This is a genomic window from Massilia sp. Root418, from assembly GCF_001425265.1.
GTDB lineage: Bacteria > Pseudomonadota > Gammaproteobacteria > Burkholderiales > Burkholderiaceae_D > Rugamonas.
In genome coordinates this window covers 631,793-862,478 of record NZ_LMEC01000020.1, presented here as the reverse complement: position 1 = coordinate 862,478, position 230,686 = coordinate 631,793, and the positions used below count along the sequence as shown (strand labels likewise).

The following is a 230,686-nucleotide window of genomic DNA, read 5'->3' as shown; positions in this document are numbered from 1 at the left end:
GCAGCAGATCGAAAATCCGCTGTCGCGCCTGATACTGGAGGGCCGCTTCGGTCCGAAGGACACCATCCACGTCGGCGAACGCAACGGCGCGCTGGTGTTCAGCGCCGACGGCAAGGAAGCCATCGTCGCGTAAATCGCTTAAATCGCGTAAACCGCGTGGTGGCCGTAGGGCGGGTTAGCGGGGCAACGCCCCGCGTAACCCGCCGTGCTAACGCGCCTCCCCAAAATCCTCCACCTCATAGCGGTCCAGGAAAAGCCTGGGCTCGCGCCGGGGCAGGCCGCTGTCCGCCATGGCAAAGCGCAGCCGCTCCGCTTCCATGTGTTCTATCGTGCGGCGCACGTAGGCGCCCAGCGACTGGCGCGTGGTGCACTTCTGCCACATCGGATAGCGCCCGCTGACGCGGTAGCCGTCCAGATACTCAATCTCGAAATCGCACTCGAAGTAATCCTGCGGCCCGGTGGCCCAGCTGCGCAGCAGCTTGTCGGCCGACACGAAGGAGCCCAGGACCGCCATGGTGCGGGCGCGCTCCTGGCGGATGCGGATCCTGGCGACACCTACTTTTTCGTCATGGTGCATGGCATGCTCGCGATAGGTCAGTGCCGCATTTCGCCGTCAACCTGGCGCCACAGCTGTAGCGGGTTGCCGTCCTGCAGCGCGGCGGGCAGCAGGCTGGATGGAACGTCGAGGTAGAACACGGGACGCAGAAAGCGCGCGACCGCCTGCGCGGCGGTGGCGCCGTTATAAATCGGCATGGAGGTGAAGCTGTTGACGTTCACGTGGCGCGCCATGCGCTCAAGGTGCGGCATCAGGCGCGCGGCCAGGGCGGTGTCGCCGTCGGCCATCTGCATGCCCGCCACCAGCTGCGGGCCCAGCAGCTCGGCCACCGCCAGCAGTTCCTCCGGGCAGGCGCAGCGCAGCAGCAGGGCGGACGGGCCGGGATGCTCGTCGCCCAGGGCCGGCGTGCTCAGCAGGCTGGAGGCTTCCGCTTCGACGAACACCGCGCGCGCCGCGTCCGCGTCCGGCGCCGCGCTTTCGGCCAGCAGATCCACGCGGCGTTCGCGCAGCAGGCGCTGCACCGTGCCGGCGTGGCCGTGCCGGGCCCCGGTGCCGGCGCTGGCCAGAGCCAGCGGCGGCATGGCCAGCACGCCGTCGATGATGGTCTCCCTTAAGTCTATGTACCCGTCGCCCTCTATCGCCACTACAATGCCGGGCTTGAACATGCTGTGCGCCGTGCCGGGGTGGAACTGCTTGAGCAATTGCTGGCCCAGGTGCTCGGCGCGCGCATTGAGCGCGTGCGGCAGGATGAACACCGGATTGCTGCTGGCGGTCTGCAGCAGCACCGGGACGGGCTCGGCCCGGTCCAGGCTGCGCCGCATCAGCTCCAGGCCTTCGTGGCGGCTGCCGGCGTAGGTGGCAGCCTTGATGTCCGGCTGCGCCACCAGGGCGGCGGCGGCGCCCGGGCAGTCCGCCACCAGGGCGTACGCGCCGTCCGGCAGGCCCGCCTCCTGCACCGCCGCGGCGATGGCGCCGGCCAGCAGCGCGCAGGTGCGGGGATGGCTGGCGCTGCCAAGCACCACCACCGGGCAGCCGGCGGCCAGCGCGGCGATCACGTCGGCCGCCGCCGCCGCGTACACCGGCGCGCGGCAAGCGTGCCCGGCGCCAAGCACGGCAACCGGTCCCAGCGGGATGTTTTGCGCGCGCTGGTCGGGCGGCGCGGTTTCAATGGCGGCCCCCAGCCAGTGGCTGCGCCGCAGCACCGCACTGAAGGCACGCAATTGTTGCAACACTGCATCGTGCTCCATCGTAACAATTTCCGGACTGACCCCCAGTTCTTCCGAGGCGGTGGCGGCCACCGCCTCGCGCACGGCGTGGAGATGGAAGGAGATCAGCTCAAACAGCCGGCAACGGCTGGCGACACTGCTGCGGCCCAGGGCGGCGGCGGCGCCGTCGGCGCGGCGCGCGGCCTGGTCCAGGCTGGGCCAGCGCTGGTCCGGCGGCGGGGCTGGGCGATTGGTCGGGTTGTTCACTAGGGCAAGCCTTTGATGGTCTGTGGCGCTTAAATATTGTAAAAACTATTCCGTGCAGCGGTTAATAAATTCTTGTAAATTGGCGTTAAATATCCTTAAGGGATAGACGCCGGCCATACCGACGACACAATGACCTCTTCCGACACCGCTATCCTGTTCGGCGCCTATCGCCTGGTGCCCGCCGAACGCGCGCTGTACCACGCCGGGCAGCCCGTGCGCCTGAGCGGGCGCGCCTTCGACCTGCTGCTGGCGCTGCTGGAGCGGCCCGGCGAAGTGCTGGGCAAGGACGAGCTGATCGCCCGCGTGTGGCCGAGCACCTGCGTCGAGGAAGGCAATCTGCGGGTGCACATCGGCGCCTTGCGCAAGGCGCTGCAGGACGGCAGCGGCAGCCAGTACGTGGAGAACGTGGTGGGGCGCGGCTACAGCTTCGTGGCGCCGGTGCGGCGCATCACCCTGCTGGCCCCGGCCTGGCCGGCCGGCCCAGCCACGCCAGCCAGACCGGCCACGCCAGCCGTGCCAGCCCCTCCGGCCTGGGCCATGCCGCTCGCCGCCACCCGCATCTTCGGCCGCGGCGACACCTTGCGCCAGCTGGCGGAACAGGTGCCGCAGCGGCGCCTGGTCACGCTGGTGGGGCCGGGCGGCATAGGCAAGACCACGGTGGCGATGGCCGCTGCCAGCCAGCTGGCGCAGGCATTTGCCGACGGCCTAATCACGGTCGACCTGGCCCCGCTGGCGGACGGCGCCCAGGTCGGCAGCGCACTGGCGCTGGCGCTGGGCATGCCCGCGCTGTCCAGCGATCCGGCGGCGGCGCTGGCGGCGCATCTGCATGGCATGCACGCCCTGCTGGTGTTCGACAACTGTGAGCACGTGATCGACAGCGTCGCCGCCCTGGCCGAGCGGCTCCTGCGCCAGACGCCGCGCGTGCATATACTGGCCACCAGCCGCGAACCCTTGCGGGCGGACGCGGAGTGGGTGCACCGCCTGCCGCCGCTGGCGCTGCCGCCGCCTCAGCCTCCGGGACCCATCGGCGCGTCCGCGCTGGCCGAACTGGCGGCCACGCCTGCGGTGCAGCTGTTCGTGGAGCGCGCCACGGCGGGCATGGACAGCTTCCGCCTCGGCGAAGACAATGCCGCCGCCGTGGCCGACATCTGCCGCCGCCTGGACGGCATTCCGCTGGCGATCGAGCTGGCGGCGGGGCGGGCCGAGTTCTTCGGCGTGCACGGCCTGGCCGGGCGGCTGGAGGATTGCTTCAGCGTGCTCACGCGCGGCCGCCGCACGGCCTTGCCGCGCCACCAGACCCTGCGCGCCACGCTGGACTGGAGCTACGACATGCTCAGTCCTGCGGAGCAGGCCACGCTGCGCCGCTTCGGCATCTTCCGCGCCCCCTTCACCCTGGAGTGCGCCGCGCAGGTGGTGCAGTGCGCCGACATCTGCAGCGCCGATGTGCTGGACTGTATCGCCAACCTGGCCGCCAAGTCCCTGCTCAGCGCCGACACCAGCGGCGAGGTGGCGCTCTACCGCCTGCTCGGCACCACCCGCGCCTACGCGCTGGACAAGCTGCGCGCCAGCGGTGAGCTGGCGTGGGTCGCGCGGCGGCAGGCGCGGACCTGTTGCGAGTTCCTGCGTGCCGCCCAGGGCGGGCTTGAGGGCCAGCCGCTGCCGCGATGGCTGGCCACCTATGGGCGCGGCATCGACCATGTGCGCGCCGCGCTCGACTGGACTTTTGGCGCGGCCGGCGCGGCCGGGGAGCGTGGCGAAAGCGGCGAAAGCGGCGACCTGGCGCTGGGCCTGGAACTGTGCGCCGTGTCCGCCCCGCTGTGGTATCAGCTGTCGCTGATGGACGAATATCGCGGCCGGCTGCAGCAGGCGCTGCGGCTGGCGCGCGAGGCCGGCGAGGGCGCGCTGGCGCCGCATCTGGAAATGCCGCTGGCGCTGGCGCTTGGCCACGCCCTGCTGCACGCGGGCGGCCAGGCCGGCGATGCCGAGCGTTCCCACGCGTTTGCGCGTGCGCTCGACCTGGCGCAACAGGCCGGCGACAACGCCAGTTGCATGGGGGCGCTGTGCGGCTGCTTTATCGACGCCATCTTCAATGGCGACTACCAGCTCGCGCTGGGCTATGCGGAGCGGTTCGGCGTGGCGGCCGCCGGCGCCGGCGGCGAGATCCACCAGCTGGTGCACGCGCGCATGCTGGCCCGCGCCATGCACTACCTCGGCCACCAGGACCGCGCGCGCACCCACATCGAATTCGTGGTGCGCCATCCGCTGGACAGCGTGCGCCAGCCGCATGGGCGCGGCGTCCAGTTCGACCAGCATATCTCCAGCATGGCGGTCCACGCCCGCGTGCTGTGGCTGCAGGGCTATCCGGAGCAGGCCATGGACGTGGCGCGCGCCTGCGTGGAAGAGGGACAGCGGGCAGGCCACGGCATTTCGCTGTGCTTCGCGGTGCTGGTGGCGTGCACCGTGTCCACCTGGTGCGGCGATGCGGGCGAAGGCCAGCGCTACGCTGCCCTGATGCTGGACCATGCGCACCGCTGCGCGCTGCCGCAATGGCATTTCTGGGGCCGCGGCCACGCGCTCGCGCAGCGCCTGCTGCACGGCCAGCACCCGCCGCAGGAGGAAGAACTGTCCGCCCTGCAGCGGGATGCCTACTGCGGCGACCTGCAAGTGGACGTGCTGGCCACGCTGCATCCGCGCCTGCTGTCGGCGCGGGCGGTCGCGCGCGCCGAGGGCGGCAACGCCGGCTGGTGCCGCGCCGAAGTGATGCGCAGCCGGGGCGAGGCGCTGCGCCTGGCCGGCTCGGACGCGCATGCCGAGCAGCTGTTCGAGCGCGCCCTGGCCATCGCGCTGGAGCAGGGGGCCCTTGCCTGGCAGCTGCGCGCGGCCACCAGCCTGGCGCGGCTGCGCTGGTCGCACGGGCGCCGCGTGGAAGCGCGCGCGCCGCTGGAGGCGATCTACGGCCGCTACACCGAGGGCCATGCCACGCGCGACCTGCGCCTGGCCCGCAGCCTGCTCGACGAGCTTGCCTAGCCAGGCGGCCGCCTAGGTAAAGAACGCGGACGGCGTGGTGCCGAAGGTCTTCTTGAACATGGCTGAAAACGCGGACTGGCTGGCATAGCCCAGCTGCTCGGCCACCTGCGCCAGCGGCAGGCCGCGCGCAATCAGCGGCGCCGCATGGGCCAGCCGGACCTGCTGGCGCCACTGCCCGAAGGTGAGCCCCAGTTCGCGCTCGAACAAGCGCGCCAGGGTGCGCTCGGACGCGCCCACCTGCTGCGCCCAGTGCGCCAGCGTCTGCGGCGATGCCGGGTCGTTCATCAGCCCGGCGCACAGCATTTTCAGCCGCTTGTCTTCGGGCAGCGGCACGCGGATCGGGCGCGTGGCCGAACGCGCCAGTTCATCCAGGACCAGCTCCGCCAGCAACTGCTCGCGCGCTGTCTCCGCGCCCAGTTGCAGCTGCTCCAGCGCCACAATCAGCTCGCGCAGCAGGCTCGATACCTCCAGCACCTTGCACTCCGTGCCCGGGAACGGCGCGCGTCCGGCCAGCACGCACAGCGGGCGCAGGCGCGCCTTCTCCAGCACCGTCACCGCGTGCTCCACGTGCGGCGCGATCCAGATTGCCCGCAGCGGCGGCACGATCCAGGTGCTGTTGTTGGCCGTCACGCGCACCACGCCTTCCAGCGCGTACGTCACCTGGCCCCAGGGATGGCTGTGCGGCGCCATGAACTCGGCCGCCTCCAGGTCGCGCGCCCGCAGCGTCACCGGGCGCGCGGCGCTTGGCTCGTTGCGGGGATGGTAATGGTTGGTGTGGGTGACGACCGGGATGTGCATGGCATGCCTTGGCAGAATCTCGACAAAAGATGTCCGCCTATCTTAAGCCAGCCGCCGCCGGATTGCTACACTGGACTTCGCACAGACAACCCTGGAGTTCCCATGAGCACCGCAACCTTGCGGCAGGACGCGCGCGTGATCGGCCTGGTCGGCTTCGCGCACGGCACCTCCCATTTTTACCATCTGATTTTGGCCGCGCTGTTCCCCTGGCTTAAACCGGAATTCAACCTGTCCTACGCGGAGCTCGGACTGCTCATGACGGTGTTCTTCGTGGTCTCCGGCATCGGCCAGGCGCTGGCCGGCTTTGTGGTGGACCGCTTCGGCGCGCGCGCGGTGCTGTGCGCCGGGATTGCGCTGCTGGGCGTGTCCGCACTGGCGCTGGCCGCAGCGCCCAGTTACCCCATGCTGCTGGCCGGCGCCATGCTGGCCGGCGTCGGCAACAGCGTGTTCCACCCGGCCGACTACACCCTGCTGAACCAGCGGGTGTCGAAGGCGCGCCTGGCGCACGGCTTCTCGGTGCACGGCATCAGCGGCAATATCGGCTGGGCGCTGTCGCCGATCTTCATGACCTTCGTCACCGCCATGTCGAGCTGGCGCACCGCGCTGCTGTGCGCCGCCGCCTTGCCCTTCATCGTGCTGCTGATCCTGTTCCTGAACCGCCACGCGCTGCGGCCGGACCCGATCGCCAAGGCCGGGCCCGGACAGCCGGCGGGCGGCTCGCTGGCCTTCCTCGGCCTGAAGTCGGTGTGGATGTGCTTCGCTTTCTTCTTCATCACCGCGCTGGCGCTGGCCGGCATCCAGAGCTTCGCCTCCACGGCGCTGGTGGACCTGTACGGCATGTCGCTGGGCTGGGCCACCTCGGCCTACACCGCCTACATGGCGGCATCGGCGGCCGGCATGGCGCTGGGCGGCTCTCTCGGCGCACGCAGCACCAGCCATGACCGCACCATCTCGATCGCCTTCGGCAGCGCCGCCGGGCTGGCGATCCTGCTGGCGCTGGCGCTGGTGCCGGCGTGGATGGCGGTGGTGCTGATGGGGGCCATCGGCTTCGCTTCCGGCATCGCAGGCCCCTCGCGCGACCTGCTGATCCGCGCCGCCGCGCCGCCCAACGCCACCGGCCGCGTGTTCGGCGTGGTGTATTCGGGATTGGACAGCGGCCTGTCGGTCGGCCCGCTGGTGTTCGGCGCGCTGATGGACGCGCACCATCCGTCCTGGGTGTTCGTGTTCATCGGCGCGTTCCAGGCGCTGGCCATCGCCACGGCGGTGGGCGTGGGCAGCAACACCCGCGCGGTGCGGCTGCAAAACGCTTAGAATCGTCAGCATTGACAACCAAGCCGGAGCCTATATGAACTTTGCCACCACCGATCTGTGCGACGATAACGCCGAACTGCTGGACGACGGCACACTGGCGGTGCTGCCGCCGGTGTACCAGCACTACGGCCAGCACAAGAAATTCAGCGGCCGCGCCACCACGCTCAAAGTCTTCGAAGACAATGCACTGGTGCGCAGCACGCTGGAAACGCAGGGCAACGGCAATGTGCTGGTGGTCGACGGCGGCGGCAGCCTGCGCCGTGCGCTGGTGGGCGGCCAGCTTGGCGTGCTGGCGCAGAACAACGGCTGGGCTGGTATCGTGGTGCACGGCTGCATCCGTGACGTGGACGAAATCAACGCCTGCGCCGTCGGCGTGCGCGCGCTGGGCGCGCATCCGCAAAGGAGTGCGCGCCTGGGCGCCGGCACGCGCGACGAACGCATCCACATCAGTGGCGTGGCGGTCAGCCCCGGCGACTGGATCTACGCCGACGCCGACGGCATCCTCGTATCCAAAAAACAGCTCGCCTGACGCTGTCGCCGCCCGGGCGCGTTTGATCGCGCCCAAACTCCCTCCACGGCGCCCCCCTGCGGCAGGGGCGGCAGCCGTAGACTCTGCGCATGCGCGCTGACTTCGATTCCGGATACAAACAGCTGTTCGCCCATCCCGAGATGATGCGCGACCTGTTGTGCGCCTTCTTGCCTTATCCCTGGGCCGAAAAGCTGGACGTTTCCGCTTTCGAACGCATCAATGCCAGCTACGTAGGCGGTGCAGGTGCCCAGCGCCATGACGACATGGTCTGGCGGCTGCGCATCGGCGGCGAGTGCATCTACGTCTATCTCCTGCTTGAGTTCCAGTCCGCCAGCGATCGCTGGATGGCGCTGCGGATGCAGGTTTACGTCGGGCTGCTCTATCAGGATCTGGTCAAGCGGCACAAGCTCGGCCGCAGCGGCAGGCTGCCGCCCGTGTTGCCTATCGTGCTGTACGGCGGGCGGCGCGCCTGGACGGCAAGTCACTCACTCTCCAGCCTGGTGCTGCCTGCACCCGAAGGCTTGGGTTGGCTGCAGCCGGAGCAGCAGTATCTGCTGATCGATCATCATCGCATGCCCTCGCGTCCGCTCGCGGCGCGTAACCTGGTTGCCGCATTGTTCGGGCTGCGGCGTTGCCGTTCGAAGCAAGCCGCGCTGGAGTTGCTCAGGGCTTTGGGCGCCTGGTTAAGTACGGAGCCGAACCAGCCGTTGCGCGACAGCCTGTCGAGCTGGATTGTGCGCTGTTTGCGGCATAAGCTGGAACCAATCAAGTCGGCGGAAACGGAGGTAGTCATCATGAAGGACAAGCAGTTCGGCTCCTGGGAAGAGTGCATTCTCGATGAAGCGATGCATGGCCGCGAGGAAGGCAAGGAAGAGGGCAGGGCAGAAGGCAGGGAAGCGGGGCGGGAGGAAGGCCGGGCGCAGGCGGTGCGCGCGCTCTTGCTGAGGCTGGTTGCCAGGCGGACTGGCGGCGTCCCCCCGGACTGGGAGCAGCGCATTGCAGCCTCCAGCCTGCGGGACATGGAGCGCTGGCTGGAAGACTTGTTCGACGGCGCCGCGCCGGAGGCGCTGTTCGGCCAGCCGTAAAGAAAAAGGCCGCACGCGTCGAGGCAACGGTGCGGCCGATTCGTCCTCGCCGCTTCTCCGGACAAGCGGCGCAACGGGCCTAGCCCCGCGCCTTGCCAACCGGATACCGCTCTCAGCGTCGACATCATCCGGTGCCACGCGGCGCCAGGCTGCTGTGGTTTTTGAAGTACCTTCAGATTAGCAGACTCTCCCCCTTTGTCTCATTGTATTTTCAGACGATAACTAACCTTTCAATTTGGAAAGTCGACTGCCTTTTCGACACTATTTCACTCTGCGGGAAAAGATTTTCACCATGTGGGATGTGATGCGGCTGTGCGTCATTTCTCGCCTTTCATGGGAAGGAATATCTTTCCGCATCATGAGAAACGAGTCGCAACGCATTGATATACAAGCATAAATTCCGTATCATCTATCTTATAGAAGACCTGTGCTGCACTGAACAATTCGCCCTATCATGTGTCTAAGGACGACACGATAGGAGAGCATCATGGCAACGCGCGCGCAGCAGGCGGCAACACTGCAAAATGACTGGGACAGCAATCCGCGCTGGAAGGGCGTCACCCGCAGCTACATGGCGGACGACGTGGTCCGCCTGCGTGGCTCGCTGCAAATCGTCCACACCCTGGCCCAGCGCGGCGCCGTCAAACTGTGGGATCTGCTCAACAACGAGCCTTTCGTCAACGCCCTCGGCGCGCTAGGCGGCGACCAGGCCATGCAGCAGGTGTGTGCCGGCCTGAAAGCGGTCTACGTTGCCGGCGAAATATGCCCGGACCAGCCGCTGCACCCGGCGAGCCAGGTGCCGATGACGGTGCGCCGCATTAACAGCGCCTTCCAGCGCGCAGACCGGATCCAGTGGGCCGAAGGCAGGGACGATATCGACTGCTTTGCACCCATCGTGGCCGCCGCCGAAGCCGGTTTCGGCGGCGCGCACGCCTTTGAACTGATGAAGTCCATGATAGAAGCAGGCGCGGCCGGCGTACATTTCGATGACCAGCTGGCTTCGGCGGGCAGCAAGGTGCTGGTGCCGACCCGCGAAGCGGTGGAGAAGCTGGCCGCAGCCCGCCTGGCCGCCGACGTGATGGGCACGCCCACCCTGGTGATCGCCCGCACGGACGCCGAATCGGCCAGCCTGCTGGCTTCCGACGTGGACAGCAGGGACCAGCCGTTCTGCACCGGCGAGCGCACCGCACAAGGCTTTCATATGGTCCGGCCTGGCCTGGCACAGGCCGTCGCGCGCGCGCTTGCTTACGCGCCGTACGCCGACCTGGTCTGGTGCGAAACGGGCAGGCCGGACCTGGTCTTCGCCAAGAAATTCGCCGACGCCGTGCACGAGCAATTTCCCGGCAAGATGCTGGCCTACAACTGCTCGCCATCGTTCAACTGGAAGAAGAACCTGGACGACGCCACCATCGCCAAGTTCCAGAAAGAGTTGGGCGCCATGGGCTACAAGTTCCAGTTCATCACCCTGGCCGGCATCCACGCACTGAACCACGGCATGTTCCAGCTGTCCCACGGCTACGCCCGGCGCCAGATGCCGGCCTTTGTCGAGCTGCAAGAGGCCGAATTCGCTGCAGCCGCCAGGGGTTTCACGGCCGCCAAGCACCAGCGCGAGCTGGGCGCCCGCTACGTCGACGCGGTCAGGCAGGCCATCACGCAGCTTAGCCCGCAGACTGGCCTGCCGGCCCAAGGTTCCACCGCCGCGCCGCACGGCGCCGCCGGGCGCGTGCCGTTCGTCGAACCGGCCCCGGAGGTGGCGTAGCAGGGGAAGCGGGGACTCCTTAGGTATAATGCACCCTTGCAGCATCATCTTTAAGGAAATTCCCACACCATGTTCAGTTACCGCCACGCCTTCCACGCCGGCAACCACGCCGATGTGCTCAAGCATTTCGTGCTGGTCCAGCTGCTTCAGTATATGAACCAGAAGGACACCGCCTACAGCTACATCGACACCCATGCCGGCGCGGGCGTGTATGCGCTGGACGGCAATTTCGCGTCCAAGAATGCCGAGTACGAAACCGGTATCGGCCCGCTGTGGGAGCGCACGGACATGCCGGCGGCGCTGGCCGAATACGTGGAGCTGATCAAGTCCATGAACCCCAGCGGCAAGATGCGCTACTACCCCGGCTCGCCTTACTGCGCCGAGCAGGTGGCGCGCGAGCAGGACCGTTTGCGCCTGTACGAGCTGCACCCGGCTGACTCGAAGATCCTGACCGACAATTTCCGCAAGCTCGACGAGCACAAGGCCGCGCAGGGCATCCGCTCCGCTGTGCGCGGCAAGCGCGTGCTGGTGACGCGCGGCGACGGCTTCCAGGAACTGAAAGGCCTGCTGCCGCCGCCGTCGCGCCGCGCCGTGGTGCTGTGCGACCCGCCGTACGAGGACAAGCAGGACTACCGCAAGGTGGTGGAGATGCTGAACGACGCCACCAAGCGCTTCCCGGCCGGCACCTATGCGGTCTGGTATCCCATCCTGCAGCGCATCGAGGCACGCAACTTCGCCGAGCGCATGAAGCACATCAAGGGCACCGAGTGGCTGAACGTCACGCTGACCATCCGCACCCCTGGGCCGGACGGCTTCGGCGGCCTGCACAGCAGCGGCATGTTCATCGTCAATCCGCCTTTCACTTTGGAAGCCACGCTGAAGGAAGTGATGCCCTACCTGGTCGAAGTGCTGGGCGAGGATGCGGGCGCCGGCTTCGTGCTGGAGTCCGGCAACGCGGCCACGGCGCCGCGCGCCGCGTCGCTGCAGCAGGCGGAAAACAATCCACGCGGCGGCCTGCGCGCGCCGATCTCGCCGCGCGCCATCGGCCCCGGCGGCAGCCTGCGCGGCAACAACGCGCCGACCGCCCCGCGCGGCAGCCTGCGCACCTCGTCGCGCCCCGGTTCGCCCGGCGCTGCAACGGGCCGCCCCGGCTCGCCCGGCGCCAGCTACAGCCGTCCTGCGGGCGCTAAACCCGCAGCCAAGCTGGGCACGGACGGACCGCGCACGAGCACGCCACGCAACACCAAGCCGCGCCGCCCGTAATTCGCGACAATAAATGTTGGCAGGACTGTATCGATAGGTATAGTCTTACAGTACCGAAGCAGATTGGGGTAGCCCATGACCATTGCATCGCCGCTACAGATCGCACCAGCGCTTGCCAACCATTTCTACCTGGCGCGCCAGCCCATCCTCAACCGCAGCCAGCGCCTGGTCGCATACGAACTGCTGTTCCGCAACGCTGACACCGACCACGCCGACGTCACCGACGACGCGGCCGCCACCGCCACCGTCATCGCCCACGCCTCCGAACTGGGCATGGGGCAGGTGGTGGGCGACCAGATGGCCTTCGTCAATGTCGACAAGGTCGGCCTGATGAGCGACTTCATCCGTTTCCTGCCGAACGACAAAGTCATCCTCGAAATCCTGGAAACCGTGCCGGCCACGCCCGAGGTGATCGAGCGCGTGCGCGAGCTCAAGCAAGCCGGTTTCCGCTTCGCGCTGGACGACGTGGTCGCCAAGTCCGAGGACGTGAGCAAGCTGCAGCCGATGATGGACGTGATCAAGGTGGACATCCACCAGATGCAGCCCGAACGGCTGACCGCCCTGGCCGGTTCCATGCGCAAGTCCGGGCAGAAGCTGCTGGCCGAGAAGGTTGAGACGGTGGAGGAATTCCAGCAATGCATGGACCTCGGCTTCGAATACTTCCAGGGCTATTATTTCGCGCGCCCCGTGATCCTGAGCGGCAAGAAGATCACGCCTTCGCAGATGTCCATCCTGCATCTGCTCAACCTGCTCGGTTCGGACGCCGAGCAGCACGAAATCGAGCGCAGCGTGAAGCACGATCCGCTGATCACGCTCAACCTGCTGCGGCTGGTGAACACGCCGGCGGTGGGCGCGCGCTTCCGCATCAATTCCGTGGGCCACGCACTCATCGTGCTGGGCCGGCGCCAGCTGCAGCGCTGGCTGCAGATCCTGCTGTACGTGCGCACCGGCCAGAAACCCGAATTCGACTCGCCCCTGCTGCAGATGGCCACCACGCGCGGCAAGACGCTGGAACTGATGGTGGAGCGCCTGCGTCCCGGCCAGCGCACCAGCGCCGACATCGGCTTCACGGTGGGCGTGATGTCGCTGATGGACACCTTGTTCTCGGTGAAGATGGACGAGATCCTCGACAGCGTCAACGTGCTGGATGAAGTGCGCGGCGCCTTGCTGGCGCGGCATGGCGACTACGGCCGCATGCTGAAACTGGTGGAGCACATTGAGCGGCTGGAAGAAGATGGCGAGCCGGCCTTGCTGGGCCGTATGCTGCAGGACATGAAACTCTCGCCGGCCGAGCTGTACGCCATCCAGGTGGCCGCCTTCGACTGGGTGAACGATTACACCAGCGGCGTGCACTGACGCTGCGGCGAAGCCATGTTTGCCCCCCGCCACCGCCGCCCCGCTGCGCACCGCCTGGCCGCTAGCGTCTTGCTAGCTGGTGCCGGCCTATGCTCCAGCCTGCCGGTCTGCGCCAACACCGCAGCTTCGCCGCAACCGCAGCCGCAGCCGCAGCCGCAACCTCAATCCCAGGCCAAGGCCGGCCCGGCCTGCCCATCCCGTCCCATCGTGTTCGGCCTGTACGAGTTCGGCGGCTTCTACCGCGCCGGCACCGGGCTGGACAAGGACGTGGCCGAGTTGCTGGCGGCGCGCAGCGGATGCCGCTTCGAATACAAGGTGATGATGCGCGGCCGCATCTGGCAAGAGATGCAGGCCGGCCGCGTGGACATGACCTTGTCCGCCATTGCCACTGCCGAGCGCAAGGTGTTCGCGCACGCGATTCCCTACCTGTGGATGAAGAACATGATCATCCTGGGCAAGGACGTCGGTCCCAACATCCACTCGCCGGCGGACTTCATCGCCAGCCCCAACTTGCGCCTGGGCCTGGCGCGCGGCCACTTCCCCGGCCGGCCGTTCGACGCGTTCGTGGCGCAGCTGCGCAACATCGCCCGGATCGACGAAATCGACAGCACCGAGCAGCTGTACGCCATGTTCAAGGCGGGGCGCTTCCAGGCGGTGCTGGGCACCCAGCTGGTGTACTCCCAGTACCTGCGCGAAGACCAGGTGCGGATCGAGGACTGGGCGCCTGCGCTGTCGCGCGAGGCGGCCAATCTGCTGATCAGCAAAAAGCATTTCAGTGCCGACGACGCCCGGCGCTGGGGCGTGCTGATGAAGGAAATGCAAACGGACGGCAGCGTGCAGCGCATGGTGCAGCGCTACCTGCCGCCGGCGGACGCGGCCCGCATGGTGATGCCCTAGTCGGCGAACGCCTTCGGGTCGCCCTTGAACCACTGCGCCAGGCCGCCCACGAAGATTTTTGCGTTCGACTTGCCGCCGTCCTGCAGGCCGTGGTTGGCGTTCTTGTATTCGATGAACTGGAACCGCTTGTCGGGACGCTGCGCAAAGTAAGCCTTCAGCAGGCGGCCCGCCTCGATGGGCTCACTGTCATCCTTCTCCCCCATGGCCACCACGATGGGGATGTCGAGCTGCGCGTAGACGGGTAGCGGGTCGTGGAACAGGTGCGAGCTCCAGTAGGTGTACGGGTGGCCGAAGAATTCCTTGTCCAGTGCATGCGGTTCCCTGGCGATGGCCGCGAACTCCGCTTCCAGGCGCGGCCTGGTGAAGTCGGCGTAGGGATAAACCCCCCGGTCCGCAAACACCAGAAAGCCCTCGCCCTGCTTCATGCCGCCGGCGCCCGCCACCGCAAGCCAGCCCACTTTGCTGCTGCGCGAGGCGACAATGGGGGCGACCTGGCCGCCTTCCGAGAAACCGAGCAGGGCCAGCGAGCGTGGCGGACGGTCTTTCAGGCGCGCTTCGGTGCCGATGAATTCCAGCGTGTCGGCCACGCGCCGGCCCAGCGTGTCGGCACGATTGTAGGCTTCGGAGCAGGTGCCGGGTTCGCCGCTGTCGCCTTTGCCGATATGCGGCTTTTCAAGGAAATACAGGTCCAGCGACTTGGGGCAGGCTTCGAAATACTTGGCGAAACGCGCGCCGAAATCGTTGCAGCCTGAACCGCTGATCAACACGATGACGGTCCCCGAAGCCGGCGCTTCGGTATCGTGCAAGCGGTAGTAACGGCGCGGTTCGCCCTTGATCTGGATGCTGGCTTCCTCCAGCAGGCGTTCGGCGCGGGCAGGCGCAGCCAGCGCTGCAGCGGCCAGCAGGGCGCAGAGGATGGCTCGGGCCATGGGTCAGTTCTCCCTGCCGGAGGACAGCCATTCCATCTTCTGCACCTGGATGTCGGGATAGCTGGCCAGCGGCTCCCATTCGGGCAGGAAGGAAAAGCCCAGCTTGCGGTAAAAGGCGGCCGCGCGCGCGTTCACGGGCGATACGTCCAGCACCACGCGGCGGTGGCCTTGCGCCACGGCGCGGGCCAGCAAGGTCTGCACCAGCGCTGCGGCTACGGGCGTGCCCCGGTATTCGGGCTTGACCCACATGCCGATCAGATTGCATTCCTGCTTGTCGCTGACGGCGCGGGCCGCCATGCCGGTGGCCTGCGCGCCGTCAAAGGCGAGCAGGAATTCGGTGCCGTTGCGCGCCGAGGCGCGTTCCTGCCATTGCGCGTCCGTGTACGCGGCGGCGCTGGCGTGGGTTACGCCGAACGCGGTCGGCGCGTCGAGCAGCGCGGCAATGCGGATGGCTTTCAGGACTTCCCAGTCCGCTTCGGTTGTTGGTCGTATGATCATGGTGCTCCAGTATTCAATAACGCAGTCGCGTCTGCAAGGATGTGCGCCGCGACCACGGGAAACAGGCGGCCGCTGCGGAAGAAGTAGAGGCCCAGCACCGCCCCGAACACCATAACACTCAGGGCGCCGAGCGGCCCCTGGTAAGCGTGCGTGAGCAGCCGCACCAGCAGCGTAATCGCGATGGCGTTGGAAGCGCCGAAACGGCGCAGGCCGCTTGCCAGGAAGCCGAGCAGGAACACTTCTTCATAAGCCCCGTTGACCAGCGACAGCAGAACGGTCACCGGCGCCGATACCTGCGCTTCGGCAAGCAATTGTTCCACAGGCTGTGATGGCTGGCCGCTGCCGGCGATAACCAGCGCGATGGCGCATGCCCCGAGGGTGGCCAGCCATAGCCCTATCCCCGCGCCCGCATCCGCAAGGGAAAAGCGGGGACGCAGCGTGCCCAGCGGGTAGTTGCGCGCACGCAGCACCGTCAGGGCGACGCTCGCCAGCACGGCTTCCGTGAGCACCAGCGCCAGGAAGTTGTTGTCGTTGAATGCCCCGGTTGTCTCGCCGCCGAAGGCAGCGGCCAGCGATATGGCTACTGACCAGCCGAAGCAGATTGCCGTCACACCCAGCGCGAGCGGAATCGATGTGTGGGGTGCGGTGGCCAGGCTACTGCCCCGGCGTGCCGCCGGCAGCGCTGTGGGGCCGTAGCGGTGCTGCCAGGCTGCGCCGCACAGGAGGCCTAGCGGCGTGCAGTGCCAGAGTAAAGTGCGCCAGGGGGCCCGCGTCATGGGCAGGTCAGCGAAAAACTTGACGAGCATGGCCAGTATCAGCAGCGCGACGGCGGTGTTCCAGCGCTTGGCCGGCGGCTGGCGCGCCGCCGCGATGCCCGCCGCTACCGCGCCCGCGATGTCGAACATCTGCAGCAGCAGCCAGTAGCTGCTGTCGGCGAAATAGACGGGGCGCGGCACTTCGTAGCGGATGAGTTCCATATGCGCGACGTCCGTGGCCAGCAGGAGGGCGGCGCCGGCCAGCAGGCCGGGCAGGAAACTCTGGCGTTTTGAATGGCTGCGCTCCATCTGGGTCCTGGTTCGGCTAATGCTTTGTGGCAATGGAACCGGGAGCATAGCAGCAGGAGGCGGCCGAATAGTCACACTTTGTCACTTTGCCGCTTACCTGATCAGCGGCGGAATGGCGCCCAAGGTGGCGGCGCGCAGCAGCCATTCGCCGGGACCGTAGCGGTAGCGGCCCAGCCACCAGCGGCTTAGCAGCATTTGCAGCGCGTAGATGGGCGGCACGCAGGCCAGCACCGCCAGCGGGGAAAGGCGGTCGATCAGGCGCAGGCCGTAGCCGGTGAACAGCAGGCCGAGCAGCAGAGATTGCAGCAGGTAGTTACTCAGCGCCATTTTACCCATGGGGGCCAGCGCCGCTTCGATGCGCTTGCCTGCCGGCCTGGCGAACAGCAGCAGGGCGCCGGCCACGTAGGAAAAGCACAGCAGTGGCGCGGTGAGCTGGCCGAGACCGAAGGCCATCACTTCGAACCAGCCGCCCGGCGCATAGGTGGACGCGATGGCGTAGCAGAGCGCGCCGGCCAGTCCCATTGGCAAGCCGGCGCGCAGCAGGCGCCGTGCGGCTTCGCGGTACAGGTCCGGCTGCTCGAACAGCCGCAGGCGCCCGGCGGCAAAACCCAGGAAGAACAGCGCCATGGCGCTGGGGCCTTGCAGCAGCAGGATGATGCCCAGCATGTCCGCAAGGTGGCCGAGGTGGTAAGCCTGGGTGGCGGCGGCGCTGCCGGTGAACGCCTGCAACTTGACGATCACATCCGGATCGGGCGGCGGGGCTTCCGTGACGCCGATGAACAGCAGCCCGAACAGCATCCAGCCCGCACCCATGATGCCCAGCAGCCAGATCGCCGCTGTGGCCGCGCGCGCCGGCGGCCAGTGGCGGCGGGCCAGCAGGACGAGCCCGAGCGCGCCGTACAGGGACATGATGTCGCCGTAGAACAGCAGGGCGCCGTGCAGCAGGCCGAGCGCGATCAGGCCGGCCTGGCGGCGCAGCATGCGCGGCAGGAAGGCGGCGTGGGCGCGGGCGGCGGCGTCCATCTGCAGCGTCACGCTGTAACCGAACAGGAAAGAGAACAGCAGGTAGAACTTGGTTTCGAACAGCAGCGCCGCCGCGAAGCGCACGGCGTTGTCCAGCGCGGAGCCGTAGGCGGGGTTTGATGTGGGCGAGGCGAAATGCGAGTCGGCGAAGGCCCAGATGTTTACGCTGAGGATGCCCAGCAGGGCAAAACCGCGCAGGGCATCGACATGTTGCAGGCGGTGCTGCTGACCGTGCCCGTCGGCCATGCGGTCTCCTTGCTTGGGAATTGATTAAGTTTGCCGAATATATCACGGCTTGCGGTGGGCCGAAGTGCAGCTGAGTACGCTGGCGCAGAGCAGGGCGACAGCGGCGCATTCGATGGCGGTGGGCCAGCGCGCTTGCCACAGGAAGCTGTAGAACAGGGCAAACAGGGTTTCGAAGAGGATGAGCTGGCCGCTCAGCGTGAGGGGCAGGAGGCGGCTGGCGCGGTTCCACAGCGCGTTGCCGACGATGGAGCAGAGCAGGCCGACCGCTGTGACGATGGCGATGAACCGCAGCCAGCCGCCTGGCGCGTGCGCCGGGCCGCCGTCGGGCACCAGGAAGGCGGGCACGGCAAGCAGCAGCGCCAGCGCGCCGGTGGCAACGCCGGTCAGCAGGCTCCAGTCGTGCGGGCTGATGTGGCTGAGCGCCGCCAGCTTGCGCTTGTTGGCCACGGCGTAGGCGGTCCATGAGACCAGCGCGCCGAAAGCGCACAGCAGGCCGATGGCGCCCGACCCCGCCGCTGCGGCCGCCGGGGCTGCCGTCGCCGCCGCTGCCGCCGCTGGCGTGGCGGGGGCTGCGGCGTTGGCGGCCAGCGCCTGCCAGGCGATGCAGGCAGTGCCTGCCGCACTGAGCAGCAGGGAGGGCGCCAGGCGCGCCAGCGGCACGGCGCCGTGCTCGCGGCTGCCGATGACGGTCACGGCCACCGGCAGCAGGCCGATCACCAGCGAGGTCATGACCACGCCGCCCAGCTGCACGGCGCTGGCCAGCAGCAAGTAGTAGAGGATGTTGCCGAGCATGCTAAGCCAGGCCAGCGCGGCCCAGTCGCGCCAGCCGAGCGCACCCCGCATGCGGCGCCAGGACGGCGCGATCAGCGCGCAGGCAGCAATGCCGTAGGCCAGGTAGCGCCCGGCGGACAGCTGCAGCGGCGTGTGGCCGCGCGCCAGTTCGGGCGCAAGGAACACCAGCCCCCACAGGGCGCCAGCGGCCACGCCGCAGGCGACCCCTGCCAATAGTCGTTTCGAATCCACGCGAGTTCCTTCACAGTTGGGGCGATGATGCCCGCTGCGCCGGAAAATCTCTTGTCGCGAACTCTCAGGGTTTAGGCAAAATCTCCTGCGCCTGCCTGCGGTAGGAAGCGGGCGTCCGGCCGACACTGTTACGCATGGCGCGGGTGAGGGCGCTCTGGTCGGCAAAGCCTGCGCGGCAGGCGATGTCGGCGATCGGCAGGCTGCTGCGCGCCAGCAGGGCGCAGGCGCACTCGATGCGGATGCGCAGCAGCCAGCCGTGCGGGGTGGTGGCGTGCTCTTCGCGGAACAGGGCGTGCAGGCGGCTCACGCTGAGGCCGGCCTTGTCCGCCATGCGTTCGGTGCTCCACGGCTGGCCCGGATTGGCGGCCACGGCGGCCAGCACCGCTGCCAGGCGTGAGCGCGGCTGCGGCGATGGCAAGGTGAGCGAGTCGATCAGCAAGCCCAGCCAGGCCCGCAGGGCGGCGGCGGGCAGCAGGGCGGGCGGTGGCGCGGAAAGCTGCGAGGGCAGCCCGGTGGACAGCACGGCGGTCAGCCCGGTGGACTGTTGAGCGGATGGTTGCGCGGGCAGCGCCGTGGCCGCGAGCGCCTGCTGGTCCAGCATCAGGCCCATGAATTCCACCAGCTTGCCCGAAGCAGCGTTGAGCGGACGGAAGGGCCGGCCGCCGAGCTGGTCGCGCAGCGGCGCCGGCAGTGCGGGCGTAGCGATGTCGAGGATCAGCGAGCGGTTGTCCGGCGTGCCGCGCTGCGAATGCCAGGCGCCCGGCTCGACAAAGGCCGCGCGCAGCGGATCGAGCCGCGCTTCCCTGCCTTCGATGTCCAGCATGACCGCGCCTTGCAGCGGCAGCACCAGTTGCGCGTAGTCATGCCGGTCGGTGGAGCGGACGTCGCCATAGCTGCGGATCGAGATGGCGAGGTCGGCGGGCTGCATGGCGTGCTTTTACTGGCCCAGGATGAGGAACACGGTGGGCTTCTTGTGGAAGTCCGGCGCCTTGCCTGCCGCCAGCTGGCTCTTCCACTGCGCACCCGTCATGGTGCGGATGGTTTCAGTCGGCAGGCTGATGTCGGTGGCAAAGCAAATCAGCGTGCCGCCATTGCAGCCGGCCACCAGCGCTTCCAGTAGGGCCGCGTTGCGGTAGGGCGTCTCGATAAACAGCTGGGTTTGCTTCTCGCTGCGCGAGCGGCTTTCCAGTTCCTTGATGCGCTTGGTGCGCAGCGCGGCGTCGGTGGGCAGGTAGCCGTTGAAGGCGAAGCTTTGGCCGTTCAGGCCGCTGGCCATGACCGACAGCAGGATGGACGACGGGCCCACCAGCGGCCGCACCGGAATGCCGTGCTGGTGCGCCAGGCGCACCAGGTCCGCGCCCGGGTCGGCCACGGCGGGCACGCCCGCCTCGGATACCAGGCCGGCGTCCTCGCCGGCCAGCAGGGGCTCCAGCAGGCCCAGCAGTGCTTGCTGCGGCGTGTTCACGTTCAGCTCGCTGATCCTGATTTCCTGCAGCGGACGGGACAGCGGATGCTGCGCGCCCACCAGTTTCAGGAAGGCGCGCGCGGTCTTGGCGTTTTCCGCCACGAAGTAGCCGAGGGCGGCGGTGGTCGCCTGCACGTGCTCGGGGATGACATGGGACAGCGCTTCGGTTTCGCCGAGGGTGTTGGGGATCAGGAAAAGAGTGCCTGGCATGGTTCTGATTAAGTGTTGAAAAAGGAAACGCCGGCCGCGCGCAGCATGCCGGTGAGGGCGATCAGCGGCAGGCCGGTGAGGGCGGTGGGATCGCTGCTGTCGATGCGCTCCAGGATGGCGATGCCCAGCGCCTCGTTCTTGGCGCTGCCGGCGCAGTCGTAAGGCTGCTCGATGCGCAGGTAGGCGTCCAGCTCGTCGTCCGGCAAATCGCGGAACTTCACGACGGTCTGGATGTCTTCTATATAAGCGTGGCTGTTGCGGCCGTCCCACAGGCACAGCGCGGTGTGGAACACCACCTCGCGCCCGCGCATTTTCTGCAGCTGGGCCAGCGCGGCGGCATGGCTGCCGGGCTTGCCGATCTGTTCGCCGTCCAGGGTGGCCACCTGGTCGGAGCCGATCACCAGGCAGCCCGGATGGCTGGCTGCCACGGCGGCGGCCTTCTCGCGCGCCAGGCGCAGCGCGGTGGCGCTGGGCGTTTCGGCCGGCAGCGGGCTTTCGTCGATGTCCGGCACCGCCACGGTGAATGGAAGTTGCAGGCGTGACAACAGTTCCTTGCGGTAGGCGGAACTGGAAGCGAGGATGATGCGGGGCGGGGAAGAATTCTGTTCGGTAAGCATGTAGTTTACTGGCCCTGTCCGGGAAATTGTTATATGCTCTGTGCGCCGTGCATTTAGCGCCGCCCACAGCACAAAAATGTGCGCGGACTTTGACGCGCCGGCGAAAACCCTGCTATTATCGCAGGTTTTCCGGGGAATGCAGGCTATGAGTGCTTTTGTGATCGACGCGTTTGATTTCAGTCGGACTAAGGCAAACCGCGACGGCGTCACGCCGGTCGCCGAGATGACCCGCCTGGCCAAAGAGTGCGCTGATGCGTCCGGCTCCATCGCCTGGACGGTGCAGGGCGGCGTGAGCAAGCACGGCTTCCCGCAGATGCGTCTGACCGTGGATGGCACCGTGCAGCTGGTTTGCCAGCGCTGCATGCAGCCCTTTGCCCACCATATGGCGTCCTCGACGCTGCTGATGCTGGGCAAGGACGATGAGCAGGCCGACGAGATCGAGCAGATCATCGACGATGAAACGGTGGACGTGATCGTGGGCACCCGCGACATGGATTTGATGTACCTGGTGGAAGATGAAGCGTTGCTGGCCCTGCCGCACACGCCGAAACACGATGTATGTCCGAGTACGGCGCTGCTCGACTCTCTGCAGTCCGAGAAGAAGTCGCCCTTTGAAGGTCTGAAAGACCTCAAAAAATAAGTACAGCTCAGTTATACAGAATAGTCGTTGTAAAGAACGTGTCAAAGCGCGTGCAGGCAGTCGAGTGTTGCGAGTATTGGCATTGTTGTAGGTAGTGGCATCAGAACATCGGTCACTGATCGATGGCGGCAGATTTTGCCGCTGGGATACTCGATTCGCATGTATTTGCCGGTCGAATGTGTTAGAATTTTAGAACTTATGTATTAGGAGTCATCATGGCAGTTCAGCAGAATAAGAAGTCCCCATCCAAGCGCGGTATGCACCGTTCGCACGATTTCCTGGTTGCTCCACAACTGGGTATCGAGCCAACCACCGGTGAAACCCACCTGCGTCACCACATCAGCCCGAACGGTTTCTACCGTGGCCGTAAAGTGCTGAAGACCAAAAACGACGAGTAATCGACGTTTTTACCAAGAATAAGAGCGGTGCGACGTGGTTTTTACTGACGTGGCGCCGCTTTTTTCTTTTCCTTGGCGGCTAGCTAGCCTGCCTGTCAAACCCGCATCTCTGCAGCCCTGAAGCGTTTCAGGCGCGCACTTGTCCCACAATGACAATCAAAATTTCTATCGACTGCATGGGCGGAGATCACGGCCTGTCTGTCACCATTCCTGGCGCCATTTCCTTTTTGAAGCGTGAGGCGGAAGCCGAGCTGATCTTGGTTGGCCTGGAAGACGCCATCCGCGCCGAGCTCAAGAAGCACCACGCCGAGGCGCATCCCCGCCTGTCGATCCAGCACGCCTCCGAGCAAGTGCTGATGGACGACCCGCTGGAAGTGGCCCTGCGCCGCAAGAAAGATTCCTCGATGCGCGTGGCGGTCGAGCAAGTCAAGGACGGCAAGGCCCAGGCCGCCGTCTCGGCCGGCAACACCGGCGCCCTGATGGCCGTCTCGCGCTACGTGCTCAAGACCATGGCTGGCGTGGACCGTCCCGCCATCTGCTCCATCATGCCCAACCAGAAGGGCGGCCCCACCTATATGCTGGACCTGGGCGCGAACGTCGACTGCGAACCGCACCATTTGCACCAGTTCGCCATCATGGGCTCGGTGCTGGTCAATGCCATGGAAGGCATCGCCCGGCCCACCATCGGCCTGCTCAACGTGGGCACCGAAGACATCAAGGGCAATGAAGTGGTCAAGCTCACCAGCAAGCTGCTGCAGGCCGACCACGAGCGCGGCGCGCTCAACTTCTACGGCAACGTGGAGGGCAACGACATTTTCAAAGGCACCACCGACCTGGTGGTGTGCGACGGCTTCGTCGGCAACGTCACGCTGAAATCGGTGGAAGGCGTGGCGCGCTTCTTCAAGGACGTGCTGACGTCCGAGTTCAAGCGCAACATCTTCACCATGCTGGGCGCACTGATCGCCAGCAGTGCCTTGAAGGCCATCAAGAGCCGCCTCAATCCCTCCCGCTACAATGGCGCCAGCTTGCTGGGCCTGCGCGGCCTGGTGTTCAAGAGTCACGGCGGAGCCGATGCATATTCATTTGAATGGGCGATCCGTCGAGCGTATGATGCTGCAAAAAATGACGTGCAGGCACATTTGTCGACCATGATTGCCGAACTGATGCCGCGAAGCACGGACACTACACAGGAGCAGCCCAGCTCCGTCACCTGAAAGTGGATGGAAACGCATGACTTTGTATAGCAAAATTATTGGCACCGGCAGCTACCTGCCTGAAAAACGCGTGACCAACGAGGACTTGACCGCCCAGCTGGCGGCCAAGGGGATAGAGACGTCCGACGAATGGATTTCCAGCCGCAGCGGCATTTCGGCGCGCCACTACGCCGAGCCTGAGCAGGCTTCCTCCGACCTGGCCGTGCACGCCGCGCGCCATGCGCTGGACATGGCCGGTATGCAGATCAACGATATCGACCTGATCATCGTGGCCAGCTCCACCCCCGATTTCTTCGGCAGCTTCCCCAGTACCGCCTGCATCGTGCAGCGCAAGCTGGGCCAGACCAATAGCGGCGCCGCCGTGGACGTGCAGGCCGTGTGCAGCGGCTTCGTCTACGCCGTGTCCACCGCCGACGCCTTCATCAAGGCCGGCGTGCACAAGAACGTGCTGGTGATCGGCGCCGAAGTGTTCTCGCGCATTCTCAATTTCGAAGACCGCACCACCTGCGTGCTGTTTGGCGACGGCGCCGGCGCCATCGTCATGACCGGCTCGGACGAGCCCGGCATCCTGGCGACCAAGCTGCATGCCGACGGCCGCCATTCCGACATCCTGAGCGTGCCCGGAAGCCTGGCCGGCGGCGCGGTGGCGGGCAGCTCCTACCTGTACATGGACGGCCCGGCGGTGTTCAAGCTGGCCGTGAGCGTGCTGGAGAAGGTGGCCAACGAAGCGCTGGAGCACGCCGGCATGACCGCGGACCAGATCGACTGGCTGGTGCCGCACCAGGCCAACATCCGCATCATGAACGGCACCGCCAAGAAGCTGGGCCTGCCGCTGGAAAAGATGATCGTCACGGTGGACCAGCACGGCAACACGTCCGCAGCCTCGATCCCGCTGGCGCTGGACCAGGCAGTACGCGACGGCCGCATCAAGAAGGGCGACAACGTCATGATGGAAGGCGTGGGCGGCGGCTTCACCTGGGGCGCGGTTCTTGCTCGGATGTAATGATGTAAAATATAGCCCGTTTTAGAATTAGAACTCTAAACGGCAGGGCGGACGATGAGGATACTGGCAAGATTGCCGGCCGCCCTTATGGATTCAACAAGAAGAGACACATATGAGCAAATTTGCATTCGTATTCCCGGGCCAGGGCTCGCAAGCCATCGCCATGATGGACGGCTTCGCCGGCAACCCGGTGGTGGCGCAGACCATTGCCGAGGCATCGGACGCGCTGCAGTTCGACCTGGGCAAACTGATGGCAGAAGGCCCGAAGGAAGAGCTGGACCTGACCACCAACACCCAGCCCGTGATGCTGACCGCTGCCGTGGCCGTGTACCGCGCCTGGATCGCCGCCGGCGGTCCCGTGCCGTCGGTCGTGGCCGGCCATAGCCTGGGCGAATACTCCGCGCTGGTCGCAGCCGGCGTGATCCCGTTCAAGGACGCCGTGCCGCTGGTGCGCTTCCGCGCCCAGGCCATGCAGGAAGCCGTGCCGGTCGGGCAGGGCACCATGGCAGTGGTGCTGGGCCTGTCGGACGACGACGTGCGCGCCGCCTGCGCCGAATCCGGCGCTGCCGACGCCGCGCAAGTGGTCGAGCCGGTCAACTTCAACGCGCCTGCGCAAGTGGTCATTGCCGGTCACACCGCCGCCGTTGAGCGCGCCTGCGAGATTGCCAAGGCCAAGGGCGCCAAGCGCGCCATGAAGCTGCCGGTGTCCGCGCCGTTCCACTCCTCGCTGCTCAAGCCCGCGTCGGACCGCCTGCGCGACTACATGGCCGGCCTGAGCTTCTCGGCACCGCAGATCGCCCTGATCAACAACGTGGACGTGGCCGTGCTGAACGACCCGGCCAGCATCAAGGACGCCCTGGTGCGCCAGGCCGCAAGCCCGGTGCGCTGGGTGGAGACCATGCAGAAAGTGGCTGCCGACGGCATCACGCAAGTGGTCGAGTGCGGCCCGGGCAAAGTGCTGATGGGCCTGGCCAAGCGCATCGATCCGGTGCTGGTGGGCGACGCCATCACCGACCAGGCTTCGCTGGAACGCATCCTGGCTACCTTCAAATAACAAGGACTCACATGAATCTGGCAAATCAAGTTGCGCTGGTGACCGGCGCCTCGCGCGGCATCGGCAAGGCCATCGCCATCGAGCTGGCCAAGCAGGGCGCCCGCGTGATCGGCACCGCCACCACCGAAGCCGGCGCCGAAGCGATTTCGGCCTACCTGGCCGAGATTGGTCCGGAAGCGGGCAAGGGCCTGGTCCTGAACGTGACCGACGCCGCCCGCTGCGGCGAAGTGATCGACGAAATCAGCAAGACCTGGGGCGCGGTCGCCATCCTGGTCAACAATGCCGGCATCACCCAGGACAACCTGGCCATGCGCATGAAGGACGAGGAATGGGACAGCGTCATCGCCACCAACCTCAGTTCCGTGGGCCGTTTGTCGCGCGCCGTGCTGCGGGGGATGATGAAAGCGAAAAGTGGGCGTATTATTAATATCACCTCGGTGGTGGCATCGTCCGGCAACCCGGGTCAAATGAACTATGCGGCGGCCAAGGCCGGCGTGGAAGGCATGAGCCGCGCCCTGGCGCGCGAGATCGGCAGCCGCAACATCACCGTCAACTGCATCGCCCCCGGTTTTATCGACACCGATATGACCAAGGCGCTGGGCGATGAGCAGCATGCCGCCTTGCTGACGCAGATCCCGCTGGCCCGCCTGGGCAAGCCGGAAGACATCGCTGCGGCCACCGCTTTCCTTGCCTCGCCACAGGCCGCCTACATCACCGGCACCACCCTGCACGTGAACGGCGGGATGTATATGAATTGATGGCGGAAATGCGGTATTTAGCCGCGTTTTCACTGTCTTTTAGCAGTGATTTCGGCACAGATAGCAGTAGGTGCCGAAATTAGTTTTTCAGCGCGCAAACCTGATAAAATGCGCGCTTTCCGTAACAAACACATTGGAGCCATAACATGTCGGATATCGAACAACGCGTTAAGAAAATCGTCGCTGAGCAACTGGGCGTCGCAGAAGCAGACATCAAAACCGAATCGTCTTTCGTTGACGACCTGGGTGCTGACTCCCTGGACACCGTTGAACTGGTGATGGCTCTGGAAGACGAGTTCGAAATGGAAATCCCAGACGAACAAGCTGAAAAGATCACCACCGTGCAGCAAGCGATCGACTACGCTACTGCGCACGTCAAGGCCTGAGCCTGCCCCGATCGACTCCAGGAGAATCGCTTGAGTTCTAAAAACCGTCGTGTAGTGGTCACCGGCCTCGGCTGCGTGTCCCCCGTCGGCAATAGTATTGCCGAGGCGTGGAGCAACGTTACCGAAGGCAAGTCCGGGATTGCGAACATCACCAAGTTTGACGCCCAGCCATTCACTACCCACTTCGCCGGTGAGGTAAAAGGCTTCAATATCGAGGAGTACATCCCCGGTAAGGAAGCGCGCCACATGGATACGTTTATCCACTTTGGCATGGCGGCCGGTATTCAGGCGGTGCAGGATTCCGGCATCGTCGTAACCGAAGAGAACGCCGACCGCATCGGCGTGATCATCGGTTCCGGCATCGGCGGCCTGCCGATGATTGAAGAGCAGAAGGAAGACTACGACAAGCGCGGTCCGCGCCGTATCTCGCCTTTCTTCGTGCCCGCTTCCATCATCAACATGATCTCGGGCAACCTGTCGATCAAGTACGGCATGCGCGGTCCCAACCTGGCGATCGTCACGGCCTGCACCACCGGCCTGCACAGCATCGGCGCCGCCGCTCGTCTGATCGAGTACGGCGATGCGGATGTGATGGTGGCCGGTGGCGCGGAATCGACTGTGTCGCCGCTGGGTATGGGCGGTTTCGCCTCGGCCCGCGCACTGTCCACCCGCAATGACGACCCTGCGACCGCTTCGCGGCCGTGGGACCGCGACCGCGACGGCTTCGTGCTGGGCGAGGGCGCCGGCGTCATGGTGCTGGAAGAGTATGAACACGCAAAAGCGCGCGGCGCCAAGATCTATGCAGAAGTGCATGGCTTTGGCATGACCGCCGATGCCTACCACATGACGTCGCCGCTGGAAGATGGCAGCGGCGGCAGCAAGGCAGTGATTGCCGCCCTGAAGAATTCCGGCATCAACCCGGATCAGGTGCAGTACGTCAATGCCCACGGCACGTCGACCCCGCAGGGCGACATCGCCGAAGTGGTCGGCATCAAGCGCACCTTCGGCGATCACGCCAAGCAGCTGGTGGTGTCGTCGACCAAGTCGATGACCGGCCACCTGCTGGGCGGCGCCGGCGGCCTGGAGGCAGTGTTTACGGTATTGGCCATCCACCACCAGGTGGTGCCGCCGACCATCAACCTGTTCAACCAGGACCCTGCGTGCGACCTGGACTTCTGCGCCAACGTGGCGCGCGACATGAAGATCCAGTACGCGGTGAAGAACTCGTTCGGATTCGGCGGCACCAACGGCAGCCTCGTGTTCGGAAAAGTTTGAACTTTTTAGCCTCACTCCGGTCGAACCGGAGTGAGCGCTGAGACGGTGCCGGCGCTCGCCGGCACCTGTCGCCCGGCCAAGCTGGCCGGCGCATCTGCAGCAGATCCCCCCTCAGCACCGCTGGTTTAACGCCTCATGTCGATCGCGGTGAGTGTTGTCGTCCGTCCGTCCCTTTGCCTGCGCTTGCTGCAAGCGGGCTTTGCCGCGTGCGCGCTTGGCGTGGCATGGCTGCTTCCTCCCATCCTGGGCATTTCTTGTGTTGCGGCAAGTGCGGTGGCCTTGCACAGCGCGCTGCGGCGCGCCAAAACGCATCGGCTTGATATTTCCGGTATTGGGCAAATCCGGCTGGCGGTATACCTGCATGCAGGGCCCTGTGCAGATGGCAGTCCGCCAGCGGCCGTCGAATTGCTGGCCGGCTCGACCTGCTGGACGTGGCTGCTCTTGCTGCGGCTGCGCCATGGGGACGGCGCGGTGACCGTGCTGGCGGTGCTGCCCGACAGCGTGGCGACCGGCCGGTTCAGGCCGCTGGCCCTGGCATGCCGGGCCTGCGCGGCAAAAAAACTTTGAACTTATTGCGGCGTGCTTGCTCCAAAGCAGTATGGACTCGCGGGCCGCAGGACACCGGGGAACAGGTGCGATGACAGAGCGCGAGTGCGACCAGTTGCTGGTCGAGCGAATCCAGGCAGGCGAACGGCAGGCATTTGACTTGCTGGTGGCTAAGTATCAGCGTAGGCTGATGAGGCTGGTTTCGCGCATCGTGCATGACCCGGCGGAGGCAGAAGATGTGGTCCAGGAAACGTTCATCAAGGCTTATCGCGCCATCCGGCATTTCCGGGGCGACTCGGCCTTCTACACCTGGCTTTATCGCATCGGCATCAACACCGCCAAGAATTTCCTGGCCAGCCAGAGCCGCCGCACGCCGACTTCCACCGAGAACGACGCCGAGCAGGCGGAGTCCTTCGACAGCGGCGAGCAGCTGCGCGACATCAACACGCCCGAATCGGTGCTGGCCAGCCAGCAGATTGCGCGCACCGTGAACGCGGCCATGGACGCGCTGCCGCTGGACCTGCGCACGGCCATTGTGCTGCGCGAGATCGAGGGGCTGAGCTATGAGGAAATCGCCGACATCATGGCCTGTCCGATCGGCACCGTGCGCAGCCGCATCTTCCGGGCGCGCGACGTGATCGCCGAGAAGCTCAGGCCCTTGCTGGACATGCCGCTGGACAAACGGTGGTGAGACGCTGCTTGAAACGGGAACGCCGATGGATACGCTGAAACGATTGCACGAACATATTTCCGCCATGGTGGACGGCGAGCTGTCCGACCACGAGGCAGGCCTGGCGGTGGCCGCGCTGAGCGAGCCGGAAGGGCAGGCCACCTGGCGCGCCTACCACCTCATTGGCGACGTGCTGCGCAGCGACGCCAGCGGCGCCGAGCTGGGGGAGGGCTTCACCGCCCGCCTGGCGGCGCGGCTCGATGTGGAAGTGCCGCCGGCCCCGGGCAGGGCCGCGCCCGCGCCCAACGCCGCCGCTTCCGCCTCTGCCTTCGCCTCTTCCGCTGCGCCGCCAGCTGCTCCGCCGCCAGCCGTGCCGCTGGCCGCGACGCTCCCAGCCGTGCCGGCCCCGGCCGCCGCCGTGCCCGCCCAGCCGGCATCCGCAGTGGATGTCCAGGCCGCCTCTATCCCCGACACTGCAATCTGACCGCCCCCTCTTGAAAAACCTTGCCACTCGCAATATCTTGTGCGAGCGGCAACGGCCGTTTTCGCTTACTATTTACCGAACCTTCGCTGAACCCTACAAGAACCACCGGAACCCATGAAAAACACCTTCTCTGCTGGTAGTAAAACGCTGTCCGCGCTGATGCTGAGCGCGGGCGTCCTGTTTGCCCCCGCCATGGCCGGCCTGGCGCCGCTGGCGCAAGCCGCCGCGCCCACGGTGGCCGGCCTGCCCGACTTTGCCGACATGGTGGACAAGGTGGGGCCGGCGGTGGTCAACATCCGCACCACCGAGCGCCTCAAGCTGAACCAGGGCCGTGGCGGCCAGCCCGGCGAAGAGGAAATGCAGGAATTCCTGCGCCGCTTCTTCGGCGGCGCCGTCCCGACGCCGCGCCAGCCAGGCCAGACCCCGCGTGGCCGCCGCGGCACGCCGCAGCAGGAAGACCAGGAAGTGCAGCGCGGCGTCGGTTCCGGCTTCATCACCTCGGCCGACGGCTACGTGCTCACCAACGCCCACGTGGTGGACGGCGCGGACGAAGTCTACGTCACGCTGACCGACAAGCGCGAATTCAAGGCCAAGGTGCTGGGCGCGGACGCCCGCACCGACGTGGCGGTACTGAAAATCGAAGGCAGCAAGCTGCCCTACCTGACCATCGGCGACTCCAGCAAGATCCGCGTGGGCGAATGGGTGGTGGCCATCGGCTCGCCGTTCAACTTGGAAAACACCGTCACCGCCGGCATCATTTCCGCCAAATCGCGCGACACCGGCGAGTACCTGGCCCTGATCCAGAGCGACGTGGCGGTCAATCCCGGCAACTCGGGCGGCCCGCTGATCAATATGCGCGGCGAGGTGATCGGCATCAATTCCCAGATCGCGACCCTGTCCGGCGGCTACAATGGCATTTCCTTTGCCGTGCCGATCGACGAAGCCATGCGTGTGGCCGACCAGCTGAAGAAAACCGGAAAGGTCACGCGCGGCCGCATCGGCGTGCAGATCGGCCAGCTGACCAAGGAAGTGGCCGAATCGCTGGGCCTGAAGGAAGCGCAGGGCGCCGAAGTGACCATGGTGGAGCCGGGCGGTCCGGCCGAGAAGGGCGGCATCAAGGCCGGCGACATCATCCTGAAGTTCAACGGCAACCCGATCAACCGCTCGTCCGACCTGCCGCGCATGGTGGGTGGCACCGCGCTGGGCAGCAAAGCCGTGGTGACCGTGTGGCGCAAGGGCCAGCAGGTGGACATCCCGGTCACGGTGGTGGAACTGGAAGCGGACAAGACCGCCGCCAAGGCCAGCCCGGCCGAGAAAAAGAAGAAAGCCGATGAGCCCGCCAACGCGCTCGGCTTCAAGGTGGCCGACCTGACCACCGCGCAGAAGAAGGAGCTGGCCGTGGAGGGCGGGGTGATGGTGGAAGCCGCCGAAGGCGCCGCCGCCAACGCCGGCCTGCGCGAGGGCGACGTGCTGCTGCAGATCAACAATGTCGAGATCAAGGACGCCAAGCAGTTCAACGCCGTGGTGGCCAAGCTCGATCCGAAGCGCGCACACGTGGTGCTGGTGCGGCGCGGCGACGTGGCGCAGTTCATCTCGCTGCGTCCAACCGCCAAGTAAGCGTGTGTGCCGGCGGGTTACGCGCTGCGCGCTAACCCGCCCTACGGCCAGCAAGTGACGGCACCGTAGGGCGGGTTAGGCGCAGCCGTAACCCGCCGGGCGCCGGCACAACATCATGCATTTCACCCTCTACTCCCGCTCCTACTGCCACCTGTGCCAGGACATGCTGGACGCCCTGAACGCCCTGCAAACGCCCGAACGCCCGTTCACTGTCGAGGTCATCGACGTCGATGCCGACGAGGCCCTGGTGGCCCGTTTCGACGAGCTGGTGCCCGTGCTGTACGCCGATCTGGACCAGCCCGAACTGTGCCACTACTTCCTCGACGAAAGCGCCGTGAAAACCGCTTTGGCATAAAACCGGGCTTTCCCCTCTGAAATCCGGTAAAATGCGGGGTCGGAAAGCTCTTGTTTCCTTGCAGTGATAGTAACAAAAGCGCTCGCCAGGGCATCCTTGCCCCGCCTGGAGCGCTTTTTTTCTCGCCACGTCCCACCACGTTTTTAGATTTGTTTAATGAACAACATACGCAATTTCTCCATCATCGCCCACATCGACCACGGTAAATCCACCCTGGCCGACCGCATTATTCAATTGTGCGGCGGCCTGTCCGAGCGCGAGATGGAGGCGCAAGTGCTCGATTCGATGGATCTGGAGCGCGAGCGCGGCATCACCATCAAGGCGCAAACCGCCGCCCTGCAGTACAAGGCCCGCGACGGCCAGGTCTACAACCTGAACCTGATCGACACCCCCGGCCACGTGGACTTCTCCTATGAAGTGAGCCGCTCGCTGTCGGCCTGCGAAGGCGCGCTGCTGGTGGTGGACGCGTCCCAGGGCGTGGAAGCCCAGACCGTGGCCAACTGCTACACCGCCCTGGACCTGGGCGTGGAAGTGGTGCCCGTGCTGAACAAGATCGACCTGCCGAATGCCGACCCGCCGAGCGCCATCGCCGAGATCGAAGACGTGATCGGCATCGAAGCCGGCGACGCCGTGCATTGCTCGGCCAAGACCGGCCTGGGCGTGGACGACGTGCTGGAAGCCATCATCGCCAAGGTGCCGCCGCCGAAGGGCGACCCGGACGCGCCGCTGCAGGCGCTGATCGTGGACTCGTGGTACGACGCCTACGTGGGCGTGGTGATGCTGGTGCGCGTGGTGAACGGTACCCTGAAACCGAAGGACAAGATCAAGCTGATGGCCACCGAGTCCGTGCAGCTGGTGGAGGACGTGGGCGTGTTCGCGCCGCGTTCGCTGTCGCTGCCGCAGCTGTCGGCCGGCCAGGTGGGCTTCATCATCGCCGGCATCAAGGAACTGAAGGCCGCCAAGGTGGGCGACACCATCACCCTGGTCAACAAGCCGGCCCCGGCGCCGCTGCCCGGCTTCAAGGAAGTGCAGCCGCAGGTGTTCGCCGGCCTGTTCCCGGTGGAAGCGAATCAGTACGACGCGCTGCGCGACGCGCTGGAAAAACTCAAGCTGAACGACGCCGCACTGATGTACGAGCCGGAAGTGTCGCAGGCGCTGGGCTTCGGCTTCCGCTGCGGCTTCCTGGGCCTGCTGCACATGGAAATCGTGCAGGAGCGCCTGGAGCGCGAATTCGACCAGGACCTGATCACCACCGCGCCCACCGTGGTGTACGAAGTGGTGATGCGCGATAACAGCATCGTCAAGGTGGACAACCCGTCGCGCATGCCGGAAACCACCAAGATCAACGAAATCCGCGAGCCCATCGTCACGGTCAACCTGTACATGCCGCAAGAGTACGTCGGCTCGGTGATCACGCTGTGCATCGGCAAACGCGGCGTGCAGCTGGACATGAGCTACCACGGCCGCCAGGTGAAACTGGTGTATGAAATGCCGATGGGCGAGATCGTGCTCGACTTCTTCGACAAGCTGAAATCCACCTCGCGCGGCTACGCGTCCATGGACTACGAGTTCAAGGAATACCGCGCCTCCGACGTGGTGAAAGTGGACATGCTGATTAACGGCGAGAAGGTCGACGCGCTAGCCATCATCGTGCACCGTTCCAACAGCGCCTACCGCGGCCGCCAGGTGGCTGCCAAGATGCGCGAACTGATCCCGCGCCAGATGTTCGACGTAGCCATCCAGGCCGCCATCGGCGTGAACGTGATTTCGCGTGAAAACGTGAAGGCGCTGCGCAAGAACGTGCTGGCCAAGTGCTACGGCGGCGACATCAGCCGCAAGAAGAAACTGCTGGAGAAGCAGAAAGCCGGTAAAAAACGCATGAAGCAGGTGGGCTCGGTGGAAATTCCACAAGAAGCATTCCTGGCAATCTTACAAGTGGACGATAAATGAACCTGCAAGCTGTGCTGAGCAACTTCGCCTTGATCCTGTTCATCCTGATGGTGGTGACGGGCGTTATCTGGTTTCTGGATGTGTTCTACCTGGCCAGGCAGCGCCGCGCTGCCGCCGACCGCGCCCTGGCCGAGTACGACTCGCGCGCGGCCAAGCTGACTGCCGACGGCATCAAGATCGACAACGCGTCCAACCGCGCCGAGATCGAAGCTGCCCACCTGCGCCAGCCCACCTGGATCGAGTACTCGGGCAGCTTCTTCCCGGTGATCGCCCTGGTGTTCTTCCTGCGTTCCTTCCTGTACGAGCCGTTCAAGATTCCGTCCTCGTCCATGGTGCCGACCCTGCTGGTGGGCGATCTGATCCTGGTAAACAAGTTCACCTACGGCGTGCGCCTGCCCATCATCAACAAGAAAATCATCGAGCTGAACAATCCGCAGCGCGGCGACGTGATGGTGTTCAAATACCCGCGCGACATGAGCCAGGACTACATCAAACGGGTGGTGGGCGTGCCGGGTGATAAAATCACCTATGAAAACAAGAAGTTGACGGTGAACGGCAAGGCGATCGAGTACGTGGCGCTGGACGACTACCTGAACGAAGACAGCCTGCAATACTCCAAGCAGGCCAAGGAAAACCTGAGCGGCGTCGAGCACCGCATCATCGCCACCGAAGGCGCGCCGTCGGTGAACGTGGCCCAGGTGATGGATTTCCCGAACAGCGAAGCGTGCAGCTACCGTTCCGAAGGCTTTACCTGCGTAGTGCCGGCTGGCAATTACTTCATGATGGGCGACAACCGCGACAACAGCCTGGACAGCCGCTACTGGGGCTTCGTGCCGGACAAAAACATCGTCGGCAAGGCCTTCTTTGTCTGGATGAACCTGAGCAATCCGGTAAAACGCATCGGCAGTATCCAATAATTCGACAGACACGAGGGGTAGACATGCAAGGACTGCAGAAACAACGCGGCATTTCCCTGATCGGCCTGATTTTCACGATCGCCGTGCTGGCCGCCATCGGCCTGCTGGCCATGCAAATCGTCCCCACGTACTCGGAATACCGCGCCATTTCGGCCGCCATCGTGAAAGCCAAGGGCGCGGGCAGCACGCCGCAGGAAATCCAGAGTTCCTTCAGCAAGAGCGCCGAAGTGGGCTACATCAGCTCCATCACCGCGCGCGACCTGGTGATCACCCGCGAAGACGGCGGCCTGGAAGTGAGCTTTGCTTACGATAAGAAAATCCCCCTGGTCGGACCGGCCAGCCTGTTGCTGGAATACGCCGGCACCACGTCGAAATCGGGCGCCGCGCCGGCCAAGCCCGACGCCGACGGTAAATAAGCTAGAGAGTCTATGAATTTACAGTTATTGCAAACACGGTTAGGTTACACGTTCCAGGATGCTGGCCTGTTGCAGCAAGCCTTGACGCACCGTAGCCACAGCAGTTTGCATAACGAACGCCTGGAATTCCTGGGCGACTCCATCCTGAACTGCGTGGTGGCGTCCATCCTGTACGAACGCTACAGCGGCATCGACGAGGGCGACCTGTCGCGCCTGCGCGCCAACCTGGTCAAGCAGCAGTCGCTGTACGAGATCGCGCAAAAGCTGGAACTGTCCAACTTCCTGCGCCTGGGCGAGGGCGAACTGAAATCGGGCGGCTTCCGCCGTCCCTCCATCCTGGCCGACACGCTCGAAGCGCTGCTGGGCGCCATTTTCCTGGACACCAGCTTCGACGCGGCCGCCAAGGTGATCCGCGCCTTCTACATCCCCATCCTCGATTCGGTGGACCCGCAAACCCTGGGCAAGGACGCCAAGACCCTGCTGCAGGAATTCCTGCAAGCGAAGAAGATCTCGCTGCCGCTGTACAATGTGGTAGCCACCCACGGCGCCGCGCACAGCCAGGAATTCGAAATCGAATGCCTGGTGCCCAAGCTGGGCATCCAGGTGTACGGCCGCGGCGGCAGCCGCCGCGCCGGCGAGCAGGCGGCGGCCAAGCTGGCGCTGGAAGTGGCCGAGCAGGCGCTGCAGAAAACGCCGGCCGCGACCCGCAAGCCGCGCCAGCGCGCGGCACAGCTGAAACTCGCCGGCATCGCCACCATCCAGGGCGACGCAGGGCAGGAACAGAATCACGAGCAGAACGCCCCCAAGGGCAAAGCCGCTGGCGATGGCAAGCTCGCCAAACACTGAACAAGGTAACACCATGAACACCCCCAGCACCACCACTGCCGCCGGCTTCCGCTGCGGTTACATCGCCATCGTGGGCCGTCCCAACGTGGGCAAGTCCACGCTGATGAACATGCTCATCGGCGCGAAAGTCAGCATCACCTCGCGCAAGGCGCAAACCACGCGCCACCGCATCACCGGCATCCAGACCCTGGACGACGCGCAGTTCATCTACATCGACACGCCCGGTTTCCAGACGCGCCACTCGAACGCGCTGAACAAGACGCTGAACAAGACCGTCACCAACACGCTCGATTCCTCGGACGTGATCCTGTACGTGATCGAAGCGAACAACTTCGGCCCCGCCGACCAGCAGGTGCTGGACCTGCTGCCGAAGACCGTGCCGGTGATCCTGGTGATCAACAAGGCCGACCGCGCCAAGGACAAGGCCGTGCTGCTGCCGTTCGCGCAGCAGGTGGCCGCCAAGCACGACTTCGCGGCCGTGGTGCCGGTGTCGGCCAAGCTGCGCTTCCAGCTGGACGGCCTGCAGAACGAGATCAAGCGCCTGCTGCCGGAAAACGACCCGATCTTCGGGCCGGACGACATCACCGACCGCAGCGAAAAATTCCTGGCCTCGGAAATCGTGCGCGAGAAGCTGTTCCGCTTTGTCGGCGACGAGCTGCCTTACACCAGCACCGTGCTGATCGAGAAATTCGAGCAGGAAGGCAATCTGCGCCGCATCTTCGCCGCCATCCTGGTCGAGCGCGACACGCACAAGTCCATGATCATCGGTAACAAGGGCGCGCGCCTGAAGGAAGTGTCCTCGCAAGCGCGGCTGGACATGGAAAAGCTGTTCGGCGGCCCCGTGTACCTGGAAATCTGGGTCAAAGTGAAATCCGGCTGGGCCGACAACGAAGCCGGCCTGCGCGCCTACGGCTACGAGTAAGCCGCGAGCACGCGCCCAGGGCTGCCCACTGCAATGTCCGATGCCGTCACCGCCGAGCCGGTAAAACGCCCGCGCGCACCGTCGCGCGAGCGCACCACCGGCACGCGCGTGGCGGGGCAGCCGGCCTTCGTGCTGCACAGCTATCCCTACAAAGAAACCAGCCTCATCGTCGACTTGCTGACGCGCGACTACGGCCGCGTGGCCCTGGTCGCCAAAGGCGCCAAGCGTCCGCACTCGCAGCTGCGCGGCGTGCTGCAAACCTTCCAGCCCCTGTCCGCCGGCTTCGTCGGCAAGAACGAACTGCGCACCCTGACGGACGCCGAATGGGTGGGCGGCATGCTGCCGCTGGAAAAAACCGCGCTGCTGTGCGGCTTCTACCTCAACGAGCTGCTGGTGAAACTGCTCGCGCGCGACGACGCCCATCCCGCCTTGTTCGACCATTATGTCGCCACCCTGAACCAGCTGGCGCATAATGAACCCGCGCCCATCTGCTTGCGAAAATTCGAACGGGCCTTACTTAAGGAAACGGGCGTGGCCGCCGACCTCACGCGCTGCACCGCCACCCGCGCGCGCGTGCTGCCGGACGTGGCCTACGTGGTGGACCCGGAGCGCGGCCCGCGCCCCGAGCAGGCCGGCGACACCGCGCCGCGCGTGTCCGGCAAGACGCTGCTGGACATGGAGCGCGAAGATTATCAAGACGCCGCCACGCAGGCGCAAAGCAAACAACTGATGCGCTTTTTGCTGGCGCACCACCTGGGGGGCGCGCCGCTGAATACGCGCCAGATATTGATCGACTTGATGCAACTATAACCATGAGCTTCCTGTACCCGTCCGGCCCGGTCATCGACCTGGGCATCAACATCGACCACGTGGCCACCTTGCGCAACGCGCGCGGCACCGCCTACCCGGACCCGATCCGCGCCGCGCTGCTGGCCGAACAGGCCGGCGCCGACTGCATCACGCTGCACCTGCGCGAAGACCGCCGCCACATCAAGGACGCCGACGTGATCGCGCTGGCGCCGCAGCTGATCACCCGCATGAACCTGGAAGCGGCCGTCACCAAGGAGATGCTGGACTTCGCCTGCCAGATCAAGCCGGCCGACGTCTGCCTGGTGCCCGAAAAGCGCACCGAAGTGACAACCGAAGGCGGCCTGGATGTGGTGGGCCACTTCAGCGACGTGCAAGCCGCCGTCAAGCAGCTGCAGGCCGAAGGCATCCGCGTATCCCTGTTCATCGACGCCGACGAGCAGCAGATCTCCGCCGCCGCTGAAGCCGGCGCGCCCGTCATCGAACTGCACACCGGCCGCTATGCGGACACTGAAGGCGCCGAGCAGGCCGCCGAGCTGGAACGCATCAAGGCCGGCACCCGCTTCGGCGTGCAGCGCGGCCTGAAGGTCAATGCCGGCCACGGCCTGCACTACACCAACGTGCAGGCCATCGCCGCCATCCCCGATATCGCGGAACTCAACATCGGCCACGCTGTCGTGGCCCACGCCGTCTTCGTCGGCTGGGAAAACGCCGTGCGCGAGATGAAGGCCATCATGACGTCAACGCGTGTCGCTGCGGCGGCAGCACAGTTCAGCGCAAAATGATCTTCGGCATCGGCACCGACATCTGCCAGATCGGCCGCGTGGCCGACGCGCTCGCGCGCAGCGAACGCTTTGCCGACAAGGTGCTGGGGCCGCAGGAGCTGGAGATCTACCGCGCGCGCAAGGCCGTCAGCCCGGTGCGCGCGCACCGTTTCGTGGCCACGCGCTTCGCCGCCAAGGAAGCCTTCGGCAAAGCCATCGGCACCGGCGTGGCCACGCCCATGACCTTGCACAATGCCCAGCTGCTCAACGAGGCGAACGGCAAGCCGGTGATGGTGTGCACGGGTACGCTGGCCGAATTCATGCAGCAGAACCGCCTGTCGTCGCACGTGACGGTGAGCGACGAGGCGGATTACGCCGTCGCCTTCGTTGTGGTGGAGCAGGCGCCGTAACCGAAGCAGAGCAATGACAGACGCACCGAAAACCGAGACTCCCGATCCGCGCGACCAGGTGCTGGCCACCGTCGCCAAGCTGCCCGGCCTGCCGGGCGTGTACCGCTACTTCGACGCCAGCGACAATGTGCTCTACGTGGGCAAGGCGCGCGACCTGAAAAAGCGCGTGTCGAGCTACTTCCAGAAAAACCTGGCCAGCCCGCGCATCGCCATGATGGTCGAGCGCATCGCGCGCCTGGAAACCACGGTCACGCACAGCGAGGCCGAAGCGCTGATCCTTGAGAACAACCTGATCAAGGCCCTGCAGCCGCGCTTCAACATCCTGTTCCGCGACGACAAAAGCTATCCCTACCTGAAGATCACCGGCGACGCCGTGCCGCGCATGGTCTACTACCGGGGCTCGGTGGACAAGAAGAACCAGTACTTCGGGCCTTTCCCCAGCGCCTGGGCGGTGAAGGAATCCATGCAGATCCTGCAGAAGGTGTTCCACCTGCGCACCTGCGAGGACAGCGTATACGCCAACCGCACGCGCCCCTGCCTGCTGAATCAGATCGGCCGCTGCAGCGCGCCTTGCGTGGACCTCATCACGTCCGAAGAATACAAGGTGGACGTGGACAACGCCGCGCGCTTCCTGCGCGGCCGCACCACCGAAGTGATGGAAGACCTGGAGAAGAAGATGCACGGCTACGCGGCCGAGCTGAAGTTCGAGCAGGCCGCCGGCGTGCGCAACCAGATCCAGTCGCTGAGCAAGGTGCTGCACCAGCAAAGCATGGAAACCACCGGCGACGCCGACGTGGACATCATCGCCGTGATCGTGCAGGGCGGGCGCGCCTGCGTCAACCTGGCCATGGTACGCGGCGGCCGCCACCTGGGCGACCGCGCTTACTTCCCATCCCACCTGGGCGACGCGGTGGCGGTGGCGGAAGCGGCGCCCGAAGTGGAAGTGCTGAGCGCCTTCCTGGTGCAGCACTACACCGAGAAATTCATCCCCGGCACGCTGATCCTGAACATCGAATACGACCAGCCGGAACTGATGGTGGCGCTGCAGGAGCAGTGCGGCCACCGCATCAACCTGATCTTCCAGCCGCAGGGCCAGCGCCGGCAGTGGCTGGAGCTGGCGCAGAAGGGCGCCGAGATCTCGCTGGCGCGCCTGCTGTCCGAGCAGGGCTCGCAGCAGTCGCGCACGCGCGCGCTGGCCGAAGCCCTCAGCCTGGAGTCGGAAGACCTGGAGGCGCTGCGCGTGGAGTGCTTCGACATCTCGCACACACAGGGCGAAGCCACCCAGGCCTCGTGCGTGGTATTTCACCACCACCAGATGCAGAACGGCGAATACCGCCGCTACAACATCAACGACATCACCCCGGGCGACGATTACGCCGCCATGCGCCAGGTGCTGATGCGCCGCTACGAGAAAGTGGCCAACGGCGACGGCGTGATGCCGGACGTGGTGCTGATCGACGGCGGCAAGGGCCAGGTCGAGATGGCGCGCCAGGTCTTCTCCGAGCTGGGCCTGGACATCAGCCTGATCGTGGGCGTGGCCAAAGGGGAGGGCCGCCGCGTCGGCCTGGAGACGCTGGTGTTCGTGGACGGCCGCGCGCCGCAGGAGCTGGGCAAGGAATCGGCCGCGCTGATGCTGGTGGCGCAGATCCGCGACGAGGCGCACCGCTTCGCCATCACCGGCATGCGCGCCAAGCGCGCCAAGACGCGCCAGACCTCGCGCCTGGAAGAGATCGAGGGCATCGGCGTGAAGCGGCGCCAGAAGCTGCTGGCGCGCTTTGGCGGCCTGCGCGGCGTGGTTAACGCCAGCGTGGAGGATTTGATGTCGGTGGATGGCATTTCCAGCGCCCTGGCCGAAGAAATCTACAAACAGCTGCACTAAGGGCATGCGTTCGCTGGTGCTAAGCCCGGCGGCAGGTTAGACTAGCGGCGCATTCATAATAATTAACTCGCCACAGAGCTGCTGTCACATATGCCCTTCAATATCCCGATTTTGCTGACCTGGTTGCGCGTTGCGCTGATCCCGCTGGTGGTAGGCGTGTACTACCTGCCGCCGGCCTGGCTCCCGGTCAGCGACCGCAACCTGGGCGCCACGCTGGTGTTCATCATCGCCGCCGTCACCGACTGGTTCGACGGCTTCCTGGCCCGCCGCTGGAACCAGACCTCGGCCTTCGGCGCCTTCCTCGACCCGGTGGCCGACAAGCTGATGGTGGCCGGCGCGTTGCTGGTGCTGGTGCAGCTGGACCGCTGCAACGCCATCATCGCCTTCATCATCATCGGCCGCGAGATCACCATCTCCGCGCTGCGCGAATGGATGGCGCAGATTGGCGCATCGAAATCGGTGGCGGTGAACTCCATCGGCAAGATCAAGACTGCGGCCCAGATGACCGCCATTCCGCTGCTGCTGTTCCACGACATCCTGTTCGGCGCCGTCGACACCCATTTCTGGGGAGAGAAGCTGCTGTGGGTGGCGGCCGTGCTCACGGTCTGGTCCATGTTCTACTACCTGCAGAAGGCCTGGCCGCTGATCAAGGAAAAGAGCGGCATGCTGGAAATGAAATAAATCATTTAGTTTTGCAAGTTTTCACTCTTGACAGTCCGCTCCCATGCTCTATAATGCTGGCCTGTTGTTGATAACAACGCGCAGCAAAAAGCGAAGCGGGAGTAGCTCAGTTGGTAGAGCGCAACCTTGCCAAGGTTGAGGTCGAGAGTTCGAGACTCTTCTCCCGCTCCAGTTTGCAGTGCGAGAATGTTTCTGCGATAATGCGGTTCCTAACGCGGGAGTAGCTCAGTTGGTAGAGCGCAACCTTGCCAAGGTTGAGGTCGAGAGTTCGAGACTCTTCTCCCGCTCCAGTCTTGTGTGGCACGAGGTTGGCGCGTTAAGGACAGCAAAAATGTAAGACTCCATGCGGGAGTAGCTCAGTTGGTAGAGCGCAACCTTGCCAAGGTTGAGGTCGAGAGTTCGAGACTCTTCTCCCGCTCCAGGTTTTACAAGATGGTATCAAAACTCCAATGCGGGAGTAGCTCAGTTGGTAGAGCGCAACCTTGCCAAGGTTGAGGTCGAGAGTTCGAGACTCTTCTCCCGCTCCACGGTTTTGCAGTAGTTTTCAGTATCACACTCCAATGCGGGAGTAGCTCAGTTGGTAGAGCGCAACCTTGCCAAGGTTGAGGTCGAGAGTTCGAGACTCTTCTCCCGCTCCAGAATTCGAATGGCAGAGATTAACCGGCTGCCGTTTCAGACAAGTCTCCCTCGGCGAGGTAGCAAAGCGGTTATGCAGCGGCCTGCAAAGCCGTCTAGGTCGGTTCGACTCCGATCCTCGCCTCCAGAATCAATGAAGAAATCGCCGCTAGCCGGCGATTTTTCATTTCCGGTTCGATATTGCAACATAGCGAAAAAGACCATGGGCCACAACATCAAATCCATCAAGGAAGCCTGCGCCCTGGCGCTGCGGGTCTGGCGCGACGCGTCGCCCTTCTTCTTCAGCATCGAGCTGTGGCTGATGGTGCTGGTGGCCGTGGCCAGCGTGAGCGGCGTCTTCCTGGCCTTCATGGGCGACCCGCTCAGCATCCTCGCCTTCGGCTTCGCCATCGCCTACGTCGGCACGCGCGCCGTGCTGCACGCCAGGCGCATTCTCAGCTGGCCATTCATCTAATATCAAGCGCCGCCGAGGGGACTCGGTGAGGCCCTCAATGTAGCGCGGTTTGCCTGTCCAGAATCCGGTCGCCCGTTTTTTAGCGCCAAGCAGGTGGCCGCTTCCCGGGTGATGCCGGTCCGGACGGGCATGTGGTCGGCGGGAAAGGGAATTGACAGCCGGTTGTTCGGGAATCGCAATACTTGGTTCGGATTGTCAAAGGTGTTTGGCGTGCAGTAGACTCGATGAAGTTTTACCACCAAACAGACGGAGCACTTGTGTCGCGCAGTAAGGAACCATCCGCCAGTTCTCCCGTCCGCATCCTCCTGGTTGACGACCACCCGATGATCCTGGCGGGACTGGCCGACACCATCGCCGGCCATCCCGACCTGTGCGTGGTGGGCGAGCTTGATGACGGCGCCGGCGTGGCCGAGGCCTACCAGGCCTTGCGGCCGGACCTCGTCATCATGGATATCGCCATGCCGGGGCTGGATGGTTTGCGGGCGCTGGAAGCGTTGCGGCGGCTGCACGGCGAGGCGCGCGTCATCATGCTGACGACGCTGCGCGGCGACCACCAGATGCGGCGCGCGCTCGAACTCGGCGCGGCCGGCTTCCTGATGAAACATGCCTTACGCAAGGACTTGATCGACGCGGTGCGCGCGGTGCATGCCGGCCAGCGCTGGATACCCGCCGACGTGGCCTGCGCGCTTGCCGAACGGCTGGGGCAGCCCAACTTGAGCGAGCGGGAAGTGGCGGTGCTTGCCAGCGCGGCGGCCGGCAACGGCAACAAGCAGATCGGCGTACACCTGGGCATAGCCGAAGACACGGTCAAGGCCCACATCCGCGCCATCCTCGCCAAGCTGGACGCGCGCGACCGCACACATGCAGTGGCGATCGCGGTCAAACGCGGCATCATTTCGCTGTAAGCACGGCGCCCGGGGCGCCGCGCCGGCGTCCTGATCAGCTTTTGATGAACGCCAGCAGGTCGTTGTTGACCCGGTCCTTGTGGGTGTCGGTCAGGCCGTGCGGTGCGCCTGGATAGACCAGCAGCTTGGCGTGCTTGACGATGGCGGCGGCGGCGCGCCCGGAAGCGTCGATCGGCACGATCTGGTCGTCGTCGCCGTGGATGATCAGCGTCGGCTTGTCGAATTTGCGCAGGTCGTCGCGGAAGTCCGTTTCCGAGAAAGCCTTGATCGAATCGTAGGTGTTCTTGTGGCCGGCCATCATGCCCTGCATCCACCAGCCGTCGATCAAGCCCTGCGAAACCTTGGCGCCGCTGCGGTTGAAACCGAAGAACGGACCTGCCGCGATATCCTTGTACAACTGCGAACGGTTAGCGGTCGAGCCGGCGCGGATGCCGTCGAACACTTCCATTGGCAGGCCGCCAGGATTGGTGGCCGTCTTGAGCATCAGCGGCGGCACAGCCGACACCAGCACCAGCCCGGCGACGCGCTTGGTGCCGTGGCGGCCGACATAGCGCGCCACTTCGCCGCCGCCGGTGGAGAACCCGACCAGCACGGCGTTCTTCAGGTCCAGCGACTCGATCACCTGGGCCAGGTCGTCGGCGTAGTGGTCCATGTCGTTGCCGTCCCAGGGCTGGGTCGAGCGGCCGTGGCCACGGCGGTCGTGCGCGATGCAGCGGTAGCCGCGATCGGCCAGGAAGATCATCTGCGACTCCCAGCTGTCCGAGTTGAGCGGCCAGCCGTGGCTGAAGACCACTGGTTGGCCGTTTTTCGGGCCCCAGTCCTTGTAGTACAGCGCGACGCCATCGCGCGTGGTCAGCGTGCCGGCCTGGCGGACCGGTTTGGCCGGGGTGGCCGGCGCTGCGGCGGACGCGCTCAGCGACACGCCGGCTGCTGCCGCACCAGCTGCCGCAGTTGCGGCGCTCATCAGCACATTGCGCCGGCGCTGGTCCGTATTCGTATGGTTGGTCATGCTTTCCTCTCTTCGGGTATCAATGATAGGCATGTGTCCACATGCCAGCCATAGTTTGCCGGGGAGCGGCGCCGCCGTCATCGTCACGAAGAGCGCAAGACCGGTAGCTCTTTCGAGCTATTCGCCGCTACGCCGCTTCTTCCGCGCGGGGCCGGCGGCGCTGGCGCAGGCGCGCAAACAGGGCCTGCGACCTGCCGCCGGGGTAGGCATGTTCGGCCAGGATCTCCAGGCGCATCGCCGTGCCCTGGCCGGGCGCCGAGACCAGCTCGTAGCGCGCGCCGACTGCCTTGGCGCGCTCGCACATGCCGACAATGCCGAAGTGCCGGGGGCGTCCGCCGGCACGCGACAACTCCGCAGGCATGCCGCAGCCGTCGTCGCGCACCAGCACGGAAAGCCCGTCGCGGCGGTAGTCGATGACCAGCTCCACCATGTCCGCGTTGGCGTGGCGCGACGCGTTGAACAGGGCTTCGCGCGCGATGGCCTGCACTTCTTCGCGCAGCCTTGGGCACAGGGCGCGCGGCTGGCCCTGGATACTGGCCGTGAAGCGCTTCTGCAGCAGCACCTCGCCATACTGCGCGAGCACCTGGCCCAGTTCCCCCGGCTCGCCGGCGGTACGCAGGTCCGAAATGCAGTCGCGGCCCTCGGCCAGCAACTCGTCGGCCAGGTCCAGGGTTTGTTCCAGCTTGTCGCGCTCATCGGCGCTGATCGGCAGGCTGCGCGCCTGCTGATGGAACAGCATGATGAGACCCTGCACGCTTTGCAGCAGGGTGTCATGCAGGCCGCGCGCAATGCGCTCGCGCTCGGCCAGGCGGGTCTGCATGCGCTCGTGCAAACGCGCGGTGATGTGCCGCACCCTCAGCCAGTACAGTGCGCCCAGCAGGCCGGCCAGCAGCAGCGCCATCAAGGCGATGAACCACCCCGTCTCGACGAACCGGGGCGGCAAGGCCAGCTCCAGCGCCGCGCCGTGCTCGTTCCACACGCCGTCCTCGTTGGCGGCGCTCACGCGGAAGGTGTAGGTGCCGGGTTTGAGATTGGTGTACACCGCTTCGCGGCGCGTGCCTGCTTCCTGCCAGCGGTCGTCGAAACCATCGAGCTTGTAGCGGAACCGCACCCGTTCGGGGATCGCCAGGCTGAGCGCAGTGTAGGCGATGCGCAGATCGCGCTGCCCGATCGGCAGGCGCAGGCCCTGGGCGGGCTTGTACGTAGTGTCGCCGGAGCGCAGCGACAGGATCTGGACCGGCGGGGCCAGCGGGTTGCGGGTGATCCCGGCAGGATCGATACTGGCCACGTTGCTGGCGGTGACGAACCACAGCCTGCCGTCGGTGCTTTGCGTTATGGAGGGCAGGGGACGCATCTGCTCGGCGCTGCCAACCAGGCCGTCCAGGGCATCGAACTGTTCGTAGGCGAGCAGGTGGCCGGGCTGGCGCAACAGGCGGTCTATCTCGCCGGCAGGGACGCGGCTGATGCCGTTTGATCCGTGCAGCCACAAGTCGCCTGTCCGCGTGCGCACCAGGCCGGAAATACCGCGCAACGGCTGCTGGCCGGCCACGGATACGCTATGCCACCGCTGGCCGTCGAACCATGCCAGCCCGTCCTGGCCGCCGGCCCAGACGTGCTGGCCGTCCTCAAGCAGCGATAGCACATTGCCCAGCCCGAGGCCGTCGGCCGCGCCGAACACACGAACCTTGCGCCCGTCGATAACGGCGATCCGGTTGCCGAGGTAGGTGGCCCAGACGCGCCCCGTGCGGTCGGTCGCCAGCGCCAGGGCCAGCGTGTCGGGCAGCCCCGGCAAGCCGTCGTCCTTGCGCCAGACCCCGTCCTCGATGACGAACAGCCCCTTGCGCGAGATGGAGATCCACATGCGCCCTTTGCCGTCTGTCGTCATGGCTTGCGTGTCGGTGCCGGCCAGGTGCGGCGGGTGGGGCAGGCGGGTGAGTACGCCGGACGGGCTGCGGTGCCAGCGCTCGGCGGCGTTGGCCATCCACAGGCTGCCGTCGGGCGCCCGGTAGGCGGCGGTGAAATCCATGGGCCCCAGTATCTCGCGCGGGCCGCCCGCGTCGTAGCGCCGCAGCGGGTGGCGCCAGTCGCTGATGATGACGCTGCCCTTGTCGTCGGCGATGATGCCGGGGTGGTCGAACGCTGTTTCAACCGGCACGGCGCGCAGGCGCACGCGCCTCACCCTGTCCAGCCCTGCCGAGGTGCCTATCCACAGGTTGCCTTCGCGGTCTTCGAATGCCGTTTGCGGCAGCGGGCCGCTCATGCCGTTCTCCCTGCGCAGTTGCCGCGTGTCCGCAGCGCTGCCGACGTAGGGTGGTGCACGCCGCTCCAGCGCATCCACCGTCAGCACCCACATATTCCCATCGCGGTCGAACAGCGCGCCGTTTCCGCCCAGTTCAGCGCGCGGCGCCGGGTTGCCCGGCGGTGCGGCGGCCAGCACCCGGTAGTGCTTGTTGACGCCGTCCGAGCCCCACAAGGTGCCGTCCGGCGCCTCCGCCATTGCCATCAGGTCGATATGCGGCCACGCCCGCCGGTATTGCGTCTGCCCCGGATCGCGGAAGTAGATCCCGCCCGAGACCGACACCCACTGCCGGCCGTTGCGGGCAAACAGGACCTGGCGTGCCAGGGTTTCCGGCAGGCCTGCGTTTTTGCCGACAGTCTGGAACGCCGATGCGCCCGGAGCGAGTACGCCAAGCCCGGTGGCGGTGGCAACCCAGACGCTGCCGTCGGGACCTTCCGTCATGGTGAACACCGCCCCCTTGGGCAAGCCGTCCGCCTCGGCGAAAACGCGCACGCTGCCTTCGCCGAACACGCTGATGCCGCCAAAGCGGCCGCCAACCCACAGCCGTCCGTCCCGCGTGGTGAGCAGGCCCAGCGTGTTGGTTGAATGCAGGCGGTGCCCCTGCACCGTATCCATGCGTTCGAAGTCGACGCCGTCGAACCGGAACAGCCCGTGCGGCGAGCTGACCCAGAGCCAGCCGTCGTGGGTTTGCGTGAATTGCAGCACGTCGGCCGGGGCGCCGCGCTGGCCGTTCCATGCGGTGTGGGCGTAGTTGACTAGGGTGGGTGCGGCGGCGGCTTGGGAAAGCATCACTGCAGCCAGCGCAGGCGCAAGTGCGCACGGCAGGCGTGCAGCCGAGACTGCGGCGGCCAGGCACCGGCATGCGATTGACACTGCGATGTTCAAAAGGTTTTCCACGTCGACTAAGGATTGCCGCAATTATAACGGTGACTACCAAGAACTAAGCAGCCTGCGGCGACGAAAACCCGGGCTTGTCGAAATTCGTCACGGCCTTTGATGAATATTGCAATTGAGGCCGGATGCTGGCCTTTGTACTATCAGGATAGATGCACGCACAACCTAAAAGAAGAGAGCAATCCATGCGGAGACGTACTATTCACGTGCAGGCTTCGGCAACGGCCCTGGCCTTGATGGCGGCAGTCGCGTCCATGCTGTTGACGATGGCGGCGGCGGCGGCCGCGCCAGCAGTCGTCTTGTCTCCCGACGGGCGCGTCGTGATCCGGATCGAGGATGACGGCAGCCGCTTCGCGGTTTCGCGCGGAGGCGATGCCGTCATCGCGTCCTCGCCGCTGGGCCTGGAGCTCGACGGCGCGCCGGACCTCGAGGGGCTGGTGCTGGAGAAACGCGAGGACATCGACGTCGACCGCACCATTCCGCTGGTCGCCACCAAGGCCTCGCAGGCGCGCGACCATTATCGCGGCGCCACACTGGTGTTCCGCGAACGCGCGGGAGCCGGCCGCAGGCTGGTGATCGACGTACGCGCCTACGACGATGGCGTGGCGTTCCGCTACCGCACCGGCGGTTTCGAACCGGTCAGCCTGCGCGGCGAACGCACCGCGTTCGTGCCGGCCGGCGACGCGGAATGCCTGGTGACGCCCGCCCATCCGGCGCACGAGGAACCCTTCACGCGCCTGAAGGTCTCGCAGCTGCGCGCCGATGTGGCGTACGACGTGCCGGTGGTATGCAGCACGCCTTCCGGACGCACCGCGTACGCTATTACCCAGGCCCATCTCGCTGGCTACACCGGTGCCGCGCTGCGGCGCGAAGGAGACGCGCTGCGGGTGCGCCTGTCGGCGCCGCCGAAGCGGCCCGCGCCGGCCTTCGTGTCGCCGGCAGGCCTGACCACGGCTTGGCGCGCCGTCATGCTGGGCGACCGCGCCGGCGACCTGATCGCCTCGCAGCTGGTCGGCAACCTGAATCCGCCGGCGGAGGGCGACTTCAGCTGGGTGCGGCCGGGCAAGGCGGCATGGGACTGGTGGTCGGGCCCCCTGGCCGGCATGAAGCCCGATATGGCGAGCTACAAGCGCTTCATCGATTTCGCGGCAGCCGCCGGCCTGCCGTACTACCTGATCGACGCGGGCTGGGCGTCCGGCCCCGCAGGCTGCTGCGACGCGCTGCCGGGCACCGACATCACCCGCGCGGCGGACGGCATCGACATGCCGGCACTGGTGCGCTACGCGGCAGGCAAGGGCGTGGGGCTGCTGCTGTGGGCACACTGGGAACACGTGGCGCCGCGCATGGACGAGGTGCTCGACACCTACGCCCGCTGGGGTATCAAGGGCGTGAAGGTCGACTTCATGAACCGCGACGACCAGGACGTGGTGGCCTTCTACGAGCGGATCGCGCAGGCCACGGCCAGGCGCAAGCTGCTGCTGGACCTGCACGGCGCGTATGTGCCGGCGGGCCTGCAGCGCACCTATCCGAACTTCATCACGCAGGAAGGCGTGCTGGGCGCGGAGTGGCACAAGATGAGCAACAAGGTCACGCCCCGGCATAACCTGACGCTGCCTTACACGCGCATGCTCGCCGGGCCGGTCGACTACACGCCGGGCGGCTTCCGCAACGGCACCTCGGCCACGTTCACCGTGCGCGCGGAGATGCCGATGACGCAGACCACGCGCGGCCAGGCGCTGGCGATGTACGTGGTGTACGAGAGCCCGCTGCAGATGGTGTCCGACGATCCGGACGCCTACCGCGACGCGCCCGGGTTCGACTTCATCCAGCGCGTGCCCACCGCCTGGGATGAGACGCGCTTCCTGTCCGGCGAGCCGGGGCGCGACATCGTGCTGGCGCGGCGTCAGGGCAGCAGCTGGTACGTCGGCGCGATGACGGCGGACGAGGCCCGGGGCGGCAGCGTCGAGCGCGTGGCGCTGGGCTTCCTGCCCGCCGGCCGCTTCCGCGCCACCGTGTGGGAAGACGGCGGTACGCCAAACGAGGTGCGGCGCGTGGAGCGCGAAGTGACGGCCGCCGAGGTACTGTCCTTGCGCCTGGCGCCGGCTGGCGGCGCTGCTGTCATCCTGGAGCCGGTGCGCTAAAAAAGACGGATTTACTAAGCGTTGCTAACTTCCGCTAAGGCTTGCTATAGCGCGCTATAGCTTACTAAAATTGCGCCGGGGGACGCATCTATACGCTTCTATACGCATCAATACGCTGCTACGTGCCGCTCCACCTTCTCCAGCAGCGCCTGCAGCTGTTCGACTATCGCCATGGCCTCCGCGTGTCCGCTGCCGGGTTCCAAATTCTCCAGCTGCTCGCACAAGTCGCCCATGGGGAACGCGCCGACCGTGCGCGCCGCCCCCTTGATGCGGTGGCCCAGCTCCCGCACGGCATCCACGTCGCCGCGCGCCAGCGCAGCTTCCATGTCGCGCACGCCTTCCTGCGAACTGTGCAGGAATTTGGCCGCGAATTTGCGCAGTTTCTCCACGTCGTCGCCGACCAGCATGGCCAGTACCGACAGGTCCATCACCTCCGCGCCGTCGCCGACGCTCGCCGTGGCGGTGGCCGCAGGGGCAGGGGCAAGCGCAGGGGCAAGCGCAGGGGAGGGCGGGAGAGGCTGGGGCTCGCCCGCCGGCACGCGCTGCGGCAGCCAGTTGGCGATGGTCTGGTATAGCAGCGCCGGCTGCACCGGCTTCGAGATGAAATCGTTCATGCCGGCGTCGATGCAGCGCACCCTGGCCTCGGTGGTGGCAGTGGCTGTCATCGCCAGCACCGGTATGTGGCTGAGCTGTTCGGTGGCGCGCATGCGGCGGGTGGTTTCCAGGCCATCCATGACCGGCATCTGCAAGTCCATCAGCACGCAGTCGAAATCGGTTTTGTGCAGCAGTTCCAGCGCGGCGGCGCCATTGCTGGCAAGGCAAACGGCGGCTCCCACTTCCTCCAGCATCTCTTGCGCGATCTGCTGGTTGAAGACGTTGTCCTCGACCAGCAGAATGCGGGACGTCCGCAGCGCTTCCATCATGGCCGAGGTGCGGGAACTGGCCAGCAGCGCGCCGGCGGCATCGCTGATCTGGCCGATCAGCGTGGGCAGGGAGCGGCACGATACGCCCAGCCGGGCCGTGAACCAGAACGTGCTGCCGACGCCAGGCTCGCTGTCCACGCCGACGTCGCCGCCCATCAGCTGGGCCAGTTCCTTGCAGATTGCCAGGCCCAGGCCTGTGCCGCCGTATTCCCGCGTGGTGGAGGTGTCGGCCTGCTGGAACGAGACAAACAATTTGGCCATCTCCGCCTTGGACAGCCCGATGCCCTGGTCGCTCACTTCGAAGCGCACCACGCACTCCCCGGCGTTCCCCGCCACCATGTGTGCGCGGAAGGTAATCCTGCCTTGCTCGCTGAACTTGATGGCGTTGTTGGCGTAGTTGATGAGCACCTGTTTCAGCCGCAGCGGATCGCCCACCAGCACCGGCGGCAGGCCGGGATCGAGCTCGAACACAAGCTCCAGGCCGCGCGAGGCCGCCTTCGGCGCCACCACCGTCGTCAGGGTCTGCACCACCTGGTCGAGCGAGAAGTCGATATGCTGCAGGTCCATCTTGCCGGCTTCGATCTTGGAAATGTCGAGGATGTCGTCAATCAGGCCCAGCACATGCTCGCCGGCGTAGCGGATCTTCTCCAGATAGTCGCGCTGGCGCGGATCCAGCTCGGTCTTCAGCGCCAGATAGGCCATGCCGATGACGCAGTTCAGCGGCGTGCGGATTTCATGGCTCATATTGGACAGGAACTGGCCCTTGGCCGTGCTGGCCGCCTCGGCCAGCCGCTTGGCCTGCAGCAGTTCCTCGTTCTTGGCCTCCAGCTGCTGCTCGTAGTGCCGCTCGGAGGTTACGTCGTGATAGATGGTGACGAAGCCGCTGACGGCGCCGTCCGCGCCGTAGATGGGGCGGCCGACGATGTTCAGCACGACGCCGTCGACGCTGATGCGGGTGAAGTTGTGGGGCTGGAACTGCAGGCACAGCGCTTCGCGGGCCGCGACCAGGTCCTTGATATCGCCTGGCCCATAGTCGCCGCGCGCGGCAAGAAAACGGAATACGTCTGCCATGGTCACGCCGGGGTGCATCACGTCAACCGGCAGCCCCTGCAGCTGGCAAAACGCAGGATTCCAGAACCGGATGGTCAGGTCGCTGTCGACAATGGTCACTCCGACCGGCATGTATTCCAATGCGGCGGCCAGCCTGGGGAAATTCAGGCGGATGAATTCTTCGCTGTGAAGAGTGTGAACAGTGGATTCCATATGCCGATCATCCCGCAGTGCGAAACAGGAAGGTGTCTCTGGGCCGCGCTCGCTGGCTGGCACATCAAGCAGAACTCTAACTGATCTGGCGGCTGCTGTCAGGGCGGGCCAGGATTCCTATCATCCAGCCATGCGGCGCCAGCGTCGCGTCTTGTCCCTGCCAGCCCGACGCGTATAGCGGCTGGGCGTGCGCCAGCGCCGCGCCGAACGCCAGCGTTGACGGGGACAGGTTGGCCAGCACCACGATGCGCTCGCCGCTGCTGCTGCCGCTGCGCGTGAAGCCGATGGCACCCGGCGGCAAGCCTTCCAGAAACGCCGTGGCGCCGCTGCGCAGCGCGGCGTGGCGGCGGCGCAGGCCGATCAGGGTCTGGTAATGGGCAAACAGATCGCCATCGTATGCTTTCCAGTCCAGCTGGTACGGGTCGAACAGCACCTGCCAGCCGGTCCAGCTTGGCTCGTCGAATTCCTGCCCCATCAGGATGTGGGGCACGCCGTCCATGGCAAACAGCGCGGCGGCCGCCGGGCGATGGGCGGCGCGGCCCAGGAAGGCGGACGCGCGGCCCTGTTCCTTGTCTTCCAGCCAGCGCATGCGCAAGGCGCCGCGTGGAAAGCTGTAGGTGGACTCGTTCCAATAGCGGGCGAACGCGGCGCCGTCCGCCTCGCCATGGGCGCAGCGGCGCAGCATTTCGCGCGTGCCGCCCTCGTAGGTCAGGTCGCAGGCGGCCAGGTGGTGGAATTCATCGTACGACTGGGAGATCAGGGCGATGTCGGGACGCTGGGCCGCCAGCGCCGCGCGGATCTCGTCGAGGAAATCGCAAGGCGTAATGTCGGAATCGTCGAAGCGCAGGCCATCGAAGCCGAAGTCCGCGATCCAGCGGCGCATGCTGTCGATCAGGCAGGAGCGCAGGGCGCGGGCGGTGAAGTCGAACCCGGCAAAATACTCGCGGTTGGGCACGGCGTAGTAGATGCTGCCGTCGGCGCGCTGCGTGTACCAGCGCGGATGCGTGCGGGTGAATGGATGGTCCACGCTGCTGCGGTTGAGCGTCCAGTCCATGATCACGCGCATGCCCCGCGCGTGCGCTGCGTCCACCAGCGCGCGCAGGGCGGCGGCGTTCCCCAGGGCGGGATCGATGGTATCGAAGTCGCGCACCGCGTACGGGTCGCCCAACGCACCCCGGCGGCCTTCTATGCCGATCGGGTGGAAGGGCATCAGCCACAGCACATTGGCGCCGAGCTCGTCCAGATAGGGCAGCCTGGCGCGCACGCCGTCGAAACTGCCGCCGAAGGCCGGCACGGAGAGCTGGTAGATCACGCCGTCGCGCAGCCATTCCGGGCTGGCCAGCGCAGGGCGCGCGTGCAGCGGGCCGGGCGCGCCGGCGCCCAGGCCAGGCTGGCGCATCAGCACCGCGCCCGATTCATCCACGGTCAGGCAGGAGTTGTGCTGGCCGTCTTCCGAAATCCAGGGATTGGCCGGATCGGCGATCCAGTCCGTACCATTGACGACCAGCTTGTACAGGTGCCGCCCGGCCGGTATCGGCAGCGTGGCCTGCCAGCGCGTGGGCGACACGCGTTCCAGCATGCAGGCATCGCCCGCCCAGCTGTTGAAGGTGCCCGCCAGCGCCACGCTGCGGGTGTCCGGCGCGGCATCGAAAACGAAGCGCACGCCGCTTGCAGCGGCGTGCGGCAGCAGGTCGGTGTCAGGGGGGAACTGCAAGTCCATGGTGAGTTATCCGATGTAGTTCTACTACTATTTGCCACTACGCTATACGAGAATTCACGATCTTGCAATCTTTCCCGCTCTGGAATTTCGTTCGGCGGGTTGAGCGATTTCGCAATTGCCGCTGAAATTTTGCAACGCTAGACTCATTCGAGCCTCTCCGGACTGTCCGCCAGGCCGGCACAGCACGACCCTCACAAACCTGGAGCTACACGTATGAAGAAGATGCGACTCATTGCCCTCACGGGCCTCGTGGCAAACCTGGTGGCCGGCAGCGCCGGCGCGGCCGTCCTCACCTTCGACGGCCTGGCCGAGCTTGTCGTCTACGGCAACACCGGTGCGCTGCCAGCCAATATGCACTACGACGGCAACCACCTGAGCTACCAGGAGGCGGGCTTCCAGCTGACGCTGAACGCGCCCAACGCGGCGCCGGGCGAGGCCCATATCGGCGACGGCACATTCGAGCCGCAGACCTACAACTGGCACGACGGCATGGAAAACGGTGCGGCGTCGTACGCGACCCTGACCCGCATCGGCGGCGGCCGGTTCAACCTGGCCGGCTTCGACTACTACACCGACGGCAGCGCGCTGTCGGCCGACGGCACCGTGCTCGGCTTCCTGGAAGGCGCGGGCAGCTGGGATACCGCGTTGGCCGGCATCAGCGAACTGCGCCTGGATTCGGGCTACTTCAACCAGATCGACAACATCAGCGTGGAAGCTGTGAACGGCAGCGTGCCGCTGCCTGGCACGCTGCCCTTGCTGTTGGGTGGCCTGGCCGCCGCCGTTGTGGCGCGTCGCCGCCAGCGGTAAGCGATGCACGCGGCTGCACGCTGCACCTTGCACGACGGCGACCTGGCATCGCCGCTCATTTCCCTGGAGACTAAAACATGTACAAGCGTATCAAGACGCGTATCAGCACCAAGCAAGTCATTGTCCTGACCGGCCTGCTGGCCGGGATGGCCAGCCTGGTGGCCGGCTGCGGCGGCAGCGGCAGCGGCAGCGAGAGCGCCGGCCCGGCCGTCACGCTGGGCGCCACCAAGATGGGCGGCGCACTGCCCGTCAAGGCAACCCGATGGGCCAGCGTGAAGTACGGCGGGGGCGGTTACGTGCCCGGCCTGATCTTCCACCCGACCAGTCCGGACGTCCTGTACGCGCGCACCGACATGGGCGGCGCCTACCGCTGGGACGCCGCCACCTCGACCTGGCTGCCGATCACCGACGGCTTCGGCGCCAGCGAGGGCTTCTTCCACGGCGGCGAAAGCATCGCCCTCGATCCGAACGACGACAAACGCATCTACCTGAGTACCGGGATGTACAACCGGGTGGACAATCCGGGGCGCCTGTACATTTCCACCGACCGCGGCGACAACTGGCAGCACGTCGACCTGCCGTTCCCGGTGGGCAGTAACAACCAGGGGCGCGCCGTCGGCGAGCGCATGATGGTGGACCCGAACAACCCCGCGATCCTGTTCTACGCATCGCGCACGGCCGGCTTGTGGAAGAGTGGCGACCGTGGCCAGACCTGGCAGCAGGTGCAGTCGCTGTCGACTGCGAAGATGGACCAGTCCCAGATCGACGCCAACAATATGCGCAGCGCGATCGGCGTGGAGCAGGTGGTTTTCGATACCTCGACCAAAGGCACGGGCAGCGCCACCCAGACCATCTACACCGCAGTCGCGCCGGACTACGCCGGCGTGGCCGGGCTGGCGTTCAGCATGTACAAGTCCACCGACGGCGGTGCCAGCTGGGCCGGCGTCAGCACGCCCGTGACGGGCTACCACATCCCCCACATGGTGCGCGCCAGGGACGGCATGATGTATGTGGCCTTCACCAAGGACAGCGGCCCCGGCGCCGGCGGCCCGGCAAGGCTGTACAAATTCGACGGCGCCAGCTGGACCCTGCTGAAGAAGTATGACACCGAGGAATGGGTCAACTTCGGCATCGGCGGGCTGTCGGTGTCCGGCACCGGCGCCACCACCCGCATCGCCCTGGGCGTCACCAATTCCTGGGGCAACTGGGAAGGCCAGCCGGTGGTGCAACTGTCCGACGACGCCGGCGCCACCTGGCGCGAGATTTCCGCCATGGCCCCGCACCCGGACAAGGATGGCTGGTCGGGCTGGGTGGACGACGTCGAGATCGACCCGAACAATCCCGAGCGCGTCCTGCACGTGCACGGCGGCGGCATATTGGAGACCAGGAACGCGTCGGCCGCCAAGCCGACCTGGAACCACCTCATCGAAGGCATCGAGGAAACCGCCACGCTGGCCCTGATGGCGCCGCCGCCCGGCGCCGCGTACAGCCTGCTGCGCAGCACGGGCGACATCGGCATGCACGTCCAGACGGAACTGTTCAAGCAGCCCACGCGCGGCCCCGGCCTGTTCGGCAACGGCATCAGCGCCGACATGGCCTGGTCCGCGCCGTCCTATATCGCCGCGGTCGGCACCACCAAATGGAACAGCCCCAACGTTGGCGGCGCCTATTCCACCGACTCCGGCGTGACCTGGACGGGATTCGCCGGCAACCACCCGGACGCACTGGCCAACCAGGGCAATGAAGGGAACATCGCCGTCACCAAACCCGGCAACATCGTCTGGGCCCCAGCCAATTCGGTGCCGGCCTACAGCACCGACAACGGCGCGACCTGGACCTACACCAATCTCCCGGCGCTGAACGCGGTCGGCATGGCGCGCAGCTACCGCGTCGTGGCCGACCGCAAGAACCCGAACAAGGTGTATGCCTACAACTCGGGCGGCGTGTGGTGGGCGCAAGGGTCGGAGACGCCGCGCTTCTTTGTCTCCACGGACGGCGGCCACACCTTCACCGAACGCAGCGCATTCCCGGGCAGCGGTACGGCCGTTGGCGAATTCAGCGTGACGTCGATCGCGGTCAATCCGAACACGGAAGGCGATATCTGGGTGGCGGACGGGCAATCCATCATGCATTCGGACGATGCGGGCGTGAGCTGGACCAAGCTGAGCGCGGCCGCGCCGATCTGGGGCAAGAACCCGACCTGGTCGTGGCCGGAGGTGTACGGCGCCACCTCCATCTCCCTGGGCAAGGCGCCTGCAGGGGCGAAATACTCGGCTTCGGTGTATGTAGCGGGCGTGATCGGCGGCGTGTGGGGCGTGTACCGCTCCGACGACGGCGGCGCCACCTGGAGCCGCTTCAACGATGACAAGCACCAGTACGGCGGCATCTCCACCCTGGCGGCCGACCAGAACGTGCCGGGACGCCTGTTCATCAGCGGCAGCGGGCGCGGCGTGCTGTTCAGCTACTGAGGCGCCGGGCATCGGGCGTCGGGCGGCCGGCCCCAGCTGGAGGGCGTCCGCCTGCGTCTTCCTTCTCTTAGCTTATCGTACGTCGAGCAGTTCCACGTCGAAGATCAAGGTGGCGTTGGGCGGGATCGGACCGGCGCCGCCGTCGCCGTAGCCCATGGCGGCCGGCACGATCAGCGTGCGCTTGCCGCCCACCTTCATGCCTTGCACGCCTTCGTCCCAGCCCTTGATGACCTGGCCGGCGCCCAGCCGGAAATCGAACGGCGCGCGGCCGATGGAGGAATCGAACTTCTCGCCGTGCTGCTCGGGCGCGCCCGGCTGGTACAGCCAGCCGGTGTAATTGACCACGGCGGTGCTGCCGGCCACGGCTTCCTTGCCGGTCCCGGTTACGGTATCGATCTTCTGGAAGGCCACGGCGGGCATGGCGGCCGCCGGCGGGACCTTGGCGCGGTCGCAGGCGGCCAGCGTCAAGGTCAGGGACAGCGCAAGGACGCTGGAGGTGAGCAGTTGTTTCATGTGGTGCTTTCGTGATGTGGACGAAGGAAAATCGCAGCAGGATACACTATGATCACTGCGACAGCCGTGCCCGTTCAGCGCCGCCGCTGGGGCGCATTCATCTCGATCAGCAGCTTGGCGATGGCGCGCTCCGTCTCCGGCAGCATATTCATGTACTTGCAGCCCACATGGAGCTGTTCGCCCAGCAGGAAGGAGCGGTAGGAGCGCGTCAGCCGCACCTCCAGGTCGGTGACGATCACCGTGTCCGGCCCCAGGTCCAGCCGCACGTCCACCAGCTGGCGGCCCTTGATCAGGCCCCTGGCGTCCCGCTTCGCGCAGCGCAAGCCGACCCCGCCCACCGAAAAGTCGTACAGCGGCAATTCATACGGCGCGCCATTCAACACGAAAGAGGCCATGAAATTGCCGCCCAGCGGCGTCTCCACGCGCTCCGTCGCGCGGCGGTTCAGCACCTCGCAGGTCTCGGGAAAGGTCATCGGTATCAATGCCGGCTTGCCGGGCAGGGAACGCCATGCCTTGTCGGTCAGGCGGAATTGCAGCTTGGCGTTGCGCAGCCAGGCCACGAAGGTCACGCTGCCCGGCGCCAGGGTTTGCCGTTCGTTCAGCTCCATCACGAAGTGCGGCAACTCGGGATCGACCGACAGGATCCGTCCCAGCACCGCCTGCCGGCTGCCGGCGGCGTACATGGAGATCGGGTCGCCGGTTTCGGCCAGCATGGTCAGCGCGTCGCCGATCTCGTCGATGTCGGCCATCTCGTGCGACGGAACGGTGGAGGGTATGGGTTCGACCGCGTCTTGCAGCCTTGGCGGTCCCTTGCGGATACGGACGATGGGTTCGTTTAGTTGCATATCTTTTATAGATGAAATTTATTCAAGGTAGATATTCAGCAAACACAGTCTACAAGCGAATCCGCGCCAGGATTTGCTTTCTGGTAATAAGTGCCCATTATCTTGAAAAACTGTGGCAAAAACTCTGCAAGCCGCGTGGAGCCGGGCGCGCAAATCCCCAACAGTCGATAACTTTATTCTGTCTTATGTCTTATAGAAGAGTTGTTGAGGTACAATAGCGTACTTGAAGGGCGGCTGCGTCCCCGCGCCCCCTGCTATGAACCTTAACTGAGAGAGTTTCCCATGCTAGCTTCTTACCGCGATCACGTCGCCGAACGTGCTTCCCTCGGCATTCCTGCGCTGCCGCTGTCCGCAGCCCAGACCTCGGAACTGGTCGAGCTCCTGAAAAACCCGCCCGCCGGTGAAGAAGCCTTCCTGGTCGACTTGATCACCTACCGCGTGCCGGCCGGCGTGGACGATGCCGCCAAGGTGAAATGCGCCTTCCTGGCAGCCGTAGCCAAGGGCACCGAAACCAGCCCGCTGATCTCGCGCGAACTGGCCACCCGCCTGCTGGGCACCATGCTGGGCGGCTTCAACATCAAGCCGATGATCGACCTGCTGGACGACGCGGTAGTTGGCGCCGTTGCCGCCGAAGGCCTGAAGAAGACCCTGCTGATGTTCGACTACTTCCACGACGTGAAAGAGCTGGCCGACAAGGGCAGCGCGCGCGCCAAGGAAGTGATCCAGTCCTGGGCCGACGCCGAGTGGTTCACCTCGCGTCCCGAAGTGCCGCAAAGCCTGACCCTGACCGTGTTCAAGGTTTCCGGCGAAACCAACACCGACGACCTGTCGCCCGCGCCGGACGCCACCACCCGTCCCGACATTCCGCTGCACGCGCTGGCCATGCTGAAGAACGCCCGTCCCGGCATCAACCCCGACGAGCCAGGCAAGATCGGCCCGCTGAAGCAGATCGAAGCGCTGAAAGCCAAGGGCAACCTGGTGGCCTACGTGGGCGACGTGGTCGGCACCGGCTCTTCCCGCAAGTCCGCCACCAATTCGGTGCTGTGGTTCACCGGCGAAGACATTCCTTTCATCCCGAACAAGCGTTTCGGCGGCGTATGCCTGGGCGCCAAGATCGCCCCGATCTTCTACAACACCATGGAAGACGCCGGCGCACTGCCGATCGAACTGGACGTGTCGCAGATGGAAATGGGCGACGTGGTCGAACTGCGTCCTTACGATGGCAAAGCCCTGAAAAACGGTGTCGTGATCGCCGAGTTCAAGGTGAAATCCGACGTGCTGTTCGATGAAGTGCGCGCCGGCGGCCGCATTCCGCTGATCATCGGCCGCGGCCTGACGTCCAAGGCGCGCGAAGCGCTGGGCCTGGCCCCGTCGACCCTGTTCCGCCTGCCGCAGAACCCTGCCGACACCGGCCGCGGCTACTCGCTGGCGCAAAAGATGGTGGGCCGCGCGTGCGGCATGCCAGAAGGCAAGGGCATCCGCCCAGGCACCTACTGCGAACCGAAGATGACCACCGTCGGCTCCCAGGACACCACCGGCCCGATGACCCGCGACGAGCTGAAAGACCTGGCTTGCCTGGGCTTCTCGGCCGACCTGGTGATGCAGTCCTTCTGCCACACCGCCGCCTACCCGAAAGTGGTGGACGTCAAGACCCACCGCGAACTGCCTGCCTTCATTGAAAACCGTGGCGGCGTGGCCCTGCGTCCGGGCGACGGCGTGATCCACTCCTGGCTGAACCGCCTGCTGCTGCCGGACACCGTGGGCACCGGCGGCGACTCGCACACCCGTTTCCCTATCGGCATCTCGTTCCCTGCGGGTTCCGGCCTGGTGGCCTTCGCCGCCGCCACCGGCGTAATGCCGCTGGACATGCCTGAATCCGTGCTGGTGCGCTTCAAGGGCGAAATGCAGCCCGGCGTCACCCTGCGCGACCTGGTCAACGCCATTCCGCTGTACGCCATCCAGCAAGGCCTGCTGACTGTGGACAAGAAGGGCAAGAAGAATATCTTCTCCGGCCGCATCCTGGAAATCGAAGGTCTGCCGAAGCTGAAGGTGGAACAGGCGTTCGAGCTGTCCGACGCCTCGGCCGAGCGCTCCGCCGCCGGCTGCACCGTGCACCTGGATAAGGAACCGATCATCGAGTACATGAACTCGAACATCACCCTGATGAAGTGGATGATCGCCAACGGCTACCTGGACAAGCGCACCCTGGAGCGCCGCATCAAGGCCATGGAAGCCTGGCTGGCCAAGCCCGAGCTGCTGTCGCCGGACGCGGACGCCGAATATGCGGCCGTCATCGAAATCGACCTGGCCGACATCCACGAGCCTATCGTGGCCTGCCCGAACGATCCGGACGACGTGAAGACCCTGGGCGAAGTAGCCGGCGCCAAGATCGACGACGTGTTCGTGGGCTCCTGCATGACCAACATCGGCCACTTCCGCGCCGCCTCCAAGGTCCTGGAAGGCAAGTCCGACATCCCGGTGCGCCTGTGGATCGCGCCGCCGACCAAGATGGACGCGCAAGTGTTGACTTCGGAAGGCCATTACGGCACCCTGGGCCGCACCGGCGCGCGCATGGAAATGCCGGGCTGCTCGCTGTGCATGGGCAACCAGGCGCAAATCCGCAAGGGCGCCACCGTGATGTCGACCTCGACCCGCAACTTCCCGAACCGTTTGGGCATCGACACCAACGTCTACCTCGGTTCGGCCGAGCTGGCAGCGGTGTGCTCGGCCCTGGGCCGCATCCCGACCAAGGCCGAGTACCTGTCGCATACCGGCGTGCTGGCGGAGAATTCGGATGAGATCTACCGCTACATGAACTTCGACAAGATCGCTGAATTCAGCGACGTGGCGGACGCCGTGCAAGTCTCAGCCTGATAGCACTGGGCGGCCGCAAGGCCGTCCAGGCCGGGCTCACCCAAATCGCCGCTTGCCGGCGATTTTTCATTTCTGCAAACAATCATTTTTGTGAGCCGGATTGCCGCGCCTTTGAAGGGATAATTCCCTGTCTTATCAAAGCGCGCACAAAATGGCCAACTACCGCTCACGCCTGCTGCTGTCACTCGCCGCCGCCGCACTCCCGCCGTCCGCCGGCGCCGCTGCCCCGGACGGCGCCCGCCTGTTCGCGTCCAACTGCGCCATGTGCCACAGCGTCACGCCCAACCTGCAGCCGCTTGCCGGGCCGGGCTTGTTCAATGTGCTGGGACGGCGCATTGCCGGCGCGCCCGGCTATGCCTATTCCAGGGCGCTGGCCGCCGCAGGCAGCAGCGGCCGCGCATGGACAAAGAGCGAGCTTGACCGCTATATCCTCGATCCGGCCGCCCATACGCCCGGCACCGCCATGCCCATGAGCGTGCCGGACCGCGCCGACCGCGCGGCGCTGGTCGCCTACCTCGCAACGCTCAGGGGCAAGGAAACGGCCCCGGCCGGCCCCGCTGGTGCTGCTGCTGCCGCTGCTGCTGCTGCTGCAACGGCAGCGGCAACTCCGGCGGCATCGGCCCCGGGCCCGGGCAGCGGCCACTGGAGCGCGGACCAGCCGGGCCGCATCCACCAGGTGCGCGCGGATCAGCTGGCGGCGCCGTTCGCCACCCCCAGCGCGGGCAACAGCCCGCAGACCGTGGCACGCCCGGAAGGCGTGGCGCCCGCCGTGCCGCCCGGCTTCAAGGCAACCCTGTGGGCCACCGATCCGGACAAGGGCCGTCTGCTCGTCAAGGCGCCCAACGGCGACATGTTCATGTCCTCCATGCCCAAGCGCCTGATGAAGGTGTTCCGCTCATCGACCGGCGAGCGGGCCGACACGGTCAGCGTGTTCGCCTCCGGCCTGAACCGGCCGTTCGGCTTCGCGTTCTGGCCCGTGGGGCCGGATCCGCAGTACCTGTACGTCGCCTACGTCAACTCCATCGTGCGTTTCCCGTACAAGAATGGCGACCTGGTGGCCAGCGCCGAGCCGGAAGTGGTGGTGCCGACGCTGGTGGCTGCGCCGGGTTCGCACACCACGCGTACGCTCGCTTTTTCGGCGGACAGCAAAACCATGTACGTCTCGATCGGCTCCGCCTCGAATATCGGCGAGCGGATGGCGCGGCGCCCGCCCGGACCGCTGGCCGAATGGGAAGCCAGACATGGGCTGGGCGGCGCCTGGGACGATGAGACCGACCGTGGCGTGGTCCTCAGCTTCAACCCGGACGGCGGCAACCGCCGTACCCACGCCACCGGCCTGCGCAACTGCGTGGGCATGTACCGGCACCCAGCCACGGGCGACCTGTTCTGCAGCGTCAACGAGCGCGACCTGCTGGGGGACAACCTGCCGCCAGACTATCTCACCCGCGTGCCGCGCGGTGCCTTTTTCGGCTGGCCGTGGTACTACATCGGCGCCAACGAGGAGCCGCGCCTGCAGGGCGTGCGCCCGGACCTGAAGGACAAGGTGCGCGCGCCGGACCTGCTGGTGACTGCCCACTCGGCGCCGCTGGGCATGGTGGTGTACGAGGCGGGCGCCGGCGCCGCCAGCCGCTTCCCGGCCGAATACAACGGCGACATGTTCCTGGCGCTGCACGGTTCCTGGAACCGCGCCACGCGCACCGGCTCGAAGGTGGTGCGCGTGTTCATGAAGGACGGCGTACCCACCGGGTCCTATCAGGACTTCGTCACCGGCTTCGTGGTCAGCGACCGGGAAGTGTGGGGACGGCCCTCGTCCGTGGCGGTGCAGGACGACGGCTCGCTGCTGGTGGTGGACGACGTTACCGGCGAGATCTGGCGCGTGGCGCCCGCCAGCACAAAGGCTGCGCAATGAAGGCCGCCTTGCTGGCGCTGGTGTTATGTGCATCGGGCGCGGACGCAGCCAACGTCCTGGCAGCGAAGGAGGCCGCGTATTCGCTCAGCCTGAACGGCGACTGGTCGTTCAAATACATCGCGGGGCTGGAAGCCGGCGCCGATGCGGAATTCACGTCCAGCCGCTTCGATGCGTCGCGCTGGAACACCATTCCCGTACCCGCCAACTGGGAACTCAAGGGCTTTGCGGAGCCTTCCTATGCGGACGAACTGAAGGACGGACTGGGCCTGTACCGCCGCAGCTTCCGCGTGCCATCCGGCTGGCAGGGCCGCCGCGTGTTCCTGCGCTTCGAAGGCGTCGCGTTCGGCTACGAACTATGGGTGAACGGCCGCAAGGCCGGGGCATCGGCCGCCAGCGCCTTCAACCGCCATACCTTTGACGTCACCGAGTTCCTGCAGCCCGGCGATGCGCCCAACACGCTGGCGGTGCGTGTCGCGGCCAAGCCGCTCGGCTACGAGTTCGACCTGAACGATGACTGGTCCCTGTCCGGCATCTATCGGGACGTAACATTGTTCTCCGTGCCGGACGCGCACATTGCAGGCCTGGCGACCAGCACCCGGCTGCTGGAAAACGGCGCGGCCGAGTTCTCGGTGGACGTGGAGTTGAGCAGGGACGCCGGCCAGCTGCGCGCCAGGCTGATTGCGCCCAACGGGACCGAAGCCGCGCACGTCCTGCTTGCGCCGCACGCGGGGCAGGACGGCACGCGCCGCAAGGCGGTGCTGCGCATCCCCCAACCCAGGCTGTGGACAGCCGAGACGCCGTCCCTGTACCGCCTCCAGCTCACGCTGGCTGAGCATGGCAAGCCGCTACACGCGGTGGAGGAGCGGGTAGGCCTGCGCGAAGTCCGCACCGAGGGCAAGGTGCTGCTGCTGAACGGCCGTCCCGTCAAGCTGCGCGGCGTCAATCACCACGACCTCGATCCGCTGCATGGGCGCGCCATCACCGAGGCGCAGATGCGCACCGACCTGGAGCTGATGAAAAAGGCCAATGTCAATTTCGTCCGCACCTCGCACTACCCGCCGCACGTGCGGCTGTTGGAACTGGCCGACGAAATGGGCTTCTACGTGATGGACGAAGTCTCCATCGGCCACGGCGAGAAGAACCTGGTGAAGCCGGAGTACCGGGACAACATCCTGGCGCGGGTGGAGCCGACCATTGCGCGGGACAGGAACCGTGCGTCCGTACTGGTCTGGAGCATCGGCAATGAGAATCCGCTCACGGAAGTGGAACTGGAAGCAGGGCGGCTGGCAAAGCAGCTCGATCCCTCGCGGCCGATCACCTATCCCAAAATCGGCAGCTATTTCGCCGCGAACTACCAGAAGATTCCGGACTGGGTGGACATCCATGCGCCGCACTATCCGACCAACGCGCGCCTGGCCGATTACGCCGCCACGCTCACCAGGCCGACCATCCTGACCGAGTATGCGCACGCGCTCGGCCTGGCGACGGACCGTTTGCAGGCGCAGTGGGAAACGATCCAGAAAAGCCCGGTGCTTGCCGGTGGCGCCGTGTGGCACTTCATGGACCAGGGCATCCTGCGAACCAGTGCCGTTCCCGCCGACCCGTCCAGGCCCACGCAGTACGCGTGGCTGGACCAGGCGCGCTACTACGACACCCATGGACTCGACGGCACGGACGGCGTGGTATACGCGGACCGCACGCCGCAGACCGACTACTGGCAGATGCGCAAGGTGTATGCGCCGGTGCGCATCCTTGAACAGCGCCTGCAGGTCAAGCCGGGACGGCAGGAAGTGGCGCTCACGGTGGAAAGCCGCTACGACTTCCGGACGCTGCGCGGCATCGGCCTGCACTGGTCGCTGCAGCGCAACGGTAGGGAGATCGGCAGCGGAAAGGCGGGCCTCGGGGCGGCTCCACGCGGCAGGGAAACCGTGCGTATTCCGCTCACCATCCCGCTCGCCGTCCCGGCCGGCGCGCAGGACGACGTGCTGGCACTGCAGCTGCGCGCGGTCGACGAGCACGGCATGCCGATCAACGAACGCAGCGTGCGGCTGGACAGGGTAGGCAGGCTGGACGGGCTGGACGGGCTGGACGTGGGGGGCGGCGCGCGCGGCGGCTGGACTGCCGGACTGCCGCCGCAGGGCCAGCCTGCCGTCAGCGAAAGCACGGACGAGATACGGGTTGCCTTGCCCGAGTGGGTACTGACGGTGCAGCGCTCGTCGGGCGCTGTTGCGGTCCGCGACCAGGCGGGCCGCGTTCTGGTGGATGGCATCTACCCGCATGCCGGCCGCAAGCCGCTGATGGCGGAGGCCTTGCGCGCGAAGCTCTCGGGGCTCTGGCTGAAATCCATCCTTACGCGCATGGAGGAACCGCTGGTGACGGTACAGCAGCGCAACGGCAAGGTGCTGCTGGCCGTGTCGGGCCGTTATCCGTTGCCTGCGGATGGCAAGGATGCGCCGGCGGCACCCGCCCCGCAGCGGCCGTTCGACGACCTGATGCCGGGCGCGCAGGCAGCGGCGTCCGGAGCACCGGGCACGGCGCCGGGCGCGCAGGGAGCTGCGCCGGGCGCTGGCAGCGTCACGGGGCGCGACATGCTGCGCGGCGGCTACCAGCTTGAAATCGCCGCCAATGGCGTTATCGCGGTGTCGTACGCGTTCGCGCCTGCCGGCGCCTCCGGCTTGCTGTCGGAGGCCGGCCTGTCCGTGGTGGCGCCGGCAGGATTGGACGAGTTCCGCTGGATAGGGCAGGGGCCTTACGCGGGCTACCCCGGCAAGGATGCGCTCAACGAGTTCGGGCTATACCACCTGAACCGGTCGGACCTGCGTTTCCAGGGCAACCGGCGCGGCACGGAGCTGGCGTTGCTGAGCGAGGGCGGGGGAACCGGCTTCGCGCTGGCGATGGCGCCGGGGGACGTGGCCGTGGAGCGGGACGGCGAGCGCACCCTGTTGAGCCACAACGCCATCATCGGTGGCCTGGGCAACAAGGGCACCACGCCCGAGGTGACGCACCTCGCCGAGAACACGCCGCAGATCGCCGGCTCCTTCTCGCTCATTCCGCTTCCGCCGGCGGAGCGCTGGCCCGCCAGACTGGTTCGCTGGTTCGGCGAGCCGGTGCCCGCGAAAAGCGTGTTCAAGCCCTTCTTCCATAGCTACGATCAATAGACGCGTTGCGGCCGGGATTGCGGCCTGGCCGTCAGCCGATGCGGCCCGCCAGCGGAATGACGCCGAACACGATCGCGGCCGCCAGCAGCACCAGCGCCGCTGAAATGGACCACAGCAGCGTATAGCGCTGGTGGTCGCCGAATTCGACTTCCGACATGCCCACCAGCAGATAGGTGGACGCGACGAGGGGGCTGAGCAGGTGCACCGGCTGGCCGATGATCGCCGCCCGGCCGATCTCCGCGGCGCTGATGCCGTACACCGCCGCCGCCTTGGCCAGGATGGGCACCACGCCGAAATAGAAGGCGTCGTTGGAGATGAAGAAGGTGAACGGGATGCTGAGGATGCCCGTCACAACGGCCAGGTAGGGACCCATCCACTGAGGAATCGCGGCGATCACGCTGACCGCGATGGCGTCCACCATCTTGGTGCCCTGCAGGATGCCGACGAAGATGCCGGCCGCGAAAATCAGCGACACCACCGGCAGCACGTTGGCCGCATGCGCGGTGAGGCGCTCCTTCTGGTCTTCCAGCTTGGGATAGTTGATCATGATGGCGACCGCAAAGGCCACCATGAACAGCACCGGCAGCGGCAGGGCGCCCATGATCAGCAGCGCCATCAGGACAGCGGTTAGCAGGAAGTTCACCCACAGCAGCTTGGGACGCGCCGTGCCCGGATCGGCCAGGGGCAGGTCCTGTGCGCTCCCCGCCGCATGTGCGCCAGGATCGCCCGCCGAGCCCTGCATGGCCTCTGCGCCCGCGCCCGCCGCGCCTTGGCCGAGGGATGCAAGCGCTGCCAAGCCGCGTTCGGCGCCGGCTGCGGCGCGCAAGCCCGCCGGCAGCGCTGCCTGCGGAGCGCGGACGGCACCGGCTGCATTGGCTGCACCGGCAGCTGCGGCAGCACCTGCGAACACCGGCTGCATGCCGGGGAAGCTCATGCCCTGCGCGGCAGGCGCCGGCGCGGCGGGACGCAGTTCGATGAAGCCGATGCGCTTGCGCTCCTTCCTGCCCAGCACGCAGGCCACGAACAGCACCCAGCACACGCCTGCCACCATGGCCGGTATCATCGGCACGAAGATTTCGCTCACGTCCACGCCCAGCGCGCTGGCGGCGCGCGCGGTGGGGCCGCCCCAGGGCAGGATATTGAACACGCCGCCGGCCAGCATGATCACGCACGCCAGCACCAGGCGGCTGATGCCGAGCCGCTTGTAGAGCGGCAGCATGGCCGACACGGTGATCATGTAAGTCGTGGCGCCGTCGCCGTCCAGCGACACGATCATCGCCAGCACGGCGGTGCCGACGACGATCTTCAGCGGATCGCCGTCCACCAGTTTCAGGATGCGCCGGATCACCGGATCGAACAGGCCTGCATCGATCATCACGCCGAAATACAGGATGGCGAACATGAGCATGACGCCGGTGGGCGCCAGCTGCTTGATCCCCGCCAGCATCATCGGGCCGAGCTGCGCGCCGAAGCCGCCGATCAGGCCGAAAGCGATGGGCACCACGATCAGGGCCACCAGCGCCGGCAGGCGCTTGGTCATGATCAGGAACATGAATACTACGACCATTGAATATGCCAATACGGTCAACATGGCTGTCTCCTACTGTAAGTGCTGCCCGCGCAGCTTTATGTGGCGCCCAGCGCCGAATGGCTGCCACTATGCTCCGCCGAGTCTTTCATTTTCCTTTCGTGCGCGCCTGCCTTGATATCTGTTTGGATATCAAGGCGGCGGAAAACGTCATTGGACGCGCAATTTCGTGTGCGATATCGTGCAGTCGCCGTGCAGCCGCCTTGCAGCCAGGCCGACACGGCACAAAAAAACGATAAAAACATCGGAGACGAAAATTGAATAAATCCCTGTCGCTGTGGGGCGCGTGCGCCCTGTTGGCATCTTCAGTGCTGTCCGGCAACGCCGCCGCGCAAGCAGCCTACACACCCGTCACGTTCCAGAATGCCGCCGTCCACGATCCTTCCGTGATCAAATCGGGCGGCACGTATTACGTGTTCGGTTCGCACCTGGCCTCGGCCAAGTCCACGGACCTGATGCGCTGGCAGCAGATCACCGATTCCGTCAGCGCCACCAACAAGCTGTTCCTGAACGGTACCAGCAATGTGTACACCGAACTGGCGGAGACCTTCAACTGGGCGCAGACCACCACGCTGTGGGCGCCGGACGTGATACGCCTGGCCGACGGCAAGTACTACATGTACTACAACGCCTGCAAGGGCGATTCGCCGCGCTCCGCCCTGGGCATTGCGGTGGCGGACAATATCGAAGGCCCTTACGTGAACAAGGGCGTGATCCTGAAGTCCGGCATGTGGGGCCAGGCCAGCTACGACGGCACTGTCTACGACGCGCTCAAGCACCCCAACACCGTCGATCCCAATGTGTTCTTCGATAACGGCGGCCGGCTGTGGATGGTCTACGGTTCCTACTCGGGAGGCATTTTCATCATGCAGATGAACCCCGCCAACGGCATGCCGCTGCCGGGCCAGGGCTACGGCAAGCGCCTGACAGGCGGCAACCATGCGCGGATCGAGGGCGCATACGTGATGTACAGCCCCGCCACCCAGTACTACTACCTGTTCACCTCCTTCGGCGGGCTGGATGCGGCCGGCGGCTACAACATGCGCGTGGCGCGCTCCACGTCCCCGGATGGTCCGTACGTGGACGCGCAGGGCGCCAGCATGGCCAGCGTCAAGGCCGACCCGGCCAAGCCGCTGTTTGACGACGCGTCCATCGCGCCCTACGGCGTGAAAATCATGGGCAACTTCCTGTTCGAACGCAGGCTGGGCGAGGCCGGCACGGGCATCGGTACCGGCTACGTGTCGGCCGGCCACAACTCCGCCTACTACGACGCGGCCACCGGCAAGCATTTCCTGGTTTTCCACAGCCGCTTCCCGGAACGCGGCGAACAGCACGAAGTGCGCGTGCACCAGATGTTCATGAACGCCGACGGCTGGCCGGTGGTGGCGCCGTACCGCAATACCAATGAGACGCTGACGCATGTGCGGCGCGAATTCGTCCTTGGCGACTACATGTTCGTCAATCACGCCAAGGACATTTCGGGCACCATCAAGAAGTCCAGGCTGATCTCGCTCAACGTGAACGGCACCATCAGCGGCGCTGCCACTGGCACCTGGGCGCTGGTGGGGACCAACCGCATCGAGATCAATCTGCCCGGCTCTTCGCCTTTCAAAGGCGTGTTCCTGAGCCAGTGGGATGAAACCTCGAAAAGCTATGTCATGACGTTCTCCGCCACGTCGCGCGAGGGCGTTTCCATCATGGGCAGCCGTCTGGTTCCACGCACCGACGCGCAGGTGGTGACCGCGATCTACAACGAGCTCAGTCTCGGCAACACCAGCGCCGTCACCGGCAACCTGACGTTGCCGACGCTTGCTGCGCGAGACGCCGTGATCAGCTGGGCATCGTCGAATCCTTCCGTGTTGAGCAATACGGGCGTGGTCACCAGCCAGTCCAGCGACGTCACGGTGACGCTGACGGCCACCATTCGCAAGGGAACGGCGAGCGCCGTCAAATCGTTTGTTGTTACCGTCCGCAAGATCGGCGGCATGCTGGCCCACTACACCTTCGATGGCAGCCTGGCCGATGCTACCGGCACTTTCGGGACCGGCAGTGTCATCGGCAGCAAAATCGATACGGCCGGCGGCAGCCTGGCCTTCGAGCCGGGCATGAAAGGCAGCGCCGCAGTCTTTAACGGCGCAACCGGCGTACGCCTGCCCAATGGCCTGATTTCCACCAACAGCTACACGGTGGCCATGTGGCTCAAGCCCGCGCAGCTGACGGCATTCACCACCACGTTCTTCGGCGCGCGCACCGGCGATGCCTGGATCAGCCTCCTGCCGAAGGGGCACGACGGCGTGGGCGGCGCGACCATGCTGTGGTCGGGCACGGCCTGGTACGACGCCGGCCTGGGCATGACCATTCCCACCGGCCAGTGGTCGCACGTGGCTTTCACCGTCAACAACGGCGCGGTGAGCGTGTACGTGAACGGCGTGAAGCGCTACGCCGGCGTGAATTTCCCCAATGTGTTCACCACCACCAGCGGCGTGTTCGCGCTGGGCGTGAACTGGTGGGACGTGCCGTACAAAGGCGCGATGGACGACCTGCGCATCTACGGCGCGGCCTTGTCCGACGCTGAAATTTCCAGTCTTGCGCACTAACCCACACGGAGACGACCATGACCAGCATGCTGAAAAAAATGATGCTCTCCCTGTTGTTGGGAGCCTGTTGCGCGGCCTCGCACGCAGGCGTGATCAATTTCGACGATTTGTCCGGTGACTTTACCGTATCCATCGCAGCCGGATACCAGGGCCTGAACTGGGACAACGTGGGCTCCATCCGTTCGGATGCCTTCCCCGGCAGCGGCTATGAAGCGGGGACGGTATCTCAGGCCAACGCGGCCTATAACCGCGATGGCGGCACGGTGGCCATTTCCAAGGCAGGGGCGGGCACCTTCGATTTTGTCGGCGCGTTCTTCACCTCCGCGTGGCTTGAGCAGGAACTGGCGTTCGAGGGCTACCAGAACGGGCAATTAATCCATTCGACGGCGGCCTCCTTTGTCATCGACACTACCACGCCCCTGTGGGTGCAGCTGGATTGGGCCGCCATCGATACGCTGGTCATCTACAACAGCAGCGGCACCCAGTGGGCCATGGACGACATGGTGGTGCCCGAGCCGCCGTCGCTGGCGCTGTTCGGCGCGGCCGCCGTGGGGCTCCTGCTGGCGCGCCGCCGCGCCTCCGGCCGCGTGAACGCCGCGTGAACGCCGCGTGAACGCTGCGTGAACTGTATCCCAGTGTATCCGGCCGGTGCCGGGATACACTGGGAGCATATCCCGACATCTGCCCGACACAGGAATGCGGTCTAATCATCCCATCGAAACACTCCTGGACGAGGCATGCAGATGAAACGACTATACCTGGCGCTGCTCGGCAGCGTGGCCGCCACGCTGATGGCAACGACGACGATGGCTGCGGGCGCGCCTGCCGAGCCTTTCCGCAGCAAGTTGCCGGTGGAGGGCACCGCGCCCGGCTTCGACGGCGCAGTCACCTGGCTCAATTCCGCGCCGCTGACGCTGAAGCAGCTGCGCGGCAAAGTCGTGCTGGTCGACTTCTGGACGTATTCCTGCATCAACTGCATCCGCACCGTGCCTTATGTGCGCGCCTGGGCCAGCAAGTACCGCGACCAGGGGCTGGCCGTGGTGGGCGTGCATACGCCCGAATTCAAGTTCGAGCAGGACCTGACCAATGTGAACGCCGCCGTGGGCCGCTTCCAGATCGACTTCCCCATCGCCGTGGACAGCAACCAGAGCATCTGGCAGGCCTGGGGCAACCGCTACTGGCCGGCCTACTACCTGGTGGACGCCAACGGCAAGATCCGCTACAAGCAGTTCGGCGAAGGCAATTACGACAAGATGGAGCGCGCCATCCAGTCGCTGCTGGCCGAGGCCGGCGGCAAGCCCGCGAATGCTGCCGACAGCGGCCTGGTGAACCCGCCCACGCCGGCCGAGCAGATGCAGCCGGACCTGGAGCGCCTTGGCTCCGGCGAGGCCTACATCGGCTACCGCCAGGCGGCCAATTTCCGCTCGCCCGAGCGGGTGCGCGAAGACCGTTCGCAGCAGTATTCGGTCGGCGCGCTGGCGGTGAACGAGTGGGGCCTGTCCGGGCAGTGGACCGTGGGCGCAGAAAGCGCCATGGCGGATCAGCCCAATGCCGGCGTGGCGCACCGCTTCAATGCGCGCGACCTGCACCTGGTGGCCGGGCCGGGCAAGGCCGGCGCCAGTGTGCGCATCAAGGTCACGCTGGACGGCCAGCCGCCGGGCGTGGACCACGGCGCCGACATCGACGCCGAGGGCAACGGAGTCATTTCCGCCACCCGCTTGTACCAGCTGGTGCGCCAGCCCGGCAAGGTGCGCCAGCGCCGCTTCGAGATCCGCTTCCTGGACAAAGGCGCGGAGGCCTATGCCTTCACGTTCGGCTGAGCACCGCGCCGACGCAGCAGCGGCGAGCTTGTGGCGGAAATGCGGCAGCGTATTTCCCACAGCTGCCGCTGGCCCGGGGAACTGTTATGATGCAAGTTGACAGCTAAACACTTCGTGCCGCAATGCAAGAGTTCTATAAGAAGGCGCTGGTCGCGCTTCTTCTCCTGGTGGTGGCGGACGCGCTGCTGGCGTGTATTTTCATGTATCAAAGCTATCCGGCATTCACGCTATTGCCGGCGCAGCGGGAGAGCGCCCGCTGGCACTACCGCACTTATTCGGACGTGGCGACGGGCGGGTCGTCGTCCGTGCGCCTGCACGCTGCCACGCGCGAGCGGCTGCGCTTCGACTTCAGTCTCACCGGCCAGGCGCCATACCCCTTCGTGTCCACCGAGCTGGTGCTGGAGGACCGGAAGGGACGTCAAGCCCACCTCGACTGGACCCGGTACGACACCGTGACCTTCCTGGCCAAGTGCGCGCCGGCCGGTTCGATGATCGTGGTGATCTCCACCTTCGACCGGAAAATCTCCACGCCCGGCGACTTCCAGACTTACCGCTCGCCCGGCACCTATTTTTCCTGCAACGAGCAGGGCGTTCCGGTTTCGCTGGACATCAAGCGCTTCGCCTTGCCCGAGTGGTGGTTCGAGAAGATGAAGCTGGATCTCTCGGACCGCGCCTACACGCTGGACAAAGTGGCGAAAATCGTTTTCGGCACCAGCGCCACGCGCCCGCGCAATGTGGATTCCTACCTGGAGGTGACCGAGCTGACCTTGCGCGGCCGCGACTACCGGTATATCGCCGCCTTGGCCGCGGTCGTCCTGGCAAGCTGGCTGGGCTTCGCCGCCTGGTTCCTGCGCGCCCATGCGCGCGCGCTGGTCGCCAGCGTGGACTGCAAGATCAAAAAGGACTTGCCGCTGGTCGCTTACCGCCAGCTGACACTGGAACCGTACAAGGACAAGGAAAAGGCCTCGGTACTGCGCTTCATCGCAACCAACTACACCAACCCGGAGCTCGACCTGGACGGCGTGGCCAGCGAGACGGGCGCCAACCGCAACAAGGTCAACGAGGTACTGAAGGCCGAACTGGGCATGACCTTCACGAGCTATCTGAATAAACTGCGCCTGACCGAAGCGGCCAGGCTGCTTGCCGAGAAAGACGGCGCGGCGGTGGCGGAAATCGCCTACGCGGTCGGCTATGCCAACGTCTCCTATTTCAACAAGCTGTTCAAGGAAGAATACGGCTGCACGCCGAAAGCTTTCCGCTCCCTCGCCACGCCGGCGGCTTAGCGAAAGACTGCGCATCGCGCTCACCTTTGGTCAAAAGATTGATCGTTGCTATCATGCTTTGTCGAATATGCTAATGGCCATGCAAGGCCACTACCATTCGAATTCGACAAGGAGATGTACTACATGAATGCCTCGAAGCTGCGCCGTAGTGCGGCCGGCGCGCTTGCCGCCGGCCTGTTGCCCCTGGCGCTGAGCGTATCGGCCCAGGAAGCGCCGGTGGCGCAGGAAAAAGGGCCGGCCGCAGCCGACGCCATGCTGCATGCGCTGCAGGTTGCCTATCCCACCCCATACCGCGCCATGGAGGCCGGCGAAGTTAAGGCGGTGCTGGACCGCGTGTTCGACTACCTGGAGCGCACCACGCCGGCTGAACTGATCAGCAAGAGCAGCGGCGCCGCCATCACCGACCTGTCGCGCGCCGACCCGGACGCGGTGCTCAAGCCGGGTGACTTCCGCCTCACCAGCTATGAATGGGGCGTGACCTACCTGGGCATGCTGGCCGCCGGCGCAGCCACCGGCGACAAGCGCTACACCGACTACACGGTGAAGCGCCACCAGTTGCTGTCCCAGCTCACCAAAACCTATCTGCCTGCGGTGCAGGCCGACCCGAAGAATTCGCACGCGCCCATCAAGAGCTTCCTCAACCCGCACGCGCTGGACGACGCCGGCGCGCTGTGCCACAGCTTCATGAAGGCCAAGCTGGGTGGTTCTCAGGTCGACTACGGGCAGATGATAGGCATCTGCGGCGACTTCGTCACCAGGAAGGAGTACCGTCTAAAGGACGGCACCCTGGCGCGCGGCGGCCCGGACGGCAAGGGCGGCGTGAAAATGCGTCCGCTGCCGGACACCCTGTGGCTGGACGACATGTTCATGGGCGTACCGACCATGGCCTACCTGGGCGCCGTGACGGGCGACCGCAAGCACTTCGACGACGCCGCCAAACAGGTGCTGCAGTTCTCCAAACGCATGTTCAATCCTAAGCTGGGCATCTACATGCATGGCTATGTGGAAGGCCTGCGCGACCATCCGGAAATGCACTGGGCGCGCGCCAACGGCTGGGCGGTAATGTCCATGGTGGAGATCCTGGAAGTGCTGCCGAAGAACCACAAGCAGTACGGCGCCGTGCAGGAACAGCTGCGCGCCCATATCAAGGGCCTGGCCTCGTACCAGAGCCGCGACGGCTTCTGGCACCAGCTGATCGACCGCCCGGACACCTACCAGGAAACCTCGGCCACCGCGATCTACACCTACGCCATCGCGCGCGCCGTCAACCGCGGCTACGTGGATGCGCAGATGTATGGGCCGATGGCGAACCTGGCCTGGAACGCGGTGGCCAGCAAGGTGACCGCGGGCGGCCAGATCGAAGGCATCTGCGTGGGCACCGGCATGGCCTTCGACCCTGCCTTCTACGCTTACCGTCCCACCAGCGTGAAGGCGGCCCACGGCTACGGCCCGGCGCTGCTGGCCGGCGCCGAGATCATCGAGATGAACAAGAAGTTCAAGTTCGGCCTCAATGACAGCGGCTTGATGTACCAGGGCCAGCGCTAGCGTTATAGTTATTACAGTTCGAGCACCAGGCGGCCGGGTGCGGCCGCCCAGGACACGCAGGTGCACATGCCGGTGCTGCGCATGGCGGGCGTGAGACACACGTCGCGGTGCAGCGGCTCGCCCTCCAGCACCGGGGTGTAGCAGCTGCCGCACTCGCCGCGCTTGCATTCGTAGGATACGAACACGTCCGCCGCGATCAGCGCCTCCAGTATCGGCGTGCCCGGCGGGACTTCTACCGTCACGCCGGACAGCGCCAGTTCCACCGTGAGCGGCGCATCCTCCTGCTGCGCGCGCGGGCCGAAGCTCTCGAAGTGCATGGCGGCGGCCGGCCAGCCCAGCCGGTTTCCCGCCGCCGCCAGCGCCTGCAGCAGCGCAGCCGGACCGCAGGCGTAGAAGCTGTCGCCGGCGCTGTAGGGGCCGAGCAGGGCCGTCAGGTCGGCGCGGCCGCTGTCTTGCGACAGGTGCGTGACAATAGACGCCAGCGCGGGTGCCTGCCTGGCCGCCAGCTTGGCCGCTTGCCCGATCACGCGCAATTCCTCCATCAGGACCAGCCGTCCCGCGCTGTGCGCCAGGTAGTGGAGCTCGAAAGGCCGCTGCTGCGCCGCCAGCGCGTGCGCCATGGACACGAGCGGCGTAATGCCGATGCCGCCCGCGACCAGCAGCACGCGCGGCCTGGCCGCACCGGACGAACCAGCCGGGCCAGCCGAACCAGCCGCGCCAGCCGCGCCAGCCGCGCCAGCCGAACCAGCCGCACCAGCCGCGCCAGCCGAACCAGCCGCACCAGCCGCACCAGCCGCACTAGCCGGTCCGGCCGGCTGCAGCGGGAAGCTGTTGAACGGGCCGCTCACTTCCACTTCGCTGCCGGGGCCGAATTCGTCGTGCAGGCAGCGCGAGCCGCCTTTGCCCTGTTCCTCGCGCTGCACCGCGATGCGGTAGCTGTCCGCCTGGCCCGGCACGCCGATCAGCGAGTAATGCTTCTCGAAGGCGCTGCCGCCGGCAGCCAGGAAGCGCAGCACGATGTGCGAGCCGGGCTGCCAATCGGGCAGCGGCGCGCCGTCCCGGCGGCGGATCTGGAATTCCCTGACAGTGGCGCTGAGCGCGGCGACGCTGGCGATAACATGGTTCATGGCGGTGCCCTTTAGGCTGGCGTGCCGGGGTTGAAGGGCGATGCGTCCAGATATTCCCATTCCAGCCGCTGCGGGGTCTCCCGCAATATCCATTCCTCCACCTTGAATTCCCAGTAGCGGCCGGTGCCGCCCGTGTCGTTGTCCGGGTCTTCCTGGTTCCATTGCAGCGAGGCGGTGCCCGTCAGCTGCAGCAGCTGGCCGTTCACGAAGTCCGGGATGCACAGGCCGGCGCGCGGATCGGCCGTGAAATTGCCGAGCGTGTTGAACAGGCTGTTGCCGTGGTAGTCCGGAATGCGCAGCGTGCTCTCGCCCACCAGCTTCACGAAGCCGGCAGGGCCGCCGCGGTGCGAGGCGTCGGCGCCGCTGCCGGGATGGCGGCTGGCGACGAACACGGTATCGGCCTGCCGCACGATGTCCTGCACCGTGCCGCGCAGCACCGTGCCGTGCGCCGCGTGCACCGGCAGCACCGGTTCGCCCAGCCGGCGCAGGTGGCGGCGCTGGATGTACTTGGGGCAGTTCGGGTAGGCTTCGCGCACTGCCACCTCGGCGCCGTTTCCGTCCAGGCGCTGCACGGTCCCGTTGACGCGGTAGCGGCGGCGCGAGCCCAGCTCGATGAACAGCATGCCAAGCTCCGGCTGGGCGGCGATGTTGGCCCACACCGGGTCGGCCTGGTCGCGCGCTTCTTCCGGCACCTCGATCGCGATGGCGCTGCCGCTGTCCGTGTGCAGGAAGCCGGGTTCGCCGAACACCACCGAGGCCCACACACGGCCCCTGGCGTCCACGCTGCCCAGAACCGCCATGAACTGTTTTGCGATAAAGGGACGGGCGCCGGCGATGACGGTGTCCGTGAGCACGACGATATTTCGGTCCGCGATCGCAGTCTCGCCGGCGTTCTGCTGCACCGCGCGCTCGCCTGCGTGGAAGCTGGTGTGCTTGCTCATTGTGCTCTCCCTTTGGTAAGAAGCCTGTTTATGATGCAATCTGCCGATTGCTGATAATGCTATTGTGCGAAATAATGCGCCGGACAAGAATGGCCCCCACCGCAAATCACTATTTCGCCTGGAGTAAGGAATGGATCAAGTCCACCTGATGAATGTCTTTGTCGCCGTGGGGGAAGAGGAGAGTTTCGCCGCCGCCGCGCGGCGCCTGGACCTGTCGCCCGCTGCGGTCACGCGCGCCGTGGCGGCGCTCGAGGAGCAGCTGGGCGTCAAGCTGCTGCAGCGCACCACGCGCAATGTGCGCATGACGGAGGCCGGCCGGCGCTATATGGACGACAGCCGCAACATCCTGGCCAGCATCGTGGAAGCCAACGAGGCCGCCGCCGGGGTCAATGCCGCGCCCAAGGGCAACCTGTCGGTGACTGCATCCGTGCTCTTCGGGAAGGCCTTCATCATGCCGTGCATCGTGCGCTTCCTGAAGACCTACCCGGAAGTGGAAGTCTCGGCGTATTTCCTGGACCGGGTGGTCAACCTGGTGGACGAGGGCATGGACGTGGCGGTGCGCATCGGCCATCTGCCCGATTCCGGCCTGAAGGCGCTGCGGGTGGGGCAGGTGCGCCGGGTGCTGTGCGCCTCGCCGGAATACCTGGCCAGGAATGGCGTGCCGCAGCATCCGGCCGACCTGCTGCGCCATACCATCATTGCCGCCAGCGGCATTTCGCCGCGCGTGGAATGGAAGTTCGGCGCGGAGGAAGACCCCACCATGGTGCGCATGAAGCCGCGCCTGATGGTTACCAGCAATGATTCGGCCATTGAAGCCGCGTCGGCGGGGCTGGGCATTTGCCGCCTGCTGTCCTACCAGATTGACGAACAGTTGAGCGACGGGCGCCTCAAGATCATTTTGGCCGAGTACGAGGAGGCGCCGTGGCCGGTGCACGTGCTGCACCGGGAAAGCAAGTTCGGCTCGTCCAAGGTGCGCAATTTCATCGACCTGCTGGTCCAGCATCTGCGGGCGAACCGGCACCTCAATCCGCAGCCGGTCCTTACCCCCAGCGAAATAATCAATTGATTCCAGCACCGTTTCTCTCGCCTGGCCTGGTGCCTAGAATGGCCTCATCCGCTGCACGACGCGGCGGCATGACTCACCAACCATCGAGAGGAACACATCATGAAAGCAGCCATCATCATCCTGTCCGATCCCAAAGCCGGCGAAGAGGCTTTGGGCCGCATGTTCAACGGATTGGCAGCGGCGTACGACTTCAAGCAGAAAGGCACGGAAGTGGGCATCTACTTCCAGGGCACCGGCACCCGCTGGCCCGGCGTGCTGGCGGCCGCCAGCCATCCGATCCACGCCCTGTACAAAGCGGTGGAAGACAAGGTGGTGGGCATCTCCTGCGGCTGTGCCGACGTGTTCGGGACCCGCGAAGAAGCGGAAAAAGCGGGCTTCGACCTGATTACCGACAATAGCGTGCCAGGCACCTCGGGCCTGCCCAGCATTGCCCAAATCTCGGCCGACGGCTACACCGTCTTCACCTTCTAAGCGCAAGGGGAATACCATGAACACCAATCGCATCCTCGGCCGCACCGTTGCAGCCCTCAGCCTCGCCGCGCTGGTGCAAGGCGCGTTTGCAGCATCGGCGGCGGCACCGGCGGCGGCACCTGCCGCTGCCACCACCGCAGCCGCCAATGCCGCCAATACTGCCAGCGTCAGCTACCGCACCGTCAAGGTCGACGGCGTCAACATCTTCTACCGCGAAGCGGGACCGAAGAACGCGCCCACGCTGTTGCTGCTCCATGGTTTCCCCACATCGTCGCAGATGTTCCGCAACCTGATCCCGCTGCTGGCGGACCGCTACCACGTGATAGCGCCCGACTACCCCGGCTACGGCCAGAGCGACATGCCGCCGATGGACAAGTTCACCTACAGCTTCGACAACCTGGCCAGCGTGGTGGACAAGTTCACCGAAGCGGTGGGCGTGACCCGCTATGCGCTGTATGTCCAGGACTATGGCGCGCCGGTCGGCTTCCGGCTGGCGGCCGCGCACCCCGAGCGGGTGAGCGCCATCGTGGTCCAGAACGGCAATGCCTACAACGAAGGCATCGACAATGAATTCTGGGCGCCGATCAAAACCTACTGGGCCGACAAATCGGAAGCCAACGGCGCCAAGCTGCGTCCCCTATTCGAGCTGGGTGCCACCAAATGGCAGTACCATGAAGGAGCGCGCGACGTGCAGCGTGTCAGCCCGGATGCCTGGACCGTGGACCAGGCCTATATGGACCGCCCCGGCAACAAGGATATCCAGCTTGAGCTGTTCTACAGCTACGGCACCAATCCGGGCCACTATCCCGAATGGCAGGCTTACTTCCGCAAATACCAGCCGCCGATGCTGATCGTGTGGGGCAAGAACGATAAAATCTTCCCGCCAGCGGGTGCCCATCCTTATCTGCGCGACCTGCCGAAAGCCGAGCTGCACTTGCTGGACACCGGGCACTTCGCGCTGGAAGAGGACAGCGCGGCAATCGGCGCCCTGATGCGCAATTTCCTTGCGCGCACGGTGAAGAGCGGAAAATAGGCGGCCTGCAGCCCTGGCCGGCGGCCCGTTCAGCACCAACTGCGGAATATCGTTTCCGCAGTTGGTGATTTTTGCAATTGCCCCGCTTGTGCAGCGCTTGCATAATCGTTGGTTTTAAGCTGAGTTTTTATGAACCAGGAAACCAGTTTTTTCGCGGCGGTGTGCAGCAAGGCGCTGCTGCTGGCCGGCTTGTCGGCTTCGGCGCTGTGCGCGCACGGCGCCAGTGCGCGGGAGATCGTCCTGCACAGCGGCGCGCCGCTGCCGTCGTGGCAAGTGACCGTGGCGGGCTTCGAGAGCCCCGAGCAGGTGCTGCGGGGCGAGACCGTTACCTTGTCCAAGCCGGCCGATTCGTACGCGCCCAACGGCATGGTGGCGGCGCGCGCTGGCCAGGTTGACGGCAGGCGCGGTGCGCTGACGCTGGAGTGGAAAGACGCCTGGTTTGCGGGCCTGCGGCTGGACGGCGGCGCGCCGCTGGACCTGCGCAACTACACGGCCAAAGGAACGCTGGAATTCGACATCAACGTGCTGGAGCTGGCGCAGGGCGGCATCTACTTCACCATGCGCTGCGGGCCGGAGTGCAACCGCAAAGTGCCTTACATTCTCCCGGCCCGCGCGCTGCAGGGCAAGGGCTGGCAGCATCTCTCGTTCCCGCTGGCCTGCTTCGCCCGCGCCGAGGATGACTTCAGCAAGGTGGCGGTGCCGTTCGCGCTCGACGGCAACGGCAACGGCAGGGTGGCGGTGGCCAACATCAAGCTGGTGAGCAACGGCAAGCCGAATGCGCAGTGCCCGGACTACCGCACCGAAGCCGTCACGCCGGCACCGCTGGGCCACGCCTGGGCACTCGGCAGCTGGGTGCCGCGCCACGAGCAGAAGCTGGAGAACATCCGCAGGATGAAGGAGGCGGGCAAGGATCCGCAGCTCCTCTTCATTGGCGATTCCATTACCGAGGGCTGGGAAAAGGCCGGCCTGCCCGTGTGGAAGCGCTACTACGAGAAGTACAATGCGGTCGGCCTGGGCTTCGGCGGCGACCACACGGAAAACGTGCTGTGGCGCCTTCAGCATGGCGAAGTGGACGGCATTGCGCCCAAGGTGGCGGTCCTGATGATAGGCACCAACAACACCGGCGACCGGCAGGACGATCCGAAGGCCACCGCGGCCGGCGTGAAAGCCATCCTGGACGAACTGCGGCGCCGCCTGCCGGACACCAAGGTGCTGCTGCTGGCCGTGTTCCCGCGCGAGGAACAGCCATCGGGCTCCCTGCGCCGGCTCAACGCGCGCGTGAACGAGATCATCGCCGGCTTCGCCGACGGCCGCAAGGTCTTCTTCGCCGACATCAACGCCGCCTTCCTGAATCCGGACGGCACACTGCCGCGCGACGTCATGCCGGACTTGCTGCACCTGTCCGAGAAGGGCTACGGCATCTGGGCCGGCAAGCTGGAGCCGGTGCTGCAAAAGCTGCTGCCGCAGGATGCCGGGAATGTGGCCGGGAATGTGGCCGGGAATGTGGCCGGGAATGTGGCCGGCCACGTGGCCGGAAACGTGGCCGGGAGCGCGCCCGAAAGCGAGCTGCGGCAGCCCGCCGCGTGCGCCACCATGATTGCGCCGCGCGCCGTGGATTATCCGTGGATGACCAGGGAGCGCTGGCGCCAGATGCATGAAGGCCAGGCCGCGCGCGCCGCGCAGGGCGGTGTGGGCGTGATGTTCGTCGGCGACTCGCTCACGGAAATGTGGCCGAAACCGCTGTGGGACGCGAACTTCGGCCACCTGAAAGCGGCCAATTTCGGCATCGGCGGCGACCACACCGGCAACGTGCTGTGGCGCCTGCAGAACCCCGCCATCGCCGCGCTCAAGCCCAAGCTGGTGGTGCTCATGATAGGGGTGAACAACATCAATCTGTGCGGTGAGAAGCCGGAACAGGTATTCGGTGGCATCCAGGCCGTGGTGGCGGCCTTGCGCAAGCAGTATCCGGACGCGCGCATCCTGCTGAACGCGGTGCTGCCGGAGGGCGCCCAGGCCGATGCGCCGGAGCGCCGCAGCGTCAATGAACTCAACCAGATGGTAAAAAACCTGGACGACGGCAAGGCGGTATTCTTCCACACCTACGGCGCGCGCTTCATCGGCGCCGGCGGTGCGCTGTCGGCCGAACTGCAGCCGGACTTCCTGCACCTGTCCGAGCAGGGCTACCGCATCCTGGCCGCCGCAATGCGGCCCGACATCGAGCGCCTGCTGGCCGCCGGCCCGGTTGCCGCCATTGCCGCTGCGCCTGAACCCCAAGGCCGCGTTCCCAATCAATCCGTGGTGCTCGCCCCGGACGACGTGCGCGCCTTCCCCGCGCCGCCCGCCGGCTTCGCGGATCCGCAGGCAGGCGCGCCGCAGGGCAGGGTGGAGGAGTTCAGCTACGATTCGCCCGTGACCGGCACGCGCCGCAAGGCCAGCGTCTACCTGCCGCCGGGCTATAGCGCCGAGCGCCGCTACCCGGTGCTGTATCTGCTGCACGGCATCGGCGGCAACCAGGATGAATGGCGCGCCTATGTGCGCGCCCAGGCAGTGCTGGACGGGCTGATCGCGGCCGGCAAGGCTGCGCCCATGATCGTGGTCATGCCCAACGGGCGCGCCCTGGCGGACGACCGGGTTCCGCCCGCCGAGCGCACCTTCACGCCGGAGCATGCGGAGGGCTTCGCGAAATTCGAAGGCGAGCTGCTGGTGGCCCTGATCCCGGCCATCGACAGCCGTTATCCGACCCTGGCCGACCGCAGGCAGCGCGCCATCGCCGGCCTGTCCATGGGCGGCGGGCAGGCGCTCAACTTCGGCCTGGGGCACCTGGACACCTTTGCCTGGGTGGCGGGCTTCTCATCGGCGCCCAATACGCGTGCTGGTTCGCAGCTGCTTCCCGACCCGGAGCAGGCCCGCAAGCAGCTGGCGCTGCTTTACCTGTCATGCGGTAACAAGGATGGGCTGATGTTCGTGTCGCAGGGCGTGCACCGCTACCTGAAACAGCAGGGCGTTAACCATGTGTGGAACGTGGACGGCTACGGCCACGACCGCGACAGCTGGGCGGAAAACCTGTACCACTTCGCCCAGCGCGTCTTCCGCCCGCCGGCGTGATTACTTGCCGTCTTCTTCCACGATGGCCACGTCCCACGGCGCCAGCGTCAGCGTCCCGCCCGCAGCCACGCGCTGGCCCTTGAGCAGTTCGGTGCCCGGTTTGCGCTGGTAGCTGAAGCTCACTTCCGAACCGGAGTAGTTGAAGTAGTAGTGCACGGCGCGCTTGAAGCCATTGGTGCCGCTGCGCGTCTTCACGCTGGCAGGCAACTGCTGCTCCGGTCCCGTCAAGCCCAGCTCCTGCAGCGACGATTGCAGCACTGCCTTTTGCAGCTTGTCCGACAGGTAGGTGCCCTCGTACACCACCTTGCCCGCGCCGAACTGGTTGGACGTGATGGCGGGCCAGCGGCCGAAGAAGGAATGGTCGTACCAGGCCAGCGCCTTGGCCGTGTCCAGCTCCAGGAATTCGGCCCAGTGCTGCACCTTGTTCTCCGCGCCGGCCTGGAATGGATCGCCCTTCAAGGCCAGCGGCTGCGCCAGATTGGAGAATTCCTGGTAGTGGAAGCCGAGCGCCTCGCGCAGCGGGCCAGGCGCCATGGTCCAGCGCACGGCCGCGTTTTCGTTGGCAAAGCCGCTCTTGAAGGTCATGACGACATGGCCGCCTTTGCGCGCGTACTCGGAAATGCGCTTCAGCAGCGCGTCGTCGGCCACGTACAGCGAAGGCACCACCAGCATCTTGTAGGACGAGAAGTCCTGCGTGTCGTCGAACACGAAGTCGGTGCCCACGTTCATGTCGTACAGCTGGCGGTGGATCTGGCGCACTTGCGAACCGTAGTCCGCCTTCACGCCGGTGCCGCCCCATTGCGACTCTTTCGCGAAGGGCATGTCGTTGATGGCGTTGAGCGAGTCGCGGCTCCACAGGATGGCCACGTCGTTGCGGAGCTTCAGGTTCACAAGGTGCGGACCGATCTTTTGCAGCTCGCGGCCGGTGCGGCTCATTTCAGCATAGGCGCGGTTCGGCTCCAGGTCGTGCGAGAGCACGCCTTTCCAGTAGGTTTCCTGGTTGGCGTGGATCGAGGACCAGTGCCAATACTCCACCATGTTGGCGCCGTTGGCGAGGTGGGTGTAGACGTCCTGGCGGAACTGGCCGTCGTAGGGCGGGTACTGGAACGAGGAACTCCAGTCCGTGCTCTGCGCGTTGGTTTCGGTGACCAGGAAATTGCCGCGCTTGAGCGAGCGCGTGAAGTCCGCGTCCAGCGTTTGCGCGGCGCCGTTGTAGTACTCGCGCTGGCCCCAGTGGTACACGTTCACGGCAGGCATGTCGAGCGCGCGGGAGACTGCCACCTCGTTGACGTCGCCGTGCATGGAGCCGGCGAAGTCGTGCGTGACGAACTGGCGCGGCGAGGCGCATTCGCGGATCAGCGCCGCCTGCCAGCTCAGGAAGTCGGTCACCCGCATCTGGCCCCAGCGCGACCATTCCAGCTTGTAGCCGGTGCTCTGGGCGCCGTCCGGACGCGGCAGGTCCACCCAGCTGTGCAGGTTCTGGCCCCAGTAGTTCAGGAACCAGGCCTTGCTCAGGTTTTCCGGCGTGCCGAACTTCTTCTCCAGGTAGTGCTGGAAGCGCAGGAAGACGTCGTCGTTGGCGGCGCCGTAGGTGCCGGTTTCGTTGTCCACCTGCCAGCCGATCACGTTGGGATGGTCCTTGTAGCGGGCGGCGATCTTGCGGATCAGGCGTTCGGCGTAGAAGCGGTAGGCCGGCGCGTCGGTGTTCATGTTCTGGCGCATGCCGTAGCTGTTCTTCGCGCCGTTGAATTTCTGCGCCAGGATTTCCGGGTTCTGCCTGGCCATCCAGGCGGGAATGGAGTAGGTCGGGGTGCCCATGATGACCTTGATGCCCGCCTTGCCCATGGCGTCGATCACGCGGTCCATCCAGGCGTATTCGAAGCGGCCGTCCTCGGGTTCCCACAAGCTCCAGGTCGACTCTCCCAGGCGCACCACGTTGAAGCCTGCGGCCTTCATCATGGCCACGTCCTTTTCCAGCCGCTCGTAGGGCATGTATTCGTGGTAGTAGGCCGCACCATACAGGACGGTGGGGAATTCGGGCGGCGCGGCGGGCGCCGCCTGCGCGTTCGCGGGCGCGTGCAGCGCGGCCGCGAGCGCGTACGACAGGGCGTACGAGAGTACGGTTCGTTTCAGCATGGATGTTCTTTCGGGAGTCTGAATAGCGTCCTATTGTGGGCGGGCGCCGCGGGGCCGCGCAATTGCGAAATTGACCGGAACGCAGAATGATTTGTGCGCAGGCGGCCGGCGGCCTGTCCGCGCACCTGCGCAATTTCATATTCTTGCTTGACGAATTTTGCAATTGCGGCGCCCCGGCGCTGCTTCCACAATACGTTGGAACACTAGCCGCACGAGCCCGGAGGAGACACCGGGCCGGGCCCCCAACCTCGCAGAAAGGTGGAAACGATGAAATCAGTGTTGCCGAAATCAGTCTTGCCGAAATCGATGTTGTCGCAAGCGATGCTCACCCTGGCCGTGTGCGCGGCACCGTTCGCGCAGGCGCAGAACTGCGGCTCGGGCGGGGGCGCCACCGTGTGCCTGACGGCAGCCGGCGACGGCGCCGGCGTCCAGTTGAACTGGACCGTCAGCGGCGCCGTGAGCGGCCTGCAGGTGTACCGCGACACCGATATGGACCCCAACGGCCGCAGCCGCGTGGCGGTCCTCGGCAAGACTGCTTCCAGCTACACCGACAACACTGCGGCGCCGGGCACCGTGTACTGGTACTGGGTCAAGTTCAGCACCGGCAGCGGCAGCTACAATTCCGGCGGCGCCAGGGCCGTGCGCGTGGGCGTGATGCGCAACATGACCAGCATGCAGCTGTCCGGCCAGATGTCGCCCGGCTGGAACCTGGGCAATTCGCTGGAAGCGACCGGCAATGCCTACGTATGGGGCAGCACCAATTTCAACGAAACGTCCTGGGGCAATCCCAAGGCCAGCCAGGCGCTGTTCGACGGCGTGAAGGCCGCCGGCTTCAAGAGCGTGCGCATCCCGGTCTCGTGGAAGCAGTACGCGGACGCCAACGACAACATCAGCCCGCAATGGATGGACCGCGTCACCGAGGTGGTTAACTACGCGCACAACGCCGGACTGGTCGCCATGATCAACATCCACTGGGACGGCGGCTGGATGCAGCCGACCTACGCCCAGCAGGGCGTGGCCAACGCCAGGCTGACCAAGTTCTGGACCCAGATCGCCAACAACTTCAAGAACCACGACGATACCCTGCTGTTCGCCGGCACCAACGAGGTGATGGTGGACGGGAACTACAATCCGCCCACGGCCGAATACTGCTCGGTGCAGAAGGGCTTCAACCAGGCCTTCATCACTGCCGTACGCGGCACAGGCGGCAACAACGCCAACCGCCACCTGGTGGTACAGGCCTACAACACCAACATCGAGAACGCGATCAGCTGCAATGCCGCCATGCCGAGCGACTGGGTAGCCAACCGCCTGACCATGGAAGTGCACTACTACGACCCGTTCGACTTTGCGCAGGATAGCAACAGCAGCAACTGGAAGTGGGGCCAGGCCGCCAATCCGTCCGGCTGGGCCAACGAGTCCTACACCGACGGCCAGTTCCAGAAAATGAAGACCGCCTTCATCGACAAGGGCGTGCCGGTGATACTGGGCGAATACGCGGCGATCCTGCGCAGCGAATACGATCCGGCCGGCACCTACCGCAAGTACTGGGACCAGTACATCACGCATGCCGCCTATGTGCGCGGCGTGGTGCCCATGTACTGGGACAACGGCTACACGGCCAACCACCAGTCCGGCCTGTTCGACCGCAGCACCGGCGCGCAAGCCTACCCGGACGTGAGCGGCGCCATCGTCAATGCGGCCAAGTAAGGCGGTGCTTCATCCCGGGCCAGGCCAGCGCCGCGCGCCGCGCGCTGCAGGCTGGCCGGGTCCACAAGTTTCTTCGTAGTCCGTTGTGTCCGACTGCCTCAACAGCAGTTTTCGGGGCGGCTTAGGCCGCCCCATTTTTACAAGTCTATCAACAGCAATGGAAGCAATTATGAGATTCAAGAAGCAGATCAGTCTTTTGTCGGCCGCTGTCGCCATGTGCTGGGGTTCGGTGCTGGCCGCCGAAACGGGCGCCCAGCCCTGGATGAACGCGCAGCTGGCCGCCGGCGAGCGCGCCGACCTGGCGGTGCGGGAAATGACGCTGGACGAGAAGCTGAAGCTGGTCTACGGCTACCTGGGCGCGGACATGGAGTCGAAAAAGACCAAGCGCCCGGAGGAGTCCCATAAGCAGTCGGCCGGTTTCATCTACGGCGTGCCGCGCCTGGGCATTCCCCACCTGCGCGAAACCGACGCCGGCCTGGGCGTGGCCAGCCAGGCCGGACCGGATGCGCGCCACGGCACCGCGCTGCCGTCCGGCCTGAACACGGCCGCCACCTGGGACCTGAAAACCGCTTATGAGGGCGGCGCCATGATCGGCGCGGAAGCGCGCGCCTACGGCTTCAACGTGCTGCTGGCCGGCGGCGTGAACCTGATGCGCGAGCCGCGCAACGGCCGCAATTTCGAGTACGCCGGGGAAGACCCTCTGCTGGCCGGCAAGATCGTCGGCGCGCAGATCAAGGGCATCCAGTCCAACCGCGTGGTGTCCACGCTGAAGCATTTCGCGCTGAACGACCAGGAAACCAACCGCACCACGCTGAACGTGAAAATCGACGACCAGTCGGCCCGCATGTCGGACCTGCTGGCCCTGCAGATCGCCAAGGAAGACGGCAATCCCGGTTCCGTGATGTGCTCCTACAACCGCGTGAACGGCGTGTACGGCTGCGAGAGCAGCTACCTGCTGACCGAGGTGCTGAAAAAGGACTGGGGCTTCAAGGGCTGGGTGATGTCGGACTGGGGCGCGGTGCACAGCACCATCCCGGCAGCGAACGCCGGGCTGGACCAGCAATCGGGCATGCCGTTCGACCTGGCCGACTACTTCGGCCCGCCGCTGAAGGAAGCCGTGCTCAACGGCTGGGTGCCGCAGGCGCGCCTGGACGACATGGTGCGCCGCATCCTGTACGCCATGTTCGAGCACGGCGTGGTGGACCAGCCGGTGAAGCCGGCCGCCGAGAGCATCGACTTCAAGGCCAACGCCGCCGTGTCGATCAAGGATGCGCAGGAAGGCATGGTGCTGCTGAAGAACAGCGGCGCCGTGCTGCCGCTGAACCAGTCGGTCCAGCGGGTGGCGGTGATCGGCGGCTATGCGGACCGCGGCGTGATGGCCGGCGGCGGCTCCTCGCTGGTGTACCCGCAAGGCGGCAACGCGGCGCCGGAGCTCATGCCCAAGACCTGGCCCGGCCCGGTGATGATCTATCCGTCCTCGCCGCTGAAGGCGATTCAGGCGCGCCTGCCCAAGGCCGTGGTGGCCTACAGCGACGGCAAAGATCCGGCCGCCGCCGCCAGGCTGGCGCGGGAAAGCGACGTGGTGCTGGTGTTCGCCACCCAGTGGACCGGCGAAGGTTTCGACGTGCCCAACCTGTCGCTGCCCGGCAAGCAGGATGAGCTGATCGCCGCCGTGGCGGCCGCCAACGCGAAGACGGTGGTGGTGCTGGAAACCGGCGGCCCGGTGACCATGCCCTGGCTGCCCAAGGTGGCTTCGGTGCTGGAGGCGTGGTATCCCGGCAGCAGCGGCGGCGAGGCGATTGCCGGCGTGCTGTTCGGCGAAGTCAATCCGTCCGGCCACCTGCCCGCCACCTTCCCGGCGTCCGAGGCGCAGCTGCCGCGTCCCGCGCTGGACGGCTATCCCGAAGTGGCCGACAAGCGCTTCGACGTGCACTACCACGAGGGCGCGGCGGTGGGCTACAAGTGGTTCGACCTGAAGGGCCTGAAGCCGCTGTTCCCGTTCGGCCACGGCCTGTCCTACACCGATTTCGCCATGTCCGACTTGTCGGCCGGCGTCAAGGACGGCATCCTGCATGCCTCGTTCACGGTGAAAAACGTGGGCCGGGTGGCCGGGAAGGAAGTGGCCCAGGTCTACGTGGCGCCGGTGAGCGCGCGCTGGGAAGCGCCCAAGCGCCTGGTCGGGTTCCAGAAGGTCGAGGCCGCGCCGGGTGCCAGCGTCAAGGCGGCCGTCACGGTGGATCCGCGCCTGCTGGCCATGTATGACTCCGCCAGCAAGACCTGGAAAGTGGCCAAGGGCGACTACAAGGTCATCCTCGCGGCCGATGCCGCCGAGGCCGCCGGTAGCAAGGCCGTAAGCAAGGTGGTGCACCTGGAGGCTGCGGTGTACGACGTGAATGGCAAGCCAATCAGCAGCAAGCCAATGAACGGCCAGAAGCACTAACCCGCCAGGAGGCGACATGAACACGACCGAGATATTCCTGCTGGCCATGCTGCTGATCTTCAGCGTGCCCTACCTGGTGTGGCGGCTTTGCAAGACCGACTTTGTGGCGCCGCTGGTCATCGTCCAGATTATCGGCGGGGTGCTGCTGGGCCCGGGTGTGCTGGGCGCGGCGTTTCCTGAATATCACAAGTTCGTGTTCACCCCGGCTGTCATGCAGTCGCTGAACGGCATCGCCTGGTGGGCGGTGATGCTGTTCGTGATGCTGGCCGGGATCGAGCTGGACCTGAAAAAAGTGTGGCAATACCGCCGCGAGAGCGCCGCCACGGCCGGCTTCGCGCTGGGCGTGCCGCTGCTGTTCGGCTGCGGCGCCGCGCTGCTGCTGCTGGGCTACCAGGGCTGGATAGGCCCGAAAGGCAAGGACTGGCAGTTCCTGCTCGGCATCGGCATGGCGTGCGCCGTCACCGCGCTGCCGGTGCTGGTGCTGCTGATGGAAAAGCTGGAGATCCTGCGCCAGCCCATGGGCCAGCGCATCCTGCGCTACGCCAGCCTGGACGACGTGGCCATCTGGGGCGTGCTGGCCATCATCCTGCTGGACTGGGAGCGGGTGGGGCGCCAGGCCGGCTTCCTGCTGGCCTTCGGCGTGCTGACCATGTTCTTCCGCCGCCTGATGGCCAGGCTGGAGGAGGACGACCGCTGGTACGTGTCGCTGATCTGGCTGGCCGCCTGCGGCTTCGGCGCCGACTGGGCCGGCCTGCACTACATGGTGGGCGCCTTCCTGGCCGGCGTGGTGATGGACGCCGCCTGGTTCGAGCAGCGCAAGCTGGACATGCTGTTCAAGCACGTGCTGCTGGTGCTGATGCCCGTGTTCTTCCTCAGCACCGGCCTGCGCACGCAGTGGGACCTGGGCAGCTATCCGGTGTTCTTCGCGGCCGGGCTGATGCTGCTGGCCTCGGTGGGCGGCAAGCTGGTGGGCACGCGCCTGGCCGGCAAGGTGCTCAAATGGAAAGAGGGCGAGGCATCCATCATCGGCTGGCTGCTGCAAACCAAGGGGCTGATCGAGATCATCTTCGCCAACATCCTGCTCGACAAGCAGATCATCACCAACGAAACCTTCACCGCGCTGCTGCTGATGGCCTGCGCCAGCACCATGCTCACCGTGCCTGTCGTGCATCCGCGCCTGCACCGGGCGGGTGGGGCGGGCCTGGTGCAACAAGCGAGTTCTTGACTGTTTAGAAAGCGCCGCGGCCGGACTGTGCTGTTATGATGCAGGTAGCCCACCCGTCAGAGGCGAGGCAATGAGACCTATAAACAGACCGTACGATCCGTACCATCATGCAAGAGTTTTATAAGAAGGCGCTGCTGGCACTTGTTTTCCTGCTCCTTGCCGACGCCTTGGCTGCGGCTGTGCTCGTCCATAGCAGTTACCTGACCGTCAACCTGCTGCACAGGCAGCGGGACGGCGCGCACTGGCGCTATGTGGGACGGACAGACGAGGGCACCTCCAGCGTCCGCGTCGGCGACGCCAAGGACGACGTGCTGCGTTTCGACCTGCGGGTTACCAATACGGCGACCTATCCTTACGCGTCTGTCGGGCTGGAACTGGAAGACGGCAAGGGCAAGCCGGCTCTGGCGGACTGGACCAAGTACTCCAGCGTCACCTTCCTGGCCAAGTGTGCGCCGTCCAACTCCCTGTCCTTCGCGGTGTCCGTCTTCGACGACAAGGTGTCCAGCCCCGGCCGCTTCGAGACCTATCGCTCGCCCGGCACTTATTTTTCGTGCAACAAGCAGGGGGTGCCGGTTTCGCTGGACATGACGCGGATGACCATTCCCGACTGGTGGTTTACCACTATGAAACTGGACGTCACGCACCAGGGCTACACCCTGGACAAGGTGGGCAAGCTGGTGTTCGGCACCAGTCTCAACAGCCCCCGCCTGGTGGATTCGCATGTGGAAATCAGCGAGCTCACGCTGCGCGGCAGGGATTACCGCTATCTCGCCGCGCTCGCGTTGATATTGCTGGCGGGCTGGAGCGCATTCGGCATCTGGTTTTTCCGCGCCCATGCGCGTGCCCTGATTGCCAGCCTGGATTCGCGGCTGAAAAAAGACCGGGCCCTGGTGGCTTACCGCCAATTAACGCTGGAACCCTATAAGGACAAGGAAAAGGCGACGGTGCTGCGTTTTATCGCCACCAATTACACCAATACCGAACTCGATCTGGAATGCGTGGTGAGCGGCACCGGTTCCAACCGGAATAAGGTGAATGAAGTGCTGAAAACGGAACTCGGCATGACATTCACCAGTTATCTGAATAAATTGCGCCTCACCGAGGCGGCGCGCCTGCTGGCTGAAAAGAGCAGTGCTGCCGTGGCGGAAATTGCCTATTCGGTCGGTTATGCCAATGTCTCGTATTTCAACAAGCTTTTCAAGGAAGAATACGGCTGCACGCCGAAAGCCTTCCGCTCCCTTGCTACCCAGCAACCCGCTCCTGCCGCGTGTCCGGCCGAGGCTGCCGCCGAGCCTGCGGCCGAACCGTCATCCACCCCCGCCAACGCCGTCGGCTAGCCTGCACGCGCGTTTGCACTCCCTGCAGAAGTAATCGCAATTTCTGCATTGTGATAGAAATCCTCGTACTGGCGTTACCGCCCCTGTCTGCCGAAGCCATAAGCTGGGTCATAGGTTAGCTTTCGCAAGCTGTCCGGTCCACTGTGCAAGGAAGACATACGATGACTGACCGCACCCGGCGCATTCCCGCCCAGATCAACACCGTTCCAAGCAGTGAGCTCCGCGCCAGCGGCGCGGCTTGAATTCGCCACGCGCAAACGTTTTATCGAGGCGCTGACATAAAGCGCCCGCCATTACAAAAAAGCAGTTGAGGAGACGACCTTGGATTTAAAGCCTTTTCTTTTCACGCCACTTCTTTTCACGCCGCGTCTTTTAGCGCCATTTCCGGCGCTGCTCTTTCAATCGAATTCGGCCGCCCTCGGCGGCCACATGAATACCTGCGGCACCGTCCACCTGACAGGACGGGCCCGGGCATCGTGTACGGCAGCATAGCCGGCATGGATGGCAATGTATCCGCCAGCTTTACAGGGGCGGGTCCAGCTTTATAAAAATAGCAATACCGGAGACCGATAAATGAAGACGAAAGCACACAGGATTGCGCTGCTGTTTAACGCGAATAAGAGTTTCGACCGCGAGGTCACGGCCGGTATCGCGGCCTACCTGGGCAGCACGCGCGCGGCATGGGACTTGTTCCTGGAGGAGGATTTCCGCCTGCGCCTGGCCGGCATCGAGCGCTGGCAGGGCGACGGCATCATTGCCGATTTCGACGATCCGGCGGTGGCGGCGGCGCTGTCGCGCTGCAGCGTGCCGGTGGTGGCGGTGGGTGGCTCCTACTCCGACGAGGCCGACTATCCGCGCGGCGTGCCTTACGTGGCGACCGACAATTTCAAACTGATCAAACTGGCGCGCGATCATCTGATCGATGTGGGCCTGCACCGCTTCGCCATGTTCAGCCTGCCCAAGGCCAAGGAAAACCGCTGGGCGCAGGAGCGCGAGAACGCTTTTCTCAACCTGATGCAGGAAGACCAGATGGAAGGCGAGATCTTCCGTGGCTGCGAAACCAGCGCGTCTTCGTGGGACGAGGCGGTGCAGGGCCAGATCGCCTGGCTGCGCAGCCTGCCCAAGCCGATCGGCATCATCGGCGTGACCGATGCGCGCGCGCGCCAGCTGCTGCAGGCCTGCACCATTGCCGGCATCGAGGTGCCGGAACAGGTGGCGCTGATCGGTATCGACAATGATCCGCTGGTGCGCATGCTCACCCGCATTCCGCTCAGTTCCGTAATCCAGGGCGCGCAGGAGATGGGCCGTACGGCGGCCCACTTGCTGGACCAGATGCTGCACGGCGTGCGCCTGGCGGACACCCGCATCCAGGTGCCGCCGGCCGGCATCAATGTGTTCGCCTCCAGCCAGCACCAGCCGGTCAAGCATCCGCATGTGATGCGGGCGCGCCATTTCATCCGCCAGTACGCCTGCCAGGGCATCAAGACGCACCAGGTGGCCGAATACGTGGGCGTGTCGCGCTCGTCGCTGGAAGCGTATTTCCGCCAGGAGCTGGGCTGCAGCGTGCACGACGTGATCTTGCGCTTCAAGCTGGACGCGGCCAAGGCCGGCCTGGAATGCGGAGAGCGCAGCATTGCCGACGTGGCGCTGGGCTGCGGCTTCACTTCCACCCAGTATATGCACCTGGTGTTCAAGCGCGAGCTGGGCTGCACCCCGCGCGCCTACCGCGACCGCGCGCTCGGCGAGACTACCGCAGCAGCCTAGCAGGACGGCCAGGGCCAGCGGCTGGCTTCGGCCGGCAGCCAGCGGCCGGCAGCCGGCTGCCAGCAGCCAGCAGCCGGCGTTAGCATGCGGCCGGATCCCGCTACAGCGGTCGGCGCAAGACGAGCGGCCCACACGGCTACGGTGGTGGCGACCTGTGAGCGGCCGGCTTGGCTACAGCGTGGCGCCCGCCCAGTGGCCGGCTTGCCTGCAGCGTGGCGCCCGCCCAGTGGCCGGCTTGCCTGCAGCGTGGCGCCCGGCCAGTGGCCGGCCAGGCGGACGGCGGCCAGCTGCGGCTGCAGCGGGTGGGCAGCGGCGGCCGTGGATAGCGCGCCTGCCTTCGGTTCAGTACCTGCGCCGCGCCAGTTCAGCGGCGGCAGCGCCGGCCTGGAACAGCGATTCTTCCGTCGTCACCCACTTGGGCACGCGCCTGCCGGCCAGCACGTCGCGCGCCAGTTGCATCAGCTGCGGGCCGAGCAGGGGGCTGCATTCCACCGCCGCATTCAGTTTGCCGGCCGCCATGGCCTCGAAAGCAGAGCGCGCGCCGCCGATCGACACCACCAGGATATCCCGCCCCGGCTTAAGGCCTGCTTCTTCCATGGCCTCGATGGCGCCAAGTGCCAGGTCGTCGCTGTGGGCATACAGCGCCTGGATGGCGCGGCCGGACTTCAGCCAGGCTGCCATGGCCTGCCTGCCTTCGGCACGCGCCGGGTCGGGACGCACTGCTTCAGCACGCGCTGCTTCGGCCCGCGCCGGGTCGGCCCGCGCCGGATCGGGACGCGTGTCCGCGCCCTGCGGCGGCAACAGCCTGAGCTTGGGATAGGCGGCAATCGCCTGGGCGAAGCCTTTGCTGCGGGCGAGGGCGGCGGGCGAGCCCGGCGTCCCCTGCAGTTCAACGATATGGAAGAAAGCATGCGGCGCGGCGCCGGCTTGCGCCGCCAGCCAGCGGCCGGCGCGCCGGCCCTGCTCGGCGTAGTCCGAGCCGATGAAGGCCGCGTACAGGCCGATTTCCGCCGGCGCCGGCGCGCGGCCGGTCACGATCACCGGAATGCCGGCGGCTTTCGCCTCGCGCAGCACCGTTTCCCAGCCCGCGTCCACCGACGGCGAAAACGCGATCAGGTCGACCTTTAGCGCGATGAAGGAGCGGATGGCGGCGAGCTGCCTGGCCTGGCTGTCCGGGCCCGGCCCGGCGTCCGCAAATTTGAGGGTGATGCCGTCGAGGGCGGCAGCGGCCTTGATGGAGGCGCTGTTGGCGTTGCGCCAGGCGCTGTCGCTGCCGGCCTGGGAGAAGCCGATGACGAGCGGTGCGGCAGCCAGGGCCGGGTGGCCGGCCGCCGCGAGGAGGGCGCCGGCCAGCAGCGCCCTGCGGATCTTGTTCACGATGCCGGCCGGCCGCCGTGTCCGCCCGTGCTTACCACCAGGCGCCGTAGATGGTGGCCAGAGCCACGCCGATGACGGCCGAGCCCAGCGCAAAAGCGCCATCGACGCGGAACAGCGACGTGTCCACGTGCAGGTGCCTGGTCGTGCCTGCGCGTTTGGCTTCGGCCATTTTGCTGATCAGCACCATGCCGGCCACCACGAAGAAGAACACGATGAACATGCGGTCCAGGAAAGGAATCTCCGCCACGCCCGCCTCGGTCACCTTGGCAAAGCCGATCGGGATCAGGAAGGACAGGTCCATCATGCCGGGCAGGAATTTGAGCACGATGGAGCCGGCCAGGCCGCCCACGGTGGCGAACATGGCTGCGCCGGCAGTGGTTTTTTTCCAGAAGAAGCCCATCAGGAACATGGCCAGGATGCCGGGCGAGACGAAGCCGGTGTATTCCTGGATGTACTGGAAGCCGCCCTTCTTGTCGATACCCAGCATGGGGGCGATGAACACGGCCAGCGCCATGGCCACCACCACGCTCACGCGGCCGATCCACACCATGCGCTGTTCGCTGGCTTCCTTGTTCACGTTCTTCTTGTACAGGTCGAGCGTGAAGATGGTGGCGATGCTGTTGGCCTTGCCGGCCAGCGATGCGACCACGGCGGCGGTCAGCGCGGCGAAGGCGATGCCCTTCAGGCCGGAGGGCAGCAGGTTCAGCAGGATAGGGTAGGCGCGGTCCGGATTGATTTCGCCGCCTTGCTGCATGGCGTTGCCCAGCACGCCGGACTTGTCCAGCACGTAGGCGGCAATGCCCGGCAGCACCACGATCACCGGCATCAGCAGCTTCAGGAAGGCCGCGAACAGCAGGCCCTTGCGGGCGGTGGGCAGGTCCGCGCCCAGGGCGCGCTGCGTGATGTACTGGTTGCAGCCCCAGTAGTTCAGGTTGACGATCCACATGCCGCCGATCAGCACCGACAGGCCGGGCAGGTCCATATAGTTCGGGTTGTCGCGCTTGAGCACCATGTCGAAGTGGCCGCCGGCGCGCACGAACAGTTCCGAGAAGCCCGCCACCGCGCCGTGCTTGCCGGCCAGGCCTGCCACCATGTCCAGCGCCAGCCAGGTGGTCACCAGGCCGCCCACCACCAGGCAGGTCACCTGGATCACGTCGGTATAGCCGATCACCTTCATGCCGCCCAGGGTGATGATGGCGGCGAACACCGCCAGGAACAGCATGCACGGCAGCAGGGCGATGCCGGACAGGCTGCTGATGGCCAGCGCGCCCAGGTACAGGATGGAGGTCAGGTTGACCACCACATACAGGCCGAGCCAGAACAGCGCCATGGTGGTGGCCACGGCCTTGCCGTAGCGCTGTTCCAGGAACTGCGGCATGGTGTAGATGCGGTTCTTCAGGTAGACCGGCATGAAGAACACAGCCACGATCACCAGGGTGGCGGCAGCCATCAGTTCATACACGGCGATGGCCATGCCGATCTTGTAGCCGGAGCCGCTCATGCCGATGAACTGCTCGGCGGAGATGTTGGACGCGATCAGCGAGGCGCCGATGGCCCACCAGCTGAGGGAACCCTCGGCCAGGAAGTAGTCGTGCGAGGCCGAGCCGGAGCCGGCCTGCTTGCGGCGGTAGACCCAGATGCCGTAGCCGGCCACCAGGGCAAAGTAGAAGAGGAAGACGATCAGGTCAACGGTTGAAAAAGTGCTCATGCAATGCTCACGGTGAAGGGTTGTCTCTGGGCGGGCGGCCGTGCTGTGCGCCGGGCCCTTTTGTTAAATCGGCAAAAGGAAAATCTTAGACGACCTGGGTCTGCAATTTCCAATATGACTTTTGCTTGCTGGTATATCGATTCGGTATGGCTCAGTTCGCTTGCGCACCGTCCAGGTGCGCTGCCGGCCGCCCGTTTCTACCCGCTGCGCTCGCATTATTGCCCAATACCGCGCCCCGTAAACGCCTTTGGCGGGCGCTTGGCCAGAATCGTTTCGCTGCTTGGTGATTTTCGTAATTGATGCGCCTTGCTGGGGATTGCAGAATGGCATGGTGCCGTTCTCGATCAGGAAGCCCCGCAATTCAATGATGACCCATCCCTTTCCCGGCACCGTGGCGGAGCCGGACGATTACCGCTTGTTTACGCTCAAAAACGCTGGCGACATGGCGGTAACGATCAGTGAGCGCGGCGGGGCGTTGCGCTCCTGGCGCACGCCCGACCGCTACGGCCGCATGGCCGACGTGCTGCTGGCCGCCGGCGCCGCCGCGCCCGTCCCGGCCCTGTGGCGCGGCAGCCAGGCCGGCGGCGCCGTGGTCATGCTGCGCACGGCGCAGCAAGGCGCGCCCGGCGAGCGCATCGATTACCGGCTCGATTACCGCCTCGGCGACGACGGCAGCCTGACCATCGACTACTGCGCCAGGGCCGGCGCGCCGGCCGCGCTGGAGACCAAGCCGCACCACTGCTTCAACCTGAACGGCGGCGCCGGCGACGTGGGCGACCATATGCTGCGCATCGACGCCGACTATTACGTGGAGATCGACGCCGGCGGCAATCCGGTGGGCGTGGCCACGGTGGGCGGCACGCCGTTCGACTTCCGCCAGCCGGCGCCCATCGGCCCGCGTTTGAGCTGGCCGGACAGCCAGATCGACAAGGCCGGCGGCTTCGACCACTGCTTTTTCGTGCGCAGCCACTATGCGGGCGGGCAGGGCGCGCTGCGCGAGGTGGCGCGGGTGGTCGATCCAGGTTCCGGGCGCTGCCTGCAGATGTACACTACCGAGGCCGGCCTGCAGTTCAGCGCCGGCAAGCGCGGCGCGGCCGCGCCGGAGCAGGGCGGGCCGCGCGCGGCGGTGGGGATGGGCTTGAGCCTGGGCCCTGGCGGCTTCTGCCTGGACGCCAACGCGCGCCCCAACCTGGCCAGCGCCGCCTGGCCGCAGGTGATCCTGCAGCCGGGCAGGGAGTACCGGCAGACCACTGTCTACCGGCTGTCGCTGCAGGACTAAAGCGGCGGCAGGCCGCGGTAGCTGAACTGCCGCAGCCGCACCGCGCCTGTGCCGGCACTGTACAGGCCCACCTTCAGGCTCAGGAAGCCGCCGAACACATTGTGGTGGAAGCCTGAGACTTCCATCTGCCAGGGGTGCTTGATCCACTGCTTGCCGTCCAGCGAATAGTGGAAGGTGACGATGTTGGCGCGGTTAGCCAGCTTCACGTGCACGGTTTTGGCAGACATTTTCTCGCGCATCCAGCTTTGCTCCTCGCCGCAGTGGTAGGTGAACATCTGCTCCTCGCTGAAACCGATGCCGCAAAAGCCGCGCTGGCTGTAGTACAGCAGCAGGCCGCCCTGCGCCCCGCCGGACAGGTCTAGCGCCACGCTGGCTTCGTAGTCGCGGTCGCCGACGATGCAGGTCAGCGGCGAGCAGTCCGCCGCCGAGCTGCCCTTGGCCTGGATGACCAGGCCCCCGCCGCCGTAGCGTGCGCGCTGCTGCTCGTTGGGACCGGGCGCGAAGAAGCTCCACTGCACGCCGAACTTGTTGCTTGAAAAATCGTCGGACAGCGCCTGGCCGGACGGGCCGGCGCTGCCTCCCTTCGGTTTCGGCAAGGGCTGCGACAGGGTGCCGCCCCTGGCGCGGAACCAGCCGTCGGCGGTCCATTCCACCGGTTCGAGCAGGGTTTGCCGGCCCAGCGTGCGGAAGCCGTTTTCGTAGGCGTGGTAGACCATCCACCAGTCGCCGCCGGGGCCTTCGATCACGGTGGCATGGCCGCGCGACCACCACGGCTCGTCCGCGCTTTCGGTGCGGATAATGGGGTTGTGCGGGCAGTTTTCCCAGGGCCCGTGGATGGAGCGCGAGCGGGCAGCCGTCACCATGTGGCTGGTGGGCGGGCCGGAGGTGCCGCCCACGGCGGACACCAGGTAAAACCATTCGCCGCGCCGGAACAGCTTGGGACCTTCGGGCGCGAACATCTCCACCACCCAGCTTTCCGGGTAGCGCCACGGGTCGTAGACGTGTTCCAGCTGGCCGGCGGTGGCCAGGCCGTCGTCCGTCAGGGCGATGCGGCGCACGCCGTTCATGAACAGGTAGCGCTTGCCGTCCTCGCCCACGGCGTGGCCGGGATCGATGCAGCCGGCGATCTTCAGGTCGACCGGTGCACTCCACGGCCCGCGGATATTGTCGGCGTGGATGACGAAGATGGAGCTTTGGTTGTCCGGATTGGCGGGAATGTAGATGTAGTAGCGGTCCGCGTGCTTGACCAGGTCCATGGCCCACACCGAGCCGAGCGGCTGGCTGAGGGCGGCGCAGACCGGGGCCCAGTTGACCAGATCGCGCGAGTGCCAGATCACCACGCCCGGGTAGGAGTAGAAGGACGAAAACGTCATGTAGTAATCGTCGCCGTCCTTCAGGATGGTGGGGTCGGGGTGGTCGCCGGAGATGATGGGATTGATGAAGGTGCCGTTGCCGAGGTCCGCCTTGCGCTGGCCTTCGATGCCGTAGGCGGCGGGCGGCGGCGCACCCGCCCGGCCCGCGCCGGTGCAGGGCGCAGCCGCCGTGGCAGCCGCGGTGGCTGCCGCCGCAGCCGCCGCTGTCGCCGTTGCCGCCGTTGCCGCAGGAAATGGCATCGCGGCGGCGCCGGCGCCGGCCAGGGCCAGCTTGAACAGGCCGCGCCGGGCCGCCTGTTTGCTGTCGTCGTTGCCGGCCATCATCACTTCCCGATCACTTTGATCAACCCCGGCGCCTTGCCCGCCAGTTCCTGGTCGCCGCTCACCGTCAGGCGGCCGGCGGCGTCGTTCCATTGCAGGCGCACCTGCGCGCCCTTGCCCTTCTCGTAGTCGTAGGAGACGCCGTCGTCGTCGTACAGCGCGAAGCTGCCGTCCTTGCCCGGATAGACGCGGATCTCGGCGATGGCCTGCTTGCCGGCGGTGGACTGCACGTCCGCGCCGAACGGCACCACCGAGCCGGCCTTGACGAACACCGGCATCTGCTCGATCGGCGCGGCCACCTTCACCCAGCGGCCGCCGGCCAGCTTCTCGTTGGTCCAGAAGTTGTACCAGTCGCTGCCGGCGGGCAGGTAGACGTCTTTTTCGGTCTGCCCCTGTTCGGTGACCGGCGCCACCAGGAAGGCCGGACCGAACATGTACTGGGTGCCGATGTTGGCCACGTTGGCGTCGTGCGGGAAGTCCATCCACAGCGGGCGCATGAACGGCGCGCCGCTGTCCCAGGTGGCCTTGGCCTGGCTGTAGATGTAGGGGATCAGGCGGTAGCGCAGGCGGTCGTAGTCGGCCATGATGGACTCGGCATGCTGGCCGAATTCCCAGATCTCGGCGTGCTTGCGGTCGCCGTGCAGGCGCAAGGTGGGCAGGAAGGTGCCGTACTGGAACCAGCGCGTGAGCAGCTCGGGGTAGTCGTGGTTCTGGCCGATGGTGGCGGCGGCGCCGGCCGGGTCCACCAGCGGCTTGCCGGTGGACTGGGTCGATTGCGGCAGCCATTGCCAGCCGCCGATGTCGTTGCCCCAGTAGGCGATGCCGGAAGCGGTCATGTTCAGGCCGGTGGGGATCTGGCGCGCCAGCGCTTCCCACGACGGGCTGATGTCGGACGACCAGAACAGGGCGCCGCTGCGCTGCGAGCCGAGGTAGGCGGCGCGCGACAGGATCAGGGCGCGCTTGTTCGGCTTCCAGGCGCGCATGCCGTCCGCCACGCCCTGCACGTGCAGCAGCGGGAACAGGTTGCGGTAGCGGTCCCCGGAGCCGATGGAATAGAAGAAGCCGTCCGGCACCAGGTCAGGTTCGGTCTCGTCCAGCCACGGGTAATCGAAGCCCTTGGACAGGATATTGTCGCGCACGCGCTCCCAGAACCACTGGCGTGCGGCCGGGTTGGTGGAGTCGATCAGGCCGCCGGTGCGGTCGGAGCGGAAGGGCAGGCCGTCCACGCTCTTGCCGTCCTTGTCCTTGAGCAGATAGCCTTTCGCATCGAGTTCGTTGAAGTAGCGGCCGGCGGTCTCGAAGCGCGGCCAGACCGAGATGATGGACTGCATGCCCAGGCCGTGCAGCTCCTTGTTCATGGCCACGGGATCGGGGAACTGCGCCGGGTCGATGTCCAGCTGGCCCATGCGGGTCCAGTAGAACCAGTCCACCACCATGATATCGAGCGGGTACTTCTTCTGGCGGTAGGTGTTCGCCACGCGCAGCACTTCCTGCTGGCTGTCGTAGCGCGCCTTGGACTGGATCAGGCCGAAGGCGGCCTTGGGCGGGATCGGCGTCTTGCCGGTCACGCGCGCGTAGCCCGAGTAGATTTCCTCCGGCGTGCTGCCGGTGATGACGAAGAAGCTCACGCGTTCGCCCACGTTGGACTGGAAGGCCGTGCGGCCGTTCACGCCGGCGATGAAGCGCGTGGCGGACGGGTTGTCCCACACGATGCCGTAGCCCTTGGAGGACACCATGAAGGGCACGCACACGGTTTCGCCGGCAGGCGCGTCATACCAGTGCTTGCAGTCGAGCACACGGCCGCGCAGGTCCAGCGGGCCGGACGACTCCTGGTTCTGGCCCATGCCGTAGTAATGCTCGCCGGCCGGCGCGCTGAAGGTGGCGCTGGCCTGGTAGGTTTTTTCGGTGTTGACGGTGTGCGGCGCCAGGTCCCAGCCTGTCATGTCGAGCACGGTCTCGCCTCTGGCGTTCTTCACCTGCAGCGCCACCGGCGCCAGCTGCGGCGCGAAGTATTTTTGCGCCATGGTGGGCACTTGCGGCGCGGGTGCCGGCGCCACGTGCAAGGTGAGGGCGGGGGAGGCGAAGGTGTCGCCCTCCTTGCCGCCGCTGTGGCGGAAGGCGGCGTTGTCGGCGTTGCCGGGCAGGATGCCGTAGCCGGGCCCTTTGAGCGCTTCGGCCTTCTCCGCCGCGATGGTGACGTGGACCACGTTGGGGCCGTAGGCTTGCACGGACACCCAGGCGCCGTTGCGGTCCAGGGTGGCCATCGGCCCGGTGGCGGCTTGCGCGGCTGCTGCCAGCATCATGGAAATCGACACCGCCAGGGCGGTGCGTTGGTAGTGCACTTTCATTGTTACTCCTGCGTTGGGTTTATTGAACGATCAGCTTGCGTGCGCGCAGCCACTCTTCGGCGCGGCGCGGCCAGTCCGAGGCGGTGCCCTGGCCGGCGCGCATGGCCATGCCGTGGCCGCCGCGCTCGAAGATGTGCAGCTCGGCCGGCACGTGCGCGCGCGTGAGCGCCTGGAAGTAGAGGATGCTGTTCTCGGCCGGCACCAGGCCGTCGTCCTGCGAATGGATCAGCAGGGTGGGCGGGGTGGCGGCGTTGACCTGCTTCTGGACCGACATCAGGTCCACCAGCTGCTGCGGCGGCGCGGCGCCCAGCAAGGCGTTGCGCGAGCCCAGGTGCGTGACCGGCGCTTCCATCGCAATGACGGGGTACATCAGCATGGCGAAGTCCGGGCGTGCGCTGACTGCGTCGAGCGCGTCGCCGGCGCGGCCGGCAGGGTTGTCGTACAGGGTGGAAGCGCTGGCCGCCAGGTGGCCGCCGGCCGAGCTGCCCATTACGCCGATGCGGTCCGGCGCCACGCCGTACTTCGCCGCCTGCGAGCGCACCAGGCGCACCGCGCGCAGCACGTCCTGCAGCGGCGCGGGGTGGCCGTAGCCGGACAGGCGGTTCTTGAGCACGAAGGCGGTCACGCCCAGGCTGGAGAGCCACTGTGCGTACTGGTGGCCTTCGCGCGTGAAGGACAGGAATTCGTAGCCGCCGCCGGGGCAGATAATGACGGCGGTGCCGGCGGGGCGGTCGTAGGAGGCGGGGTACACCGTCAGCGTCGGTTCGCTGACGTTGCTGATGCGTTCACCGTCCAGGCGTTCCGCCCCGGGGAGTGGACCCGTTTGCGGCCTGGCTTGCGCCGCAGGCTTCGGCAAGCCTTCCGGCCAGAGCGCCACGACGCTGGTCTGGGCGAGGGCGCCGGCGGTGGCCAGCAACAGCAGGGCCGTGATCCATGATCGCATGGTGGTCATCCTTTATCTGGTTGAGCAAACGGGTCAGCTTTCCATCTTCACAGACTCGCCGGGGCCGGGCAATTATGAAAATCACCGACCTTGCGTATGATTTGCCGTAAGCGCCGCTGCTGCCGGCCCTCGGGGAAAACGATGGTGATAGCATCGGCGCCATGAATAAAAATGGGAGCCGTAAGGAATGACACTCGCAAAAAAACACGCGATGAAACATGCGCCGCACATCTGCCTCGCCGTCCTCGGCGCCGCTGTTTCGATCGCTGCCGCCGCCGCGCCGCCGCCACGCCAGATCGTACTCGACGCGGCCAAGGCCAGCGCGCCGCTGGACCGCTTCTTCGACCTGTCCATCGGCTCCGACTATCCGGGCACCCTGATCCGCGACGACAGCATGGCGCAGCTGAAAACGTTGACCGACGAAACGGGCTTCCGCTATATCCGCTTCCACGCCGTGTTCCACGACGTGCTCAACACCGTGCGCAAGGAAAACGGCAAGCTGGTGTACGACTGGACGCGGCTCGACGAGCTTTACGACAAGCTCCTGGCGCGCAATATCAAGCCCTTCGTGGAGCTGGGCTTCACGCCCCAGGCCCTGGCCACCTCGAAGAACAAGATCTTCTACTGGGAAGGCAATACCTCCCATCCCGAGCACGCCGGCTGGAAGGACCTGATCTCGGCCTTTATCGCCCACCTCGAGCAGCGCTACGGCAAGGAAGAAGTGCGCAGCTGGTACTTCGAAGTGTGGAACGAACCCAATCTGGACGGCTTCTGGGAACGCGCCGACCAGCAAGCCTATTTCGCGCTGTACGACCTGACGGCCAAGACCATCAAGGCCATCGACCCGGCGCTGCGCGTGGGCGGCCCGTCCACCGCAGGCGCGGCCTGGGTGCCCGAATTCCTCGACTACATGGACAAGAGCGGCGCGCCGGTGGACTTCGTCACCACCCACACCTACGGCGTGGACAGCGGCTTCCTGGACGAAAAGGGTGTGGACGACACCAAGCTGTCGCCGTCGCCGGACGCCGTCATCGGCGACGTGCGCCGCGTGCGCGAACAGATAGCCGCGTCGAAATTTCCCAAGCTGCCGCTGTACTTCACCGAGTGGAGCACCAGCTACACGCCGCGCGACCTGGTGCATGATTCCTACATCAGCGCGCCCTACATACTGAGCAAGCTGCAGGGCAGCAAAGGCCTGGCGCAGGGCATGAGCTACTGGACCTACACCGACCTGTTCGAAGAGCCGGGCCCGCCCAGCAAGCCGTTCGAAGGCGGCTTCGGCCTGATGAACCCGCAGGGCGTGCGCAAGAGCGCCTACTTCAGCTACAAGTACCTGCATGCGCTGAGCGGCAAGGAGGTTCCGGTGAAGGACGCGCAGGTGATGGCGGCCACGGACGGCGCCGCGCTGCGCGCGGTGGTCTGGGACTTCCAGCAGCCGGAGCAGAAGCTCAGCAACCGTTCGTTCTACAGCCGCGTGCTGCCGGCGGCGGCGTCGGCGCCGCTGGCGGTGCAGTTCCGCCACGCCAGGGCCGGCAAATACCGCCTGCAGGTACGCCGTACCGGCTTCCGGGCCAACGACGCGTACACCGCCTACATCGAGATGGGCGCGCCCGCGACGCTGTCCCCGGCACAGCTGGAGCAGCTGCACGCGCTGACGAAGGATGCGCCGGAGTCGGACCGCACGGTCACCGTCGGCAAGAACGGGTCGCTCGACGTCGCCGTGCCGATGCGGGCCAACGACGTGGTGCTGGTGACGCTGGAGCCGCTGGCCAGGCCATGATGCCGCTGGTTGGCGTGCTGCACAACCAGCCGAGCGCTGCGGCCCGGTGCTGGCTCATCGCGGTATGCCGGGATGGTGTTTCGCCTTACGGCGCTTATGCCGGCTACTGCGTCCGGCGCTGGGCTTAACATCTTCGGTTTTTTTCGCAGCCGGCGCGCTGGGCGGCAGCCAGGCGACCGGGTGAGTTGTTGGTTGACGTGCGCCTTTGTCACGCAAGCCGTCAGCGGAACGGCTGGCCGTTGGGCGCGGCTGCGGCGGCTTCTCCGTCTCCTGCGGCAGGGGACTGGCCTGCACCGGCTCGCCGAGCAAGCGCGCGATGGCCGCTTTCCGGGCGGACCGGCAGACATCCGCCAGCAGCCATTCGTCACTGCCCGGGAAGCGCAGCCAGATGGCTTTCCACGCATTGCGGTTGCCGCTGCCGTGCAGGTTCGCAAAGCACGATGGCGACACGGCGTGGTCGCCGTACTTGATTTGCGCTCCCTCCACTGTGGCGTAGTAGGGCTGCTTGCCGAAGCTCGCGCGCAGGCGGGTGCCTTCAGGAAGAAAGACCTGCTTCCATTGATAGCCGGCCTCGGAAGGCACCGCCGGCTGCTGCTGCTGCTGCTGCTGCGCTGCCGGCGCCTTGATGTAGTTGCCTATCGCCTCCAGGATGAAGGGCTCCATCGCATACGTGTCGGACCACCAGTTGCCAGTGAAATTACCCAGTGCTTCAAGCGTGTCGTAAGGGATGAAGACCGGCATTGTAAGGGTAGCCATGGGACCTCCTGAAAATCGGGTTTTACTAAACGCTGCTAACCACCGCTAAGGTTTACTACAGCGCGCTACCGCTTACTAAAATTGCGGTGCCGAACACTAAACGGCACTTGGTTCTTGCCGCTCACATTCGTTAGACGCGCTTAGTGCGGTTTAGTTCCCGCTTAGCGCAAAAACCTGCGAAATATCGATGAATATCGCCAGGTAGTAGCGGTTAGCACATTTTAGTAAAAACGGAAAAAATCGAGACTCCCCCCGTATCGCCCCGCCGGCCCGGTTGAGGTCCAGGGGGCGTATCCCGCGAACCCGTGCAGAGCCTTACTTCTGCGGCTGGTAGTGCCACTCCGCGCTGTCGACGGCGCTTCCTGCCGTGACCTCGATGCGGTTGACGCCTTCGGCCAGCCGCACGGGCCATGCGGCGACACGGCCGGTAACGGGCCGGGCGCCCAGCTCCACGCCGTTCACGCGCAGGCTGGCACTGGCCTGGTTGCTGTACACCTTGACCTGCACCTCGGCCGCATGGCGTTGCGTGTGGCGGCCCGAGGCGATGTGTACCATGGGCGGGGTGCTCCAGTTGGCCTGATACCAGAAATATGCGTCCTTCTTCACGCGCCGGTCGAAACTCACCAGGCCCTTGTCATTGAAGCCCGGGCTGTCGCCCTCGTTGCGGCCGGCGGACGGGAAGTCGAATCCCACCCAGATGAAGTTGGCCCACAGCCACGGCCGCGCCGCCAGCTGGGGCCACGCGGCTTCGTGGTACAGGGCCTGGTACTGTTCCGGGTGCCAGCGCGCGTCCGGCTTGGGGCGGCGCGGTGGGTCTTCCTGCTGCAGCGCGCTGCCGCCGGCGCCGTATTCGCTCACCGACAGCGGCGTGCCGGGGCGAAGCGCGCGGTTGCGGTCCAGGAAGGGACCGAGTTCGCCGAATTCGCCGTCGTACCAGCCGTAATAGACGTTCGATCCGATTGCGTCGGTATGCGATGCCTGCGGGCCGTCCGCCGGCGCGCAGCAGTTGGCGTAGGCGGTGGGACGGCTGCCGTCCTCCTCGCGCGCCATGCGCTGCAGCAGCGCCAGCACGCGCGCGCTGGCGGCGTCCACCTTGTAGATTTCATTGCCCAGGCCCCAGGTCATCACCGAGGGATGGTTGCTGTTCTGGCGTATCAGTTCGCGCAGCTGCTGCACGCTGTTGGTCTGGAACGCCGCGCTGCCGTTCACCGCCGCCGTGAGCGGTACTTCGGTCCACACCAGCCAGCCGTGGCTATCGGCCAGCTCATAGGCGCGCTGCGGGTGCTGGTAGTGGGCGTAGCGCAGGCCGGTCACACCCAGGTCCGCGAGGATGCGGTAGTCCGCGTCGATGTCTGCGCCGGAGACGGCCGGGCCTTTGCCGGGCAGTGAGGTCTGGTGCACGTTCACGCCGTGCACGGCGTAGGGCGCGCCGTTCAGCAGCAGGCCACGGGCCGGATCGAGGCGGATGTCGCGGATGCCGGTCTGGAAGGACAGCCGGTCCAGCAAGGTGGGTTTGCCCCCGGCGATGCTTAGCTCGGCCTCGCTGGTGTACAGGTAGGGATCGCGCACGCCCTGCCACAGGCGCGGCGCTGCCAGCACGCTGTCCAGGGCAACGGCGGTCACGTTGCGCGGCGGCAGGGTGACCGTCTTGCGCGCCGTGGCCACCACGCGCCGCTCGGCGTCGCGCAGCCGGGTGGTGACGGTGGCGCGCACCGGGCCGGGGCGGTCATTCGCCACGCGCGCGGTCCAGGTCAGCGCTGCGCGTTCCGGCGACACCCCGGCGGCCTTGAAGTAGACGCCGGGGCCGCCGTAGTCCAGCATGTCGAAGTGCACGTCGGCGGTGCTGACCATGCGCACTGGCCGGTACAGGCCGCCGAACATGGTGTAGTCGCCGCCCAGCGGCGGCACGTCGGCGTCGGGCGCGTTGTCCACGCTGACCTCAATGTCGTTGCGGCCCGCCTTGAGTAGCGGCGTGACGTCGAAGCGGAAACGCGCGAAGCCGCCCGCGTGGCGTCCGGCGTGGCGGCCGTTCACGCTGACCTGCGTCACCAGCATGGCGCCGTCGAATTCCAGGTAGTGGCGCCGGCCTGGCTGCGCCATGGCGGGCAGGTCCAGCACGCGCCGGTACAGGGCCCGGCCCCGGTAGGGCTGCGGGCTGGCGCTGCCATCGGCGTTGCCGGCGTTGCCGGCGCTGTGAGGCAGCGTAACCGCCTGCCAGCCGGGATGGCCGGCCTTCTGGAACTGCCAGTCCGCGTCCAGCGCTATCACGCCGCGCGGTTGCGCCTGCGCGGCGCAGGGCGCCAGCAGCGCCGCCGCCAAAAACCATGCCCAAGCCTGTCCCCGTGCCGCCATGTTGCTCCTTATCGTTGTGATGCTGCCATCAGTGGTGCTGTAGTCAACTCGCGTCATTGTCCGTGTCCGGGCCGCGCGCTGCAATCGCTGCGCGGCCGGCTGGCGGATTTCGTTCGCCTGTTTAACGATTTTCACAATTGCCGCGTCCCGGCCCTGCCAGCACAATGCTTTGCCATAGTCATGGATTGCGAGGGATATATGGATGCGGCAAATCACAGCGCGTACAAGCGCATCGTTGTCGTGGGCGGCGGCGCAGCTGGCTGGATGGCGGCCACCGCGCTGGCCACGGCGCAGCCGGCAAGCACGGTGGAGCTGGTGGAGTCGGAGGAGATCGGCATCATCGGCGTGGGGGAGGCCACCTTCCCCTCCATCCGCGCCTTCCACAAGATACTCGGCATCGACGAGGCCGAGTTCCTGCGCGCCACCAACGGCACCTACAAGCTGGGCATCGAATTTTGCAACTGGCGCACGCAGGGCGAGCGCTACTTCCATACCTTCGGCGACTTCGGCGCGCTGACCGGGCCGCAGGCCCTGTGGGGCCAGCACCGCCGCCTCGGCGACGACGCCCTGGGCGCCTTGGGTGAACAATGCCTGCCGAGCGTGATGGCCAGCCAGGGGCGCTTCCAGGTGCCGCCGGAGCGCGAGCAGTTCTTCAACTACGCCTACCATTTCGATGCCGTGCTCTACGCCGGCTTCCTGCGCGCGCTGGCGTTGAAACGCGGCGTGCGCCGCACCGAAGGCCGCATCGTGGACGTGGCGCGCCGCGCGGACGGCGGTGTGAACCAGCTGCGGCTGGCCGACGGCCGCACCGTGGCGGGCGACCTGTTCATCGACTGTTCCGGCTTCGCGTCGCTGCTGCTGGGCCGCACCCTGGACGAGCCCTTCGTCGATTTCAGCCACTGGCTGCCGGCGGACCGGGCCTGGGCCTGTCCATCCGGGCGCAACGGCCCCGATCTGGCGCCGTACACGCGCGCCACCGCGCTGGAGGCGGGATGGGCCTGGCGCATCCCGCTGAGCAACCGCACCGGCCATGGCCACGTGTTCGCCAGCCGCTACATCGACGAGGAGCGCGCCCGCACCCAGCTGCTGGAGCAGATGGATGGACCGCCGCTGGCCGAACCGCGCCTGCTGCGCTTCACCACCGGCCACCGCGCGCGCTTCTGGGTGCACAACGTGGTGGCGCTGGGCCTGTCCTCCGGCTTCCTGGAGCCGCTGGAGTCCACCAGCATCTTCCTGGTGCAGAGCGGCCTGGGACGGATGATCGAACTGCTGCTGCAGGGCGCGGCGCCGGGCAGGCAGGCGGTGGCGGACTACAACGCCGGCATGGTGCGCCAGTTCGAGCGCGTACGCGATTTCATCATGCTGCACTACTGCCTGACGGCGCGCCGCGACAGCAAGCTGTGGCGCGCAATGATGGCGATGGAACTGCCGGACACGCTGGCCTTCAAGATCCACGCCTGGCGCCAGACCGGCGCGCTGCACCAGTACAGCGATGAGGGTTTCGACGCCACCAGCTGGCTGGCGATCCACGCCGGCATGGGCCACTGGCCCGAACGCGCCGACCCCGCGCTGCGCGAGATGGCGCCCGAGGCTGCGCGGCAGGCGCTATTGCAGCGGCGCGCCAGCATCGCCGCCGTGGTGGCGGCCATGCCCAGCCACGACGCCTATCTGCGCAGCGTGCTGGCGCGCTGACCCGGCACGCCCGGCCGGGTGCAAAACACAACAACTAGGAGACACATGAAACGCAGAGCGCTCTTGAAACAGATGGGCGCGGCCATTCCGGCTGCGGCCCTTACCCGCGTTGCGCGCGCGGCCGATGCGCTGTCGCAGCCGGCGCCAGGCGCCATCGCCGCCGGCCCCTTTTCGGCGGACTGGAACTCGCTGGAGAAGTACCAGACGCCGGACTGGTTCCGCAACGCCAAGTTCGGCATCTGGGCGCACTGGGGGCCGCAATGCGAGCCGGAGTTCGGCGACTGGTACGGCCGGCTGATGTACGAGGAGGGCAGCGACGCCTACCGCTATCACGTGCAGAAATACGGCCACCCGTCCAGGTTCGGCTTCAAGGACGTGATCCGCCAATGGAAGGCCGAGCAGTGGGACCCGGACGCGCTGATGGCGCTGTACAAGCAGGCCGGCGCCAGATACTTCATGGCGCTGGCCAACCACCACGACAACTTCGACTTGTACAACAGCCGCCACCAGCCGCAGTGGAATGCCATGAACATGGGCCCGCGCAAGGACTTGATCGGCGGCTGGAGCAGGGCCGCGCGCGCCAACGGCATGCGCTTCGGCGTGAGCGTGCACGCGGCCCACGCCTGGACCTGGTACGAGACCGCGCAGCGCGCGGACAAGAGCGGCCCTTACGCCGGCATTCCCTATGACGGCAAGCTGGCCGGGGCGGACGGCAAGGGCGCCTGGTGGGAAGGGCTGGACCCGCAGGCGCTGTACGCGCAGAACCACCCGCTGAGCAAGGCCGACGGCGACGGCGGCGTGCACCACGAGCAGTGGCACTGGGGCGGCGGCGCGTCGATCCCCGACCAGGCCTATTGCGACAAGTTCTTCGCCCGCACGCGTGACCTGATCGATTCCTACGATCCGGACATGGTGTACTACGACGACACCGTGCTGCCCCTGTGGCCGTTCAGCGACGCCGGCCTGCGCCTGGCGGCGCACATGTACAACCGCAGCATCGCCCGCAAGGGCAAGCTCGACGTAGTCGTCAACGGCAAGATCCTCAACCCGCAGCAGCGCCGCAGCATGGTGCTCGATATCGAGCGCGGCCAGAGCAACAAGATCGAAGAGCTGCCGTGGCAGACCTGCACCTGCATCGGCAGCTGGCACTACGACCGGCGCGTGTACGACAACAAGGCCTACAAGAGCGCGCAGACGGTGGTGCACACGCTGATCGACGTGGTCAGCAAGAACGGCAACCTGCTGCTCAGCGTACCGGTGCGCGGCAACGGCACCATCGACGAGCAGGAACGCGCCATCGTCGAGGAAATCGGCCGCTGGACTGCCGTGAACGGCGAGGCCATCTACGACACCCGGCCGTGGGCAGTGTTCGGTGAGGGCCCGGTGGCCTCGGAAGCGGCAGCGCCGCTCTCGGGCGCCGGCTTCAACGAAGGCAAGGGCAAGCCGTTCTCGGCGGCCGATATCCGCTTCACCGCCAAGGGCCAGGCGGTGTATGCCTTCGTGCTGGGCTGGCCGGAGAGCGGCAAGGTGTCGATCGCTTCCATGGCCAGCGGCAGCGCGCACTGGCAGCGGCGCGTGGCGCGGGTGGAACTGGTGGGCAGCGGGCAGGCGCTGGCGTTCCGCCAGACCGCGCAGGGCCTGCAGGTGACGCTGCCGGCCGACAGGCCGGCGCTGGCCTACGCCAGCGCGCTCAAGATTGTCTGAGCCTTCAGCCGGACGGATTTTTTGTTTGTTGTATTGGTGATTTTCGCAATTGCCGCGGCACTGGCGAAGTCGCACAATGAATTATCGCTATCACGGTTGTAGCAGCCGGCAGCAGGCGATCCGATACTAAAATAATTAGGGACGAGCAAATTGAAAAACTTTAGAAAAACGGCGATCGCCATGGGCGTCGCGCAGATTGCCCTGATGGCCAGCGGCGCGGCCTGGGCGCAAGCGGCGCCGGCCGCGAAGAGCGGCGGCGACGGCAACGGCAGCACGGTGGTCGTGGTCGGCCAGCGCGCGGCGCTGGAATCGGCTCAGAAGCGCAAACAGGACGCGGATGAAATCGTCGATTCGATCGTGGCCGACGACATGGGCAAGCTGCCGGACAAGTCGGTGACCGAGGTACTGCAGCGCATGCCGGGCGTGACGATCGACCGCACCATGAACCGCATGGACCCGCAGCAGGGCGTGGGCGACGGCATCATGCGCTTCGCCGCCGAAGGCACCGGCGTGTCGATCCGCGGCATGAGCTACGTGCGCTCCGAACTCAATGGCCGCGACTCCTTCTCCGCCAACGGCGGCCGCTCGCTGAGCTTCGAAGACGTGCCGCCGGAACTGATGGCCGGCGTGGACGTCTACAAGAGCCCGTCCGCGGAGCAGATCGAGGGCGCAGTGGGCGGCCTGGTCAACCTGCGCACCGCCATGCCGTTTGACTACAAGGGCCGCAAGGGCGCCATTTCGGTGGAAGCCACGCGCTCGCAGCTGCGCGGCAAGGTGGCGCCGTCGTTCTCCGGCCTGCTGTCGGACCGCTGGGACACCAGCATCGGCCAGGTCGGCGCGCTGATCGACGTGGCCGGCTCGCGCATCAAGACGCGCAGCGACGGCCTGGCCGTGTCGCCCTACATTCCCCGCACCGACGCGGTGGTCGGCGACAGCAGCGGCAAGCTGCGCTGGGTGCCTGGCGGCGGCTCCTGGAACCGGGGCGATTTCGACCGCGACCGCAAGGGCCTGTACGGCGCGCTGCAGTGGAAGAAGGACGCGTGGGCTTCCTCGCTGACCTTCTTCAACTCGAAGTACGAAATGGACACCACGGAGGCGTCGCTGTTCCAGTCCGCCAATCCGGCCACCATCAAGCTCGACGCCGGCGCCACCTTCGACGACAAGGGCGCGCTGCTGAAAGGCACGCTGCGCGCGCCGACCGAACCGGGCGTGGGCTTCGGCACCAACACCCGCGCCGTGGGCCGCGAAGCCGAGACGCGCGACATCTCCTGGAACCTGAGCTGGCGCGCCAGCGACCAGTGGGTGTTCCGCTCGGACGTGCAGCGCATCAAGGCCACCACCACCGGCTTCGACAACACGGTCGGCCTGGGCGGCTACATTCCCAAGGAAACGCTGGACCTGAGCGTGTCGCCGCCGCGCTTCGTTTTCGACGATGCGGACCGCGCCCACCTGGCCAATCCCGCCAACTACTACTGGGGCTTCGCCCAGGAACACCGCGACACCGCCAAGGCGACGCAAACGGCGGTCCGCCTGGACGCGAAATACACTTTCGACAGCCCGGTGCTGCAGGACTTGCGTTTCGGCGCGCGCTTCACCGACCGCGACGCGCAGACGCGCTCCACGCACGACACCGAATGGGCGCAGATCACGCAGCCCTGGGCGGTCGGCGATTCATGGCAGCCATTGAGCAAGCTGGCCTACCTGAGCGATCCGCGCTTTGCCGGCGGCACCACGCCGCTGACGTTCAACAATTTCTTCAACGGCAAAATGCCCACCCCGCCGCAAGTGGTGGCGCCGGACCTGTCCTGGTCGCAAGGCACGCCGCCGGGCGGCTTCGAGAAACTGCACAGCTACACGCAGATGGTCTGCAAATCGCCGTGCACCCAGTCCTGGCAGTATGCGCCCTATGGCGACGACAAGGGCCTGAACCTGCAGCAGGAAAAGACCAGGGCGGCGTTTGCCCAGCTGCGCTTCGCCTTCGACAACGTGCTGCCTTATCCGGTGGACGGCAACGTGGGCGTGCGGGTGGTGCGCACCACCTCGACGGCGGAAGGCTACACGCTGTTCACCCCGCCGACCACGAACCAGCCGGGCGTGCCGGTGATTCCGAAGCAGTCCGACAAGCAGACCTTCGACAACAGCTACACCAACACGCTGCCCAGCCTGAACCTGCGCATGAAGGTCAACAACGAGCTGCAGTTCCGTACCGCCCTCTCGAAAGGCATGACGCGTCCGGACTTCTACCAGATGCAGGCTTACACCACGCTGGAGCAGAAGATCAACACGCACCAGGATGCGGTCACCAACCAGCCGGTGCTGGACTCGATTGCCTACCAGGGTTCCGCCAGGGGCAACCCGATGCTGCTCCCGGTGCTGTCGAATAACTTCGACCTGACTGGCGAGTACTACTTCGGCCGCAGCAGCTCGTTCACCGTGTCGCTGTTCAACAAGCGCCTGAAGGACATCATCATCGGGCAGACCACGACCTACCGCCTGAACGACACTGCCGGCCAGCCGCACGACTTCCTGATCACGTCGCAGGTCAACGGCGCGACGGGCCGGGCGCGCGGCGCGGAGATCGGCTACCAGCAGTACTTCGACAAGCTGCCAGGCCTGCTGGCCGGCCTGGGCGTGTCCGGCAACTACACCTATATCGACAGCCGCATGAACCTCGGTTCGCCGGTGACCCGCAGCTGGTGCACGCCGAAGGACACGATGGATGCCAACCTGGCCCGTGACCTGGCCGGCTGCGACACGGACGGCCATGTGCTGGGCGGCCTGCCGATGGTGGGCATGTCTAAGAACGCCTACAACCTGGCGCTGCTTTACGACCACGGCCCGCTGTCCACCCGCCTGGCCTACACCTGGCGCGGCAAGTACCTGCAGGCGGCCAACGCCTACGGCACGGCCAGCAACGACGGTATCGACCGCAACCCGGCCAGCCCGAACTTCGGCCAGGCCTACTCGGTGAACTACGCGCTGCCAACCTGGGGCGGTGACTACGGCCAGCTTGACCTGGGCGTGCACTACAAGGCGACCGACAACCTGAGCGTGGCCTTCGAGGCGCAGAACCTGAACAACGCGCTGTACAAGCAGTACATGCAGCAGGGGATCGGCTTGAAAGACCGCTCGGCCTTCTTCACCGGCCGCCGCTTCACCCTGCAGGCGCGCTACTCGTTCTGAGCGTAAGCAGTCCGCGGCAGGGCCTCCCGCAACCGCATCGGGTTGCGGGAGGCCTATCCGCTTGTTCCGCCAACTTTTCACAGTCCATGAAGAAAACCGCCAATCTCTTAGCCGTGCTGTGTGCGCTGGCGTTTGCCTCCGCGCAGGCCGGCGCCGCCGTCCCGATTCCCCAGCTGGTCCAGAAGGATGGGCGCCACGCGCTGATCGTGGACGGCCGGCCCTACACCGTGCTTGGTGCGCAGGCGCACAATTCCAGCAATTACCCGGCCGCGCTGCACAAGGTCTGGGCCGCCGTGAAGGACGCGCACGCCAACACGCTGGAAATCCCGGTGGCGTGGGAACAGCTGGAGCCGGCCGAAGGCAAGTTCGATTTCAGCTACGTCGACACGCTGGTGGCGCAGGCGCGCCAGCACAAGGTGCGCCTGGTGCTGCTGTGGTTCGGCACCTGGAAGAACACCGGCCCGCAGTACGCGCCGGAATGGGTGCGCTTCAACAACCAGCGCTTTCCGCGCATGGTCGGCAAGGACGGCAAGAACAGCTATTGCCTGTCGCCGCTGGGTGAACAGACCCTGAAGGCCGACACGCGCGCGTTCACCGCGCTGATGGCGCACCTTAAAACAATAGACGAGGCGCACCGTACCGTGATCATGGTGCAGGTGGAGAACGAGGTAGGCACCTACGGCACCGTGCGCGATTTCAGCCCCATGGGCGAGGCGGCGTTCCGCCAGCCGGTGCCGGCGGCCGTCCTGGCGCGCAAGAAGGCGCCACCTTCAGTGGCCGGCGCAGCCAGCGGCAGCTGGTCCGATGTGTACGGCGCCTACGCCGACGAATATTTCCACGCTTATGCCGTCGCCAGCTATATCGAGCAGGTGGCCAGGGCGGGACGGGCGGTGTATGACTTGCCGATGTTCGTCAACAATGCGCTGCGCGATCCGCTGGAGCCGATGGCGCCGTGGAAGGGCAACTTCGCCAGCGGCGGCCCGACCTTCGACGTGATCGACATCTACAAGGCCGCCGCGCCGCATATCGACATTGCCGGGCCGGACCTGTACTCGCCGGAGTCGGCCAAGGTGGACGCCACGCTGGGCCTGTTCCAGCGCGCGGACAATGCGCTGTTCGTGCCTGAAATGGGCAACGCGCCCGGCTATGCGCGCTACATCTACCAGATCCTGGGACGCGGCGCGATCGGCGTGGCGCCCTTCGGCATCGACTACGCGGAATACACCAACTACCCGCTGGGCGCAAAGGCCACCGACAAGACCATGGTTGAACCGTTCGGCCGTATCTATGCGGCCTTCCGCCCCATGGCGCAGCTATGGGCGCAGTGGTCGCTGGAAGGACGCACCCACGGCATCGCCGAGAGCGATGCGCGCACGCCGCAAAGCGTAGCGCTGAAAAACTGGAAAGTCACCGCGTCCTTCCGCCAGTGGCAGTTCGGGCCCGTGGTGGACCCCAGGCCGGAAGCCGGGACGGGTAAGCAGGACTTCCCAGCCGGCACCGAGTCGCCCAATGGCGGGGCCGCGCTGGCGCAGATCGGCGAGAACGAATTCATCGTGATCGGACAGCGCGTGCGCCTGGCCTTCGAGGGCAGCGGCGCCAACGCCGGCAAGCCGTCCATGTATGCGCGGGTGGAGGAGGGACATTTCGACGCGGCGGGCAAGTGGGTCATGGAGCGCAACTGGAACGGCGACCAGACCGACTGGGGCATCAACCTGCCGGCCAGTCCCACGGTACTGAAAATCCGCATGGGCACCTACTGAGACAAGGAAGACAAGAATGCAGAACAACCTGAAATTGAGCACCGCAGCATGGCTGGTGCTGGCGGCATGGGGCCCGGCCCACGCCGGCAGCTTTGAAAAGACCGCCACCGGTGTACTGGTGCGCCCGGAGCAGGGACCGGCCAGGGAAGTGCGGCTGGAAGTCATGAAGGACAACATCATCCACGTCGTCAAAGTGGACCAGCCGGGCAAGCGTCTCACGCCGTCGCTCATGACGGTGGCAGCGCCGTGCGCCTGCAAGTTCACCGTGGCGGGCAAGGGCGATGCCGTCACGCTCAAGGCAGGACGCATCTCCGCCACCGTGTCGCTGGCGAATGGCTACGTGCAGTTTGCCGACGCCGGGGGCAAGGTCTTCCTCAAGCAGGCGGCGAATAAAATGGCGCCTGTCACGGCGGGCGGCAAGCCTTTCCTGGCCATCACCGAGGGCTTCAACCACGGCACGAAAGACGCCTACTACGGCCTGGGCCAGCACCAGAACGGCCAGATGAACCTGAACGGCGAAGACGTGCTGCTGGCCCAGCACAATATGGACGTGGCGGTGCCCTTCCTGGTGTCGGACAAGAGCTACGGCCTGCTGTGGGATAACAACGCCATCTCCCGTTTCGGCGATCCCAAGCCCTATGGCCCCATGGGGCGCGACCTGAAGCTGGTGGACGACGAAGGCAAGCCCGGCGGCCTGACCGCGCGCTACTACGTGGGCGGAAAGCTGGTGCTCACCCGCCACGAGAAGGACATCGCCTACCAGTACCTGAAGGACGTGGCCGAGAACTGGCCCGGCGAATTGGGCAAGCTGAAGGAGCTGAAGGACGTGAAAGTGGTGTGGGACGCCACCCTCAGCACCGACAAGCCGGGCGTGCACAAGATGCAGCTGTACTCGTCCGACTACGCCACGCTGACGCTGGACGGCAAACAGGTGCTGGACGTGTGGCGCCAGGATTGGAACCCGTGGTACCACAACTTCGAAGTCAGCTTCGCGAAGGACAAGCCGGTCAAACTGCACCTGGAGTGGAAACCGTCCGGCGGCATGATCGCCATCACCCACAACGATCCGCTGCCGGAAGCCGAGCGCCATTCGCTGACCATGTCGTCCGAAGTGGCCGAGGCGGTCAACTACCACGTCATCAGCGCCGAGAACATCGACAAGGTGATCGCCGGCTACCGCCACCTGACCGGCCAGGCGCCCATGATGCCGAAGTGGACCTACGGCTTCTGGCAGTCGCGCCAGCGCTACGAAACCCAGGAACAATTGCTGGAGGTGGTGCGCGAGCACCGCAAGCGCGGCTGGCCGCTGGACGCCATCGTGCAGGACTGGTTCTACTGGCCGCAGGACGGCTGGGGCACGCATGATTTCGACAAGCTGCGCTTCCCGAATCCCAAGGCCATGGTGGACGAGGTGCACAAGAACAACGCCCGCATCATGCTCTCCGTGTGGGGCAAGTTCTACGCGAACACCGACAACTACAAGGAGTTCGCCGCCAAGGGCCATATGTGGACCAAGAACGTCGAGGACGGCGCGCTGGACTGGGTGGGCCCCGGCTACAAGAACAGCCACTACGACCCCTACACCCAGGAGGCGCGCGACATCTACTATCGCCAGCTCAAGACCAAGCTGGTGGACCTGGGCTTCGACGCCTGGTGGATGGACAACAGCGAGGCGGACGTGCTGTCCAATTCGCGCCCCGAGGACTTCAAGAAGCTGATCGGGCCTACCGTGTACGGCGCCGGCGAGGTCACCTTCAATCCCTACAGCCTGTTGCACAGCCAGGCCATGATAGACGGCTTGCGGCGCGACCAGCCGGACACCCGCCAGTTCATCCTGTCGCGCTCGGGCTTCGCCGGCATCCAGCGCAATTCGGTGGCGGTGTGGAGCGGCGACACGGTGGCGCGCTGGAACAACCTGTACGACCAGATTTCGGCCGGCGTGAACTTCTCCATGTCCGGCATTCCGAACTGGACCCACGACATCGGCGGCTATGCGCAGGAAGAGCGCTTCCAGGGCGGCGACATCGGCGCGGCGCAGGAAAACCGCAGCACCGGCGCGGTGCAGGTCAAGCCGGAGGACCTGAAGGAGTGGCAGGAACTGAACCTGCGCTGGTTCCAGTTCGGCGCCTTCAGCCCGCTGTTCCGCTCGCACGGCGAAGTGGTCAAGCGCGAGATCCACGTCATCTCGCCGGAAGGCTCGGAGATGCGCGATTCCATGGTCTGGTACAACAAGCTGCGCTACCGCCTGATGCCCTATATTTACGCCACCGCCTCGGACACGCACCACAATTCCGGCACCATCATGCGCGGCCTGGTGATGGACTTCCCGGCCGACGAGCAGGTGAAGGACATCAAGGACCAGTACCTGTTCGGCCACAGCCTGATGGTGGCGCCGGTGCACGTGTACGGCGCGCGCGAGCGCAGCGTGTACATGCCCAAGGGCGCTTCCTGGTACGACTTCGACACCGGCGAGGTGCACCAGGGCGGCGCGGCCGTCACCGTGAAAGCGCCATACGGCCGTATCCCGGTGCTGGTGAAGGCCGGCGCCATCCTGCCCATGGGCCCCGTAACGCAGTACGTGGACGAGCGTCCGGATGCGCCGCTCACGCTGAACGTCTACACCGGTGCCGACGGCAGCTTCAGCCTGTACGAGGACGACGGCGTGACCAATGCCTACACGCGTGGGGAATTCAGCCGCATCCCGCTCAGCTACAATGACAAGACCGGCACCGTGACCATAGGCGCGCGCACCGGCCGGTACAAGGGCATGGTGGCCAAGCGCGAGTTCCGCGTGCGCTTCATCAAGCCCGGCATGTCCACCTCGCAGGGGCTGGACGATGCAGGCACTGTGCAGCACACCGTCAGCTACGAAGGCAAGGCCATCACCGTACGGGGGAAATGAGCATGGACCAACAGGGCAACCTGGCCATCCGCAAGATCGTCATCGTGGGCGGCGGCACCGCCGGCTGGATGACGGCCGCGCCGCTGGCGCTCAGGCTGGGCAAGGCCTGCGAGATTGTGCTGGTGGAGTCGCCGGAAATCGGCACCGTCGGCGTGGGCGAGGCAACGCTGCCCACCATCGCCTACTACAACCGCGCGCTCGGCCTGGACCCGGCCGATTTCGCCAGGAAGACCAAGGCCACCTTCAAGCTGGGCATCGAGTTCAAGGACTGGGGCCACCTCGGCAACCGCTTCTTCCACGGCTTCGGCGACTTCGGTCCCGCCATCGAGAACCGCTCGCCATATATATACTGGCTGCGGCTGGCGCGCGAGTTCAAGGACATGCCCTCGTACGAAAACTGGTCGGTGGCCACGGCCATGGCGCGGGCCAACCGCTTCATGGAGCCTTACGGCGACCAGCCCGCCGTCACCAACGCCTTCAGCTACGCCTACCACTTCGACGCCGGGCTGTACGCGGCCTACCTGCGCGACTACGCGGTGCAGCGGGGCGTGACGCGCATCGAGGGCATGATCACGGCGGTGGAGCAGCATCCGGAAACCGGTTTCATCACCGGCGTCAGGCTGCGCGACGGCAGCCTGGTGGAGGGCGACCTGTTCATCGACTGCTCGGGCTTCCGCGGCCTGCTGATCGAAGGCGTGTACCAGGCCGGCTATGACGACTGGAGCGCCATGCTGCCCTGTAACAGCGCGCAGGCGGTGCCGTGCGAGCGGGTGGAGCCGCTCACGCCCTACACCCGCTCGACCGCGCAAAGCGCCGGCTGGACCTGGCGCATCCCGCTGCAGCACCGCACCGGCAACGGCCATGTGTACTGCAACGGCTTCACCTCGGACGAGGAAGCGTCGCGCGTGCTGCTCGCCGGCCTGGACGGGCGCGCGCTCGACACGCCGCGCCAGCTGCGCTTTACCACGGGCCGCCGCCGCAAGTCCTGGATCAAGAATTGCGTGGCCATCGGCCTGTCCAGCGGCTTCCTGGAGCCGCTTGAGTCGACCAGCATCAACATCATTGAAAACTCGGTGGGCTGGCTGCTGCAGCACTTCCCGGACCGCAGCTTCCAGCCCGCGCTGGCGGACGAGTTCAACCGCCTGGTATCGCGGCGCTACGAATTCGTGCGCGACTTTATCGTCATGCACTACAAGATCACCCGGCGGGACGACTCGGAATTCTGGCGCTACTGCGCCGCCATGCCGGTGCCGGACACGCTGCAGCACCAGATCGAACTGTTCCGCGAAACGGGCCGCGTGGCGATCTACGATCCGGAAGGCTTCCTGGTGTCGTCCCACATTTCCATCATGGCCGGGCTGGGCATCACACCCAAGGCCTACGATCCGCTGATCGGCCTGATGGACCTGCAGGCGCTGCGCACCCATTTTGACCGGGTGCGCGACACCATCGCGCGGGCGGTGCAAGCGATGCCGGAGCACGGCGCCTACGTCCGGCAGCTAAGCGGCGTGCCGGCCGCGCCGCCGCTGGCCGCCTGACCCGGCGGCGGGCCGCACCGTCCGCGCGCCAACAAAAGGCAGGGCAATTCCTTTCATGCGGGAGGAACGGCACGCTGGGGTGATCGCATCCGGCTCAGAGGCCTGCCGCCAAGTCCTTTCCCTGCACCAGGCAGGCTTCGCGCACCCGTTGCACGGTGGCCGGCGACTCCATCTGGAACCACTCGCTGTGGCCGCGGTCCGCGCGCGCGGCCTGCACCGCCTTCTTCACCGCGAAGAAGGCGGTGGCAGCCAGCGTCATCGGCGGCTCGCCGATCTCCTTGGACGACAGCAGGTCGCTCGCGTCCGGCGCTTGCGGCGCCAGGTCGCGCGGGAACAGGATCACGTTCATTTCCAGCGGGATGGATTGCGCTGCCGGCGGTTTGTATTCCCAGGTGTTGACCGTGTACAGCGCGCCCGGTGCCGGACGGGTGGCCGAGGCCGTGATCGGCGAGTCGGCAGGCTGGTAGCTCAGCTCCTCGCTCAGCACGTAGCCCAGGCCCTGCACGAAGCCGCCTTCCACCTGGCCCACGTCGATGGCCGGATTCAGGCTGACCCCGGCGTCGTACACCACGTCGGCACGCAGCACGGTGGTTTCGCCCGTCAGCACGTCGATCTCGACCTCGGTGCAGGCGGCGCTGAAGGTGTAGCCGTTGAAATAGTCCACCTCTTCCGTCGCCGTCACCAGGTCGCCATTTGCGTCCCTGACCTGCTTGAAGGTCAGGCCGGTGTCGGGCGTTTCGCCACCGGGCACAGCGATGCGCGCCTGCGCCGACAGGTTCACGCGCGCGTTGAAGGCGCTGTCGACAATGATGGACCACATCAGTTTTGGCGGCGCGTTGTGTGGCTGGGGCATCATGGTGCGCCAGCCGTCCTGGTGGTCCCAGAAGTTGATCTGCTTGTCATGGCACCATGGCTCGCCCATCTCATCCCGCAACTGCAGGCAATACGCTTCCAGCCGCTGGCGCAGCGCCTGGCAGGCCTGCTGGGCCGCGCCGGCGTTGAAGGAGGTGCCGGTCGAGGCACCCGTGCCTTCAGGGTTGGGGACCACGGCGGTGTCGCACTCGGCCACGCGGATGAGGGCCATCGGCACGTTCAGCGTCAGCGCCACCACCTGCGCCACCTTGGTGTCCAGGCCCTGTCCCATTTCCACGCCGCCGTGGCGCACCAGCACCGCGCCGTCCGGCGAGTACACCTCGATCAGGGCGCCGCCCTGTTCCAGCGAAGTGAGATTGAAGCCGGAGCCGTATTTCACTGGCAGCAGCGAAATGCCGCGCTTGCGCCAGCGGTTGTTCGCGTTGAACTCGTCCACCGCCCGTTGCCGCGCGTGGAAGTCGGACTTCTCGATGGTGTATTCCCACACTTCGCGCATGTAGCAGGACGGCAGCGGCTCGCCGTAGGGCGTCTTGTCGCCCGGGACGTACAGGTTCTTTTCCCGCACAGCGTGGGCCGGCAGGCCGACGCTGTGCGCGGCCGCTTCGACCGCGTCTTCCACGATCAGCACCGCCTGCAGCATGCCCATGGTGCGCATGGAGGTGTTGCTGGTCTTGTTGGTGCGGCACACGTCGGCCGCGCAGTTCCAGTTCGGGATGTTGTAGGCCGTGTCGCTGCGCAGTGCCAGGCAATCGCTCACGATGGGCGAACATTCATAGGTGCGGCCGCCGTCCAGCCAGTAGTCGGCCTGGAAGCCCAGCAGCTTGCCGTGCGTGGCCGGGTTGGAAGCGTCGCCCACGGCGATGTTGTAATTGCCCAGCACCGGATGGCGGTGGCCGAACATGGCGCTGTCTACCTGCCGCAGCAGGGCCAGGCGCACCGTGCGGTTCTGCTTCCAGGCCGCCACGGCGGCCATGCTGGAGGCGTAGGCGGAGAGGTTGCACTTGCCGCCGTAGCCGCCGCCGGTACGGCGCACCTGCACGCTGACCTGGTTCGACGCCAGGCCGATCACGCTGCACGCCGCGCTCTGCACCGAGGCCGGGCTTTGGGTGGAAGGGTGCAGCCGGAGCTGGCGGTCGCCCAGCACTTCGGCCACGCAGGACTGGGTCTCCATGTAGAAGTGGATCTGGCTGCCGACTTTCTGTTTCGATGACACGCGCGTGCAGGGCACCCGCAGCGCGTCCGGCCCCGGCACGGGCACGCCGTGGGCCACCACCGGTTCGCTCGGGTCGGGCTGGGTGGCGTCTGCCTGCGGCAGCCACTGCAGCGTGCTGCCTTCGCGCGTGATCTGCCAGATGTGCGTCGGGAAGGGCACCAGGTCGGGGAACACGATTTTCTCGCGTTCGGCCTTGGTGTCGGGAATGTCGAGCAGGGGCGGCGTGTCCGGGTCGGGTGCGAACAGGCACAGTTCCGTTTGCAAATGCCAGGCAGCTTCCTGGGCTTCCTGTTCGTCTTCGGCCAGCACCATGCCGATGGATTGGCCGAAGCCGGTCAGCAGCATCGGCGCGCGGGCGTCATAGCCGGATGGCAGCTTGCCGTGCTTGCAGGCGGACGGCTCCACGCTGATGGCGAACAGCGGCTCGTCGGCGCCGATGCCGATCACCGCCGCCGCCGGCACGTCGATCGCGGTCACGTAGTCCACCACGCCGGGGAAGCGCAGGCGCAGCGCGTCGAGCACCTCGGCCGGGCTGGCAGGGCCGTTTACGCCGGGCACGCGGTAGCTGCAGGTGCCGAGCGCGATGGTGCTTTGCACTGGGGCGCCATTCAGGCCGCGCCGGGGCAGCGGAATGTCGTGCACATACTGGGCTTCGCCGGTGGCCTGCACGTAAGCACCCATTTTGATGTAGGGCAGGTTGGCCGGGTACTCGGCCGGTTCCGTCTCGTAGGCCTGGGTGCCGCGCGTCTCCTGCGGCGCGCTCCGCTGCCCGGCCGAGCGTACCGCCTCCGGCACTGGCAGGCCGCGCCATTGCGCCACCTCGATGAAGAACTTGTACAGGTAGGACAGGCACAGCGAGCGCTTGTAGCTGCTGGAATTGCCCTCGTCCGGCAGTTCCGCGTAGTGCGCCGCGTGGCGGCGCATGATGCTGTCCACTTCGGCGCCCATCGCCTCCAGCGCGACGCCCAGCGTGGACTCGTTCCAGGGCTGGCCCAGCAGCGCCGCTTCGCATAGCGGCAAGCGGCAAGCCACCGGCGAGATCCCGCCCAGCACCAGCGCGGCGTCGGTCACGCGCTGGTCTGCGTCCAGCCGCACCCGCATGCCGCCGTTGACGATGGAATGGGAATTGACGATGCGCTGCGCGGTCTTGTAGGTCTGGACGTATTCGTTGTCCCGCGTGGCGGGCACGTCGTAGTGCAGCAGCACGCAGCCGCCGCCCAGCTCCGGCGCGCTGTTCCACTGCGCGGCGAACTCCAGCAGGCCGAAGCGGCGCTCGCCTTCCCAGCCGGGGGCGATGGCCAGCACGTCGGTGCCCAGCGCGGCCAGGGCGGTGAAGCAGTCCGACGGGAAGGGCACGCCTTCCTCGCCGTGCCGCACCACCAGCATGGTGTTGCCGGCCAAGGTGGCGGCATTGCGCACGATGGTGCCGGCGGTGCGGCCGGCCATGTAGCGCAGGGCCAGCAGGCCGGGCAGGGCGGCCGCCCCAGCAGGGGTATCGGCAATCTGGCGGTCCAGCAGTTCCAGCAGCTCGCTGTAGCGCGTGCCGGCGCCCAGGTGCAGGCTGCCATGTCCGGCGCGGCTTTCGCGCAGTTCGCGCACCTGGCCCAGGTCGATGAAGACACGCGGATCTTCCACGGTGGCCGGATAGATGCCGATGGACGTGTTGCCGCCCACCAGGCGCACGTTCTGGCGGTCCGGGTATTGGCCCAGCAAGGCCAGCGCTTCGCCCAGGGTGGTGGGGCGGAACCAGCGTCCGGCCGGCGCCTCGAACGCCAGCGCGCGAGCGCGGCGCCGCAGTTCTTCCGGGAAGGCCAGCGTGAACGGCACCGCCTCGCCGACCGCCTCGGCCGGATCGATGATGCAGGTCATCGTGTCTTTTTCATCGACGGCGGGATTCCAGTCGGAGGCGAATTCCTTCTTGAAGCCGAACAGGATGGGGCGGTAGCCGGTGCAGCGGCAGATGTTGCCGTCGAACAGGCCTTCGATCTCGGCCTTGGTGCCCGGCTTGGGGCCGCGCTCGGCGATGGCAGCCGTCATATTCATGACCCAGCCTGGCGTACAGAAGCCGCACTGGGTGCCGTTGTTCTCCGCCAAACACTTCTGCACCGTGCTGATGGCCTCGGACTTCACGCTGCCCGTGCCTTCGACCGTGGTGACCATCATGCCGTCCAGGGCCGCCAGAGGCCGCATGCACGAGTTGATGGACGAGCTTTTCACCGTCTGGCTCGCCTCGTCCCACTCTGACAGCATCACGGTGCAGGCGCCGCAGCCGCCCTGCTTGCAGCCGATCTTGGTGCCGGTTAGCCCCACGTCCGGCGAGCGCAGATAGTCGGCCAACAGCATTTTTGGGTCCACGTCGCGCTGCTGGACGCGCTGGCCGTTCAAATAAAATACCAGATCGGTGCTAGCGCCGGAAATGTCGTGGCTGTCGGGCATGGCCTATTCCTGTTCTTTGTGTAAGGTTGATGTTTTAAAAACTTCTGTGCGCGCGTGCTTCAGATATTAAAGTAAGTGGCTGCCTGAACTTGTCGGGCGCGAGCAATTGGATAGTTAATCGGAAGCTGCCGCTAATACCCGCTGCGCATTATTGATCTAGAGCACATTAGCAGAAGGCCAATGCCAAATCAATTGCCTTTTGTTAAAAAATTTTGGGCCGCCGTGATAGGGCTCTGTTGTAGAATCGCTGGACGCGCCGCCGGCAGCGGTGCCACATCTTTAATCAATTTACGCGGGGCTCCAGATGAACATGAAATCCTCATTGGCTTGCGCAAGCGTCGCGGCAGTGCTGCTAGGCCTCTCTCAAGGGGCGGCGGCGCAGGGCAGCGACCTGCAGACCTACCAGCAGATGTGCGCCGCCAACGGCGGCTACTTTCAATACGGGACTATTAATACGCCAAATGATAGCGACTATCCGGCTGTGACCAACTTTAAAAATGGAGGAAAGCTGAAGGGTGTACCATTGACCCACACGCACATCGAGATAACATCCGGGATCGACGGGAAAATCTATGATATTGCGATAGATAATGTGTTCGCTCCCGATTATGATCCGGCCCAGGCGGTGGTGCCCCCGTCCTATGCGAAAAGCCTGACGGCAAATAGCACAATATATATGTGCAGCGGCAATCCATCCAAAGTCCCGTACTCGCTCAATGAGACGGTGGCCAGCCAGGGTATAGATTGGGTTCACACGAACTGCGCAGCGAGCGGATTTAACACGACTTTTAAAAACGGGTTTTTATACAGCCAGAATGTTAATTTGACGAATAGCCAGACCTATTGCCGCCTCTGGCCTTGATTGATATTGAATGGCGGGTGCAGATACGACAACGCCGGCTCCTGGCCGGCGTCGCTCGTGGGAGGCGGGAGAGGCGTTACGTGGCGGCGGTCTGCGGCAAGGCTGCCGGTTCCGGTGTGCCGTCGTCGTGGTGGAAGGGTGCTTTCCAGCACACGATGAACGATGGGATGGTGGCGACCATCACGAACACGAAGTAGCTGACGTAGCCCATCATCTCCTGCAGGTAGCCGCTGAGCACGCCGGTGACCATGCCGCACAGGCCCATCAGGCCGGTGCCGAAGGCATAGTGGGTGGTGGCGTACTTGCCGGGGGCGAGCTGCTGCATCAGGTAGATCATGAAGCCCACCGCGCCGAAGCCGAAGAAGAATTTCTCCACCACCACGCCGGCGGCGATGGCGAACACGCTGTCGGGCTGGTAGATGCTCATCACCAGGAAGGTGGCGTTGGGGATGTTGATGGCGCAGCACAGGGTGAACAGCGTGGCCTTCAGGCCGCGCCGCGCCACGAACCAGCCGCCCAGCAAAGAGCCCAGCAGCACGGCCGCCAGGCCGTAGGTGCCGTAGATGATGCCCAGCTGCTCGTTCGACAGCCCCAGGCCGCCCTTGGCCACCGGGTCCACCATGAAGAAGGGACCGATCTTTTCCAGGAAGCCCACGCTCAGGCGGAACAGGAAGGCGAAGGCGATCATCAGCCACACGCCGCGCTTGGCGAACAGGGTGCGGAAGGCGTCCACCAGGATGCGGCGCGCTTCGGCGGCGGAGGACGGCGTGTCCGGCGCGCGCGCGCCTTCCGGCATCACCCGCGCGTGCCAGGCCGTCATCAGCAGCGTGAGGACGGCGACGATGATGAAGATGATGCGCCAGGCATCCATCCATTCAGGGCCGAAGGTCTTGGGATCATGGCCGAACACGTCCGCGTGCAGGCGGCCGGACAGGTACACCAGTCCGCCCGAGGCGACGATGGGGCCGACGTTCCAGGACAGGCTCTGGATGCCGCAGTACAGCGACTGGCTGCGCGCATCGAGCGAGGTGACGTAGACGCCGTCGCTGGCGATGTCCTGGGTGGCGCCGATGAAGGACATCAGCACGAACATCACCATCAGCAGCACCAGCGCGTTCGGGATCGCCATGGCCAGCGCAATGGCGCCGAAGCCCAGGGCCAGCAGCAACTGGGTGGCCAGCACGAAGAATTTTTTGGTGCGGTACATGTCCACGAAGGGCGCGAACAGGGGTTTGACGGTGTAGGCGAAGATCAGCAGGCTGGAATAGCCGGCCGCCTGGCCGTTGTCCATGCCCAGGTTCTTGAACATGATGGAACTGACGCTGGTCAGCATCACATAGGCCAGCGCCATGGTGAAGTAACCGGTGGGCACCCATAGCAGCGGCGAGGTGGTGGGGCGGGTTGATGGCATTGCTTGTCTCCGGTTGCTGCTCGCAGCATACTTTTTCTGGTGGGCTTGAAAACGTTTTCACATTTTATGAAAACGTTTTCATGATACCGAGAGAGTTTTCATCGTGTCAAACAAAACCTTGGTTTCCGGGTGATTTCGTTGGCTCGACTGGCAGTTTTCAGGCGGGGTGGTTGGGTGACAGGCTTGGGCAGGCGGGCGCGCCGCAAATGCGCGGCGCGCCAGGGTCTTGCATAGCTTACTGGTCAGTAGGGAGCTACAGAGCCGCTTCCAGCTCGGCGAGCTTCTTCTCAAGCATTGACCGCTCGTTCGGGTGCGTAATTTTTGGCAGCACCTGGCGCAAGGCCAGTGCGTTTGCCTTGGTCATGGCCTTGTCTGCGGCGACAGCGACATCGGGCTTAACGCCGGTCCCTTCCCAATCGCCTTTTGTGATCAGGTTGATTGAGCGTCCTACCGGTATCACGGCGACCAGGTTCGGATTGATACGGAACGGCTGGACCGGATGCGCGCCGCCTCCGGTGGTTTCACCAATTACGGTGATGCGCTTGATAACCTGGAGGTTGTACGTAAAATCTTCGGCCGCGGAAAAAGTTTCGCGGCTGGTCAAGACATAGACCGGCTTGTCTGCGCCAAAGCGCGGTCCCGGAACGGCGGGATCACTCCAGAACGAATTGGTTTCATTCTCCGCGCGGAAGTATATGTCCGACAGATGCACTTTCTTATCGCCAAGCAGGTAGCTTGCCACATGTGCCACCATGCGCGGGTCGCCGCCACGGTTTTCGCGCAGGTCAATGATCATCGCGTTGCCGTTGGCTGCCAGATTCATTGCGGCTGTGGCGGCTGCCTTGGCGATATCCGCATCAAAGAATCCGTTGAACTTGACGTACATGATATTGCCGGGCAGGCGCTCTACCTTCTCATAGGCGAAATTCAGGTATTGCCCCATTTCGGTCATACGCTGCCGCATTTCGGGAGGGATGCCGTTGCTGAGTGAGGCGCGTGGACGGTCCGGCGGCGCGTTCAGGAAGTAGCGGATGCTCAGGTGTTTGTCCGGGTGGGCGGCTTGGATATGTGTGGTCAGCAATTCCGCGAATTCAGCATCCGTCGCAGCCTTCTCGTAGTCGCCCTTGCGCAAATGATCGCGGACAGCGGCGGCCATCTTGTTGCCTTCGTCGGCGAAAACATATTTGTCGGACAGGCGTTGGGCTAGCAGGTCTACGGCAGCCGCCTTGTCCGCCGCGCTCAACGGCCGCGACTGTTGCGCGGGAGCGGCAGGCCCCCGTTCTTGCGCGCCCGCGGTGGGGAGCGCGATGACGCTAAGGATCATGACTACTGCGGGAAGGATGTGTCGCATAACAGGATTTGGCTCCATAAAAGGGAAGGATAAATAACCTACTGGAAGCGCTGGCGCGCTGCCCTTGCTACATCTGACGGAACTGCCTGGTAAACGCTTCACTCACAGTCAAGCGCTCGGCGCGTCCTTTCAGGATCACTTCCAGGCCGGCGCCGCCGCGCCCCCCGTGTTCACCGCGTTCGATCCGGTCGACGGCCTGCAGGTTGACGATGGCGCTGCGGTGGATTTGCGCGAACAGCTGCGGGTCCAGCTGATCGAGCAGGGACTTGAGCGGCAGCCGAATCAGCGCATCGCCGTTCTCCGTCACCACCCGCGTGTACTTTTCGTCCGACTGGAAGTACAGCACTTCGCTCACCATCACCAGCCGCACCGAATTGCCGCTCGAAGCCTTGATCCACTTGAGGTACACCGGCGCGCTCTCCTGCTCGAACAGCTTTTCCCACACGGCCGGCGGCGGGCTTGCGGCCGCGCGCGACTTCAGGCGGCGGATCGTCTGCAGCAGGCGCGCGGTCGTCAAAGGCTTCACCAGGTAGTCGGACGCGCCGGCGTCGAAAGCGGCCAGGGCGTAGTCCGCGTAAGCCGTCACGAACACCACCTGGCAGGACTCGGGAATATGCCGCGCCACCTCCATGCCGTTCAGGCCCGGCATCTGGATGTCCAGGAACACGATGTCCGGTTTCAGTGCATCGATGGCGGCCACCGCGTCGATGCCGTTGTCGACTTGGCCGGCAATCTGCAGCTCGGGCCACAGGACGCGCAGCTGGTCCGTCAGTTCCGCCCGCAGCAGTGGCTCGTCTTCGACGATCAGGGCGCTGGGCATCACGCGTGGCTCCCTGCAAAAGGCACCGCCAGCACGGCACGTACTCCCTGTCCGTCGGCGGGCTCCACGGAAAGGCTGGCCTGGCGCCCGTACAGCAGCAGCAGGCGCTCCGCGATATTTGCCAGCCCCGTGCCCTGCCCGGCCTGTTCGGTCAAGCCGACGCCGTCGTCGACCACGGACACGCTCAGCAGCTCGCTCTCTCCCTTAATCTCACGGCTTGCGCTGATCGTGATCAGGCCCGGCCGGCTGGCCCGCTCCAAACCGTGTTTGACGGCGTTTTCCACCAGCGAGATCAGCATTGCCGGCGGGAAGGGCAGGCCGCGCAATCCCTCGTCCATGTCGACTGCGAAGCGCAGGCGTGCGCCCATCCGGATGCGCATCAGCGCCAGGTAATCGCTGACGAGATCCATTTCCCGTCCCAGGGTCGAGGACACCGAGCGCATGTCCGGCAGCGCATTCTGCAGGTAGCCGACCAGGTGGTCGAGCATATCCTGTGCGGCCTGCTGGTCGGTGCGGATCAGGTACTTCAGATTGGCCAGGGTATTGAACAGGAAGTGCGGCTCGACCTGGGCCTGCAAGGCCGAGAGGCGCGCCTGCAGCGAGGTGCGTTCCAGCTCGCGTGCACGCCGAGCCGCATCCAGTGCGTGTGCATGGCGCGCGAGGTGCTGGCGCAGCTGGACGCACACTACCTCGGCAGCCTTCAGCGACTCGCCCTGCTGGATCGCAAACCAGGCCAGGCCCGCGCGGCAGCGCAGCTCGATGCGGCAGCTAGGACCCACATCGGACGATACCCTCACCTCGACATGGCGCCCCAGCGCCAGGGGGCGCCAGCGGCCCAGCACGATCCGGCCCTTGAACGGGTCATGGAAGAACGCCGGCGGGCCAGAGTAGCCGAGCGCCGTGCCGAGCGCGAGTCCGGACAAGGATTCGGTGCACAGGTCAAAGGTGGTATGGGAGTTGAACGGCGCATCGATGCGGCGCGTCACCGACGAAGCCATCCCCTCGGCACACAGCGCCTTGCCTTCCTCGCTCAGCCGGGCAAGAAAGCCGCGCGCGATCCCGCTCGACATCAGCGCGAACCAGGCCATGACAGCCAGCACGCCGCCGCCAACCATATACAGGTTCAGCTTCCGTGCCACGGATTCGCCCGTCGCAGCCGTACCGGAATTCAGCCAGAGCGGCAGCAGCGCAATCGCCAGCGAGAGAAACAGCAGCGAACCAGCGTTGAAGCGCAGCGCCGATTGCAGCAGGTAGCGGCGCACCAAGCGGCGGTCGTGCGTGGCTTCCGGAACCGGGGGAGCGTTAAACGGCAAAAATGCGGGAGAACTCATCAAATTCCTCGTGTTTTGTCCCGCCATTCTAGCGGCTCCGCTGCGGGTGTTTTTGCCCATGCGACGAATGCCCGCAAATCGGGGAGGAAGCCGGCGCCGGCGGGATGAATGCCGCCGACCGAATCGCTGGCTGGACTTGGCGGCCTGAACGATTAGCAGCCTATGTTCACCTGCGCCACACCCGCCCCGTGCCTCTGGCGTGACAGTTGGTGACTATTTCGTCTTGGCAACATGCTATCCTGTGCTCTCTGATGGCCGTGTTCGGCCACAAACAGACGTTCGAATCCCTCTGAAGATAGAGACCCGATAAAAAATACTGACTTTTTTAAGTTTTTTAGATGATCAAATGAAGATGAAGAAAATAGAATCGGTGCATATGAAAGGCTTCAGACAATTTGATAGCCTAGATGTTTATTTTAACGATAAATTTAATTTCATCGCAGGCCCCAACGGCTGTGGCAAAACTTCGATTTTAACCGCGATCTCACATTGCTTTTCCACTCAGGGTCATACACATTCTCGATTCAGTAAAGACGTAGAATTTTGGACTGACATTGCCTATAACAACGCGCTTTTTCGCGTTGGATTAGGCCCTGATTCTTTTTCAAAATTGGCTTACCGTGAAAATACGGTACGTCAGTGGTCCAGGCCATTAAAAATTGATGGTCGCAACGCAGTCGCGCCAACGAATGCACCTGAAGAAATTCCTGATTTCGTTCCGCTGTTTATCGGAGCTCAACGTAGCATTAGCTATCGTCAGATCGCCGGTCTAAAGAGGGAGGATAACCAAGAAAAAAACAAGGTTAACTATCGGAACCAAGCTGTCAAATCCCTGTACGGAGAGTGGGATCAAGATGTAAAACAGTGGATGGTTAATCGCTATTTCATAATCGATAAAGATTGGGCAAAAGAGGAAGCCCAGAACTGGGAACATTTAATAATGATGCTCCCTTCGATTGGGCCACTAGATAGCGAGTTCCAATATTTAAGAACTGAGCGCGAATTGGAACCTATTTTTAAGCTATATGGTAAAGAATGCTATCTTGAAGAGCTGTCAGCTGGCTTCCAGGCCATTCTCCTCATTATCGCCAACATTTTTATCTGGGTTGAGGGTACGAACGTCGAAGGATCACGATCTGTAAAGAACGCAACCGGTACAGTATTAATCGACGAGTTGGATGTACACCTCCATCCTGAGTGGCAATTTAATATTCGTTCCGGCCTAGCAGCTATTTTTCCCAATCTACAATTTATTGTTACTACGCATTCGCCTCATCTTCTATCGACGGCGAATCCTGGAGAGGTCATCAGGATGCCAAGCAGTAGATACCTACATGAGTGCAAAGTACTTCGTCCTGACGTTAGATCTTTTGCGGGTTGGAGTACAGATCAAATATTATCCGAAATCATGGACGTAAAAAGTTTAGATAATAAGCTTCATGAAAGACTAATCGCAAATGCATTGGAACAGGTAGAGCAAAGCAATGCAAAGGGACTGCAAGTCGCCATTGAGGCCTTAAAACAAATTAGTCATCCGAATGATACTGTGATCGTTGCATTGACAGCGCGACTCGCAACGTTGCAGGCTGCTGCAGATGATTAAGCTAAACCGTCCCCCAGAGCCACAAGTTCTAATTGATAACGGCTCCGTTTGGCGAGACAGCCTCGCGGCTGCTATTGCACGTTATGGTTCCTATAAGCTGATTCCTGAAGAGGAAAAAAGACGCCTCCTAGTCGGTTATCACCATGACGAAGTTAAGATCGCACTTACAAAAAGCTCTAACGGGAAGTGTGCTTTTTGCGAATGTATTCCCTCCGAAGGTGGGTATGTTCAAGTTGAGCATTTTTCTCCCAAATCTCTCTATCCGCAAAGAGCCTTCGAATGGGAAAACCTTCTACCTGCTTGTGCTCAGTGCAACAGTTTGAAATCTAACCATGATACCGAGATCGAGCCTATCGTCAACCCATACGAGCAGATTCCCTCTCAATATTTCGAATATGATTTGCTGAGTATCAAACCTATAGTAGGGCAAAATTTTGAAATTGCTCAACGCACCATAGAAGTTTGTGGCTTGGACTCTTTACGTGTTTGGAAACCTCGCTCAGAAATTCTAGTCGAACTAATTGGCTTTAGAAATTCCTTGCAAATAGGATTGGCGAAGTATTATTCGGCGGACACAGAGCGAAAAAAGGCAGCTCGTATTCGGAGCTTAAAAGATGCAATTCTAACTATCGAAACATTGATCGCTGCCAGCAGCAAATACTCTGCTTTTTGTGAAAATTTTTTGTCGAAGTGTATGGAGTACAAGGAAGTGAAAAAAATCATCAGTACTGAAATTTAAATTTTTAATCATTGGCAAGGATGGCTTTGGGGCGATAGCCGACCTTCGCAGTTATGCCGCTTCTGACTAAAATTGGGCCCTTTTTCCAGGCGTACGGCGTGCTCCTCCGGATACAGATATAGAAGCCACAGTTGCGCTGTCAAAAACGACGCCGGTCAGCTGAGGCTCTTTACCTTTTTGCGTATCGTCGTTGAGATCGTCGGCTACGCAGGACGTTAATCGCGACGCGTTGCGGCAGTCCCTGATAGGCTCCGTTCTCATGCATCACTCATCTTTAACCAGGAAGGAGAACGATGATGGGAACGACAACCACTGGCCGTAACGGCACGGACGACGCAGGGAAGCTGCTTTTGCGGGCTACCTTGGCGATCCTTTTGCTATTCCATGGCGCCGCAAAGATTGCTGGCGGCATCGGCTTTATTGCGGGGATGCTGGCCAAGGCCGGCATGCCTCCCGCGCTAGGCTATCTGGTGTACGTAGGCGAAGTGCTCGCGCCGCTGATGATATTGGTGGGCATCTATACCCGCCCGGCTGCGCTGGTGGTGGCCATAAACATGGTGGTGGCGGTGCTGCTGGTCCATACCGGCCAGATTTTCACGCGGAACGACACCGGCGGCTGGGCGCTGGAACTGCAGGGCATGTTCCTGGCCGGCGCGCTTGCGGTGGCGCTGCTGGGCGCGGGCCGCTACAGCCTTGGCGGCACGGCGGGGCGCTTCAACTAGCTGCCGCTTTCACGCCCGGCTTCCCGCCCGACGCGAAGGCGTCGAAGAGCCGGTGTCGGCCAATGCCACCGTCACGTGGTCGGCCGCGTCGCGCGGCTTTGCGGCAAATCCGCCCGCAGGCTTGGTGGAATTCGAGCTAGTAGAACTCCGGCACCAGGATTTCCTGCGGCACCGGGCGGCGCACGTAGTCGTCGTTGTATTCGCGCTCTGGCAGCTGGATCTGCGGCCGCTCGACGTCCACGTAGGGCATCTGCTGCAGCAAGTGGTGGATGCAGTTCAGGCGCGCTTTTTTCTTGTCGACGCCTTGCACCACCCACCATTTTGCTTCTTCGATGTGGGTGCGCTCCAGCATGATCTCCTTGGCCCGGGTGTATTCCTCCCAGCGGCGGCGCGATTCCAGATCCATCGGGCTGAGTTTCCACTGCTTGAGCGGATCGTGGATGCGGCTCAGGAAGCGCGCGTTCTGTTCCTCGTCCGAGATGGAGAACCAGTACTTGATCACCTGGATGCCGGAGCGCACCAGCATGCGCTCGAACTCCGGCACCGACTGGAAGAACTCCTCATACTGCTCGTTGGTGCAGAAATCCATCACGCGCTCGATGCCGGCGCGGTTGTACCAGCTGCGGTCGAACAGCACGATTTCGCCAGCGGCCGGCAGGTGCGCCACGTAGCGCTGGAAATACCACTGCGTGCGTTCCCGGTCGTTGGGGGCTGGCAGTGCAGCCACGCGGCACACGCGCGGATTCAGGCGCTGCACGATGCGCTTGATCACGCCGCCCTTGCCGGCGGCATCGCGGCCTTCGAACAGGATCACCACCTTGTGGCCCGTGTGCACCACCCAGTCCTGCAGCTTGACCAGCTCGGCCTGCATGCGGAACAGTTCGCGGAAGTAGACGCGGCGCGCTTCTTTCTCTTCCTCGCTGCGGCCATGGCGCGGCAGCAGGGTGTCGGAATCGAGGTCGCGGTCGTCCAGCTCCAGTTCCAGTTCCTCGTCGTAGCTGTCGACGATGTCCTTGTGTACGCGGGCGGAGAGGTCTCTCAGTTGGATGTCCATAGTGGCAGTATGCAGTCGCTTGATGATAGTCGCCCGAGTATAGGCAGCCGATGTGACATGCCCGTGACTGCCGGTTGTTGTGGCGGACAAACGGTGCACGGGTTTCGATTGCGCATTGTGGCGTAAGGGTGATAACGTTAACCTATAAAAATAATCCTGGTTGCGTACAAATTGGAGAACCCCAATGAATCTCGCTTTTCGCCCGCCGCGCCGGGGCTTGTTGCTGGCACTGCTATTGCACGCCGGCCTGAGTGCCGCCCCGGCCCGCGCCGATGTGTACGACGACATGCGGACCAAGTGGTTGAACCGCAGCGCGAGCGCGCCCGCTCTCGCGCCCGATGATCCAGACGTGGCCATGCAGGCGGCCGGCAGCAGCGCCGCCGCTACGCAGTACTGGAGCACGATGAACCTGGCGTCCAACCGCGCCGCGCTGTGGCCCGATCTGCCGTTGGGCGCAGTGTCGGCCAGTGTCACTGCCAGCGTGTCGCGCCTTGGCACGCTGATGGCGGCCTACAAATCCGCCGCTTCGCCTTACTATCAAAACGCCGATGTGCTGCAAGCGGCGCTGGAGGGCCTGGATTGGCTGCTTGCCAACGGCTACTCCGCCACGGGCACCGGCTATGACAACTGGTGGGACTGGCAGATCGGCGTTCCGGCCAATCTGAACAACTTCATGATGGCGAACTACAGCCTGATGTCGCCGGAGCGCATCGCCGCCTGCATCGCTTCCATCGACCATTACGCGCCCGATCCTACCAGGCGCGCCGGCATGGATGGTTCCATCGCCGCCAACGCCATCGAGGAAGTAGGCGCCAATCGCCTGGACAAGGCGCTCGGCGCGGTGATGCGCGGCATACTGGGCAAGAGCGGCGCCAAGATCGCTGCCGGACGCGATGCGATACCCGCAGCGCTGGCCTACGTGACCACCGGCGATGGCTACTACACCGACGGCAGCTTTATCCAGCACACGCACACGCCTTACGTGGGCGCATACGGCACGGTGCTGCTGGCCGATATCAGCAAACTGTATTACCTGCTGAACGATAGTCCCTGGTCCATCAGCGCGGACCCGAATTACCTCAATCCCTACGACTGGGCGATGAACGCCTATCGTCCTTTCATCTTCGACGGCGCCATGATGGACAATCAGCGTGGCCGCAGCATCTCACGCGAGGGCACGTCGGACCACCTTAGCGGCCGCGCCACCATCAGCGCCCTGGCGGAACTGGCCCAGGTCCTGCCGGCAGCGCAGGCGCTTCAATTGAAATCCGTGATCAAAGGCTGGGTGGAACGCGACGGCAGTTTCGGCGAGAGCTACTTCACGCCGCAGTACGGCTCCGGGGTGGCAGTGTTCGACATCGCCCTCATCAAAGCCATCCTGAACGATGCCAGCATTCCCTCTGCGCCGGAGGACAGCGAAACGCGCGTCTTCCCGTCGGCCGATCGCGCCGTGTCGCGCCGCGACGGCTATGCCTTCGCCTTGTCGATGTTCTCCAAGCGTATCAGCGCCTTTGAATTCGGCAATGGCGAAAACAAGAACGGCTGGTGGACCGGCATCGGCATGACCCAGCTCTATAACGCCGACCAGACCCAGTACGCGAACACCTTCTGGCCCACGGTCGACTTGCGGCGTCTGCCCGGCACCACCACGGACCGCAGCGGCGGCACGCCGGTGGCATGGAAGCACTACGGGAATACCAAGAACGCCATTGGCGGCGCGGAACTGAACCGCGAATTCGCCACGGCGGCCATGGAGTTCGCGCTGACCAATACGACGGCCAGCACCCTGTCGGGCAAGAAGGCCTGGTTCATGTTTGGCGACCGCATCGTCGCAGTCGGTAGCGGCATTACCAGCACCGACGGCGTGCCGGTGGAAACCATCGTGGAAAACCGCCTGCTGAACGGGGCGGGCGACAATCAGCTAACCGTCAACGACGCGGCCAACACCAAGCCTGCTACGCTGGGCTGGACCGAGGCCATGCCGGCCACCAGGTGGGCCCACCTGGCCGGGAATACGTCCTACGGCTCCGATATCGGTTATGTCTTCCCGGACCTGCCTGCCGTGGCAGCGCTGCGCGAAACCCGCAACGGCGCCTGGCGCAATATCAATGACGGCGGCAGCACGGCCACGGTCAGCAACAACTTCCTGAGCCTGGCGCTGAACCACGGCGCCAATCCGGTGAACGCGGCCTACACCTACATCCTCCTGCCCAACCGCAGCGCCGGGGAAACCGCCGCCTTTGCCGCCGCCAATCCCATCAGCGTGATCGAGCGCTCCACCACCGCCACGGCGGTGCGCGACAATGCACAGGGCGTGACGGGCGTGGTGTACTGGTTCGACGCATCGAAGACCGTCAACGTGGCGGGCCAGCCTTACCTGACCAGCGACAAGCGCTCCGTGGTCACGCTGCGGCAGGCCGGCGGCGAGCTGGAACTGGCGGTGGCCGATCCGACCCAGCTCAATACGGGCCTGATCAACCTGGAGCTGAACCGCAGCGGTAACCTGGTCAGCAAGGACGACGCCATTGCCTTCCTCAATCCGGGCGGCGCCACCATCAAGCTGGCGGTCAGCGTCAACGGCTCGCTGGGCAAATCCTTCAAGGCGAAGTTCGCACTGACCAACAAGACGGCGCTGGCGCCTGCTGCGGATGCGTATGCGCGCGACGGCAGCTACGCCGGCACCAACTACGGCGCCGCTGCGACCATGGCGGTCAAGCAGGAGACGGTCAGCTATACGCGCAAGGCCCTGTTGAAATTCGATCTGTCGGCCATCACCGGTACGGTCACCAGCGCCAAGCTGAAACTGACGCCGACTTCGGTGGGCATGGCCGGCGTGACGCACAATCTTTACCAGGCCGCAGACAGCAACTGGACCGAAGGCGCGGTAACGTGGAACAGCATGCCGGCCAACGGCGCCCTGTTGGGGAGCTGGGAAGTGCCTGCGGCAGGCACGCCGATTGAGATGGACGTGACGGCGGCTGCCGGTAGCGCAATGGGCGGCAGCAAAGTGCTGTCGCTGAAAGTGGAAGGCGCCGCCAATTACGGCAGCGCATCATCGGTGGAATATGCGACCAAGGAGAATGGGAACGCGAACTACCGTCCCACGCTGGTAATCACGTACCAGTAATTCATGAAGTAGTCCGAGCAACCCTTCGCCCGTCCCAGCGTCTCGCCGGGGCGGGTTTTTTTTCGCCGAACAGCAGCGATCCGTAGGGCGGGTTAGCGGCGCAGCCGCGTAACCCGCCGCAGCCGCAGCAAAACCAACGCCGCCAGTCCCGCCCCCATCAGCAACAGCCCCCCCGGCTCCGGCAAACCAGCCGCATCGCGATAATCCACCGTCAAGACCACACCCGCCCGGTCCGCCGCATAGCCCCCGTTGTTCGCCACCGTCCACTGCGCCAGCGTGGACCCTCTCAAGTGCATCCCAAACCAGCTATCCTGCGCCGCCAGGCTCGCCCTCAGCAAGCCAGTGACATCGAAATAGCTAACCGCCCGTCCCGCCAGCGTGGACACCACCGACCCGTAATTGGCGCCCGGCGCATTCCAGCTGAACGCCAGCTTGCCCGCATTGGCGTCCGCATCGAACCCCACCAGCGTGCCATTCTGCGACGCGGTTTCACCCTCCCTGAGCTCAAACGACAACACCGCGCTGGAAATCGTCTTCCCCGCCAGCGCGCCGATATCGACCTGCATGACGGTACGGCTCAAATTGCTGCGCTCCACGCCCAGGACGTGCCCCCAGGCGTTGCTGTACATGCCCAGGTAGCCGGTGCCCGCGTACGTGCTGGCGGTATTGCTGTTCCTGAGCGCGGCAAAGGTGCCGATGTCGTTCAGCGAAATCGTCATCACGCTCGCATGCGCCTGGGTGGCGGCCAGCAGCGGAATCATGGCTAACAGTTTTTTCATGCTGCGTCTCCAGTACCGTAGGTGGCAACACGCTTGCTGCGCCCCTCAAAATATCGCCCGATTTCCTCCAGCGTCTTCCCGCGCGTTTCAGGCAGCAGGAAGGCGGCGGCCAGGAAGTACACCACCGTGCAGCCGGCCCAGGCGAAGAACATTGGCGCATAACCGTGCTGGCCGACGGTGGGCAGGAACACGGCCGCGATGGAGGTGGAAACCAGCTGGTTGAGCAGCAGCGCCACGCTCATGCCATTGGAGCGGATACGGTTCGGCATCAACTCGGACAGTGCGAGCCACACGCACACGCCGGGGCCGACCGCGAAGCTGGACACAAACGCCAGCAGGCAGGCCAGCAGCAGCCAGCCTTGCGCGGATGTGGGCGGTGCGCCCAGGCGGGCGCGCTCGATCACCAGCGGCGCGCCTTGCGCCAGGCGCATGTCGGGGAAGGGGTTCAAGTGCACTGCGCGGAAGGCGGCGCCCAGTGCGCTGTCGCCATCGATATCGGTGGGCGGGGCGATGCTCAGCGCTTGTCCCGCGCGCAGCGTGCGGACCTGGGTCAGCGGGCCATAGCTGTAGGCGATTTCAAGCTGATAGGCGTCGCTGCCCGCAAGCGCGCGCAGCGTGGATGCGTCCAGCGTGAGCGCTTCGTTTTTTACCAGCGGCGCCAGCGTGGCGCGCAGGTCGGCCTTGCCATGGTCCATCGCCAGGAACAGGGCGCCGGCGGCGCACAGCGAGGCGATGATGCCGCCGCAGCCCAGCATGAGCAGGAAGCGGCGGCCTTTGCGGTCCACCAGCACCACGGCTGCTATCGTCACCAAAGCGTTGGCCAATTTCAGCGCCACGTCGCCCCAGTTGGCTTGTGAGCCGGCTAGGCCGCCTTGTTCAAGGATGTTGACGGAGTAGGCCAGCACCGAGTTCATGCCGGTGGCCTGGTTGCATGCCAGGATGAGGCAGGCCAGCAGGAAGGGGAGCACGAAACGGCGCTGCAGCAGGCTGCCTTCGTCGGCGGCACCCGCAGCGACGGCGGCGGCGCCATCGTGCTGGCCCGCAGTCGTGTTGCCCGCTGCGCCACCGCCCAAGCCGCCGGCGGCGGCGCTGGATGAACTGCCGGCGGCGGCGCCGGATGAACTGCCGGCCGCGCCACCGGCCGTGCCGCCGATGGCGGCCAGTTCGGTGTCGGCGTCGGCGTGCGTGCGCGTGCGGCGCAGTGCGGCGAGCGCCTGTTCGCGGCGGCCGCGCGCCAGCAGCCAGCGCGGCGATTCGCTCAGGCCCAGCACGCCCGCGCAGAACAGCAGTCCCGGCGCCAGGCTAAGCCAGAAGATGCGGCGCCAGGCGGCGTCCTGCATGGCGGGCAGGCCGGCGGGATCGGTCTGCGCGACGGTTTCCACCTGCTGCGCCACGGCCAGGCCGATCAGCGCGGCAGCCACCAGCCCGATGGTGAGCAGCAGCTGGAACAGCGCCGTGCCGCGCCCGCGCACGGCGGCAGGCAGCGACTCGGCCAGGTAGAGCGGCACGATCACGCCGATCAAGCCGCCGCTGACGCCTTGGAGCAGGCGGCCCAGCAGCAGCGGCACATAGCCGTCTGCCAGCGCGATCATGGGAATGCTGGCCGAGAACAGCAGGGCTGCCACCAGCATGCCCGCCTTGCGGCCGATGGCGTCCGCCAGCGCGCCGGCGCCCAGCGACGACAGCACGGAGCCGAGCAACACGGCGGCCACCACGAAGCCGAGCTGCTGCGCCGACAGCTTCCACAGTTGCGCGGCGGACGATTCCAGATAGGGCAGGGCGCCGGCGATGATGCCGACGTCGATGCCGTACAACAGGCCGCCAAGGCCGGCCACGGCCAGCAGGTAGCGGGTTTGGCTTGCGTGCTTCTCAGGCGGGGGCTGGTGCATGGTGTTTTCCTTGTTGGATTTTCAGGAGGTCCAGGGGGCGTCCGTGCAGCAGCACGGAACGTACTTGCAATTCGTCGTCCAGCACCACGATGTCGGCGCGCGCACCGGGGGCCAGGCGGCCCCGGTCCTGCATGCCGAGGTAGTCGGCGGGGAAGCGCGACACGCGGTCGCTGGCGTCGGCCAGCGTCAGGCCGATGCCGACCAGGTTGCGCAGCGCCTGGTCCATCGTGAGCGCGCTGCCGGCCAGCGAATCGCCGCTGGCGAGCCGCACGCAACCGGCGCATTTCATCACGCGCTGGCTGCCCAGCATGTAGGCGCCGTCCGGCATGCCGGTGGCGGAAGTGGCGTCGGTCACCGCGTACAGGCGCGGGATGGCGCGCAGCGCGGCGTGCAGTGCGCCCCGCTGGGCGTGGTGCAGGTCGGGGATGATTTCGGCGTACTCGCCGTGCGCCAGCGCCGCGCCAACGATGCCGGGCGCGTACTGGTTCAGCCCAGTCATGCCGTTGAACAGATGGGTGAATCCGGCCAGGCCCGCCTTGAGCGCCGCCACCCCGTCCTCATAAGTGCCGGCGCTGTGGCCGGCCTGCACGCGGATGCCCATGCCGCATAGCCGGGGGATGAGTTCCAGGTGGCCTGGCACTTCCGGCGCCAGCGTCAGCACGCGGATGGGCGCCAGCGCATGCCAGGCTTGCACTTGTTCCAGCGTGCCCTGCGTGACCAGCGGCGGCTGTGCGCCCAGGCGGCCGATGTTGAGGAAGGGCCCTTCCAGGTGCACGCCGGCGATATGGGCCGCGTCCGGGGCCGGGCTGGCCATGGCCGCGCCGGCGCCGCGCAGCGCGTGCTCTATGGCCTGGGGCGGTGCGGTCATGGTGGTGGCCAGCAGCGTGGTGGTGCCGTGGCGCGCGTGCAGCCTGGCCACGGTCTGCGCGGCGCTCCCGCCCTGCATGATGTCCACGCCGCCGGCGCCGTGCACGTGCAGGTCGACAAAGCCGGGCAGTATCCAACGGCCGCTGCGCGCCGTGTGGTCGGCCTCGATGGCCAGGATATCGCGGCCGTGCCGCAGGCGCCCGTGTACCCAGCCGCCGGGCGTCAAAATGCGGCCTTCCAGCATGTCAGTTTCCATGTCCGTCCTCCGCGACGATGACGGTGATGCCTTGCGCGGCCAGCTGCTCGCGCAGGCCGGGCGCCAGGCTGGCGTCGGTGACGATGGTGTCCACCTGCTTGAGCGTGCAAATGCGGTTCAGGCAGATGCGGCCGAACTTGGACGCGTCGGCCAGCACGATCACCTGGCGCGCGCAGGCTGCCATGCGCGTGTTCAGGCTGGCGTCGGCGGCGTCGTGGGTGGACAGCCCGAAGGCAAGGTCGATGCCGTCCGCGCCGAGAAATAGTTTGTCGAACACATAGCCGTCCAGGCTGGCCTCTGCCTGCTTGCCTTGCAGCGACTGGGACGCGTGGCGCAGCACGCCGCCCGACACAATCAGGTCAATGTCGCTGGAGTGCGACAGTTCGGAGGCGATCGGCAGGCTGTTGGTGAACACCGTCAGCGTGCCGCGCGCGGTGAGCAGGCGCGCCAGCTGCAGGGTGCTGCTGCCCGCGTCGAGTATCAGTTTGTCGCCCGGCGCAACCAGCGCCGCGGCACGCGCGGCGATGCGCTGCTTGCGCTCGCGGTGCTGCAGCCTTTTCTCCGCCAGCGGCGCTTCCGGCGGAGCGGATTGCGCCAGCCGCGCACCGCCGTGCTGGCGTTGCACCAGGCCTGCCTCTGCCAGCGCCCGCAGGTCCAGCCGTATCGTTACCGGGGTGACGCCGAGGCGCTGCGCCAGGCGCTGCACGCGCACGCTGTCCTGCTCGCGCAGGGCGCGCAGGATCTGCTGGCGCCGTTCCTCGCAGCCGGCGGTGGTGTTGCCGTGGTAGTGCGGCGCGGCGCCGCTGGCCGGGGCGAAGGTCAGCATGGCGCAGCCGCCGCGTTGCGCTGGCACGCGCGGGCATAGCGCGCCAGCACCAGTTCGACCTTATGGCGCGCCAGGTCCGCAGCGCGCGCGGACAGGCGGCCCGCGTTGACCAGTTCGGCCTGTTCGGGCAGGTATTGGCTGAGCAGGGGGAGCGGCAGCGCACGCGCGTCCAGGTTGGCTTTCAGCGTGGCCAGCGCCTGCTGCACCGGCTCCGCAGGCCAGTAGTAGCGGCTGCGGTCCGACAGCGCGTAGCGGCGCAGCGTGGCTTGCTGGCTGGGCGTGCCCGGATAGTGCTTGTTCCAGTAGCCGGGCTGCTCCAGCATGCAGCGCTCCAGCACTGCCTTGAAGTGTGAACGCTGCTCGACAGGCAGCAATTCATCCTCGATGGCGGCCAGCGCGAACCATGCTTCGCGCAGCGCATGGGTGGCGGCCGGGCCCACCTTGAGGATGGCGAAATGGTCGCGCACCAGCGCGTGCAGCGCGGCTTCGGACTGGTAGTCGGTGGAATGGGCTTCGTACACCAGGCCCGGATGGTCCTGGATGAAGGCCGACAGTTCCAGCGCTTCGGCCGGCGCGTAGTGGCGCACCGTGCTGTGGTCGAAATCCACGCCTGGCTGCACCACCAGCGCAATCACGCGCTGCCACGCCGCGTCCAGGCCGCGCTGCGCGAACGCCAGGCGGTGCGCCTCCAGCGTGGCCGCCGCCGCTTGCGGGCGCGTCACCTGGATGCCGCCCTCCAGCGACGCTTCGCCGCCCGGCACCGGCACTTCGGTGCCGACCACGTAGACCGGCGGCGGCAGGCCGGCTGCGGCTGCCGCGCGTTCGGCCACCTCAGCCAGTTCGGCCGAGCGTGCCGCCACCAGCTGGTCCGGCAGCGGCAGCGGGTCGCCCGCGCAGGCCATGCTGCAATCGAGGTGGATCTTTTCAAAGCCCGCTTCGACGTACGCCGCGATCAGCACGCGCGCATGCGCCATTGCATGCTCCGGCGGCAGGTGCTGCCAGGTGTTGGGGCCGAGATGGTCGCCGCCCAGGATCAGCCGCTCCGCCGGGAAGTCCATCGCGCTGGCCAGTTCGCGCACGTAGGCGACAAAATCGCGCGGCCGCATGCCGGTGTAGCCGCCGAACTGGTCGACCTGGTTGGAGGTCGATTCCACCAGCAGCGGGCCGCCGTGTTCCAGCGCGACGGCCATGGCGGCCTGCAGTACTTCGGCGTTGCTGCAGCAGACGCTGGCGATGCCGGTGGCGGCGCCGTCGCGGTGCGCGCGTATCATGTTTTGAAGGCTGGACATCAGGAATCCTTTGCAATGAGGTTGGGCTGGCGCGCCAGCAGGGCTGCGCCGCGTGCGCCGCCGGCGTCGCCGAAAAAGGGCGGGAGGATGGGCGGCACGGCGAGGCCGGGCAGCAGGTGGGCGCTGGCCGCTTGCGCCAGCTCCGCGTACAGGTGCGGCATGCGCGACAGGCCGCCGCCCAGCACGATGGCGTGCGGGTCATACGCCAGCACGATACGGGCGATGGCCGATCCCAGCAGGTCCAGGTGCTGCGCCACCACGCGCTGCGCCACCGCGTCGCCCGCAGCGCGCAGGGCAAGCAGGGTTTCCGCGTCGGCCCCGCCGGCGCTGTCGTCATCCCCGGTGGCGTGCCAGTGCAGGCGGCGCATGCCGGTGCCGGAGACATAGCATTCGAGGCAGGCCTGGCTGCCGCAGGCGCAGTGCCAGACCGGCAGGCCGTAGCGGCGCAGCAGGTCCGGGCCGATGGGCCAATGGCCCCATTCGCCCGCAATGCCGTTAAGGCCGCGCACCAGCTGCCCGTCCAGCACGTAGCCGGCGCCCGCGCCGGTGCCGATGATGAGGCCGAACATGCTGGCGTAGCCTTGCGCGGCGCCGCCGTGCGCTTCCGACAAGGCAAAGCACTGGCAGTCGTTGCCGATGGCGATGGGGCGCTCCAGCATGGTGCGCAGCACAGGCAGCAACTGGCGGCCAGTCAGGCAGGGCACGTTGGCGCTGAGGTGCTTGCCGCTGGCCGCGTCGACGATGCCGGGAACGCCCAGCCCCACCGGCGCGCGCATGCCCAGTTCCTGGTCGGCGCCGCGCACCAGGCCGGCCAGTGCTGCGACGAAGGTGTCGTAGTCGCCGCCGGGCGTGGGGATGCGGCGGCGCAGGCGTACGTTCAGCTGCGCGTCGCAGGCCACCAGTTCCATCTTGGTGCCGCCGATGTCGATGCCGTAGGTGGTGCCGGCCGGGTGGTCAGATGGCGTCATGGGCATACACCGTTACGCCTTGCACCACGCGGTTCACGGTGCCGTCGGGGAAGGGATTGTCCGGTGTGAGGCCGAGGCGTACCGACTGGTGCAGTGCCAGCGTTTGCGCCAGCAGCACGTAGGCGGCCGCCAGCCAGGCGTCCGGCAGGTCCGCCGGTGCGCCCAGCGCAATGCCGTCGAGCGCGGCCACGTGGCCGGCCACCTGGTCGCGCCGCAATTCGGCTAGCAGGTCGTGCTCGTAGCGGCGCGCGTGCGCGTCCTGGCTGTGGAACAGCACCACCAGCGTGTCGCGGTTGAGCATGGATTTGGGTCCGTGGCGGAAGCCCAGCGGCGTATTGGGCATGGCCAGCACCTGGCCTGCGGTCAGTTCCAGTACCTTGAGCGATGCTTCGCGCGCCAGGCCTTCCAGCGCCGCGCCGCCCAGGTAGACGATGCGCGACAGCGGCAGGCTGCCAAGCTGGCGCCAGTCGGCTGCGAGCGTGTCCAGCCAGCGGCCGGCCAATGCCGCCACTGTTTCGATGCGCTGCGCGGCATGCGACAGCGGGGCCGGTTCCAGTAGTGACAGCGCGGCCAGCAGCATGGTGGTGAAGCTGCTGGTCATGGCGAAGCTCCGGTCGCAGGTGGCAGGCGGCAGCAGCAAGGTGATGGCGTCGCTGCGGCCGTCGCCGTCTCGCGCCAGCGCGCCCTCGGCGTTGCAGGTGATGTGCAGGAACAGGGCGCCCGGCACTTTGGCACGCACCAGGTCGACCACCGCCTGGCTTTCCGGGCTGTTGCCGCTGCGTGCGAACGATACCAGCAGCAGCGGCTTGTCGGCGGCCAGGTAGAGGGCAGGGTGGCTTAGCAGGCTGGTGGTGGCGATGGCGCGCACTTGCGCCGGCCAGGCGCCATTCAGGCCGTCGGCGGCCAGCTCACCGATAAAGGAGGAGGTGCCGGCGCCGGTCAGGATGGCTTGCGCCGATGGGGCCGCCAGCAGCGCGTGCAGGCGGGCGCGGTCGGCTGCGGAGATGCCTGAGGTACCGACGGTGCCGGTGGTGCCGACGGTGCCGATGGTGCCGAGGTGGGGTGCGCCGGGATTCGCTGCGCCGCGACTACGGTCGTTTGCCAGTGCGGCGGCCAGTTGGCGCCACACCGCAGGCTGCTGCGCAATCTCGCGCGCCGTGTGCTGGCCGCCCAGCGCTTCCCATTGTGCGCTGGCCAGGTCGTTAGGCTGTGTCATGTCATGCTCCGGTTTCGATGGTGGGTATGTTTGACCGCATGGTAACGTTAACGCATCGGATTTTCCAGTTTCGCTTTCGAATTTGTTGTCCGAATGTGCAAACGAAGACATCGCGATAAAAACGCTGGTATGGCGGGAATTTCATGTGGTATCGTTAACGCATAATTGCCGCGATGCGGAAGCCGACTTCGACATTTCCCAACTCTGAACAAAGGACGCACTATGAAACCTACCTTGCTTTCCTGGTCCGCTGCCCCCCTGCTGGGCGCGGCCATGGCCGTGGCGCTGCTGGCAGGAGCGCCGGCCTCGGCTGCGGCTTCGACTGCGGGCGCACCTGCCACCGCGCCTGCGGCCGAGCGCGCCGCGACGCGCGCCGTAACGCCCGCCGCCACGCTGGCGGTCATGCAGCGGGTGGCTGACTGGCAGCTGGCCCACCCCAGCACCTACCCCGAGGACGACTGGACCCAGGCAGTCGGCGATGCAGGCATGATGGCGCTCGCTGGCCTCTCATCCGACAGCCGCTACCGCGACGCCATGGTGTCCATGGGCCGGCGCAATGAGTGGAAGCTGGGCCCGAGCATGTACCACGCGGACGACTACGCCGTCGGCCAGACTTACGCCGAGCTGTATCTGAAGCTGCGCGACCCGGCCATGATCGCCCCGATGCGCGCCCAGTTCGACTACATGCTGGCCCACCCGCGCGAAGGCAGCCTGAACTGGATCACGCCCGGCGTGCTGCACCGCTGGGCCTGGTGCGACTCGCTCTTCATGGGCCCGCCGGCCTGGGCGCGCCTGACGGCCGCTACCGGCGACCACCGTTACCTCGACTTCGCGGTGGCGAACTGGTGGCGCACCTCTGACTACCTGTACGACAAGGAAGAGCACCTGTATTACCGCGACAGCCGCTTCTTCAAGCAGCGCGAAGCCAATGGCCGCAAGATGTTCTGGGGCCGTGGCAATGGCTGGGTGATGGGCGGCCTGGTGCGCATGCTGCAATTTGTTCCGGCCGGCCATCCGTCGCGCGCACGCTTCGTGCAGCAGTTCACTCAGATGTCGGAAAAGCTGCTCACGCTGCAGCAGCGCGACGGCATGTGGCGCGCCAGCCTGCTGGATCCGGCCAGCTATCCGCTGCAGGAAACCAGCGGCACCGGCCTGTACACCTATGCGCTGGCCTATGGCGTGAACGAGGGCTTGCTGGACCGCGCGCGCTTCGCGCCGGCGGTCGCCAAGGCCTGGGACGCGCTGGTGGCCAACGTGGACGCGGACGGCAAGCTCACGCACGTGCAGCCTATCGGCGAAGACCCCAAGGCCTTCGACCCGGGTTCCACCGACGTGTACGGCGTGGGCGCCTTCCTGATGGCGGGCAGCGAGCTGCACCGCATGCAGGCGCGCGGCGCGGCGAAGTAGCGCAAACCGCCAGTCCTGATCATTGTCCTGCTGCCGGCACTGTGGACTTTCCCGCAAATCCGGTAAAATAACCTGCGTCGCGGCCAAAAGCCCGATATCGTTATCAGTAGCTAAAGGACAGCAATGAAGAAATCGACGGTGACCCTGGTCGATGTGGCCAAACAAGCGGGTGTTTCGGTGATGACGGCCTCGCGCGCCCTGAGCGGCGAAGGCTATGCATCGGACGAAACCCGGGCCAAGGTGCAGGCCGCCGCGCAGCAGCTGGGCTACGCGCCGAACGCGCTGGCGCGCATGATGAAGGGCGGCCGCACCAATGTGATCGGGGTGGTCGTCAACGATCTGGCGTCCACGGTGGTCAACGGTTTCGTCTCCGCCATCAGCGAGGAAGTGCGCAAGTTCGAGATGGACATGTTCATCTACAACTCCCTGGGCGACCTGGGCGACGGCAAGGGCAAGCGCCTGAGCCAGATGCTGCACGGCTTGTGGGACGGCCTGATTTACGTCCTGCCGCGCATGAGCGACGATTATCTGCGCACGCTGGAGGCGAGCACCAGCCCCATCGTCATGATTAACTACTGCAAGCAGGAGACCACCTTGCCGGTGGTGCGGGGCGATAACGTCAACGGCGCGCGCGATGCGGTGGCGCACCTGATTGAACTTGGCCACCGCCGTATCGCCTTCGTGCGCGGCACGGCTTACACCGGCCAGAGCGACGAGCGCGAACGCGGCTACCGCGCGGCGCTGCAGGAGGCCGGCATCGATTGCGAGCCGGAGCTGATCGCGCAGGGCGATTTCAACGAGCCGTCCGGCCTGGAGGCGGGGAGGGCGCTGATGGCGCTGGCCGAACCGCCGACGGCGATCTTCGCCGCTAACGATGCCATGGCACTCGGCTGCATGAACGCGCTGCGCGAAAAAGAGCTGCGCATTCCACAGGACGTGTCGGTGATCGGTTTCGATGACATGGCCGGTTCGGCCGTGGTCCAGCCCGGGCTGACCACTTTGCGCCATCCGGTGGGGCCGATGGCGCAAGCGGCCGTGCAGGAACTGATGCGCCGCATCCAGTCCCAGCCGGGCCGGCGCCAGCGGATTGAATTCCCCAGCGAGTTCCTGATCCGCGCCTCGACTGGTCCGGGACCGGAAGCACCGGCGCGCAAGAGCAAAGCCCGCGCGCGCAAGCGGGCGGCGTGACGGCCGTGCCACCGGCGGCGCAAGCCGTTTTTTTGTGAGTGAATATGATAACGATACCTCATTCAGCGCAGGCCAAACTGTTCCAGGATGCGCAGTCTGCGGCGCTGGAACAGCTGGAGCGCCACGCACCGGGCTTCGGCACCGGCTTCCCCGACGACACGGCCACGGATGGGGTGTACCGGCTGCGCCAGGCGCCCGGTTTCCCGCGCGGTGCCAACGTGGGATGGACCACCGGCTTCTGGACGGGCATGGGCTGGCTGGCCTACGAGTTGAGCGGGCGCGGCGTGTTCCGCGAGTGGGCGCAAAGCCACTACCCGAGCTTTGCTTCCCGGATGGCGCTGCGCACCGACCTGGACCACCACGACCTCGGCTTCCTGTACGGCCCTTCAGTGGCTGCTTTCGGCATCACCGGCGACGTGCGCCACCGCGCGCTGGCCCTGGAGGCCGCGCAAGTGCTGGCCGAACGTTTCCTGCCGGCGGCCGGCGTGATCCAGGCCTGGGGCAGGATCGGCGACCGCGCAGACCGGCGCGACCAGGGTCGCATCATCATCGACACGCTGATGAATCTCCCCCTGCTGCACTGGGCCGCTGCCCAGACCGGTGACGTGCGCTACGGCGACGCGGCGCGCGCCCACCTGGCCCGCTCGCTGGCACTGCTGGTCCGGCCGGACGGCTCCAGCGCGCACAGCTGCCATATTGACCTGGACAGCGGCGCGGCCCTGCGCATCAGTACCGTGCAAGGTCATGGCAGCGATTCCTGCTGGGCGCGCGGCCAGGCCTGGGGTATTTACGGCTTGGCGCTGAACCACCGCCATGCGCCGGGGCAGGGTGCGCGGGATGGACCGCATGCGCCGGACGCGCTGGAGGTGGCCTGCCGCATGGCGGACCACTTGCTGGCGCGCCTGCCGGACGACGGCGTGTGCCAGTGGGACCTGGCGCTGGACTGGCGCGGCGGCCAGCAGCGCGACAGCTCGGCCTCCGCCATTGCCGTGTGCGGCCTGCTGGAGCTGGCGGCGCAGTTGCCGCTTGGCGCGCGCGGCCAGCATTACCGGGAAGCTGCGCTGCACATGCTGCAAGGCCTGGCCGCCGGCTACGCGGCGCCGCCCGGGCCTGGGCGGGGCCTGCTGTTGCATGGCGTGTACAGCTGGCCGGAAGCGCGCGGCGTGGACGAAGCCAACCTGTGGGGCGACTACTACTATCTGGAAGCGCTGGCCAGGGTCAATGCCGGCTGGCGCAGCTATTGGCGCGGCGGCGGGCAGGGCGGCAACCCGGCGCAGCCCGGGCACGCCGCCGCCTGACGGCACGTTGCACCACAACGTGCGCGCGGTGTGCACATCGCAGGAAGTTTTCGAATCCGGCCGCTACCGCTGACTGTCCGAATCGGCTAGCATGCTGGAAGTCATCAGCGGGGAGGTGGAGTGGGCCAGAAAGTGCTTTTGCGGCAGGCGCCGCCGCCGCTGCTGCTTGCCGCCGGCCTGGCGTCGCTGCTGCCGCTGTGCTTTTTCCTGCTGATGGGCGACCTGGCGTGGTCGCTCAAGGAGCGCGCGGTGCAGGAAGTGGTGAAAGCCCAGCTGCGCGAGTTCAGCCAGCATCCGGTGCTGCTCAACGTGCTGTTCGGCGCCTTGCCTGCCCTGCTGTCGCTGCTGTTCGGTCCCCTGGTCGGTGCCTGGAGCGACCGCACCCGCACCCGCCTGGGGCGGCGCATTCCCTTTCTGCTGTGCGGCGCGCCGCTGTTGTCCGGCTCCCTGGTGGGGCTGGCCTACAGCGAAGCGCTGGCCGACGCCTCCCTGGCCTGGTTCGGCATCGATGCCGCGTACCGCCGGGAAGCCGTCATCGCCTGCATGGGCGTGTTCTGGGCGCTGTTCGAACTGTTCAGCATCACCGGCAACGCCCTGTTCATTGCCCTCGTCAACGACACCGTGCCCAAGCCCTTGCTGGGGCGCTTCTTCGGCCTGTTCCGCATCGTCAGCCTGGCGGTGGGGGCGGCCTTCTTCTATGTGGTCTTCGGTAACGACCTGCCGTCGGTTGCGCGCCAGGTCATGCTGGCCATTGCGGGCGTCTACCTTGTCGGCTTCGCCATCCTGTGCGCCTTCGTGCGCGAGCCGGACTGTCCTCCGCCCAGCGCGCTGGCGGCGGCGCCGGGGCTGGGCCGCTTGCGCGCGCCCGGCGACGACGCACCCTGGTTCTATGTGCTGCTGTTCGCGGCGCTGGGCATGGCCACCACCAGCCTGCTGCCGGTGAATATCAACAGCTACAACGCCATCAGCCAGTTCGGCGTGGACCGCAACAGTTTCGGCCACGCCGTGGCGCTCACCTACTGCATCTCCATCGTGCTGGCGCTGCCGCTCGGCTGGCTGGCCGACCGCGTCCATCCTTTGCGGGTGGGCTTCGCGGCGCTGGCGCTGTATGCGCTGTGCATGTTGGGCGCCTGGTTCCTGGTGGTGGGGCGCACGTCCTTCCTGGTCTGGTTCGTGGTGCACGGCGTGCTGGCGGGCGCCTTCCTGACCGGCACCGCAGCGCTGCTGCCGGCGCTGCTGCCGCGCGCACGCTTTTCCGAGCTGGCGGCGTTTTCCGCCTCCGCCACGGCGCTGCTGGCGATGGTGTTCACGCTGGCGATGGGGGCCGCGCTGGACTGGAGCGGCAGGGATTTCCGCTTGATCTTCCTGGCCGCCGGCCTGGTTGCACTGGCCGGGGCATGCCTGTGGTACTGCGTGCTGCGGCTGTTCCGGCGCGCCGGATTTAGGTCCCCATCGCAGGATCGCTGACGCCGTGCTGCCCGGTTTCGAGCCGGCCCGCGAAACGCCGCATCCAGCTGCCGCTCTCCACACTGTAGTCGTACCAGTATCGCTGCGCCTCCAGCGGCAGGAGGACGCGCGCGCTTTCGCCAGGCGCCAGGGTGCGCAGCTGCAGCGGCGCGCTGCCATAGGCCAGTTTGCGCAGCGCCACCTCGCAGCTGGACGCGCCGCCGTTGTGCAAGTCCAGGCGCAGGCTGCCGCCATGGGCTTCCAGCTCCATCGCCAGCGCCGTCGCCGGCACATCCGCGTCCACGCTGCCCTGCAGGTGGCGGTGGAAGCCGTTCGGCCCCAGTATCCATAAGTCGTACTTCCCCTGGTCGCCCGGCGCGGGCGTCCACAGGTCAAACAGCGACTTGCCCGCTTCCACTGTGTAGCGGCGCGGGATGCGCTCCCGGTGCAGCTTGTCGTACACGTGGAATACCGCGCCTGCTGCGCCGCTGTTGATGAATTCCAGCGACAGGGCGCGTGGCTGCGCCGGCATGATCCCGCACCGCAGCGCCAGGCGGTAGGGCAGCGCGCGCGAAGGGCGCTCGCCCGCAGGCTGGCGCGGCGCGCCCTGGCTGGCCTCCGGCGGCACCTCGATGCCGCTGCGCGCGCGCTGTTCGCGGCGCCAGGCGTCGGCCCAGGCCTGGCTGCGCGGCTCCGGCGGCGGCGGCGCGGCGTCCGGCGCGCGGAAGTCGAAGCAGCTCGTCAGGTCGCCGCATACGGCGCGCCGCCACGGGCTGATGTTGGGTTCATGCACGCCGAAGCGCGCCTCCAGGAAGCGCAGGATGGATGTGTGGTCGAACACCTGCGAATTGACCCAGCCGCCCTTGCTCCAGGGGGAGATTACCAGCATGGGCACGCGTGGCCCCAGGCCGTAGAGCCGGCCGTCGGAATGGCATTCCGCCGCGTAGTCCACGGTGGATTTGCCTGCGCGGCTGCCGTCACGCTGCAGGGCAGGCGCTGCGGGCGGCGGCGCATGGTCGAAGAAGGCGTCGTTCTCGTCGTACATTTGCAGGAAAACGGTCTTGCTCCAGACTGCCGGATCGGCCAGCAGCGCCTCCAGCACCATCCGGGTATAGGCGCCGCCCTGTACCGGCGTCGAGGGCCCCGGATGCTCGCAGTACAGGCGCGGCGGCACGACCCAGCTCACCTGCGGCAGGCGTCCCGCCAGCACGTCGTCCTTGAGGCCCTGCAGGGTCGCGTTGCGCAGGGTGGTGCTCAGACCCTTTTCGGCCAGCGGGTGCGGGCGGTTCAGGTGCGCCTCGCGGAAGCTGCGGAACACGGTCAGCAGGTTGCAGTCGTAATTGTCATCCATGTCCTGGTAGACCTTCCAGCTCACGCCGGCCTGTTCCAGGCGCTCGGCATAGGTGGTCCAGGTAAAGCCCTGTTCGGGCGGTCCCAGGCCTTCCATGCGGTTGTCGATGGCGGGGCCGCCGCCGCTGCCGGTGGGGTCGTTGGTGCCGGTCAGCAGATACAGGCGGTTGGGATTGGTGCCGCCCTGCAGCGAGCAATGGTAGGCGTCGCACAAGGTGAAAGCCTCGGCCAGCGCGAACTGGAAGGGCAGCTCCCGGCGCGTGTAGTAGGCCATGGAGGCGTCGGTCTTGGAGCGGGGCCAGTAGGCCATGCGGCCTTCGTTCCAGGCGGCTTGCGCGTCCGGCCAGGTGTGCGGCAGGTCCAGCGCGCACTGGGCGTTGCCAGTCTCCTGGTCCAGGTGGTAGGGCATGACCGTGCGGCGGCCATTGTTCTGCTGCCAGACGGTGCGCCCGCCTTGCAAGGGGATGGTGAAGCGATCGCCGAATCCGCGCACGCCGGGCAGGGTGCCGAAGTAGTGGTCGAAGGAGCGGTTTTCCTGCATCAGGATCACCACGTGCTGCACGTCCTGCAGCGTGCCGCTGGCGCGATGCGCCGGCACGGCCAGCGCCTGCCGCAGCAGCGGTGGCATGGTTCCCATCAGGCTTGCTGCCAGGGCCTGGCCCAGGAAGCGGCGGCGTTGTTGCGGCATGGCGGTCTCCTTGATGTCAAAAAAGGGCGTACACGGCTAACCGGTACGCCCAAAAGGGAGAAGCGTCAGAACTGCATGTCGGCGCGCACCGAGAAGTAGCGCTGGTAGTCGCGGGCCGGGGTCCAGTTGGTGGTATTGACGATCGCCACCGCATTCGGCGCCTTGGCGGTCCAGGTGCCGTTCACCCAGCTGTTGGCCAGGCCGGTGGCGTAGGACTTGTTGAACAGGTTGTTCACCATGAAGCTCAGCTTGAAGCCGTCCTTCTTGTCCTTGATGCCGGCGCCCAGGTTGACGATGCCGTAGCCGTCTTGTTCGGTCATCGGGTCCTGGTTCAAATTGAACTGGGTCCGGCTCTGCCAGCGGATGGCGGTGGTGATGAAGCCGTTGTAAGAGCGGTCGGTCAGGATGTCGTACTGGCCGCCCAGGTTCAGCTTGAACTTCGGCGCGTTGGGCAGCGTGGCGCCCGCCAGGTTGGCCACATTGGTGTTGTTGTACTTCGGATTGGGCGCGCAGTTGCCGCCCGGGACAGTGCCGTTGCCGGCGGCATTCAGCACGCTGTGGCAAGGCCCGTTCTCGAACTCCGTCACGATGGCCTTGGTGTAGGCAAAGGCGCCGTTGAGCAGCAGTTCGCGCGACACGCGCCAGTTCAGGTCGGACTCGAAGCCGCTGGTGCGCAGGCCGCCGATGCTGTGCAGCGTGGTGCGGAAAATGCCGTCGGCGTCGGTGAAGCCGGCCGACTGCTGGAAGCCAGTGAAGTCGGTGCGGAACACGGCCAGGTCCAGCGACATGCGGTTGTTCAGCAGGCTCAGTTTCACGCCGGCTTCGATGCTTTTGGCGTCTTCGCCCGGCACCGGCTGGGTCTTGGCGATGGCGGCATTGAAGGTGCTGGTCAGGTCATAGGCCTTGCCCTTGTGGCCGGTGGTGTAGGTGACATAGGCCATGGCCGCCTGGTCGATGCGGTGCTCCAGGCCGACCTTGCCGGTGACCTTGCGCTCGGTGTCGTCGCCCTGGAAGTACTCGGTCAGCACGCGGCTGGTGGCGGGCGGCGGGTTGTAGCGGCTGAATGTATAGCCCGTGTCTTCCTTGTTGTAGCGCAGGCCGGCCACCACGCTGGTCTGCGGCGTCAGGTCGAAGGTGCCCTGGCCAAAGACGGCGTAGCTGGTGTTGTAGGCGGTGGCGCCGTAGTCGGTTACGTAGGTGGTGACCGGTGCGCGGGTCAGCTCGCGCGCCAGTTCGTTCTTGCCGTACCACAGGCCGGCCACGTAGCGCACCACGCCTTTTTCAGGTGAGGTCAGGCGCAGTTCCTGCGTCTTCGCCTTCACATCGAATTTGCCGAACTGGTACAGGCCACCGCTCACCCCGATAGGCTTGTTGCCGATCAGCGCCTTGCCCAGCACGTCGCTGTCGGTGCCGTCGCCGTCCTGGTAGTCGTTCATCTCGTAGTGCGACCACGAGGTCACCGAGGTCAGGATGTGCCTGGCCAGCACGCTGTCGTCGCCGAAGGCGTAGCTGACTTTCAGGCCGGCGCCCACGTCGCGCGCTTTGCCGCCGGCCGCGTAGTCGTTGCGCACCGAGACATTGTCCGGGCCCGGCACAATCCCTTTCAGCACCTGGGAGGCGGGCATGTAATTGCCGGCCGCGTAGGTGGTGCCGTTATTCAGGTTGTACACGGCGCCGGCAATGTTTGACATGGCGTTGAGCGGCTGGACGCAGCAGGCCTTGGTGAATTTGCTGGCGCGCGGCGAGAACACCACGGTCCAGTTGTCGTCCGGCGTCCATTCCAGCTTGCCGGACAGGTTGGTGTCGCGCGAGCCATTCAGCTTGCTGCCGTCGTACAGGTTTTTCACCACGCCGCCGAAGCTGGTCTTGCCTGCTGCCAGGCGCATGCGCACGGTGTCGCTCAGGGCGCCGGAAACCGAGGTGCCGGCACGCCATTCGCCGTCGCTGGTCAGCAAGGTGGAGGCCTTGGTTTTCCAGATGCTGTCGATCGGCTTGGTGCTGATGTTGACCGCGCCGGCAATCGAGCTTTTGCCGAACAGCGTGCTCTGTGGGCCTTTCAGCACTTCGATGCGGTGCACGTCCGCCAGGTCCTTGAAGGCGTTGGCCTGCATGGCATACGGCACGTCGTCGATGATGACCGATACGTCCGATTCCACGCCGATGCCCAGCGAGTAGGTGCCGATGCCGCGCATATTGATGCTGAAGTTGCCGGGCTGGGTGCTGTAGGAAACGCTCAGGGCAGGCGACAGGGCGGGCAGGTCATCGAAGTCCTTCACGTTGTTGCGCTGCAGGACGGCGTCGTTCAGCACGGTGATCGCCATCGGCACGTCCTGCAGGTTCTGGGCGCGCTTGTTGGCGGTGACGACGACCTTCTCCAGTTGTACTTCGTCCTTGCCGGCCGGTGCCGCTTGCTGCGCATGGGCCAGGCTGGCCATGGCCAGCGCGACGGCTGCGACGACAGGCCGCACTGCGAATCCGGCGGCTGGGTGCTGTTTATTCGTGTTCATGTACTCTCCTCGGTCGAAATTTAACATGTGCTTGCCAGTTGCAGGGCGGCTGGCTTCTCTTATTTGTGAGAACGTTATCACTCGTCGTCCTAAAAAACACAGCGGAGAACGCTGCGTTGATGTGATAACGATACCAGTCATTTTCCGCTGTCACAAGAAAATTTCATATGCTTGCGCGAAAAACCACAGATTCTCTGCGCCTGGAAGAACGAATTAAATTGCATTTGCCGAAGGTCTTAGGTAACGTTAACACATGACATGATCCGTCCATACGAACAAGGAATATTGATGACAGAGACAGCATCCCCCGTTCCCCGGCAACGCACGCTGTGCGCCGTTTTATGCCTGGCTTTGCTGGCCGCGCCGCTTGCAGCGCTCGGTGCCGAACCGGCGGCCGCAGCGCGCGCGGCCGCCGCGGCAACAGTACCCAGCCAGGCCAGCGCGGCCGCCGTGCTGGGCGTGATGCAGCGCGCGGCGGACTGGCAGCTTGCCCATCCCAGCAGCCATCCTGAGAACGACTGGACGCAGGCGGTGGGCGACGCGGGCATGATGGCGCTGGCGGGCATCTCCGGCGACCGCCGTTACCGCGACGCCATGCTGGCCATGGGCGAGCGCAACGGCTGGAAGCTGGGTCCGAAAACGTATCACGCGGATGACTACGCGCTCGGCCAAACCTACGCCGAGCTGTATTTGCAGACCCGCGAGCCGAAGATGATCGCGTCCATGCGCGCCCAGTTCGACCTGATGCTGGACAATCCGCGCGACGGCAGCCTGCAGTGGGAAACGCCGGGCGTGCTGCAGCGCTGGTCGTGGTGCGACGCCTTGTTCATGGGACCGCCCGCGTGGGCGCGCCTGTACGCAGCCACGGGGGACCAGCGCTATCTTGATTTCGCGGTGGACAACTGGTGGCGCACGTCGGACTACCTGTACGACAAGGAGGAGCAGCTGTACTACCGCGACAGCCGCTACTTCAGCAAGCGCGAGGCCAATGGCCGCAAGGTGTTCTGGGGACGCGGCAACGGCTGGGTGATGGGCGGCCTGGTGCGCATGCTGCAATATCTGCCCGCGAACCATCCGTCCCGGCCGCGATTCGTGCAGCAGTTCAGGGAGATGGCCGGCAAGCTGCTGGCGCTGCAGCAGGGCGACGGCACCTGGCGCGCCAGCCTGCTCGATCCTGACAGCTACCCTTTGCAGGAGAGCAGCGGAACAGGTTTGTACACGTATGCGCTGGCCTACGGCGTGAACCAGGGCATACTGGACCGGGCGCGCTTTGGCCGCGCTGCGGCAAAGGCCTGGGATGCGCTGGTGGCCAACATCAACGCGGACGGCAAGCTGACCCACGTGCAGCCTGTCGGCGCCGACCCGAAATCCTATGATCCCGAATTCACCGATGTCTACGGCGTGGGCGCCTTCCTGATGGCGGGCAGCGAGATCTACCGCATGCGGCTGCTGGACAGCACGCCGTCCAGCGTGGTTGAGGTGCGCAATGGCAGCAGCCTGCACCGGGCGGACGAATCGGTGGAGGCGCCGCTGGCGGGGGCGACTAAGGGGATCAATGAGGTGGCGCTGCTGGACGCGGCCACGTCGCGCATCGTGCCTAGCCAGCGGCTGGAGCGGGGCGTGCTGTTCCAGGCCACGCTGGCGCCGGGGGAAACGCGGCGCTACCACGTGCTGCCGCGCGCCGCGCTGCCCGCCGTGCCGCCAGTGGACGCCAAGGCGCATGCGCGCTTCGTGCCGGAGCGGCTGGACGATTTCGCCTGGGAGAACGACCGCACCGCGCACCGCGTCTACGGCCCGGCCATCATGCGCGATCCGAAGGAGATGCTGGTCAGCGCCGGCGTGGACGTGTGGTCCAAGCGCACCCGCGCGCTGGTGCTGGACAAATGGTACGCCAGCGGCGACTACCACACGGACCGGGGCGAGGGCATGGATTTCTACAAGGTGGGCAAGGCGCTCGGCTGCGGCGGGCTGGCCGTGTTCGACGGCGGCCGGCTGCATCCCTCGTCCAACTTCAGCAAGTGGAAGGTGCTGGCGGACGGTCCGCTGCGCGCCATCTTCGAGCTGACCTTTGACAGCTGGGACGCAGGCGGGAGCCAGGTATCCGAGCTGCGCCGCGTGTCCATTGACGCGGGCACGAATTTCAGCCGCGTGGAAAGCCGCTTTGCCGCCAATGGTCCGCTGGAGATCGGCGTCGGCATCGCCCGGCGTGAAGGGGAAGGGCGCTATAGCCAGGGCAAGGGCTGGATGAGCTACTGGGAACCGCCCCACGGAACGGCCGGCGCGGACGGCAGCGTGGCGTGCGCGGTGCTGCTGGACGGGCGGCACCTGCCGCATGAAGGCCAGTATCTGGCGGTGGGCAAGGCGCAGGCGGGCAAGCCCTTCGTCTACCACCTGGGCGCGGGCTGGAGCAAGAGCGCCGACTTCCCCACGCCGGCAGCGTGGGAGCGCTACGTCAAGGAGGCCGCGCAACGCCTCGCCGAGCCGGTCAGCGTCAGCGTGGAATCTCAGGCGCAGCCGCAGCCGCAGACTCGCCCGCAGCCGCAGCCGCAGCCGCAGCCGCAGCCGCAGCCGAAGCCTCACCCGCAGGCAGCGGAGGCCGGCCCCGTGCTGCACATCGATTGCTCGGCCGCTGCGGCCGGATCGGGAAGCCTGCAGCAGCCCCTGAACAGCCTCTCACAGCTGAACGCCATCCGCTTCCAGCCCGGCACGCGCATCCTGTTCAAGCGCGGCGCCACGTGCTATGACAGCTTCCGGCCCATGCCCGGCAGCTCGGGCGCATCCGGCGCCCCGATCGTGGTGGACAGCTACGGCGATACGGCCCTGCCGCGTCCCGCAATCGCGGCGGGCTGCCGTTCGTCGCGCCCCGATCCAACGCAGGCGAGGACAGAAGCCAGCAAGCAGCCCGAAGGCGTGAGCCCCTACCATACGCTGTGCACCGCCGGCGACGGCCAGTTCAACCGCGCCGCGCTGCACCTGTTCAATGTCGAGCACTGGGAAATCAACGGGCTGGAACTGAGCAACGACGGGCTGGAAGAAGCGGGGCGGGTCGGCCTGCTGGTGCAGCTGGAGGACTTTGGCACCGGCCGCCACTACCGCATCAACGACGTGCTGGTGCACCATGTGCGCGGCTATCTGAAGGACGAGCCGGGCCGCCAGCTGGCCTACAAAGCCACCGGCGGCATGTTGTTTGAAGTGACGCGTGACAGCGAACGCCGGGGCGTCCGCCAGAAAAAGACCAATTTTGACGACGTGCTGGTTGAAAACAGCGAGATCTACCACGTGGATGGCATTGGCCTGTCGAACCGCTCGGCCTGGATGTGCCGCCCGCGCGGCGCGCCTTGTGGCGACTTCCCGCCGTATAAAAACAACCCCGGCTATCTACAGGAAAGCGCTGCGCAGGCGGCAAGCGAGTTCCACCCGTCCACACGGCTGGTGTTCCGCAATAATAAGATCCACGACATCGGCGGCGACGGCATCGTGGTGCGCACCGCCACCGCGCCGCTGGCCGAAGCCAACCTGCTTTACGACATCTGGATGCGCTCGCCCGGCAACAGCGCCGGCGCCTGGGCCATCAACACGGATGGCGCCGTGTTCCAGTACAACGAAGTGCACGGCGTGCGCTTGCGGCCCGAAATCGAATCCGGCGACGGCATGGCCTTCGATGCCGACATGGGCACGCGCGGCACGCGGGTCTACGCCAACTACAGCCACGACAACGCGGGCGGCTTGATGCTGTTCTGCGCCTGCGGCAAGGATGGATTGGGCCAGCAGGCCATGGCGGAGGACGTGGTGGTGGAGCGGAACCTGAGCCTGTACGACAAGCGGCGCGTTATCCTGGTGGCGGGGCTGGACAGCGCCGTCGTCAGCGGTAACCTGGTGGTGACCAGCGGCGCCACGCCGCTGCTGGAAAGCCACGACAAGGGCACCAGCGACGTGCTTGAACTGCGCGGTAACCGGTTTGTCGACACCAGCGGCAGCGGCGCCTTGTACCGCGCGTTCAAGAAATCAGGCAGCCATGCCCGCTATGCCTGGCGCGGCAATACCTTCCACGGCTATCCGGCAAGCGCGGAGAGCGGGGCAGCTGTGCCGGCGGCGGATGCCGATGTGCCAGCGCTGATCGAACAATGGTTCGTCGACACGCAGTTCCGCCAGCGCGGCTACCGCCCGCGCTAGGGTGGACCGCACGGCCCCCTGGCGCCGCTGCAAGGATGATCAGGTGCCGCTGCCCTGAGCTGCGCAGAGCGGCGCAGAGCAGTCCATGGCCGCCGCAGGGCTGCCTCAGCGCCGTTTCACGGGCGCTTCAGCTTGAAACTCGCCTGATACGATTTGCCCGCCGAGCCTTTCACCGCCACGGTCAGCTTGATGGTGGGACTCAGTTGCTGCACCGTGATGGCCGGGTCATGCGACAGGACGGCACTCGCGCTGCGGTGCAGCTCCAGGTGGATCGTATCCGTATTTTCCTGGGTTGGATCGGACACCGCCAGTTGCAGGCCTGCGCCGTCCTGCTGCACCACCACTGCCGCCTTGCGGTCGCTGGCCAGATACGGCCGGCCCGCCACTTTGACCGTCTTGGCGGCATCCTCCCAGAACACCAGGCCGGTCAGGCCCAGCGCGCTGTCAGTCACTGCGGTGGCGCTGGCCGAGCGCTCAGCCACCCGCACCGGGTTGGTGGCGGCAAACGCCGCAACCTGGGCTGCGCTGCGGTTGGGCAGCAGGATGAAAGTGTAGGCGCCGTCAGTGGGGCTGGCGCCGTGCGGCAGCGCCAGGCTCAGATAGCGCGCGCTGACCGGTTTGGTGGAACCTTCCACATTGATGTCGCGCCAGACGCCGGTGCGCGTCTCGCGCAAGCCCTGCACGGTAGGCGCGTCCGGGAATACGTAGCCGATATCGGCGCCGGGCACGCTCCCCGCCAGATGCGCCCACTTGGTCTTCGGCAGCGCGTGCGACCAGCCTGCCGTTGCCGGCTGGCGCGCGCCGTTGACGGTCAGGGCATTGCTGCCGTCGGCATTCAGCTTGCGGTTTTCGACGATAGTCTCCACCGGCTTCGTGGCGGAGATGGCCGAGCCGACCGCCACCACCCGGTCCCCGAACAGGAACCAGGCCTTCTTGCCCTGCAGGCCCCTGTCGCTCCATGCACTGGTGGAGAAGTCCATGCCGATGGCGGCATGCCGGCCCGCCAGTTCGGCGCCGCCCACGGCAGCCTTGTCGTTGGCGTACAGCTTCCATTTTTCCGGCGTGCCGCCGCCGCTATGGTCGGTGGTGGTGCCCGGCATGCGCCATGCGTCGACGGTGGGCCAAAAATCGCCGCTGAACTGGGTCTGGTCGGCGTTGTAGAGGTAATGCGTGCCCACACCGGTCCACCAGCCGCGCAGGTTTTCCCCGTTGCCGGATTCGAAGGAGCTGATACGCTTCGAGAAGTTCGCCAGCGCGAACGCGTGGCCGGGACGGCGCTGCACGGCGCGGTCGGTGGCCGGGTAGTAGCGGGTTTCCACCGCCTCGGCCAGCGGCGCCAGGGCTGCATCCTTCTGCAGCGCCTTGAGTAGGCCCATCTGGTAGGCCGGCAGGCCGGCGTAGATGCCCGGCAGCGCCGTCGCCACCGGGGTGAAATACGAGGCGCCGAAAGTGCGGTCGCGCTGCATCCAGCCCTTCAGCACGGCCTTCAGCTGAGCACCCTGGGCGGGCGGCAGCACTTGCGCCAGTTCCGCCATCGTGCCCACCACCGTGCGGCCCACGCTGTGGTCTGAATAGAACTCGCGTGAAATGGAGCGGCCGCGCTGCATGTCCATCATGGCGCCGTCGTAGATGAAGGGACGGTAGGCCTGCATGGACCAGTCGAAGGGCAGGCCGGCGTTAGGGTCCGCCAGCTGCCACGGTGAGCCGTTCAGCACGTAGTACAGCGCTGCGACGTCGGCCATGATGACCACGCCGTAGCCGCCGATATAGGACACATAGCTGTGCTGGACGAAGGAGCCGTCGGTATAAAATCCGTCGCCGCTGCTTACGTAAGGCAGCGCCTTGCTGATGGCGTCGCGGCCCTGGGCGATTTTCGCAGCGTGCTTGCCGTTCACGCCGCGCATGATGGCGACGAAAGCCTTGTCCAGGCGGTTGGCGCCGGTTTCTTCGGTGCGCGATAGGGTGCCGCCGGGATTGGTGCGCCATGCCGGGTCGGGCACATGGAAATCGATGGCGGCCAGGCAGCGTTCCAGCTGGTCCGGCGCGAGCAGGCCGCGCACGGCCATCACGGCCTCGTTGAGCGCCATCGGCCCGCCGATCTGCCAGTCCCACCAGTTGTTGTAGGCGGCGCGGCCGGCCGTGTAGCGGTGCCTGCTCATCCAGTCCAGCCCATCCACCACGGCGGCGCCGAGTGCGGCATTGCCGCGCAGGGTAGAGTGGGGCGAGGCGTACACCGCCGCCATGGCTGCCAGGCGGCGGTAGGCGCTGGTGACGTGGGCAGATACGGTAGTGGAAGCCAGGTCAGGCCATAGCGCAGCGCGGTCCGGCGCCGTCTGCATGGTGGACCAATAGCGTTGCGCGTTGGCGTCGTCGAGCTTAAGCTGGGCGGCGATCTCTCGGTCGCCGGTATCGGCCGCCGCACCGCCGGCCGCGCGCAGCAGCCACTTGGCCCGCATATCGTCGAAGTCATCGGCCAGCGCCGGGGTAACGGCCTGGCACGCTTGCAGAACGGCGGCAAGCAGCAAGCTGCGCCGCCACGCCGGGCGGAACGGTGATACGCGATGCACCATCAAAGCTCTCCTCAAATAGGTTAATTTCAGTCTATGATAACGTTAACCTACTTGTTATGCCATACTTGGCAAGGGGGCGCTAACACGCACGTCGAATGCGGCCAGCTGCCTTATCATGGCCGCCGGCGCGAGCAGCACCTCGGGCAGGTACAGGCCGGCAGGCACAGGGGCGCTGCCGTCGAGCCCGAGCAGGCGCTCCACCGCCAGCGCTATGCCGCGCGCACTCATGCTGGCGTAGCCGGCGTTGTCGACCAGCTCATAGCGGAAGCGGCCGGTGCTGCCGTCCTTGCGTTCGCCGGCGATCTCGATGATGACTTCGTGCGAGGCGGGTCCGCCCTGCATGCTGCTGGCGGTGCGGCCTTCGGCGATGTCAAGCCGCACCGATCGTGCGCCGGTGGCGTTGGCGATGCCGAGGACATCGACCAGCGCTACTGCCGCACCCTCGCGCACAATGCCGTCCACACTGGTGAAGCGGCGCTGTGCGGCGCTGCCGCCTTGCCACACCCATCTGCCGTCCTGCAGCAGCAAAGGTGCCGTGGCGATGACGCCGATGCGTTCCATGTCGGCCACCGTCATGGCGCCTGCCGTGTCGGCAGGGTCGAACACGAGGCCGATTTCGACCGAGTCGATGCTGCGGAACTCGCCAGCAAAGTGCAGGCTGGCGAGCATGGGTGCGGCGCCGATCGAATGGCCGAGCAGCAGGACCGGCGCAATGGCGGGCTGGTGGATGTAGCGCGCAACGATAGGGCCGATCTCGAACGCCGCTTCAGACAGGGCGATGTAGGCGAATCCGCGCGCCTGCGCGTACTTCATGGCGGTGAGCCCGTGATCCTTGAGACAGGCCACCACCGCACTGAATGCCGCGTCCGGCGGCAAGCCCAGGTCGTCGCGCTGCATGTCCGCCTGGACCACTGCCGCATTGCCCAGTTCCCTGGCCAGCAGGCCGGCCTTTTCCGTGTCGCGAGCGGCAAGGGTGATGGGCTGCTGCGGATGCATGCGGCGCAGCGTGCGCGCGAGCTTGCTGCCCAAGCTGCCGGAACCGCCGAGCAGCAGGATGGGGTGGCGTGCGGCGGGCATCATTGCGCACCTCCGGCCTTGCGCGTTATCCGGGCGCCATCTTCCTCCATGCGGTGCACCGCGTAGCTGGGGGCGATCAGCACTTCCGGCAGGTAGAGGCCGGGCTGCACCGGAGCACCGCCGGCCAGTCCCAGCAGGCGTTCCAGGCCCAGGGCCACGCCCAGGGCGGTCAGCGGCGCCTGCCCTTGCGGATGGACTATCTCGTGCCGAACGGTGGCGCTGCTGCCGTCCTGCCGGATGCCGCCCAATTCGACGATGATCTCGGTGGAGAAGGGCCCGCCACGGCGGCGGCTGGCGGAAACGCCCGTTGCCAGGTCCAGCTGGATGCTGTGCGCCTTGGTGGCCGCTGCCAACCCGACGATGTCGAACGGGGAGTAGGCCTGCGTGGGCATGGCCACGCCATCGACGCTGGTCAGCGTACCGGAGCCTTCCTCCTTCGGCAGCCATTCGAACCTGCCTTGCCAGAGCACCAGCGCGTTGGGTGCCGTGCCGGTGATACGGTCGTAGTCGGCATAGGCGGCGGGGCCGCCCATGTCTTCATCGTCCAGCACTACGCCGATGCGGATGGTGTCGAGCGAGGCGAACTCGCTGGCGTAGTGCAGGATCGGGAAGGTGGCGGCGCCGGCCAGCCATTGGCTCGCCATCAGCACCGCCGAGCGGCCCGGATGGTGAATGTATTGCGCCACTTCGGGCGCCATTTCGAAGGTGCCGCTGGAGACGCTCAGGTAGGGGATGCCGCGCGCCTGGGCAAACTTCAGGGAATTGAGGGTGTCGTCTTTGAGGAGCGTGGCCACCGCGCTGAACGGGATCGTGCTGGCGAGGCCGAGGCTTGGATGGTTGAGGTCCACCGCGACTGCGGTGGCGTTGCCGGTTTCGTCGGCAACCCGGCTGGCCTTGGCCATGTCCCGGCCACCGATGGCGATGGGGAGGGCGGGGTGCAGCCGGCGCAGCGCGCGCGCTGCCCGCGCTCCGACGATACCGGATCCGCCAATGATGAGGACTGGTGCGTGTGTCATGTGGGCTCCTTGCTGGATTAAGCTACGAAAATTAAGCTACTAAAATTAACCTACTATAATTAACCTACTAAACGTAAGTTACGAAACGTAGGATAGCACGTTATAATCAGCTGTCAAGAAGCGGAGAAAATGAATGAGCACTACGCCACCAAAGCGGCTGTCGAAGGAAATGCGGCGCGAGCAGATGCTGGAAACGGCACGCAGGATCGTGCGCGAAGAGGGGACGGACCTGCTGACGCTGGGCTACCTGGCCGAGCGCGCGGGCGTCAGCAAGCCTATCGCGTATGAGCATTTCGAAACGCGATCGGGCCTGCTCATCGCGCTGTACAAGCAGTTCGACGACCAGCAGGCTGTGGCGCTGCACGAGGCGCTGAAGCGCACGCCGAAACAGTTGAAGGACGTGGCGGCGCTGCTTGGCGCGGCGTATGTGGACTGCTACAAGTCGATGGGGCCGGAATGGCACGCCATCTCCGCCGCGCTGAAAGGCGACGAGCGGATGGAGGCATTCCAGCAGGAGCTGATCGACAGCTATGTCGACATCTATTGTGGCGTGTTTGCGCCGTACTGCGATTTGCCGAAGAAGGAGCTGCGCCTGCGATGCGTGGGCATCATCGGCGCAGCGGAAGCGATCACCAGGGAGATGCAGCGCGGCCGCGTTGCCGCAGGCGCTGCTGCAACGGCGATCGCGTCGCTGATGGTGAGCTGGCTGGGCCAGGGCAAGACGGCATAGGCGCCGCCATTGCCCGGCCGGCGCCGTTACACAGCCTGCCGCCTCGGCTTGCGCGACGGGCGCATCGCCAGCAGGCCCACCGCCAGCAGCAGCGCCGTGCCGGGAACCGGGATGGCGTTGATGGCGAAGGACCGCAGCGGCGAGTCGTCCAGCTGGGCGGAGTTGTAGAACGCGTCGCTGCTCCAGTCGAACAGGCCGTTGGCGGCGGCGGTGTCCAGCGTGAGCGTGGCGCCCAGGTCCACCAGCGTGAGGTAGAAGCCGGCGTCGTGGCCGCCCATGTCGGCCGGATTGGTATTGGCCAGGAAGACCCACGGTTCCGGCTGGGCGTTCTCCAGGTTCCATACCTTGTTGATGGCGGTGGCCTGCGCCAGGTCCGTCAGCGTGCCGCTGATCTGCGTGATGCGGTACGGCGAGGTGTCGTCGTAGTAGAACTGGCCGCTGAACTGGCCGTCGCGCCAGGTGGCGTCGAGCTGATACCAGCCGATGTGCGCGGCCAGCGCGGATTGCGAGAACAGCGTGAGCGCAAGGGAAAACAGGAAGTAGAGCTTTTTCATTTCTTCTCCGGATTAAGGAACCAGCAGTTCGTCGATATTGGCCAGGCCCTGGCCGGTGGACTCGAAGCGCAGCGTGTTGCTGCTGCCCGCGGCGAGGTTGACGGTGGCGGTCATGGTGGTCCAGGCGGTCCAGCCGCCGGTGATCTTGAAGGTGATGGCTTGCGCCACGCCGTTCACTTTCAGCACGCCGGTGCGCGGCGTGGGGTTGCCGTTGGCGTAGCGGATGGTGATGGTCTTGGGGCCGCCCGCGCCGCCGTTGATGCGGCCGAATTCCGCACTGCCGCCGCTGGCGGGGAAGTTCAGGAAGCCGGTATGGCGGTAGCCGGCGCGGTCGCTCCTGGCGGACGTGCCGCCACCCACGATGGCGGTCTCGGCCTGCACGGTGCCGTTGCCGTCATACGGGATGTGCACCGGCTCCTGCGGGAAGGAGGTGGCGCCGTGGCCCAGGTAGAAGCTGGGGTGCGGCGGCTGGTTGTAGCCGGCATTCTGGCCCGCTACCTGGGTGCGGTACTGCGGATTGTGCATCAGGGTGTTGATGCGCGTGGCGGTGGGGATGGTGGTGCTGTAGATCTGCAGCTCGGTGTTGCTGCTGTTGCGCCACACGACTTCCTCGCGCCAGTCGCCGAACAGGTCGGCCGTCAGCACCGGCGTGGCCTTGGTGCCGTTGTTGGAGGCCGCGCCGTTCAGGGCCGCGTCCACGATGCGGCTGCCGGTGCGGGTCACGGGGTCGAACTTGTCGATCGAGGTGCTGCCCATGGGTTCGCGCAGCAGGTCGCCGTCCCACCAGGCGGCGAAGTTCATATAGGCGGTGGGCGCGGTGCTGTTGATCAGCGCACCGGTGGCGCTGCGGAAGCCGCCCCGGCTGGCCCAGCATTCCTCGCCTTCGAAGTTGGGGTCCACGTCGAAGCACACGCCGCGCCCCACGTCCGCGTTGGCGCCGCTGGCGCCCCAGATCAGCGCGCCGGTGGCCGCGTCATGCATGCCCGAGCCGGTGACGCCGTAGACCGATGGCGTTTCGTGGACCATGTAGACCTGCTGGCCGGCGCGGTTCGGATCGAATTTGCCGAAGTGCAGTGCGTCGCCGTGACCCAGGCCGGTGGCGTACTTGAGCTGGCCGTAGCTGTCGATGGTGGCCGCGCCGTAGACGATATCGTCCTTGCCGTCGCCGTCCACGTCGCCGGTGGCGAACCAGTGCGCGCCTTGGCCGCGCGCGGCTGCGCCGGATTCATTGGTGTCGAACACCCAGCGGCTGGTGAGCGCGCCGTCGCGCCAGTCCCAAGCCGCGATCACGGCGCGCGTGTAATAGCCGCGCGAGAAAATGGCGCTGGGACGGTTGCCGTCCAGATTGGCCACGCCGCCCAGGAAGCGGTCCACCCGGTTGCCGTAGCTGTCGCCCCAGGAGGACACGGTGCCGCGCGCCGGCAGGTAGTTCGTGGTCTTCATGGCGGCGCCGGTCAGGCCGTTGAACACGGTGAGGAACTCGGGGCCGCTGAGCACATAGCCGGCGCTGTTGCGGTGGTCCGCGCTGGCCGAGCCGATCACCGTACCCACGCCGTCCACCGTGCCGTCGGCGGTCTTGGCCATCACTTCAGCCTGGCCGTCGCCGTCGAAGTCGTAGGCCAGGAAGGTGGTGTAGTGGGCGCCGGCGCGGATGTTCCGGCCCAGGTCGATGCGCCACATGCGGGTGCCGTTCAGCTTATAGGCGTCCAGGTAGGTATTGCCGGTGTAGCCGGACTGCGAATTGTCCTTGGCGTTGGTGGGCTGCCACTTGATGATGATTTCGTAGCTGCCGTCGCCATCCAGGTCGGCGGTCGAGCCGTCGTTGATTTCGTAGGTGTAGGCTTCGCCGGCCGGCGTGGTGCCTGCGGGCGGCGCCTGCACCGGGATGGATTTATAGATGTTGGCCCAGGTGGCGCCAGCTTCAAAGCCCGGCTGCTCCACGCCGCCCACCACCGCGCGCACCGAGTAGCTGGCCGCCTCGGTGCCGGCGGCGTCGGTGTAGTTGAGCGCGTCCAGCGGCGCGGCGTTCAGCCTGGTGGCGCCGCGGTACACATTGAAGGTGGTCCCGGCGGCGTCGCCGGCCAGCTGGCGCCAGCTGATGAAGACGCCGGCGGCGGACTTGATGGCGACCGCGCCCCGGTTCAGGTTTTCTATCTGTTTGCCGGGCGAGGTGATGACGGCGGTGGCGCTGCCGGCCATGGCCATCAATGCGAGTAGGACGTACGAGGCTGTTGCTTTCCGAAGCATGGTTTTGTCTCCCTTTGGGTGGATTATTTTTTGCGCCTGCGCTGGCTAAGGTACTGGAATTAGTTTGCAAAAAGTTCATGCGGCAGGGGCCCGGATGCAATCGCTCAACAAGTCGAGCAAAGCCGTTGTATCCGCGCCGCTGCCCTGTCATGCGCCGCCACGGCGCACAACTGGTTAGACTGGGCTCAACTATGGATCAGCCAGGGAGGGCATATGCGCAGGTTCGGGATACTGATGATGCTGGCGGCAAGCTTGCTGCTGAACGGGTGCGGCTACAACACGCTGCAGGCAGGCGATGAGCAGGTGAAGGCCAACTGGTCGGAAGTCGTCAACCAGTATCAGCGGCGGGCGGACCTGGTGCCCAACCTGGTCAACACGGTGAAAGGCTATGCGGCGCACGAGAAGGAAGTGCTGACCCAGGTGGCCGAGGCGCGCTCGAAGGCGGGCGCCATCCAGGTGACGCCCGCGATGCTGAACGACCCTGCCGCGCTGGCGCGCTTCCAGGAGGCGCAGGGGCAGCTGTCCGGGGCACTATCGCGGCTCATCGCGGTGAGCGAAAATTATCCGCAACTGAAAGCCGATGCCGGCTTCCGCGACCTGCAGGCCCAGCTTGAAGGCACGGAGAACCGCATTGCGGTGGCGCGCAACCGCTACATCAAATCGGTGCAGGACTACAACGTTACGGTGCGTTCCTTCCCCACCAACCTGGTGGCGAAGATGTTCGGGCATGACGTAAAGCCCAACTTCTCGGTGGAGAATGAGAAAGCCATCTCCACGCCGCCGGCCGTCAACTTCGACCCGGCTCCCAAGCCCCAGCCCGGGAAGTGACATGGCCGCCCTGAGGCTCTGGTTCTTCGCTTTGCTGCTGGCGTGCGCGCAGGGCGTGCTGGCCCAGCAGCTTGCCGTGCCGGCGCTGAACCGGCCGGTGACGGATTTGGCCGCCACGCTCGACGCGGCGCAGGTCGCTAGCCTTGAGGAAACGTTGCGTGCCTTCGAGAAGCGAAAAGGCAGCCAGATTGCGGTGCTCATCATTCCCAGCACCAAGCCCGAGGCCATTGAGCAATATGCGCTGCGGGTGGCCGAGCGGTGGAAGATCGGCCGCAGCAAGATCGACGACGGCGCGATATTGATCGTGGCCAAGGACGACCGGGCGCTGCGCATCGAGGTGGGCTATGGGCTGGAAGGGGCGCTTAACGACGCCACCAGCAAGCGCATCATCGAGGAAACCATTACGCCGCGTTTTCGCAGCGGGGATTTTTATGGCGGTATCTCTGCCGGTGTCGCGAGCATGATCAAGGTCATTGATGGCGAGCCGCTGCCGCCGCCGGCCGCATCGGGCGAACAGGCGGGACGGGCGCAGGCCGGTCAGGCAGCGCGCATGGGCGGGCTGGGGCAGATCCTGCCGGTGGTGCTGGTGGCCGCCGTGGTGCTGGGCGGCGTGCTGCGCTCGGTGCTGGGACGCTTCGCCGGTGCCGCGGTGGCCGGCGGTGTGATCGGCGTGGGCGCCTTCATGATGGCGGGCGTGCTGGCCGCCGTGCTGGCGGGCGGTATTGCCTTCCTGTTTACCTTGCTGGGAGGCGGCCGGTCGGGGCGCGGCCATGGCGGCTGGATAGGCGGGGCAGGCATGGGCGGTTTGGGCGGCCTGGGTGGCGGCGGCTTCGGCGGCGGTGGTGGAGGCGGTGGCTTCGGTGGCGGTGGCGGCAGCTGGGGCGGTGGCGGCGGCAGCTTTGGCGGCGGCGGCGCGTCGGGGAGGTGGTAGCCATGGATATGCAGCGCTTCCTGCGGCACCTGTTCACCACGCGCGCGGCGGTGCGGCGGCATTTTCCGCCGGCTTCGCTGCAGGCCATCGAGGCGGCGATCGTCGAGTCCGAGCGCGGCCACCGGGGCGAGATCCGCTTTGTTATCGAGCCGGCCCTGGAACCGGCGCAGCTCATTGCCGGCATGACGCCGCGCGAGCGGGCGCTGGAAGTGTTTTCCGAGCTGCGGATATGGGACACCGAGGAAAACAGCGGTGTGCTGATCTACGTGCTGCATGCCGACCACGCCATCGAGATCGTGGCCGACCGGGGGATACACGGCGCAGCCGGCCAGCAGACCTGGGAGCGCATAGCGGCGGACATGGAACGCACTTTCGCCAAGGGCGAGCATGGCGCCGGCGCGCTGCGCGGCATTGCGTCAGTCACGGCCGAATTGCGGCGCCATCTGCCGCGCAAGGGCGGTGATGCGGATGAATTGCCGAACGAGGTGACGGTGCTTTGACGCCGGCGCCGTCCGGCCGGGCCGGCAAGCGCTACGCTGTTCGCAGCAGCGTGGCGTCCCCTTTGAGCGCAAACGGCAGGCCGCGCGCCCAGCGGTTGGACGACAGCGAGAAGGTGAGCGCGCGCACCTGGTGATACCAGCCGGCCGGCACGTACAGCATGTCGCCGGGATTGACGATCACCTCCACCATGGCAGCCTGGCGCGCCAGCGGGAACCGCTCGAAGTCCGGCGCTTCCGGATCGAAGGGGGAGCCGAACAGGATGGCGTTGGCCTCGCTGGGATAGAGGAATTCGTCGTGGTGCGGCGGCGACAGGAAGATGCGCTTGGTGCCCCAGATCTGGGCGAAGATGTTGTCGTCGTAATCGCAGTGCAGCGGCGTTACCGTGCCGGCCGGGCCGATCCAGAAACGCGGCGGGCCCATTTTGCCCAGGTAGCCGGGCCAGTGGCACAGGCTGTTCAACTCGCGCAGCTCCAGGTTGCCCAGGTAGGGCGGCAGCGCGTGCGTGCCCGCATCCACCAGCTCCAGGTATGCCAGCATGGTCATGTCCTGCATGGCGCGGTCGGCGGCGAAGGCGGTGTTGATGTAGTCGCCCACGCGTGCGCGCACCGGCAGGTGGGCGAAGCGCTCGCGCAGCGACGCTGGCGGCAGGGCGGCCAGGGGCCATTTGCCCACCAGTCCCGTGATCAGGAAGGGCAGGCCCTCGGCGGCGCGGGCGCGGAAGGCCGCCGCGTCGAGCGCGCGCAGGCGCGGCACTTCGGTGATCGCGGGCAGGCTGCGCGCGGCAAGCTTGATCGCCTGGCGCATGGCGTCGATCGAGGTCACGCCGCGCACCTGGGCATCCTTGTGTTCGCGCGCCAGCTTCCTGGCCGCCACGTCTTCGGGCGTGGTGGGGCGCGAGGCCGCCAGCGGCGGCAGCTTTTTCTCTTTTGACATCGTCAGCATCAATTCAGGCGGGGGGCACAGCATACCGCATGCGCCGGCGATCAACCAGCCCCCGCAGGGCAGCGCGCCCCGGCGCGTGGGATAATGGCGGCATGCTTGATATTCTCGCCATCGTCAGTCCCATCTACATCATCATTTTCCTCGGCTACGCCACCACGCGGGCAGGCTTGTTCGGCAAGGGCGAACTGCTCACGTTCGGCAAGTTCGTCATCAAGCTGGCGCTGCCGGCGCTGGTGTTCAACGCCATTGCGCAGCGCCATATCGCCGATATCGTGGTGCCGGGCTATCTGCTGGCCTACACCGCCGGCGCGCTGGCCATGCTGGGCGGCGCCTACCTGGTGGGCCGCAAGGCGGCAGGGCTGGGCCACCAGCAGGCGCTGCTGCACGCCATGGGCATGTGCAGCTCGAACAGCAGCTTTATCGGCTATCCCATCCTGCTGCTGGCGCTGCCGTCCGTGGCCACCACCGCCCTGGCGCTGAACGTGGTGGTGGAGAACGTGGTGATCCTGCCGCTGCTGCTGGTGCTGCTGGAGACCAGCGTCAAGCAGGCCGGGGAGGGCAAAGGCGCCTGGCGCGGCGCGCTCAAGGCCACCTTGTGGCAGCTGGCGAAAAATCCGCTGGTGGTGGCGCTGCTGGCGGGACTGGCCGTGTCCCTGCTGGCGCTGCCGCTGCCGGCGCCGCTGGGCCGCAGCATCACCATGTTCGCGCAGACCAGCGGCGCGCTGGCGGTGTTTGTCATCGGCGGCACGCTGGCGGGCCTGCCGATGCGCGGCGTGGCGCTGAAGGTGGCGCCGATCGCGCTGGGCAAGCTGGTGATGCATCCGCTGGCGGTGGCGCTGGCCGTGGCCTGCCTGCCGCTGGCCGGCATGGCGCCGCTGGCGCCGGAACTGCGCAACGCCGCCATCCTGATGGCAGCCATGCCGATGATGAGCATCTACCCCATCCTGGCGCTGCCCTACGGCTTCGCCGAGCGCAGCGCCGCCGCCCTGGTGCTGGCCACGGTCGGCTCCTTCGCCACCCTCAGCGCGCTACTATGGCTGCTGGGCCGGCTGGCGGTGCAGTCGTAGGGGAGGTTGCCATCCGCCTATCGGTTTGATACCACGGAAGTGTTCATTCGCAAGGATCCGGTCACCGGAGACGTCATCTTGTCGCGCCGGCCAAGCGACTGGACGGGCTTTTTCGAGGCAGTGGAAGCGGCCGATGTGCCGGCCGGCTTCCTTGGCGCTGAGGAGCGCCGGCAAGGGGAAGCTCAGCCCGATCCTTTCGATGCGTGGCATGAATGACGCGGTACATGTTGGACACCAACACGGTGAGCAAGCTGATTAAAGGACACCCGCTGGTGGCCGAGCGCCTGCTTGCGGTGCCGATGGCTTCACTGTGCATATCGGCTCGCGGCCAATGCGCTTAGTACGAACGCGATTCTTGTCACAAGTGACCGGACCTTCAGCCTGGTGGCCAGGCTGAAGGTAGAGGACTGGGCCGTTTAGTTGGCGCAGCCCTTGGTGCGGATGCGGTCGTACGCGGCCTTGGCTTGCACCAGGCCGTAGCCGTAGTAGTCGTCGCGTCCGGCTGCGCCCAGGTCCATGGCCGACTTGTCCAGCGTGCTGCGGATCTGCTCCGCGCTGCAGGCTGGGAAGTAGCTCCACACCAGCGCCGCCACCGCCGACACGTGCGGCGTAGCCATCGAGGTGCCGTCAAACAGCGCGTAGTTTACTGCCTTGATGTCGATGGTGGCGCTTTGTCCCAGCTGGCCTTGCAGCGCCGTGCCTTCCACGCCCGAGGCCGTGACCGACGGGATGGTGGTGACCACGCCGCCCAGGGTGCCGCTGAACGCTTCCGGCGCGTTGTTGTACACCACCGCGCCCACGCCGCCGCTGGCCTGGCAGTTGGCCACTTTCTCGCCGAAGGTGATGCTGCCGCGCGCGATCAGGCAGACCTTGCCCGCCACCGCTGTGTTCACCTGGTCGCCCAGGCCGAAGGCGGCCAGCGGCGCGGTGACCGTGGCGGCCGGCGTGCCGTCCATGCTGCCCGCGGCGTAGGTGGTGGCGCCCACTTTCAGGGACGCCACGCGGCCCTGGCCCATCGGCACGGTGGACAGCACCTGCACGCCCGGCGCGGCGATTTCCACTTTCGGCGTGAATTGCGAGAAGTCCGCCACCAGTTTGTTCTGGTCCAGCGCCGCCACCGACATCACGCTGGCGTAGCCGGCCGGGTAGGACTGGGCGTTGTTGCCGTCGTTGCCGGCGGCTGCGATGGACAGCACGCCGCGCAGCGCCAGCGCGTTGAAGGCGCGCTCCTCGGCGCGGCTGGGCACATCGCCGCCCAGCGACATGCTGATGATGTTGGCGCCGGCCTGGCCGCACTTGTTGGCCGCGGCGATCAGGGTCGAGGTGTAGGTCCATTCCTCGGGGCCGAATACCTTGATGATGTGCAGGTTGACCTGCTTGTTGGGCAGTACGCCCACCACGCCGGTGGCGTTGTTGACGGCCGCGATGGTGCCCGCCACGTGGGTGCCGTGGTGGTTTTCGTCGGTGTACCAGGGGCCGGTGCCGGGGTTGGTCTGGCCGCTCAGGCGGTTGCCCGCCAGGTCCTCGTGCGCGCGGTCGATGCCGGAGTCGATGATGCACACGGTGCGGTTGGCGGCGTAGGTGTCGGGCAGCTGGTCGGCCTGCACCATGGGGATGCCGTAGGGCACCTGCTGGCCTGTTTGGTAAGGCGCGCCGGTGGACGGCGTGCTGGTGGACAGCGCGGCCGGCTTGCCGGACGATGGCTTGGCGGCCAGCAGCTTGCGCCGCCCGTCTTCCTCCACGAACTCGATGCTGGTGTTGTTGCGCAGGTTGCCCACGGCCTTGGCCGGCATCTCGGCGGCGGCGGCGTCGATGGCCGGCAGGTCTTCCTTGATGCTGCCGTTGGCGGCGGCGATGGCGGCCTTGCCGTTCTGCTGCGCGCCTTTCTTGAAGGCGACGATGACGCGCACATTGTCGGACTGCGTGGCTGCGGCCACGTCGGCGCAGATGCCGGCGCTGATGGCTGCGGCCATCAGGCCCAGTGCGGATACGGCGCTTGCGGTGGTGGACTTGCGGTTGTTGGCTAAGAACATCTGGACCGTCCCATGGCTGAAAGATTGATCGAACCGCCCAGAGCTGAGGCGTATGGCAACCGATCTTAGTCAGCCGTCAATTGACGGTCAATCATGATTATTGGCAATTTCAAGATAAAAGCAACAGGCGGGGGCCTGCCGCACCCCGGCGCTGGGCCAAGGTGTGGCAAGCGGCTTCAGGCGCGGCGGCGCTGGACCAGCGCCATGGCGGCCAGGCCGGCGCCGAGCAGCAGCAGGTTGGCCGGTTCGGGCACCACCGCCACGCCCGGATCGGACACGGCGGCGGTGATGGTGCCGATGCCGGACGCCGTCCGCGCGGGCGTCCAGCTGAAATCGGCCAGGGCCAGGCTGACCGGGTTGTAGGCCCCGAGCGGGGCGAAGGTCTCGTCGAAGGCCGACACCACGAAGTGCGACACGTAAGTGGTGAGCGGGTCGTAGGCGCCGTCGAAGGTCAGGTCGAAGGACAGCACGCCGCCGAAGACGGCGGTGTGCGACAGGTAGTTGGAGGTGTCGTTGCGGAACCTGAAACCGCCCGCCACCGCCGTCCAGCCGTAGTTCAGGTCCAGCGCGCCGAAGCCCGCCAGGTTGCTCACTACCGCCGTGGCCAGCGGCACGCCGGCGCTGGCGCTGAGCTGCATGTCCAGGTAGCCGCTGGCCGCGCCGAAGCCGGCGGTGTTGACCGAGACGTGGACCGTGCTGGCGCTGGCCATGCCGCTGCCGGCTGCCAGCGTCATGGCCATAGCCAGCGCCACGGCCAGCGGACGGGTGGCCCTGCGCAGCAGGGGGGCGAATATTTGCTTGAGATGGAAGTTCATGACGGGTTCCTTAGAAGCTGCCCTTGTAGAGCGCGGGCGTGTACGCCACCACGCTGCGGGCGGGATTGGTGAAGGTGAGCGGCACGCTGACGGTGGCGCCGGCGTTCAGCGGGCCGGCCAGGGTGACGTAGGGCGCGCCGCCGTCCGTGCCGCTGGCGTTGTCCAGCGTGAGGCCGGCGGTGAGGCCGTTCAGCTTGAGCTGCAGCGGGCCGCCCAGCGCGGCGCCGCTGGTGTTGGCCACCGTGACGCTGCCCACGTACTTGCCGGTGGCGCGGTTCAGGGTGGCGCCCTGCTGCGTCATCTGCACGCCTGCGCTCACGTCCGGCGGGCCGATTTTCACGGTCTGCGTGCGTGCCGCCTCCACGTTGCCGGCCTTGTCCACGCTCCAGTAGCTGAGCGTGTAGCTGGCGCCCGCCGCCAGCAGCACCGAGGCGCCGGTCTGCTGCACGCCGCCGTTCACCTTGTAGTAGGTGGCGGCCACGCCGGAACCGGTATCGGTGGCGCTGAAGCTGACGGTGGTGTCCTGGTTCACCGGCGCCGTGGGCGCGTTGCTGGTGGTGGTGGGCGCCGTGGTGTCCGCCCCCTGCACGGTGCCGTGGAAGCGCACTTCGGCCAGGTTGCCGTACCAGGTGCCGCCGTTGTAGACGCGGATGTAGCGGAAGGGCACGCCGCCTGTCACGGCCAGGGTCTGCCAGTCCTGCGTCGTCACGGCCGACGGGGTCAGCGTGGTCCAGCTGGCGTTGTCGTTCGAGCCTTGCACCACGGTGCCTTTGGCGCGCGCTGCCTGGTCCTGCCGGGCCGCCAGCTCCACGCCGGTCAGCGTGGCCTGGTTGCCGGCCTTGAAGTCGAAGGTGATGTAGCTGCCCACACCCGAGTTGCTGCTGCCGGTGCGGTAGTCCGAGCTGGTGCCCAGGTTGGCGTCGAACAGCGTATTGGTGATGGACAGCGTGCTGGCCGCCGAGCGCCCAACGGTGGAATCGATCAGCGTGGCGATGCCGGTCACGTTCTTGATCACGTCGGCCTCGTCCACCAGCGTCAGCAAGGTGCCGTCGGTGGTGGCCGTGTTCGGGTAGCCGTCCTTGCCGGTGCTGGTCTTGTAGTTGATGGCGAAGCCCACCGGGCCAGCCGGCGCACCTTGCGGCAGCACGGCAGTGGCGGTGTAGTTGACGTTGTCGGTGGTGGCCACGGTGGCCGGCACGCCCTGGATGGTGGCGCTGACGTTGTTGATGGCTTCCTTGGCCGTGAACGCCACCTTGACGGTGTTGCCCGGCACGACGCGGGTGCGCAGCGCCTGCGCCGAGGAGATGGACGCGGTGGAGATCATGTTCACCGATTCCACCGCGCCGTACAGGCGCAGCTCGGACATATTGCCGTACCAGGCGTTGCCGTTAACCACGCGGATGTAGCGGTAGGGCTGCAGGCTGCTGATCTTCAGCGTTTGCCAGTCCGACGAGCCGTTCGTGGCCGGGGTGAGGGTGTCCCAGGTGGCGTTGTCGTTCGAGCCCTGCACCACGGTGCCGTTGATGCGGCCCGCGTACTGGTCCTGGCGGCCGATCACTTCCACCCGGTTCAGGGTGGCCTGGCCGCCGCCCTTGAAGTCGAACTTGAGCCAGCCGCCGTTGCCCGAGCCGCTGACGCGGAAGTCGGTGAAGGTGCCCAGGTTGCTGTCCAGGAGCAGGTTGGCCTGGGCCAGCACGTCGGTCTGGTTCCTGCCGCTGGAGTCGCTCAGGCTGGCCAGGCTGAGCGGGTCGATCAGGCCGGTCTGGTCCGAGATAAACAGGGCGCTGTCGTCGGTGGTGAACAGGGTGGGCTCGGCGTTAACACCGGCCGCCGTCTTGTAGTTGATGACGAACTTGACGGCGCCGGCCGGCGCATTGGCGGTCGCCACCCAGGTGGCGGTCCAGTTCAGGTTGTCCGCGCTGGTCACAGTGGCCGGCTGGCCCTGCACCAGCACGTTGACGCTGTTGATCGCCTCCCGCGACTGGAAGTTCAGCTTCACCGTGTTGCCCGGCACGATGCGCTTCTTCAGGCTTTGCGCGGAGCTGATGGACACGGCGCTGATCTTGTTTACCGTCTCATAACGCTGGCCGAAAATGCGGAACTCGCCCACTTCCAGGATGGCGTAGGTCGGCTGCACCATCTGCAGCTTGAAGAAGCGGAAGCGCCGGTCTTTCAGGTCGTCCTGCACGGGCAGGGTCTGCATGTCGTCGGAGATGACGGTCAGGCCCGGCGTCAGGCGGGTCCAGTTCTCGTTGTCGTCGGAGCCGAACATGGCCACGCCGCCGATGCGTTCCGGGAAGCTGGCGCGCACCTGCATCTGGAAGGACGATGCCGAGGCCTTGAAGTCCGGGCCGAAGTCCATGATGTGGGCCAGGTTGGGCGCATAGGTGCCCGGCGCGGTGGACCAGCTGGTCGGCGTGTTGTCCATCAGCAGCGGAACGGCCGTGCCGAAGGTGGAGGTGATGAACATATTACGGTAGTTCATGCTGCCGTCGGCCAGCAGCGGGGTCAGCTCCTGCAGGCCCTGCACGGCGGTGTTCAGCGCCGCCAGCTTTTGCTGGAACAGCGCGTCGTTCGCGCTGCCGGACGCCGTGACGGTGTCGGCGTAGGCCGCGTTGTAGGTGTCCAGCGTGGAGGCCACGTACAGCGTGCCGGCCTTGAAGGCCGCGTTCACGGCGGCGATGGCGGACTGGCGGTCGGCCGTCACGGTGATCTTCACCACCTTGCTGGTGACGGTGGTGCCGTCCGAGGTGGTGATGATGAAGGAGTAGGTGCCGGCCTGCGCCGGCAGCCAGGAGAAGGCGCCGGTGGCGGTGTCGAAGCTGGCGCCGGCCGGCAGGTTGTCCACCTGGTAGGTCAGCACGTCGCCCGCGCCGGCGTCGGTGGCGGCGAAGCTGTGGTTGATGGCGGCGCTGGAGCTGGCGTACGTGACCAGGCTCAGGTCGGCGTCGCCCTCGGTGAACACGGGCGGAGTGAAGCTGCCGCCCTGGACGTTGATGTGGTCGATGTCGACGCGGGTGCCGGCGCCCTTGATGGTGAGGTACTGCACGTCGCTCAGGCCGTGGTAGGCGTCCAGCGTGTAATTGATGTAGCGCCACTGGCCCTTGGTGTCCGGCAGCGCCACGGTTTCGTCGAACGTTTCCAGCGACGCCACGCCGTTGGTGCGGATCTTGAAGGCGATGCTTTTCGAGCTGTTGCCGTAGCCGACCACGGCCAGCCTGGCGCCGGCTGCCGTGGTATTAATCTGCAAGAAGGACGCGGTTTCGTCCTGCATGGCCGTCACGTCGCCTTCCAGTACCGTGAAACGGTCTTCCACTTCGCGGTAAGGTTCGGCGATCGGCTTGACCAGCAGCTGGCCGCCTTCGGCGTCCGCCGCTGCCGGCGGGATGAAGAGCCAGTAGTCGCCGCCGCCGTCCACGCCGTCCCAGTTGTAGCTGGTGCGCAGCGCGAACATGTGGCTCAGGTAGGGCGCGCGCTGGGCGATGTCCACGCCCTTCACGTACTTGTAATAGTAGTAGGGTTCCCACAGACTGGAGAACATGCGGCCCCGGTAGCCGCCCGCAATCTCGCGGTACACCACGGTGGGCACGCCGTTGGCGTCCGTGTGCGAGGCGGTCGGCACCCACGGCGTGTCGTAGCCGGTCATGTAGCGGCCGAAGAAGTCGGCCGCGTCCAGGATGCGGTCGTTCAGGAATTCGTAGGGGCCGACCGCGTCCGCCGCGGTGGAGGCGGTGCCGGTGGCCGGATCGACCTTGGTGTCCTGCGCGTTGAGCAGGCGCGCCAGGATGCCGGCGTTGGTGATGTCGCCGCCGCCGTGGGCCTGGTCGCGGCCCATTTCCACGTGCTGCACCACCGGGGTCACGGCTTCGCCGGTCAGGTCGTTCTTCTCCACCAGGCGGAACAGCGCCTTGATGGCGCCGTTCTGGCCCTGGTCCTCGGCCGTGCGGTTCACCGTGAACCATTCCACGCCCTCGTTGTAGCGCGGCCGGTTGCCGGTGAAGATGTAGCCCGACATGGCGCCCAGCAGCGGATAAAGGTGCTGGTTCATGAAGCGGTAGTTGGTGTGCTGGAAGGTCTCGATGACCGGGTTGATCAGGTTGGTGGAGAAGCTGGCCGTGTCCTGCGCGGTCCATTCCAGCGCCGCGGTCTGGCAACTGGTGTAGCGCATGATTTCGGCGGCTGCCACCATGCGGCTCAGCGGTATGCCGGTGTGGATGTGGGAGTCTACGAAATAGACGTACTGCGCCGGGTCCATCTGCGCCCAGATGCGCAGGATGCGCATGGTGTTGGCACGGTAGGTCTCGTCGCCGGTGATGTAGTAGAGCAGGGCCTGGGTGTAGGCTTTCAGGCCGTCCGCGATGAACTTCGAGTTGAATCCCTGGCTGCTGAAGGCCAGGCTGCCCGGCTTGGTCGGGTCGCTGCCCTGGTTGCTGGAGACCACGGTCCTGGACGCGGCGGAGGACAGCAGCATGGCGTTGAAGTGCGTGTTCCAAGGCTCCTTCTGCGCCAGCACCTGGGCCCGCACGTTTTCCAGCATGTCCTTGGTCAGGCCAACGCCCGGGTGCTTGAAGCCGCTGGCGTCGATGGTTTCGTTGATGGCGGGCTGGTAGGCGGTGGCCAGCGTTGCGATGGTGTCGGCCGCGCAGGCGCCTTGCGGCAGCAAGCTGCTGATCAGACCGAGAGAAAACAGCATGGCGGCGATGCGGGTGGGCGTGGGCGCGCCCCGAGATTCAACTCTGTTCATTGTGCTTCCCTGTCTCGTTATAAGTTGTTGTGGGTGAAACAAATTCGCAGGCATTGCGACTATTGTGTTATCGATAACAAACGTAGCCGATAAAAAACGCATCTGTGTGCGTTGAGCTGCCCGCCAATTCTATCCAATTGTTGCAGGCCTGACGTATGCCATTTTTAGCGGCCTGCAACGGTTCAGTAATCGTTATCGATAACTCTCGGCGTTCACGCGGTCATCAGCGCGGCCACCGCCGTGGCGCTCAGCGCGCCCCGGTAGATGCGGAAGTCGTCGATCTTGCCGTTGAAGTAGGGGTCGGGATATTGCGAACGGCCGATCCAGTTCTGGCTGGTGGCGCCCAGGCGGAACGGGGCCAGGAACATGTCCGCGTTGCTGCCCGAGACGGCGCCGTTCACGTACAGCGTGGCGTTTCGTCCGGACAGCGTGACCGCCACGTGCACCCACTGCCCCGTGGGCAGGGCGGCGGCGCCGTCGACGGCGCGCTCGCCGTTGCCGCCGTTGACGGTCATGGCGAAACGCAGCTTGCCGGTGCCGGCGCGCGCGGTCAGCATCATGTAGTCGCCGACGCCGGAGCCGAAGTCGAAGATGCGCTCCCAGGTGCGCGCCGCGTTCCAGTAGACCCAGGCGGCGATGGTGAAGTCGCCCACGTCGCTCATCAGGCCGGCCGGCAGGCTCACGTAGCCGCTGCTGCCGTCCAGCGAGACGGCATTGGCCTTCTTGCCCGCGCCCCAGCTGGCGCCGCCGGCCAGGGTGCCGGGATGGTTGTTGCCGCTGGCGTCGGCCGCGCTGGTGCCGTTGGCTGCGTCGAAGGGCAGGTAGGTGTGCAGCGGCGTGCCGGTAATGGCGCGCGCCTCGTTGGACGGCGCGCTGGTGCCGGCTGGCGTGGCGGCGGTGACCACGTAGTAATAGCTGCCGGCAGCCAGGCCGCTGTCGGTGTAGCTGAGCAGGCCGGTGATGTTGCTGGCCACCGTGGTGTAGGGCCCCCCGGCCACGCTGGCGCGCTTGACGGTATAGCCGGTGGCGTAGGCGCTGCCCCACCAGGACAGCACCACCGCGCCGCCGCTGACGTAGGCGGTGAGGCCGCTGGGCGCCGCGCCGGCGGCAATCGGGTCCAGGCCGCAGGTGAGGGTGCCGTAGCCCAGCTGGTCGTAGCCGCCGCTGGTGGAGCCGGAGCCGCCGCCCTCGGGCTGGACCAGCAGCGCAAACTGCTTGGACCACGGTGCGGCCAGGCCCTTGCGGTTCACATAGTGGTTGTACACCAGCGCCCAGCAGGGCCGCTGGTTGCCGATGCCGGCGGTGGCGAACGCGGTCTGGTTCACATTGTCCACGTTGTCGTAGGTGACGTAGGGCACCGTGTAATAGGTGGTGCCGGATTCGATCAGGTTGGCCTTGGCCACGTATTCGGCCGCCATCAGGAAGCGGTTGTTGTCGTAGCCGTACAGGTCCACGCCCTGGTTCCAGGCCATCTCGCACATGGCCCCCATCAACGCGATGCCGAGCGTGTTGTGGCCCTGGTCGCGGCCGGACTCCTGCCATTGGCCCAGGTAGCCGGGGTGTACATAGTAGACCGCCTGGCCGATAGCGCCGTTGCCCGCGCCGCTCTTGAAATAAGTCACGGCTTCGTCGAACAGCGCCTGCTCGTCGCACAGCACGCCGATGGCCATGATGGAGGCCATGTTGCACACGTCCCAGTTAGCCCAGTAGTGCGTGACCTCGGTGTTGTTGTGGCGGACCAGGAAGTCGTGATTGATCGGATAGAAGATGTTGCGCATCATGCCCTGGAAGCGGGTGAAGTCGGCGGCCGCCCAGCCGCTGTAGGTGCGCATGATCTCGCCCGCGTTGGCGAATTCGTAGCCGTAGATGCCGGCCGCCAGCTGGGAATCGGTGGTGCCGCTGATGCCGGTGAGCGTGGACGACCAGGCGTTCATGATCTGCACCGACTTGTCGGCGTAGGCGCTGTCGCCGGAGATCTTCCAGCGCAGCGCGCAGGCGTAGGCGGCGGCCACGTCGTTGAACAGCTTGCTGTAGTTCTGCGGATGCACGCCGTCGTCGCCGCGGTAGACCACGGCCTGGGGCGAGGCGACGTAGGACAACTGGGCGTGGGAGTTGGCGATCAGCTTGTCCCAGCTGCCTTTCCAGGGCTGGGTGTTGTACTTTTGCATCATCCGGTTGAAGTCAGCCTGCGTGTGCAACAGGCCTGGATGGATAAAGCCGCCGCTGCCGGCCAGCAGGCGCGGGGAGGCCGCCTGCGGCTGCGCATCGAAGGCGGAGCCGCCGCAGCCGGCCAGCGCCAGGGCGCCCAGGCTGTAGAGGAAGGTGCGGCGCGAAAGGCTGTCCGCCTCGCGCTGCGGGGCGGTGTGGCGGGGGGCGTTTTCCTGTTTCGTCATCTTTGTCTCCTGTGGATTTGTTATCGATAACATTTTGTGGCGCGCGTTGCTGCGCCAGGTCATTCTAGGTAGGCGGTTGCGGAATCACGTATAGCATTTCACAAAAAATGCATACCGATTTGAGATAGCTGCCCAAAATTTTCTGTGCTACCATCGTTTCTGTTATCGATAACTTGCAGCATCCGGTAGCAGGGGTTGGACCAAGCAACGAGGGACTGATCGAAGCAAGCACGCGCTGTAAAGCGCGAAACGAGAATAAATGGAGACAGAAATGAACAAGCAACTGAAGCACTCCCTGCCGATTTCCGCCATGGCCCTGGCGGTGGCGCAAGGCCTGTTTGTGGCGCCGTGCGCGCTGGCCCAGGACAACACCGTGGTGGTGACCGGCATCCGTGCCAGCGCCCGTTCCTCGGTGGCCATCAAGCGCGACACGATGGAAGTGGTGGACTCGATCACCGCCGAAGACATCGGCAAACTGCCGGACCTGAACGTGGCCGAGACGCTGACCCGCATCCCCGGCGTGCAGGGCTACCGCTACGGCGGCGAGGGTGCTTCGCCGGTGGGCGCCGGTTCCGGCCTGACCATCCGCGGCCTGAGCAACCAGACCGCATCGCAAATCAACGGCCGCGCATTCAACACGGCCGGCGGCCGCGAATTCAATATCGAAAGCGCGATTCCAGGCATGATTGCCGGCGTCGACGTGTACAAGAATCCGTCGGCCGAACACATCGAGGGCGGCATCGGCGGCCTGGTGAACATCCGCAACCGCAACCCCAGCGATTTCAAGGGCCCGACCGTCGCGGCCTCGCTCAGCGTGCGCAACAACGACCTGGCCAAGAAGACCGATCCCGAACTGTTCATCATGGGCGCCAACCGCTTCGACCTGGGCGGCGGCAGCCGCATCGGCGTGATGGGCGCGGCGGTCTACCAGAAGAGCACCGGCCGCTCGGACAACAACCCGGCCAACCGTGGCGGCAGCCTGAAACGCGCGGTGCGCGCCGACAGCGCCGAATACGCCAGCCGTGCCGCCGCCAACACGGCCAACAGCCCCTTCCTGCCGATGTCCGCGTATGTGGGCCGCAACGACGTCAGCTTCCTGGACAATGTCGGCACCACCGGCGCGAACCTGCCCAACGTGGCGGGCCTGACCGCCGAGCAGGCCGGCAATGTCATGTCGGGCACCGGCCTGACCAGCAACGTGTTCCAGGAAACCATCATGCGCGAGCGCAAGGGCCTGAACCTGGCGGCGGACTACCGCGTCAGCAACACCCTGCGTTTCTACGGCGAAGCCAACTACCTGTACTACCTGTACCACCAGAACTACCGCGGCCTGAACTCGGTGGACGGCGGCAACGTGCAGAACCTGCAGACCACGCCGTTCAACTACACCGAAACGCTGGCCAACCGCAACATCAACGGCGGCAGCGACGACGTGCTGGTCAACAAGCGCGTGCTGAGCGGCAGCTTCCTGAACTCGGCCGTCACCAGCCTGGGCGGCGACGAGCACACCCCGTACACCACCTGGGTCGGCGCGGCCGGCGTGGAGTGGAGCCCGACTGCGGACCTGTCGCTGAAGGCCGACTTCTCCTACATCAAATCCGACAAGACCCAGGACAACCGCTCCGTGATGATGGATTCGGCCCCGGGCAAGCTGTGGTCCACCAACCGCATCGCCGACGGCGCGCCGCACCAGCTGACCTTCACCGGTCCGGACCTGGGCGACCCGTCCAACTTCGTGTTCCGTTCCTATGACAACGGCACCAACCAGCGCTGGGACGACAGTGGCCACGCCACCGCCCTGAGCGGCACCTACAGCCTGGACGCGGGTCCGTTCAACAAGCTCAAGTTCGGCACCCGCTACGCCCACATGGAGAGCCTGTACAAGAACTACCGCTTCGTCGGCAAACCGCTGACCACCGACGGCCTGCCGCTGACGGCCAACCGCTCGAACGCCATCAACGCCGCCTCCATGCCGGGCGTGATCCAGCAGGCGCCCACCAACTTCATGGACGGCAAGGCCGGCTATGCGGGCGGCTTCGCGGTGTACTCGCCGGACGCCCTGCTGGGCAACGGCGTGCAGACCGCCTTCCCGAAAGCGGGCATCGCCCCGGACGGCGCCTATCCTGAACTCGCCGGCGAGCGCCGCTTCATCGAAGAGAACACGCTGGCCGGCTACCTGGTGGGCGAATTCTCCGCGATGGACGACCGCCTGAAAGGTAACGTCGGCGTGCGCGTGGTGCGCACCACCGGCACCGCCGTGGCGCGCGCCCCGGCCCTGAACGGTTCCCTGGTGGACGTGGTGGGCAAGACCAACTACACCAACGCGCTGCCGTCGTTTAACGCCTCCTATGACATCAGCAAGGAGCAGCTGGTGCGCTTTGCCTACGGCCGCGGCATGACCCGTGCCGGCCTGGGCGACCTGAATCCGTCCATCAGCGGCGTGAACACCTCCAACGGCACGGCCAACGTCGGTAATTCCGAACTGCGTCCGCTGGTGGCAGACAGCTACGACATCTCGCTGGAACACTACTTCAGCAAGACCAACTACGCCTCGCTTGCCGTGTTCGACAAGGAGATCGACGGCTTCTTCAACTCGCTGATCTCCTGCCAGACGCTGGACCCTGCGGTGGCCGGTCCCTACAGCGGCCCAGGCAACGGTTGCACCGGCGGCCAGTATGCGGTCAGCAAGCGCGTGAATGCCGAGAAAGGCTACGCGCGCGGCGTGGAAGTGGCGGGCCAGTTCTTCTTCGACGGCGCCGAAGGCATCCTGAAGAACTTCGGCGTGGCCGGCTCCTACACCTACGTGAAGACCTCCAACCCGATCAACTTCGGCACCGCCGCCGCGCCGCGCGTGGTGAGCATGCCGCAGCCTTTCCAGTCCAAGCACAACTACAGCATTTCCGGCATGTACGAGGACAAGAAGCTGTCGGGCCGCCTGGTCTACACGTGGCGTTCGATGTCGCTGTTTAACGACGTGGCGGTCAACCCGATCGACAGCCGCTCGATCGACGCCTACGGCATCCTGGACGGTTCGATCAACTACGAGATCGCCGACAACCTGACCTTGTCGTTCAACGCGAACAACATCACCAACAAGGCGCTGCACCGCTATATCGGCGAGCCAGACCACAAGACCGGCATCGAGCTGCAGCATTACGGCAACGGCCGCACCTACAGCCTGGCCCTGCGCTACAAGTTCGGTCAGTGATATCCTGACTTGCTGAGCGCGCGAATGGATGGACGGCTGCGGCCCTCCATCCATTCTTTACTTGAACTTACTGAATAAGAATCCATGTCCAAGAAACCGAGCCCGATCTCCCTTGCCGTTCTCATGCTGATTTCCTCCCTGGCGCCGCTCGCTGCGGCGCAGCCGCCTGCGCAGGCCGCCGAGTGGGAGCAGCCCGAAGTGTTCGCGGTGAACCGCGAGCCGATGAAGACCACCTTCTTCAACTTCGAAACGCGCGAGCAGGCGATTCGGGGGGACATGGCGGCGTCGAAGTACTACCGTTCGCTGGACGGCGCCTGGGCCTTCGCCTATTCGCCCAATCCGGACGTGCGTCCGGCGCGCTTCTACGAGCCGGGCTTCGACGTCAGCGGCTGGAAGTCCATCCAGGTGCCGGGCATGATACAGGCGCAGGGGAAGGGCAAGGAGTTCGGCCTGCCGGTGTTCACCAACATCCAGTACCCGTTCCCGATGAACGAACCCTTCATCCCGCACGGCATGAACGAAGTGGGCTCCTACCGGCGCGACTTCGAGGTGCCGGCCAACTGGGACGGGCGCGACGTGTTCCTGCACATCGGCGCGGCCGGCGCGGCCTACTACGTGTGGGTGAACGGCCAGAAGGTGGGCTACTCGGAAGACTCCAAGCTGCCGTCCGAGTTTGAACTGAGCCGCTACGTCAAGCCGGGCAAAAACACCATCGCCATCGAGGTGTACCGCTGGGCCGACGGCTCCTACCTGGAAGACCAGGACTTCTGGCGCCTGTCCGGCATCGAGCGCAGCGTGTACGTCTATGCCGAGCCGAAATCGCGCCTGCGCGACTTCAGCGTGACGGCGCTGCTCGACAAGCAGCGCTATGCGGACGGCGAATTCTCGCTGCAGGCCGACATGGCCGGCCTGCCGGCCAAGGGCGAAATCGCCGTCACCGTGTACGACGGCGAACGCGCCGTGCTGACCGGCAGGGGCGCGGTGGCGGACGGCCGCGCCGAACCGGTCAAGGGCGTGATCCGCAACGTGAAAGCCTGGTCGGCCGAGACGCCGAACCTGTACCGCATGGTGGTGGAGTACAAGGGCGCCGACGGCGCGCTGATCTCGGCCACCTCGCGCCGCATCGGCTTTCGCACCGTGGAGATCAAGGGCGGCGAAGTGCAGGTGAACGGCAAGCGCGTGATGATCAAGGGCGTGAACCGCCACGAGCACGATCCCGTCACCTATCGCGTCCTGTCGATGGAGTCCATGCGCAAGGACATGGAGCTGATGAAGCAGGCCAACGTGAACGCGGTGCGCACTTCGCACTACCCGAACGATCCGCGCTGGTACGACCTGGCCGACGAATACGGCATGTACGTGTTCGACGAGGCCAACATTGAAACCCACGGCTACATGGAAGCGGGCGACAAGGCCGGCCCCGGCAAGCGCGAGGCCATCCAGCTGGGCTACAAGGCGCACTGGAAGGCGGCCCACCTGGACCGCGTGTCGCGCATGGTGCAGCGCGACCGCAACCATCCCTCCGTCATTTTCTGGTCGCTGGGGAACGAGGCCGGCACCGGCCCAAATTTCGAGAACGCCGCCCAGTGGATACGGCAGAACGACCCGACCCGCCTGGTGAGCTACCTGGGCCACGGCACGCTGGGCGAGGAGCACAAGCCCAACGACTACGTCGACATCTATGCGCCGATGTACGACGATATCGAGAAGATGGCCGACTACGCGCAGGATCCGCGCTACAAGCAGCCGATGATACAGTGCGAGTACGCGCACGCCATGGGCAATTCGCTGGGCAACCTGGAAGACTACTGGCAGGTGATCCGCGCGCATAAGAAGCTGCAGGGCGGCTTCGTGTGGGACTGGGTGGACCAGAGCGTCTACGCCAGGGACGAGAAGGGCCGCAGCTACTGGGCTTCCGGCTTCGACGTCAACCCCTCGCACGGCGACAACAGCGTGGTGGGCGACGGCGTGGTGCGCTCGGACCGCACGCCGGACCCGGAATACTATGAACTGCAGAAGGTGTATTCGCCGGTGGTGTTCGAGGGCGATCCCAAGTCCGGCAAGATCACGGTGGTGAACCGCTACGACTTCAAGGACCTGTCGGAGCTGGAATTCGCCTGGACCATCGCCAATGACGGCGTGCCGGTGGCGCGCGGTATGCTGGACGGCGTGCGCGTGGCGGCAGGCGGCAGGCAGACCTTGCCGATCAAGCTGCCCATGCTCAAGCGTGCGGCCGGCGTGGAGTCGGTGCTGACGGTGCAGGCGCGCTACAAGGGCGCGTCCACGCCGGGCGTGGCGGCGCACAGCGTGGCCGGCTGGTCGCAATTCGTGCTGGCGCCGGGTGCCGGCGCTGCCCATGCCACCGCCCTGGCCAAGCCGGTGCGCAGCGGCGACGCCATCACCATCTCGGCGGCAGGCGCCGAACTGAAGATCGACGCGCTGACCGGCAAGGTGAACTACAGCGCCGCCGGCCAGCCGCTGCTGAGCGGCGGCACGCCGAACTTCTGGCGCGGCCTGAACGACAACGACGAAGGCACCGGCGTGGAGAAGAGCCACGCGGTGTGGAAGAAATTCACGGAGGAGCGCAACGTGCGCGCGGTGACGGTGGGCGCGCACAGCGTGAAGGTGCTGTACAGCTTCGGCGCCGGCGCGGCGCACTGGGAAACCGAGTACGCGCTGTCGGCCGGCGGCGCGCTGCGCGTGAAGGCCGCCTTCACGCCGCTGCGCGACGACCTGCCGGACCCGCTGCGCCTGGGCTTGCGCTTCAACCAGCCGGCGCAGCTGGCGCAGGTGAAGTGGTACGGCCGCGGCCCGCAGGAATCCTATGCCGACCGCTACACCGGCTATCCGCTTGGCCTGTACGAGGGCAAGCTGGCGGACCAGTACCACGGCTATATCCGTCCGCAGGAAAGCGGCAACAAGACCGGCGTGCGCTGGCTGGCGCTGCTGGACGAACAGGGCAAGGGCCTGAAAGTGGAGGGCGCGCAGCCGCTGTCGGTGAACGCGCTGGCCTTCCCCTACGAGGACCTGTACCTGCGTCCGCGCGGCGCGTGGAAGAGTTCCGAGATTGCGCCGCACGGCGACGGTTCGCTGCTGGTGGACCTGGCGCAGGCCGGCGTGGGCGGCGATACGGGCTGGAGCCTGGACGGCCGCGCGCACCAGAAGTACCGCATCAAACTGGCGCCGGCCAGCTACAGTTTTACGGTCACGCCGGGCAGCTTTAAATGACGCAGGGGGGCTATAATAGTAGCCTTCCTACCAATAGCGCAACAAGGGACAATGGCACAAGCAGCTAAAAAAGCTAAACCAGCGCAAGCTATCCCTGCCAAACAGGCCGGGCGCGTTGAACGCGGCAGCAGCGGCGCCACCATCTACGATGTGGCCCGCGTTGCAGGCGTATCCGCCATGACGGTGTCCCGCGTCATGAACGGCAATACCCACGTCTCCGACATCACGCGGGAAAAGGTGACGGCGGCGATCGAGTCGCTGAACTACCAGGTCAACACGGCGGCCCGCGCGGCGCGTATCGGCACCCTCGGTATCGGCTTGTTGTACAGCAATCCCAGCTCGGCCTATATGAGCGCCTTCCTGGTCGGCGCCATGGACCAGTGCAGCCAGAGCGGCGGGCAGCTGATCCTGGAGCGCTGCGAAGACCTGCGCAGCCAGCGCAGCGCGATCGCCAAACTGATCGCCAGCGGGGCGGACGGCATCCTGGTGCCGCCGCCGCTGTGCGATTCCCGCTCGGCCCTCAAGCAGCTCGATGAAATCGGCATGCCCACCGTGGCTATTGCAACCGGCCGTCCGGTGGCCAGCGTGTCCGCCGTGCGCATCGACGACTATCAAGGCGCTTACGCCATGATGCGGCATTTGCTGTCGTTGGGGCACACGGACATCGCCTTCATCCAGGGCGACCCGAAGCACACGCCGGCCCAGCTGCGCTACAAGGCCTACGAGGACGCGATGACCGAGGCGGGCCTGCCGGTGCGCCCGGAGCGCGTGGCTCCCGGCCTGTTTACCTACCGTTCCGGCCTCGACGCGGCGCGCCAGTTGCTGGCGCAGCCCACCCGCCCGACCGCCATCTTCGCCAGCAACGACGACATGGCGGCAGGCGCCATGGCAGTGGCGCACGGTATGCACCTGCTGGTGCCGGAGCAGCTCACCATCTGCGGCTTCGACGATACGCCGGTGGCGACCACGGTGTGGCCGGAGCTGACCACCATCCACCAGCCCATCGGCGACATGGCGCGCGCCGCCGTGGACCTGCTGGTGGAACAGATCCGGCGCCGCCGCGCGGGCGAGCCGGCCGTGGTGCAGCACAAGCTGCTGCCGTTTACGCTGGTTACGCGCGAGTCGGCGGCTAACCCGGCCGCCTGAGCGGCCTGCATCGGCGCATCAGTCCAAGGCCTTGCGCCGGTCCGGCACGGGCTCGCCGAAGTCCGGGCTGCCGTCGGCTTTCCAGTTGATGACCTGCGCGCGCGTGTGGCGGTTCGGGTCGTACAGCGGATCGCCCTGGATGTCGCGGTAGCTGCGCGCGTGGTAGACCAGGATGTCGGTCTTGCCGTCCGGCGTGGTGGTGAAGCTGTTGTGGCCCGGGCCGTACTGGCTGTTGGCCGCGCTGGACTTGAACACCGGCTCGGGTGACTTCTTCCAGGAGGCCGGATCCAGCAGGTCGGCGCCGGCGTCCGCCGTCAGCATGCCGAGCGCGTAGTTGGCGTCGGTGGCGCTGGCGGAATAGGTGAGGAAGACCTTGCCGTTCCTGGCCAGCACCGCCGGCGCTTCGTTCACCGCGTGCTTGACCTTCTCCCAGGCGTACTCGGGCCGCGTCAGCAGCACGGTCTTGCCGGTGATGGCGGACGGCGAACGCATTTCCGCCATGTAGATGCTGGTGTTCATCGGCTCGTCCGGCGTGCGGCAGCATTGCACCCAGACGAAGTAGCGCCTGCCCCTGTGCTCGAAGATGGTGGCGTCCAGCGAGAAACTGTCCCAGCCGGTGTCGATGCGGCCCAGCTCTTTCCATTCCCCGGTCATCGGATCGTCCGCGGCGTTTTCCAGCACATAGGGACGGATGTCCCAGTGCGCGTCGGCGCGGCCGGCAGAGAAGTAGATATACCACTTGCCGCCGATGCGGTGCAGTTCAGGCGCCCAGATGTGGTGGCTCATCGGCCCGGCCGCGTGCTTGCGCCACACCACTTTGGTCTCCGCCGAGCGCAGGGCGTTCAGGTCGCGCGTACGGCGCAGTTCGATGCGGTCATATTCGGGCGCGGTGGCGGTGAAGTAGTAGTTGCCGTCGGCTTGCAGCTGCACGTGCGGATCGGCGCGCTGCGGCAGCAGGGGATTGTCGAATTCGACGGCGGCGGCGCTGCCGGCGCCGGCGGCCAGCGCCAGTCCGAGCACGGCCAGCGCGCGCGGTAATGCATGCTTGATCATGTGGTCTCCGTGCCGCTGCCGTTCATAGCACCAGTATGCCCTGCAGCGAGGACAGCTTGTCCGCGTCGGACCAGCTGCCCAGCAGCGTGCCGGCCGCGTCGAACTCCAGCAGCTGGCGGCCTTTGGCGCCGTTGTCCGGGCCGTGGCCCTGCCAGTTGGCGACCACCACGTGGCCGTTGTCCAGCACCTGGAAGGTAGCGTAGAAGAAGGGCGCCACTTCCTCCCGCATCGCCGCCGGCAGCTGCGCCGCGCCGCCGAAGGTAGAGGCCAGCCGGCCTTGCGCGTCGAAGCGCGCCATGAAGGCGCCGTAGCCGGCCGAGACCAAGGTGCCGCCGTCGGCCGTGCGCTGCGCCTTCCAGGCGTGCTCGAAGCCGGGCGCGGCCAGCTTGCGGAGTTCGTTCAGGCCCTGGTCCGTTTCCAGGATATGGTCGTTGGTGCACAGCAGGTAGCCGGCGCCGGCGGGGCGCATCAGGCGCACATAGTCGCCTTCGCGGCGTGCGGACGCGGTCTGCACCAGGTCGCTGTCCAGCGTCAGCACGTTGATGCCGTTCTTGCCGAAATCCAGATCCACGCCGGTCACCAGCGTGTCGCCGTTGTCCAGGCGGCAGGCGGCGGTGACGCCCATCCAGCGGTCGCACACGCGCAGCACTTCGCCGCTGGAGATGGCCAGCTCGAAGAAGCCGCGCTCAAAGCCGACCAGGGCCCGGTCCGGGCCGATGCGCTGCAGGTCGCGCGCCAGCGCAAAGTCCGCCAGGCTGCGGCTCCAGCCGGCGGCGGCGTCGCGGGTGTCGATCAGGTGCAGCCGCTGGCGGCCTTCGTCGATTGCCAGGAATTGGTGTTGCAGTGTCATGCCGTGGTCCTTACCAGTATGGTTGCCAGTCGCGCGTCAGGCGCACCAGCGCTTCGAAATAAAAATAATCGCCCCAGATGCAGCACTCGTCCACGCCCATGCGCTGCGGCTTGTGGTACACGGCGTGCTTCAGCAGGCCGCTGCCGGGTGCGCCGTCGGTGATCAGGTAGCGGCTGGACAGTTCCTGCACCATGCCGCCGGCGGCGCGCTGGTAGGCGGCGCGCAGCGGATCATCCTGCGGCAGCTGGCGCGCCAGCTCCAGCAGGCCGCTGGCCGCGATGGCGGCGGCGGAGCTGTCGCGTTCCTCCGGGCCGGTAGTGAAGATCAGGTCCCAGTAGCAGATGCCGTCCTCCGGCAGCCGGTTCAGGAAGTAGTTGGCCACCACCTTGGACAGGTCCAGCAGGCGCGTGTCGCCGTTGTGGCGGCTCACCAGCGGGAAGCCGGAGATGCCCCAGGCCTGCCCGCGCGACCAGCAGGAGTCGTCGGCAAAGCCCTGGTGGGTCTTGCCGTGGCGCGGCAGGCCGGTGGCCGGGTCGAAGAAGAAGGTGTGGAAGGTGGAGCCGTCGGCGCGCACGATGTGGCGCGCGGCGGCCTCGATATGGCGGTTGGCCGCGTCGGAGAAGGCGCGCTCGCCGCTGTGCTCTGCCGCCCAGTACAGCAGCGGCAGGTTCAGGTTGCAGTCGATGATCATGCGGCCGGCCTGCTCGGGGTCGTTCAGGTCGCCCCAGGCCTGGATGATGCCGGCGCGTTCCATGTAGCGCTCCAGCAGCAGGCGCGCGGCGCCCATGGCCGCTTCGGCCGCCAGTGCGCTGCCGGTGAGCTTGTGCGCCGCGATGCAGGATAAGCTGTACAGGAAGCCCAGGTCGTGGTGGTTGGTGTTGATACGCTGCGCCTGGCGCGCATGGAAGCTGCGCACGTGTTCCTCGGCTGCGGCGCGGTAGTGCGGCTTGCCGCTCACTTCGTAGGCCAGCCACAGCATGCCGGTCCAGAAGCCGTTGGTCCATTCGATGTTGCCGATGGTGGGATAGACCGAGTTGGTGCTGGACGGCGCCGGGAAGTCCGCGCCGAAGTGTTCCAGGTTGCGGTCGATCGCGGCCAGCACATGCGCGATGGCTTGCTGCAGCGCCGCCTGGCCGGGCTGGGCTTCCCAGTGGCGCGGCAGGGCGCCGGACAGCGCCTCCATTACGGCCGGGTTGAGGGATGGGGACATGCTTTGCTCCTTGTTGCGGTGTCAGTTGGCGCTGGACGCCGGTTGCGTGGTCTGGGCGGGTGCGGTGGCCGGCGCTGAGGCCGGGCCGGCGTTTTTGCCGGCGCCGCGGCCGGTTTCGGCCGGCGTAGGCTGCAGGGCCCAGGCGGAGGCGGCCAGGAAGCCCAGCCCAAGCGCGGCCAGGGTGAGATAGGTGGCGGGGAAGCCCATCAGGTCGTAGCTCTTTCCCACCAGCGGCGACAGGATGGCCAGGCCCAGCGAGTGGCCGAAGCTCACGCCCACCATGTACAGCGTGGAGGCCAGCCGGTTGTCGAAGTGGCAGGCGATGTAGCGGAAGATGGACACCACCAGGATCGGCAGCTCCACCGAGTGCAGCATCTTCAGCGCGGAGATGGACAGCGGGCCCACGGCCAGGCCGGAACCGGCGATCCGCACCAGCATGATGGAGCCGGCCAGCAGCAGGCCGTTCTTGGCGCCGATGCGCTTGACCAGCAGCGGCGACAGGAACAGGCCGCACGCTTCGATGAAGATCTGCGCCGAGTTCAGGTAGCCGAACATGGCGGCGCCGGTTTTCGGGTCCGGGAACAGTGACGTGAAGTAGCTGGGGAACTGCTGGTCGAACACCAGGTAGATATTGGTCACGCCCAGCACGAACACCATGAAGCGCCAGAACTTCGGGTCGCGCAGCAGGCCGAGCGCGTCGGCCAGGCGCACGCTGTTGGCGGCGGCCGTGTCGGCGCCGTCGTCGCGGGTGCGCCACAGCAGCAGCATGGCCAGCATGGCCACGCCGGCGGTGGAGGCGAGGAAGAAGTTGATGCTGGGGTTGATGTTGTAGATGCGGCCCGAGAACATGGCGGCGCTGGCGAATCCCAGCGATCCCCACAGCCTGACGCGGCTGTATTCGAAGCCGTGGCGGCGGCCGATGCGGTCCACGTACGATTCGATGGCGTAGCTGCCGGCGATGAAGGTGACGCCCAGGTAGATCCCGCCCACGATGGCGCCCAGCACCACGTTGGCGCGCAGCAGCGGCCCGTAGACAAACAGGAAGAACACCCCGCACAGGGCGCACAGCGCGCTCACCACCCACAGGATGTGCTTGCGCGTGCCGATGCGGTCGGACACGAAGCCGTAGATGGGCTGCGAGCACATGGCGGCGACGAAGTTGGCGGCGAAGACGATGCCGGTCTCGGTGCCGCTCAGCTGCAAGGTGGTGCGCAGCCACAGCGCCAGCAGCGAGATGCTCATGGCCTGGGCGAAGAAATACACGTACACAAAGGTACTGAGGAAGCGGTAATGCGCCTGGCGGGTGTTCATTTGTCTTGTCTCCTTACGATTCCGGCGTCAGCCAGATGGCCTGGCCGCCGGACGGCAGCAGCTCGGCTTCGATGACCGAGTCTGCGTTGACGCGGCGCTTGCTGACGCCGACTTTTGTTTTGGTGGGGGCGGCCGCATCGTCCGCGTATATCGTCGCGGTGTAGTGGCGGCCCGGTTCCAGGAAGTCCAGCTTCACGCTGGCCTTGCGTGCGCTATTGTTGGTGATGGTGCCCACGAACCAGTCCTGCCCCTTGCGGCGGGCGGTGCTGACGAACTGGCCCGGCGCGCCCTGCAGCAGCTTGCTGTCGTCCCAAGTGGTGGGAATGCGGTCCCAGAACGCCAGTTCCGGTTCGTCGGCCGACATCTCCGGCTTGTCGTACCAGTACAGCGTTTGCAGCGGGCTGTAATAGATGGCGGCGAGCGCCAGCTGGTGCGCGTGGGTGGTCTTGATGCGCGGATCGTAGTAGCAGATGGTGTAGTCCGCCGCGCCGGCCAGGAAGCGCGTGAACGGCAGCACGGTGTTGTGCGTGGCGTCCGGAATTTCCTCGTTGCCGCGTATGCCTTCGGAGGTCATCAGGTTGGGCCAGGTGCGCTGTTCGCCGGTGGGGCGCCAGTCGTCGTGGATGTTGACCATCAGGCCGGCGTCGGCGGCCTGGCGCACGGCTTTTTCCAGCCACGTGGTCCAGCGGTGCGAACCCACCTGCACGAAACCGAACTTCACGCCTTTCACGCCCCATTGCTTGTAGGTCCGGAACAGGGTGTCGCCCTGCGCCAGCAGCGCCTGCTGGTTCACGTACAGCCACACGCCCACGCCCTTGCCGGCTGCGTAGCGGATGATTTCGGGCAGGTCGAAGTCCGGGATGGCCACCCTGGTGGCATCGGAATCGAAGGAGAAGGCCGGGCCGTACCACTTCCAGTCGAACAGGATGTACTGCAGCTTGCGTTTGGCGGCGAAGTCGATATTGGCCTTGGCGCTGGCGGTGGTCTGCGTCATCACCCGCATGATCTTGCCGGGCTTGATCCAGTCCGCGCCGGGGAGGGCCGAGGGCGGGTTCAGGTTGAGGATGAAGTGGCTGTTGTCGGCCAGCGCGCCGGCCGTTTCCGCCACCATGATGCCGCGCCACGGCGTGGCGAAGGGGGAGATCAGGTCGGCCGGGTCGTGCATGGAGGTGACCAGGGTGTTAGGCTTGGTCTTGTGCAGCCTGAACTTGGTGCGCGAGTAGTCCACCATGTTCGCTTCCAGCAGCGCCACGTGGATACGGCCCAGCACCTCCAGCGTGAGCGGGCGCTCCGATTCGTCCGGCCAGTTGGCCAGCGGCAGCAGCTGGTAGGGGGCCTGCGCCCAGCCGTGGAACCAGGCCTTGGTCTCGACCGGGAAGGCGAACTCGGTGTTCTCCTGCACCACGCGGTAGTAGGTGCCTTTTTCGTTTTCCGGGAACGCGAAGCGGAAAGCCACGCCTTCGTTGTAGGCGCGCACCTCCAGCGACAGCGGATAGATGGGGTTGTCGTCCTTGACCATGTTCACCGTCATCTGGTTGTAATGGTCGCGGATGGCGGCGCGCTCGCCGGTCTGCGGGGTCCAGGTGCTGTCGTGCGCAGCGTGCCGGATGCCGGTGACGGCCAGGTTGTCGAACCATTTGGCCTGCTTGTCCACCTTGAGCGCCATCGCGCTTTCCGACAGGTGGTTGTCCAGCTGAAGGTCGAGCAGCGAATCGAGGATGATGGTCTTGTGCTTGTAGGTGACGCGGTAGTACAGCTCGCGCTTGCCGGCGGCATTGGCCTTCTGGTAGAACACGAAGTTCAGGTTCTTGTCGGGCGAGGCCACGCTGGCCTGGCCCGGCTGCTCGTTGACCTGGGCCGCGGCGGCCCCCTGCAGCAGCAGGGCTGCGATGAAAAGCAGGATGGATTTCATGCGGCGTTGCTCCCCGGTGAGGAGGATATCAGTTGCATCACCTGCTGCAAGGTGGGCGGCGTGGCGCCCGCTGCCGTGCAGGCCGCCGCGCCGGCAGCCACGGCGAAGCCCAGGTGGCCCTCCAGCGTTTCGGCCGGCCGCGCGATGAAGCTGTAGAGCAGCGCGCCGATGCTGGCATCGCCCGCGCCCACCGTATCCACCACGCTGATTTTCGGCGCCGGCGCGCTCCAGCTGCTGGCGCCCTGGTAGATGCGCGCGCCGTGTTCGCCGCGCGTGTACAGGTAGATGGCGTCCGGGTTGAGGGCGCGCAGGGAGGCGAAGGCCTGCTCCGCGTCGCTGCAGCGGAACAGGCCGCGCAAGTCCTCGTCCGACACCTTGATGACGTCTGCCAGCGCGGCCATGCGCTGCAGCACGGCGTCGTAGCGCTGGTCCATCAGGGCGCGGAAGTTGGGATCGTAACTGATGGACACGCCGTGCAGCTTGAGCTCCTCGGCCAGCGCCAGCAGCTTGCCGGCCAGCGGCTCGCGCGCCAGGCTGATGCCGCCGAAATGCACCCAGCGCGCGCCCGCCTGCCAGCCCTGCGGCAGCTGCGCGGCGTCGAAATGCAGGTCGGCGCTGTCGTCGCCGACGAAGAAGTAGGCCGGCGGATCGAGTTCATGCACCACCGCCAGCAGCGGCGACTTGTCCAGCTGCTGCAGGAAGCGGCCATCCAGCCCGGCGGCGGCATTGGCCTCGGCCAGCCGCGCGCCGAACACGTCGCGGCTGATGGCGCCTGCGAAGGCGCTGGGCAGGCCCAGGCTGGCGACCACGCGCGCCACGTTCCAGGTGGAGCCGCCCACCAGGCTGCGCCAGCCGTCCGGGCCGGTGCGTATGAGGTCGGTCAGCGCCTCGCCGGCGGCGACGAAGGCGGGGAAGTTTTGGTTCATTTCACGCGTCCAGGAGCGGTGGGGGCAGCAGGATCGATCACGTTCAGTACCTCGTAGCACGCGCCCATTGTATGGTAGTCGACCTTGCCGGCGGGGCTTTTCTCGGCGCTGATCTTGCGGTTGTCGGGCGTGAGGATGCGATACCAGGCGCCGTGGCGGTGGTCCACCATGTGCTCCCAGCTGTAGGCCCAGATCCTGTCGTACCAGTCCCAGTAGCGCTGCTCGCCGGTGCGCGCGGCCAGCACGGCGGCGGCGGCCAGGCTTTCGGCCTGCACCCAGAAGTATTTGTCGCCGTCGCAGATCTCGTCCTGCGGGCCGAAGCCGTAGTGGATGCCGCCGTGCCGGCCGTCCCAGGCCTTGTCCAGCGCCAGGTCGAACAGCTGCGTGGCGCGCGGCGCCAGCCAGTCCGAGGGACCGGCCATGGCGGCGGCGTGGCGTTCCATGATCAGCAGCAGCTTGGCCCACTCGGTGAAGTGGCCGGGCTGGTAGCCCCATGGGCGGAAGATGTTGCTCTTGTCCTCGCGGTTGTAGTCCCAGTCCACCGACCAGTCGGCGCGGTAGTGTTCCCAGATCATGCCGCCGGCCAGCGCGGCCTGGCGCACGGTGATGTTGTGGGCCAGCAGTTCGGCGCGGTGCAGGTAGCGCTGCTCGCCGGAGGCCTCGTAGGCTGCCAGCATGGCTTCGCAGGCGTGCATATTGGCGTTCTGGCCGCGGTAGCCGTCCAGCAAGGACCAGTCGGCGCTGGCCTGGTCGGCGTACAGGCCGTGCTGCGCCTGCCAGAAGCGGCGCTCCATCAGCGCAAAGGTCTCGTCCATCCAGCCGCGCGCTTCCTCGATGCCGGCCGCCAGCGCGTGCGCGTAGGCCAGCAGGACGAAGGCCAGGCCGTAGCAGTGGTTGTCGCCGTCGAGCACGCGCCTGGCGCCATCCTTCCATTCCAGCTGCCAGGCGTAGCCGCCGGTGTGCGGGTCGCGGTGGGCGTCGCGCAGGAAGGCCACGCCGTGGCGCAGCGCTTCCAGGTAGGACGCGTCGCCGAACTGGCGGTAGGCCATGGCGTAGTTGAATACGAAGCGCGTGCTGCTCACCAGGTGGCGCGTGCTGTGGTCGTAGATAGTGCCGTCGTCCAGGTAGAAGTGGTAGAAGCCGCCGCTGGGATCGATGTTGTGCGGGTGGTAGAACTGCATGGTGTGCGCGATGTGCGACAGCAGCATGTCGCGGGAGCGGAAGTTCGGTTGCATGGTGTACTCGTCAGGATAGGTTGGGGTCGGCCTGGTGCCAGGCCGCGATGCGGTAGTGCGTTTGCCAGGGCTGCTGCGGCGACAGCGCCACGCCGAGGCGGTCGGCCAGCGGATGGCCGGCCGGGGCCCGGGCCACCCGGCCCAGGTCAAACAGGCTGTTGACCGGTTCGGCGGCGACCGCAAAGTGGCGGCTCAGCCAGGGGAAGTGGATGCGGCCGCCGTTGCTGACCCATAGCATGAGGTCCGGCAGCTGCGCGGTGTCCCACCACATGCCGACGCTGGCCGCGTAGTCGAGGTAATGCAGCGCGAACGGCGCGCTGCCGCCGCCGATGCCGCCACCGGCGCCGGCCGGGGCGGGCGCCTGCACGCCGCGCACTTGCAGCAGTTCCTCGCTGGGGCCGGGCAGCGGCAGGCGGCTCAGGTCCAGCGGGCCGTCGGCGCCTGCCATGCGGGCCAGGCTGTCGGAACGGGTGTCCGGGCGCAGGCGCGAGATGGCGCCGGGCGCGTTGGTGGGGTAGCTGTGCACGCCCTCATGGGCGCCCAGCTGCACTTGCACCCGGCCGGCCGCCGGCGGCAGGCGGAAGGTGGGGTGCAGGCCTGCCGGCAGACGCGTTTCCCTGCGGGCGTGCACGATGAGGGTGAGGTTCAGCGCCGGCGCGTGCGGATCGGCGGCGATGATGCGTTCGATGCGCGCTACGGCCGATTCTGCCGGGTAGTCGATGGCCAAGTGCAGGCGCAGCGGCGTGGCTTCGACGCAGTGCCAGGCGTGGTTGGCGGCGTAGCCGTGGTCCCACTGGTTGGCGGCAGCGTGCGTGGGCCAGTCCGGCGGCAGGTCCTGCGGCCGGTCGGCGCGGCCGAAGGGCACGCAGGGCCATTCGCCGCGCAGGCGCCGCAGGATGCCGGGCAGCTTGTCGGCGGCGGTCATGCCGTACCAGGGCGCCACGTGCATGATGTCGAAATCGCGGCCGTCCTCCAGGCGCAGCGTGACGGGGCCCAGCATGCCGCCCAGCGGCTGCACTTCGGCGCTGCCGTGCTCCCATTGCAGTCTCCACGGGCGGCTCATGCGGCGCTCCCGGCGTGGCGCGCCACGGCGCGTGCTTTAGCGGCGGACATCGAGCACTCCCGTCATGGCCGCCTGCACTTGCGCGGCGCTGGCCAGGTTGAAGTCGCCCGCGATGCCGTGTTTCAGGCCGGCGGCGGCCAGGCCGAACTGCAGCGTGTCGGCGTGCGCCCAGCCGCTGTGCAGGCCGTGCAGCACGCCGGCGGCGAAGGCGTCGCCGGTGCCGATGCGGTCGACGATGCCGTCCAGCTCCACGGCCGGCGCGGCAAACGCGGCGGCGCGGGTGTGCAGGGTGGCGGCCAGGGTGTGGCGCGTGGCGCTGTGCTGGGTACGCACGGTGGCGGCCAGGGCGCCCAGCTTGGGGAAGGCGGCGAAGGCGGCGGCCGCGGCGCCGGCGCGCAGGTCCTGGCCGGGCGCCGGCTCGCGGGCCAGGTCGGGCCGCGCCAGCACCAGGGCGATGTCGCGCTGGTCTGCGAAGGCCAGGTCGGCGTGGCGCATCAGTTCGTGCAGCACTGCGGCGCCGTCCTGGCCCTGCGCGGCCCACATGGAGGCGCGGTAGTTGCCGTCGAAGGCCACGCGCACGCCCAGCGCACTGGCGGCGCGCACGGCCGCCAGCACCGCCTCGGCGGCATCCGGCCCGATGGCGGGCGTGACGCCGGACACGTGCAGCCAGTCCGCGCCGTCCAGCAGGGCGGCCCAGTCATGCAGGCCCGGGCGGGCTTCGGCGAACACCGAGCCGGCGCGGTCGTAGATGATGTCGGACGGCCGCGTGACGGCGCCCGGCGTGAGGAAGTACAAACCCATGCGGCCCGGACCGAAGGCGATGCCGCCCGTGTCCACGCCGTGGCCACGCAGCACATTGCGCGCGGCGTGGCCCAGCGCGTTGTCCGGCAGGGCGCTCACCATGGCGGCGCGGTGGCCGAACTGCGCCAGCGAGACCGCCACATTGGCTTCGGCGCCGCCGACGCACACGTCCAGGCCGGGCGATTGCAGCAGCATTTCGCCTGCCGGCGCGGACAGGCGCAGCAGCACTTCGCCGAAGCATACGATACGCCCCATCATCGCGCCAGCCATCCGCCGTCCACCGGCAGCACGATGCCGTGCACGTAGTCGCTGGCCCGGCTGGCCAGGAACACGGCCGCGCCGCCCAGGTCGGAGGGCTGGCCCCAGCGGCCGGCCGGGATGCGCGCCAGGATGGATGCGCTGCGCTCCGGGTCCGCCATCAGGGCGGCGGTATTGTTGGTGTCGAAGTAGCCCGGCGCCAGCGCGTTGACGTTGATGCCTTTCGCGGCCCACTCGTTAGCCAGCGCCTTGGTCAGCCCGGCCACCGCGCTCTTGCTGGCGGTGTAGGCGGGCACCCGGATGCCGCCCTGGAAAGACAGCAGGGAAGCCACGTTGATGATCTTGCCGCCGCCTTGCTGCGCCATGTGGGCAGCCGCCGCCTGGGACAGGAAGAACACTGACTTGAGGTTGGTGTTGATGACGGCGTCCCAGTCTTCCTCGGTCACGTCCAGGCTGTCCGCGCGGCGGATGATGCCGGCGTTGTTGACCAGGATGTCCAGCCGGCCATGCGGGGATACGGCCAGCGCGGCGGCGACCACGCCTTGTGCCGGGGCGGCGCCGGACAGGTCGGCCTCGATGAAGTGGAAGCGGCGGCCGGCGGCGGCCACCTGAGCGGCGGTGGCGGCGGCGTCGCTGCGGCCGACAGCCACGATGTCGGCGCCGGCTTGCGCCAGCGCCACGGCGATGCCCTGGCCCAGGCCCGTGTTGGCGCCGGTGACGAGGGCGGTGCGGCCCTCCAGGTTGAACAGTTCAGACATGGCGCCTCCTTATTTCAACTGGCAGATGTCGAGCACGTTCATGTCGGTGTAGTCGAGGTTTTCCCCGCCCATGGCCCAGATGAAGGCGTAATTGGCGGTGCCCGAGCCCATGTGGATGGACCATGGCGGCGACACCACGGCTTCCTCGTTGGCCACAATGATGTGGCGCGCCGAATCCGGCTCTCCCATAAAGTGGAATACGCGCTCGCTTTCCTTCAGGTCGAAGTAGAAATACACTTCGGAGCGGCGGTCGTGCACGTGCGGCGGCATGGTGTTCCACACGCTGCCCGTCTTCAGGATGGTGAGGCCGAGCAGCAGCTGCGCGGACTGGCACACGCCGGGAATGACGTACTGGTAGATGGTGCGCGCGTTGGATGTTTCGGCGCTGCCGCGTTCCAGCGGCACGGCTTCGGCGTTGGAGATCTTCTTCACCTCAAAGCGCACGTGGGCCGGCGTGGAGGCGAGGTAGAAGCGCGCGGGCTGCGCCGCGTCCAGCGATTCGAATGTAACATCCTGCGTGCCCATGGGCAGGTAGAGCCCGTCGCGCGGGGCCAGTTCGTAGGCGGTGCCGTCCACGGTGACGCGGCCGGTGCCGCCCGAGACGTTGATGACACCCATTTCGCGCCGCACCAGGTAAGGCTGGCCGGCCGCCGAGGCGGGCTCGGTGTGGCGCGGCAGGGAAACGGGGCCGCTCACCGGCGCGGCGCCGCCGATCACGAAACGCTCATGGTGGGAGTAATTCAGTTGCACGCTGTCCGCAACGAACAGGTTTCCGATCAGGTAACGCTCACGCAGCTGATCGTTGCTGACATGGGCCATCATGTCGGGGTGGGTGGCGTGGTAAGTCTTTTCGTACATTGCGGTCTCCATGCTGCGCTTCAAAACGCTTGCGATCTGTTATCGATAACAACTATAATACCCATGTCGGCAGAAAATGCCAAGCAGAACAAACATAACGAGAACAACGAGAGAGACGGATGATCAGGAAGCTAATACTGCTGCTGATGGCCACCGGAGCAGGGTTTGCCCTCGCTGCCGAGCCAGCCGCCGGGCCTTGGTCTGCGGACTTGGGCGACGGCCATTACCGCAACCCCATCCTGCATGCCGACTATTCCGACCCGGACGTGATCCGCGTGGGCGAGATGTTCTATATGACCTCGTCCAGCTTCAGCAACGCGCCCGGCCTGCCGCTGCTGCAGTCGAGCGACATGGTGAACTGGGAGCTGGTGGGCCACGCGCTGCCGCAGCTGCCGCCGGCGCAGTTCTTCGCCGTGCCGCAGCCGGGCAAGGGCGTGTGGGCGCCGGCCCTGCGCCACCACGATGGAAAATTCTGGATCTTCTACCCGGACCCCGACGTTGGCATCTATGTGATGACGGCCGAAAAATTCGCCGGACCGTGGAGCGCGCCGCGCCTGATCCTGGCCGGCAAGGGCATCATCGACCCGGCCCCCCTGTGGGACGACGACGGCAAGGCCTGGCTGGTGCACGGCTGGGCCAGGAGCCGCTCCGGCATCCACAACATCCTTACCCTGCGCAGCATGGCGCCGGACGGCAGCAGGCTGCTGGACGAGAAGGGCAGGGATATCATCGACGGCGAAAAGCTGCCGGGCTACTTCACCATTGAAGGGCCCAAGCTGCACAAGGCGCACGGCTATTACTATGTGTTCGCGCCGGCCGGCGGCGTGGAAAACGGCTGGCAGTCGGTGTTCCGCTCGCGCAGCATCGAAGGCCCGTACGAAGACCGCATTGTCATGGCGCAGGGCATGTCGGCGGTGAACGGCCCGCACCAGGGCGCGTGGGTGGACGGCACCGATGGGCGCGACTGGTTCTACCATTTCCAGGACAAGGGCGCGTACGGCCGCGTGGTGCACCTGCAGCCCATGCGCTGGCAGGACGGCTGGCCGGTGATCGGCGAAGACCGCGACGGCGACGGCGTGGGCGAGCCCGTCATGCGGCACGCCAAATCGGCGGGCCGCGACCGGGGCGTGCTGGTTCCGGCCACCACGGACGAATTCACCGGCAAGGCGCTGGGCCTGCAATGGCAATGGAACGCCAACTATCTGCCGTCATGGGCCTCGCTGGCGGCGCGGCCGGGCTATCTGCGCCTGCCCGCACAGCCGATGGCCGATGGCGCCAACCTGCGCGAAGTGCCGTCCGTGCTGACGCAGAAGTTCCCCGCGCCGGTGTTCGGCGTGGACACCAGCATCACGCTTGGCGGTGCAGGCGGCGCAGGCGGCGCACATGAGACAAGCGGCCAGCGCACAGGCCAGCGTGCAGGCTTGATTGTGCTGGGCATCCGCTACGCGTGGGTGGGCCTGCGCCGCGAAGGCGCTGCGCTGCAGCTGGTACGCGCCGTCTGCGAAGCACCGGCCCCGGCAAAATGCGTGGAACGCAGCGAGGTGCTGGCCACCTTGCCCGGCACCGCAGCCACCGCCTACCTGCGCGTGCGGGTGGACGCCGACGCCGTGGCGCAGTTCTCCTACAGCCTGGATAACAAGGATTTCATCCCCGCCGGCCAGCCGTTCAAGGCCAGCGTGGGGCGCTGGGTAGGCGCGCAGCTTGGCCTGTTCAGCACAGTGCCCGCGACAGCGGGCGGCAAGAAGAACGCCTGGGCGGACGTAGACTACTTCCGCATCACGCCCTGAGCGGCGACTATAACAAGGAGACAAAGTGATCCATCGATTCATTCGCATGCTTGGCACGGGCCTGGGGGCTATCGTGGCCGCCAGTGTGGCCGCAGCGGCCGTGCCGGCGGCGGCAGCAACAGCCGCGCAGAACGCCCTGCAGGTCCATCCCTTCCCGGAAGCCATGCGCTACTCCCACCACAACGACGACTACACCGTGCGCGTGCGCACGCCCGGCGGCGTGTGGCAGGACCTGTACGAATACAACGTGAAGGTGGACCTGGACAAGCCGGTCAAGGACGCCTCCATGGTCTACTTCAATTTCGACGGCAGCGTGGAAGTGGCGGTCCAGAAGAATAATGGCAACGTCTCGAAGGTGGCTGTGCGCCCGGCAGCGCGCGGCATCAAGCCCGTCGTGAAGGGGAATATCGCTTACTTCACGCTGAACCGTGCGGAAAACCTGAGCGTGGAATTCGACGGCGACCGCCACCACAACCTGCACCTGTTCACCCACGCCATCCGCAAGGACATGCCGCGCCCGGCGGTTCCCGTCACCGGCATGAGCACCGGCAAAGGCGTCGCGCCCGATCTCACCCAGCCGGTGGTCTACTTCGGCCCCGGGCTATACGAAGGCGAGTTCAAGGTGCGCTCCAACAGCACGGTCTACATCGACGGCGCCGCCGTGCTGAAAAACCCGCTCATCATCGACGCCGTGGAAAACGTGAAGGTCTACAGCGACGGCGTGTTCATGGGCGCCAGCCAGCTCCAGATCCGCAATTCGCGCAATGTGCTGATCGACGGCCCCATCTTCGTCAACCAGCCCGAGGGCACCATGCGCTGCATCACCTCGCAGGACCTGGAAGAGCGCAGCATCCGCACCATCGGCGGCGGCCAGTGGTCCGACGGCCTGGGTCACTTCGCCTGCGAGCGGGTGAAGATCTCGGACAGCTTCATCCGCACCTCCGACGACTGCATCACCCTGTACAACCACCGCTGGGATATCTGGGGCAACACGCGCGACATCAGCGTGAAGGACACCACCCTGTGGGCAGACGTGGCGCACGCCGTCATGATCGGCATCCACGGCAACACGCCCACGCCGGCGCATCCGGAAGCCGAGGTGCTGGAGCGTATCCGCTTCAGCAATATCGACATCCTGGAGCACGACGAGGACGACCCGGAATACGAAGGCGCCATCGGCATCATGGCCGGCGACGACAACCTGGTGCGCGACGTCACCTTCGAGGACATCCGCGTCGAGCGCATCGAAGAGGGCAAGCTGTTCAACCTGCACATCGCCTACACGCCCAAGTACAACACCAGCCCGGGGCGCGGCATTGAAAATATCACGCTGCGCAACATCAGCTACAGCGGCGAGGGCTCGCCCAGCGCGTCGGTCATCTACGGCCACGACGCCAGCCGCAAGGTGCGCAACATCGTCATCGACAACGTGACCGTTGGCGGCCGCAAGCTGACCGGCCCCGAAGCGAACCTGCTCAACATCGGCCCACATGTGGAAGGAGTGCAGTTCAAATGACCATGAAACGATCCGCCCTGGCGCTGGTGTTTGCCGCCTTCGCTGCCGCGCTGGCCGCGCCGCTCTGCGCCCAGACGCTGCTGAGCAAGAACTTCAGCGCCGACCCCTCGCCGCACTACTTCAACGGCAAATACTACGTCTACGCCACGGACGACCAGAACAACTCCGGCGAGAAGTGGGACTCCACCTCCTGGCGCCTGCTGGTGTCGAGCGACCTGGCACGCTGGGAAGACAAGGGCCCCTTCCTGCCCGCCACGGTGTTCAAGTGGGCGGCGGCGGGCGCCAACGCCTGGGCGCCGGAAGCGCTGGAATACAAGGGCAAGTACTACTTCTTCGCGCCGGTGAACCAGACCGAGATCGGCCTGGCGGTGAGCGACAAGCCGGAAGGCCCCTTCGTGGACGCGCTGGGCAAGCCGCTGGTGGACAAGGCGCGTGACGCCAACGCCGGCGACGAGCCTATCGATCCTGCCGTGTTCGTGGACACGGACGGCCGTATCTATATGTACTTTGGCACGCGGGTGCCCAAGGTGGTGGAACTGGCGCCCGACCTGGGCGGCACCAGGGGCCCGATCCGGGACGTGGCGGTGAGCGGCTTCCCGGCCGCCAGCAAGCCCTATGGCGAAGCGCCGTTCCTGCACCGGCATAACGGCGCCTACTACTTCTCGTTCTCCACCGGCTGGCCCGGGCAGATCGTCTACGCCACCGGCAGCTCGCCGCTGGGGCCCTTCAGCTATAAGGGCGTGCTGATCGACTACCTGAAGATCTCCACCAACCACCACGCGATCCTTGAGCAGGGCGGCAAGACGCTGCTGTTCTATCACGACAATGCGCTGCCGGGCGGCGGCAGCCACAAGCGCTCGATCCTGATGCAGGAAATCCGCTACGACGCCGACGGCAACATGCTGCGCTAGCGCTCTACCGTTCTCCGGAGCCGGGCGGCGCGGTTTTTTCCTCTTTCCGCGTTGCCTGTTCCCTCTTTGCCCGCTTACTCGCGTAAGCGGGTTTTTTTTGCCCGGCGATACCGGGGGCGCCGCCGCAAGCGCCGTGCCGCGAAACACCGTGCCGCGAAACACCGTCCGAACGCTCGCGATGAGCTTTTTTCCTTCGGGCTATGCTGGATTTAGTTAAAAATGTAATAGCTCATGTAAAAAAATATATACGTGCCGCTGGCCGAAGACGGTTACGCTCCCGGGATACTCCACTACTTGTATCTCTGCCATGGTTACTACCTCCCCAATCAAGATCGGCCTGGTCGGCCTGGGTAAAATCGCCGTCGACCAGCATATCCCCGCCATCCGCGCCAATCCCGGCTTCGAGCTGGTGGCCGGCTGCTCGCCGCACGCGCGCCCGGACGGCATTACCGCCTACAACGACATGGCCGGCATGCTGGCCGCCCACCCCGAAATCGAAGCGCTGGCCATCTGCACGCCGCCGCAGGTGCGGCACCGCATCGCCAAGGAGGCGCTGGCCAGCGGCCGCCACGTGTTCCTGGAAAAGCCCCCCGGCGCCACGCTGGGCGAGGCCGAAGCGCTGCGCGCCTTCGCGGCGGAAAAGGGCAAGACCCTGCTGGCCAGCTGGCATTCGCGCTTTGCGCCGGCGGTAGGCGCCACGCGCGACTGGATCGCGCAGCATGAGCTCAAGAGCATGCACATCGTATGGAAGGAAAACGTGCGCCAGTGGCACCCGGGCCAGGCCTGGATCTTCGCGCCGGGCGGCATGGGTGTGTTCGACCCGGGCATCAATGCCCTGTCCATCCTCACCGCCGTAGCCGGCGACGCGGTAATCGTCAAGCAGGCGGACCTGCATATCCCGGTCAATTGCGACGCGCCCATCGAAGTGCACCTGGACATGGTGACTGCCCACGGCGGTGTGCCGGTACGCGCCGATTTTGACTTCCTGCAGGAGAACCTGCAAACCTGGAGCATCTACGCCGAAGCGCTGGACGGCGGCAAGCTGGCGCTGCACATGGGCGGCACCACGCTGGAGATCGACGGCAAGACCGTGCTGCAGGAGCCGGAGCGCGAATACCCTGGCCTGTACGCGCACTTCCACGCGCTGGTCTCCGGCGGCAAGACCGACGCCGACTTCGCGCCGCTGCGCATCGTCGCGGACGCCTTCATGCTGGGCAAACGCATCGCTGCTCCAGAGTACGTTGAGTAAGCGCGGCCCGGCTAAGCGGGAATTCAGCCCCCGGCGCAGGACCTTCATGGTGTCGGCCGGCCTGGCCGCCGCCTTTCCCGCACTGGCGCAGGCCACCGTGGTGGCGCAGTCCCGCGGAGGCCGAGAGAACCTGAGCCTGTGGTACGACAGGCCCGCCGCGCCGTGGGTGGAAGCCCTGCCGGTCGGGAACGGCCGCCTGGGCGCCATGGTGTTCGGCCGCATGGCGCAGGAGCGCATCCAGCTCAACGAGGACACGCTGTACGCGGGCGGCCCGTACGACCCGAACAACCCCGCCTCGCTGGAGGCGCTGCCCCAGGTCCGCGCGCTGATCGCGCAGGAGCGTTTCAAGGAGGCTGCGGACCTCGCCGAAGCGGCTATGTTCGCCAAGCCGATGAAGCAGATGCCCTACGGCGCGGCCGGCGACCTGCTGCTCGATTTCGTCGGCGTGGACGGCGGCGCGGCCTACCGCCGCTCGCTGGACCTGGCCACGGCAGTGGCCAGCACCCGTTTCACCGTCGGCAAGGCGGAGCATACGCGCGAGGTCTTCGCGAGCGCGCCGGACCAGGTGGTGGTGATGCGCCTGACGGCCTTGGGCGGCGCCACGCTGGATTTCGACCTGGGCTACCGCCATCCCATGCACGTGAAGTATGGCCAGGTGCGCGCCGCCACGGCGGACGACAGCCAGTATCTTGAAACGCTGGAGGCCGGCAAGCGCCCGGCCTCGCTGTCGATTGCGGCGGACGGCGCAGGCGCGCTGCTGATCCAGGGAGGGAATGAAGCGTCGAGCGGCATCCCCGCCGCGCTGCGCTACGCGGTGCGGGTCCAGGCCGTGGGCGACGGCAAGATCGCCGTCGCTGGCGACCGCTTGCAAGTGCGCGGTGCGAAGGAGGTGACACTGCTGGTGGGCGCGGCCACCAGCTATGTGAGCTATGCCGACGTCAGCGGCGACCCGGTGGTGGCCGTGCGCAACCACACCAGCGCCGCTGCGCGCCAGCCATACACGCGGCTCAAGGCGGCCCATATCAAGGCCCACCAGGCGCTGTTCGGCCGTTTGTCGATCCGCCTCGGCGCCGCCGCTGGCGTGGCGGCAGCGCCAGCCGCGCGCCCGACCGACCAGCGCATCGCCGCCGCCGAAACGGCCGCCGATCCCGGCCTGGCCGCGCTGTACGTGCAGTACGCGCGCTACCTGCTGCTGTCCTCCTCGCGCGCCGGCAGCCAGCCGGCCAACCTGCAGGGCATCTGGAACGAGGGGAACAACCCGCCGTGGGGCTCGAAGTACACCATCAACATCAACACACAGATGAACTACTGGCCGGCGGAAGCGGCCAACCTCGGCGAGTGCGTGGAGCCGGTGCTGCGCATGGTGGAAGAGCTGGCGGTCACCGGCGCCGTCGCCGCCCGCAAGGGCTACGGCGCGCGCGGCTGGGTGGTGCACCACAATACCGACCTGTGGCGCGCGGCCGCGCCCATCGACGGCGCCAAGTGGGGCATGTGGCCCTGCGGCGGCGCCTGGCTGTGCAAAACGCTGTGGGACCACTACGAGTACCTGCCAGCCCAGCCGGACCAGGCCTACCTGCGCCGCATCTATCCGCTGCTGAAAGGCGCGTCCCTGTTCTTCATGGACACCCTGGTGGAGGACGGCAAGGGACGCGGCCTGGTGACCTCGCCCTCGCTCTCGCCTGAGAACGCGCACCATCCCGGCGTGGCGATCTGCGCCGGCCCGGCCATGGACCGCCAGATCGTGCGCGACCTGTTCGCATGGACGCTGCAGGCGCACCGGCTGCTCAAGGAAGGCGACCAGGACTTCGCCGCCGCGCTGGAAACCATGCGCGCACGCCTGCCGGCCGACCGCGTCGGCGCGCAGGGCCAGCTGCAGGAATGGCTGGAAGACTGGGACGGGCAGGCGCCCGAGCAGCGGCACCGGCACGTATCGCACCTGTACGGCGTTTACCCCAGCGAGCAGATCAACGTGCGCGACACGCCGGCCCTGGTGGCGGCGGCGCAGGTAACGCTCAACACGCGGGGTGACAAGTCCACCGGCTGGGCCACGGCCTGGCGGCTGGCGCTGTGGGCGCGCATGGGGCAGGGCGAGCGCGCCTATGCCGTCCTGCTTGGCCTGCTGGGGCCGGAGCGCACCTATCCCAACATGTTCGACGCGCACCCGCCGTTCCAGATCGACGGCAACTTCGGCGGCACGGCGGGCATACTGGAAATGCTGGTGCAGTCCTGGGGCGGCGAGATCCTGCTGCTGCCGGCCTTGCCGAAAGCCTGGCCCGACGGCGCGCTACACGGCGTGCGCGTGCGCGGCGGCATGGAGCTGGACCTGGAGTGGCAGGGTGGACGCATGAGGCGCCTGGCTATCAGGGGCGCGCCGCACGCCAAGGCCGCGCTGCGCTACGGAGCGGACCTGCTGCCAGTCACGCTGGACGGGAAGGGCGTCTACCGGCGGGCTTTCTGACGCTTGCTTCTTCGCTAGCGGGCCAGCATGCGTGCCGCGATCGGGTGGCCGGGGCGCAGCTGCAGCAAGTCCCACAGGTTGCCGTACAGGTCCTGGAATACCGCCACGGTGCCGTATTCCTCCTCCTTCGGCTCGCGCACGAAGGTGACGTTGTTGGCGCGCAGGCGCTGGTAGTCGCGCTGGAAGTCGTCCGTGTTCAGGAACAGGAACACGCGGCCGCCGGCCTGGTTGCCGATGAAGGGCGCCTGCTCGGGCTTCGATGCCTTGGCCAGCAGCAGCGTCGTGCCAACCCCGCCCGGCGGCGCCACCACCACCCAGCGCTTGTCCTGCGCGGGCTGGTAGGTGTCGTCCAGCAGTTCGAACCCGAGTTTGCCGACGTAGAAATCGATGGCCTCGTCATAGTCGCGCACCACCAGCGCGATATGGACTATGGATTGCTGCATGGATGTGTCGCTGGAGTTCGTGGGGTAGCCAGTGTAGCAGAGCTGCCGCCGGTTTTCCCCTCGCTAGCGCGCGCCGATACCAGAAGCAGTCGGGCAGGGCGGCCATGCCGATCCGCTGGTAGAACGGCACCGCCTTCGGCACCGCGCTCAGGATCACGTTGACCGTTGGCCCGAGGTGCTGGCGCAGCGCCTCGATCAGCGCGCCGCCGATGCCGCAGCCTTTGGCCTCTTCCGTCACGGCGAGGTCGGACAGGTAGCAGCTGAACGAAAAGTCCGTCATGGCGCGCGCGATGCCCACCAGTTTGCCGCCGATCCGCGCGGTCACGATGAGGTTGGCGTTGGCAAGCATGACTTGCAGAGCCCGGATCAGGCTAGCGCCACGGAACTGAATGCGAGTTCGGCGCAGACCGCGTCGGCGCCGGTCAAGGGCGCGCTGGAAAACGCCAGGGACAGGCTGCGGTGCGTCCATGGCAGCGAGGCGACCTCGCCGGCCTGGCGCCAGGTGCCGGTGGCGACGATGTGCACCGCGCCGCTGTCGCTCGCCAGCGCCAGGCGGGCGCCGGCGCGGTCCCAGGCGATGGTCCGGACGCCGCCCGGAACCGGTATCTCGGCCACCATGCGGCCGAAGGCCGTATCCCATACGCGGGCGTGGGCGCCCGGGCCCGCGCCGACCACGAATTTGCCATCCGGCGACCAGGACAGCACGGCCACCTCGTCGGGACAGTGGCCCAGCGTTGTCGGTTCCAGCCTGGTCCACAGCACCAGCTGGCCGTCCTCTGCCACCGTTGCAATGCGGTCGCCGGCGGGCGCCCAGGCTGCGGCCAGGATATCCCCGCCGGCCGCGCGGCGCCGTTGACGCACGCCGTTGAACACCTCCCATACCACCAGTTCGCTGCCCGAGCACGACGCGATCCGGTCGCCCGCCGGCGACCACGCCACGCAGTGGATGGACCGTTCGTGGCAGTCCGTTAGCGCGTAGTGCGACACGCGGCCGCTGTCGGCCTCCAGCACCCGCAAGGTCCGGTCGTCGCCGCCGACCACCAGCCACTTGCCATCGGGGGACCAGGCCAGGCAGCGGATGTACTCGTCCAGGCCTTGGCGGCGCTTTTCCACCACGCGCTCGCCTTTGCCCATGCTAACCGATTCCATCACGTCCGAGCTTCCTTCCAGCGACCAGCGGTGCATGGGAGGGTGCATGCGGAACAGCATGACCTGGCGTCCGATCGAACCCGTGGCGAGGTCGCGCCCATCGGGCGACAGGGCAGCGCAACGCAGCTGGAGCTGATGGGCGTGCAGTTCGGCGTTGTCGAGGACTGTCTTGGTGCTGATCCGGATCACTTCGTCTGTCGATCCCGAGGCGATCGCATAGCCATCGGCCGACCAGTCCACCGAACGCACCGATCCCAAATGCGCCGCAACGCGGGTTCCCGCGGAATCCGTGCCCAACAGGCCGAACAGCATGCCGCGCGTGCCGCACACGTCGATGCGCCCGACATCGGCCTGCAACACCGAACGGTCCGCAGAGCCGCATGCGATGCTGCGGCTGTCCGGTGACCAGGCAATCGACAGGATGGAATCGCGGCACAGCTTCCTGGACCTGACGATGCGCCAGGTCAGGGTGTCGATGATGGATACGTGGCCGGATACGGTGCCCACGGCAAGCTGCGCGCCGGACGGGGCCCATGCGACGCACAGCACCTGCGCGCCATCGGTTGCACCGGCGGCGAACAGCGCGCCCACGGCAATGTCGGCGATCAGCGTGCCGGTGCTCGGCTCGACGATTTTAACCGTGGCGTCGGTCGCGCCGCTCGCCAGCATGCGCCCCGAGGGCGAGATCGCCACGCTCCTGACCCTGCCCTGGTGCAGCGCGAGGCGCCAGCGTTCGCGCCGGTCCGCGATATAGAAGACGCGCACCACGCCGTTGGCGTAGCCGCATGCGAGGAAGCCGCCCTCACGCGCCCACGCGACGGAGCGGGCCCAATCGTCGGCCCCCTCCCAGCGGTCGATCTGGCGGCCGTCGGGGAAATGCCATGTCGCCGCCGAACCGTCGGTGGAGCAGGAGGCCAGCGCGTCGGCGCCGGGCGACCAGCACACGCTCTTGACGCTGCCCCGATGGGCGTGGATGGTGAGAATCAGATCCTTGCAGGCGGGGAGCCAGACACGGATCGTCCCGTCATCGGAGGCGGCGGCCAGGTAGCGCGAGCAGGGACTCCACGCCACGGCGTTGATCTCGTTGCGCTTCCAGCCGCCCACGTTGCACAGGTAAGTGGCCGTTGGCGCAACGGGCGGCGGAGCGAGCGCGCCGGTTCCGGCGGCGGCGCCCGGGGCGGGCAGCAGGTCCTCCAGGAAGCGCTTCACCTTGAGGTATTGCAGCGCCCGGGCGGACGCGGGCTTGCAAATGGTGGCGTGGTTCTCATCCAGCGGGATCGGCACGACGTTGGGTATGCCCGGATCGGACGACGCCTCATCGACCACGACCACCTGGCCCATCGGCAGCTTCTCATAGAAGACCAGCACGCGGCAGCCCAGTTGATGCACATTGTTCCTGAACCAGAGGTTCAGGTCGCGCAGGCCGGCGTCGTTGTGTTCGAGATCCTTGACCGCCGCCGATGCGCGCGCCAGCGAAAAGAAGGTCATCCAGTTGGCGATGCGCGAGCCGCTGTTGGGCGTGGCCAGGAAGACGATGCCGGCGGTGGCGCGGCTGATGCGCTGCCAGGCGGGGTCGCCGTATTGCAGCGCGTGGCGCAGCATCTGCTTGACCAGCAGGCCGCCCATGCTGTGTACCACGAAGACCAGCGGCCGTTCTCCGATGCCATGCGCGTCGAGCAGGGCCAGCACATTGGTGGCGCGGTCGGCCAGCGGCATCGCGCTGCCGTTCCACTCGGTCTTGGCGGCCGGGTAGCCAAGCGACCACACGCCGGCCTGCGCGTGATCGAGGCCGAGCGCCTCGGGCCAGAACAGCGCGTCGTGCTTCCAGGTGCCGAACGGATCGCCATCGAGACCGTGAATGAAGATCACGTCGGCCTGGCGCGACGGCACGCAGCCGGCGATGGGATGCAGTTCTGCTGTAGTTGGCATGCGCACAATCTCCGGTGTTGAACTGCATCGCTTGGCGAAAGGCGGGCCTGGCGGGCGCCCGCAGCTGACCTAGACTATCCTAAAGCAGGCGGGCGGGGCAAGAAAACTTATCGAAAAACCATGTACGCGGTGCCGCTTAGGGCAATAAAAAACCCCAAAAGCCGAAGTCCGGATTTTGGGGTTGGGGGGCGGCGGCGATGTCGGCCGCCGATACTAGCCGGTGATACTAGCCGCTGATGCTAGCCAATCAGGCTATGCGATCAGATGGTTTCCAGCGCGGCGTTGAAGGTGGCGCTAGGACGCATCACGGCCGCGGTCTTGGCCGGTTCCGGGAAGTAGTAGCCGCCGATGTCCATGGCCTTGCCTTGAACTTCGGCCAGTTCCGCGACGATCTGCGCTTCGTTCTCGCCCAGGGCCTTGGCCAGTGGCGCGAAGTGCGCTTGCAGTTCCGCGTCTTCGTTCTGGGCTGCCAGGGCCTGGGCCCAGTACAGCGACAGGTAGAAGTGGCTGCCACGGTTATCCAGCTCGCCGGTGCGGCTCGATGGGGACTTGTTATTGTCCAGCAGCTTGCCGGTGGCGATGTCCAGCGTCTTGGCCAGCAGCTTGGCTTTCGCGTTGCCGGTCTTGATGCCCATGTCTTCCAGCGACACGGCCAGCGCCAGGAACTCGCCCAGCGAATCCCAGCGCAGGTGGTTCTCTTCCACCAGCTGCTTCACGTGCTTCGGTGCCGAACCGCCGGCGCCGGTTTCGTACATGCCGCCGCCGGCCATCAGTGGCACGATGGACAGCATCTTGGCCGAGGTGCCCAGTTCCAGGATCGGGAACAGGTCGGTCAGGTAGTCGCGCAGGATGTTGCCGGTCACCGAGATGGTGTCCAGGCCACGGAAGGCGCGCTCCAGGGTGAAACGCATGGCGCGGGTTTGCGACATGATCTGGATGTCCAGGCCCTTGGTGTCGTGGTCTTTCAGGTAGGTCTGTACCTTCTTGATCACTTCGTTCTCGTGCGGACGGTAGGTGTCCAGCCAGAACACGGCAGGCATGCCGGAGTTGCGCGCGCGGGTGACGGCCAGCTTGACCCAGTCGCGGATCGGTGCGTCTTTCACCTGGCACATGCGCCAGATGTCGCCTTCTTCCACGGTCTGGGTCAGCAGCACTTCGCCGGTGGCCAGGTCGGTGATGTTGGCGATGCCGCCTTCAGGCACTTCGAAGGTCTTGTCGTGCGAGCCGTATTCCTCGGCTTGCTGCGCCATCAGGCCCACGTTCGGCACGGTGCCCATGGTCTTCGGATCGAAGTTGCCATGCCATTTGCAGAAGCCGATCATCTCCTGGTAGATGCGGGCGAAGGTCGATTCAGGCATGACAGCCTTGACGTCCTTCGGACGGCCGTCGGCGCCCCACATCTTGCCGCCGATGCGGATCATGGCGGGCATGGACGCGTCGACGATGATGTCGTTCGGCGAATGGAAGTTGGTGATGCCCTTGGCCGAATCGACCATGGCCAGTTCCGGACGGTTGGCGTGGCAGGCGTGCAGGTCCTTCAGGATTTCTTCCTTCTGCGATGCCGGCAGCTTTTCGATTTTCTCGTACAGGTTGCCCATGCCGTTGTTCACGTTCACGCCGATCTCGTCGAACAGCTTGGCGTGCTTGGCGAATGCTTCCTTGTAGAAGATGCGCACGCAGTGGCCGAACACGATAGGGTGGGACACCTTCATCATGGTGGCCTTCACGTGCAGCGAGAACATCACGCCGGTCTTGCGCGCGTCTTCCAGTTCGCGCTCGTAAAATTCCAGCAGCGCTTTTTTGCTCATGAACATGCTGTCGATGATTTCGCCGGCTTGCAGCGAAACCTTCGGTTTCAGCACGATGGTTTTGCCGGAGGCGGTGATCAGTTCCATCTTCACGTCACGGGCCGCGTCCAGGGTCATGGACTTTTCGCCGTGGTAGAAGTCGCCGTGGTGCATGTGCGACACATGGGTGCGCGAAGCCTGGCTCCACTCGCCCATGGAATGCGGGTTCTTGCGTGCGTACTCTTTCACGGCCTTCGGCGCGCGGCGGTCGGAGTTGCCTTCGCGCAGAACCGGGTTGACCGAGCTGCCGATGCACTTGCCGAAGCGGGCTTTCAGTGCTTTTTCTTCATCGGTTTTCGCGTCTTCCGGGTAGTCCGGCAGCTTGTAGCCGCGCGCTTGCAGTTCGCGCACGCAGGCCTGCAGCTGGGCCACCGAAGCGCTGATGTTCGGCAGCTTGATGATGTTGGTGTCCGGCAGCTGGGTCAGGGCGCCCAGTTCGGCCAGGGTGTTGGGGACTTTCTGTTCGTCGGTCAGGAACTCCGGGAACTCGGCCAGTACGCGGGCGGCCACCGAAATATCGCTGGACACCACGTCGACGCCAGCCGGCGCCGTGAACTTCTTGATAATGGGCAGCAGGGAATAGGTCGCCAGCAGCGGCGCTTCGTCAGTCAGTGTGTAGATGATTTTTGATTTTGGTGTTGCCATGGTTTCCCTCGTATGCGGTCGGTGCCTGGTCTACTTGATAAGTTTTCAGGCACAGGAATAGTCTTTCTTGCCCTGGGCGCTACGGTGTCGGCGCTGACCCCTTTTTCGCCCAAGTGCGTATTTTAGACCCTAGACACTAATAATGGGCGGAAACCCCTCGCCCCGGCGCGGATTCTCGTGAATTGTTTTACAGATTTGCAGTCGCAGATAGATGACCGGAGGGGCGCCATGCCTGTCAAGTGTGCGGCAAGAAATTGTTGAGTATAGTAAATTGCTAAATACCTAATAATTTCAATCCGCAACATGCAAGCAGCCCTGGGTCAAATTTCCGCCGCGCTGGCGCAGTATTCAAGTGATAGCCGTCTGTACGCCCTGGTGCTGGAGGATGGGCCCGACTTGCTGGTCGAAGCCTTCGCCGCCGACGACGAACTGCAGGGCACCGGCCCGCGCGACGTGATCGCGCTGTCCACCGACGCCCATTTGCAAGCGGCCTCCCTGCTGGGCCGCTCGGCCACGCTGGAACTGAGCCTGGCCGACGGCACCCGCACCCGCTTCAGCGGCGACGTGACCCAGGTGGCCTCGCTCGGCAGCAACGGCGGCTTCGCCCGCTACCGGCTGCGGCTCACCCATTGGATATGGCGCCTGGGCCAGGTGCGCAATAGCCGCGTGTGGCAGGACAAGAGCGTTCCGGAGATCGTGGACGAGGTGTTCAGCACCTACCAGCCGCTGGCCCGCTGGCGCTGGAGCGACGAAGCCGCGCCCTTCATGGCCGACGCTATCCCGCGCAGCTACTGCTGCCAGTACCGCGAAAGCGACCTGGCCTTCGTCGAACGCCTGCTGGCCGAGGAAGGCCTGGCCTGGCGCTTCGAGCAGGACGAGGAAGGCGCGCAGATGGTGCTGTTCGCCGACAGCAGCCAGCGCTGCGCCGTGCCGGAAGACGACAGCAGCACGGCGTCAGGCGGCATCCGCTTCCACGGAGCCCGCGTCGGCGAGCAGCAGGACACCATCCAGTCGCTGCAAGCCAGCCGCGCCGCCTGTGTCTCGCTCACCACCTTGCTCAGCTACGACTACAAGGCCAAGCGCGCCGTCGGCGCCAGCGCCATGTCGCGCCTGAAGACCGCCGGCCTGCTGGCGCTGGAAAGCTACGACGCACCCGGCCAGTACCACTACGCCAACGGCGCCCAGGCGCAGCGCTACGCCGACCTGCAGATGCAGGCCCGCGAAGCCCGCAGCCAGTTATGGCGCGGCCGCTCCACGGTGCGCACGCTGCGCGCCGGCACCTGCGTCACTGTCACGCAAGGCCCGCTGCGCAGCGGCGACGCGGACCCCGTGTACACCGTGCTGCGCGTACGCAGCGTGGGCGTAAACAACCTGCCCCTGCCTGCCGTGCAGGCGTTGGCCGAACTGTTTGGCCCCATCCCCGAACTGCTGCTGGAAGCCGTGCCGCCCGAAGACGCCAGCGACTACGCGCAGACCATCGCGCAAGCCCGCAGCAGCGGCTACGCCAACAGCTTCGACGCCATCGCCAACGAGCTGCCATGGCGCCCGCTGGTAGACGGCAGCGCGGGCCGCAGCCATCCGCGCCCCACGGCCGGCGGCGCGCAAAGCGCCATCGTGGTCGGCCCCGACGGCAGCGACAGCCCGAACGGCGTGGACGAAATCCACTGCGACCGCCTGGGCCGCGTACGCATCCGCTTCCACTGGCAGGACAGCGGCGACGCCACCTGCTGGGTGCGCGTGGCNAACGGCGTGGACGAAATCCACTGCGACCGCCTGGGCCGCGTACGCATCCGCTTCCACTGGCAGGACAGCGGCGACGCCACCTGCTGGGTGCGCGTGGCCCAGCGCTCGGCCGGCGGCGGCATGGGCAGCCAGTTCCTGCCGCGCATCGGCCAGGAAGTGCTGGTGCAGTTCTTGGAAAACGACATCGACCGCCCCATCATCGTCGGCGCGCTGTACAACGGCCAGGGCGAAGGCGGCGTGGCGCGCACGCCGGGCGGCCAGCCGGAACAAGGCAATGCGGCGCAGCCCTTCGGCCGGGCGCATGACCATGCCGTGTCCGGCCAAGGCAACCTCGCCGGCGGCAACAGCCCGCTGTGGCACGGCGCCTCGGCCGACACGGCAGGCCACCGAAGCAACGCCGCGCAATGGGGCGTGCGCAGCAAGGAATTCGGCGGCAGCGGCTACAACCAGCTGCTATTCGACGACACCGACGCGCAGGGCCGCGTCCAGCTTAAAAGCACCTACGCTGCCACCGAGCTGACCCTGGGCCACTTGCTGCACAACGTGGACAACTACCGTGGCAGCCTGCGCGGCCAGGGCGCCGAACTGCGCACCGATGCTTACGGCGCCGTGCGCGCAGGCGCGGGCCTGCTGGTGAGCAGCTACGGCCTGTCGCACGCAGCCGGCGCGCGCGAGCCTGTTGGCGACAACGCCGCCGGCATCGCGCTGATGAAGCAGGCGGCCAAGCTGGGCGAGACCTTCAGCGCCGCAGCCAAACAGCACGAAACCGTGGCGCTGGCCAGCCACATCGGCGTAGCCAAGGCCGCATCCAGCACGTTGGACGACAAAGCCGCGCCGCTGTCCGCCATGCTCACTGCCGTCTCCGGCATGGTGGCCAACGACGCGCTGGACGCTGCCAGGGCCGATGCCGCCGACAAAGCTGTCGCCCCGGCCGACAGCAAGCTCCCCCACAGCACGGACGCCGTGATCGCTCTCTCCGCCAAAGCGGGGCTGGGCGTGACTGCGGGACAGGACATCCAGCTAGCCAACGGCGAAACCGCCGCCGTGATGAGCGGCGCCGACACGCAGTTCACCACCGGCGGCCAGTTGCGCGTGTACAGCGGCCAGGCCATCGGCGTGCTGGGCGGGGCGGTGGCGGCGGGCGAGGGTGGTGTTGGCATGCAGCTGATCGCGGCAAAGGACCCGATCGACGTGCAGGCGCAGTTTGACCAGATCAAGGTGCAGGCGCGCGATGATATCCAACTGACCAGCGTCGGTGCGCATGTGGACTGGGCGGCTGCCAAGCACATCACGTTATCGACGGCTGGCGGTGCGAACATCACCATCGATGGCGGGAATATCACGGTTCAGGCTCCGGGCAAGATCGTCATTCACGCCGGTAAAAAGAGCTTTACCGGGCCGGGCCAGCTTAGCTACCCGATGCCTGCGCTGCCAAGCAGCGTATGCCTCGCGTGCCTGAAGAAATCCCTGGCAGCTGCGGCTGCGTTTACCGCAATCGAGTGACCATGTTTATTGATGAATTTAACGCCGGCTGGCTGGATGAACTGGATAGGTGGGCGGGTGAACTGAGCGATGGCCGACACCTGTATTTGCTGATCGACGGCGTCTTTGTACCGGCTTTGCAGCGCCGTTTCATCAGCGTCCTTGGCGAACAGGCCGTGTCGCTGCTGTTCGAAACACTGCCCGCGTGTTCGGAGGCGGTCAAGGACGCGTCGCCCTTTGTGCTGCGCTATCCGCACGGCCAGCAGGCCGTGAAGGAATTGTTGAAGAGCTGTAGTGGCTGGCCTATGGTCAGCGTCATTGAAACGGCCGAAACATTGGATCAGTTGACAGCAAGGCTGGCTGCATGGTGCGTTGTGGAGAACGATGGGCAGCGGTTCAATTTTCGCTTCCCCGATACGCGTAGGCTGCCGGGAATTTTCGGCGCATTAACGCAGGTTCAGCAGGGCGAGCTCTCAGGCCCAGCGGTGCGATGGAACTACATAGGCCGGGAGGGTGTTTGGCAGTCTCTGGCACCGCGGGGTGTTGCCCAGACTGTGCAGGAAAGGCCGCAGAAGCTGGACAACGAACAGTTCGGCCGCATGGTCAACGACAGCGAGGCAGACGAAATGATCGTGCAGTTGGAGTATCGCGGTCAGCGGCTGGACGGGAAACGATCACAAACGTTTGCGACCGTCGCGCAAGCACTGGCCGTGGCGGATGCGCGCGGTCTGGCAAGCGCTGACCGCTTGAAATGGGTGGTGGACTTCGCCCGTAGCGGTAGCGCGCGAGACAATGGCAAAGCATTCAGTGCGCGCGACGAATGGCGCGTTGCTGATAATTAATAGGATGGTGATTATGCACATAAACATGGGAACGCTGTTCAGGAAGATTGCGAAGCAGGCCTTGATTGCGGGGTTACTTGCCACGCCCGCTGCATTTGGTTGGGCCAAATCGACTGTTTCCGTCAGCGTGCACGGCGTCAACTACAGCAACGAGACCTTCAGCTATTCCGTGGAGGATCCCAACAACAACAAGGGCCCCACCGCAGGAGAGTTGGTAGATCGCTTCGCCGCTGGCGGCACCGTTTGCTGCTACGACCTGCCGACGGAATGGAAGCCAGGCATCAAGATCAAAGTCAATTCCGTTCACTGGCTGAAAGAGACGGCAGACAAGAAGCTGCCCGAAGTGGAGCAGGTTTTCGTGGTGGAAGTTCCCCCATACGTCGACGGGAAACCGGGTGAGCTGTGGGTGCTGCGCCAGCCGGACGGCACCGTGGAGGTCGTTTCAAGCGACTATCAGCCGAACCATCATAAATGGCCTGGCAAGGTCAAAGGTTGGCCTGTGCCGTCTCTTGAGTACCAGCGCGAGAGATGGGATTTGCAAACGGAGACTCAAGCGATACTCTTGCGTGCTGCTGAGAAGCGCCGTGTCAGTATGGACAGAGATATGTCAGCGTATGCTACTGAAGCATGGCAACGGTACAAAAGAAGTTCGCCTGAAGATATTAAAAACTTTGTCGGGCCAGACGACATGAAGTTCCATACTTACTTGATGACGGAAAATGATCAGCAGCGATTTAGGTTGAGGAAAGAAATTGAACAATTAAGGGCGCGTCGACCATGACCGCGCATCTGTGCGAGGTAGTACCGGTACGATTTACAAAGGCCGTGGAGCTTGAGTCCTTCTTTGACGAGCATGAATTAGAGGCCATAGGAAAGTTCCTCGAAAGAGAACAACCAAAACTTGGCGAGCCCAAGGAGTCCTGCAAATCGAACTTGTTCTTCGGCTTCTTCTTCGACGGCACGAAGAATAACTATGTGAAAGCGAACGCCGCTAAGAATCATTCCAACGTGGTTCGGCTGTACGATTGCTATGTAAGCGCCAATTCTTCCCCCTTGTATCGCTGAATCATCCCCCACTGGATAATTCCCGTGAACTATTCAGGGAGAACGATGATGAAAAAACGCCGAGCACCGACAAGGGGGCGCGATTTTTGGCACGGGCATATCCATGCGTGGTTGGCGAGCGGGCTTTCCAAGCCTGACTATTGTAGTCAGCACCACCTGAGCATCAAGTCGTTCTACCGGTGGGACCGGATGCGGAGGAAAGCAGAGCCAACAGCCATCAAGAACGTACCGCTCATTCCGCTCATCACCGCTGATGCTGAACCTGCTCCGGCATTCGCCGCAACCGCTGGCACCAGTGCGGGGATTCGCATCCACGTGAGTAACCAGTTTGTGGTCGATCTGGCGGTCGGGTTCGATGTAGCCAGCCTTGAGCGGCTTTGGAAGACGTGGGGTTGAGCATGCTTGAAATCTCCGCGCAACAGGTGTGGTTAGTGCCCGGCCCGACGGACATGCGCAAGTCGATCGACAGCCTTGCGGCCATCGTGACGTATGCCGTTCAGAACGACCCGCTGTCGAGGCAGGTCTTCGTTTTTTGTAGTAAAGATAAAAGCAAGATCAAGATTTTGTGGTGGGACCTGAATGGCTTTTGGCTCTTATATAAGCGGCTGGAGAAGGGACGGTTCCACTGGCCAGAAGGCGGTGCAGCGGCATCTGTTTGCGTGACGGGGAGGCAACTCCGGTGGCTGCTTGATGGCCTTTCGTTGGAGCAGCGGCTGGCGCATAAGCCGTTGGCAGTAACTGTAGCAGCATAGCAACGAAATACATTTTCTAGGTATTAAAAGTAATCCTATGAAAATACTTATGATACTTTAGGGGTATGTTCATCATGACGCAAAAACATCAAGTTATTACTTCCCGCAGGATCGTGACGCGGGAGATCACCATTCCGTCTGTGCCAGTGTATGACTCCGCTGCCATTAAGGCGGTTCGTGAGCGATTTGAACTCAGCCAGACCGCACTTGCTGCCATCCTCAATACAAGCCTGCCTACAATTAAGGCGTGGGAGGGCGGCAACAAGCGTCCAAGCGGAGCTGCCTCCAAACTCCTCGATGTCCTTGCAAAAAAAGGGCTAGAGGCTTTATCTTGATGGCCTAACTTGCTGCCAGCCTATTCATTCCCCAAGCCCGCCCTTTTTGGAGAGCCTGTTAAGGCCCCGAACGGCGTGCGGTTTTTCGAAACTGGGGTGAAAGGTGGCGTTAGGCTTGACCACATCGAGGACAATTGGGCATCCGGGTATTTGATACTTCCCAAGACGCGGTCGGAACACATGCTCTGCGAGGCACTTCGCCTGCAGGAGAAAAATGTCCGGAGTCTCCAAAAGAGAATTGCGGATGGCGCCAAAGTTGAAGAGGAAAACGCTCGACTAAGAGAAGAGGTCGCTCGCCTCAAGCGAGAAATCTTCGGTACGAGCTCAGAGAAGTCGGCAGATCCGCAACCGGAACCAGCACCAGTACCAGATGAGCCGGTTGCGCAGGAGCAAGCTCAGGCCGACCAGCCAGTGAAGAAGGCACGCGCCAGTGGCGCAGGCAGGAAGCCGCTGCCAGAGCATCTGCCTCGGGAGCGCATCGAATACGATTTGCCGCCACAGGAAAAATTCTGCCCTTGCTGCAAAGGATCAATTCATCGCATCGGCGAGGAAGTCACGGAGCAGCTGACAGTAATACCAGCGCAATACAAAGTGCTTCAGCATGCCCGCGCAAAATATGTCTGCCGTGCCTGCAATGAATTCGTTACCGCACAAGGCGTGAAGCCATTGATTGAGAAAAGTAGCTACGCCAGTCCTGATTTTCTGGCCCACGTCGCGTGCTCAAAGTACCAATACGGCCTGCCATTCTATCGGCAGGAAAAAATTTTCGAACAGAGTGGTCTACCATTCAATCGCACTACGCTCGCAAACCTGATGATCGGCTGCTCCGACAAGCTGGCGGCGTTGCATGAAGTCCTCCGTCAGCACCTGCTCTCACAAGACGTCATCCATGCGGATGAAACCAGCGTGCAGGTATTGAAGGAGACCGACCGTCGGCCGGAATCGAAATCGTTTCTTTGGCTTTACAGGAGCCGTCAGGACGCACAGCAGCAGATTGTCCTTTTCGATTACCAGATGACCCGCAGCGGCGAGCATCCGCGTCGGTTCCTGAACATCGGCATGGACGGGGCATTCACTGGGTATATCCATGTAGACGGCTATTCGGGATACAACGGACTGACAGGCACGACGCGGGTTGGATGCATGGCTCACGCGCGTAGGAAGTTCGTTGAGGCCCTGAAATTGCTGCCAGCTGGTGTAACAAGCAGTCCAGCCAACATCGCTGAGGAACTGCTTGGGAAGCTCTATGGGATTGAGCGCAGGATCAAGGGACTTGATCATCAGGTGCGCGGAAAAATCCGGGCGGAAGAAAGCATGCCACTTCTGATGGAATTCAAGGATTGGCTTGAGAGAACGTATCCAACAGTCGCTCCGAAGTTGGCGTTAGGAAAAGCTATGGGCTATGCGCTTGAGCAATGGCAGGCGCTGTCACGCTTTGTCGAAGATGGTCGCCTCGCCATCGACAACAATCTTGCGGAGAGGGAAATTAAGGCCGTCGTTATCGGCCGGAAAAACTGGTTGTTCGCGGACAGCATGGAAGGGATGCGCGCCAACGCGACGATGTACAGCCTTGTCCAGACAGCGAAGGCCAACGGCCTCAACCCGTTCGACTACTTGAAGTATGTTTTTGCCACCATGCCCCTGCTGACGACGCGGGCTGAGGTCGAATGCCTCCTGCCTTGGAACATGGCGCATTAAATTACCGCGCAGGCAACCGATGTCCTCCCCAAAATTGGGCGTAGCTGGGCGGCAATAATCCGGGTAATATACCAACAGTCTATCGTTGCTCTGCACCATTCTTGGCCGCTTCAGCGCTGAATAGACAATTAAAAGGCTATTTTAAGAGGAAGAATGAATGGCAACTATTTTTAGTGTTCTGCGCGAGTCTGCGCGTGAGAAAAACGGTCACTTTGATGGCTTGGAAATTCGCACTAAGAGCGGAAAAGATCATCGTGGAAGCCTGGCAAAATGGAATTCTGAGCAATCGCCTCAGCTTGTCTGTTTAATCGAAGATTTGGGCCTCGCGCATATCGAAATCAGTAGCATTGAGTCCGTGCGGATCGTTAATCCAGCGTGAACGGACAGGGGAGGAAAACGGTGAAACTCATGTCAATCACGGCAGCACTGAAGCAGCATGCTATTCCTCTTCACGCGCAGGCCATTCTACAAATGCTGATCTGGGCTCGCTTGGTCGAAGAAGTCGAATATCTCTCGTCGACCGGTTCGGGCGAGGTCAAGACTTTCCAGCGTCTAACCCACATCGGGTTGGAGTATGGAGAGAACGTCGCCACACTCAGCCCTACCAAAACTGAAATTAAAATCCTCCCGAACTCACTTCCCGCTCTCATTCGTGAATGCCATCGGGGCTTCACAGAATACTTGGCGAATAAGTAGGATGCCCAGTGCCTGACTTTATTGAGATGACTGATAGCGAGATCGTATCGTTCCTTGTCCAGAATATCGGTGAGTTTACAGACGATGCGGCACCTGACTTTCCTCGCAACATACAGCTAGGCCTAAAAAGCGGTCATTTGGTGGTTCGTAGGCTCGAGGGAGGTTTCGCTGTTGTGGCGAGGAACTGCGGCGTATCCTATAGGCCGCCGCATGCGGAACTAGTCTTCCTTTACACCGATCCGGCTGCACGCGGACAAGGAATAGCGAGCACGCTTGTCCAACAGATAAAGCAGGACTCGGAAATTGGCGGGCCCATCAAATTGTTGTGCTGTGGCGAGACCCGCCGTCGCTTTTTCGAGCGACATGGGTTCACGACGACCGGAGTCGAAGATGATCCTTATGAGATGTGGTGCTCTCTAGCTTGCTGCCGTGGAACGTACCACTGCAGCGCCGAGCTCAGTGAAAATTGACGACATGAGCGAACGAACTGTTTATACACCTCCGCCTCGCCGACTTATCCGGCTAAGGAACCGGACCTGCGCATACTGTGGAGTGCCGTTTGGCAAAACACTGGCGCATACTGACGAGCACGTCATTGGAAGGAATTTTGTACCAAAAGGAAGTCTTGCCCGTGTGTGGAACTTAGTCGTATACGCTTGTAAGAGGTGCAACGATGATAAATGCGACCTTGAGAATGATATCTCTGTCATTACGATGATTCCGCCACTTAATCATGCTTCTGATCAGCTTGATCCGCTGGTTGCCACTGAAATTAAGCGTAAAGCCCCCGGCGCTATAAGCCGTCGTACTGGGAAGCCAGTCATCAAAAGTGATGAAAACATTCAACTTTCCAGCCAGTTTGGCGGCGCGACAATTTCCATGAATTTCGTGGCTCCTCCTCAAATTGACCATGGTAGAATTTGCAATCTGGCACGCTTTCACGTACAAGGTTTTTTTTATCAGATGACATACGATTGGTCGTCACGTATCGGCTTGTTCCTAAGTGGCGATTTCCATCACTGGTATTCAGCGCCTTGCTCAGACTGGGGAAACAACAAACTCAAGTGGTTTTCTGAGTACGTTTTTGATTGGTTACCTTGTTTGCGTGCTGATGGAGCTGATGGCTACTTTCGTATTCACATTCGAAGGCACAAGGAGCTTGCGATGATAAGCTGGGCATTGGAATGGAATAAAGGTATGCGTGTCGTCGGCTTTGTGGGGGGAACTGACGCTATTCGACAAGTCGTATCTTCCTGTTCTGTTGAGCCGTCGGGCATCATTCATGATCAAGATGGCGAACGAATAGTGTTCCACAAGCATGTGGCTCTTGATGGAGATCAGGACCTGCTATTCGGCTGGCAGGGATTCGAGACATAATAAGAAACTCCCAATCGTTGAGTACTGACTGAACTTGATTATTTCACATATATATGCAAAAACGTTCCTCTAAAACGAATACACCGTCAAGTGAAGTAGGATATCCGAACCTGTTTCCAAACCATGTTGAGGTGCACTATGGGCGACTAGCATTTGGTGGTGATCCACAGCTTGTGATGTTCGGGGCGCAAAACCCTGATGATAAAAAATGGGAGGCATCCGGAAGCGGTTTTCCTGTGCTCCATAAAGGCGTTGTATCAATTGTGACAGCTGGGCATGTTGCCGCCGAATTGGAGGGGAAGAGTGTAGTATTAAAAGGCCCTGAAGGCAGTGTATTTCTGGAAAAACAGCAATGCCGTATACTTTACAATGAGGATGTGGATTTAGCTCTCATCACCATTCCTTCAACTCAACTAAAGACACTCTTCAGTGTATGCATCTGTATTGAGTTAGACTATGAGCTGAGGGATGTTGCCGATAGTGGCATTTCTTCCTTGTATCAGGTTTATGGATTTCCTTTGTCAAAAAATAAGTTCAGTAACACGGTGGGCTGGACACTTGAAGGCTTTCGTATCTCTCTTGGCAGAAAAGCGAAGGTTCCTTTACGGTCAAAATTACTAGATTTAGAGATTCCTTTGTTGGCATTCCACATTGATCTGAAAGAAATGGTGGATGATCAACTCGAAAAATTTGATCGTTTAGGAGCATTGAAAGGATTAAGCGGCGGCCCTGTTTTTCGGCATGACACTGCTTCTGGGGCAGGACGGATTGCCGGGGTATTTCTCGAATGGCATTCCGTAGAGCGTACTGCAGTTGTGCTGCCTGCCGCAGCAATTAGAGCAGCTTTTGAAGCTTGGGGGTAATGCAAGTTCGAACTTTGGTTTTGAAATCTTCGCTTGTCGACACACTCTCTGAGTTTACTAAAGGAAGGCTTCGGATGAGGGATACACGTGCAAGTTAGGCAGCGATGCTCGATCGATGTGCTTTTATCGAACGAGCATCCTGTTGCGAGGCCGCGCGGCGGCTTCCCGGTTGTGTGAGTTCACGCTCCGTGAGCCACGAATTCCCACACCGTCTGAATGACCCAACTGGCTACGGCAATCCCGATTCCCAGAATGAGCAGAATGCCCCAGACAAAGGTCCCGCGTAGGCCGACATAGAAGGCGCACACAGCCCCTGTGACCTGCGACAGCCGCATCAGCCAGTCGGGCCCAAAACCGAGCCCCAGCATTTTATGCAGCCCCTCCGGCAAGGCGAAGCCGACAATACTAAAGCTCAGGTAAAAGCCCAGCATCACAACGCCAGTAAGGAAGCCATCGATCTTCGGCTTCGCGTACGGGACCTTGGTGTGAAAGACATAGACCAAGGCCAGCCATAGTGCTACATAGACAACAGAGAACATGGGGGCTTTCAGCTCAGAAAAAGAGCTATTCTACCCAATACTACGAAACTCGTAGTATCTAGATCAGTTCTAAATAACGATTCTCGTAGTTCCGAAAATTCATGGAACTACAGGATGGAACACGCAAATGAGCTCTGGGGGCGGCGGCTCAGGGAAGTTCGGACGGAGAGCGGCATGTCGCAAAAGGCTCTTGGCATCGCAGCGGGCTTGGATCAGTTTGTTGCCAGTACGCGTATCAACAGGTATGAACTGGGAGTGCACAAGGCCGACTTCTTGATCGCTCAGCGGTTGGCCGAGGTGCTGGATATCCCCGCCGCGTATTTCTATACAGAGGACGACAAGCTCGCTGAACTCGTGATCGAGTACCACCGTGCAGGGAGTCGTAAAAAAGCCTCCATATTGAAGGCCGCAAGGACTTAGCTGTAGATCAACTCGTGGCGGTCATTGCCGCTCCCGCCCCCGCCGAGCAAAGCAAATGCGGTAGTGGCATTGCTTTTTAGACTCTATGAAGTGTTACCAAGTAGATTGTTTCATGTACAATTGGTCAACATCTTCTTTAAGGGTATGTTGATGAACAGCATTGGTGATCTGGGGCGAGGATTGCTCCGCAGTCCTGCAAAAGTTGCAGGTTATGCATTTAGTTCATTCAGCATGATCTTCACGGTCATCAAGGCACTGAACCACTTCGCACCTCAGATCCAAATTGAAGGGGCTTTCCCCCTCCTGTCCACCCTACTTATCAGCATCGGTTTCGCGCTGAAGAAGGTATGGAAGCCGTCTAAAGTCGAAATTTGCGTCGCAACCTGCGCAAGCAAAATCGAGGTCGTTTTCGGCGACATCTTTGAACAGGATGGAATCCGAGCTATTGCCGTGAACGAATTCTTCGACAGCAAGTTGGGGAAACCCGTTTCAGATCGTAGTCTGCACGGGATGCTCATCCAGAAATGCTTCGGTGGACATGCTGAGCCATTCGACAAGCAGGTTTCTGCGGAACTGGCACAAGAGCCTTTTGAGGTCGTCCACGAAAAATTTGAAGGCAAAAATCAGCAATACAAAATTGGCACAACTGCCGTGCTTGTTGCGAATTCTGATCGCTACATCGTATTCGCGCTTGCCCACACTGATCCACAGACGTGCAAGGCAAGTGCGGACGTGACGATGATGTGGAACGCTCTAAACATGCTTTGGGCGCGGGCACGCATTGAGTGCGGCGGCCATCCTCTGAATCTTCCGCTAGTCGGCAGCGGGCTGTCTGGCTTGGGTCTGCCGACGCGTGACCTTTTGAACTTACTGATTCTGTCTGCCATAACCGTTACGAAGGCTAGCGAGATCACAACGAAAATCCGCATTGTGCTGCATCGCGATCGCTTTGATGACCTTGACCTCAGAGAGGTCAAGAAACATTGGGAGGAGAAGTAATGGCATATCGCAACGGAACGTACGTCGCTTTTCACGCCGATGGGAATAACGTTCCCGGCAAAACGGATATCGATTACTACTACATGATGCGTGCGTGGTCGGCCAGCCCTGACGATGATTTCACCATGGTTAACAGCCATGAAAAAGTGGCAGCGGTCAGGGATTCGAGCTCCAAAGAAACTTTGCGGCGCTCGCTGCACGCGCGCCTAGCAAATTCAAAGAATTTGGTGTTGATCATCGGCGAGACCACGAAGAACGATAAAGACTGGGTTCCTTTTGAAATTGAGCAAGCGGTCGATAAATATAAAATCCCAATTATTGCTGCTTATGCAGTTTGGGATAAACCTATTCGCGCGCCTAGAGCATTTTCCACGTACTGGCCAGCTGCAATGGAAACGAGGATCAACAACGGCACTGCAAGCATAATTCATATCCCTTTCAAAAAAGCGGCAATCATGGATGCACTCGGGTTTTCGCACAGCAACCTCCCGGCTGGCGGAGGATTGGGCATTTATAGCGACGCGGCCTATCGTTCATTCGGAATTAGTGACTGACGCTATCCTAAGGAGGTAAAACAATGAAGGTCTTCATGAGCTGGAGTGGTCAGCGTAGTCATGCCCTAGCTGATGCATTGCATGACTGGATGCCATTGGTACTTCACTATGTGGAAGCATGGCTTTCGCAGGCCGACATTGAGGCGGGGCAGCGATGGGCAGATCAGGTTGCCAAGGAGCTTGAAGCATCAAACTTTGGCATCCTATGCATCACGAAGGAAAACGTCGCATCACCATGGGTGTTATTTGAGGCTGGCGCGCTCGCAAAATCGATGCAGGGCAGCAGAGTCATCCCATTTCTTCTCGACTTAGAGTTCAGTGACATTACGGGACCGCTTGCTCAATTTCAAGCAAAGAAGGTAGATCGGACTGGTGTATTCGAAGTTGTTAATTCGCTCAATCAACTCGCGCAAAATCCAGTCCCTGATGATCGAGTACGCCAACTGTTTGAAGCACTGTGGCCAGAGCTTGAAAAGAAGGTTCTCGCGATTCCCAAGAGTGTCGAACCAGCGAAGCACGCCCGACCACAAGCTGAAGTGATGGAGGAGCTTGTGGCAAGCGTCCGCACACTAGATGGACGCTTTAGGGAGCTTGGTGAAGATAGTCCGCGCTCGTCCCGATACAGATATCGACGGTTTCATCCAATGATGCTGCGGGAAATGAGAAAGACGATGGGCATAAAGGCGGGCGATCCGATCTTCCTGTTGGTAGTCGCCAGCGCGTTTAGAGACGAGATGCCTTGGATGTATGAAATTGGAATGGAAGCATATCGAATGGCCCGAGACGGGACTGCGGAAGAGGCGGTCGCTGCCTTGCGGCGATTCCAAAGAATGGCCGATGTCATGCGTCATAACCCATTTGGCCCTGATGAAGTCGAGTCCGAATCGAGGATGATGATGCATATGATGGTTCGGGAATTGGACCATCTGCTCGAAATGGAGTCAGATACGTTGGCTGATTCAGAGTCTTCCAATGAACAAACACCAAATACTACTGGTCACCGAGCAAGAAACAGCAAAGTTTCCGCATAAAAGGGTTTTCAGACATGCAGATATTTATATCGTGGTCAGGCGAGAAGAGTAAAAAAATTGCAGAAGTGATCAGGTACTGGCTCCCAGATGTTATCCAGTCGGTGCGCCCTTATTTCACGCCAGATGACGTCTCAAAGGGCCAACGCTGGGCCACAGATATCGCAGAGAATCTACATAAGAGTCAATTCGGTCTATTCTGCCTTACCGCAGAAAACTTGACAGCACCTTGGCTGCTGTTTGAAGCGGGGGCTGTTTCAAAG

At 65.4% G+C, this 230,686-nt stretch carries 174 protein-coding genes, 6 tRNA genes and 1 pseudogene (2 of these 181 cut by a window edge); 111 read left to right on the top strand and 70 right to left on the bottom strand.

Going from position 1 to position 230,686, the window contains the following annotated elements; genetic code table 11:
* Window positions 1-133: the 3' portion of an ATP-dependent chaperone ClpB gene (gene clpB, locus ASC94_RS16085; RefSeq protein WP_056396729.1), read on the top strand. 2,480 nt of this gene lie to the left of the window's left edge; the window shows 133 of its 2,613 coding nt (coding positions 2,481-2,613); the start codon falls outside the window, past its left edge; the stop codon is at window positions 131-133.
* A 75-nt stretch (window positions 134-208) separates the two neighbouring features.
* Here clpB and ASC94_RS16080 read toward each other — a convergent pair whose 3' ends face one another.
* Window positions 209-577: a hypothetical protein gene (locus tag ASC94_RS16080; RefSeq protein WP_056396726.1), complete on the bottom strand. Its 369-nt coding sequence runs from the start codon at window positions 575-577 to the stop codon at window positions 209-211.
* Window positions 578-594: 17 nt separating this feature from the next.
* Window positions 595-2,028 (bottom strand): aldehyde dehydrogenase family protein, encoded by a 1,434-nt coding sequence (locus ASC94_RS16075; protein ID WP_056396722.1) that lies wholly within the window; start codon window positions 2,026-2,028, stop codon window positions 595-597.
* Between the two features lie 129 nt (window positions 2,029-2,157).
* Here ASC94_RS16075 and ASC94_RS16070 point away from each other — a divergent pair, with 129 nt between their 5' ends.
* Window positions 2,158-5,055 (top strand): winged helix-turn-helix domain-containing protein, encoded by a 2,898-nt coding sequence (locus ASC94_RS16070; protein WP_056396719.1) that lies wholly within the window; start codon window positions 2,158-2,160, stop codon window positions 5,053-5,055.
* 12 nt (window positions 5,056-5,067) lie between these two features.
* Here the strand turns inward: ASC94_RS16070 and ASC94_RS16065 are convergent, their stop codons facing one another.
* Window positions 5,068-5,853: a helix-turn-helix transcriptional regulator gene (locus tag ASC94_RS16065; RefSeq protein WP_056396716.1), complete on the bottom strand. Its 786-nt coding sequence runs from the start codon at window positions 5,851-5,853 to the stop codon at window positions 5,068-5,070.
* A gap of 102 nt (window positions 5,854-5,955) precedes the next feature.
* On the opposite strand from ASC94_RS16065, the gene ASC94_RS16060 reads away from it, so the two are divergent.
* The 7 genes from ASC94_RS16060 (at window position 5,956) to ASC94_RS16030 (ending at window position 14,053) form a co-directional block, all read left to right on the top strand.
* A complete protein-coding gene (locus ASC94_RS16060) occupies window positions 5,956-7,164 on the top strand; it encodes an MFS transporter (protein ID WP_056396713.1) in 1,209 nt (402 codons plus the stop codon).
* Window positions 7,165-7,198: 34 nt separating this feature from the next.
* Entirely contained in the window at window positions 7,199-7,693 is a 495-nt protein-coding gene (rraA, locus tag ASC94_RS16055) for a ribonuclease E activity regulator RraA (protein ID WP_056396710.1), read from the top strand.
* Window positions 7,694-7,782: 89 nt separating this feature from the next.
* The gene (locus tag ASC94_RS16050; RefSeq protein WP_056396708.1) at window positions 7,783-8,778 is read left to right on the top strand and encodes an Rpn family recombination-promoting nuclease/putative transposase; all 996 of its coding nucleotides are present in this window, start codon (window positions 7,783-7,785) and stop codon (window positions 8,776-8,778) included.
* A 487-nt stretch (window positions 8,779-9,265) separates the two neighbouring features.
* Window positions 9,266-10,537, top strand: a complete 1,272-nt coding sequence (gene aceA, locus ASC94_RS16045) for an isocitrate lyase (protein WP_056396705.1) — start codon at window positions 9,266-9,268, stop codon at window positions 10,535-10,537.
* 69 nt (window positions 10,538-10,606) lie between these two features.
* A complete protein-coding gene (gene rlmJ / locus ASC94_RS16040; RefSeq protein WP_056396702.1) occupies window positions 10,607-11,800 on the top strand; it encodes a 23S rRNA (adenine(2030)-N(6))-methyltransferase RlmJ in 1,194 nt (397 codons plus the stop codon).
* Between the two features lie 75 nt (window positions 11,801-11,875).
* Window positions 11,876-13,156, top strand: a complete 1,281-nt coding sequence (locus tag ASC94_RS16035; protein ID WP_056396699.1) for an EAL and HDOD domain-containing protein — start codon at window positions 11,876-11,878, stop codon at window positions 13,154-13,156.
* A 15-nt stretch (window positions 13,157-13,171) separates the two neighbouring features.
* Window positions 13,172-14,053, top strand: coding sequence for an ABC transporter substrate-binding protein (locus ASC94_RS16030; RefSeq protein ID WP_082616579.1), 882 nt, complete (start codon window positions 13,172-13,174; stop codon window positions 14,051-14,053).
* Here the strand turns inward: ASC94_RS16030 and ASC94_RS16025 are convergent.
* The 8 genes from ASC94_RS16025 to ASC94_RS15990 form a co-directional block, all read right to left on the bottom strand.
* On the bottom strand, window positions 14,050-14,982 hold the full coding sequence (locus ASC94_RS16025) for an alpha/beta fold hydrolase (RefSeq protein ID WP_056396694.1): 933 nt from the start codon (window positions 14,980-14,982) through the stop codon (window positions 14,050-14,052). The two genes, ASC94_RS16030 and ASC94_RS16025, sit on opposite strands and share 4 nt — an antisense overlap.
* Window positions 14,983-14,985: 3 nt before the next feature.
* Window positions 14,986-15,480, bottom strand: coding sequence for a GNAT family N-acetyltransferase (locus ASC94_RS16020; RefSeq protein WP_200955718.1), 495 nt, complete (start codon window positions 15,478-15,480; stop codon window positions 14,986-14,988).
* Window positions 15,477-16,544 (bottom strand): type II CAAX endopeptidase family protein, encoded by a 1,068-nt coding sequence (locus ASC94_RS16015; protein WP_056396692.1) that lies wholly within the window; start codon window positions 16,542-16,544, stop codon window positions 15,477-15,479. Before ASC94_RS16015 ends, ASC94_RS16020 begins: the two co-directional genes overlap by 4 nt.
* A 93-nt stretch (window positions 16,545-16,637) precedes the next feature.
* Window positions 16,638-17,813 carry a DUF418 domain-containing protein gene (locus tag ASC94_RS16010; RefSeq protein ID WP_056396688.1) on the bottom strand — a complete coding sequence of 392 codons (1,176 nt, stop codon included), beginning with the start codon at window positions 17,811-17,813 and terminating at the stop codon, window positions 16,638-16,640.
* A gap of 42 nt (window positions 17,814-17,855) precedes the next feature.
* Window positions 17,856-18,836, bottom strand: a complete 981-nt coding sequence (locus tag ASC94_RS16005) for a DMT family transporter (protein ID WP_056396685.1) — start codon at window positions 18,834-18,836, stop codon at window positions 17,856-17,858.
* 64 nt (window positions 18,837-18,900) lie between these two features.
* Window positions 18,901-19,764, bottom strand: coding sequence for an AraC family transcriptional regulator (locus ASC94_RS16000; protein WP_056396682.1), 864 nt, complete (start codon window positions 19,762-19,764; stop codon window positions 18,901-18,903).
* 9 nt (window positions 19,765-19,773) lie between these two features.
* Window positions 19,774-20,511: an SAM-dependent methyltransferase gene (locus ASC94_RS15995; protein ID WP_056396679.1), complete on the bottom strand. Its 738-nt coding sequence runs from the start codon at window positions 20,509-20,511 to the stop codon at window positions 19,774-19,776.
* A gap of 8 nt (window positions 20,512-20,519) precedes the next feature.
* A complete protein-coding gene (locus ASC94_RS15990) occupies window positions 20,520-21,128 on the bottom strand; it encodes a Maf-like protein (RefSeq protein WP_056396675.1) in 609 nt (202 codons plus the stop codon).
* A gap of 145 nt (window positions 21,129-21,273) precedes the next feature.
* On the opposite strand from ASC94_RS15990, the gene ASC94_RS15985 reads away from it, so the two are divergent.
* The 31 genes from ASC94_RS15985 (at window position 21,274) to ASC94_RS15840 (ending at window position 43,115) form a co-directional block, all read left to right on the top strand.
* Window positions 21,274-21,768, top strand: coding sequence for a DUF177 domain-containing protein (locus ASC94_RS15985; protein ID WP_056396672.1), 495 nt, complete (start codon window positions 21,274-21,276; stop codon window positions 21,766-21,768).
* A 215-nt stretch (window positions 21,769-21,983) separates the two neighbouring features.
* A complete protein-coding gene (gene rpmF / locus ASC94_RS15980; protein ID WP_008449924.1) occupies window positions 21,984-22,166 on the top strand; it encodes a 50S ribosomal protein L32 in 183 nt (60 codons plus the stop codon).
* A 149-nt stretch (window positions 22,167-22,315) separates the two neighbouring features.
* The gene (plsX, locus tag ASC94_RS15975) at window positions 22,316-23,380 is read left to right on the top strand and encodes a phosphate acyltransferase PlsX (RefSeq protein ID WP_056396669.1); all 1,065 of its coding nucleotides are present in this window, start codon (window positions 22,316-22,318) and stop codon (window positions 23,378-23,380) included.
* A 16-nt stretch (window positions 23,381-23,396) separates the two neighbouring features.
* Window positions 23,397-24,383 (top strand): beta-ketoacyl-ACP synthase III, encoded by a 987-nt coding sequence (locus tag ASC94_RS15970; protein ID WP_056396666.1) that lies wholly within the window; start codon window positions 23,397-23,399, stop codon window positions 24,381-24,383.
* Between the two features lie 112 nt (window positions 24,384-24,495).
* Complete coding sequence (fabD, locus tag ASC94_RS15965; protein ID WP_056396662.1) at window positions 24,496-25,437, top strand: ACP S-malonyltransferase; 942 nt, start codon at window positions 24,496-24,498, stop codon at window positions 25,435-25,437.
* An 11-nt stretch (window positions 25,438-25,448) separates the two neighbouring features.
* Window positions 25,449-26,195 carry a 3-oxoacyl-ACP reductase FabG gene (gene fabG / locus ASC94_RS15960; protein ID WP_056396659.1) on the top strand — a complete coding sequence of 249 codons (747 nt, stop codon included), beginning with the start codon at window positions 25,449-25,451 and terminating at the stop codon, window positions 26,193-26,195.
* A gap of 146 nt (window positions 26,196-26,341) precedes the next feature.
* Complete coding sequence (acpP, locus tag ASC94_RS15955) at window positions 26,342-26,581, top strand: acyl carrier protein (protein WP_055936274.1); 240 nt, start codon at window positions 26,342-26,344, stop codon at window positions 26,579-26,581.
* 30 nt (window positions 26,582-26,611) lie between these two features.
* Window positions 26,612-27,856, top strand: coding sequence for a beta-ketoacyl-ACP synthase II (gene fabF, locus ASC94_RS15950; protein WP_056396656.1), 1,245 nt, complete (start codon window positions 26,612-26,614; stop codon window positions 27,854-27,856).
* 135 nt (window positions 27,857-27,991) lie between these two features.
* Entirely contained in the window at window positions 27,992-28,423 is a 432-nt protein-coding gene (locus tag ASC94_RS32680; RefSeq protein WP_157201472.1) for a flagellar hook-length control protein, read from the top strand.
* 70 nt (window positions 28,424-28,493) lie between these two features.
* On the top strand, window positions 28,494-29,093 hold the full coding sequence (rpoE, locus tag ASC94_RS15945; protein ID WP_056396653.1) for an RNA polymerase sigma factor RpoE: 600 nt from the start codon (window positions 28,494-28,496) through the stop codon (window positions 29,091-29,093).
* A gap of 25 nt (window positions 29,094-29,118) precedes the next feature.
* Complete coding sequence (locus ASC94_RS31970) at window positions 29,119-29,556, top strand: sigma-E factor negative regulatory protein (protein WP_082616577.1); 438 nt, start codon at window positions 29,119-29,121, stop codon at window positions 29,554-29,556.
* A 114-nt stretch (window positions 29,557-29,670) separates the two neighbouring features.
* Window positions 29,671-31,173, top strand: a complete 1,503-nt coding sequence (locus ASC94_RS15935; RefSeq protein ID WP_082616576.1) for a DegQ family serine endoprotease — start codon at window positions 29,671-29,673, stop codon at window positions 31,171-31,173.
* A gap of 115 nt (window positions 31,174-31,288) precedes the next feature.
* The gene (locus ASC94_RS15930) at window positions 31,289-31,528 is read left to right on the top strand and encodes a glutaredoxin family protein (RefSeq protein WP_056396651.1); all 240 of its coding nucleotides are present in this window, start codon (window positions 31,289-31,291) and stop codon (window positions 31,526-31,528) included.
* A gap of 156 nt (window positions 31,529-31,684) precedes the next feature.
* Window positions 31,685-33,478: a translation elongation factor 4 gene (gene lepA / locus ASC94_RS15925; RefSeq protein WP_056396647.1), complete on the top strand. Its 1,794-nt coding sequence runs from the start codon at window positions 31,685-31,687 to the stop codon at window positions 33,476-33,478.
* Complete coding sequence (gene lepB / locus ASC94_RS15920) at window positions 33,475-34,395, top strand: signal peptidase I (protein ID WP_056396644.1); 921 nt, start codon at window positions 33,475-33,477, stop codon at window positions 34,393-34,395. The genes lepA and lepB overlap by 4 nt, the downstream gene beginning before the upstream one ends.
* A 23-nt stretch (window positions 34,396-34,418) precedes the next feature.
* Window positions 34,419-34,811 carry a DUF4845 domain-containing protein gene (locus ASC94_RS15915; RefSeq protein WP_056396641.1) on the top strand — a complete coding sequence of 131 codons (393 nt, stop codon included), beginning with the start codon at window positions 34,419-34,421 and terminating at the stop codon, window positions 34,809-34,811.
* 12 nt (window positions 34,812-34,823) lie between these two features.
* Window positions 34,824-35,657, top strand: coding sequence for a ribonuclease III (gene rnc / locus ASC94_RS15910; protein WP_056396638.1), 834 nt, complete (start codon window positions 34,824-34,826; stop codon window positions 35,655-35,657).
* A gap of 13 nt (window positions 35,658-35,670) precedes the next feature.
* On the top strand, window positions 35,671-36,579 hold the full coding sequence (gene era, locus ASC94_RS15905) for a GTPase Era (protein ID WP_056396634.1): 909 nt from the start codon (window positions 35,671-35,673) through the stop codon (window positions 36,577-36,579).
* A gap of 33 nt (window positions 36,580-36,612) precedes the next feature.
* Window positions 36,613-37,389, top strand: a complete 777-nt coding sequence (recO, locus tag ASC94_RS15900; protein ID WP_056396631.1) for a DNA repair protein RecO — start codon at window positions 36,613-36,615, stop codon at window positions 37,387-37,389.
* A gap of 2 nt (window positions 37,390-37,391) precedes the next feature.
* Entirely contained in the window at window positions 37,392-38,171 is a 780-nt protein-coding gene (gene pdxJ, locus ASC94_RS15895) for a pyridoxine 5'-phosphate synthase (protein WP_056396628.1), read from the top strand.
* Window positions 38,168-38,560, top strand: coding sequence for a holo-ACP synthase (gene acpS, locus ASC94_RS15890; protein WP_056396625.1), 393 nt, complete (start codon window positions 38,168-38,170; stop codon window positions 38,558-38,560). Before pdxJ ends, acpS begins: the two co-directional genes overlap by 4 nt.
* Before the next feature lie 13 nt (window positions 38,561-38,573).
* Window positions 38,574-40,439: an excinuclease ABC subunit UvrC gene (gene uvrC / locus ASC94_RS15885; RefSeq protein WP_056396621.1), complete on the top strand. Its 1,866-nt coding sequence runs from the start codon at window positions 38,574-38,576 to the stop codon at window positions 40,437-40,439.
* Window positions 40,440-40,529: 90 nt separating this feature from the next.
* Complete coding sequence (gene pgsA, locus ASC94_RS15880; protein WP_056396618.1) at window positions 40,530-41,120, top strand: CDP-diacylglycerol--glycerol-3-phosphate 3-phosphatidyltransferase; 591 nt, start codon at window positions 40,530-40,532, stop codon at window positions 41,118-41,120.
* 95 nt (window positions 41,121-41,215) lie between these two features.
* Window positions 41,216-41,291, top strand: a tRNA-Gly gene (locus tag ASC94_RS15875).
* A 43-nt stretch (window positions 41,292-41,334) separates the two neighbouring features.
* Window positions 41,335-41,410 (top strand) — tRNA-Gly (locus ASC94_RS15870).
* Window positions 41,411-41,465: 55 nt separating this feature from the next.
* Window positions 41,466-41,541: transfer RNA gene (locus tag ASC94_RS15865), tRNA-Gly, on the top strand.
* 30 nt (window positions 41,542-41,571) lie between these two features.
* Window positions 41,572-41,647, top strand: a tRNA-Gly gene (locus ASC94_RS15860).
* 35 nt (window positions 41,648-41,682) lie between these two features.
* A tRNA-Gly gene (locus tag ASC94_RS15855) sits at window positions 41,683-41,758 on the top strand.
* A gap of 51 nt (window positions 41,759-41,809) precedes the next feature.
* A tRNA-Cys gene (locus ASC94_RS15850) sits at window positions 41,810-41,883 on the top strand.
* A gap of 75 nt (window positions 41,884-41,958) precedes the next feature.
* Window positions 41,959-42,210, top strand: coding sequence for a hypothetical protein (locus ASC94_RS15845; RefSeq protein ID WP_056396613.1), 252 nt, complete (start codon window positions 41,959-41,961; stop codon window positions 42,208-42,210).
* A 257-nt stretch (window positions 42,211-42,467) separates the two neighbouring features.
* Window positions 42,468-43,115 carry a response regulator transcription factor gene (locus ASC94_RS15840; protein ID WP_229417292.1) on the top strand — a complete coding sequence of 216 codons (648 nt, stop codon included), beginning with the start codon at window positions 42,468-42,470 and terminating at the stop codon, window positions 43,113-43,115.
* Window positions 43,116-43,149: 34 nt separating this feature from the next.
* Here ASC94_RS15840 and ASC94_RS15835 read toward each other — a convergent pair whose 3' ends face one another.
* Window positions 43,150-44,124, bottom strand: a complete 975-nt coding sequence (locus ASC94_RS15835; protein WP_056396607.1) for an alpha/beta fold hydrolase — start codon at window positions 44,122-44,124, stop codon at window positions 43,150-43,152.
* A 127-nt stretch (window positions 44,125-44,251) separates the two neighbouring features.
* On the bottom strand, window positions 44,252-47,212 hold the full coding sequence (locus ASC94_RS15830; protein WP_056396604.1) for a sensor histidine kinase: 2,961 nt from the start codon (window positions 47,210-47,212) through the stop codon (window positions 44,252-44,254).
* A gap of 290 nt (window positions 47,213-47,502) precedes the next feature.
* Between ASC94_RS15830 and ASC94_RS15825 the strand changes: the two genes are divergently transcribed.
* Complete coding sequence (locus ASC94_RS15825; protein ID WP_200955715.1) at window positions 47,503-49,458, top strand: glycoside hydrolase family 97 protein; 1,956 nt, start codon at window positions 47,503-47,505, stop codon at window positions 49,456-49,458.
* A gap of 107 nt (window positions 49,459-49,565) precedes the next feature.
* Here the strand turns inward: ASC94_RS15825 and ASC94_RS15820 are convergent, their stop codons facing one another.
* Together ASC94_RS15820 and ASC94_RS15815 are read right to left on the bottom strand one after the other, a co-directional pair.
* The gene (locus ASC94_RS15820; protein ID WP_056396596.1) at window positions 49,566-51,644 is read right to left on the bottom strand and encodes a response regulator; all 2,079 of its coding nucleotides are present in this window, start codon (window positions 51,642-51,644) and stop codon (window positions 49,566-49,568) included.
* A gap of 76 nt (window positions 51,645-51,720) precedes the next feature.
* Entirely contained in the window at window positions 51,721-53,364 is a 1,644-nt protein-coding gene (locus ASC94_RS15815) for an alpha-amylase family glycosyl hydrolase (protein ID WP_056396593.1), read from the bottom strand.
* A gap of 213 nt (window positions 53,365-53,577) precedes the next feature.
* On the opposite strand from ASC94_RS15815, the gene ASC94_RS15810 reads away from it, so the two are divergent.
* Window positions 53,578-54,171: a PEP-CTERM sorting domain-containing protein gene (locus ASC94_RS15810; RefSeq protein ID WP_056396590.1), complete on the top strand. Its 594-nt coding sequence runs from the start codon at window positions 53,578-53,580 to the stop codon at window positions 54,169-54,171.
* Between the two features lie 77 nt (window positions 54,172-54,248).
* Window positions 54,249-56,639 carry a dockerin gene (locus ASC94_RS15805; RefSeq protein ID WP_229417291.1) on the top strand — a complete coding sequence of 797 codons (2,391 nt, stop codon included), beginning with the start codon at window positions 54,249-54,251 and terminating at the stop codon, window positions 56,637-56,639.
* A 72-nt stretch (window positions 56,640-56,711) separates the two neighbouring features.
* Here ASC94_RS15805 and ASC94_RS15800 read toward each other — a convergent pair whose 3' ends face one another.
* Complete coding sequence (locus tag ASC94_RS15800) at window positions 56,712-57,152, bottom strand: FKBP-type peptidyl-prolyl cis-trans isomerase (protein WP_056396586.1); 441 nt, start codon at window positions 57,150-57,152, stop codon at window positions 56,712-56,714.
* A 74-nt stretch (window positions 57,153-57,226) separates the two neighbouring features.
* Window positions 57,227-57,997, bottom strand: a complete 771-nt coding sequence (locus ASC94_RS15795) for a flagellar brake protein (RefSeq protein WP_229417290.1) — start codon at window positions 57,995-57,997, stop codon at window positions 57,227-57,229.
* A 282-nt stretch (window positions 57,998-58,279) separates the two neighbouring features.
* Between ASC94_RS15795 and acnB the strand changes: the two genes are divergently transcribed.
* The 3 genes from acnB (at window position 58,280) to ASC94_RS15780 (ending at window position 65,938) form a co-directional block, all read left to right on the top strand.
* Window positions 58,280-60,871: a bifunctional aconitate hydratase 2/2-methylisocitrate dehydratase gene (gene acnB / locus ASC94_RS15790; protein ID WP_056396581.1), complete on the top strand. Its 2,592-nt coding sequence runs from the start codon at window positions 58,280-58,282 to the stop codon at window positions 60,869-60,871.
* 151 nt (window positions 60,872-61,022) lie between these two features.
* Window positions 61,023-62,780 (top strand): c-type cytochrome, encoded by a 1,758-nt coding sequence (locus ASC94_RS15785; protein WP_056396578.1) that lies wholly within the window; start codon window positions 61,023-61,025, stop codon window positions 62,778-62,780.
* Window positions 62,777-65,938: a glycoside hydrolase family 2 gene (locus ASC94_RS15780; RefSeq protein ID WP_056396574.1), complete on the top strand. Its 3,162-nt coding sequence runs from the start codon at window positions 62,777-62,779 to the stop codon at window positions 65,936-65,938. Before ASC94_RS15785 ends, ASC94_RS15780 begins: the two co-directional genes overlap by 4 nt.
* A 31-nt stretch (window positions 65,939-65,969) precedes the next feature.
* Here ASC94_RS15780 and ASC94_RS15775 read toward each other — a convergent pair whose 3' ends face one another.
* On the bottom strand, window positions 65,970-67,529 hold the full coding sequence (locus ASC94_RS15775; RefSeq protein ID WP_056396572.1) for a CitMHS family transporter: 1,560 nt from the start codon (window positions 67,527-67,529) through the stop codon (window positions 65,970-65,972).
* A gap of 254 nt (window positions 67,530-67,783) precedes the next feature.
* On the opposite strand from ASC94_RS15775, the gene ASC94_RS34185 reads away from it, so the two are divergent.
* From ASC94_RS34185 to ASC94_RS15750, 5 genes are all read left to right on the top strand, one after another.
* On the top strand, window positions 67,784-70,123 hold the full coding sequence (locus tag ASC94_RS34185) for a family 43 glycosylhydrolase (protein WP_056396569.1): 2,340 nt from the start codon (window positions 67,784-67,786) through the stop codon (window positions 70,121-70,123).
* A gap of 17 nt (window positions 70,124-70,140) precedes the next feature.
* Window positions 70,141-70,725, top strand: a complete 585-nt coding sequence (locus tag ASC94_RS15765; RefSeq protein ID WP_056396566.1) for a PEP-CTERM sorting domain-containing protein — start codon at window positions 70,141-70,143, stop codon at window positions 70,723-70,725.
* A gap of 141 nt (window positions 70,726-70,866) precedes the next feature.
* Window positions 70,867-71,943, top strand: coding sequence for a thioredoxin family protein (locus tag ASC94_RS15760; RefSeq protein ID WP_056396563.1), 1,077 nt, complete (start codon window positions 70,867-70,869; stop codon window positions 71,941-71,943).
* Window positions 71,944-72,065: 122 nt separating this feature from the next.
* Window positions 72,066-73,226, top strand: coding sequence for an AraC family transcriptional regulator (locus tag ASC94_RS15755; RefSeq protein WP_229417289.1), 1,161 nt, complete (start codon window positions 72,066-72,068; stop codon window positions 73,224-73,226).
* Between the two features lie 123 nt (window positions 73,227-73,349).
* Window positions 73,350-74,771: a glycoside hydrolase family 105 protein gene (locus tag ASC94_RS15750; protein ID WP_056398034.1), complete on the top strand. Its 1,422-nt coding sequence runs from the start codon at window positions 73,350-73,352 to the stop codon at window positions 74,769-74,771.
* An 11-nt stretch (window positions 74,772-74,782) separates the two neighbouring features.
* On the opposite strand, the gene ASC94_RS32675 is transcribed toward ASC94_RS15750, so the two are convergent.
* Window positions 74,783-75,898, bottom strand: a complete 1,116-nt coding sequence (locus tag ASC94_RS32675; protein WP_056396560.1) for a PDR/VanB family oxidoreductase — start codon at window positions 75,896-75,898, stop codon at window positions 74,783-74,785.
* 11 nt (window positions 75,899-75,909) lie between these two features.
* The gene (locus ASC94_RS15740; protein ID WP_056396557.1) at window positions 75,910-76,839 is read right to left on the bottom strand and encodes a pyridoxamine 5'-phosphate oxidase family protein; all 930 of its coding nucleotides are present in this window, start codon (window positions 76,837-76,839) and stop codon (window positions 75,910-75,912) included.
* 130 nt (window positions 76,840-76,969) lie between these two features.
* Here ASC94_RS15740 and ASC94_RS15735 point away from each other — a divergent pair, with 130 nt between their 5' ends.
* The 4 genes from ASC94_RS15735 to ASC94_RS33250 all read left to right on the top strand — a co-directional run bounded on the left by ASC94_RS15735 (window position 76,970) and on the right by ASC94_RS33250 (window position 82,514).
* The gene (locus ASC94_RS15735) at window positions 76,970-77,905 is read left to right on the top strand and encodes a LysR family transcriptional regulator (protein ID WP_056396555.1); all 936 of its coding nucleotides are present in this window, start codon (window positions 76,970-76,972) and stop codon (window positions 77,903-77,905) included.
* A gap of 99 nt (window positions 77,906-78,004) precedes the next feature.
* Window positions 78,005-78,376, top strand: a complete 372-nt coding sequence (locus ASC94_RS15730; RefSeq protein WP_056396552.1) for a DsrE family protein — start codon at window positions 78,005-78,007, stop codon at window positions 78,374-78,376.
* A gap of 16 nt (window positions 78,377-78,392) precedes the next feature.
* Window positions 78,393-79,409, top strand: coding sequence for an alpha/beta fold hydrolase (locus ASC94_RS15725; protein ID WP_082616571.1), 1,017 nt, complete (start codon window positions 78,393-78,395; stop codon window positions 79,407-79,409).
* 129 nt (window positions 79,410-79,538) lie between these two features.
* On the top strand, window positions 79,539-82,514 hold the full coding sequence (locus ASC94_RS33250) for a GDSL-type esterase/lipase family protein (protein ID WP_082616570.1): 2,976 nt from the start codon (window positions 79,539-79,541) through the stop codon (window positions 82,512-82,514).
* Here ASC94_RS33250 and ASC94_RS15710 read toward each other — a convergent pair whose 3' ends face one another.
* The gene (locus ASC94_RS15710; RefSeq protein WP_056396549.1) at window positions 82,515-84,650 is read right to left on the bottom strand and encodes a beta-galactosidase; all 2,136 of its coding nucleotides are present in this window, start codon (window positions 84,648-84,650) and stop codon (window positions 82,515-82,517) included.
* A 267-nt stretch (window positions 84,651-84,917) separates the two neighbouring features.
* On the opposite strand from ASC94_RS15710, the gene ASC94_RS15705 reads away from it, so the two are divergent.
* The 5 genes from ASC94_RS15705 (at window position 84,918) to ASC94_RS15685 (ending at window position 93,126) form a co-directional block, all read left to right on the top strand.
* On the top strand, window positions 84,918-86,360 hold the full coding sequence (locus tag ASC94_RS15705; RefSeq protein ID WP_056396547.1) for a glycoside hydrolase family 5 protein: 1,443 nt from the start codon (window positions 84,918-84,920) through the stop codon (window positions 86,358-86,360).
* A gap of 169 nt (window positions 86,361-86,529) precedes the next feature.
* The gene (locus ASC94_RS15700) at window positions 86,530-88,800 is read left to right on the top strand and encodes a glycoside hydrolase family 3 C-terminal domain-containing protein (protein ID WP_056396544.1); all 2,271 of its coding nucleotides are present in this window, start codon (window positions 86,530-86,532) and stop codon (window positions 88,798-88,800) included.
* A 16-nt stretch (window positions 88,801-88,816) separates the two neighbouring features.
* Entirely contained in the window at window positions 88,817-90,025 is a 1,209-nt protein-coding gene (locus tag ASC94_RS15695) for a cation:proton antiporter (RefSeq protein WP_056396540.1), read from the top strand.
* A gap of 107 nt (window positions 90,026-90,132) precedes the next feature.
* Entirely contained in the window at window positions 90,133-91,362 is a 1,230-nt protein-coding gene (locus ASC94_RS15690; protein WP_056396539.1) for an AraC family transcriptional regulator, read from the top strand.
* Window positions 91,363-91,935: 573 nt separating this feature from the next.
* Complete coding sequence (locus ASC94_RS15685) at window positions 91,936-93,126, top strand: XylR family transcriptional regulator (RefSeq protein ID WP_056396537.1); 1,191 nt, start codon at window positions 91,936-91,938, stop codon at window positions 93,124-93,126.
* Between the two features lie 342 nt (window positions 93,127-93,468).
* On the opposite strand, the gene ASC94_RS15680 is transcribed toward ASC94_RS15685, so the two are convergent.
* Window positions 93,469-94,503 (bottom strand): ABC transporter substrate-binding protein, encoded by a 1,035-nt coding sequence (locus tag ASC94_RS15680; RefSeq protein ID WP_056396534.1) that lies wholly within the window; start codon window positions 94,501-94,503, stop codon window positions 93,469-93,471.
* Between the two features lie 31 nt (window positions 94,504-94,534).
* A complete protein-coding gene (locus ASC94_RS15675) occupies window positions 94,535-96,211 on the bottom strand; it encodes a sodium/solute symporter (protein WP_056396531.1) in 1,677 nt (558 codons plus the stop codon).
* 364 nt (window positions 96,212-96,575) lie between these two features.
* Between ASC94_RS15675 and ASC94_RS15670 the strand changes: the two genes are divergently transcribed.
* Window positions 96,576-97,490 (top strand): galactose-1-epimerase, encoded by a 915-nt coding sequence (locus tag ASC94_RS15670; protein WP_229417288.1) that lies wholly within the window; start codon window positions 96,576-96,578, stop codon window positions 97,488-97,490.
* On the opposite strand, the gene ASC94_RS15665 is transcribed toward ASC94_RS15670, so the two are convergent.
* From ASC94_RS15665 to ASC94_RS15655, 3 genes are read right to left on the bottom strand one after another with little or no spacing between them, the layout of a single operon-like run.
* Window positions 97,487-99,187: a family 43 glycosylhydrolase gene (locus ASC94_RS15665; RefSeq protein ID WP_229417287.1), complete on the bottom strand. Its 1,701-nt coding sequence runs from the start codon at window positions 99,185-99,187 to the stop codon at window positions 97,487-97,489. The two genes, ASC94_RS15670 and ASC94_RS15665, sit on opposite strands and share 4 nt — an antisense overlap.
* Complete coding sequence (locus ASC94_RS15660) at window positions 99,187-101,532, bottom strand: glycoside hydrolase family 31 protein (RefSeq protein ID WP_056396528.1); 2,346 nt, start codon at window positions 101,530-101,532, stop codon at window positions 99,187-99,189. Before ASC94_RS15660 ends, ASC94_RS15665 begins: the two co-directional genes overlap by 1 nt.
* A gap of 19 nt (window positions 101,533-101,551) precedes the next feature.
* The gene (locus ASC94_RS15655) at window positions 101,552-102,475 is read right to left on the bottom strand and encodes an alpha/beta hydrolase (RefSeq protein WP_056398020.1); all 924 of its coding nucleotides are present in this window, start codon (window positions 102,473-102,475) and stop codon (window positions 101,552-101,554) included.
* 187 nt (window positions 102,476-102,662) lie between these two features.
* Between ASC94_RS15655 and ASC94_RS15650 the strand changes: the two genes are divergently transcribed.
* A complete protein-coding gene (locus tag ASC94_RS15650; protein ID WP_229417286.1) occupies window positions 102,663-104,255 on the top strand; it encodes a beta-xylosidase in 1,593 nt (530 codons plus the stop codon).
* A 54-nt stretch (window positions 104,256-104,309) separates the two neighbouring features.
* Here the strand turns inward: ASC94_RS15650 and ASC94_RS15645 are convergent, their stop codons facing one another.
* Entirely contained in the window at window positions 104,310-104,996 is a 687-nt protein-coding gene (locus tag ASC94_RS15645) for a hypothetical protein (RefSeq protein ID WP_056396522.1), read from the bottom strand.
* A gap of 330 nt (window positions 104,997-105,326) precedes the next feature.
* A complete protein-coding gene (locus ASC94_RS15640) occupies window positions 105,327-107,363 on the bottom strand; it encodes a glycoside hydrolase family 2 protein (protein WP_162251432.1) in 2,037 nt (678 codons plus the stop codon).
* A gap of 198 nt (window positions 107,364-107,561) precedes the next feature.
* On the opposite strand from ASC94_RS15640, the gene ASC94_RS15635 reads away from it, so the two are divergent.
* Window positions 107,562-109,055: a tryptophan halogenase family protein gene (locus tag ASC94_RS15635; protein ID WP_056396519.1), complete on the top strand. Its 1,494-nt coding sequence runs from the start codon at window positions 107,562-107,564 to the stop codon at window positions 109,053-109,055.
* A 45-nt stretch (window positions 109,056-109,100) separates the two neighbouring features.
* Window positions 109,101-110,759, top strand: a complete 1,659-nt coding sequence (locus tag ASC94_RS15630; RefSeq protein ID WP_056396515.1) for an alpha-L-fucosidase — start codon at window positions 109,101-109,103, stop codon at window positions 110,757-110,759.
* On the opposite strand, the gene ASC94_RS33020 is transcribed toward ASC94_RS15630, so the two are convergent.
* A complete protein-coding gene (locus ASC94_RS33020; RefSeq protein ID WP_162251416.1) occupies window positions 110,732-110,941 on the bottom strand; it encodes a hypothetical protein in 210 nt (69 codons plus the stop codon). The two genes, ASC94_RS15630 and ASC94_RS33020, sit on opposite strands and share 28 nt — an antisense overlap.
* On the opposite strand from ASC94_RS33020, the gene ASC94_RS15625 reads away from it, so the two are divergent.
* The 4 genes from ASC94_RS15625 to ASC94_RS15610 all read left to right on the top strand — a co-directional run bounded on the left by ASC94_RS15625 (window position 110,940) and on the right by ASC94_RS15610 (window position 120,142).
* A complete protein-coding gene (locus ASC94_RS15625; RefSeq protein ID WP_229417285.1) occupies window positions 110,940-113,942 on the top strand; it encodes a TonB-dependent receptor in 3,003 nt (1,000 codons plus the stop codon). The genes ASC94_RS33020 and ASC94_RS15625 overlap by 2 nt on opposite strands.
* 86 nt (window positions 113,943-114,028) lie before the next feature.
* The gene (locus tag ASC94_RS15620; protein WP_056396509.1) at window positions 114,029-115,702 is read left to right on the top strand and encodes a DUF5597 domain-containing protein; all 1,674 of its coding nucleotides are present in this window, start codon (window positions 114,029-114,031) and stop codon (window positions 115,700-115,702) included.
* A gap of 16 nt (window positions 115,703-115,718) precedes the next feature.
* A complete protein-coding gene (locus ASC94_RS15615) occupies window positions 115,719-118,604 on the top strand; it encodes a TIM-barrel domain-containing protein (RefSeq protein WP_056396507.1) in 2,886 nt (961 codons plus the stop codon).
* Between the two features lie 2 nt (window positions 118,605-118,606).
* Window positions 118,607-120,142, top strand: a complete 1,536-nt coding sequence (locus ASC94_RS15610) for a tryptophan halogenase family protein (protein WP_200955711.1) — start codon at window positions 118,607-118,609, stop codon at window positions 120,140-120,142.
* A 94-nt stretch (window positions 120,143-120,236) separates the two neighbouring features.
* Here the strand turns inward: ASC94_RS15610 and ASC94_RS15605 are convergent, their stop codons facing one another.
* Entirely contained in the window at window positions 120,237-124,664 is a 4,428-nt protein-coding gene (locus ASC94_RS15605; RefSeq protein ID WP_056396501.1) for a molybdopterin cofactor-binding domain-containing protein, read from the bottom strand.
* A 304-nt stretch (window positions 124,665-124,968) separates the two neighbouring features.
* Here ASC94_RS15605 and ASC94_RS15600 point away from each other — a divergent pair, with 304 nt between their 5' ends.
* Window positions 124,969-125,526 (top strand): hypothetical protein, encoded by a 558-nt coding sequence (locus ASC94_RS15600; RefSeq protein ID WP_157201470.1) that lies wholly within the window; start codon window positions 124,969-124,971, stop codon window positions 125,524-125,526.
* A gap of 76 nt (window positions 125,527-125,602) precedes the next feature.
* Here ASC94_RS15600 and ASC94_RS15595 read toward each other — a convergent pair whose 3' ends face one another.
* From ASC94_RS15595 to ASC94_RS15580, 4 genes are all read right to left on the bottom strand, one after another.
* Window positions 125,603-126,937 carry an MFS transporter gene (locus ASC94_RS15595; protein ID WP_056396495.1) on the bottom strand — a complete coding sequence of 445 codons (1,335 nt, stop codon included), beginning with the start codon at window positions 126,935-126,937 and terminating at the stop codon, window positions 125,603-125,605.
* Window positions 126,938-127,190: 253 nt separating this feature from the next.
* Window positions 127,191-128,261, bottom strand: a complete 1,071-nt coding sequence (locus ASC94_RS15590) for a S41 family peptidase (protein WP_162251431.1) — start codon at window positions 128,259-128,261, stop codon at window positions 127,191-127,193.
* A gap of 94 nt (window positions 128,262-128,355) precedes the next feature.
* Complete coding sequence (locus ASC94_RS15585) at window positions 128,356-129,108, bottom strand: LytTR family DNA-binding domain-containing protein (RefSeq protein WP_056396489.1); 753 nt, start codon at window positions 129,106-129,108, stop codon at window positions 128,356-128,358.
* A complete protein-coding gene (locus tag ASC94_RS15580; RefSeq protein WP_162251430.1) occupies window positions 129,108-130,439 on the bottom strand; it encodes a sensor histidine kinase in 1,332 nt (443 codons plus the stop codon). The genes ASC94_RS15585 and ASC94_RS15580 overlap by 1 nt, the downstream gene beginning before the upstream one ends.
* A 346-nt stretch (window positions 130,440-130,785) precedes the next feature.
* Between ASC94_RS15580 and ASC94_RS31950 the strand changes: the two genes are divergently transcribed.
* The 3 genes from ASC94_RS31950 (at window position 130,786) to ASC94_RS15575 (ending at window position 133,503) form a co-directional block, all read left to right on the top strand.
* Window positions 130,786-132,042 carry an AAA family ATPase gene (locus tag ASC94_RS31950; RefSeq protein ID WP_082616564.1) on the top strand — a complete coding sequence of 419 codons (1,257 nt, stop codon included), beginning with the start codon at window positions 130,786-130,788 and terminating at the stop codon, window positions 132,040-132,042.
* Window positions 132,035-132,781 carry an HNH endonuclease gene (locus tag ASC94_RS31945; protein ID WP_082616563.1) on the top strand — a complete coding sequence of 249 codons (747 nt, stop codon included), beginning with the start codon at window positions 132,035-132,037 and terminating at the stop codon, window positions 132,779-132,781. The genes ASC94_RS31950 and ASC94_RS31945 overlap by 8 nt, the downstream gene beginning before the upstream one ends.
* Before the next feature lie 296 nt (window positions 132,782-133,077).
* A complete protein-coding gene (locus ASC94_RS15575; protein WP_056398018.1) occupies window positions 133,078-133,503 on the top strand; it encodes a DoxX family protein in 426 nt (141 codons plus the stop codon).
* A 136-nt stretch (window positions 133,504-133,639) separates the two neighbouring features.
* On the opposite strand, the gene ppk2 is transcribed toward ASC94_RS15575, so the two are convergent.
* Window positions 133,640-134,557, bottom strand: coding sequence for a polyphosphate kinase 2 (gene ppk2 / locus ASC94_RS15570; RefSeq protein ID WP_056396482.1), 918 nt, complete (start codon window positions 134,555-134,557; stop codon window positions 133,640-133,642).
* A gap of 184 nt (window positions 134,558-134,741) precedes the next feature.
* Between ppk2 and ASC94_RS15565 the strand changes: the two genes are divergently transcribed.
* On the top strand, window positions 134,742-137,684 hold the full coding sequence (locus tag ASC94_RS15565) for a polysaccharide lyase family 8 super-sandwich domain-containing protein (protein WP_082616562.1): 2,943 nt from the start codon (window positions 134,742-134,744) through the stop codon (window positions 137,682-137,684).
* A 92-nt stretch (window positions 137,685-137,776) separates the two neighbouring features.
* Here the strand turns inward: ASC94_RS15565 and ASC94_RS15560 are convergent, their stop codons facing one another.
* The 7 genes from ASC94_RS15560 to ASC94_RS15530 are packed head-to-tail and all read right to left on the bottom strand — an operon-like array spanning window position 137,777 to window position 145,774.
* The gene (locus tag ASC94_RS15560; protein WP_056396475.1) at window positions 137,777-138,463 is read right to left on the bottom strand and encodes a PEP-CTERM sorting domain-containing protein; all 687 of its coding nucleotides are present in this window, start codon (window positions 138,461-138,463) and stop codon (window positions 137,777-137,779) included.
* Complete coding sequence (locus tag ASC94_RS15555; protein ID WP_056396472.1) at window positions 138,460-140,352, bottom strand: MFS transporter; 1,893 nt, start codon at window positions 140,350-140,352, stop codon at window positions 138,460-138,462. Before ASC94_RS15555 ends, ASC94_RS15560 begins: the two co-directional genes overlap by 4 nt.
* Window positions 140,333-141,475 carry an N-acetylglucosamine-6-phosphate deacetylase gene (locus ASC94_RS15550; RefSeq protein WP_056396470.1) on the bottom strand — a complete coding sequence of 381 codons (1,143 nt, stop codon included), beginning with the start codon at window positions 141,473-141,475 and terminating at the stop codon, window positions 140,333-140,335. Before ASC94_RS15550 ends, ASC94_RS15555 begins: the two co-directional genes overlap by 20 nt.
* Entirely contained in the window at window positions 141,465-142,301 is an 837-nt protein-coding gene (locus ASC94_RS15545; RefSeq protein ID WP_082616642.1) for a DeoR/GlpR family DNA-binding transcription regulator, read from the bottom strand. The genes ASC94_RS15550 and ASC94_RS15545 overlap by 11 nt, the downstream gene beginning before the upstream one ends.
* Window positions 142,295-143,590: a D-tagatose-bisphosphate aldolase, class II, non-catalytic subunit gene (locus tag ASC94_RS15540; RefSeq protein ID WP_056396468.1), complete on the bottom strand. Its 1,296-nt coding sequence runs from the start codon at window positions 143,588-143,590 to the stop codon at window positions 142,295-142,297. The genes ASC94_RS15545 and ASC94_RS15540 overlap by 7 nt, the downstream gene beginning before the upstream one ends.
* Complete coding sequence (locus ASC94_RS15535; RefSeq protein WP_056398012.1) at window positions 143,590-144,558, bottom strand: ROK family protein; 969 nt, start codon at window positions 144,556-144,558, stop codon at window positions 143,590-143,592. The genes ASC94_RS15540 and ASC94_RS15535 overlap by 1 nt, the downstream gene beginning before the upstream one ends.
* Complete coding sequence (locus ASC94_RS15530) at window positions 144,545-145,774, bottom strand: SIS domain-containing protein (protein ID WP_056396464.1); 1,230 nt, start codon at window positions 145,772-145,774, stop codon at window positions 144,545-144,547. Before ASC94_RS15530 ends, ASC94_RS15535 begins: the two co-directional genes overlap by 14 nt.
* Window positions 145,775-145,996: 222 nt before the next feature.
* On the opposite strand from ASC94_RS15530, the gene ASC94_RS15525 reads away from it, so the two are divergent.
* From ASC94_RS15525 to ASC94_RS15510, 4 genes are all read left to right on the top strand, one after another.
* The gene (locus tag ASC94_RS15525; RefSeq protein ID WP_082616559.1) at window positions 145,997-147,181 is read left to right on the top strand and encodes a glycoside hydrolase family 105 protein; all 1,185 of its coding nucleotides are present in this window, start codon (window positions 145,997-145,999) and stop codon (window positions 147,179-147,181) included.
* A 123-nt stretch (window positions 147,182-147,304) separates the two neighbouring features.
* Entirely contained in the window at window positions 147,305-148,369 is a 1,065-nt protein-coding gene (locus ASC94_RS15520) for a LacI family DNA-binding transcriptional regulator (RefSeq protein ID WP_056396458.1), read from the top strand.
* Window positions 148,370-148,413: 44 nt separating this feature from the next.
* Complete coding sequence (locus ASC94_RS15515; RefSeq protein WP_056396456.1) at window positions 148,414-149,667, top strand: glycoside hydrolase family 88 protein; 1,254 nt, start codon at window positions 148,414-148,416, stop codon at window positions 149,665-149,667.
* Between the two features lie 120 nt (window positions 149,668-149,787).
* Entirely contained in the window at window positions 149,788-151,134 is a 1,347-nt protein-coding gene (locus ASC94_RS15510) for an MFS transporter (protein WP_056396451.1), read from the top strand.
* On the opposite strand, the gene ASC94_RS15505 is transcribed toward ASC94_RS15510, so the two are convergent.
* Window positions 151,109-153,151, bottom strand: coding sequence for a phosphocholine-specific phospholipase C (locus tag ASC94_RS15505; RefSeq protein WP_056396448.1), 2,043 nt, complete (start codon window positions 153,149-153,151; stop codon window positions 151,109-151,111). The genes ASC94_RS15510 and ASC94_RS15505 overlap by 26 nt on opposite strands.
* Before the next feature lie 65 nt (window positions 153,152-153,216).
* Window positions 153,217-155,658 (bottom strand): TonB-dependent receptor, encoded by a 2,442-nt coding sequence (locus ASC94_RS15500; RefSeq protein ID WP_056396445.1) that lies wholly within the window; start codon window positions 155,656-155,658, stop codon window positions 153,217-153,219.
* A 288-nt stretch (window positions 155,659-155,946) separates the two neighbouring features.
* On the opposite strand from ASC94_RS15500, the gene ASC94_RS15495 reads away from it, so the two are divergent.
* The gene (locus ASC94_RS15495) at window positions 155,947-159,831 is read left to right on the top strand and encodes a glycoside hydrolase family 88 protein (RefSeq protein WP_162251428.1); all 3,885 of its coding nucleotides are present in this window, start codon (window positions 155,947-155,949) and stop codon (window positions 159,829-159,831) included.
* Window positions 159,832-159,947: 116 nt separating this feature from the next.
* Here ASC94_RS15495 and ASC94_RS15490 read toward each other — a convergent pair whose 3' ends face one another.
* The 3 genes from ASC94_RS15490 to ASC94_RS15480 are packed head-to-tail and all read right to left on the bottom strand — an operon-like array spanning window position 159,948 to window position 164,494.
* Window positions 159,948-162,401, bottom strand: a complete 2,454-nt coding sequence (locus ASC94_RS15490) for a polysaccharide lyase 8 family protein (RefSeq protein ID WP_056396440.1) — start codon at window positions 162,399-162,401, stop codon at window positions 159,948-159,950.
* A 54-nt stretch (window positions 162,402-162,455) separates the two neighbouring features.
* Complete coding sequence (locus ASC94_RS15485) at window positions 162,456-163,481, bottom strand: hypothetical protein (protein WP_056396437.1); 1,026 nt, start codon at window positions 163,479-163,481, stop codon at window positions 162,456-162,458.
* Window positions 163,478-164,494 (bottom strand): hypothetical protein, encoded by a 1,017-nt coding sequence (locus ASC94_RS15480; RefSeq protein ID WP_056396434.1) that lies wholly within the window; start codon window positions 164,492-164,494, stop codon window positions 163,478-163,480. Before ASC94_RS15480 ends, ASC94_RS15485 begins: the two co-directional genes overlap by 4 nt.
* A 133-nt stretch (window positions 164,495-164,627) precedes the next feature.
* Here ASC94_RS15480 and ASC94_RS15475 point away from each other — a divergent pair, with 133 nt between their 5' ends.
* Window positions 164,628-165,224, top strand: a complete 597-nt coding sequence (locus ASC94_RS15475) for a TetR/AcrR family transcriptional regulator (protein WP_056396433.1) — start codon at window positions 164,628-164,630, stop codon at window positions 165,222-165,224.
* A gap of 26 nt (window positions 165,225-165,250) precedes the next feature.
* Here the strand turns inward: ASC94_RS15475 and ASC94_RS15470 are convergent, their stop codons facing one another.
* Together ASC94_RS15470 and ASC94_RS15465 are read right to left on the bottom strand one after the other, a co-directional pair.
* Window positions 165,251-165,778 carry a hypothetical protein gene (locus ASC94_RS15470; protein WP_056396431.1) on the bottom strand — a complete coding sequence of 176 codons (528 nt, stop codon included), beginning with the start codon at window positions 165,776-165,778 and terminating at the stop codon, window positions 165,251-165,253.
* A 12-nt stretch (window positions 165,779-165,790) separates the two neighbouring features.
* Window positions 165,791-168,025: a carbohydrate-binding protein gene (locus ASC94_RS15465; RefSeq protein ID WP_157201469.1), complete on the bottom strand. Its 2,235-nt coding sequence runs from the start codon at window positions 168,023-168,025 to the stop codon at window positions 165,791-165,793.
* A gap of 213 nt (window positions 168,026-168,238) precedes the next feature.
* Between ASC94_RS15465 and ASC94_RS15460 the strand changes: the two genes are divergently transcribed.
* The 3 genes from ASC94_RS15460 to ASC94_RS15450 are packed head-to-tail and all read left to right on the top strand — an operon-like array spanning window position 168,239 to window position 170,284.
* Window positions 168,239-168,853, top strand: coding sequence for a LemA family protein (locus ASC94_RS15460; protein ID WP_056396427.1), 615 nt, complete (start codon window positions 168,239-168,241; stop codon window positions 168,851-168,853).
* Between the two features lies 1 nt (window position 168,854).
* Window positions 168,855-169,784 (top strand): YgcG family protein, encoded by a 930-nt coding sequence (locus ASC94_RS15455; RefSeq protein WP_157201468.1) that lies wholly within the window; start codon window positions 168,855-168,857, stop codon window positions 169,782-169,784.
* A 2-nt stretch (window positions 169,785-169,786) separates the two neighbouring features.
* Window positions 169,787-170,284 carry a TPM domain-containing protein gene (locus tag ASC94_RS15450; RefSeq protein WP_056396424.1) on the top strand — a complete coding sequence of 166 codons (498 nt, stop codon included), beginning with the start codon at window positions 169,787-169,789 and terminating at the stop codon, window positions 170,282-170,284.
* 31 nt (window positions 170,285-170,315) lie between these two features.
* On the opposite strand, the gene ASC94_RS15445 is transcribed toward ASC94_RS15450, so the two are convergent.
* Window positions 170,316-171,218, bottom strand: coding sequence for a cupin-like domain-containing protein (locus ASC94_RS15445; protein ID WP_056398006.1), 903 nt, complete (start codon window positions 171,216-171,218; stop codon window positions 170,316-170,318).
* Window positions 171,219-171,319: 101 nt separating this feature from the next.
* Here ASC94_RS15445 and ASC94_RS15440 point away from each other — a divergent pair, with 101 nt between their 5' ends.
* Together ASC94_RS15440 and ASC94_RS33245 are read left to right on the top strand one after the other, a co-directional pair.
* Window positions 171,320-172,294: an AEC family transporter gene (locus tag ASC94_RS15440; RefSeq protein ID WP_056396422.1), complete on the top strand. Its 975-nt coding sequence runs from the start codon at window positions 171,320-171,322 to the stop codon at window positions 172,292-172,294.
* 6 nt (window positions 172,295-172,300) lie between these two features.
* Window positions 172,301-172,510, top strand: a complete 210-nt coding sequence (locus ASC94_RS33245) for an antitoxin (protein WP_056396418.1) — start codon at window positions 172,301-172,303, stop codon at window positions 172,508-172,510.
* 200 nt (window positions 172,511-172,710) lie between these two features.
* Here the strand turns inward: ASC94_RS33245 and ASC94_RS15430 are convergent, their stop codons facing one another.
* The 4 genes from ASC94_RS15430 to ASC94_RS15415 form a co-directional block, all read right to left on the bottom strand.
* Window positions 172,711-174,327 carry a S8 family serine peptidase gene (locus ASC94_RS15430; RefSeq protein ID WP_082616556.1) on the bottom strand — a complete coding sequence of 539 codons (1,617 nt, stop codon included), beginning with the start codon at window positions 174,325-174,327 and terminating at the stop codon, window positions 172,711-172,713.
* A 176-nt stretch (window positions 174,328-174,503) separates the two neighbouring features.
* On the bottom strand, window positions 174,504-175,142 hold the full coding sequence (locus tag ASC94_RS15425; RefSeq protein ID WP_056396415.1) for an NF038129 family PEP-CTERM protein: 639 nt from the start codon (window positions 175,140-175,142) through the stop codon (window positions 174,504-174,506).
* A gap of 10 nt (window positions 175,143-175,152) precedes the next feature.
* Window positions 175,153-179,886, bottom strand: a complete 4,734-nt coding sequence (locus ASC94_RS15420; RefSeq protein ID WP_162251427.1) for a discoidin domain-containing protein — start codon at window positions 179,884-179,886, stop codon at window positions 175,153-175,155.
* A gap of 212 nt (window positions 179,887-180,098) precedes the next feature.
* The gene (locus ASC94_RS15415) at window positions 180,099-182,279 is read right to left on the bottom strand and encodes a LamG-like jellyroll fold domain-containing protein (protein WP_056396410.1); all 2,181 of its coding nucleotides are present in this window, start codon (window positions 182,277-182,279) and stop codon (window positions 180,099-180,101) included.
* Between the two features lie 271 nt (window positions 182,280-182,550).
* Here ASC94_RS15415 and ASC94_RS15410 point away from each other — a divergent pair, with 271 nt between their 5' ends.
* The 3 genes from ASC94_RS15410 (at window position 182,551) to ASC94_RS15400 (ending at window position 189,861) form a co-directional block, all read left to right on the top strand.
* Window positions 182,551-185,487 carry a TonB-dependent receptor gene (locus ASC94_RS15410; protein ID WP_056396407.1) on the top strand — a complete coding sequence of 979 codons (2,937 nt, stop codon included), beginning with the start codon at window positions 182,551-182,553 and terminating at the stop codon, window positions 185,485-185,487.
* 84 nt (window positions 185,488-185,571) lie between these two features.
* Window positions 185,572-188,715, top strand: coding sequence for a glycoside hydrolase family 2 TIM barrel-domain containing protein (locus tag ASC94_RS15405; RefSeq protein ID WP_056396403.1), 3,144 nt, complete (start codon window positions 185,572-185,574; stop codon window positions 188,713-188,715).
* Window positions 188,716-188,766: 51 nt separating this feature from the next.
* Window positions 188,767-189,861, top strand: coding sequence for a LacI family DNA-binding transcriptional regulator (locus ASC94_RS15400; RefSeq protein ID WP_082616554.1), 1,095 nt, complete (start codon window positions 188,767-188,769; stop codon window positions 189,859-189,861).
* A gap of 18 nt (window positions 189,862-189,879) precedes the next feature.
* Here the strand turns inward: ASC94_RS15400 and ASC94_RS15395 are convergent, their stop codons facing one another.
* The 11 genes from ASC94_RS15395 to kduI are packed head-to-tail and all read right to left on the bottom strand — an operon-like array spanning window position 189,880 to window position 202,096.
* Complete coding sequence (locus ASC94_RS15395; protein WP_056396399.1) at window positions 189,880-190,914, bottom strand: family 43 glycosylhydrolase; 1,035 nt, start codon at window positions 190,912-190,914, stop codon at window positions 189,880-189,882.
* Window positions 190,915-190,936: 22 nt separating this feature from the next.
* Window positions 190,937-191,764, bottom strand: a complete 828-nt coding sequence (locus tag ASC94_RS15390) for a hypothetical protein (RefSeq protein WP_056396394.1) — start codon at window positions 191,762-191,764, stop codon at window positions 190,937-190,939.
* A gap of 10 nt (window positions 191,765-191,774) precedes the next feature.
* Window positions 191,775-192,974: a glycoside hydrolase family 88 protein gene (locus tag ASC94_RS15385; protein ID WP_056396391.1), complete on the bottom strand. Its 1,200-nt coding sequence runs from the start codon at window positions 192,972-192,974 to the stop codon at window positions 191,775-191,777.
* Between the two features lie 21 nt (window positions 192,975-192,995).
* Entirely contained in the window at window positions 192,996-194,285 is a 1,290-nt protein-coding gene (locus tag ASC94_RS15380; protein WP_056396388.1) for an oligosaccharide MFS transporter, read from the bottom strand.
* 13 nt (window positions 194,286-194,298) lie between these two features.
* On the bottom strand, window positions 194,299-196,197 hold the full coding sequence (locus tag ASC94_RS15375; RefSeq protein ID WP_056396386.1) for a glycoside hydrolase family 97 protein: 1,899 nt from the start codon (window positions 196,195-196,197) through the stop codon (window positions 194,299-194,301).
* Window positions 196,194-197,123, bottom strand: a complete 930-nt coding sequence (locus ASC94_RS15370; RefSeq protein WP_056396383.1) for a carbohydrate kinase — start codon at window positions 197,121-197,123, stop codon at window positions 196,194-196,196. The genes ASC94_RS15375 and ASC94_RS15370 overlap by 4 nt, the downstream gene beginning before the upstream one ends.
* Entirely contained in the window at window positions 197,120-198,358 is a 1,239-nt protein-coding gene (locus tag ASC94_RS15365) for an AGE family epimerase/isomerase (protein WP_056396380.1), read from the bottom strand. The genes ASC94_RS15370 and ASC94_RS15365 overlap by 4 nt, the downstream gene beginning before the upstream one ends.
* A gap of 10 nt (window positions 198,359-198,368) precedes the next feature.
* A complete protein-coding gene (locus tag ASC94_RS15360; protein WP_056396375.1) occupies window positions 198,369-199,421 on the bottom strand; it encodes a hypothetical protein in 1,053 nt (350 codons plus the stop codon).
* 36 nt (window positions 199,422-199,457) lie between these two features.
* A complete protein-coding gene (locus ASC94_RS15355) occupies window positions 199,458-200,480 on the bottom strand; it encodes a sugar kinase (protein ID WP_056398001.1) in 1,023 nt (340 codons plus the stop codon).
* Window positions 200,477-201,238, bottom strand: a complete 762-nt coding sequence (kduD, locus tag ASC94_RS15350) for a 2-dehydro-3-deoxy-D-gluconate 5-dehydrogenase KduD (RefSeq protein WP_056396372.1) — start codon at window positions 201,236-201,238, stop codon at window positions 200,477-200,479. The genes ASC94_RS15355 and kduD overlap by 4 nt, the downstream gene beginning before the upstream one ends.
* A gap of 9 nt (window positions 201,239-201,247) precedes the next feature.
* Window positions 201,248-202,096, bottom strand: coding sequence for a 5-dehydro-4-deoxy-D-glucuronate isomerase (gene kduI / locus ASC94_RS15345; RefSeq protein WP_056396367.1), 849 nt, complete (start codon window positions 202,094-202,096; stop codon window positions 201,248-201,250).
* A gap of 119 nt (window positions 202,097-202,215) precedes the next feature.
* On the opposite strand from kduI, the gene ASC94_RS15340 reads away from it, so the two are divergent.
* From ASC94_RS15340 to ASC94_RS15320, 5 genes are all read left to right on the top strand, one after another.
* Window positions 202,216-203,883: a glycoside hydrolase 43 family protein gene (locus ASC94_RS15340; RefSeq protein WP_082616552.1), complete on the top strand. Its 1,668-nt coding sequence runs from the start codon at window positions 202,216-202,218 to the stop codon at window positions 203,881-203,883.
* Window positions 203,884-203,908: 25 nt separating this feature from the next.
* On the top strand, window positions 203,909-205,399 hold the full coding sequence (locus ASC94_RS15335) for a glycosyl hydrolase family 28 protein (RefSeq protein ID WP_200955708.1): 1,491 nt from the start codon (window positions 203,909-203,911) through the stop codon (window positions 205,397-205,399).
* The gene (locus ASC94_RS15330) at window positions 205,396-206,310 is read left to right on the top strand and encodes a family 43 glycosylhydrolase (RefSeq protein WP_056396361.1); all 915 of its coding nucleotides are present in this window, start codon (window positions 205,396-205,398) and stop codon (window positions 206,308-206,310) included. The genes ASC94_RS15335 and ASC94_RS15330 overlap by 4 nt, the downstream gene beginning before the upstream one ends.
* A 307-nt stretch (window positions 206,311-206,617) precedes the next feature.
* Window positions 206,618-207,559, top strand: coding sequence for a Gfo/Idh/MocA family protein (locus ASC94_RS15325; protein WP_056396357.1), 942 nt, complete (start codon window positions 206,618-206,620; stop codon window positions 207,557-207,559).
* 46 nt (window positions 207,560-207,605) lie between these two features.
* Window positions 207,606-210,017, top strand: a complete 2,412-nt coding sequence (locus ASC94_RS15320) for a glycoside hydrolase N-terminal domain-containing protein (RefSeq protein ID WP_056396356.1) — start codon at window positions 207,606-207,608, stop codon at window positions 210,015-210,017.
* A gap of 14 nt (window positions 210,018-210,031) precedes the next feature.
* Here ASC94_RS15320 and ASC94_RS15315 read toward each other — a convergent pair whose 3' ends face one another.
* The 4 genes from ASC94_RS15315 to ASC94_RS15300 form a co-directional block, all read right to left on the bottom strand.
* On the bottom strand, window positions 210,032-210,460 hold the full coding sequence (locus ASC94_RS15315; RefSeq protein ID WP_056396350.1) for a VOC family protein: 429 nt from the start codon (window positions 210,458-210,460) through the stop codon (window positions 210,032-210,034).
* A complete protein-coding gene (locus ASC94_RS15310) occupies window positions 210,414-210,809 on the bottom strand; it encodes a GNAT family N-acetyltransferase (RefSeq protein ID WP_056396345.1) in 396 nt (131 codons plus the stop codon). The genes ASC94_RS15315 and ASC94_RS15310 overlap by 47 nt, the downstream gene beginning before the upstream one ends.
* A gap of 17 nt (window positions 210,810-210,826) precedes the next feature.
* Complete coding sequence (locus tag ASC94_RS15305; protein WP_056396341.1) at window positions 210,827-213,538, bottom strand: PD40 domain-containing protein; 2,712 nt, start codon at window positions 213,536-213,538, stop codon at window positions 210,827-210,829.
* A gap of 260 nt (window positions 213,539-213,798) precedes the next feature.
* Window positions 213,799-216,030 carry an NADP-dependent isocitrate dehydrogenase gene (locus ASC94_RS15300; protein WP_056396338.1) on the bottom strand — a complete coding sequence of 744 codons (2,232 nt, stop codon included), beginning with the start codon at window positions 216,028-216,030 and terminating at the stop codon, window positions 213,799-213,801.
* A 303-nt stretch (window positions 216,031-216,333) separates the two neighbouring features.
* Here ASC94_RS15300 and ASC94_RS33735 point away from each other — a divergent pair.
* The 14 genes and pseudogenes from ASC94_RS33735 to ASC94_RS32645 form a co-directional block, all read left to right on the top strand.
* Window positions 216,334-217,772 (top strand): annotated as a pseudogene (locus ASC94_RS33735) (type VI secretion system Vgr family protein); the annotation flags it as partial.
* A gap of 1 nt (window position 217,773) precedes the next feature.
* Window positions 217,774-219,276: type VI secretion system Vgr family protein (locus ASC94_RS33730; protein ID WP_229417284.1), on the top strand; the 1,503-nt coding region annotated here is incomplete at its 5' end.
* 2 nt (window positions 219,277-219,278) lie between these two features.
* Entirely contained in the window at window positions 219,279-220,097 is an 819-nt protein-coding gene (locus ASC94_RS15290) for a DUF4123 domain-containing protein (RefSeq protein WP_056396333.1), read from the top strand.
* Between the two features lie 25 nt (window positions 220,098-220,122).
* On the top strand, window positions 220,123-220,878 hold the full coding sequence (locus ASC94_RS15285; protein WP_162251426.1) for a DUF3304 domain-containing protein: 756 nt from the start codon (window positions 220,123-220,125) through the stop codon (window positions 220,876-220,878).
* Window positions 220,875-221,162 carry a hypothetical protein gene (locus ASC94_RS15280; protein ID WP_056396327.1) on the top strand — a complete coding sequence of 96 codons (288 nt, stop codon included), beginning with the start codon at window positions 220,875-220,877 and terminating at the stop codon, window positions 221,160-221,162. The genes ASC94_RS15285 and ASC94_RS15280 overlap by 4 nt, the downstream gene beginning before the upstream one ends.
* 45 nt (window positions 221,163-221,207) lie before the next feature.
* The gene (locus tag ASC94_RS15275) at window positions 221,208-221,558 is read left to right on the top strand and encodes a hypothetical protein (protein ID WP_157201467.1); all 351 of its coding nucleotides are present in this window, start codon (window positions 221,208-221,210) and stop codon (window positions 221,556-221,558) included.
* A 2-nt stretch (window positions 221,559-221,560) separates the two neighbouring features.
* Window positions 221,561-221,914, top strand: a complete 354-nt coding sequence (gene tnpB / locus ASC94_RS15270) for an IS66 family insertion sequence element accessory protein TnpB (RefSeq protein ID WP_056396321.1) — start codon at window positions 221,561-221,563, stop codon at window positions 221,912-221,914.
* A gap of 65 nt (window positions 221,915-221,979) precedes the next feature.
* Entirely contained in the window at window positions 221,980-222,249 is a 270-nt protein-coding gene (locus ASC94_RS15265) for a DNA-binding transcriptional regulator (protein WP_056396318.1), read from the top strand.
* Between the two features lie 9 nt (window positions 222,250-222,258).
* On the top strand, window positions 222,259-223,947 hold the full coding sequence (locus tag ASC94_RS15260) for an IS66 family transposase (protein WP_157201466.1): 1,689 nt from the start codon (window positions 222,259-222,261) through the stop codon (window positions 223,945-223,947).
* Window positions 223,948-224,104: 157 nt separating this feature from the next.
* Complete coding sequence (locus ASC94_RS32655) at window positions 224,105-224,326, top strand: hypothetical protein (protein WP_157201465.1); 222 nt, start codon at window positions 224,105-224,107, stop codon at window positions 224,324-224,326.
* A 29-nt stretch (window positions 224,327-224,355) separates the two neighbouring features.
* Window positions 224,356-224,643: a hypothetical protein gene (locus ASC94_RS15255; RefSeq protein ID WP_056396315.1), complete on the top strand. Its 288-nt coding sequence runs from the start codon at window positions 224,356-224,358 to the stop codon at window positions 224,641-224,643.
* Between the two features lie 26 nt (window positions 224,644-224,669).
* Window positions 224,670-225,113, top strand: a complete 444-nt coding sequence (locus ASC94_RS34320) for a GNAT family N-acetyltransferase (RefSeq protein ID WP_082616547.1) — start codon at window positions 224,670-224,672, stop codon at window positions 225,111-225,113.
* A gap of 244 nt (window positions 225,114-225,357) precedes the next feature.
* Window positions 225,358-226,020 carry a hypothetical protein gene (locus ASC94_RS32650; RefSeq protein WP_157201463.1) on the top strand — a complete coding sequence of 221 codons (663 nt, stop codon included), beginning with the start codon at window positions 225,358-225,360 and terminating at the stop codon, window positions 226,018-226,020.
* A 53-nt stretch (window positions 226,021-226,073) separates the two neighbouring features.
* Complete coding sequence (locus tag ASC94_RS32645; RefSeq protein WP_157201462.1) at window positions 226,074-226,883, top strand: hypothetical protein; 810 nt, start codon at window positions 226,074-226,076, stop codon at window positions 226,881-226,883.
* 179 nt (window positions 226,884-227,062) lie between these two features.
* Here the strand turns inward: ASC94_RS32645 and ASC94_RS15245 are convergent, their stop codons facing one another.
* Window positions 227,063-227,422, bottom strand: a complete 360-nt coding sequence (locus ASC94_RS15245; RefSeq protein WP_056396308.1) for a hypothetical protein — start codon at window positions 227,420-227,422, stop codon at window positions 227,063-227,065.
* A 114-nt stretch (window positions 227,423-227,536) separates the two neighbouring features.
* Here ASC94_RS15245 and ASC94_RS15240 point away from each other — a divergent pair, with 114 nt between their 5' ends.
* The 5 genes from ASC94_RS15240 to ASC94_RS31925 form a co-directional block, all read left to right on the top strand.
* A complete protein-coding gene (locus ASC94_RS15240; protein WP_056396305.1) occupies window positions 227,537-227,842 on the top strand; it encodes a helix-turn-helix domain-containing protein in 306 nt (101 codons plus the stop codon).
* Window positions 227,843-227,992: 150 nt separating this feature from the next.
* On the top strand, window positions 227,993-228,841 hold the full coding sequence (locus ASC94_RS15235; protein ID WP_229417282.1) for a macro domain-containing protein: 849 nt from the start codon (window positions 227,993-227,995) through the stop codon (window positions 228,839-228,841).
* Window positions 228,841-229,395, top strand: a complete 555-nt coding sequence (locus ASC94_RS15230) for a TIR domain-containing protein (RefSeq protein WP_056396302.1) — start codon at window positions 228,841-228,843, stop codon at window positions 229,393-229,395. Before ASC94_RS15235 ends, ASC94_RS15230 begins: the two co-directional genes overlap by 1 nt.
* A 23-nt stretch (window positions 229,396-229,418) precedes the next feature.
* The gene (locus ASC94_RS31930; RefSeq protein ID WP_082616546.1) at window positions 229,419-230,426 is read left to right on the top strand and encodes a toll/interleukin-1 receptor domain-containing protein; all 1,008 of its coding nucleotides are present in this window, start codon (window positions 229,419-229,421) and stop codon (window positions 230,424-230,426) included.
* A 14-nt stretch (window positions 230,427-230,440) separates the two neighbouring features.
* Window positions 230,441-230,686, top strand: the 5' portion of a protein-coding gene (locus tag ASC94_RS31925) for a TIR domain-containing protein (RefSeq protein WP_082616545.1). 612 nt of this gene lie beyond the right edge of the window; only the first 246 of its 858 coding nucleotides appear in the window; the start codon lies at window positions 230,441-230,443; its stop codon lies beyond the right edge, outside the window.

Excerpts from the sequence above, each read along its gene's own strand:
- ASC94_RS16080 (WP_056396726.1), bottom strand. The coding sequence starts at position 577 with ATGCACCATGACGAAAAAGTAGGTGTCGCCAGGATCCGCATCCGCCAG.
- ASC94_RS16070 (WP_056396719.1), top strand. The coding sequence starts at position 2,158 with ATGACCTCTTCCGACACCGCTATCCTGTTCGGCGCCTATCGCCTGGTG.
- ASC94_RS16065 (WP_056396716.1), bottom strand. The coding sequence starts at position 5,853 with ATGCACATCCCGGTCGTCACCCACACCAACCATTACCATCCCCGCAAC.
- ASC94_RS16060 (WP_056396713.1), top strand. The coding sequence starts at position 5,956 with ATGAGCACCGCAACCTTGCGGCAGGACGCGCGCGTGATCGGCCTGGTC.
- rraA (WP_056396710.1), top strand. The coding sequence starts at position 7,199 with ATGAACTTTGCCACCACCGATCTGTGCGACGATAACGCCGAACTGCTG.
- ASC94_RS16050 (WP_056396708.1), top strand. The coding sequence starts at position 7,783 with ATGCGCGCTGACTTCGATTCCGGATACAAACAGCTGTTCGCCCATCCC.
- aceA (WP_056396705.1), top strand. The coding sequence starts at position 9,266 with ATGGCAACGCGCGCGCAGCAGGCGGCAACACTGCAAAATGACTGGGAC.
- rlmJ (WP_056396702.1), top strand. The coding sequence starts at position 10,607 with ATGTTCAGTTACCGCCACGCCTTCCACGCCGGCAACCACGCCGATGTG.
- ASC94_RS16035 (WP_056396699.1), top strand. The coding sequence starts at position 11,876 with ATGACCATTGCATCGCCGCTACAGATCGCACCAGCGCTTGCCAACCAT.
- ASC94_RS16030 (WP_082616579.1), top strand. The coding sequence starts at position 13,172 with ATGTTTGCCCCCCGCCACCGCCGCCCCGCTGCGCACCGCCTGGCCGCT.
- ASC94_RS16025 (WP_056396694.1), bottom strand. The coding sequence starts at position 14,982 with ATGGCCCGAGCCATCCTCTGCGCCCTGCTGGCCGCTGCAGCGCTGGCT.
- ASC94_RS16020 (WP_200955718.1), bottom strand. The coding sequence starts at position 15,480 with ATGATCATACGACCAACAACCGAAGCGGACTGGGAAGTCCTGAAAGCC.
- ASC94_RS16015 (WP_056396692.1), bottom strand. The coding sequence starts at position 16,544 with ATGGAGCGCAGCCATTCAAAACGCCAGAGTTTCCTGCCCGGCCTGCTG.
- ASC94_RS16010 (WP_056396688.1), bottom strand. The coding sequence starts at position 17,813 with ATGGCCGACGGGCACGGTCAGCAGCACCGCCTGCAACATGTCGATGCC.
- ASC94_RS16000 (WP_056396682.1), bottom strand. The coding sequence starts at position 19,764 with ATGCAGCCCGCCGACCTCGCCATCTCGATCCGCAGCTATGGCGACGTC.
- ASC94_RS15995 (WP_056396679.1), bottom strand. The coding sequence starts at position 20,511 with ATGCCAGGCACTCTTTTCCTGATCCCCAACACCCTCGGCGAAACCGAA.
- ASC94_RS15990 (WP_056396675.1), bottom strand. The coding sequence starts at position 21,128 with ATGCTTACCGAACAGAATTCTTCCCCGCCCCGCATCATCCTCGCTTCC.
- ASC94_RS15985 (WP_056396672.1), top strand. The coding sequence starts at position 21,274 with ATGAGTGCTTTTGTGATCGACGCGTTTGATTTCAGTCGGACTAAGGCA.
- rpmF (WP_008449924.1), top strand. The coding sequence starts at position 21,984 with ATGGCAGTTCAGCAGAATAAGAAGTCCCCATCCAAGCGCGGTATGCAC.
- plsX (WP_056396669.1), top strand. The coding sequence starts at position 22,316 with ATGACAATCAAAATTTCTATCGACTGCATGGGCGGAGATCACGGCCTG.
- ASC94_RS15970 (WP_056396666.1), top strand. The coding sequence starts at position 23,397 with ATGACTTTGTATAGCAAAATTATTGGCACCGGCAGCTACCTGCCTGAA.
- fabD (WP_056396662.1), top strand. The coding sequence starts at position 24,496 with ATGAGCAAATTTGCATTCGTATTCCCGGGCCAGGGCTCGCAAGCCATC.
- fabG (WP_056396659.1), top strand. The coding sequence starts at position 25,449 with ATGAATCTGGCAAATCAAGTTGCGCTGGTGACCGGCGCCTCGCGCGGC.
- acpP (WP_055936274.1), top strand. The coding sequence starts at position 26,342 with ATGTCGGATATCGAACAACGCGTTAAGAAAATCGTCGCTGAGCAACTG.
- ASC94_RS32680 (WP_157201472.1), top strand. The coding sequence starts at position 27,992 with ATGTCGATCGCGGTGAGTGTTGTCGTCCGTCCGTCCCTTTGCCTGCGC.
- rpoE (WP_056396653.1), top strand. The coding sequence starts at position 28,494 with ATGACAGAGCGCGAGTGCGACCAGTTGCTGGTCGAGCGAATCCAGGCA.
- ASC94_RS31970 (WP_082616577.1), top strand. The coding sequence starts at position 29,119 with ATGGATACGCTGAAACGATTGCACGAACATATTTCCGCCATGGTGGAC.
- ASC94_RS15935 (WP_082616576.1), top strand. The coding sequence starts at position 29,671 with ATGAAAAACACCTTCTCTGCTGGTAGTAAAACGCTGTCCGCGCTGATG.
- ASC94_RS15930 (WP_056396651.1), top strand. The coding sequence starts at position 31,289 with ATGCATTTCACCCTCTACTCCCGCTCCTACTGCCACCTGTGCCAGGAC.
- lepA (WP_056396647.1), top strand. The coding sequence starts at position 31,685 with ATGAACAACATACGCAATTTCTCCATCATCGCCCACATCGACCACGGT.
- lepB (WP_056396644.1), top strand. The coding sequence starts at position 33,475 with ATGAACCTGCAAGCTGTGCTGAGCAACTTCGCCTTGATCCTGTTCATC.
- ASC94_RS15915 (WP_056396641.1), top strand. The coding sequence starts at position 34,419 with ATGCAAGGACTGCAGAAACAACGCGGCATTTCCCTGATCGGCCTGATT.
- rnc (WP_056396638.1), top strand. The coding sequence starts at position 34,824 with ATGAATTTACAGTTATTGCAAACACGGTTAGGTTACACGTTCCAGGAT.
- era (WP_056396634.1), top strand. The coding sequence starts at position 35,671 with ATGAACACCCCCAGCACCACCACTGCCGCCGGCTTCCGCTGCGGTTAC.
- recO (WP_056396631.1), top strand. The coding sequence starts at position 36,613 with ATGTCCGATGCCGTCACCGCCGAGCCGGTAAAACGCCCGCGCGCACCG.
- pdxJ (WP_056396628.1), top strand. The coding sequence starts at position 37,392 with ATGAGCTTCCTGTACCCGTCCGGCCCGGTCATCGACCTGGGCATCAAC.
- acpS (WP_056396625.1), top strand. The coding sequence starts at position 38,168 with ATGATCTTCGGCATCGGCACCGACATCTGCCAGATCGGCCGCGTGGCC.
- uvrC (WP_056396621.1), top strand. The coding sequence starts at position 38,574 with ATGACAGACGCACCGAAAACCGAGACTCCCGATCCGCGCGACCAGGTG.
- pgsA (WP_056396618.1), top strand. The coding sequence starts at position 40,530 with ATGCCCTTCAATATCCCGATTTTGCTGACCTGGTTGCGCGTTGCGCTG.
- ASC94_RS15845 (WP_056396613.1), top strand. The coding sequence starts at position 41,959 with ATGGGCCACAACATCAAATCCATCAAGGAAGCCTGCGCCCTGGCGCTG.
- ASC94_RS15835 (WP_056396607.1), bottom strand. The coding sequence starts at position 44,124 with ATGACCAACCATACGAATACGGACCAGCGCCGGCGCAATGTGCTGATG.
- ASC94_RS15830 (WP_056396604.1), bottom strand. The coding sequence starts at position 47,212 with ATGCTTTCCCAAGCCGCCGCCGCACCCACCCTAGTCAACTACGCCCAC.
- ASC94_RS15825 (WP_200955715.1), top strand. The coding sequence starts at position 47,503 with ATGCGGAGACGTACTATTCACGTGCAGGCTTCGGCAACGGCCCTGGCC.
- ASC94_RS15820 (WP_056396596.1), bottom strand. The coding sequence starts at position 51,644 with ATGGAATCCACTGTTCACACTCTTCACAGCGAAGAATTCATCCGCCTG.
- ASC94_RS15815 (WP_056396593.1), bottom strand. The coding sequence starts at position 53,364 with ATGGACTTGCAGTTCCCCCCTGACACCGACCTGCTGCCGCACGCCGCT.
- ASC94_RS15810 (WP_056396590.1), top strand. The coding sequence starts at position 53,578 with ATGAAGAAGATGCGACTCATTGCCCTCACGGGCCTCGTGGCAAACCTG.
- ASC94_RS15805 (WP_229417291.1), top strand. The coding sequence starts at position 54,249 with ATGTACAAGCGTATCAAGACGCGTATCAGCACCAAGCAAGTCATTGTC.
- ASC94_RS15800 (WP_056396586.1), bottom strand. The coding sequence starts at position 57,152 with ATGAAACAACTGCTCACCTCCAGCGTCCTTGCGCTGTCCCTGACCTTG.
- ASC94_RS15795 (WP_229417290.1), bottom strand. The coding sequence starts at position 57,997 with ATGCAACTAAACGAACCCATCGTCCGTATCCGCAAGGGACCGCCAAGG.
- acnB (WP_056396581.1), top strand. The coding sequence starts at position 58,280 with ATGCTAGCTTCTTACCGCGATCACGTCGCCGAACGTGCTTCCCTCGGC.
- ASC94_RS15785 (WP_056396578.1), top strand. The coding sequence starts at position 61,023 with ATGGCCAACTACCGCTCACGCCTGCTGCTGTCACTCGCCGCCGCCGCA.
- ASC94_RS15780 (WP_056396574.1), top strand. The coding sequence starts at position 62,777 with ATGAAGGCCGCCTTGCTGGCGCTGGTGTTATGTGCATCGGGCGCGGAC.
- ASC94_RS15775 (WP_056396572.1), bottom strand. The coding sequence starts at position 67,529 with ATGTTGACCGTATTGGCATATTCAATGGTCGTAGTATTCATGTTCCTG.
- ASC94_RS15765 (WP_056396566.1), top strand. The coding sequence starts at position 70,141 with ATGACCAGCATGCTGAAAAAAATGATGCTCTCCCTGTTGTTGGGAGCC.
- ASC94_RS15760 (WP_056396563.1), top strand. The coding sequence starts at position 70,867 with ATGAAACGACTATACCTGGCGCTGCTCGGCAGCGTGGCCGCCACGCTG.
- ASC94_RS15755 (WP_229417289.1), top strand. The coding sequence starts at position 72,066 with ATGCAAGAGTTCTATAAGAAGGCGCTGGTCGCGCTTCTTCTCCTGGTG.
- ASC94_RS15750 (WP_056398034.1), top strand. The coding sequence starts at position 73,350 with ATGAATGCCTCGAAGCTGCGCCGTAGTGCGGCCGGCGCGCTTGCCGCC.
- ASC94_RS32675 (WP_056396560.1), bottom strand. The coding sequence starts at position 75,898 with ATGAACCATGTTATCGCCAGCGTCGCCGCGCTCAGCGCCACTGTCAGG.
- ASC94_RS15740 (WP_056396557.1), bottom strand. The coding sequence starts at position 76,839 with ATGAGCAAGCACACCAGCTTCCACGCAGGCGAGCGCGCGGTGCAGCAG.
- ASC94_RS15735 (WP_056396555.1), top strand. The coding sequence starts at position 76,970 with ATGGATCAAGTCCACCTGATGAATGTCTTTGTCGCCGTGGGGGAAGAG.
- ASC94_RS15730 (WP_056396552.1), top strand. The coding sequence starts at position 78,005 with ATGAAAGCAGCCATCATCATCCTGTCCGATCCCAAAGCCGGCGAAGAG.
- ASC94_RS15725 (WP_082616571.1), top strand. The coding sequence starts at position 78,393 with ATGAACACCAATCGCATCCTCGGCCGCACCGTTGCAGCCCTCAGCCTC.
- ASC94_RS33250 (WP_082616570.1), top strand. The coding sequence starts at position 79,539 with ATGAACCAGGAAACCAGTTTTTTCGCGGCGGTGTGCAGCAAGGCGCTG.
- ASC94_RS15710 (WP_056396549.1), bottom strand. The coding sequence starts at position 84,650 with ATGCTGAAACGAACCGTACTCTCGTACGCCCTGTCGTACGCGCTCGCG.
- ASC94_RS15705 (WP_056396547.1), top strand. The coding sequence starts at position 84,918 with ATGAAATCAGTGTTGCCGAAATCAGTCTTGCCGAAATCGATGTTGTCG.
- ASC94_RS15700 (WP_056396544.1), top strand. The coding sequence starts at position 86,530 with ATGAGATTCAAGAAGCAGATCAGTCTTTTGTCGGCCGCTGTCGCCATG.
- ASC94_RS15695 (WP_056396540.1), top strand. The coding sequence starts at position 88,817 with ATGAACACGACCGAGATATTCCTGCTGGCCATGCTGCTGATCTTCAGC.
- ASC94_RS15690 (WP_056396539.1), top strand. The coding sequence starts at position 90,133 with ATGCAAGAGTTTTATAAGAAGGCGCTGCTGGCACTTGTTTTCCTGCTC.
- ASC94_RS15685 (WP_056396537.1), top strand. The coding sequence starts at position 91,936 with ATGAAGACGAAAGCACACAGGATTGCGCTGCTGTTTAACGCGAATAAG.
- ASC94_RS15675 (WP_056396531.1), bottom strand. The coding sequence starts at position 96,211 with ATGAGCACTTTTTCAACCGTTGACCTGATCGTCTTCCTCTTCTACTTT.
- ASC94_RS15670 (WP_229417288.1), top strand. The coding sequence starts at position 96,576 with ATGATGACCCATCCCTTTCCCGGCACCGTGGCGGAGCCGGACGATTAC.
- ASC94_RS15665 (WP_229417287.1), bottom strand. The coding sequence starts at position 99,187 with ATGATGGCCGGCAACGACGACAGCAAACAGGCGGCCCGGCGCGGCCTG.
- ASC94_RS15660 (WP_056396528.1), bottom strand. The coding sequence starts at position 101,532 with ATGAAAGTGCACTACCAACGCACCGCCCTGGCGGTGTCGATTTCCATG.
- ASC94_RS15655 (WP_056398020.1), bottom strand. The coding sequence starts at position 102,475 with ATGCGATCATGGATCACGGCCCTGCTGTTGCTGGCCACCGCCGGCGCC.
- ASC94_RS15650 (WP_229417286.1), top strand. The coding sequence starts at position 102,663 with ATGACACTCGCAAAAAAACACGCGATGAAACATGCGCCGCACATCTGC.
- ASC94_RS15645 (WP_056396522.1), bottom strand. The coding sequence starts at position 104,996 with ATGCCGGTCTTCATCCCTTACGACACGCTTGAAGCACTGGGTAATTTC.
- ASC94_RS15640 (WP_162251432.1), bottom strand. The coding sequence starts at position 107,363 with ATGGCGGCACGGGGACAGGCTTGGGCATGGTTTTTGGCGGCGGCGCTG.
- ASC94_RS15635 (WP_056396519.1), top strand. The coding sequence starts at position 107,562 with ATGGATGCGGCAAATCACAGCGCGTACAAGCGCATCGTTGTCGTGGGC.
- ASC94_RS15630 (WP_056396515.1), top strand. The coding sequence starts at position 109,101 with ATGAAACGCAGAGCGCTCTTGAAACAGATGGGCGCGGCCATTCCGGCT.
- ASC94_RS15625 (WP_229417285.1), top strand. The coding sequence starts at position 110,940 with ATGGGCGTCGCGCAGATTGCCCTGATGGCCAGCGGCGCGGCCTGGGCG.
- ASC94_RS33020 (WP_162251416.1), bottom strand. The coding sequence starts at position 110,941 with ATGGCGATCGCCGTTTTTCTAAAGTTTTTCAATTTGCTCGTCCCTAAT.
- ASC94_RS15620 (WP_056396509.1), top strand. The coding sequence starts at position 114,029 with ATGAAGAAAACCGCCAATCTCTTAGCCGTGCTGTGTGCGCTGGCGTTT.
- ASC94_RS15615 (WP_056396507.1), top strand. The coding sequence starts at position 115,719 with ATGCAGAACAACCTGAAATTGAGCACCGCAGCATGGCTGGTGCTGGCG.
- ASC94_RS15610 (WP_200955711.1), top strand. The coding sequence starts at position 118,607 with ATGGACCAACAGGGCAACCTGGCCATCCGCAAGATCGTCATCGTGGGC.
- ASC94_RS15605 (WP_056396501.1), bottom strand. The coding sequence starts at position 124,664 with ATGCCCGACAGCCACGACATTTCCGGCGCTAGCACCGATCTGGTATTT.
- ASC94_RS15600 (WP_157201470.1), top strand. The coding sequence starts at position 124,969 with ATGAACATGAAATCCTCATTGGCTTGCGCAAGCGTCGCGGCAGTGCTG.
- ASC94_RS15595 (WP_056396495.1), bottom strand. The coding sequence starts at position 126,937 with ATGCCATCAACCCGCCCCACCACCTCGCCGCTGCTATGGGTGCCCACC.
- ASC94_RS15590 (WP_162251431.1), bottom strand. The coding sequence starts at position 128,261 with ATGATCCTTAGCGTCATCGCGCTCCCCACCGCGGGCGCGCAAGAACGG.
- ASC94_RS15585 (WP_056396489.1), bottom strand. The coding sequence starts at position 129,108 with ATGCCCAGCGCCCTGATCGTCGAAGACGAGCCACTGCTGCGGGCGGAA.
- ASC94_RS15580 (WP_162251430.1), bottom strand. The coding sequence starts at position 130,439 with ATGAGTTCTCCCGCATTTTTGCCGTTTAACGCTCCCCCGGTTCCGGAA.
- ASC94_RS31950 (WP_082616564.1), top strand. The coding sequence starts at position 130,786 with ATGAAGATGAAGAAAATAGAATCGGTGCATATGAAAGGCTTCAGACAA.
- ASC94_RS31945 (WP_082616563.1), top strand. The coding sequence starts at position 132,035 with ATGATTAAGCTAAACCGTCCCCCAGAGCCACAAGTTCTAATTGATAAC.
- ASC94_RS15575 (WP_056398018.1), top strand. The coding sequence starts at position 133,078 with ATGGGAACGACAACCACTGGCCGTAACGGCACGGACGACGCAGGGAAG.
- ppk2 (WP_056396482.1), bottom strand. The coding sequence starts at position 134,557 with ATGGACATCCAACTGAGAGACCTCTCCGCCCGCGTACACAAGGACATC.
- ASC94_RS15565 (WP_082616562.1), top strand. The coding sequence starts at position 134,742 with ATGAATCTCGCTTTTCGCCCGCCGCGCCGGGGCTTGTTGCTGGCACTG.
- ASC94_RS15560 (WP_056396475.1), bottom strand. The coding sequence starts at position 138,463 with ATGAAAAAACTGTTAGCCATGATTCCGCTGCTGGCCGCCACCCAGGCG.
- ASC94_RS15555 (WP_056396472.1), bottom strand. The coding sequence starts at position 140,352 with ATGCACCAGCCCCCGCCTGAGAAGCACGCAAGCCAAACCCGCTACCTG.
- ASC94_RS15550 (WP_056396470.1), bottom strand. The coding sequence starts at position 141,475 with ATGGAAACTGACATGCTGGAAGGCCGCATTTTGACGCCCGGCGGCTGG.
- ASC94_RS15545 (WP_082616642.1), bottom strand. The coding sequence starts at position 142,301 with ATGCTGACCTTCGCCCCGGCCAGCGGCGCCGCGCCGCACTACCACGGC.
- ASC94_RS15540 (WP_056396468.1), bottom strand. The coding sequence starts at position 143,590 with ATGTCCAGCCTTCAAAACATGATACGCGCGCACCGCGACGGCGCCGCC.
- ASC94_RS15535 (WP_056398012.1), bottom strand. The coding sequence starts at position 144,558 with ATGACGCCATCTGACCACCCGGCCGGCACCACCTACGGCATCGACATC.
- ASC94_RS15530 (WP_056396464.1), bottom strand. The coding sequence starts at position 145,774 with ATGACACAGCCTAACGACCTGGCCAGCGCACAATGGGAAGCGCTGGGC.
- ASC94_RS15525 (WP_082616559.1), top strand. The coding sequence starts at position 145,997 with ATGAAACCTACCTTGCTTTCCTGGTCCGCTGCCCCCCTGCTGGGCGCG.
- ASC94_RS15520 (WP_056396458.1), top strand. The coding sequence starts at position 147,305 with ATGAAGAAATCGACGGTGACCCTGGTCGATGTGGCCAAACAAGCGGGT.
- ASC94_RS15515 (WP_056396456.1), top strand. The coding sequence starts at position 148,414 with ATGATAACGATACCTCATTCAGCGCAGGCCAAACTGTTCCAGGATGCG.
- ASC94_RS15505 (WP_056396448.1), bottom strand. The coding sequence starts at position 153,151 with ATGCCGCAACAACGCCGCCGCTTCCTGGGCCAGGCCCTGGCAGCAAGC.
- ASC94_RS15500 (WP_056396445.1), bottom strand. The coding sequence starts at position 155,658 with ATGAACACGAATAAACAGCACCCAGCCGCCGGATTCGCAGTGCGGCCT.
- ASC94_RS15495 (WP_162251428.1), top strand. The coding sequence starts at position 155,947 with ATGACAGAGACAGCATCCCCCGTTCCCCGGCAACGCACGCTGTGCGCC.
- ASC94_RS15490 (WP_056396440.1), bottom strand. The coding sequence starts at position 162,401 with ATGGTGCATCGCGTATCACCGTTCCGCCCGGCGTGGCGGCGCAGCTTG.
- ASC94_RS15485 (WP_056396437.1), bottom strand. The coding sequence starts at position 163,481 with ATGATGCCCGCCGCACGCCACCCCATCCTGCTGCTCGGCGGTTCCGGC.
- ASC94_RS15480 (WP_056396434.1), bottom strand. The coding sequence starts at position 164,494 with ATGACACACGCACCAGTCCTCATCATTGGCGGATCCGGTATCGTCGGA.
- ASC94_RS15475 (WP_056396433.1), top strand. The coding sequence starts at position 164,628 with ATGAGCACTACGCCACCAAAGCGGCTGTCGAAGGAAATGCGGCGCGAG.
- ASC94_RS15470 (WP_056396431.1), bottom strand. The coding sequence starts at position 165,778 with ATGAAAAAGCTCTACTTCCTGTTTTCCCTTGCGCTCACGCTGTTCTCG.
- ASC94_RS15465 (WP_157201469.1), bottom strand. The coding sequence starts at position 168,025 with ATGCTTCGGAAAGCAACAGCCTCGTACGTCCTACTCGCATTGATGGCC.
- ASC94_RS15460 (WP_056396427.1), top strand. The coding sequence starts at position 168,239 with ATGCGCAGGTTCGGGATACTGATGATGCTGGCGGCAAGCTTGCTGCTG.
- ASC94_RS15455 (WP_157201468.1), top strand. The coding sequence starts at position 168,855 with ATGGCCGCCCTGAGGCTCTGGTTCTTCGCTTTGCTGCTGGCGTGCGCG.
- ASC94_RS15450 (WP_056396424.1), top strand. The coding sequence starts at position 169,787 with ATGGATATGCAGCGCTTCCTGCGGCACCTGTTCACCACGCGCGCGGCG.
- ASC94_RS15445 (WP_056398006.1), bottom strand. The coding sequence starts at position 171,218 with ATGTCAAAAGAGAAAAAGCTGCCGCCGCTGGCGGCCTCGCGCCCCACC.
- ASC94_RS15440 (WP_056396422.1), top strand. The coding sequence starts at position 171,320 with ATGCTTGATATTCTCGCCATCGTCAGTCCCATCTACATCATCATTTTC.
- ASC94_RS15430 (WP_082616556.1), bottom strand. The coding sequence starts at position 174,327 with ATGTTCTTAGCCAACAACCGCAAGTCCACCACCGCAAGCGCCGTATCC.
- ASC94_RS15425 (WP_056396415.1), bottom strand. The coding sequence starts at position 175,142 with ATGAACTTCCATCTCAAGCAAATATTCGCCCCCCTGCTGCGCAGGGCC.
- ASC94_RS15420 (WP_162251427.1), bottom strand. The coding sequence starts at position 179,886 with ATGAACAGAGTTGAATCTCGGGGCGCGCCCACGCCCACCCGCATCGCC.
- ASC94_RS15415 (WP_056396410.1), bottom strand. The coding sequence starts at position 182,279 with ATGACGAAACAGGAAAACGCCCCCCGCCACACCGCCCCGCAGCGCGAG.
- ASC94_RS15410 (WP_056396407.1), top strand. The coding sequence starts at position 182,551 with ATGAACAAGCAACTGAAGCACTCCCTGCCGATTTCCGCCATGGCCCTG.
- ASC94_RS15405 (WP_056396403.1), top strand. The coding sequence starts at position 185,572 with ATGTCCAAGAAACCGAGCCCGATCTCCCTTGCCGTTCTCATGCTGATT.
- ASC94_RS15400 (WP_082616554.1), top strand. The coding sequence starts at position 188,767 with ATGGCACAAGCAGCTAAAAAAGCTAAACCAGCGCAAGCTATCCCTGCC.
- ASC94_RS15395 (WP_056396399.1), bottom strand. The coding sequence starts at position 190,914 with ATGATCAAGCATGCATTACCGCGCGCGCTGGCCGTGCTCGGACTGGCG.
- ASC94_RS15390 (WP_056396394.1), bottom strand. The coding sequence starts at position 191,764 with ATGACACTGCAACACCAATTCCTGGCAATCGACGAAGGCCGCCAGCGG.
- ASC94_RS15385 (WP_056396391.1), bottom strand. The coding sequence starts at position 192,974 with ATGTCCCCATCCCTCAACCCGGCCGTAATGGAGGCGCTGTCCGGCGCC.
- ASC94_RS15380 (WP_056396388.1), bottom strand. The coding sequence starts at position 194,285 with ATGAACACCCGCCAGGCGCATTACCGCTTCCTCAGTACCTTTGTGTAC.
- ASC94_RS15375 (WP_056396386.1), bottom strand. The coding sequence starts at position 196,197 with ATGAAATCCATCCTGCTTTTCATCGCAGCCCTGCTGCTGCAGGGGGCC.
- ASC94_RS15370 (WP_056396383.1), bottom strand. The coding sequence starts at position 197,123 with ATGAACCAAAACTTCCCCGCCTTCGTCGCCGCCGGCGAGGCGCTGACC.
- ASC94_RS15365 (WP_056396380.1), bottom strand. The coding sequence starts at position 198,358 with ATGCAACCGAACTTCCGCTCCCGCGACATGCTGCTGTCGCACATCGCG.
- ASC94_RS15360 (WP_056396375.1), bottom strand. The coding sequence starts at position 199,421 with ATGAGCCGCCCGTGGAGACTGCAATGGGAGCACGGCAGCGCCGAAGTG.
- ASC94_RS15355 (WP_056398001.1), bottom strand. The coding sequence starts at position 200,480 with ATGATGGGGCGTATCGTATGCTTCGGCGAAGTGCTGCTGCGCCTGTCC.
- kduD (WP_056396372.1), bottom strand. The coding sequence starts at position 201,238 with ATGTCTGAACTGTTCAACCTGGAGGGCCGCACCGCCCTCGTCACCGGC.
- kduI (WP_056396367.1), bottom strand. The coding sequence starts at position 202,096 with ATGTACGAAAAGACTTACCACGCCACCCACCCCGACATGATGGCCCAT.
- ASC94_RS15340 (WP_082616552.1), top strand. The coding sequence starts at position 202,216 with ATGATCAGGAAGCTAATACTGCTGCTGATGGCCACCGGAGCAGGGTTT.
- ASC94_RS15330 (WP_056396361.1), top strand. The coding sequence starts at position 205,396 with ATGACCATGAAACGATCCGCCCTGGCGCTGGTGTTTGCCGCCTTCGCT.
- ASC94_RS15325 (WP_056396357.1), top strand. The coding sequence starts at position 206,618 with ATGGTTACTACCTCCCCAATCAAGATCGGCCTGGTCGGCCTGGGTAAA.
- ASC94_RS15320 (WP_056396356.1), top strand. The coding sequence starts at position 207,606 with ATGGTGTCGGCCGGCCTGGCCGCCGCCTTTCCCGCACTGGCGCAGGCC.
- ASC94_RS15315 (WP_056396350.1), bottom strand. The coding sequence starts at position 210,460 with ATGCAGCAATCCATAGTCCATATCGCGCTGGTGGTGCGCGACTATGAC.
- ASC94_RS15310 (WP_056396345.1), bottom strand. The coding sequence starts at position 210,809 with ATGCTTGCCAACGCCAACCTCATCGTGACCGCGCGGATCGGCGGCAAA.
- ASC94_RS15305 (WP_056396341.1), bottom strand. The coding sequence starts at position 213,538 with ATGCCAACTACAGCAGAACTGCATCCCATCGCCGGCTGCGTGCCGTCG.
- ASC94_RS15300 (WP_056396338.1), bottom strand. The coding sequence starts at position 216,030 with ATGGCAACACCAAAATCAAAAATCATCTACACACTGACTGACGAAGCG.
- ASC94_RS15290 (WP_056396333.1), top strand. The coding sequence starts at position 219,279 with ATGTTTATTGATGAATTTAACGCCGGCTGGCTGGATGAACTGGATAGG.
- ASC94_RS15285 (WP_162251426.1), top strand. The coding sequence starts at position 220,123 with ATGGGAACGCTGTTCAGGAAGATTGCGAAGCAGGCCTTGATTGCGGGG.
- ASC94_RS15280 (WP_056396327.1), top strand. The coding sequence starts at position 220,875 with ATGACCGCGCATCTGTGCGAGGTAGTACCGGTACGATTTACAAAGGCC.
- ASC94_RS15275 (WP_157201467.1), top strand. The coding sequence starts at position 221,208 with ATGATGAAAAAACGCCGAGCACCGACAAGGGGGCGCGATTTTTGGCAC.
- tnpB (WP_056396321.1), top strand. The coding sequence starts at position 221,561 with ATGCTTGAAATCTCCGCGCAACAGGTGTGGTTAGTGCCCGGCCCGACG.
- ASC94_RS15265 (WP_056396318.1), top strand. The coding sequence starts at position 221,980 with ATGTTCATCATGACGCAAAAACATCAAGTTATTACTTCCCGCAGGATC.
- ASC94_RS32655 (WP_157201465.1), top strand. The coding sequence starts at position 224,105 with ATGGCAACTATTTTTAGTGTTCTGCGCGAGTCTGCGCGTGAGAAAAAC.
- ASC94_RS15255 (WP_056396315.1), top strand. The coding sequence starts at position 224,356 with ATGTCAATCACGGCAGCACTGAAGCAGCATGCTATTCCTCTTCACGCG.
- ASC94_RS34320 (WP_082616547.1), top strand. The coding sequence starts at position 224,670 with ATGACTGATAGCGAGATCGTATCGTTCCTTGTCCAGAATATCGGTGAG.
- ASC94_RS32650 (WP_157201463.1), top strand. The coding sequence starts at position 225,358 with ATGATTCCGCCACTTAATCATGCTTCTGATCAGCTTGATCCGCTGGTT.
- ASC94_RS32645 (WP_157201462.1), top strand. The coding sequence starts at position 226,074 with ATGCAAAAACGTTCCTCTAAAACGAATACACCGTCAAGTGAAGTAGGA.
- ASC94_RS15245 (WP_056396308.1), bottom strand. The coding sequence starts at position 227,422 with ATGTTCTCTGTTGTCTATGTAGCACTATGGCTGGCCTTGGTCTATGTC.
- ASC94_RS15240 (WP_056396305.1), top strand. The coding sequence starts at position 227,537 with ATGGAACACGCAAATGAGCTCTGGGGGCGGCGGCTCAGGGAAGTTCGG.
- ASC94_RS15235 (WP_229417282.1), top strand. The coding sequence starts at position 227,993 with ATGAACAGCATTGGTGATCTGGGGCGAGGATTGCTCCGCAGTCCTGCA.
- ASC94_RS15230 (WP_056396302.1), top strand. The coding sequence starts at position 228,841 with ATGGCATATCGCAACGGAACGTACGTCGCTTTTCACGCCGATGGGAAT.
- ASC94_RS31930 (WP_082616546.1), top strand. The coding sequence starts at position 229,419 with ATGAAGGTCTTCATGAGCTGGAGTGGTCAGCGTAGTCATGCCCTAGCT.